Raw genomic sequence first — 230686 nt, 5'->3', positions numbered from 1 at the left:
CGTACGTGGACGAGATGTTCAATCCATGGTTCAGGAAATTCAGGAAAAACTGGATGCGGAGTTGGATCTCCCACCTGGTTACTACATCCGATACGGTGGAGCTTTCGAAAACCTGGAACGGGCCTCTCAGCGAATGCAAGTGTTGGTTCCATTAGCGCTTGGGCTCATTTTTCTGTTGCTATTCATCGCCTTAAAATCCATTAAACAAACACTTATGATTTTCATGGCCATCCCTTTAGCAGCTCTGGGAGGAGTATTTTCACTTTGGCTGAGAGATATGCCCTTTAGCATATCCGCTGGTGTGGGTTTTATAGTGCTCTTCGGTGTTGCCGTGCTTAATGGCTTGGTATTAATCACTAGCTGGAATGAGCTGAAAAAGGATGCCTCGCTAAGCCTTAACGATCGAATTCTCATAGGAGCAAAACGCAGAATTCGTCCAATTTTACTCACAGCCCTGACGGATATTTTGGGATTTCTACCCATGGCCATTTCCACCTCAGCAGGAGCGGAGGTTCAGCAACCCTTGGCTACCGTGGTCATTGGGGGTATGATCAGCGCTACCTTGTTGACCTTGTTTGTTTTACCCATTCTTTATCGATGGATTGAGAAGGGGAGTAGTCCGAAATTATCACCCGTTGTGGCTGGCGTAGCTTTGATATTAGGTGCCTTCCTATTCGTTCCCAATACTATGAACGCTCAGGAAAATGAGCCCATCACCCGTTTGGATCAAGCTTTGAAAATTGCGTTGCAGAACAATGGTTTTGTTCGCGTAGCCCGTTCTCAAGTAGAATGGCAGGAGCAACAGAAAAAGGCGGCTGTAGATCCAGGAAAAACCTGGGTTGAGGTTCAATATGGTCAATACAATAGTTTTGAAAATGACTTGGGGGTTACCATCAGTCAACAGTTGGAATTTCCCACCGTGTATACTGCACAAAACAAGTTAGCCAAAGAACAGGTGAGAGGTAGCCAATGGGAACAGGCTATCACTGAAAATCAGCTTCGACAAAGGGTTCGCCGCTCTTGGTATCAACTGAGCTACCTGCAAGAAAGACGAGAGCTCTTGAATTACCAGGACTCGCTCTACCAGCGATTTCTATGGGCAGCTCGTTTGCGGTACGAAACCGAGGCAAGTACCTATTTGGAATTGGCCGCTGCCGAAACCCAGGTCATGGAGGTGCAAAACGCTTTGCGACTTACCGAAGCTGATCTTTCCATCCAGGAACAAGAGTTGCGTGTCTTGCTCAACGATAGCGTACCTCGATCTTTTAATCCGGATCAAATACCGAATCGAACCCTGGCCGTTTTTAAGGATAGCAACAACTTGAACAAAAACCCTCAATTGGCTCTGGTTCAGCAGCAAATAGAAATTGCTCGTGCTGAAAAAGCGGTATACAATGCTCAAATGCTGCCCGATTTGAAAGTGGGCTATTTCAACGTTTCCATGACCGGAAATCCCACAGCGGATGGGGGTATTGCCAGCTCTTCGGATCGTTTTTCCGGGGTTCAGGCAGGAATTGCTGTTCCGCTGTTTTTTGGCTCCTACAAAGCCGATATTAAATCGGCCAAGATAAAGGGCGAAATGGCTGAAATTCAGGCCGATTATTACCAAACGGCGCTACAAGGATTATACAATCAGCAAGTACAGGAAGTTCTCAAGTTTCAGAGCAGTATGGAGTACTATGAAAACAAGGCAGTACCTCAAGCAGAACTGATTATCGACAACGCTCAAAAGAGCTTTGAAAACGGCGCCATTGGCTACGTAGAATATTTCCAGAACCTGGATAGGGCTTTGGAATTGAAAATGGATTACCTAAAAACACAAAATGGTTACAACCAGTCAATTATAGATTTAGAATACTTGGTTGGACAATAACATATTTCCCATGAAAACATTGAAATCACTATATATTCTCGTTCTGAGCATTTCCGTTCTTTCCTGCCAATATCAGGGGCATGATCATGGCCATGATCATGAAGAGGAACACGGCCATGAACACGGTACGCATTCAGATGTAATTTTCCTCACTGAGCAGCAATTTGAAACCATGGAAATGAAAGTGGATACGCTGCCCATTCGAAATTTACAATCTTATGTACAGGCTAACGGGCGTTTGGAAGTGCCTCCTCAAAATGAAGCTGCTGTTACGGCTATTATTGGCGCCAATATCTTTAGTATTCAGGTTATTGAAGGTGATCCCGTTAAAAAAGGACAGGTGTTGGCCTACCTAAGTCATCCTGATCTTATTCGTATGCAAACGGATTATGTTGGACACTGGAATCAATTGAATTACCTCGAAAAGGAATACAACAGGCAAAAGCGCCTCTACGATGAAAAGGTAGGGTCAGGAAAAGATTTCCAGAAGACTCAGGCCGATTATCAATCCAAGAAAGGGCTGGTTAAAGGTTTTGAAGCTCAGTTGCGGCAAATGGGTCTAGACATTGAAAGATTGCGCCAAAGCGATATTTACGAGCAAGTTCCAGTCATTAGCCCTATCGATGGGCATATTCGCTTGGTAGAGGTGAAAACTGGACAGTACGTTCAGGCCCATGAAGAGATGTTTGAAATTGTAAACATCGAGCACATCCATGCCGACCTTATGGTTTTTGAAAAAGACATGCATCTGGTGAAAGAAGGGCAAAAGGTGAAAATCAAGTTGGAGTCCTATGAAGGTCTTGAACTTGATGCAACGATTTATTCCGTTGGAAAGGCCTTTGAAGAAGATCCCAAGGCCATTCACTTGCATGCCGACATTGAAAACAAACAAGGTCATTTAATTCCTGGAACCTACGTAAGTGGCCGAATTCTCGTTGACGATAATCCCAGCTTAGCTCTACCCGAAGAAGCCTTGGTAAGAGAAGGGGACAAGTACTACCTGTTTATGGCCAAATACCAAAAAGAACGCTGGGCTTTCAAAGCAATTGAAGTGAAAACCGGAATTACAGATGCCGGCTGGACTGAGGTAAAACTCTATAAACCCTTAAAGCCAGGCACTCAAATAGCTTTGAACAACGCCTACTATCTATTGGCAGACTGGAAGAAAGAAGAAGCGGAGCATTCGCATTGATATGATTGCTGAGTATATAAGGCAACTGCCTTATTGATAGTTGATTATCGATATCCAAACTTTGTGATAAAATCATAAGATCATGAAGAATTGGATACAACGCATTCAGTTGGCAGCACTGGTAATGGTGTTTGCTTGGATAGCTTCAGGCTGTAGCAAAGAGAAAATTGGTCCTGGAAAACTGAAGGGTAAAACCTACACCGTACAAGATGTGGCGGTTTATGAAGGAACCAATTACGCGACCTGGAAAAATACCCATGAGGGCGGAACCATGGACGGCGGATTAAACGTGACTTCAAGCGAAGGTTTTATGGCCTTTTCGGACGATGGAATTGCGGATTTCAATATAACCGTAACGATTACTGGATCTGATGGGCAAGCATCAAACTATCAGCATGTTAATGCTGGAGGTAGCCTGGTTATGGATGGAAGACAAGATTGGTTTGATATTGACGGCGGTACTTTGGGCTATGAGCAATATTTTATTCAGGAGAGAAAAGGGAAGGAGCTCATCGTCGTTTGGGAAAACCTACATGGACAATATGGCGAGGTGTTCTTCTTTAAGGTAAAACGATAAAAAAGTTTTTTGATCGATGTAAGTTTCACTTAATGAGCTTTTTGTAACTTAAGTGCAACGAACGGGTGACGAGCAGAAAGAAAATTTTAACTAAGCAGTGTCCAAGTTTTAGTAATCTGTTCGTCACAGGTACAGAAACGCTTAAAACCCAATAGCTATGAACAAGTACATCGTCATTTATCACGCACCTGCCGAAGCCATGGAAATGATGGCCGACGCCACACCTGAACAAAAAGCCGAAGGCATGAAGCCTTGGATGGCCTGGGCCGAAAAATGTGGTGATCAACTCATCGATTTGGGGTCTCCCTTGGTAGGTGGATTGAAATTGTCGCCAGATGGATCTGCGGCCCCAAGCCAAAAAGAGGTTACCGGTTACTCCATTCTACAGGCTGAAAGCATGGACGGTGCCAAAGCCTTACTCGAGGGGCATCCTCACTTGGCGTGGACCGGAGGATGTGATATCGAAGTTCACGAATGTGTCCCTTTGATGTAAAATCTGAAGATTCTAAAAAGCAAAAGCTCGGATCGAAGGATCTGGGCTTTTTTTATGCGCTAATTATTCATCAACGTCTTTTCATTTTTTTTCCATACTACGTATGGAAGCTGGTTCATTGAAAAAAAGCATTTGGTTTTTCCAAAAAAATGTTTCTCATTTGCACTCATATTGTTGAATCTCCTCATATCGCAAAGGAGGACGCTTATGTTCGATTTGAATACCATAGCATTCCGTTGATCAGGTTTTAAAGAACCAGGTTCTTACCTTATACACCTGATCCTCCGATCGGGTTTTTTTGTGCCCAATCGGAACCCCTAATCATTTATTTTATTATTTAAATTACTGATTATCAGTAATTAATATTCTTGGTCCATTGATTTGGTTCCAGGAGAAATTTAAGGCTATGGGCCATTCTAAAATTAGAGGAAAGGATCTGGAGCGGATTCGATATCACTCGGATAGATCCAAAAGTTTAGCCATTGAAATTTTAGGCAAACACTTTAAGCGTTCCACCAAAAAAGAGAAGCTATTTCTACTTCAAGACGTTCTTTCAAATCCAACAAAATACCTGGACGATCCCATCTGGTCTCGTTTAGCAGAAGAATTTGCTGAACCGGAATTGGAAACTCCTCAAGCTCAATCGTATGAGCTGAGGGATGAACCAAAATCCTATCGGGTTTATGGCAAAAAGTTTATCGATCAAATGACCCTTCGGCAAATGGATCAGGCGATGAGTCTACCCGTGGCTGAAAAGGGTGCCCTAATGCCCGATGCGCATGTAGGCTATGGACTTCCAGTGGGCGGAGTATTGGCTACTCGTAATGCGGTTATACCTTACGGTGTAGGCTTGGATATAGGCTGTCGAATGTGTATGACAGTATACGATGTTCCGGCTAATATGCTTACCGGTCAGCGCCATGCTTTCAAAAACGCACTTACCAAGCACACCCATTTTGGAATTGGTAAAACCCAGTTTTCAAGAAGGGATCACGAGGTATTTGATCGCACTGAATTTCAGGACTTAGAACCTCTTCGCCATCTCAAGGACAAGGCCTACCGTCAGATTGGAACTTCCGGATCGGGAAACCATTTCGTGGAGTTTGGTCGGGTAGAAATTAGCCAAGAGGGAACCTTGGGAATACCTCCGGGTGAATACTTGGGAATTCTTTCTCATTCCGGTTCAAGGGGTTTTGGGGCGAGCATTGCTCAGTACTATACTCAGTTGGCACGTGATCTCTGTCATTTGCCGAAAACGGTTCAGCACCTGGCGTGGCTGGACCTGGATACGGAGCCGGGACAGGAATACTGGTTGGCGATGAATCTGGCCGGTGATTATGCCAGAGCTTGTCACGACGTGATTCACCTGAACCTCTCTCGAGAATTGGGACTAAGGCCAATGACCAAGGTAGAGAATCACCACAACTTCGCCTGGAAGGAGGAGCAACAAAATGGAGAATCATTCGTGGTTCACCGAAAAGGGGCGACACCAGCTCAAAACGGAACCTTGGGAATTATCCCCGGTTCTATGACGGCACCAGGATACATCGTTTCAGGAAAAGGAGTTTCGGAGGCTTTACAGTCAGCCTCTCATGGGGCAGGAAGAGCGATGAGCAGATCCAAGGCCCGATCGAGTTTTACCCGAAGTGACATGAAGAAAATGCTGAACGGATTGGGTATTCAATTGATCGGAGGTGGAGTGGACGAAGCTCCAAAAGCATACAAGGACTTGGAAGTAGTAATGAAACAACAAGAAGAATTGGTTCGCGTGGAGGGGAAGTTTTACCCCAAAATCGTACGAATGGATAAAGGATGAAATCATGGAAAAGTACCTACAAATAACCTCGGGTAGAGGGCCTGCCGAATGCTGTTGGGTGGTTGCCCAAGTGCTCAAGTTTCTGCTTCAGGATTGGAGAGGGAAGGGGCTTGACTGCCAGGTGGTTCACTCGGAGAAGGGACCCGAAAATGGGACTTTGTTCTCGGCCTTGATCGCCGTGAAGGTGAAACCCGAACAATTGGTTTGGATTCGAGAGTGGGAAGGTTCTGTTCTCTGGATAGGTCAAAGTCGATATCGACGCCACCACAAACGCAAAAATTGGTTTATCGGAATCAAGATGCTTGAACCGCCTTCGGAAGAAGCCTTACGAGATCGAGATATTGAGTATCAGGCCATAAGAAGTGGAGGTCCTGGAGGACAACATGTCAACAAGGTGAGCACGGCTATTCGAGCCAAACACTTGCCTTCCGGCATTTCGGTAGTGGTATCCGAACACCGATCACAATGGCAGAATAAAAAGCTGGCAAGACAAAGACTGGAGGCAGAATGGCTTCGAGTGCGTCAAGAAGAATTAAGAATTAAAACAAGTGCCGATTGGCAAAATCATAACGAATTACAACGTGGAAATCCTGTTAAAATATTTACTGGAATGGACTTTCGGGAAAAGCGTAAGCCAGTACCCGGAAGCAAAGGCAATCGGGCGAGGAAAGACCCGCACAAAGATCGTCGGAAGAACAAAGGGTTAGGAAAAAGAGAGGCTGACTGGACATGAAACCTATGCATGAAAAAGGACGTCGGAAAAAACAAGTCATGAAATGGCGAAAAGAACAAGTTCGCCTGAACTGGGAATACCGCAAATTGGGCTACGAGCCCTTGGAAAACCCGGTTCGCCATGGCTGGTTCAAGTTTTTGGTTCTTCGTGATGATATTGCCCGGCGAGCGGATGCCACCATTTTTCAGGAAATTTTGGACAAATGTGGATACCGCATTTGGGCCGCCAATAAACCTTTGCTGCACCAGTATTGGGAGGAGTATCCGATGAAAAATCGGAACTTTTTGTACCCCGGAATTAGAAAGATCAGTCCAAAGACCTATCGGTTGCTCTCGGAAGAAGCCCAAAAGTGGTTTCGAAAAACGGTTCAGAGTTGGAGCCCATGGATAGGGTATCGCTATCAGTATCATTTACTGGTACCGCTCTATTTCTTTCGGCCTAAAATGGAGCGAGCTTACATCACACACCGAAAGGTGATTGATTCTGACTTAGACCGTCGATCGGATGAAATTGAACGACTGATGCTTCGGCCTGAGTATTATGACCTAAGCAATTACAACTACAAATCCTGGTGGTGCCACGAAGCCCATCAAGGACGGAAGGAGCGTAAACACTCCAAAAGAATACTAAAGAATTACAACGAATGGGATTACGACCGGCACTGCCGCTCCTGATTCTAACACAAACTCAATGACACAAGCAGATCAATATTATTTACAGGCCAAAGAGGATTACCCCTACAATTTGGAAGAATCGCTGGAAAACCTTGAACGAGCCTTAAGGATGGAAGAGGGGCATCCTGGAGCTTTGTACCTTATGGGACGCTTGAGGTATGAACAACTTCAGGATTCTCAGGGAGCGGAAGATTATTACCGCAGAGCCTTGCAGGAAAACCCCGATTATTGGTTGGTAGGTTATCACCTTGCCCGGTTATTGATTAGGCAAGGTCGTTTTCATCAGGGGGAGCAATGGGTGAGTAAAACATTGAGCCACCCCGAGTCACGCAAAGATTGGCTGTATCAACTCCGTGCTTTAATAAATGAAAAGAAACGAGCCTACGATCAAGCCTTGCACTGGCTGAGGGAGGCACAACTTGAAACCACAGATTCCGATTATTTAGAATCACTGCAAAGCGATGCAGAGCGGATTCAAGAGAAAATGCTTCTGGTAAAAAAGGTGAAATATGTATGCGTATGAACAGCCGGTAAAATCAATTTCGGCTAATTTCGAAAGCCATGAATCAGGGTTATCAAATACGTTTGGCAGAAGAGGGTGATGCCGATGGTATTTTGGACATTTACCGTCCATTTGTTCTCAACAATGCCGTAACCTTTGAAAACGAGGTTCCTACTTCGGCCGAAATAGCCCAAAGGGTTAAAGTTGTCCTGCAAAAGCACCTTTGGTTGGTTTGTCTGTGGAAAGGTAAGGTGATTGCCTATGTTTACACGGCAACTTTTCGGCAGCGTATAGCTTATCAATGGGTGGCTGAAAGTTCCATCTACTTACACGAAGATTTTCGTGGTAGAGGCATTGGTCGGATATTGTACCATGCTCTGATTGCCTTATCTACGATGCAGGGATACAAGCGTTTATACGGCGTTATGACCGCGCCCAATGCTGGAAGTAAAGCTCTTCACGAAAGTCTTGGTTTTGAATCTTTTGCCACCTTCAAAGATGCTGGTTTTAAGCTGGGTTCCTGGCATAGCACCGAATGGTTTGAGCTGGTACTGGATGAGAGCCGAAGTGAACCCGAAGAGATTCGAGCGATTCAAGGCATTCTTAAAACAGAGGTTGGCCAAGAGATTCTCGAAATGGCTGAGGAAACCCTAAACCTATATGATCGATGAAAACACAAAAAGATAAATTCTCCTTAGATGCCGGTGTCACTTACCTGAACAATGCCTATTTCGCCCCTTCGCTAATTCGCTGCCAAGAGGTGGGGAAGCATTCCATTGAGCGCATCGGTAATCCCTGGCAAATAGGGAAGGACGATTTCTTTGAACCTGTTCGGATGCTTCGGGAGAAGTTTTCGGAGTTTATTGGTAATTCCGATCCGGATCGAATTGCTCTTATTCCTTCCGCTTCCTATGGCTTGTCTAATGCAGCGGCTCAAATCAAATTGAAGCCATCGGAGAACGTAGTAGTGGCTGATGGTCAGTTTCCCAGCAACATCTATCCCTGGATGCGTATTACCCAGGAGGCCGGTGCGGAACTCCGCAAGGTAGCAGCGCCTGAAGGAATTAACAAGGGAGAGAATTGGAACCAGGCATTGCTCGATGCCATTGATGAACATACCCGTGTGGTTTCGGTGGCACCTTTAATGTGGTCCGACGGTACATTGTTTGACTTAAAAGCACTTCGAGACAAATCGCGTAAAAACGATGCGTTATTGATTGTGGATGGATCTCAATGGATTGGGGCTCAACCTTTTTCCATAGCCGAAATTCAACCCGATGCTCTGATAACGGCGGGTTACAAGTGGTTGCTTGGTCCTTACGGATTAGGATTGGCCTACTACGGTGAGTATTTTGATAAAGGAATCCCGATTGAGGACAATTGGATTACCAGAAAGGGGTCTGATGACTTTAGAAATTTGATCAATTACAGCGGGGAACTTCGTCCCAAAGGACAGCGTTATTCGGTTGGTGAGCATGCTTCGTTGATTCATCTTCCCATGTTGGCCGAATCTTTAAGCCAGGTGATGGAGTGGGGTGTTGATCAGCTTTCCGCTTATACCTCAGAAATGGCTGAACAGGCGGTTGAACTCTTGTCCGATCTGGGGAATTTTGAAGATCAGAAATACTGGGCCAGCCATCTCTTTGGCTTTACCTTACCCGATCATATCGATCCGGATCAACTCAAGGCTCGTCTGGATGACCAACGTGTTTATATCTCCATGCGAGGCCGTGCACTGAGGTTGTCTATTAATGTATTTAACGACCGAGATGATTTGCTTAAACTCAGAGATGCCCTTGCGGCTGAATTCTGAAACGTGATTACTTAGTCTCGCTATTCAAAGTTCAACATGGGAAATTCAGAATTCAAAATTCCTAAATTCGAGTCATGGCATTAGTTGGCAATCTGGAGCCGCCTTACTACGCGGTCATTTTTACCTCCATTCGTACCAATCAGGCGGAGGAGGAGTATCAGGAATTGAATGATTACATCAGCAATCTGGCCGTTCAGCAGCCTGGGTTTCTGGGAATGGAAAGTGCTCGCAACAACATTGGTGTTACGGCTGTCTATTGGCGCGATTTGGAATCCATTCAAGCCTGGCGGGCCAATGCTGAACATGCAGCTGCCAAGAAAATAGGACGAGAGAAGTTTTATGAGGCCTTTCATACACGAATCTGCAAGGTGGAGCGGGAGTATGGATGGACAAAACCAAAAGAATAGATGATGACTGTAGCTAAACCTAAAGAAGGGACCTATAATCCATACTTTACCAGATATATTGATTTGGTAGACGAGAACGATTTGATGACAGCTTTGGAAAATAACCGAGTTGAAACCTTGAACTTCTTTTCCCAAATCTCTGATGAGCAAGGACTACATCGTTATGCTGAAGGAAAATGGTCGATCAAAGAACTCTTTCAGCATTTGATTGATACCGAGCGGATTTTTGCCAATCGGGCATTGCGATTTGCTCGTAAGGACAGTATTTCCCTGCCGGGATACGATCACGATGCCTTTGTTCCAGAATCCCGTGCTGACCGGCGAAGTATGGCTGAAATGTGTACCGAATTTGACTTAGTACGTCAAGGCACATTGGCCATGTACCGCAGTTTTGATGACGATATGATGGCCGGAACGGGCAATGCCAACGGGGCAGACTTAACCGTGGTAGCCATTGGATATTTGACCGCAGGCCATGGTAAGCATCACCAAAGAATTATTCGGGAAAGGTACTTGACCGCTTAAGGAGCGGGCTGCTGAGCCCATGCAGGGATTTCTCCACTTAGGGCACCCAAAAAAGCTACAATATCTTCCACTTCATTTGGCTTTAGCTGTCGATTCAATTGAGCCTCAGCCATAATGGTTACTGCCATTCGCAAATCAGCCACGCTACCATCGTGGAAGTAGGGGCCAGTTTCAGTTATGTTGCGTAGAGATGGAACCTTAAACCGGTATAAATCCAAAGAATCCTGTGTTTCTTCAAAAAGGCCTGGATCCTGGTTTTCGCTTCCAGTCCATTTCCAGTAATCTCCATAAACTCCAAACTTTTCAAACTTGTGCCCCCCTAACAACACACCAGTATGGCATTGGGTACAGTTACTGGAAATAAAGGTTTGAAGTCCTCTTTTTTCCTGAACTGTAAGCGCTGATTTGTCTCCTTTGAGGTAATCGTCAAACCTGGAAGGAGTGAGTAGCTGTCGTTCAAAATCGGCTATAGCCAAACGAAGATTGGTATAGGTGATCGGATCATCATCATTGGGAAACGCAGCCGAAAACATGACTTGGTAATCCGGAATCTCCTTTAGACGATTAACCAGAAATTCTTCATTGGGTATTGCCATTTCCACTGGATTAAGTATTGGCATTCCCGCTTGTTCTTCTACATCCTTCGCTCGGCCGTCCCAAAACTGAGCAAAGTGTAGGGCTGCATTTAATACAGTCGGGGAGTTACGATCTCCATTCTCTCCTGCGTCCCCTGGAGAGGTAGGTAAATTGTCCACTCCTCCGGTAGCCAGATTGTGGCAGGAGTTACAGCTGATGTTACCGTCTTTAGATAAACGCTTATCAAAATAGAGGGCTTGACCAAGAAGGCTTTTGTTAACCTCCGTTGGATTATCCGGATTATCGGCTTGGTCAGGTAGTGGTGCAAATACGGCCAATTCTTCACTCAAAGAAAGATCGTATTGCTGATGGATAGCCTCCTGAACTGAATTTTCTGATGGTGTTTCCGAATCAGATGAGCAGGAAGCAAGGAGCAGACTGCCAAACAGTGCTGCCAGGTATAAACGTGTATGCATAGTCCTGAAAATTTCTATTTGCACCACTAAGTTAAGGCCTGTTTACCTGGAAATCAAGGCCCTTGTTTTGGAAATGCGTCATTTGACGTATTGATACACATGTATGTCCTAAATAGTTTTACTTCAAATATTTATGTCTAATTAATACCTGGCAACATGTCTATTTTTAGGATCATTAAACAAATGTTACTCTGCTGTTTTCTGGGTGGTATTCTTCTAACGGTACCTACACAACAGATTCAGGCGCAAATGCTGACTAAAGAGAATAAAATTGAGGTCACCAAAGACGCTAAAGGCTATCTGGGCAATGTCTCTTATGACGACGCTTCCAAAACGTTTAAAATGTATTTCGTAACCAAGGAAAAGAAGAAATCGCTACGGTTTTACATCTACACCTTTGATTATGATCTCAATCTGGTTTCTGAAGAGGAAGAGGTTCAGGAATTGGAAAAGGTAAAAACGAAATACAAATGGGTTCGCTACAAAGGGGAGGACGAAACGGTATACGAAGGGGTAACCGTGAGCGCTACTTTGACCGGTACGGCCCAGTTTCAGAAAAAAGAGATTATCAAAAAATACAACTGGGGAACGGGAGGATATACCTATAAAACCAAGTTGGGAGAAAAGCTAAAACCCAAATCGGACGAGGGCAAGAAAATGTTCTTCTATGGGGGACGCGATCTCAACGAAACCGGCGAAGCCATGGGCTTGGTAGGACTTAAGCCCGAAAAGAGAATTGCCGAAATGGGCAAAGAAATGATGCATTACCGGGTAATTAAGGTGGATAAGAACCTGGATGTGGTCAGTCAAGATGATTTGGTGCTGGAAAGCATTCATTATCCCACTTGGATTGGAAATCTTGTGGATGGTGAAACCGGAGAAATCAGCGATATGATTGCTGTGCTGGTACCTTTTAAAGCCAGTGGGTACAAAAAGATAGCTAAGGTGCCTAATCAATATGTGTATGTGCGCATAGGTACCGATGGTAAGATTAAGGAACACATTTCCTTTACCACCAAGTTGCATACCTGGAAAGTGGTTGGTGCTTATGAAAAGGCTGGCCAGGTGGTGTTATACGGGCCGGGAAAAAACGACAAAGTAGAAAAGACCTTTTACAAGGGACAAAGCCCTCAAGCCATGGAAAAGGGTTTTGATGCATTTCAAATGGCCTCATTTCGTGATGGTAAACTCAGCTTCATTACTGCTCCAACCTTCGATGAGTTTAAAGCCAAGGCCCGCAAGCCCGAAGGGCAGAAAAAGGACAAGGTGTATGACGGTAGAACCGTTGCTATCAACGGGCTGGATATTTTGAACAACGGCGAAATCTTCGTGCATGCTCAGGATTGGAAAATCGATCCTTTAAGCAAAACAACCGGTGTGGTTTATGATGAAGTGTACGTTTTTCATTTTGGCAAAGACGGCATTCTGAAACATGCCTATGGGATTGAAAACCCACAACGCGGATGGGGGAGTAATGCTACCGTAAGAGGTTATCCCTTAGAGGCCATTACCTATGAAGGAGTGGATGGCAACTATTGGTGGTTATCCGTATTTGTAAAAACGATTTACAGCTATACATCGGATTATTACTCCACGGCAACGGCTACCTACAAGGTGACGACCTACGAACCCAGGTACCAGGCACTTTTTGGAAAGATTAATGACAATGGTACCGCCAAGTTTAATGTCCTGGGAGGTGAGAATGTATACCTCTACAACAAGTATCCCACACTATCCGTCAATGGCGGAAACGAGGTCATCTTTCTGGGATTTGAAGGCAACAAAAAAGGAGCCAACAAAGGCAAAGTCTTTTGGCTGGGAAAATTTGATCCTAAGCAAGCGAATTAGACCTGTTCGCCAGATTATACCCATACCATTATTTGAAGGGGTCTGATTCGATTGTTTCGCAATCCATCCATCGGTTATTGGTTTTCCGATGGATGGATTTTTTTGTGCATTGAGAAATCAACTCACCGTCTGCGCTTCTAGGTAGCTACTATAATTCCTGGTACTCAAACCGTGGGTAACCGCGTTCTCCGCTTTCGTTGTAGAAATCGACGAAATGGAGTTTCCAAACAATGCCGTTTTCTTTGCGAATCAGATAGCTTACATCGGTTCTGATATGGTAGACACCACCTTGGTAGTCATAGACCTTCCAGTCGTACCCAATTCTATTTTGAGCCCCATGGAAAACATAGGAATCCAGGTTTTCGCGGGAAATATCTTCAAACTTGAGAGTGGTATCCAAGGCAACCTCTGTAGTGTTCATGTTAATCAATACTCCGGTAACCAGATAGGGGGTAGGGCCATCAAACAAATGGGTGTATTGGGTAAACAACAACTCCCAGGAATCTACCTCAGGCTCGAGGTCCATGGTTCCGCCCATTCCAGATAGGGAAGCATGTACGCGGCTGGATATAACTGATTTATTTACGGTTAGACCGTGAATTTCCGTCGCATCCAAATGTCGGAAGCTAAATTGGTAGCCATCTTTAGTTACTTCTTCAGGTTTTACTAAAGTCATTCCACGAGCGTCTCCTTGTTCATCGTATCCCCGATCGATTAGGTAAATGGCGGAAGATTGGTTCCAATCCCCAAAAGCGGTACTGTCTGTATTGCCCGAAGTAACGTCCCAGGTCCACTCGGCTGTTGCAGGATCAATAGTTTCACTCAAAGAACTTAGAGAAGTCTTGTAAAGAGCCATTCCATTGGCCGTGTTTAGAAATATATGATAGCCGTCATCACCGCATTCAAAGGCCAGATCCCAATCCGTTTTGGCGTTGGATTTAGGAATTTCATCTCCTTCCAGGGAGAAATAGATCTGATTGAGGTAATCACTACCGATTCCAATGGATTGATCCTTGACATCACCTGGGTCATGAGCAGGTACAGGCAATTCGTCTTTTTCACAGGATACGAGAAAGAGAACGAGGAATGGGGCAAGGATTAATGCAATGTTTTTCATTTTCTATCTACGGTTAGGTGAAACTTAAGTGTGGTGAATAGAGTGGTACCATAACCAACAGCTTGCGAACCCGAGCTGGAGCTATGTACCGAACTTCCTCCCCGGGTTGAATTCACCTGAGTTACGTTAAACAGGTTTTTGGCGCCAATGGACCAGTGCAATCTTTTCTCCAAGAAGTACCGACTTAGCGTTAAATCAGCCAGATGGTAGCCGTCAAATTGGGTTTCCACCACCTCACCGTCGCGTTCTACAAATCCAGGCACAGGCCCGTTGTATTTGTAGAATAGGGCAAGGCGAACCTTACTTTTAGGATGTTCATAGGTAAACTGTGTCCGGATTTCCGGGGAATAAAGCCAACTTGTTTTTTCGGGTACGGATGAAGTAAAACCGGTAAACATGCCGACAACTTCAACCTTAAGGTCTTTGAATACGGCACTTGCTGTTAATCGGCTTCCCCAGGTTTGGTAACGATCTTGGTTAAAGTAGGTGTATTCTTGGGTGCCTTCTCGCTGAGCCAGTACAATCCGATTTTTGATGTTGTTGTAAAACCCATTAAGCTCCAGCGAAAAGCGGTGTTTGGAGTTGAACTGCTTCCGCTTGATTTGCAGTTGCACATTATCCGAGTGTTCAGCCTGTAGATCTGGATTACCGATAATATTGTGGTTGACATCTACAAATTCAAAGTACAGTTCTTTGGCCGTAGGGGCACGAAATCCTCTGGCATAAGATGCGCGAAGGGTGTATTGGCCGGTATGGTACTTTGCATGGAAGGAAGGAACTACAGGTGCTTCGTAGGCAGTGTTATAAGCTACCCTCAATCCAGGACGAATAGTTAGTCCATCAATAGCTTGATACTCAAATGATCCGTACAAGGCATAATCGCCTAAATCCTGTGCACCGTTTTCCAATCTTCTTCCTTCCACTGTTTCGTAGCGGATGTCGTAGCCCAATTCGTAGTTAATTACCGCAGAATCTTTGTTTCGGGTCCAGTTACCACGGCTCATCCAATGATCAATTCCCGAAGTGTCTTGAGAGCCTGGTGTTTCAGTAAGTTGCGTTTGAAGGTTGGTTAAATCTTTAATTCTTGAGTTCTTTATCCGGTCGTAACCTTGATGGGCTGCAATGATTTGTAAATGGTGATGGGCGCCAAAATCTCGATCGAGGGTAAACCCTTGGTTAAATCGTTTGGTGTAGTATTCATCATCAATAGCTGTTTCTCCGTAAGGAGCACGGGGGTAGCCTTTATTCGTGATGGTTTCTTCAAACCAGTCGAGGTAGGGTTTAACCGATGTCTTTTTGCCCTTCCAGAGATATTCGGCCCGGGCAAAATATTGCTCACGTGGCTTCCAACTTTGAAACCGGCTCGAGTCGGCTGGACGCGATTCTGGAAATTGAATAAAATCATCTCCTTCATTCCATCCATCGAAGTAATTGCGACCTCCGCTCAAATTCAAACTCTGAGACTTCCATCGAAGGCCTACATTTCCGTCAATGTTGTATTTGCCAACGGTTTCGTAGTAAGTATTTACACCCACATCGACCCATTCCTTTTGGCCGGATTTAGTGATTAGGTTGATGGTTCCGGCCAAGGCATTTGAACCGTATTGAACCGATAGGGGCCCTTCAACAATTTCCACCCGTTCGATTTGGTTTAGGTTAATCTGGCTCAGATCTATGTTTCCATTTAAGCGACCAATCATGGGGACACCGTCAATAAGGATTTTGACATTCTCTCCGGATATTCCTTGAAGAGAGGTACTCGAACCCAAAACCTGGTCCTGACTAATTCGAATGTTGCTTTCCTGACTCAATAGGTCGGCCAGGTTTACCGCTCCCTGAGATTCAATTTTTTCCCTGTTAATCACCCGGATTTGCTGTACCGCCTTATCCGGACTTGAAGCATTGTACTGCCCTGTTACCACTACCTGATTAAGCACCAAGGGATCAGGCTTTAGAGAAAAGGTTTTGGACTTATTGATTTTTGAATGCTGCGATTCGTAGCCCAGGTATCTTACTTCTATCTCATTGGATGGTGTAGATAGGTGCTCTTTTTGAATGGTAAATTGTCCCAAAGAATCCGTTAAGCCCGTTTGTAAAAAAGTACCCGATGAATCCTTGACAATGACCTGCGCTCCTGGCAAAGAATGACCATGGTGTTTAACGGAAATGACCTTTTGACCATGAACTACCCCCACAAATAAGAGGGCAAGCGTAGATAGCAATAACTGGATTCTCATCGATGAATGGGTTTAAGTTCAACTGCATCTGAAATCAAGTCGAGCACAGATCCGGTAGGGCAGAGCATGCGGCACCATAGCATGGGATATCTTACAGAAACCAATAGAATTAAGGCTGTTACCAACATCCAAATCGAAAGGAACTCTAATCCAAAGAAATCCGGGAACAATTCGTAATTACCCCAACCACGCATGCCCAGGAAAATACCGACAATGAGTCCGATGGTTATTATTCCCCGTATGCGTTTAATAGTAGTGTTGGACAAAAAGAACTTTTTGCTGGTTTTTTTAGGGGCAAACTTGACCATCAATCTCTGCGCATTACCAAATGGGCAGACGTATTTACAGTAGGTGTTTTTACCCCAAACAACACTCAACAATACGAGGAGTGAGTACAGTCCAACAAAAGAGGATAGGGAAGTGCCTAAAAAAGGATGGATGAAGGATACGTAAGTAAATGATTGATTAAGGAAAAAGCCGATGTATGCTACCGAGAGCAGACTTAAGATGGTCATGTGTCGCTTTCTTTTCTTCCACTTTTTTTGATAGCCGTAGATAAAGAACAAGGAAATGAATAGAAGATGTAAAATCCACCATCCGTTAAGATTGGCTTCCACCAAGAAGGGGTTCAAACCATCTATTCCAGTAAAGTTGGTTAATGGTTTTTCGGTAGAGTGGTGGACGAGCGCGGTAATGGTTTCGGCCATCGCTTCGGAGGTTAGGGTGGCCCCGGAGATCGCATCCACTTCATGTTCATCTTCCAGATCAATCTTTTGGTATTGGTCGTAGTAGCCGGCTCTTCTTATTTTCTCCAGATAGCTGCTCGTTTCTTTGGAGCTTACATGGTGAATCGATTTGATTCGTCCATCCTGGGTAACCCACATGCCCATATTTATAGGGCCAGCATAACCTGTAATACCGTGGATAATGTCACTGCTTTCGAGGTAGATTAGTTTTTCGCTTCCGTCTCCGGTAACGTAGAACAGGTCGGCGGTCATTTCAAGTTTGAGTCGAAAGTCACCGTCCAGCAATTTTTGCGCATTGCGAAGCAATTGTTCGCCCAATTCTGGTGGTAAATCGCTATTTCCACGAGAAGAGATTAGGATACCAAAAGATTCCTTTTCTTCTTCCTTATCCAGAATTAAACCGTGTCCTTCGCCCTCTGTCTCTGCAATTTCAATGATTCCATGATGATCCTGTTCCTCCTCTTCGTCAATCACCATTTTGGGAATGGAATAGGGGGTAAGCTCTTCCATCAAACTAAGCTCCGGAGCTTGGATCACCAGGGGACCTTCCAACCAAAAATAAAGGAAGAAGCTCGCCACCATAAGGGTAGCAAGCCACTTCCATTTTTGCTTTAGAAAAGCAGAGATTAGATTCATCTAAAGCTGTTGCAAGGTTTTTTGAGTAATATCAATGACCCATTGATTCAAATTGGCATCGGGCAGAATCGCATCTTGGGTATACAATACGTTACCCGAGTTTTCGGACTCATCCACCGCTTTTTGAATAATGTCATTTTGGAAATAAGGATCGTTAGCTACCAGGATAGGAATAACGATCACCTTGTCTTCCAATTCAAACAAATTGGAAATGCCCTTTTTGGTCGGCTCGGTGCTGTACCTAACCAAGTGGCCACACCAAGAATAGGCAATACTCTCATGACCGGTTTTCACTTTAAGGTATTGACCGATATCGTCCACCATTTCTTCCCATTGCTGGTTGTATTGAGCATCGCCGTAGGCTACGAGTAATACGCCTTCATTTCCAGCATTCTGACTCAAGGCTTTTACGCGACGCTCCACGTTCTTTTTCAGGAGGGTAGAGTAGTCCAACGGAGGAGTGATGGTCACCTTGGCTTTTGCCCGGTAAACCTCAATTTTCTCCTTGCCCAGTTGCTCCTTAATTTTTGGATCAGCACTCAATCCGGCGATTACGGGAATATCATGAGAGTAATGTGAGCTTACTGTAAGAAAAATAGGAACCAGAATTACCTCATCATAATTCTCTGCGTCAAATTCCTTTAACCGAGTAGCGATAGATGGCTCGGTGTATTCCATAAAAGCCGTCTTTACTTCAGAGATTTTCTTATCTGCAAGAATTTTATCCTTAACCTCTGCTTCAACATCCAAAAGCATGTTGCGCCATTTTTCGGATACTGAACCGTGATTCACTAACAGTACCCCAACCTTTTTATCAGTCGTAGCTTCTTCCTGGGGTGTACTATTTCCGCCACAAGAAATGGCCCCCAAGAAAGAAGAGCCATTAGTAAGATTTGAAATAATCTTGTATTCATTACTGTATTTTTTCGCTGTATTACTCAACGATTAATTGACGGGTAATACGCTGATTTTCACTTACCCAGTGAATGAGGTAGGCACCTCGAGACAACTCTGCAATATCAAGAGTGATCACTTGCCAGCCGTTGTCATCAGATAGATGCTGTTGCAAGGTTTTACCGCTCATGTCTGTAATCATCAATTGACCTTCACCTTCAAAGGTTACGTTAACTACGTCGTTAGCTGGGTTAGGATAGATGCTAAATCCAGCGTTGTTGTTTTGCTCAGCGATAGAGGTAGAAGTCTTAGTCAACTTTTCTTGTTTAAAAGAAATATCTCCAGTAGAGCTTCCATCGAATGCGGTGAAAACCAATCGGTAAACATCCAGGTTCTGATCCTTTACAAAGTAGCAGGTAGAGTCAGCCAAATCGTAAGAAAAAGTTTGCATGTTAAATCTCTTCCAGTTGTAACCAATGGTATTCATGGCCGTCAAGAAAGTTCCGCTTTGGTAGTCGCTGTAAGTTTCAGGATCTCCTACTGGAGAAGCCTTTTGGGCTGTTCGGTCGCTATTAAGCAATACTCCGGTCACTCCGTAATAAACACCAGGTGCAAGTTGAGTTACATACTTTGTGAAAACCAAATCCCAATCCGCTGGTTCGCGATCCAAACCTTGATCATTTTTAAGGGAGTAGTAAGCCAATCTTTTGCCAGCGTAGTCCGATTTCTTTACGGTATTCATTACTTCACCGGTTCCGTCCAAATTGGCGTGACGGAAAGAGTAAGTCCCTGATTTTAGCTTGGTGATTTCGAGTTTTTTTACGCTCTTGTCCGCCAAAACGATAACGTAAATGGAATCTCCCTCAACAGCATGGGTTACGGTATTGTAAATACCCCAGCCTAAGTCAGTAGAACTACCGTTGCTGTTCATGTTGAAGGCGCCAATTCCCCAAGAAGTATCGGAGTTGTTTAGGCTTTTCCAGGTGCTTAGTCCTAACGTATCAACACTTGCCCAATCTGCAATTTTACCGTTTGGCCAGCTATATAATTTGGTACCTGTTCCACCATTGATCCGGATACCTGAGCCAAATGGAGTAAGATCAAAAGCAATGTCCCAATTTGTGTTGTCAACATTGGCTTGCTCTCCCATAGATAAACTATAGAATGATTGTTTTTCGTAATCTGCACCTAATGAAAGGTCGACAGTTTGCATTTGTGAAACCCCCTGGGTAGTGCTTAATGCGAATACCAGAGTTGCAATAAATAGAGGTATAGAAATTTTCATGATTTACTTTTATCTTTATTTAGACTCATTCTAATTTGAGGCAAAAGTATGGGGTGGAATAAGGCTCGTCAATCGCCTTAGAATGGTAATTTTTTCTTCCCTGCGATTAGGTAGGAGTTACCCGGAATTAGGTATTAGTTTTCCAGAAAAGGGTAGTGGGGGTTTACCTAGGAGTTGGGCTCTTCTCGAACGAGGCCAGATTTATAAGCGTAATTGATCAAGGCTGACACCGAACTTATATCCAGTTTTTTAAGGATGTTTTTGCGATGGGTACTCACCGTGTGGGGACTCAAACAAAGTTTATCTGCGATTTGTGGGGTGGTGAATCCCTCTGCTATAAGTTGGGTGATCTCAATTTCCCGATTGGATAAACTGGTGGGGTCACAGTTGTCTTTTTCTTGGGGAGCGAAGGTCCGTTCCATCAATACGTCAACAATCTTGTTGCAGTAAAACTTTTCGCCCTTGGCTATGGCAAATATGGCGTTAATGATCTCATCACGATCACATTGCCGGGTTAAAAAACCATCTACACCTCGTTCTAATATACTGATTATGGAGGGGTTATTATTGTCTGACGAAATAATGAGGACCCGGGTGCCGGATTTTTCTTTTTTGATCCAGGCCAAATCTTGAGGTGAAAAAAATCCAGATTGATCGTAATCCAGAATAACCAGATCAGCTTCGTTGTTTTGAAGGTAGGTTTTGAGCTCGTCGCTGTTTTCGCAATGCTCGATCGATTGAATTCCTCCTCCTTCTCCAAGGAGTGCTTTTAATCCAAAATGAGCAAGGGGTTCGGCTTCGGCGTGTACGATCTTGAGGTCCTTCAAAACAACCTGTTATTTAGAATGATTTTAAATAGCAAATAAAGAATCATTCCAGATAACAAGCAATACCTATATGTAGGTATAATCTACCTAAGGTTGATTACCGCCTATACCCTTGGGTTTTCCTGAGGAATTCTTCTCCACTTTGGAAAGGAGGTTAGGAACGTAACTTTCACTAAATCCGGCAACAATGGCAATCAGGTATAGTGCGTATTCATTCTGATCCAACTGAAGGTTAGACAAGATCAACTCGGATTTAATCAAAATGTACATGATCAAACCAGAAAACATAGATATGAGCATTCGCAGGCCGCCGTAGAAAAATTGAAACCAACCAAAATCATGGGCATTAATCTCGATGGTGCGTAATCCTCTGGCAACAGAAAGAAAACCTCCAATTGAGGCGTAGGTAGTCATGTGCACATACTGTTCGAATGAAAGGCTAAAATCAAATAGCTTTAATACCGAAGTAAAGGCCATCATGATGAGAGTAATGGACAAACAACTCATGAGGTAGTAGAATCGCCCGGTATTCGATTTGTAGGACTCAATGCGTTCAATCAACCGATCGCATATTTCTATAGCTCCATCTGTATTTCCTTCGATAGCCTCGGAATAGGCCAATCCTATTTGATCGACGTATTTGCGCTTCTCGGTTCGATCTGTTAAGTAACCCGTAATTAGCGCAATTTTAGGACTAATAGGGGAGGTCCTTTCCCTCAATTCCTTTTTGCTTTCTTCGGCCACTTTTACCGTAACTACACCACTTTTATTTCCTTCAAAAATCAGATAGGTGCTCCTCGAGGCATAGAGTCGGGTGATATCCTCTCCTTCAAATACGTCTCCTTCTTCGTATTCGCTTAAAGACTTAGTTGTAGCTTCAGGCATGGTGTCAATTTTTATCTAAAGTAAGTAATTCAATGGTGGCTTAACCCGACTTGGTGTTCTAATGCTTTCTCGGTTCCTTCAATATTTATTTATTTTGAGCACCATCAATTTTGTCAATGACCATCTTAGGAAAATCCATCCTTCCCATCTTAGTGTTCCTTGGTGTTTCTTTTTTAGCTACCGCCCAGAAGCTCAATGCTATTCATTATACGACCAAAAATGGGTTTCCCTCTATGTGGTCAGGCTCAGCATTGTTGGACGACAGAGGCGCACTTTGGATAAGAACAGATAAGGGCATTGCAATTAATTATGGTTATGGCTTCGAATTACTTCCTACAGATCCTGAGGTTACAGGAACCTTCGTTACTCATATTGTAAAGGGGACTGATGGAAAGCTTTGGTTAAAGTCGATCGACAACCTTATTAGCTATTACCAGGACGGCGAATTCTACGCTTATCCACATCAACAGCGTTTTTTGGACTCTTTGAAAAACACGGATATATTTTCATTCGATGTGGATTCCAATGAAAACCTATGGTTTGGATTTTATGATCACCCGGATTCCATATTGTTTGCCAGCCTAACCCTTAGTGGAGAATGGAGAAAAGATCCAGTGTTCAATTCGGGAACCTATGGTTGCCAGCTCAAGCATATTGGCCAGGGGAGGTATATCTATGGGCAATTAATGAACTTAAAAAACAATAACCCTCATATTAAACCTACGCTTGGGTTGGCCATTCCAGATCAAGGTGTTTTTCTTCCGGAATTACATTTGGGTCGCGTGGTTGAGTCCAAAAATCAAGCAGTCTTACTTCTTGATAATCATTTCTTAGTGGCCATAGAAGATAAGATCCTTATCAAGAATTTGATAAGTAAGGAATTGACGGTTCATGATTTTCCAGGTATGTACATCGGAGGAATATACCGAGGAGGACCGTCCAATATTTTGGTCTCCTTTAAGAGTAATAGTGGGGTGAGATCTTTGGATTTAATGACCTCAGAATCTGGAAAAGATTCGCTGGTCCTTAAGGAGCAGTTTTTAGAAGATCAAGTGGTGACCTCTCTTTTCTTTGGTCCGGAATCGGGCATTTGGATTAGTACCCGAGATGATGGGGTCTATTATGCACCATCCTTGCAATCTGTGTTGTTTACCGATGAAAATGGCCTTCCTAATTCTAAGGTATCGAGCGTTTTTTACCACAATCATAAGTTGTATCTCGGCCATCCAGATGGATGGGTATCCAAGTTTAATCCGAGATCTAATCAATCGTTTGAATCAGAAAGAAATTCAAAACATTTTCAAGGAGAAATTGGGCGGTTTTCTAATTCAAAAGGAGACCACGTTATTGCCTCAGGGCAGTATGGAGTAGGGCTCTATGATGACATTGAAACTTTTAATTACCTCAGGGCATTTATTGAATTTGATTCCGTCATGTGGACCCAAGCTTATAGCATCAACAAAGAGACCTATAAGCTCAAGCTCATGCACTTTTTTCAAGGTCTTAATATTTCCTCATTTGCCCATGCTCAAAACAACGATGTATTGGTCGGAACCTTTTCGGGGCTCTACCTCTTAGAGATAGACCAAGGGGATACCGTTCTCAAATCTCTTGCTCATGTAGACCCGGTTTTTGGCAAGGGAATAAAGGAAGTGAGTCGTATAAATTCCAGTTTATGGGCTATTGTTCCCTCGGGATTTGGCGTGTATTTGTGGGATGGAGAAAAGGTATTCGATCTCTTCGACAAAGTTCAGGGTATCGGAAACAGTAGCTCCGGTGTTTTTGTTTCAAGCGATTCTACGCTTTGGGTAAGTTCAGAAAAAGGATTTTATCATCTCAACGTAACCCAGCCGGTGGAGCCTCAATTGATCGCTGATTGGACCGAAGAAGATGGGCTGCCAGGTCAGGGCTGGAACGACTTTTGGGTCGATGAAGATTACTTGTGGATAGCTTCAAGTTTCGGTCTTGGTAGAGTGGAGTACTCGGCCAAAGAAAAATTGGCTCAAAAACTTCCCTTTCATATCTATAGTGCTGAAGTAAATGCGGAAAAACTTCCAAATCGCTCCGAGTTAGGTTATCAATTTGGCGTATTACGGATAGCATTTGGTGCCATTAGCTTTAAGAATTACAAAAACGTATTATATAAATACCGAATCAAAGGAATCAATGACTCTTGGGAAACCACCGATATTAGGTTTTTACAGTTGGCAAACCTTCCACCGGGAGATTATGAGGTTCAGGTTTATGCCTTTATCCAGGATGGTGATTTAGAATCTGAAATCAAAAGCTTCCAATTTACCGTATTACCCCCATTCTGGATGACCTGGTGGTTCTATTTATTGGTCGTCATGGCTTTGGCCTTGCTGATCTATGGACTATTCAACTGGCGGCTAAGACGAATCAAAAAGCAACTGGCGGTCAAAGAATTGATTCGCGATCAACATTATCGAATCTTGAGAATGAAGATGAACCCGCATTTCATCTTTAATGTGTTAAACTCCATTCAGCACATGATGACCAAGAACGACGCTGCTTCCTCTTCCGAATACCTATCTGGATTTGCCAAATTGATGCGGTTCAATTTTAACAACACCTCCCGTCATCGAATAGCCTTTGAAGAAGAATGGGAATCTTTGAAACTATACGCCAATCTTGAGGAAATGCGCCTCATTAAAGGGGTAGAAGTAAGCTTTTACCTCGATCCTCAATTGGACCAAAAACGGGTTCAAATACCGCCGCTTCTCATTCAACCCATTTTAGAAAATGCCATTATTCACGGACGATCTCAGAATGGCTCAACCCTTCAGGTTTCTGTTCGGGCCGAGAACGATGATCAAGGAGTTAGAATTACCGTGGAGGACAACGGCATAGGGATCTATAAAAACCTTGGATTAGCCGAATCCAATTTTGAAGCCCTGCAGGAGCATCTCAGAAATAGCTCCAAATCGGATCACGGGTTTTCCATTACCCTGGATAGGATCAGGTTGCATAATGAGGAGCTTGGCTGTCATTCGGAGATAGAGGTAGTACCACAAAGCCCTAAAGACCATTCGGGCACAGTGGTGTCATTTATCCTGGGGGTCTGAATTTCACCTTCCTGAACTAAATCTTACACTTTATGTCATTTTTAGGGTCACTCTTGAAGTAGCCCGCTGAAATGTTCCACTACCTGCTCATCTTTGTGTCATGGAAATAGGGTTTCACCAACCACAACCACTGCAAACTTAAACGACCCATCCAATGGATGATTCAAGGCCATCCATGGTACAGGGAGCCGGAGACTGGTACCAGCCAGGTCTCCGGTTTTTTTGTTGGTGAGTAGTATTGTAATATCTTAGCATCTGAGAGAGAATTCCTCTATGACCAAAGAGGGGTTTTACAATTTATTGGATGCGTTTATTGTTGATTGAAGACGAAGCTCATAGCCTTGAATCTTTGGAGCTTCAGTGCAGGAGTATTTCTGAGAATTTTGAAATTGTAAAAACCCAGGACCTGGATTCTGGGGCTGACCTAATTCTGAAAGAAGAACCTGATGTTATTTTAATTGATGTTGAGTTTCCCGGTGGTCGACTGAGTTTTGATATGCTCAATCAATTACCCAAAATTGATGCTCAACTTATTTTTACAACTGGACATGATAAGTATGCTTTTCGTGCTTTTAGAAGTCGGGCCTTAGATTATTTGCTCAAGCCCATTGATTTGGAAGAGTTAAAGTCCGCTTTAGTAAGAGCACAAGAAAAAATAGATCAAAAGAGGAGACCAGACCCGCAATACCTTCAATTGCTAAGTACCGGTTTAAAATCAAAGATATCGTTACCCTTGGCGCACGGCAAGCAGTTCATTTCCATTGAAGACATTGTCAGGTTTGAGGCCGATGGGTCCTATTCCAAGGTATTTCTTAGTGATTCTCCACCCGTTTTGGTGACTCGAAGATTGGCTCTGATTGAAGATGCTCTAAAGCTGAAAGGTTTTCTTCGCATTCATCGAAAGCACCTGGTAAACCTTATGATGGTTACCAAATACCAAAAGATCGATGGGGGAATTGTTGAAATGTCGGATGGCAACAAGCTTCCGGTTTCCCGAAATCTAAAGGGACAATTTGTTAGCCTCTTGGAATCTCTCATTACCCAAGTCTGATTGTATCTTGATTGAGGGGGAATGAACAGAATCATTTTCTGAGGTCTTCCTAAAATATTCTATCTTCCTCATTCGTCTCCAATTTCAATGGAGGCAGTTAACGAGATATCGCTGTTGAATCAGGACGAAAAAATCCGGGATACGTTTAAGAAGGAGGAGGGAAGACTTCTCAACTTCATTCGAAAGCGTGTTCCCGATCAGGTCGAGGCAGAGGACATTCTGCAGGATGTTTTCTATCAATTGGTGGAGGCCTACCGATTGATGAAGCCTATCGAGCAAGTAACTGCCTGGTTGTTTACAGTAGCACGAAACCGCATTACCGATGGATTTCGAAAAAAGAAGGCTCTTTCCTTTAGTCAGGTTAACGCTAACGATGATCAAAGCGAAGAGTACTTTTTAAATGATGTTCTCGGTGCTTGGGATGATGATCCGGAGAGTCAGTTGTTGAGACAGATGATTATGGACGAGTTGGATCGGGCCATATCCGAATTACCACCGGAGCAGCAAGAAGTGTTTCGGCTTCACGAGTTGGAAGGAATAACCTTTCGGGAAATTTCAGAAAATACAGGGATCTCCATTAATACCCTGCTGAGCCGAAAGCGTTATGCCATCCAGTACTTGCGATCTCGCCTCCGTGATGTTTATGAAGAATTTATGAATACATAAAAGAAAGAAATGAAACGCTATTGGTTTTTAAATGGAGTCAAATTCCTGGTGCTCATTACCCTGGCCGTATTGGCCTTTACTTGGGTGGTGATGACCTTATGGAATTGGTTGATCCCATCCATCATTGGCTGGTCGGCGATAAGCTTCTGGCAGGCGATGGGATTGCTCGTGTTGAGCAAGATTTTATTCGGCGGATTTCATGGCAAAGGAGGTCATTGGAAACACAAACGTGGCCAATGGATGAAGAAAATGAAGCACCGCTATGAGCAAATGACACCGGAAGAGAAAGAAAAATTTCGGGAAAAGTTCAAAAATCGCTGTGGATATAACTGGTCGGGATTCGAGCCAAATCAGGACGAGAATAAGCCCACTACTTCGCCCAGCGAGTCTACTTAAAAAAGGAATCCTGCTTCCTTAACTGTCGGAACAGGAGAAACCGTGCCTTGTTGTTGGGGCATTTTTGGAAGGAGTCAGGAATTATTCTTGGCTCCTTTTTTTGTGCTCCTGTCGGCCATCAGACTAGGGAAGATTGAGGGCTGTGATAGTTTCGTGATACAATTATCATAACGTTGTTAGCGAAAGATATGGGACGGGTATTGATTATAGAAGATGATGTGGAATTGGCTCATTTAGTGGACATCCACCTAAAGGATCTTCAATTTGAAAGTGAAATCCATCACTTGGGGCAGGAGGGAATGCAGCGTGCTTTAATCCAACATCAAAATCAGGAACCCTTTGACCTGATCATTCTGGATCTTATGCTGCCAGATGCCGATGGCTTGGACATTTGCCGTCAACTTCGAATGGAAAAGGTAGAGACTCCTGTAATCATGCTCACTGCACGTTCTGAAGAGATTGATAAAGTTTTGGGTCTTGAAATAGGGGCCGATGATTACATCGTGAAACCCTTTAGCATTCGGGAATTTGTGGCTCGGGTAAAAGCGGTGATGAGGCGCTCCAGTCTTCAGGGAAAAAGTCACGAAGCCTCAACCGATGCTGTCATTCGTATCCATGATTTGGTAGTCGATCGGGAGAAACACCGGGTTAAGTTGCGCGAAAAGGAACTGGAACTCACTCCCAAGGAATTTGATTTATTGGTGATGTTAGCTACCAATCCAGGTAGAAGTTATTCACGCGAACAACTCCTAAATCTGGTTTGGGGTTACCAATTTTCAGGCTACGAGCACACCGTCAATTCGCATATCAATCGATTGAGAGCCAAGGTAGAAGAAGATCCATCGAATCCCAACTACATTTTAACTACCTGGGGTATTGGTTATCGCTTTAATGACAAATTATCCGAGGTTTCATGAGTTTTCTACAGCGTTTCTCTGGCAGCCTGTATTGGCGTTTATCTCTGCTTTTTATGTTGATTTTGTCCGTTATGGCGGGCATTTTCCTTTATGTGTCTATCACTACGGCAGACATGTATTACCAGGAAGCTACCTACAAGCTCAATACTACGCTGGCCGATCACATCGCTCGTTTTAATCAGCCTTTTGTCCAGGGTGAAGTCAACAAGGAGGAGTTGGACAAAACCTTTCACAACGTGATGGTCTACAACCCGAGTACAGAAGTTTACTTGGTTGATACAGAAGGAAAAATACTGAGTTATTATGCTCCGGCCAGTAAGGTTAAATTGGAGTCCATTAACCTAAAGCCTGTTAAAGCCTACATTGAATCTGCCGGTGCTGATTTTCTCCAGGGCGATGATCCTCGGAATCCTGGTGAGATTAAGGCTTTTTCAGCTGCACCGGTATGGGAAGGGGAAACTTTACAAGGGTATATTTATGTGGTGCTGGCCAGCGAAGAATATGCTTCCATCGCCGATCGAATTCAGGGGAGTTATTACCTGCGTTTGGGTTGGCAGTGGATTTTACTCACTTTTTTGGTTTCTGGTATTTTGGGGATTCTTTTAATTCGATTGTTGACTCAAAACCTTCAGAAAATTGTGAAAATGGTACGCCAGTTTCAGCAAGGCAATCACCAGGCGAGGGTAAAACTTCAATCTCGTGGAGAATTGACTCAATTGGCTGATGATATCAATGAAATGGCGGATAGTATTGTCCGGTACATTCGGGAAATTCAATCCGTGGAAGAATTGCGCAGAGAGCTTATTGCTAACGTTTCTCACGATTTACGAACCCCATTGGCAGCTATTCAGGGGTATGCCGAAACCCTGGTTCTAAAGTCCAAAGATCTACCCGAAGCCGATCGGGAGAAGTACATCGAAATCATTTTAAAAAGTACCAATCGGGTGAATAAGTTGGTGCAGGATTTGTTTGAACTTTCTAAGCTGGAAACCAATCAGATTGAGCCCCAATTCGAACGTTTTTCGCTGGCAGAATTGGTTGCCGATATTGTAGCTAAATATGGTTTGATGGCCAAGTCGCAAGGGGTAAGGCTGGATTCCAATATACCACACGATCTTCCCGACATTCATGCCGACCTGGCTTTAATCGACCGGGTGTTGCAAAATTTGGTGGACAATGCTTTGAAGTATACACCGGAAAATGGGGTTATCGCCATCGAAATTCAAAGCACGGAGAAAGGCCTTCAAGTCAACGTAGCCGATACAGGTTTGGGGATTCCAGAAGGAGAGTTGCCCTTTATTTTTAACCGCTATCGCCAGGGAACCAAACCCAAAAAGGGTGGAGCAGGACTGGGCTTGGCCATTGTTAAGCGGATTCTCGATTTGCACGAGGCCACCTTATCGGTGAGTAGTAAAGAAAATGAGGGGACCGTTTTTACCTTCGTTTTGCCAACTGCGTGACACTTTTCCTGCCCGGGTGATCATTTGCCTATTTTTTTGTGATATTCTCGTGATACTTTTCCAGGAGGTTTGCTTCATAAACACAAAAGTTAATCCTTATGAAAGCAAAATACTGGCTCATTCCTATGGTTGGGATGGCACTCGCCTTAACTTCATGTAAAAAAGAAGGTTGCACCGATTCCGCAGCAACGAATTACGACGCTGATGCTAAAAAAGATGATGGCAGCTGTATGTACTCTACGCCAGCAGCAGAAAAAGCTACCTTCAAGGTAACTCTTGAGAACGTTTCTCCTGCCCGTGATTTTATGGCCAGTGGGTCCTTCGCTACTCCTGATGGCGCCTCTGCACCAGGTCCTGCTATGCCAGGCAATTCTTATTCTTTTACATTTCCCGCTGCACCAGGAGCCAAATTGTCTTTTGCGACCATGTATGTACAATCCAATGACTTGTTTTTTGGAGCTTCTGGAGATGGCATTGAATTGTTCAACGGATCCACACCCGTTACAGGTGATGTAACGTCACAAGTGTTGCTGATTGATGCAGGTACCGAAGTAAACCAGATGCCGGGAACCGGGGCAGATCAGGCTCCACGTCAGTCAGGACCAAATACGGGTGCGGCTGAAAACGGAACCGTTCGCGAAATCTCTATGGTGAATGATGGCTTTACCTACGGAGCAGTAAATACCTACATCAACGTGATTTTGAGTGATGAAGGAAATGGTATGATGAAATGTACCATCGAAAACTTAACAGGTAGCAGCACCCCAATTGCTCCCGGAGTTTGGGTAGTGCACCAGTCCAGCAATCCTATTTATACCTTAGGCCAAGCAGATCCGGGTAAAGGATTAGAAGGCCTTGCTGAGGATGGGAGTCATTCTACCTTGGCTTCTGATTTAGAAGGTCGCAGTGGAATAGCAAGCCCGTTTGCCCCAGGCGTATTTGCCGTGCATAATGCAGGCGTAAAGCCGTTGTTTACTGACGGAGCTCATCATCCTGACAATGGTTTGGAAGCCTTGGCTGAAGACGGTAATCCAGCTACATTAGAACAAGCTTTGGCTGGTATCAGCGGCGTTACTTCTTATGGTGTATTCAATACCCCAGTAGGAGCTACCGATCCGGGAGGTATTGGAACAGGCGGAAAATATGAATTCACTTTCACCGCTACCAAAGGACAGTACCTGTCATTGGCGACCATGTTTGTTTTCTCTAACGATGCTTTTTCTGCTCCAGCAGATGGTGGTATCGCTCTTTGGGATGGTAATAGCCCGATTAGTGGAGATATCAGTAGCAGTCTGTTGCTTTGGGATGCAGGTTCAGAAGTGAATCAATACCCAGGTTCTGGTCCAGATCAGCCGGCTATTGGCGGTCCTGAAACTGGTACAGATGAGCATAATAACGTACAGTTAATCACATCTGTAGGCGATGGATTTAGTTATCCAGCTTCAGCTGATGTGTTGAAAGTAACCATTACTGTACAGTAAAAATATTTGGTTGAGGGAGTGGTGCCCCTTAAAGGTTCTTTCCAGCCGGATTCCGGTAAAACCCATGAAAAAATAATAATGATCCGTCTCACAGGGCTAATAGTAACACTGATGTTTATTTTCCCAACTCCATCTTCAAATCAGGAACAACTCGAAGTTTTGTTTCCCTATGACGAGCAATTCCTGGAGAATCGCAACAGGCAGGTGGAAAAACAAACAGCGGTACTGGAGCTTTTTACCTCACAAGGGTGCTCCAGTTGCCCTCCGGCGGATGAGCAATTGAATCGTGTAATTTCTCAGGCAAATGCAGGTTTGCTTGAGGTTGTAGCTTTATCCTTTCATGTGGATTACTGGGATCGTTTGGGCTGGAAAGACCCTTTTAGTAAGGTTGAGTTTTCGAACCGGCAACGAATGTATCGCCCGAAATTTGGTGGCCGTATTTATACTCCTCAGCTGGTGATCAACGGAGAATACCAATTGGTAGGTTCACAACCGGGACCTTGGTCAGAACTTAAACAGGCATTAAAAACACCGGTTACCAACAAAGTCTTTTTGGATGATCTACAAAAGGAAGATGGGAAACTCTCGGTAGCTTACAAGCTCGAAGGAGATTTTGCCGGATGGGAGCTTCATGTAGCCTTGGTTCTAAAACAACATACCCAGCAAGTAAAAGCTGGGGAGAATAGGGGGCGTACCTTGCTAGGAAACAATATCGTTCGCGAATTCACCACACTATTGCCTGATCGCAGTGGAGAAGGGCGAGTATCTTTTCCTTTTTCAAATTACCAGTCTATGGATGATTATGGTGTAATAGCCTATTTACAGCACCCAGTAAGCCTAGAAATTCGCGGGGCTGCGGAGGTTTGAGACTTTATTCTTGAATTTTTAACTTCAATCTTAAATCGTCAATCTTAAATCCGATAGTTATCAAATGCGTTTTGGAGATTCAAGATTGAGGATTGGAAATTGAAGATTCAAAACCGCTTACCATCGCCGAATAGATTTTAACTCCACCTGCAATTCGCGGAACATTCTTAAAATACTTTCAATCTTTAGCTCCTCTTCAGAGTACTCCTGGGTTTGTATGCTACAGGTAAATTCCCAGATTTCGAGTATTTCTTCTCCTTTTACATCATAGGGATCGTAGGCCTTGTTGTCAGAAACCAGGGTAAGGGTTCCTTTTTCTTCCAGGTTATTGTACACTCTTTTATAAACCATGCCATCGTACTTGGTGAGTAGGATGTAGGTTTTTCCGTTTTTGATTTCGTGTACGCCTTCCAGATACTTGCCCACTACATAAGAACCTTCTTTTAGAGGGAGCATAGAATCTCCTTTAATAGGGAAGGCCCTGTGCTTACCTGTAGGCACAAAGGGGAGTTTGATTTTTTCCAACTGTTCGATGTATTCCGGATCGGCATAACCATTAAGGTAACCGGCAGAGGCTTTGATGGGAATCACCTCAATAAGGTCCTCCTCATTCATATCTACTGATATAGGGAATAGCACCCGGTGATTGCCCAGCTCAATAAAGGATTTGTTGTTGGACAACGTCAGGTCATTTTTGACGATCACGTCAATCGGTAGGTTGAAATAGCGTGACAGAATAATGAGCATATCTATAGAAGGCGCTGATCGACCTTCTTCGTAAGATCCTACCCGAGAACGGGTTATGTCAAGCTCTAAGGCAAACTGTTCTTGAGTGAGCCCCTTTTGAATTCTTAGAAAGCGGATGTTCTTGGCAACTTTATTCATAATACTACAAATGTAAGCAAAGAAAACTACATATTGTAGTTATGTTTGTCGAGAAGAAAAAAGTTGAATCATGTACCTCAATTCACATAGCTATTATAGCCTACGTTACGGGACGATAAAAACCGAGGAATTGCTACAGATGGCAAAGCTTTGCGGGGTACGATCCATGGCCTTAACCGACATAAACAACACATCAGCCAGCATGGATTTTATGCGACTTTCTTCTAAATACGAGGTCAATCCGGTGTTGGGAGTAGATTTTAGGAATGGGGCACAGCAGCAATTTATTTTGCTGGCCCGCAACAACGATGGCTTTTTCCAAATCAACCGTTATTTATCCAACCATTTACACGAAGCCCAACCAACCTCCCGTACTCATGATGCCAATCGGACAGACGTGTCCGAAACCGCATCGGAGGGATCGGGAAACCAGTCAATCGACTTTCCTGAAACTGCCCCAGCACTGGATGACACCTTTGTTATTTACCCGATGCATGCCGTCCAAAAACGCTCTATCCAGGCGGAGGATCTGAACGATCATGAATACGTAGGCGTTAGCCGGGAAGATTTAAAACGATTGCGTTTTACTTCCTGGGACAAGCACCGCGATAAACTGGTCGTATTGCAAACGGTTTCTTTCCGAAACAAAAAAGACTACAATGCTCACCGCATTTTGCGGGCTATCGACAACAATCAGCTCTTAAGCAAACTGCCTGCTGAAGAGCAGGGGAGTCCCGACCACCAAATGATACCTGAGGAGGAGTTGAGGCAATGCTTTGCCGAGCATCCCGAGTTGATCGCTAACACCGAAAGACTGCTCGACTCCTGCCAGGTTAATCTCGACTTTGATAGCGATCAACCACGTAATCAGAGAACCTACACCAACAACGAAGACCTGGATTTCAGGTTGATGAAGAAGCTGTGTGAAGATGGCTTGAACTACCGCTATGTAAAAACCAATGCCAAAATCGAAAAGCGAATTGAGAAGGAACTGGAAATCATTCGGGAAAAAGGTTTTGTTTCCTACTTTCTGATCAATTGGAAGATTTTGAAATATGCCCGGAGTAAAGGCTATTTCTACGTAGGGCGGGGTAGTGGGGCCAACAGTATTGTAGCCTACCTACTACGCATTACTGATGTAGATCCGGTTGAACTGGATTTGTATTTCGAACGCTTTATTAACCTCTATCGAAAAAATCCACCCGATTTTGACATTGATTTCTCCTGGGCCGATCGCGACGATATCATTGAATTTATCTTCAAAACCTTTCCCCATACGGCTTTAATCACCGTTTACAACACCTTTCAATACCGGGCTGCTGTACGGGAGATTGGTAAGGTATTCGGTTTGCCTAAGCAGGAAATGGATGCGTTGACCCGGAACAAATTTTTACCTCAAAACCTGGATCAACTTTCCCGGTTGGTATTGGTGTATGCCAAGTACATCAACAACTTTCCCAATTACCTGGGCATTCATGCCGGGGGGATTGTTATTTCAGAAGAACCCATCCATGCGTACACCGCCACTTTTATGCCACCCAAAGGATTTCCAACCACCCAGTTTGATATGATTGTGGCAGAAGATATCGGCTTGTACAAGTTTGATATCCTGAGTCAGCGGGGGCTTGGTAAGATTAAAGATGCAGTAGAAGTGGTTGCGGGTAACTATCCTGAAAGAGAGTTGATTGACATTCATGATATAAAACGATTTAAAACCGATGAGCGGATTCGTGAACTGCTGCGGGAGGCCAAGGCCATAGGTTGCTTTTATGTGGAATCTCCGGCCATGAGAATGCTCATGAAAAAGCTTCAGGTAGACAACTATCTGGGCTTGGTAGCAGCCAGCTCTGTTATTCGTCCTGGAGTGGCTCGTTCGGGCATGATGCGTGAATACATTTTACGCTATCGGTATCCTGAAAGAAGAGCTGATGCCAATAAGGTGTTGACCAACATTATGCCTGAAACCTATGGCGTGATGGTCTATCAGGAAGATGTGATTAAGGTGGCTCACTATTACGGAGGGCTTACGCTCGGCGAGGCTGATATGCTGCGTCGGGGAATGTCGGGCAAGTTTCGGTCGAGGGAGGAGTTTCAATCCGTTAAGCAAAAGTTTTTTGACAATTGCAGGGATGGGGGAAAGCAGTATGAGGAAGTAAAAGAGATCTGGAGACAAATTGAAAGCTTTGCGGGATATGCTTTTGCTAAAGGGCATTCTGCCTCTTATGCCGTAGAAAGCTATCAGAGCTTGTTTTTAAAGGCTTACTACCCCTTGGAGTATATGGTGGCTACCATTAACAATTTTGGCGGTTTTTACCGAACCGAACTCTATGTACACGAGGCTCGAATGCATGGGGCAACCATTCATGCACCCTGTGTTAATCGGGGGCGTTATGAAAGCCACATCGAAGGAACGGATATCTACCTGGGTTTTATTCTGCTCAAATCCCTCGAAAGCCGCATGGGGCACTTGATTGTGCATGAAAGAACTAAAAATGGGGCTTACCAAAGCCTTGATGACTTTATCGACCGGATACCTATAGGGCTTGAGCAATTGGCTATCCTAATCAAAATCAATGCGTTTCGATTCACCGGGCGAAATAAACGGGAACTGCTTTGGGAGGCTCACATGAAGATCCGAAAGGTTGTTTTGGAAGAACAAGTTGTTGATCTTTTCCGGGTAGAGAAAATATCTTTTCAAACTCCTCCGTTATCTGGTTCAGAGCTAGAGGATGCCTTTGATGAGATGGAATACATTGGTTTTCCATTATGCAATCCTTTCCGGTTGCTCCAAGAAGACTTGCCTTCAACGCTACAAGCTCGTGAACTGGCCCAACACATCGGAAAAACGGTAACGGTAACAGGTTACCTGATTACGAGTAAAAACACCACGACCTCCAAAGGCGAACAGATGCACTTTGGAAACTTCCTCGATGTTCGGGGAGATTTTATTGACACGGTTCATTTTCCGGCTATTGCAGCCCAATATCCTTTTCATGGAAGAGGAGTGTATGCCATTACCGGTAAGGTGACCGAGGAATTTGACTGCCTGTCCATCGATGTAACGCGCTTGGAAAAACTGGCCATCATTGAAGATCCACGCTACGCTGAACAGGAAAATGGAATGAAACAAACAGGATAAAAAGACCACCATGAAAAACTGATGTATTTGCGGTAAAGCTGAGAATGCTTCGTATTAACCTTGTGCGGAACTGGTACACGTACAAGGAGTTTCCCCACGATTCTCGCTTTTTGGGGCGTATCATTGCGTCAACCTACCTTTTACCTGGTATAGATCCAAATCTATATCACCCTTAAGATGCCCCCAGGTTTGCCTCTTTTCTCTCTTAGTCGGTTTTGGCAAACCCCGCAAATACTCTTTTTGAGGCAAAATGGACCCAGTGCGCCTATTTGAATGCCTTGGCCAGGTAGAAGTACTTGCCTTGCTGGAAGTGTGAGTCTCGATTTTAGGGAGCTTGGGATGAGATGGGCTAAGAACTTTCATTCTCAATGCTGATGAATTAAGGTAAAAGGAATAAAAACAATGGAAGATCAGAACCGGGCAATTGTACATATGGACCTGGATACATTTTTTGTCTCCTGCGAACGGTTACAGGACAGTGAGCTTATAGGCAAGCCTGTATTGATCGGAGGAACTTCTGATCGGGGAGTAGTAGCTTCTTGTAGCTATGAAGCCCGGAAATTTGGTATTCATTCGGCTATGCCCATGAAACTGGCCCGACAGCTTTGTCCGGAAGCTATTATTCTTCGGGGCAATTCGGGGGTGTATTCCAAGTACTCGGAAGCGGTTACCGATATTATCAAAGAATCGGTGCCGCTGTATGAGAAATCATCGGTGGATGAATTCTACATTGATCTATCGGGAATGGATAAGTTTTTTGGGTGCCACCAATTGGCTAAAGAGCTTAGGCATAAGATTATTCGTGAAACTGGTTTGCCCATTTCTTTTGGGCTTTCGGCAAATAAAACGGTATCTAAAATTGCTACTGGTCAGGCTAAGCCCAACAATCAAATACGAATCATAAAAGGGGAGGAGAAGCCTTTTTTGGCTCCCTTATCCGTTCGAAAAATTCCCATGGTTGGAGAAAAAACCTACAAGTCGCTTTGTGATTTGGGAGTTAAGCGTATTCGAACCATTCAGGGAATGCAGCCTCGCTTGATGGAACGGGTGTTTGGAAAAAACGGAATTGTGCTCTGGAAAAAAGCCAATGGTATTGACAACTCTCCGGTAATGGCCTACCAGGAACGAAAGTCCATCTCCACAGAAAGAACCTTTGACAAAGACACTACCGATGTGGTGAAGCTCAAGGGTATAATTACTGCCATGGCGGAAAACCTCATTTACCAACTGCGAAGGGGCAATAAACTAACGGCCTGTGTTACCATTAAGCTCCGCTATTCAGACTTCCAAACTTACACCTTGCAAAAGCGCATTCCCTATAGCGCCTCCGACCATGTTTTGCTACCCATTGTGATGGAACTCTATAACAAGCTGTACAACCGCCGACTGCTGGTCAGGTTAGTAGGAGTGAGGTTTAGCCACTTGGTGGAAGGCGGGCACCAGATCAATTTGTTTGAAGATTCTGAAAAATCGATTAACCTGTACCAGGCTATGGATCGGATGCGGGAGCGATTTGGTGATCGAGCTGTGATACGGGCTTCGGGAATGGACGCAAAAAGCATTAGCCGTTGGAATCCCTTTACTGGAGAGCCTCCACCTTTATTGGCTAATCGTAGAAGGTAGAAACCTTTATAGATCAGTCCTTTGTTCTATATTTAAACCATGGAATTTGGATTGGCACAAATTCATGCCTTGGCTGGTTACCTCGTTTTTGGAGCAGGAATAGCCCAGTTTGCGGCTCAAAAAGGGGGAAAGGTTCATCACTTGGTTGGAAGGGCCTACTTGTTAGGATGGTTGATTCTCATTGTCACCGGCGGTATTTTGGGGAGTATTCTCATCACCTTTTTGGGGTGTTTTGGTTTTTACTTTGTGATCAGCGCAGTTCGCTACGCCATGGTCAAAGGCATTCCACGAGCTTGGTTCGATAAAATTCAGTCTTTGCTCGGTTTACTTTGCGGGCTGGCCATATTAGTTTCAGCCTGGCTTGTTTACAGCAAGGGAAATGGCGGATTTGCCATCATATTTCTCGTCTTTGGATTGTTGTTTAGCCTTTCATCCACTGTCGATATCCGCAGAAGTCTACTTGAACAGTACACCTCCAAACAATCCAAGCATCCCATGTTTTGGTACCTGGAGCACTACGGAAGAATGATTATTTCCTTTATTGCGGCCACTACCGCTTTTAGTGCCATCCAAGATTTAACCGGTATTGTAGTCATCAACTGGCTGCTGCCAACCGTTATTGGAACCGTGGCCATTATTCTCATGAATCGCCACTATCGACGCAGGTTCGAAATGAATTGAGAATACGCTCATCAGCGCCCATTACATCTTTTAAGCCTTCGAAAGGTCCACTCAGGAAATAAACGGTAACCGACCGTTTAATCACCCTTGATAGCCGGATAAGCGGTGGAGCAGCACCTTACACATTGTGCCTTTTCCTGGCTTGAATTTTCTTGAACTTTTGGGAAGTCACCAAAACAGAAACCATGAAAGTACTCACTACACTGGGCTTAATGCTAATACAGCTCGCTCTAATCGCTCAGCCTGAATGGAAACAGGTATCTAATCAAAATCTTCAAGAAATCGTTTGCCTGCCAGATGGAACTATTTGGGGATATGCGGGTTCAAAACTCGTCAAGGTAAAGGGAAGTCAAGTGTTCAACTTTTTAATTAAAGGGAATGAACCCACATCCGATCTGATTTACGATGGTCATAACCACTTGTGGTTTGCAGCCGACGACTCCATTCGGAAATTTAACCTGAATTCAGAAAGATTTGAAGCTATTAATTACCAGGGCGTAATTCCCAGTACCATCTATCAAGTGATAACCGATCCATTGGGAAAACCTTGGTTTAGAGATAAAAACCATCTCTATTACGTGGATAACAATCAGTTGACCCCATTTCAACAAAACGGAAATATCCTAAATCCTGTTCGAATAGGAAAGAGCCCACATGGAATTTTGGCCTTGGTAGGGACGAAGGTGGATACCTTACTTACTCTCGATCAAACAGGGGTAAAAAAACAACTGGTACTATCACCGGATCTCACAGCTTATCACGGTAGCCAACAGGTATTCGTTCCACAAATGCTACAAATAATGGAGGAAACCACATCAGGTAAAATCCTATTTGGCCCAACAAGAAAAGGTTTTGAATATGAAATCAGCATCTATGAAAAGGGGAGTTGGAGTCATCACCTTATCGATCTCAATATGAATGATAAGAGACCTGATAAGATGCTCAATACACAACGTGGAGGACTTTACATAAGCGGAACGGTAAATATTAACTCCAAAATGGGAGGGTACCTGAATCAACTCAAAGATGGAAAGCTTACAAGCTCCAATTCATTCAGTGGTTTTGGGGAGCGATACATCCATGACATTGCAGAAGGGAAATACGATATCTACTTGTGCAATAAATCAGGTGTATTTATAACTTCTTACAACCAATTACCAGAAATTGCCAACCAACACCTATCCACATCGGATATGGAATTTGTGGTAGGGCCTAAAGGAGTGTTATTTCTGGACAATGATAACGGCGAAATCGATTTTGATGGGTGGAGTGCCTCGCCACCGCAAATCAAAAAGTACGAAAGCGATTTGTTTTACAGCGGAAACATCAGCATTGGGGCATTTGATACCGGAGGGCAATTTTTTGGAAGCGGAGACCTATTTAACCCCAATAGTTCTGACGCCAGCTTTCATGCAGGGCCTGTATCCAGTGATTATTCCCATAAAAGAGCCTGGGTATACCACATGACCAAGGGGATGATTGATACCCACAAAATTTTGTATTCTCTTCCTGGCTACCAAGTACCCGATAAACTTGACCAATGGCCTGCTCATGGCGATCCTGCAAGAGGGCAAGCCGAGTGTCTGGCTCCCTTTGTGGATGTGGACGGTGATGGTCTATATCGACCTGAAAAAGGCGATTACCCAGACATTCGAGGCACCCAGGCTGTTTACTGCATATTCAATGATGACGAGTTTCCCCAATCAGATAGCATTGCACACATGGGAGTTGAAATACACGTGATGTACTATTTCATGGAAGATCATGCCAACCCTAAGGTTCGAAGTACCTTATTTGCCCATTACGAAGTGATAAATCGGTCTCTTCGGGACTATAACCAAGTGCGTATCGGCAATTTTATTGACTTCGGAATAGGCTGCTTCCAGGATGACTTTATTGGTAGTCTGCCTTCTGAAGCTACATTCTACGGATACAATGCGGATAATTTTGATGAGAGTTGTCATGGCAGGAAAGGATTTGGCTCTAATTCACCTCTGGCGGCTGTAAGTTGCCTGAGTGATACCCTATATAGTTTTCTGAGTCATGGAGTTGGATATAGAAATGTAGCTGGCGCACCTCAGAATGCATTGGAGATGTACAACTATGCCCGGGCCATTTGGAGAGACGGTGCTCAGGTGGTACATGGTGGAAATGGCCATCCACATTCAGGTGGTACTATTGCCACTCGGTTTATGCTGCCTGGAATATATAACGGGTTGCCCAATTGGACCGAGTATACTTCCTCCCACGTTAAGGGGGATCGACAAGGAGTAGGAGGAATTGGGCCTTATACCCTAAATGCCGGTGATAGAATTGCCTTTGATTGGATGTATTACTCCTATGTAGATAACCTGACGTCAACCCAGGATAAAATAGCGAACCTAAGTACTCACATCCGGGATATCAGATCGGCTCATCAAGCTCAGTCTTTTGGATGGTTCAATTCAAATTGTTCGGGTTATACTTCAGTAGAACCTTTGCATGTTGAAGAGAGCGAATTACTTGTATTTCCTAATCCAGCCGACCAGCAATTAAACATCCAAATTAAGAAGGAAGGAAAGTACAACCTTCGACTGATGGACATGAGTGGACGGCTGGTGATTGAAAATGACTCAATCAATGGTGCAGATCAGCTCATGCACATGGATATCTCGTCTCTATCTCCAGGCGTATATGTTTTGGCCATTCAAGGCCAGGGATTGAATGAGTCTAAACGCGTTGTGGTGGAATAGTGGATGAAAAATGGGGGAGAGTTGAATGGAGATCAATTGAACCTAAACGCCTTGCTAACCTGGGTGGGTTGGGTAGATAACCGTTTAATCAGAAAAGGCTTCCCATTATTTTTCTGAGCTACCGTTAATCAAAAGCCAGCCAACGAAAATGGAAAACCGGCGTGAGGGTTAGTAAATGCAGCAAATCGCATGAAACCAAACAAAACCATACAGTACTTGCAATCCGCCTTAAACCAAAGTAACCAACTGGCTCACAGTAATGTTCCTCAACTGGAGATTGGTCTTATCGTTATGTTTTATACGCTTAAAAATCACATCAATCTCCGGCTGAGGAATGCTACTCAGTCTTTAACCATCCAGACGTCTCAAGTATGTATCAACCAACCTCTTTGACATTGCCTATGAATGTTCCAGTCTTACTGGAACGGACCAGATGGGTCGTTCTCCGGATCTTAATGTTACCACTTATCCCGACCCGATTTAACATCGGGCCTACCTCGCCTTCCGGAGAATGGGCAGGAAGGGTTATTCGCTCATAGCCTAACGAATGGTCAAAAAGGAATCTTTCCTAAAGACCAAATTGATGTGAATAATCCACCGTGCTGCCCGCTTTGGCCAAAGCAAACAGCCGCCACGGATCTTACGGCCGTGGGGTATAGGAATATGAATGACCAGGCCAAAAGTGACCTTAGCCTCACTGAAGCTCCCCCCAGCTCTCAGTGAGGTTTTTTTTAGTTAATAGGGAATAAGCAGTCAATTAACTTCCGGACGACAATTTCTTAATTGTGGGCAGTTAATTTTGAAAGAGTTAACCCAAACACCCACTCAAAATGACTTACAGAGAAAGAGTTATCGCTTTGCAAACCATGATTGGCCAGGGCCAGGCATTGGAGGCTTTCGAGAAATATTACCACGACGATGTAGTAATGATCGAGTGCACTGGAGATGTGCGAGAAGGAAAAGAGTTTAACCGTGAGTTTGAGAAAAACTTCTTTAGTAGCATTAAGGAAATGCACGGTGGTGGTGCCAAATACATAACCGCCGATGAGGAAAATGGGGTAACCATGGTGGAAAGCTGGATGGATGTCACTTTTCAAGATGGAAACCGCATTAAAATGGAGGAGATTGCCCGCCAAAAATGGGAAGGAGATCTCATTATAGAAGAGCGTTTTTACTACGATACCAGAGGAATGTCGCCTGAATAGGAAACCAAAAGTTACCTTTAGATTCCAATAAAAGCTCTGCCTTGTTAACCCAAACTTATTGTGCGTTAATAGGGTAGGGCTTTTTATTTTGTATTAAATTCGGGAATACGAATACCTAGACTATCTGTACCTTTTCTCTCCAAGGAAATCTACATCTTGTTTAGGACATTAACGGGAATTAGTGGAAAACCCCTATTTATTATTGCGCTGCAATGGCGCTTTTTTGTAACTAAAACGAGCACTCATGAAAAAAATGATTCTTGTGGTTTTGGTATGCTGCTTTTCAGTACCCTTGTTAGCGCAGCAACGCTTGCACCAACACCACATAGGAACCCAGGCGGAGGTTGGTACCGATGGTAACCATACCTTGATCTGGACGGTCGGAGAAGTGGTTAATGCAACTCCTCCTGATACGGCAAGCCACCACATCACAGCAGGATTTTTGCAACACAGAATGACTATTGTCTCGGCCGAAGAACATACAGCGGAGCCCGTAAACATTTTCTTTTATCCAAACCCTGTTAAAGATGAACTTCACATTCAATGGTCGGGCATCACTGAAAGCCTGAATATGGATGTGTACGATTTGAGTGGTCAGCTGATCACCTCTCGTGTTCTTGAGAACATGGAAGCCACAACAGATGTTTCTGAATTAGAAGTAGGAATGTATCTGATTACCCTAAAAGATTCAAATAACAAATCCCTGAAGACTTTTAAAGTCCATAAAACCCTATAACGATGAAAAGAGTATTACTTGCCTTATGTTTAATGCTATTATCCTCAATTGGGGTTAATGCACAGGCCCCAGATATGTTTGCCTACAAAGCTGTAGTGCGAAACGGTAGTGGAGCTGTATTACCAAATACCTTTGTTTCTTTCCAGTTTACCATTATTCAAGGATCAGCCACCGGTACGAACGTGTATCAAGAGCGTCATCAAACTACTTCCGATGCCTACGGAATGGTTAAGTTGAGTATTGGTCAAGGATTGGTAGTAAGTGGAAACTTCTCTACTATTTACTGGAAGAACGGTCTTTATTGGATCAAAGTGGAATTTGACGAAAACGGTGGTTCCAGTTTCTCTGATATGGGGACCAGTCGTTTGGAGAGCGTACCCTATGCTTTGTATGCCAATCGTGTATTCCATGACTCCGTGAATGATGCGGATCACGATCCTACGAACGAGCTTCAAGGACTTTCCATTGTAGGAGCCAATGTGTTCCTAAGTGGTGGTGGTGGAATGATCACCCTTCCTGACGCATCGTCTTCCAATGAAATTCAAGACTTGACCCTGTCCGCTGGCGGTGGTACAGTTGGTTTGAGTCAATCTACAACTACGATTAAATTGAATGACTCCTCAGCAACCAACGAGATCCAAACTGTTTCGTTGAGTGGGGCAGATGTAAGTCTGAGTAATGGTGGTGGTACCATCACACTTCCAGATGCGTCTTCTACCAATGAGATTCAGAACGTAACCTTGTCAACGGGAGGTGGAACTATTGGGTTGAGTCAGTCAACTACAACGATTAAGTTGAATGACTCTTCGGCAACGAATGAGATTCAAACCATCTCTTTAAGTGGTGCAGATGTAAGTCTGAGCAACAGCGGTGGAACCATTACACTCCCAGATGCATCCTCTACCAATGAGATTCAAACGCTATCTCTTTCCGGTGCAGATGTTACCTTGAGCAATAGCGGTGGAACAGTTACGCTTCCAGACGCATCATCTACGAACGAGATTCAAACGCTATCTCTTTCCGGTGCCGATGTTTCTTTGAGCAATAGCGGTGGTACCGTTACACTTCCAGATGCATCCTCCACGAATGAGATTCAAAACGTAACCTTGTCAACGGGTGGCGGTACGATTGGATTGAGCCAGTCAACTACAACGATTAAGTTGAATGACTCCTCTGCTACCAACGAGATTCAGACACTATCTCTTTCAGGAGCTGACATTTCTTTGAGCAACAGTGGAGGTACAGTTACTCTCCCAGATGCATCCTCTACCAATGAGATTCAGACTCTTTCTCTTTCCGGTGCGGACGTTTCTTTGAGCAACAGCGGTGGAACCGTTACACTTCCAGATGCATCTTCCACGAATGAGATTCAAAATGTAACCTTGTCATCAGGTGGTGGTACGATTGGATTAAGCCAGTCAACTACCACTATTAAGTTGAATGACTCCTCAGCAACGAACGAGATTCAAACGTTATCTCTATCCGGAGCTGACATTTCTTTGAGTAGCAGTGGTGGAACGGTAACTCTTCCGGATGCATCCTCTACCAATGAGATTCAGGTATTGTCTATTAGTGCTGGAACGATCACCTTGTCTAACAGTGGAGGTTCAGTTACCGTACCTGATGCATCGGCTACGAATGAGATTCAGACGATTTCCTTGAGTGGTTCAGATTTGACCTTAAGTAATGGTGGTGGTACAGTTACTCTTCCTTCTGGTGGAGGAGGTATTACCCCTGCTAATACTCCGGTTAACGGAAACCTTTTGAGCTTTGATGGAACTAACTGGGTTGCTAAGAACATTATTACAGGAAATACGGGTAGTGCAACGGCCTTTAGCAACATGCAGCCATTCCTTACCTTGAACTACTGCTTTGCATTGAACGGTATTTACCCAAGCCGTAATAGCCAGAATCCATTTATCGCTGAGTTAATGATCTTCGCTGGAAACTTTGCTCCAAAAGACTGGACTTTCTGTGACGGTCAATTGTTGTCCATCAATTCTTACCCAGCAGCTTATTCTTTGGTTGGAACGATTTACGGTGGTAATGGTATTACTACTTTCGGTATTCCTGATTTGAGAGGTCGTACTCCGATTCACGAAGGTCAAGGTTCTGGATTAACTAACCGTACCTTGGGTTCTAGAAGTGGTAATGAATCTACGGTTCTTTCCATTTCCAATCTACCTGCTCACAACCACTCAATTATTGTTCAATAAGCGGATAATCATTGAGGGCATTGCCTAACGAAATACTACTTTCGTGCTCCATGAGCACAAAGTGGATCGAACATATTGCACTTCTTGTAGTCCTGAGTCTGACTTTTCAGACTCAGGCTCAGGAAGAGCGAAAAGAAAACTTCTCCTTTTGGGCTTATGACGCCCTCCAACTACCTTCCATCGATTCTTCTCAACAGCCCTACCGAAAGATTAGGGTAGCCGTTGTAGATGATGGTTTTCTCCTCACACACGATTTACTAAAAGGCTTTATTGTCACCAATTCAAAGGATATTCCTGGCAACGAATTGGATGATGACCTAAATGGTTATAAGGACGATTTTTGCGGGTGGGATGTATCTGATAACGATAACGATGTAGGTTTTCCCATAGGCCGTGAACGCGACTTTTACCATGGAACGATGGTAGCGTCAATAATCACAACCGTAGCTCAAAGAGTATACGGAGATCAGGCGACTAAGCATCTTGAAATTCTTCCCGTAAAGGCGGTTTCAGATTATGAAAGCAAGACCTATGTGAAGGAAGGCTACAAAGGCATTCGTTATGCGCTGAATCAAAAAGTCGATATCATTTGCTGCGCCTGGAGTGGAGGAGACCTCAATCAGGAGCAAAAACAATTGCTGGAAGAGGCGGCCAAGGCTGGGGTTATCATTATCGGTTCAACCGGGCGCTTTTTTCACGATGTTTTGTATCCTGCCGCTCATTCTGATGTATTGGCGGTTTCGGCTATTGATACCCAATGGATCCGAATTCCTTTTGCTAATGTAGGTGAGGGAGTGGATTGGAGTACACCTGGAATCAAAGTTAGAGCGGGACATCCTTTGGAAAAAAACGCTTATTTCTACGGTGATGGCACTTCGGCTTCCACAGCTTTGATGGCCGGATGTCTGGCTGTTTTGAAAAGCTCATATCCGGATAAAACAAAAGAGGAATTAGTGGATGCCCTTAAAGCTACGTCCATTCCCTTAAATGCAAATAACTCCCGCTACGCGGGTAAATTAGGAGCTGGGTTGCCTCAACTTCAACGATGCGTCGAATACCTGAACAATCCGGAAAATCCTGCTCAGTTTTTTAATCCTCGTCAAACCGAAGGGAAGATGTATTTCGGTCCCAAGTTCGAAAACTTCGACAATGAATTGGTTCCCGCTGGTCATTACAAAGGTTTCGTCTTTAAGGTAGAAGAAGGCTTGGCCAAAGGCAAAACTGAGCTGGTTATCCATGGGGGAGACACGGTTGTAACCATAACCCAAGAGACAGCTAATAGGGAGCATTTCCTACCTGGAGATCAAGCCACCTTGTACACCACCACTCAAAAATTCAAGCAACCCATTGTTCTTTCCTACCGGCCCATCACCATTGATTCTGCAACACTTTATTGTGACGGGGTAGTTTATCTCAACAAACCTTCAGGAACCATAACCGATGGCAGTGGACCGGATTCCTACGCCAATGGTTGTGATTGCAAATGGATTATCCGTGCGCCAGAAGGCAAGCGTATTCGATTTCGATTTGAAGAAATGGATACCGAAGGAAACCAGGACTTTGTCTGGATTTTTGAAGGAGAAAAAACATTGGAAGAAATGCTCATGGCCAAATTTAGCGGCACCAATCGTCCTCCTGAATTAACTTCTGTGACCAGCACTGTAATGCTCTGGTTTCTTACCGACAACCAACACACCCAAGGCGGTTGGAAGATGCATTGGGAAGTCTTGGACTAATTTGAATTTTGAATTATGAATGTTGAATTCTGAAATTTGAAGCCAAAATAATTTCGGTATTTGAAATTACCTTGGATCAAACCTGAGATGTTTTACTGATTTTCGATTTTCAATGATTTCTTTTAAAGAGTCAATCCCAATTCGGATGTGCTTTTCTACGAAATTTTTGGTGACCAGTTGATCACTTTTTTCTGTTTTTACACCATCTGGAATCATCGGTTGATCTGAAACCAATAACAATGCACCTGTAGGTATTTCATTAGCAAAACCCGCTGTGAAGATGGTGGCAGTTTCCATATCAATAGCCATACATCTGATTTTTCGCAAGTATTCTTTGAATTCCTGATCGTGTTCCCATACCCGCCGGTTGGTGGTATACACGGTCCCAGTCCAGTAGTCCAACTCGTATTCCCGTGCGGTATGAGATACGGCTCGCTGCAAGTTAAAAGAGGGGAGTGCCGGCACTTCTGGTGGCAAGTAATCATTAGAAGTTCCTTCACCTCTAACGGCCGCTATAGGAAGAACAACATCGCCTATTTTATTCTTCTTTTTTAGCCCGCCGCATTTTCCTAAAAACAAAACAGCCTTAGGTTTAATCGAACTCAACAAATCCATAATCGTAGCAGCATTGGCACTTCCCATTCCAAAATTGATGATGGATATTCCTTGGGCCGTAGCATTCGGCATGGCCTTGTCCTTACCTTGAACTTCTACTTGGTGGATTTGAGCAAAAAGGTCCACATAATTGTTGAAATTGGTAAGAAGTATGTATTTTCCAAATTGGTCGAGAGGAGTACCTGTATAGCGAGGTAGCCAATTCTGTACAATGCTTTGTTTATCGTTCATAGGCTTTTTATCTTTTAATGAATTTAACGATCACGATTGATCTTGTAGTGCGTTTCTAAAATAGAAATCAATTAGAATCGTCTACTTCTAAGAAATGTTAAGTCTCCGTTAGACGTAAATTTAATTGAATATTTCTGTCCTCCGGACGTCAACGACTGATATAGCTTTGACGCAACTTAGTTTAGAATTTGAAAAAAATGCAAGAAACGGCAACCCAGAATGAGGCTTTAATCCGCCAATTTGAAAAGATTCGAAGTTTTACCGAAGAGCTTTGTGCTCCGCTAATGGTAGAGGATTATGTACCACAGCCTGTCTATTTCGCTAGTCCTCCTAAGTGGCACCTGGCGCATACAACTTGGTTTTTTGAAGAAATGATCTTGAGGCGAAATGATGCGAGCTATGTATTGTTCGATGCTGATTTTGGTTATTTGTTCAACAGCTATTACAACCACGTAGGGGAGCGAACTTTGCGTGCGGATCGCGGAAACATGACTCGTCCTTCGGTGGACCGGGTGTATGAATACCGTCAATACGTCAATGAGCACGTGGCCTTTTACTTGCAAAACGATCCTGTGCCAGAAGAAGTTCTTGCCTTGGTACAATTGGGCCTGCAGCATGAGCAACAGCATCAGGAACTGCTTATAACAGACCTCAAATATACGTTGGGACATAATCCTCTATTTCCGGTTTATCATCCGGATGCCGTAAGATCCGAAGGAAAGAACGAGTCTTCGGGATGGATTAAAATGGACGAAGGAATCTACACCATAGGACATGATCAGGATGGTTTTTCTTTTGACAACGAAGGTCGCAGGCATCAGGTCTTTTTGCACGAATATGAAATATCAAACAATCTGGTTACCAATGGAGAATACCTTGAGTTTATAAACTCGGGTGGATATTCTGACTTTCGAAATTGGCTGGATGAGGGCTGGGCCTGGGTAAATGAAAATCAGGTAAAGTCTCCCTTGTATTGGCACTTTATAGAAGGTGAGTGGCATCATTATACTTTGGGGGACTCAAATCCATCGACTGGGAGGCTCCGCTTTGTCACGTGAGTTATTACGAGGCTCAGGCTTATGCCACCTGGAAGGGAATGCGTCTCCCTACTGAATTTGAATGGGAGGCCGCTTCAGATCAATTCGCTTGGGGACAGCGCTGGGAGTGGACCAACAGTGCTTACCTGCCTTATCCAGGTTTTAAAATTGCCGAAGGCGCCGTGGGTGAGTACAATGGAAAATTTATGGTCAATCAAATGGTTTTGCGAGGGGCATCAACAGCTACTTCCGAAAACCACAGCAGAAAGACCTACCGCAATTTCTTTCATCCCCATTTTCAGTGGCAATTCTCTGGTATCCGCTTAGCTAAACCCAATTCACTATGAACGCATTTCCATTAAAAGCAAATACCGAAGAGTCGGTCGATTTAGCTGAAATTGAAGCTCGAGAACTTCATGAGGCCTTTCTCAAGGATGTTTTGCATGGTTTGAGTGCTCATCCAAAGAAGCTCTCTTCGCGCTATTTTTACGATAAGAAAGGGTCAGAACTGTTTGTTCAAATAATGCACATGCCTGAGTATTACCTGATGAACTGTGAACTTGAGATTTTTCAAAAACAAACCCAAGCTCTGGCAGAAGCAGTGTCTCATGATGAATCCTTTGATTTGGTCGAATTAGGAGCTGGGGATGGAAGTAAGACGCAACATTTGTTAGAAGAACTGGTAGGGAACACTTCCTTCCGCTATATTCCGATCGATATCTCAGAAGATGCGCTGGATGGCTTGGTGTCTCGCTTGTCTGATGAAGTGCCAGGTTTGAAATGTGGTCCTATAGCCGGTGATTATTTTCGGGTATTGGATCAGGTCAATCGGAATAGTCGCCCGAAGACTTTACTCTTTTTGGGGTCCAATATTGGGAACTTTCCGGATACCGAAGCACGACGTTTTTTAGGACGATTGGCAGAGCTTATGAATCCAGGTGATCGTTTACTGTTGGGTGCTGATCGCATAAAATCTCGTGACATTGTACTTCCTGCATACCATGATGCCGCGGGAATTACCCGTGATTTCAATCTCAATTTATTAACCCGAATAAACCGGGAATTGGGAGGAGATTTTCAGGTGAACCAATTTGAACATGCCCCAGAATACGACGAACAGGAGGGGATTGCCAAAAGCTCTTTGCGCAGTACCTGCAATCAAACGGTATATATCAAAGAACTCGACCAACACTTCAGCTTTACGAATGGAGAACGAATTCATACCGAGATTTCCAGGAAGTACGATGAGGAAATACTCAACAGGCTAACAAAGGGATTGGGGCTTGAGCTGCAACAAACCTTTTCGGACAGCAAGAATTACTTCTCCGATTTTTTACTCATTAAACACTAATTCAAGATGAAAGCCATTTGGAAAGACACCGTAATTGCCGAAAGCAATGACACCATAAATGTAGAGGGAAACCCTTATTTCCCGCCTGAGTCCGTTAAACAGGAATATTTGGTTCCTTCAGAAACACACACCGTATGCCACTGGAAGGGAACAGCTTCGTATTACAGCATTAAGGTGGGAGAGGACGTTAATCAGGATGCCGCATGGTACTATCCGGAAACGTCTGAAATGGCCAAAGGCATTAAGGGCCGTATCGCTTTTTGGAAAGGGGTTCAGTTAGTGCAGTAAGGCGCTTTTAGGAGCCTTGGCCAGTATCTGGTCAAACCTATCCAAATCCTCTAAAGAATTGGTGTGGTGCACACTGAGCCGGATGTGTCCATTTCGGAAAGTGCATCGTACCTGATTCTGATGCAGGTATTGGTACATTTCCTCACTTATAGAACAACAGGCAATACCTAATCGGTTATCCACACCGGAGGGGCCAATTAGGGGTAATTCGTATTTATTTACCACGGAGATAAGCTTCTCGAGCATAACGCGGTTGTTTGTCCGAATCGATTCCATTCCTTTAGAAATCTTGTATTCCATGGCATGGTGGAGGAGAAGTAGTGAACCTATGGCGGGATGACCGGGTTCATAACTCCGAATGTTTCGATTGAACTCCCATCCGTTTTTGCCCATTTGATAGCTTCCAAAACCTCCAATTTGAGGTAGGTATTCCTTGGTTATGTGCGGTTTGCAACACATAACACCCGTACCAAATCCACCATTCATCCATTTGTAGTTACTGGCGATCAATACGTCTACATTCAATTCTCGAAAGGAAAGGGCATCTGCTCCTAAACTTTGGGTAGCATCAACCACGAGCAGTATTCCAAGTCGTTGACAAAGGTTTCCCAACAATTCCAAATCCACCCGTGCACCGTTGAGGTATTGCACATGACTTACCGCCACTAATTCAATCTTCTGCTGGATCAGCATTTTTTCCAAGGCTCCATAATCCACCTCGAAGAAATCCTGTGGAACAAAAGAGGTGATCTCAAATCCGTTAAGCTCGAAGGGGAGTGTAAGGGAAGGGTAGTCGTTTTGAAACAATAGCACCCTTTTATGCTTTCCTTTTATGGCCTGAATAAAGCTGAAGAGGCCATAGCTGAAGTTAGGAATGAAAGCCAGCTCTTCTTCCGTGCAATCCAAAAATCGACGGGCTGTATTTCGCAGTTCAAAATAGGTCTTGTCTCTCCATGCATTGGCAACTCCACTGGCATCGGTCACAGCGTTTTGCATAAAGGCCTGTTGTGCTTGTAATCCATCTAGGTGGATGAGTCCGCATGCTGCGGTGTCGAGATAAATCAAATCGGTGTTTTGCATGGGCTAAAAATACAGTGTTGAGAATAACCAGAAAAAGAAAAGATCCCGGGTTCAGGCTTTGTGGAAATTGTCGGATATTTGAATCGTAGTGTCAGATTATCTGAAGAATCTTAAAATTTAGTACCATGAAACGCACAATAATAACATGGAGTATTGCCTTGGTGTACGGATTTGGAATCCTAATGATGGCAAGCTGCTCTGGAGAATCTAGCCACAATCATTCACACGATGGGCACGAACACCACGATCAGGATGGACATGATCATGGGAGGAGGGAGAAATGACAGCTTCCGTTTATGCCTGCCCAATGGATTGTGAAGATGGAAAAACATACGCAGAACCTACAACCTGCCCAACTTGTGGTATGGATTTGGAGCAAATGGAATCTACCAATGAGCCCACTCCTGAAGAACAGGTGACCGAACCTGTTCCGGAAGAAGAGCCTACCGAAGAAATTCCTGCTGAGGAAGTACCTGAAGGTACCGAGGAAGGATAGTAAATCCTTTGCATACAGATTTTTAGCCCTTATTCATGGTGATTGAATAGGGGCTTTTTATTTGAATGTACTGGAAACGAAGGCCTTTTAAAAAAGTACTAAAATTGCTACATATCTAATCCAGGTTTTCGCCAAAGTCCCTGTAGTTTTACACCCTCCAAAATAAACCCCGTGAAAAGAAAAAGCGCCTCCATATTATTCATTTTCATCACCGTTATGGTGGATGGAATGGGATTAGGAATCATCATTCCCATCATGCCTGATCTAATCGAGCAACTGACTGGTGAGGACCTAAGCCAAGCTTCCTATTACGCTGGGTGGCTCACATTTGCCTATGCGATTATGCAGTTTCTTTTTGCTCCTGTATTGGGTGAGCTAAGCGACAAATATGGACGTAAGCCTTTGCTGTTGATGGGTCTGTTTGGCTTGGGAATGGATTATGTATTCCACGCCTTTGCGCCCACTCTATTTTGGTTGTTTATCGGCCGCCTTTTGGCCGGTGTTTGTGGAGCGAGTTTCACCGTGGCCAATGCCTATGTTGCCGATATAAGTAAACCAGAAGAAAAGGCCAAAAACTTCGGAATGGTTGGCGCCGCCTTTGGCCTGGGTTTTATTATTGGTCCCCTAATCGGTGGATTTTTTGCAGAATGGGGTGTTCGAGTTCCGTTTTTTATCGCGGCTGGTTTAAGTTTAGCTAACCTAATTTATGGAATCGCGATTCTACCGGAATCTCTTTCCATGGACAAGCGACGCTCCTTCGATTTTAAGAAAGTAGTTCCTGGTGTTTCGATTATTGGTTTGAGACGTTACCCGCTATTGGTCGGAATGATGATTTCCTTTTTTCTAATTCACTTGGCAGGTCACGCTTTGCAGTCTACCTGGACTTTCTTTACCAAATTAAAGTTTGATTGGTCACCGGCCGAAATTGGTTTTTCCTTGACGGTAGTAGGGATATTGGTGGTGATTGTTCAAGCCGTTCTGGTTGGTTTTTTTACCCGGAAGTTTGGGAACCTAAAAACGATCTATGTAGGTTATGCTCTTTGGAGCTTAGGAATGTTGCTTTTCGCTTTTGCTGATACCGGGTGGATGCTCTATCTATTTCTCGTTCCCTATTGCGTTGGTGGAATTGCAGGTCCTACGCTCCAGGGTATTGTGTCCAATCAGGTTCCAGAAAATGAACAGGGAGAATTGCAGGGGGCATGACTGGGATTATCAGTCTTACCGCTATAATTGGTCCACTGTTGATGACCAATATCTTTACCTGGTTTACGGCTGAAGGGGCAGATCCCTATTTCCCTGGAGCGCCCTTTATTGCTGGAACGGTCCTTATGTTGTTGGGATTTCTTTTTGCCTTTAGAGCCCTTAATCGCTTTGGGGATAAGTCTCCTGATATTCAGGGAGCTCCGGTTGAGAATGATGGATAGACCTTTCTACCGGTTTACTTTCAACGCTTCGTTGAGTTCCTTAAAGTCCAATCTTCCACCCGTAGATTTAAGGTAATTGAGGATTACAATGGCCTTATGAAGTCGTAAATCAGCTGATTTGGGTTTGCCGATAATGTAAAGCAGGTTTCTTTGTTTTCCCGGAGTTAGTGCATGAAACAGTGAACTACCGTCCTCATCTTGTAGGAGTAATTCCTCAAATTCAGGCGGAACCGGAAGGCCATATTTGCTATCATCCTTTTCCATTTCGATACTCACGCTATCACCCAGTTTAATGCCCAGTTTTTTGCACTGCTGTTGGTTCAGGGTAATCATATATCCACCTTCACCATCCGGTAGTAGGGGAGTTTGGAACTTTTCATTTCCATTGATGGAGCACAATACCCGACGATTATTTCCTTCAATCAATCCTTCGGTCCAATCACTGGAAACCGGTAGGTAAAGCCCCCAAATGGAGCCAGGGTGCATTTCAATTGTGGTTTGATAAGGCATATTCGAAATTAGCTTTTTAGCCGAATTTCACCCAATCTAAAACCTCATTTTGTGCAAGCTTGGTAATAGGGTAATGGGATTGGTTAAATTCGCAACATGCCCGAAGGATATGGAATATACCTGATTATTACAGCGATAGGTCGTTGGTTCAATCGAACGGTTCCTGAAATTTGGGAGAGAGCCGCTCTTTTTACAGGGAGTTTTATAGGTTGGTTTTACGCACTCATCTATTTCTACCACCGCATCATTAATGCACCAGAATCCTGGATGGATAGGGCTTTTGGAGAATACGGACTTTATTTTTGGTGGACGCCCATTTCCTTGTTGTTGGCCTCCCACATGCCCTGGTTAAAATGGGTAAGAAATCGTCCCATTCTACGCTTGTTAAATGGCTTTTGGCTACTCTTTTCCATGGAGGCCTGGGTAATTCTCAATACCAGTATGCACAGGGATTATCAGACCTTTGATTTTTGGAGTTTTTTCCTTCCCCGAGCTCTCAACTCGATTATTGGCTTATTCGGTTTTGTGGTATTTACCGTGATGATGAGTTTCGTTCTTAAAATCATTCAACCCAAGGAAAAGGCCTAAGATCGGAACTGATTATTTCTGCGTGGATGTATAAAAATCGTGCAACTCTTGATTCCATTTCTCCACTGCATTCTGAGCCTTTTTTTCTACTGGTAGATTTTCATAAGTTCTTATATAGTAAGGAAATGGGGCGCTTAATTGAACAAAGTCTGAATTGCTAATAACCAAACCTGGTAAACCCTGATCGCTAACCGGAATTCCATCATTTACTTTGGGTTCTACAATACCAAATTCGGCCATCATAAACACCTCGGGATTGAAATCAGTAAGGGAAGTATCGGCTTGTAACTCCGCATTTAGAAATACCACTTTGTCCCAGTTGCGGGCTTTTACTTCAGCCGTCTGGTCTGAAAGGAAAAAATAAACCGGGCAGAAATCAAAGTAGTTTTGAAAGGCAGCGATAATTTGTTGGTTTTTCTGTTGTTGTTCAGCCTTAATCTTATCTGCTTGTTTGGTATTGCCCGCTTTTTCCAGGGCATTAATGCTTTTGCTACGGGTCATTAGTCGAACCAGTAGAACCCCATTCTTTAATTCATAAATCTGATCAGAGGCCTTCCGGCTATTTTGAGCCCAAACACCGCTGGTATGCATCAGAAAAAGGCTCAGGAGAAGAAGTAGGAAGCGTTTCATTCTATCGTTATATTTAAGTGATTCAGAAGACCCTGAACGCCATCCTGACTGAATTTGGCGCCATTCAGGTAGTTGTGCTCTGGATGAATCGTATAGTGATAAGCCGTCCTAAAATCGGCCTTATCCAGAAGGGTGTTGTCAAATAGGGTTCGAGCCAAATTACACTGGTCGAAGTGGGCTCCAGTTAAGTCTGCTTGGGAGAAATCCGCCTCTTCCATCTGGCAATTGGTAAACCGTGTTCCCTTAAGTTTTAAGCCATGAAAAGAGGAATAAGTCAATTGACATCCCATAAACTCCATCTGAAGCAGAAAAGGATGGCAGTCCTCAAAGCGTAATCCGAGAAGTTTACATTGTTCAAAACGAACATCTTTCAAAGCAGTTCCCTGCAATTGAGCCATGCTCAGGTCACAGTTTTCAAACGTACATTCTGCAAATACGGATTGAGATAGATCTACTTCATGAAAACTACAATTGGAAAAATGGCAATCGTCGTACTCGCCTGTCTTCCAGGTGTTTTCTTGAAAATCCTTGTTCTCAACAAGTTCTCCTTCGAGGTAATGGTCACTCATAGCATTGGATCGAGGAGCTAATTTAGCTGAAAATGCCAGGACCCAAGGTCAAATCACAACATGATTTCCTAATCGGCGGTTAAGCCCATTTACTGACGAACAAAAGTTATTCTTCCCGGGTAGTCTCCACCGCTTAACTCCAATACATATTGACCAACTGGTAATTCTCCTACTTGCAAAGCTTTGTTTACGGCAGATAGATTTCCAGATTTCACCACATTGCCTTGGGTTGAATAGATGGAATAAGAGGTGTAATCCTGGTCAAAGTCCAGGTGGATCCAATTTTCCGTAGGATTGGGCCAGGCCTTTATAGGTTGGTTCTTACCATCCATTTCGGTGATGTAGGTAGCAATAACCGGGGTATAAGTGGCCAACATAGCTCCCATAGTTCCATTCAATTTGTCCTGGAAATGAGAGGAGGAAGATCCGGGTTTCTTTAAGGGGATGGACTTGTCCGGAGAATCGGTTACCCCACCCAAATACAACTCCTGATTTTCTGCATGGAATTTCAGCGTGGTCACTCCTTCGTTTTCCGATCCGCCAAACCAGGTGCTCCAGAATAATTCGTTGCGAGGATTAAAGGCCATGATAAACGCATCTGTTTTTCCGCGGTTTAAGGCATTGCCATCTGCATCGCGCTGAATGAAAAGGGGAGTGCCATTACTGTGGTTGTCGCAGATTGGAAACTCAGAACCTTCAGGAACCTGGCACCATTTGTATTGGGCTTGTGGAACCTTACAGGCTGTATTACCGGAGAGGTAGACATTGCCAAAGTCATCCAATTCTAATATTCCTTGGGAACTGGTGCGATCATGGCAACCGGCAAACGTGTGCCAGGTGGGATTAAAATGTTCAAATCGAATCAAAAGCATTTGTTGACTACGGTCGTTGTTGGGTTCCCAGTGGTAGCCCGTTTTTGCTGGATCAGGTAGGTCGAATAGAGTAGGGTTTTGAGTAGACAACGCCACGTAGAAATCGCCAACAGTATTGGGATCTACCACAAGGTCAGCACCTTTTTCAAACTCTTCGCTCGATGATCCTCCAAGCCAGGTACTCCAAAGCAATTCAAATTGCGGAGTCATTACGAATAGGTAATAGTCATCTCCACCATGAGGTGCATAGTTGGTGGTATTGTTTAACTGAGAGCATAGGGGTAATTCACCGGGTAATGTAGGGTGATTACAATCCGAATAATAGTCTTGAGTTTGGGTAGTCATGAGGAAGTACAAGTTTCCATCCTTGTCCTTTTTTACCCGGTAAATTTTGTCTGACCCGGAGCCGCCAAAAAAGCTGCTGTAATTAAGCTTTAAATCACTCTTAAACTCGGCTATAAAACCATCATCCGATCCCGCCATATCAGACTGAAACCAGCTGGTGGGTTGCCCAAATTTTAGCGGATACACACTATCTGCGGTAATGGTAAACCCCGTAGCCACTACGCCCTTGGAGTGAGCCACCAAATCGGTAAGGGTAGTGCTGTTATCTCCACCATAGTATACCGATTCTACAAATCGCAGATCGTGGTCAAAATGAGCCACAAAACTGGATAGAACGCCAGCCTTGGAGTTGGTGGCTTTAAACAAATCGTAGCCGTAAGTAACGCCACCTATGTATAGGCCGAGCTTAGAATGGTAGGTTGCAGCCTCCAATTGATCAAAAGAGGTGGATCCGTAGAACGTACTGGTTTGTAATTTCATGTCTTTGTCAAACTGCATGGCAAAACAATCGTAGGCACCTGAGTAGGCAATTCTTTTCCCAGAACTATTTGGAAAAACATGGCTCGAGGTGAAACCGGCAGCATAAATGGAGTGATTGCTTTCCGTCATCAGCTCAATTAGGTGGTCTTCACCGTTGCCGGCCAAATAGGTGCTGTAAGTCAAGTTGCCACCATTGGTTTGAGATCTTGTGGCCGAACGGGTAGCAGTTAAAGGAATGACGAGGGTGTTGTTGGAATTATAGGCTCCGGTCAAAAGGCCGAGTGTTCCATCACTGTGCTTAACCCAGTTGGCTTCCCATTCCAGTGGAACAACCCGTCCCCATTTATCCACTTCATAGGCGGTTAGGGTGGTAAGTCCAAAGTTGAGGCTTTTGAATCCAGCATTTAGCGATTTACTGGAAAAGCTCAATCGGTCATAACCTTCCCATAGCAGGCGAATGTTGTTCGCATCAGCTCCGGGGCTTATAACGTAGTGAATAGACACGTTGGCATCTACCAGATTGACTTGCTGGTGAATGCCTGGGTAAATATCTGGCCAAAGAATTTTTTTGTAGGCAGGTACGTGCTCAATGCCCTCTTTGCCGCAATGAGGAAGGTAGAAGTGAGCTTGATCGGGTGTGACATCAAAAGCAAATGGCTTACTGGTAACCGGGTTGAGATTTCCGTCCACAGCTTGTAAGTCTATGCGCAGCAGTGTGTCGTTTATTTGAGAATCAGAAGGATCTGGAATTTGTCCGTTGGCATAGATGTCAATCGACTTTTTCTCCACCTCACTCGACCAGCTTATCCTTCCTTTTTGGCCAAGCCACATCCGAGGATAGATGGATTCACTGTAGTAAGCAATGGTAGAATCCTTTTTGTAATCAGAATTGAGCAGTTGGCCCAAGTTTTCCCGAAAACCGGTTTTCAAAGGTCCGGTAGCCGAAGCTTTTACGGCTTGTACCAAATCGGGTCGATGGTCGAGGTTGGGTTCCTGAGCTTGTCCAAAGCCCACGAGAGGACAGGTAAGTAGAAGTGTGAGGTAAAGAAGCGGTTTTTTCATGGTTATCAAGTTGTGTGTTAGCGTATAGTGTTTCCGATCATTGACTATTCAGTCAGTTCGGATGCGCAAACAGCAACAACATGATATGGGCGAGGATAGGAGTGTAATTTGGCAGAGTTGAGCTGGAAGAAGTCATAGCAATTGAAGGTGTGTTCTTTATTATAAACACCGATAAATCAGAAGGGTTGGATGAGCGAGTGGTAGAAATTTGTGAAGAAGCGGTTTCCGTTTGGAAACTTTCACGCCAATCGGGCAATTGGAGTAGGCATTATTTTTTTCTTTGTGCTATGCGAAAGCTGTTTTACTTGGGTTGTTTCCTTTTTTCGGCGCTTCATTTGAGTGCTCAGGATTTTTCAGATAAACCGAATCCGGCTGAGTCCAAATACAGCTTGTCTTACGGCATGGGTGTTTCGATCCCTATGGCCCGATTTGCGAGCAACGATGTAACTCTGTCTGATGCCGGTTTTGCCCAGCCTGCCGTTTTGTACCGGCTAAGAATTCAGGCCAAACCTAAACCCTTTTGGCTCCTGGGATTTCAAATGAATTACGCCTCCCATGCTTTTAACAATGAACCCTTCCAGCGTTTAATTTCCAATGGAGGTAGTATTGAATCCTGGGAAGCTGATCGCTGGAGTTGTTTAAGGTTTTTAGGAGAAGCTGGTGGCGTTCTAAGCAGCGGTCCCATTGACCTGAATGCCCGTTTCATGCTGGGTATGAGCATTACGCAATATCCTCAAACAAGAAGCGTACAGATCATAGGAACCACCGCCTATAATGTGTTGGAAGATGCTGACCCGGCCATTAACTTGACAGTGGGTACCGGTTTTTCCTGTTTCTATCGATTTTCCAAATGGCACATCGGTGGATACCTCGACTACCTTTACCACGAAGCAGATTACACCGTACGAACCTCCGTAGTTGGTACGGGAACAGTAAATACGTATACCTACGATCAGCAGGTGAGTGTTCTCAATCTCGGATTGCAGGTCGGAATACATTTTTAAGCAGATGAAATTAATCGAATGTCCACGTGACGCCATGCAGGGAATTGAAACCTGGATTCCCACAGAAACCAAAATAAATTACCTGAACCAACTGCTCCAAGTTGGATTTGATACCCTCGACTTTGGTAGCTTCGTTTCGCCCAAGGCCATTCCCCAGCTCAAAGACACAGCTGATGTACTTTCAGGATTGAACCTGGATACTACAACTACTAAGCTTCTGGCCATTATTGCCAATGCCCGGGGAGCATCCGATGCTTGTCAGTTTGATGAAATCCAATATTTAGGATATCCATTTTCTATTTCCGAAGAATTCCAAAAACGGAATACCAATGCCACCATCGAAGAGTCATTGGGTAGGGTAGAGCAAATCGTTGAGTTGGCCAATCAGCATAAAAAGGAAGTGGTACTTTACTTAAGTATGGGCTTTGGTAATCCTTATGGCGAGCCTTACAGTCCTGAAATTGCAGCCCAATGGTGTCGACGTCTCTACGATCTTTTTGAGGTGAAAATCATGGCCTTATCGGATACCATTGGTGTTTCTAACCCCGAAAACATTTCCGGTTTATTCTCAACGCTTATTCCTGAATTGGATCAGGTAGAATTTGGAGCTCACCTACACAGCACCGCAGAAACCCGAATGGAAAAATTACAAGCCGCCTATTCGAGCGGATGCCGCCGAATGGATTCCGCCATCAAAGGGTGGGGTGGATGTCCCATGGCCGAGGATGAGCTGGTTGGAAATATGGCTACCGAAACCGTGCTGGAGTTTTTGGATGGTATTTCAGTGAATCCAGGAGTAGATCGCGATGCCTTTAATCAGGCCATGATTCAGTCTGCTTCCGTGTTTCCGTGAAAAGACGTTAATTTCCCCTTCCAATAGATAGGCATGCTCATGGGATGTCGCACAACGAACATTTTCTGCGGTTCAATTGCCTATACTTTTGTATCTATGTATCGCTATATTGTCATTACCGGATTGATGTTGGGAATCACCTTAGGGTGTACCGGAAATCAGACGGGAGAAAAGGAAATGGAACCTGTAAAAGAAGAAATGAGTAATTCCTCAAATTTGGACACGGCCACATTTGGTGCCGGTTGTTTTTGGTGTGTTGAAGCCATCTTTCAACAACTTAATGGTGTAGATAAAGTACTTTCCGGCTATTCCGGAGGATTTGTTAAAAATCCGGGTTACAAAGAAGTTTGTTCAGGAAGTACAGGACATGCCGAAGTATGCCAGATTTACTACGATCCATCGGTTATTTCCTTTGATGAATTATTGGAAGTTTTTTGGCAAACCCATGATCCTACTACGCTAAACCGTCAGGGAGCAGATGTAGGAACTCAGTACCGTTCAGCCGTTTTCTACCACAATGAAGAGCAGAGAAGCAAGGCTGAACTGTACAAAGCCAAACTGAATGAAAGCGGCGCCTTTCCAGATCCTATTGTTACGGAGATTTCGGCTTTTGATACTTTCTATGAAGCCGAAGGATATCACCAGGATTACTACAGCCAAAATGGGGAACAGTCCTATTGCCGATTGGTGATTCGTCCCAAGATCGAAAAATTCGAAAAAGTTTTTGGAGATAAGATAAAGTAAAGCATGACCACAACTGATTTGAACCTGCGAACCATTCAACCTGCCGATGATCCGCAGGTGAAACAATTAGTTATCAATACCCTAAAAGAATTTGGAGCCGTAGGGCCTGGATATGCGTCCTCAGATACGGAGCTCGATAGCATGTATGAGGCCTACACTGGCGATGATCGGGTTTACTTTATTCTCGAACGAGAAGGGCAGGTAGTTGGAGGAGCTGGAATTGGCCCCTTAAAAAAGAGTACAGGTTCTACCTGTGAACTTCAGAAAATGTATTTCGATCCTTCTATCCGTGGAGAAGGGTGGGGCAAAAAACTGATTCAAAAGTGCCTCGATTTTGCCAAAGAATCAGGATATAGCCAATGTTACCTTGAAACTTTACCCGGGATGAAACCCGCCCAACATCTATATTCCTCCTTTGGGTTCTCTTATATTTCTGAAAGAAAAGGAGATACCGGCCACTCGGGTTGCCATGTTTTTATGATGAAAACTTTGTAGATTCATTCGTATCAACTAATTTCCGGCCACGAACTAAACGAATGAGAGAAAAGAGCTGTTCTATTTTTATAGAATAGACACCCGATTTTAAGTTTTAACTTCAATTATCGAGCGATACACATTGGAGAGTGACATTTTATATGGAGATAGTTCTGCGGCAAGTACGCAGGACCCACGTGCATTTGTGGATCACTTTTGGAGGGATTTTCATGGGATCGTTTTTCGACTCAATTTGAAAAAAGGAGGGCAGATTGCCTTTTTGAGTCCAGGCATAGAGTCCTTAACCGGGTATGCGATCGACGATTTTTTATCCGGAAAAAGAAAACTTAGAGACTTCATTCACCCGGATGATTATCATTACATTTCGGAACAATTTCGTCATCTTAATCCGACCAACAACTTTTTCAATTTCGATCATCGTATCATTACCCAAGATCGGGTTACCGTTATGGTTAATTCCGTTGGCCAGCTGTTTTACGATGAAAATGGAATTCCTGATTACATCGATGGAGTAATTTCTGAAACCTCTGGGGCTGCGGCTACCAACAATACCGATAAAATCATTTCCTCCATCAACCACAACGTTAAGGAGGGGATTTACCGCAGTAAACTAAGCGGTGAGATCATTTATGCCAATACGGCCATGTCTATGCTCTTTGGTTATGAAGACGAAGAGTTTAAGTCCATCAAAGCTTCTGACCTCTACGTGAGTTTAAACGATCGGGAAGAAACCGTTAATCGTTTGATTCGAGAGGGCGAGTTTCACAACCTGGAAGTGGAGTTTCGCCGCAAGGATGGATCCACCTTTTGGGGATTGCTCAATAGCTCCATTGTAGATCTTAAAGGAGACGATGGCATAATCGATGGTGTGGTTATCGATATTTCAGACAAGAAGAAAATGGAAGAGGAGCTTCAACGAAGTAACCTCGATCTCAAAAAAGTCAACTTTGAGTTGAACATGTTAGTGTATAAAACATCCCATGATCTTCGTGCACCTATCGCTTCGTTAATGGGCTTAACCGATTTGATTCGGATGGAAACCCAGTCAGAAGAAATTGAGCAATATACCCGTATGCTGGACAATCAGCTAAGAAGATTGGACAAGGCCGTTTTGGATATTATCAATGCCCGAATGGTATCTCGGTATGGCATAACCACCGAGCAGGTAAAAATTGCACCCCTCATCGACGATATTCTGGAGAGTATGCGGTTCATGGACCAGTACGAGGAAATCGAAAAGCAGATTCAAATTCAGGAAAAAGGGAAATTCTTCACGAGTGAGAACGACCTGAAAATCGTTTTGAATAACTTGATTTCCAACGCTATTAAGTACGTCGATACGCAAAAGGCTCAATCCTTCTTACGCATTATCGTTAAGGTCGATTCTGAGAAGGCCTTTTTGGAAATTACGGATAATGGAATCGGTATTCAGGAGAGTCAATTGAAAAACATCTTTGATATTTTCTTCCGGGCTACCTCTAACAACAAGGGGACAGGGCTTGGTTTGTACATTGTTAAACAGGCGATAGAAAAGATGAAAGGAACCATAGAAGTAGACTCTACGGCAACCGCTGGTTCTCGCTTTACAATCGTTTTACCCAATCTGGGTGAACAGGAAATGGACGAACAGAAAGAAGATTAATTCTTCTCGTTTTCCCGAAGTTCTTCAAACGAAACATTTAACAAGGGAAATTCCTTCCACCCTCTAAAATCGTAATGCCACCATTCACTGGGATAAACGTCAAATCCACCAAGATCCATCGCATCCATTAATACTTGACGGTTCTTGAGTACCTCTTCAGGCAGATCGAGGTAGTCGGGATGGGCTTTTTCGGTGAAGTCATCATAGGGCGTTCCCATGTCAATCGCCTTACCAGTGCTAAGGTCAAACAAGGTGAGATCAACAGCAGCACCTCGGTTGTGTCTGGATCCGAAATAGGGTGAAGCTACGTAGGTAGTGTCTGGATAAGTTTCGTAAAACGCCACGGTTACCGAATAAGGGCGATAGGCATCATAGATCAATAGGCCGTATCCAAGATCCTTCAAATGACTACTTACCTTCTTTAGAGCATCTGAAACTGGTTTACGTGCAAAGGCTCCGGGAAAGGGATAATAAGTTTTGCCAGCGAAGTTGGAATCGGTGGCGTAGCGTATATCAAACTTTAAGTCACCATGAGCTTGGTACAAATCAACCAACTGATGGTTTGGTTTGTCAGAGACCTGTTGCTGGTATTCCTCCCAATTGGCCGTATGAAGACCATAAGATTTCTTCTGCTTTTCAACGGTTTCCTGCGGTACTGTTTCCGTTTTGTTCTCCGCTGGAGGCGTGGAACAGGAGGCCAGAATCAAAACTGTGAATAGGATGGGGGATAAGTTTCTCATAGTAATTGAATAGAGTAGTGTAAAAGAAGGCTATTTTCGGAACATATTCGCAAGGATATACGGGAATGATTTATCAACGATTCGGGAAAATAATAGTAGCGGTTATCGGTCTTATGGCCGTGTTCATGCTTTATCAGGTAGTTCAGCTCGAATACGATTATGATTTTGAAAAGTTCTTTCCCGTAAATGATGAGAACACAGACTTTTTTCTGGAGCACCGCGATCAATTCGGTACTGACAACGATTATGTCCTTATCGGTTTAGAAAATGAGTCGGGTGTTTTTCAATACGATTTCCTCAAGAAGGTAGACTCTCTCACTCGGGGTATAGAGCAACTGAATGAAGTTAAACAGGTATTGTCACCCACCAATTTGTTGGAATACCGGCGGTATCAAATGCATCCGGCACTTATTGAGTTGCCTTATTTGCATTGGGAAGATACCTCACGTTATGCCCGAGATAGCGCTCGGATATTTTCCACACCTGAATTAAGTAATACCTTCTTTTCAACCGAGCATCCCGCCGTTGTTCTTTTTATTGAGCACACCAGTGGATTGCAGGAGGATAAGTGCCAAATATTGGCTAAGGAATTGGATTCCCTCGGAAGGTCTTATGAATTCGATCACATTCATTTTGCAGGTCGCAGTTATGGACAATCCATTTATATCGATCTGATTCGGAACGAAACGGCCTTGTTTGTTACTTCATCGGTCTTGTTGGTCATTCTCTTCCTGATCATTGCTTACCGCAGTTTCTGGGGATTTGGATGCCTCTTTCTGTAGTTGGACTAACCGTTTTATTCGCGGTTGGAGTAATGGTACTTACGGGCAAGGATATGGATTTAATATCCAACGTGTTGCCTACCATCTTAATGGTGATTGGAATTGCGGATGTCATACACCTGCTTACGAATTACCTGAATAGAAGAAGGGAAGAAAAAAGCCGGACCAAGGCCTTGATGAGTTCGATTCGTGAGGTCGGCTTTGCTACTTTATTGACGACCGTTACAACCATGATCGGTTTTTTAACCTTGTTAAACTCCAATGTTCAGCCCGTTATCGATTTAGGTATTTATGCCTGTATTGGTTTGGTTATAGCCTTCGGTCTTACCTATACCTGGTTTCCGGCCATTTTGATGTGGCACAAAAAGATCGTTCCTCCTTCCGAAAAAAGAAACCGTGATTTCTGGAAACTTCAACTTATTGGTATTTACCGACTGGTAACGAAACGTAAAGTCGAAATCTTGGTGGGTTCAGCCATCCTATTGGGAATTGGAATTTGGGGGACGAGCAAGATTGTGAAGAACAATTACATTCTCGAAGACTTAAAATCGGACCACTCCCAGGTTCGTGATTACCGTTTTTTTGAAGAAAACTTTGCTGGAGCCCGACCTTTTGAAATGGCCTTGTGGATTAAGGATACCCAGCGCTCGGTATTTGATGCTGAAGTGCTCGCAGAGATTGGTAAAATTGATCAATACCTAAAGGATGAATATGGAGTAGGGGCCTTAGTGTCTCCAGTAGTGCTGGTCAAAAACACCAACAAGGTTTTGCATGGCGGTAAGGATAAGTACTACAGTGTTCCTAAGAACCCGAAAAAACTGGCCCGACTCGAAAAAGACATTGTCCGCTACCAAAAACAAATGGATTTGGGACGCTACATCAACTTGGAGACTGGACAAATGCGTCTATCCGGAAATATTCCAGATTGGGGAAGTTTATTGATTAAAGGAAAAAACGACTCCTTGGATCAATTTATGGCCCAGGAGGTAAATCTCGATCTATTGGGATACCGTGTAACTGGATCGGCCACCTTAGTGGATATCAATACCCAATTTGTTTCATCCAATGTAGTGGAGGGCTTGTTTCTGGCTTTTGTGCTCATTGGCATTTTGGTTGGCTTTCTGTTCCGTTCCGTTAAAATGGCTCTAATTTCATTGGTGCCAAATGTATTGCCGCTCCTGCTAACTGGAGCTATTATGGGTTTCGCCGGAATTGACCTAAAACTCTCCACGTCTATCATCTTTATCATTTCCTTCGGTATTGCCGTGGATGATAGCATTCACTTTTTGAGTCGATTGAGATTTGAACTTTCCCGACCCAATGCAACCTTGCGCTGGGCCTTAAAAAAGACCTACCTGGAGACCGGTAAGGCAATAACCATTACCACGCTCATTTTATCCGGAGGATTTCTAACCTTGTGTTTTAGTGATTTCCTGGGCACATTCTACATCGGCATTCTCATCAGCCTGACTTTGTTTAGCGCTTGGATACTCGACCTGCTGTTACTTCCAGCCCTAATCCTCGTATTTTACCCTGAAAAGAAAAAGGCATAAAAAAATCCCGGATTCTCCTCTTGTAAGGGTTACCCGGGATGTGTTAAAACAGCCTATGAGAAAGACCAGAGATGGGTCTTTGAAGTATAGACGAGCACTTTTGAAAATTGGTTGGATGCAGACGTCACTTTTTTTTCGCCCTTTTTGCCAACCTAAATTTTCATTGCGCCAAAATGCTTTAAGAATGTACGAATAAGATTTCCTTATAAGGTGGAAATCATTTCGTTAAGTGTAGAGCTTGGACGCATGGCCGAAGAAGTCAAATCGCGGTTTGGACGGTAGTAGCCTTCCGTGTTAATCGCTTGACCCTGAACACTATTCAATTCTTCGATGACTTGGTTTTCGTTTTCAGTCATTTTCGCAGCCAAATTAGCAAAGGCGCCTTTCAGGCTTGCATCCTTATCTTGGTTTGCCAACTCTTCAGCCCAATACATGGCCAGGTAGTAATGGCTTCCGCGGTTATCCAGTTCACCAACCTTACGAGATGGGGACTTATCGTTTTCCAGGAATCGGCTTGTGGCGTTATCCAAAGTCTCACCCAATACCAAGGCTTGTGGATTGTTGTAGTTGTTACCCAAATGTTCCAGCGAAACGGCCAAGGCCAAGAACTCACCCAAAGAATCCCAACGGAGGTGGTTTTCTTCGTTAAACTGCTGAACGTGTTTTGGAGCAGATCCACCGGCACCGGTTTCAAATAGTCCACCGCCATTCATCAATGGAACGATTGAGAGCATCTTGGCACTGGTACCTACTTCCAAAATAGGGAAGAGGTCGGTCAAGTAATCACGCAATACATTTCCAGTAACGGAAATGGTGTCTTTCCCTTCCCGAATTCTTTCACAAGAGAATTTGGTCGCATCTACAGGTGCCATAATGTGGATGTCCAATCCATCGGTATCGTGATCTTTTAGGTAAGCGTCAACCTTAGTAATCAATTCAGCATCGTGAGCACGGTTCTTATCCAACCAGAATACCGCTGGAGTTTGTGTAGCACGAGCACGGTTCACGGCCAATTTTACCCAGTCTCTAATCGGAGCATCTTTTACTTGACACATGCGGAAGATGTCGCCAGCATTTACATCCTGATGAAGTAATACTTGGCCATTTTGATCGACAACGTTTACCACACCGGCAGCTTTCATTTGGAAAGTCTTGTCGTGAGAACCGTATTCTTCCGCTTTTTGAGCCATTAGCCCAACGTTGGATACCGATCCCATAGTAGTAGGATCGAAGGCTCCGTTTTCTTTACAAAAATCGATGGTGGCTTGGTATACACCGGCGTATGAGCGATCTGGGATAATGGCTTTGGTGTCTTTGGTGTTTCCATCCTTGTCCCACATTCTACCTGAGTTTCTAATCATCGCAGGCATAGAAGCATCGATAATCACATCACTTGGTACATGTAAGTTGGTAATTCCTTTGTCGGAGTTAACCATGGCCAAATCCGGTCCTTGATCATAGCAAGCCTGGATATCAGCTACAATCGCTGCTTTTTGATCGGCGGGTAAAGTTTCCAATTTCTTGTAGAAATCACCCAATCCGTTGTTCGGGTCAATACCAATTTGATCCAAAAGTGCTGCGTGCTTTTCAAACACAGGAGCGAAGAATACAGATACAGCGTTTCCAAACAAAATGGGGTCAGAGACCTTCATCATGGTGGCTTTCAGGTGAACCGAGAAAAGAACGTCTTGGTCTTTGGCCTCTTGTACTTGATCAGCCAGGAAAGAACGCAATTTTTGTTGGCTCATCACAGCGGTGTCAATGACTTCTCCAGCCTGCAATGGAGCAAAATCTCTTAATAGAGTAGTGTTGCCTGAGCCATCTACAAATTCGATTTTGAATTCAGTGGCTTCTGTTAGGGTCATGGATTTTTCACTTCCGTAAAAATCACCTTCGCTCATGCTGGCTACGTGAGAACGTGAATCAGCTGACCAGGCACCCATGGAGTGGGGATTTTTGCGAGCGTAGTTTTTTACCGCCTTTGGAGCACGTCTATCCGAGTTTCCTTCACGAAGAACTGGGTTTACAGCGCTACCTTTAATCTTATCGTATCGAGCTTTAATCGCTTTTTCTTCATCATTGGCAGGCTCTTCTGGGTAGTTGGGGAGTCCAAATCCTTTGGCCTGCAATTCGCTAATCGCCGCTTTAAGCTGAGGAATAGAAGCACTAATGTTAGGCAACTTAATGATGTTTGCCTCCGGTTTTTTAGCCAATTCTCCAAGTTCGGCCAAGGCGTCAGATACACGCTGACTTTCTTCCAGAAAATCAGGAAAGTTGGCCAAAATTCTACCGGACAAGGAAATATCCTTGATCTCAAGGTCCACATTGGCCTGCTTTACAAAGGCTTGAACAATAGGGAGAAAAGAGTAGGTAGCTAATGCTGGTGCTTCGTCCGTTTCGGTGTAAATGATTTTTGCTTTTGTATCTGCGCTCATAGGTCTCGTTTTCTTGAAAAAATTGCGGGCAGCAAATGTAGCACACCGGGGTCGATTTGTAAAGTTTTCGTCTCGAAATTGGAAGGGCAGTTGAGCGAATAGTCGAAAGGCTAAGCCCAATGCCAAGAATTACTTTAGAATCAAAGGGGAGGCCTGGAATTGGGATGACGATTGTAAGGTTACCCAATAGCTACCTGGATTTAGTCGGGTAAGGTCCAAAATAAGCAGTGATTCGGATTGAGGATCCCATTTCTGCTTTATCAAGGATTGACCACTTAGGGAGAAGATCGAAACAGTCCAGATCTGGAGGCTTGGAACCCATTCTTTTAATTGCAATTTACCCGTGCTTGGGTTAGGATACATAATGACCTGGGACGACACTTCAGACTCCACAATTCCCATGGGATAGGCCAAATTGATGGAATCCTTCATTTGACAACCATTGCCATCGGTTACCGTAACCACCGCCCACTCGTAAGGTAATTGGAGGGCCGTACTGTCCTGCTCGCCATTGTTCCATACCCAGGATTGGAAAGGCCGGGTTCCACCTTTTGAAGATACGCTCAGTTCATTGGCCGTTCCCTTGTCTATAGGGTTGGAGAATAGGAGTTCAATAGAGTCTGGAGCTGCGAGTTGAAAGATAGTATCGTACTCGCACTTCATAGAATCTTTAATCAGCAGAGAATAACTGCCTTCACCAGCACCATTCATTTGTGGCGTGGTGGGAGCGGAAGGTCCATTCCAGAAATAGGTGAAGGGCGGACTTCCCTGCGATACTTGTGCCCGAATTTGCCCGGTATCATTGAAACAGAGGAGAGCAGGTAAGTGTAAGCTAAAATTGGGTGTGGGATGACGATCCACATAAATGCTATCAGAAAAAGGGCAGTGATTGGAATCCAATAACGTGACGGAATGCCAGCCAGGTTGAGTAGTCCAGGCTTGTGGGGTAGTATGCCCGGTGCTCCATTTCCAGTGGGTGTAATGATTTGAGTTTACCTGTAAATGAGCCGTGTCCCCCCAGCAAAAGCCACTGGAATCCTGGTCAATAACGGACTTCTGGCGAAAACGAGATGTTCCCAGATAGGCTGTCATGGCCAAGGCCATTCGTTGGTGTTGAATCTCGTTTGAATACTGAGGTGTCTGGTTCAATGAATCCCAATTTACGATTATGGTTCGATCTGGAATTAGGCGAGATCCAGCCAAAATCTCCGGTCTCGGCCCATTAACGAGTTTGAGCACGACAAAAAACTTTCCGGTATCAAGAGCCAATCCGCCGCATCGCATAGAAAAATGTGACTCTGTAGGATGCATCAATGTGCCGAATTGTTGGGTTCTGGATGTATCTACTCGGGTTCCTGGATGCCCCATAGCATTGGCCTCCCAGATTTCTACTTGAGCTGCGAACGGAAAGTAGGACCGCAGGTAGATTCCAATTCCAGTAAGCGTGTCTTTATCAGTTAAATAAAACTCTTGGCCCAATCGGTTGATGAGGGAAAAATAGAGTGGGTTTAGGGTATCCATTGGTCGAGAAAGGGCAGAATCAGACCAATTTACCCTAGTGGTTAAGGTATCGTTGTAAAGTCGACAATCGGCTGAAGAAGTATTAACCCAAGCTGTCCATTGGCCCATAGTTGCTGACGAAGGTCCGGAAATCAGTGTATCCACTTTTCGTTGCTGACGCGACGATAAGCTGCCTAAGTTGCGTTGATGGATACTTCCCGTTTGATTCAAAAACCAGTGAACCTGATGAACCGAGTCTTTTCCAGAAGATTGAATCTGGGCTTGTAAATGAGCCCGCTGTGAAAGTGGAACGAAATTGTACTCCGAATAGAAGGATTGCAGCTGAATATCATGACTGCAAGGCGTAAAAGAGTAGGCTCCTATATCCAAAAATCCAGGGGTATAGGGCTGTCCAAGTATATCCCATTGGATTCCATGAATGGAAGCACCCGAACTATCTAAAGCCGGGTTTCCGGGCAGTAGGTTTCCTTTCGCAGGATCTTCAAACCAGGGATTGTCAAAAATAGCTGAAGCGTCGTATACACCAGGATCAACACCTTTCCAGGTAGAAGATTTGGCCCAGTAGGCATTGTTTCGGTTGTCAATAAAATACTTGTTTCCAACTTCGCTACGTACATATTGCTGATCCTCTACTTCCCATACGTTGTTGGCAATTTGAAAATGACCAACAGAATTGGTTCTAAAGGCATCGGAAAAGCAGTAGACCGAATTATGGACGAATCTTCCAAATTCAGTGTGTTCTATCCGAACCCCATTTCCAAGTCCTTCGCCAAGGGCATTGCTTCCGCAAAAAGAGTTGTGAGCAATGAAAATACTGTCGGTTTGATTTCTGCCTGTGGAGTTACAATTGCTTAGGCTGAGTAGGAGAGAGGGTTGACTCAAGTGAACTTTATTTCCACTGATTTGCACCTTCGTACCATAAGTCAGGTAGATTCCTCCTGAAAAGCTCTGTGCCGTACTTAGTTTGTTGCCATTTACCTGAAGCGTGTGTACGTTTCTCAGCTGTAGACCTTGACCTCTGAATTGATTGATTTCATTGGAATCTATGGCCCAATGGCTCGCAAGGTAAAAGGCGGGACTGTGAAATCCGCGCATGGCCACCGGGTTTTCCACCTGATTAAAAACATTGTGATGAATCGAAAGATGATCCACTTGAATATACAGGGTGTTGGCTATGCCCTTGGCCCAGCTCTGATTGGTGTCTAAGGATTCGAATTGATTGTGGTCGATCTCCACCTGTTGAGTGGGGTGCAGAAAATGAATGAGCGAATCGGAAGCTGTTATCTTTAGATGGTCAATTCTTACGGCATCTAATCCTCGGAAAAATAGGGTGCCCATAAGTGTTGACGGCCTAGCGTTGGCTGGATGTGAGGTTATACGCAAAGTATCCGTTGGGGAGGCCTTAGGAAAATCTTCAAAGCTGATTTGGTGTTGAAAAACAGAATCCATTAGGAGCAGGGTCACAGGACCACAACTTCCGCGAATTTGAAGCTCTTTTAAGGCACTGTCTGGGTGAGGGAAATCGCCTCCCGCACCTACCGTATAACTTCCCGATAGGGATGATGTGGCTTGAAACCATCGGCTGGTGTCGTTGGAATGTTGTAAATCCATTCCTTGATTTACTGAATCTATATGGGCTTCTATAGTATAGGGGCTGCTACCGCTGAAGTTAAAGTTGCCAAGCGTAATTACGGTGTCTTCCTCTTTGAGTAAGTGCAATCCACTAAGTCTTAATTCAGGTTGGGGTGAGCCATTCACTGCCCATGCAACGGTAGCTGAAGTGAGGGTGTCGCTTCCCTTGTTTTTGAGAATTACCTTAACGGGTGAAGATCCCTGGCAAAACGGCAAAACCTGATGAATGGAAGCATCGTTGCGGGTTACTTTTTGAATGCCAATATTGTCCCAACTAATTCCACCTCCGGTTAATACGGTGTTTTGAGTACTTCCACCATTCTGTCCCATTCTCAATTCAAAGGTGCTATCAACGGAAGTTCCCACAGTTCTTAGAGCTGAATCCAAATCCAGGTAGCCGCTAAATCGCCAATAGCCATCAGGAAAAGAGTAGAGCCGAGAGCTCAAGTCATAAAGCAGGGTCCAGGTATGGTTGGCATTTCCTCTTACCCATACACCGTCACCAGGACTCGGTTGTTCTCCAAAGTCGGTCCAGTCAAAGAATATTTCTAATTCATCGTTGGAGTAATTCCTGAGATCAAGGCGAAGTACGAGGTCATTTTGAACCAAGTTTACCCCTGGTTGATCGAGGGTGATGGCTCGTTTGCCGGAAGGCATGTATTCTGGCAGAACATCGGTTTGCATCCGTCCTTGTGCAACCGTAAAAATCTGGATATGGGGAGCCCAGTTTAGGTTGAGTTGGTTGCCATAAAGTTGAACAGCCGGAGCTTGTTCAAAATCTTCAAAATAGGGGAGGGTATATTGAGAATAACCCTTCAATCCTCCCGCCAGAAGCAGGAGGATAAAAAGGTATATTTTCACAAGTGAAGCCATTTGGCCAAAGGTAGCAACTCTTTTACCTATGGATCATCACTTTCATAGATCGACGTTGGCCTTTGGAGTTAACCACGGTTACATGGTACAATCCGGCCACATCTTCAATAACTAAAGAATAGGGACTTAAAAGATTAATTCCACTTTCACTTTTAATTACCTGTCCCAGTGGGTTGGTCACCAGTACTTTATATTCTTCATCTAAGCCGCCGTCCTGAACTACAAAGAAGGACCCTTTGTTAGGATTCGGGAAGATTCGGAAAACCTGGTCATGGGCCATATCAAACCCTTCCACCTGATTTATAATGTCATTGATGTTGAGTCCAAAGGAATAGGTACAACCATTGGTATCGGTCACCGTTAGGTAGTGTCGCCCATTGGTCAGCTCATCGGCCGTATATCCGGTTTCTCCGTTGCTCCAACTCAATGTGGTATATCCCGGAGTACCACCGGTTACGGTTGCGGTTACACTTCGGTATTGACTTCCATTGGGCACTGGATTGCTGAAGGTGGCTTGGATCGGTGGTGGCGATTGGATATGAACAAAGGTGTCCATATTACATCCCATGGTATCGTAAAGAAACAGGTGGTAGCGACCTGGAACCAGGCCATGTTGACTGTGTTTGGCACTGTTGTTATGCTTCCAACGATACGTGTAGGGAGGAGAACCTCCAGCAACACTCACCGCGGCAGTGGCGGTATCGTAAGCACAATCCAACACCAAATCGTGAGGGGTCACTTGAGGAGAGTTTGGATCTTGAATCCGTACTCTTCCAAAGGTAATACAGCCCACACTATCAGTAATGGTTACGTCGTATGCGCCCTTACCAAGACCAATGGCTTTACCGGTGCTTTGTTTGTTAGGATCACCCCAGAAGTATTTGTAAGGTGGTTTACCTCCGCTCACCTTAGCGTAAGCATAACCGTCCTGATACAAACATCCGGTAGTATGACCAGGAGACATGCGCAATTTTAGCTCGGGTGGATCCGCAATGAAAACCGTATCTTCTTTGGGGCAATTGCTCAAATCGGTAACAGTTACCAAATACATTCCTGCTTTTAGTCCAAAGTTGGTGGAGTCGTTTGGCGTCCAACCAGCATTCCACTGATAGGAATAAGGCTTGAGCCCTTTCACTACATGTACCGTTGCTCTGGCATTGGAATCTCCTCTACATATAGGTTCTGTAATTTCCATTTGAGATTCCGGATATCCTCCTTTGAGAGCGTATTGCTGAGATTCGGTACAACCCGTTCTGTCGGTAACCGTTACCGTGTATTTATCACCGGGAAGGAATTTTAACCAAGAGCCGGCCTGTCCGGTACTCCAGGAATAATTGAAAGGGGGTTCTAAACCAGAGGCCTGTACGCGAATCTCTCCGTCATTTTGACCACAATTAGCGTGCACCAGTTGAGCCGACAAAGTAATTCCCTGTGCAGGTGCCGTTTGAGTAGTATCTCGGAATTCACATCCAATATCATCCCAAACGCGTACAGAAAACTGCCCGATTTGCTTGGTTTTAAAGCTTTTGTGAGGGTATCCATTCGACCACAAATAAGTCTTATAACTACCCGTAGTTTTCATGACCACATCCTGACCTTTACAGATAAAGGTGGTGTCGCTAATTAAGTCTGGGGTTTCCCATTTACGGCCCAAATTGGCCTCAATCATAGGAGTGATGTGCTTCGCATATTTCTCTACATCCGGATGGCTGGATAGCTTCCAACCTTTTCCATCGTTAAAATTGATGAGTACAATTTCATCCTGTGTAAAACGCTGTTTCTGATACCCGATGTGTAGGGTAGGAGGTTGTACTTGCTCGATAGCGATCAAATACTTTCCGGGCTGTAGAAACTGGCCATGACAACCTACACGAAGAGCAAACCAACCGGATTGAGCTTCCTTGGCAGTTGCCAGGGTCCGCATGGGACTTGAATCAATCAGGGTGGTGGGCAGCAAGGTGTTTGGATCTATGTTGTAGACCAATCCTCTGAATGTGGCCCCTGTATCAGGATGATTGAGGTAAACACTGATCGAACTGAGCGTGTCGGCTTGGAAGATTTCGAAAGTCTGCCCCAAAATCCATTTGGGAGTAGTGGGTGCGGTCATGGCCAAATCAATGCTATCCAACGACGTTCTCGAATACGAACTATCAGTAACCTCAATATTCATCACTGCAGTGTCATTCACCGCAATACAGTCATTTTCATTGATAGATACGGTCAATCGAGCAGGCCACGATCCCACTGTTTGGGTGATAGGCACTCTTACCTTTAAGATCGTATCCTGACCGGGTTGCAAGGTTCCAATAGCTCGAGAAGTATTGGCTCCGAATAAATTGAGCGTGGCCTGTGTTCCTGTCACTGGACTGAACCCCGTATTGGCTACATATATTTTTACTTCTGCGTCTTGACTGTTAGGTACTTCGGTGTAATCGGAAGATATGAATTGTGCATTTCCATCATACTGACATGGAGTAAATTCATGGGCTCCAATATCAGGAGTGGTTCCTCGAACGGTTTCAAAGAAATCGGCTTTTTGGCCTACGGGCATTCCAGCGGCATTGAGTCTGGGATTGTTCACTCGTAGGTCGCCTGTGTAAGGGCTGTAAAAATACGGGTCTATCGAACCGGAGTTACTGCCAAGCGGAATGTTATAGGTTCCATTAATCAAGGTGTCACCTGTCCAATAAACGTTGTGATCGTGGGTTACACCCGTTCCTAATCCAGCAACTCCTGCATTCCAGGTTAATCCGGAATAAGGGTTTCCAAAAATGTTGTTTAGTACGGCTGAATTGGTAAATCCAAATGTGATTATGGCACAGGAAAGCGAGGCTAAACTTCTGGAGTTAATGGAATTGCCAACAATGTACAATTGCTTCGCACCAGAAATACGGATTCCATAAGACGGTACACTATCGTTATCATCTAAAATGGAAATGAAGTTGTTCATGACCTTAACGCTATCCGATGGAGTAGCTTGATGACCGATGGAGGATAAGTTTAAAGCCGTACCGGTAGAAATCAAAAAGTTATTGCGGTTAATCTCTACGTTCCTTGCGGTAACACAATTGAGCGCCACTCCAGGTTGAAAGTGAACGGTTTCAAACGTATTGCCTTCGATGCGTGCATTTAGCACTCGGTTCACGGCGGCAGAATATCCTGTGGCATCATGGAAACGGTTTCCTGCGACCACCACACTGTCCAACCAGGCAGAGGTGTCTCCTTGTAATAGTAGGTTGACACGACCTCCGTTAAAAACGTTATTCGTCACATTAATGTGGTGACATTCTCCAATACCGGCCACTTTCACTTGCTCAGATGCATAGATACTCGATTCACGTGGGGAGTAGAAATCACAACTGTCAATATCCAAATGATGAATTGGCTTAACGAAGATCAGATTTGCATTTCGAGTAGAAAATCGAAGGTTATCGACCTTAATGTAAGGGGTATTCTTAAATGCCAGGGCTTGTTGCAGTAAGGGCTTGTTCTGGTACCCGGTAGCAGCGGTAATCCTTAGTGGAGTTGCAGCTGACATCCCAGGAATGGTATCCAAGGTGCCACCAGGGTGAAGGGTGTCTTCTAGATACAAAGTCGTCGGGCCACAAATACCGTTATCCATCAATGCGTCAAAAGCATCTTGAATCGTGGAGAAATTGCTGTTTGGTCCCACGGAGTAGGATCCGGATAACCGTGGAAATTTGTTTTCTATCAATAAGTTATCCGAAGGTTTTTCATCGACCTTTCCATTTACCGGGTTCAATTCCAATTCAAACAGTTGAGATTGAGCAGCTGGAATATTCCAGGTTCCTATAGTTACCCACATGCTGCTATCCTTGGCCAAGGACAAATTGTTTAGATTGATTTTTGGATAAGATGTTCCGTTGTATTTAACCGAAATTTCGGCCGTTTTTAAGGTGTCGCGTCCCCGGTTTCTGAGCAGAACTTTTACCGTTGCAGGGCCGGGACAATAAGTCGAGATTTCCTCTAAACGGGCGTCGTTGTCGTAAAACCGCTCCATGAGCAGATCATCGTAACTGATACCGTCACAACAGACAGGATTAATGGCCACACTGTCTCCTTGTTCCGAGATGCGTACTTCCACGGTAGAAGTAATGGCTTGCCCACCCTTAATTAGGGTATCGCTAATGCTCACATTTCCAGAGTAAATCCATTTTCCAGTATGCTTACCGAAGTGGGGCCTGAAATCATAAAGAAGAAGCCAGGGCGATCCTGGACCTTCTCTAACCTCTACAATGTCTAAGGAATCCGGGTCTTCACCATGTTCTTGCCACCAAAAAGATAGCTGTATATAGGATTGGGTGTACCGGGAGAGGTCAAACTTGAATACGGTGTGGTTGTAACTCTTGTACCGGGTTAAAATGGAATCCCGATCGAGGTGCGCTGCACGTACACCGTTATGGGCCAATAATCCAAAGGGAGCAAATCCAAGTCTACCTCCAACCAGAGGGTCGGGATCAAAGCTCATGTTAGAAATCCCAGGAACCGGGGATCGATAATTAGTTAATTCAAAGGTTCTCACTTTTTCAAAGTCTTCCGACCAGGGGAGAATGAGTTGAGAATAAGAGAATGAGGGGTACGCTACAAGGCATACGATGGCAAGTAGAATTCTATTCATAGGTGTTTTAAGCTGAGTGTCCTCTAAAAAAAGGGCTGTTTTACGGAAGTACCGGATGCAGAGGGGCAGGGTTTGGCTTAACCCTAAGTTTTCATGCAGTCAAAGGGTTACAGCCCATATTTTTAAGCTATCTTCCCCTTTTAAAATCGGGAATGAAACAAGCCGTAATTACAGGTGCTACATCGGGAATTGGTAAGGAAACTGCAGCCAATTTGTTACGTCAAGGGATTCAAGTTTTACTTCTGGCTCGCAACGCATCCAAAGCAGATCAGGTTTGCCAGGAATTGCATCACGCCACTGCCAATCCTTCGGTAGATTATTTACAGGTTGATCTGGCCGAGATGAAGCAAGTACAAGAAATAATCGGTGCGATTCAAAAGAAGGTGACAGGTATCGACATTCTAATCAACAATGCCGGTTTAATGACCCTTAACCGAGAAGAGTCGCCAGATGGTATTGAATTGGTGATGGCCGTGAATCATTTGGCTGTTATGATTCTTACCGAAGGACTATTGGGCACTATGCGCGAACGCAGTCGGATTGTCATGCTTAACAGCGTGGCCCACAGGGCTGGTAAATGGACTGGGGATCTTAACTTGAAGGAAGGCTGGAGCGTGGCCCGATCTTACGGGAACTCCAAGTTGGCTAATTTGATGTATGCTTATCATTTGGCACGTGAATTACGATCAAAAATGATTACCGTTAATGCCGTTCACCCAGGAGTGGTAGGTTCCGGATTTGGGCAGCAATGGGGCGGTTTTATGAAATACGGTTGGAAGGTGGCCAAACCTTTTATGCTTACCTCGGCTCAAGGTGCTAAATATCCCAGTCATCTGGCCTTATCGGAGGAGGTAGAAGGAATAAGTGCCAAGTATTTTAAGAAGGGTAAAATGGTTCAATCCTCATCCGATTCCTACAATCAAGAGATATCGAAAGAGGTATTGTTGGAGTCCCGAAAATTGATTGACGAAATACTGGCTTGAATTATAGAGAATTGGAAGCTTTGGGAATACCCCAGGAGAACGTGCCGATTTCTTCTAAAAACTGAATCGGTAATTGATAGGGTAAACGAAATCTCCGTTTTACTTTTACCCGCTGATGGCTTGTCCATTTGAAACAATATAAATCCTATGACAAATACAGAGGCAGCAAACCGAATTGAGGAACTTTCAGAAGAACTTCGCAAAGCCAATCATGCCTATTATGTAGAAAACAACTCTCCCATGTCGGATTACGACTTCGACATGAAACTGAAAGAGTTGCAAAAATTAGAAGCCGAATTTCCTGAATTGGCTGACCCAAACTCCCCAACCCAAAGAGTGGGGGGAGATATCACCAAGAAGTTTAATACGATTAAGCACCGTTACCCCATGCTGTCGTTAGACAATACCTATTCTCCTGAAGAATTGATGGATTGGGAACAACGCAACAAAAAGCTCATGGACCAGGACTGGGAATACGTGTGTGAGCTAAAATATGATGGAGTAGCCATTGGTATTCGCTATGAAAACGGAAAGCTTAGCCAAGCTGTGACCCGTGGTGATGGCGAAAAAGGAGAGGAAGTAACGACCAATGTTAGAACCATTAGAACCGTTCCACTTTCCCTTCAAGGTGACTATCCCGCCGATTTTGAAATTCGCGGAGAGATTTTCTTTCCATTGGCCCATTTTCAGCAACTGAATAAGGATCGGGAAGAATTAGGTGAACCCACTTTTGCGAATCCAAGAAACACAGCCTCAGGCACCTTGAAAATGCAGGATTCTGCTGTGGTTGCATCCCGAGGATTGGATTGTATGCTCTACGGAGTTTACGGAGAAAATTTGCCTTTTGATAGTCATTACGACAGTGTGGAAGGGGCAGGGAAATGGGGCATTAAAACCCCGGATAAGTATCCTCGTTACCTGGAAAAAGTAAAGGATCTCAACGGTGTATTAGAGTTTATCGAGCACTGGGATACGGAAAGACACCATTTGCCTTTTGAAATTGATGGCATCGTAATTAAGATAAACGACTATCGAATTCAGGAGGAACTCGGATTTACCTCCAAATCGCCACGATGGGCCATTGCCTTTAAGTTTAAAGCAGAAGCTGCCTTGACTCAATTGGAGGAGGTTACCTATCAGGTGGGACGCACGGGAGCAGTAACTCCGGTGGCCAACTTGAACCCTGTTCTCTTAGCAGGCACTACCGTAAAACGAGCCAGTTTGCACAACGCGGATCAGATGGCCAAACTCGACCTTCATAAAGGGGATTGGGTTTACGTGGAGAAAGGAGGGGAGATTATTCCAAAAATAACCGCCGTTGCGCTGGAGAAAAGAGAAGCCAATGCCGAGGTAGAAGAATTTATTGAGTTGTGCCCGGAATGCAATACTCCGTTGGAAAGAAAAGAAGGAGAAGCTCAGCATTACTGTCCAAATGATAGTGGGTGCCCTCCTCAAATAAAAGGAAGAATAGAGCACTTCATTTCCCGTAAGGCCATGGATATTGATGGTTTGGGAGTGGAAACCATTGATGCTCTCCACGCTCAGGGATTGGTCAATAATTACACGGATCTCTATCGATTAACCTATGACCAGCTCATTCAATTGGAGCGGTTTGCTGAGAAATCGGTAAATAATCTTTTGGCAGGGATAGAAGCCTCAAAACAAATTCCATTTGAACGCGTTCTGTTCGCTTTAGGAATTCGATATGTAGGGGAAACGGTAGCCAAGAAATTAGCCCGCCACTATGGCGACATGGAAAAACTGTTAGCCGCCTCCTATGAGGATTTGATTGAAGTGGAAGAAATCGGAGAAAAAATCGCAGCCAGTATTACCGAATTCTTTTCCGATCCCAAAAAAATGGAATTTGTTACCGCCTTGAAAGAGATAGGGTTGCAAATGAAATTGAGCGCTGAACAGCTCGATGGAAAAACGGAGAAATTAAAAGGCATGAGTTTTGTAATAAGCGGTGTTTTTGAGCTGCATTCAAGAAACGAACTCAAGGAGATGATCGAAAAGAACGGTGGGAAAAACGTGGGTTCCTTATCGGCAAAAACGAGTTATTTGATCCGTGGAGAAAACATGGGACCATCGAAGCTCGCAAAAGCCGAAAAACTGGAAATACCCATGATTAGCGAAACCGAATTTCTCGCCTTAATCGCCAATGAATAGCAGCTTAGAAAGCACGGAAAGCTTGAGATAAACTATTTTGGATCATTCGAGTCAATTATTGATTAGGCAAATAGCCGAAGGGAACAAGCGGGTATTTGAGTCGGTGTTTCGGGATTATTATTCCCGACTCTGTGGCTTTGCCTATTCCTTAATTCAGGATTACGATCAATCCGAAGAAGTGGTTCAGGATTTTTTTACCGATTTGTGGAACAAACGGGAAAGTCTGGAAATTCGAAATCTGGAGTCCTATCTGTTTCAATCCGTGAAAAACCGCTGTTTCAATTACCTCAAGCACCTTAAGGTGAGGGAAGTTCATGCCAAGGAGGCTCCCCATTTGTCACCTTCCTATTCTGACGAAACCGAAGAAATTGTTCAAGCCAATGAATTACAATACCGTTATGAACAGGCGGTGCAAAAATTACCCGAAAAAAGAAAGCAGGTTTTCGTACTCAGTCGCTCCGAAGGGTTGAGCTACAAAGAAATAGCCGAACAGACCGGAACCTCTGTAAAAACGGTGGAAAACCAAATGGGCCAGGCCCTCAAATTCCTTCGGGAAGAGCTCAAAGAATACCTCCCGGTTATCGCTCTTCTAATTTTTTTAGGATTGGGATGGGGGTTATCTTGTTTTGAGTTGTCATGCTTAATGAATTATGGTGGATAGAAGGGACGAACATAGAGATTTCGAGTTGCTGAGCCGGTTCTTTGATGGGACTTGTTCTTCTGCTGAAGTTCAGGAGATAGAAGCCCGTCGTGAAAGCGAACCGGAGTTCACTGCGCTCTTCGATAGCCTGGAAAAGTTGTGGGGCATGAAGCCCGATACTGCAACTGAAGTTCCCGAATTTAACGTGGACAAGGCTTGGGCTAATGTAGATGAGCGGATCAGCACACCAACGATTCAAAAGAAGACCAAATCTAAACGGCCTTGGATAGGAGTAGCTGCTGGTGTAGCTCTGCTTATCGGCTTTTTCCTATTTAAACCTAATCAACCCGTCTATCAAAATCAAATTTTAGCTCAAGCTGAAGTTATAACGGATACTTTGCCCGATGCTTCTATCATTACCCTGAATAAAGAATCAAAAATTCAGGTTAGTTATAAAAAAGGGCAGCGAAATATTGATTTGAACGGAGAGGCCTTCTTCGACGTGGCCCGCGATGAAAAACGTCCATTTGTCATTTCCAGCGGTGAGATTCAAGTAGCCGTTTTAGGTACTTCTTTCAATGTAAAAGCACTGCAGGGTGATTCTTTGGTAGAAGTATGGGTGAAATCTGGTAAGGTTAAATTTTACGGGACTTACCAGGGAAGTGACTCACTTGTGCTTACCGCCGGTCAAAAAGGTATCTTTAATAAGAATAAACGCACCTTCCGAAAATTGGAAGATTCCAACTTGAATGCCGTTGCCTGGAAAACCAAACGATTGATCTTTAGCAACACCCGGCTTGGCGAGGTAATTCCATTACTTGAGCAGGTTTACGGTGCCAAAATCAAGTTGGCGAAAGCCGATCATCAGGATTGCCAAATCAACGCGGATTTTGAAGATGAAACCCTTGAAACTGTTCTTGCAGTCATTGGTGAAACACTTCATCTAAGGGTTGAAGAGCGTGGCGACACCTTTGTTTTTGTAGGAGATGGCTGCCAATAAAATTTTCCTTCGATTTCTTCTTATTGGCCTTTGGCTAATTTGCTTGAGCACGGCTATTGCTCAGGAAAGTCCGCTTTTGCGCAAAGTGTCCGTTGATTTTACCTACGTGAGGTTGGAGGACGCTCTGATGGAAATTGCCGAAAAAGGCCGATTCAAGTTCTCTTACCAATCCAATATTCTCGATGGCGACTTGTTGGTTAGTCATCAAGCTCAAAATCAAGAAGTAAAAACGGTTCTTGACGCCCTATTGCGCGGTAACGTTCGTTATAAAACCACAGGCAATTTTGTTATTCTTCACGGAGAACAGAAGAAAGCCGCAGAACCTGTAAAATCTTACCGCATCACCGGAATTATCCGCGATGCGACCACGGGGAAAACCATTTCTAACGTTACCGTGTATGACGTTAACAACCTTTCCAATACACTTAGTGAAGCTGACGGAAGCTACTCCTTGACCACGCAGGGGAAGCGTGCCGAAACCGGAATTGCTTTTCGTAAAAAAGACTACCTGGATACCGTAATTGTTGTAACCCCAGCTACGAGTGAGGAACTTCACCTGCGGTTAAGACCCATCATCCCTTTAATGCCAACGAAAGACACCATACAAATTCCGCAAAAGGAAGTGGAAGATTTGGGATTGGTTCGCATGATGGTCAACGACAAACAGTCGACCAATACGGAGAATATGCAAAAAATGGAAACCCAACCCATGCAGGTGACCTTTGTACCCGGGTTGAGTACCAACGTAAACATGTCGGGTGCGGTTTCCAACAATGTATCCGTCAATGTATTGGTGGGTTATGCCGGTGGGGTGAGTGGTGTGGAAATTGGTGGACTGCTCAACATTATTAGGCAAGATGTAAATGGCTGGCAAGTAGCCGGAATCGGAAACATCGTGGGGCATCACGTAAATGGTGTACAGTTTGCCGGATTCTTTAATACCAATCTCGGTTGTGTAAATGGCCTTCAGATTAGCGGTTTTAGCAATGTGTTGGTCGACACCCTAAAAGGAGTGCAGATCACGGGATTTAGCAATGTGTTGGGCGGTAAAATGGCTGGAAGTCAGATTAGTGGATTCAACAATTTGACCCTGCACGATGCCACCGGCCTTCAGGTTGCGGGTTTTTCTAATGTAGCCATCAAGAAGGTAGACTTTTTCCAGATTGCAGGATTTTCCAACTATGGTCGGGAGATCAACGGTACCCAAATCGCCGGTTTTGCCAATATTTCGGCCCATACGGTTAACGGCCTTCAATTAGCCGGAGGAATCAACTTTGGTGAAAATGTATTGGGCGCTCAAGGAGCTGGTATCATGAACCTTTCAGTAGGGGATACAGCCAGCTTTCAGGTAGCCGGTGTAACCAACTTTTGCAGTCACAGTGATGCCGGGCAGGTGAGTGCTATTGCCAATGTGGCCATTTCTTCGGTTAACGGAGTACAGATTAGCGCCGTTACCAATTACACACCGGTGATCAAAGGCTTTCAATATGGATTGGTGAACGTAGCTTGGGATACCGTGATTGGTGTTCAGGCCGGGCTTACGAATTGTGGAGGAATTGTAAAAGGAACCCAACTGGGCTTCATCAACATCAACGATTCCATCCATGGAGTGCCCCTCGGATTTTTCACTTTTTCCAGACGCGGATATCACAAATTAAGCCTTGAGCTAAATGAATTGTATCCCTTCAATGTTCAATTCAGAACCGGTGTGAGTGCCTTGCACAATGTTTTCCAGTTGGGCTATACCTATAGAGATGGTGTATCTCAGGTAGGTGCCGGGTACGGATTAGGCACTGAAGGTAGGTTGGGTCGCTTATTTTTTCTGGGTGGAACAGCCATGGCGATCAATAATTTTACGGAAAACATTGACGATCTTGATGGAACCTTCCGCTTTCAGATCTATGGTGGCTTGAAGGCGAGTAAAAACCTGGATTTCTTTGTAGGTCCGGCCATCAATTTTCATTTTACCAACCAACGAGATTCGGAGGGTAATTTTTATTCCAGTTTACCACCCTACGAACACTTTTCGCACCTCGATCCGGAGTTTCTCCTCACGGGTTGGGTAGGCCTCTCTGCAGGGATGCGATTTTTCTAAGACTTTCTTTTCTTTTTCTTGCTTCAGTATTTGAGGTAGCTATTTGACTCATAAATAGTTAACCGGCCGTCTTGTGTAATCAGTTAATTCACATACTCCATTCATTTTTTTCCATTTTTTTCTTTCCTCGAATAGGGGGAATCGGTAGGAGAGGTGTCATCCTTTTAGAAACAACAAACACACCCAAAGATTAAATAAAATGATGGCTTCAATTTCTCTCAAAAACGCGTTGCTTACGGCGGTAATTCTACTGCTATCACTTCCAGCGTGGTCGGCCAATCTTACGCAAACCATTCGAGGAACGGTTATCGACGAGGATACCCAGCAGCCCATCATTGGTGCAACCGTTATTCTTAAAGACAGCGATCCAATAGTAGGAGTCACCACCGATATAAATGGTCAATTCTCCATTCCCAACGTGCCCGTTGGGCGAGCTACCCTCATTTTTCGATTTCTGGGTTACGAAGAAAAAATGCTGAGCAACCTTGAAGTTACGAGTTCGAGGCAAGTTGTAGTCAACGTTAGTTTGATCGAATCGGTAGTGACTTTGAAAGCTGCTGAAATATCCGCTTCGGGCAACGAAAAAGGGGAGTCCATGAACGAAATGGCCACGGTAAGTGCCAGGGCATTTTCGGTGGAAGAAACCAAGCGTTATGCTGGAAACTTCAATGATCCGGCACGAATGGTATCTGGATATGCCGGTGTTACCGGAGACCCTCAGGGAAACAATGATATTGTAGTTCGTGGTAACTCACCCAAAGGTATCCTGTGGCGGGTGGAAGGAATAGAAGTTCCTAACCCCAATCACTTTGGTGGAGAAGGTGCCACGGGTGGACCCATTAGTTTGCTCAACAGCGACTTATTAGACAATTCCGACTTCTATAGTGGAGCTTTTCCAGCCGAATATGGAAATGCGCTATCAGGAGTATTCGATATTCGATTTAGAAAGGGAAATAACCAGGATCGACAGTATTCTTTGGAAATAGGAGCATTGGGAATAGATGCGACTGCCGAAGGGCCTTTTAGTAAGAATGGACGAGCATCCTACCTGGTTAACTATCGCTATTCATCTCTGGCCTTATTGGATAATGTAGGCGTGGTTGATTTTCAAGGGATTCCTAAGTATCAGGATGGGGCATTTAATGTATTCCTTCCTACGGAAAAGGCTGGAAATTTTACGGTATTCGGGTTTGGCGGATTAAGTACCATTCAGCAGAGCTACACCGATGAAGAAAATGAGGAATTGGTTCATAGCAAGGGTGATTTTGGCTCCTTTATGGGAGCAGGTGGAATTAACCACTTTATATCCACAGGAAAACGATCCTACCTACGCAGCTCACTAACCATTTCAACCAACGGCAGTACCTACGATTACTGGGAAAACAATGAAGCCGACGAATTCGAATTACGAGATGACAATACTAACCAAATGATCAACTTGAAGGCGGCGACGACTTACAACATCAAGTTGAACAAACGCCATAAGCTTAGAGCAGGAGCCATCTATACACGCCAGTATTTTGACAACTATTGGTTGAGCTATGATCAGGAAACGCAGAAAATGGAAACCCTGTTCAACAGTGATGGAAATACCGGTTATTTACAGAGTTTTTTACACTGGAAAACCAGAATTGGTGCCAATCTGGATATCCATTCAGGAGCCCATGTACTGTACTTTGAGCAAAACCAGCAAGTATCTGTTGAACCAAGAGTAGGGGCCGAATGGAAATTTGCCGAAAGACAGTCCCTGAAGCTGGGTGCTGGAATCCACAGCCGAATGGAGCCTCTTAGCACCTACCATGGATGGACCAATCCTACCGTAGGAGTACCGTATCAGCCCAATTTGAACCTGGGCCTTAGTCGTGCCGCTCATGGAGTAATCGGTTATAACTGGCAATTTGGCAAAAACATGCGATTGATGACAGAAGCTTATTACCAGCATCTGTTTGACGTGCCGGTTGAAAATGATCCAAGCAGTTCCTATTCGCTGATCAACGAAACTGTGGGTTACGATACCGATCCCTTGGTGAACGATGGTTATGGGCGTAACTACGGTTTAGAGCTCACGCTGGAGCGTTTCTTTGCCAAGCAGTTCTATTTCTTACTTACCGGATCCCTATACCAATCGGAATACAAGGCCATGGACGGTGTATGGCGTGAAACCCGATTCAATGGAAATTATGCTGCCAACTTCTTGAGTGGCAAGGAATTTAATATCGGAAAATCGGATAAGAAAAAGCGCATTCTTGGGGTGAACACTAAATTATCAGTTCTTGGAGGAGGAAAGTATACCGCCGTCGACCTGGATGAATCCATTGCCAAAGGATACCAGGTGATGAGTGATAACTACCTGGGAGAAAACTCCGATGATGTATTACAATTGAACCTTGCCGTGTATTACAAGGTTAATCGCAAAAAAGTGACCCACGAATTCAAAGTTGATATTCAAAACCTAACCAATAGCCAAGCTATGGTACAGGAGTTTTACAACCCCTACACTGAGAAAATTGAAAAAAGTACGCAGCTGCCTTTATTACCCGTGATTAGCTACCGTTTAGAGTTTTAGTTAAGTAAATCCGCGCGGCCGTCGTTGGGGGTTCGGGTACCTGGCGGCGGCTTTTTTTTGCCCTAAATTCATGACTTCCAGTGACTCTGATTTTGACTTCTGAGAAATAAATGCTACTTTAGAGGAAACTACTTATAGAACAGTAGGTTTTGACCAGAGAAAGGGAAGGAGGTTGATTTACCTCCTTTTTTTATGCCTTAGAGTTTGCATTTTCCGATCTTTCCATTTCATTTACATTCAACAAAAAAGAGAAGATATGCCTACAATTAACCTTACCCATGAGCAATGGGAACAAATCAAAAAAGATGCTGAAGGAACCCAAATGCTCAAGCCCAATGAAGTGGAGGCCATAGCAGCAAGAATTAATGAACGAAGAAATTTACCCTTCTTGTCGGAGGAAAAGGAATTCATTGTTTACGTGAAAATCGTTCGGCGCTTGGATCAACTGTTGTACGAAAACCTACCCAACGAGATTTACAGCTCTATTCGCTATTCAGAAAATGGCCTCGACCCTCAGGAAAGGAAAAGGATGATTAAATCCTTAACCCGCTACATCAATAAGCAAATTGACATTCCTTACCTGAATGAGATGATGGAGAAATTCATCATTCGAGCTTTTCTAAGCATCATTGTGAATGCTTTGCTCAAAAACAAAAACCTGGACATATCCTTGCAGGAAGATATTCCGGACGAAGAGTAGCCTTCAATCCGCTATTCATCTATTTTTGACAACCTGACTAAACAAATTATAGTGAAAGCGAAGTTTCTATTCATGATTGGCCTGTCGCTGATGTTGGCCTTACCCGGAAAAGCTCAGTTTGGTTTGGGCGGCGGTGGCGGCGCGGCGAAACGAGATACCAGTATTCAGAAATTAAGGGTTACCGGATTTCCGCTTATCCAATACGACCGCACCCAAGACTTGATTTTTGGGGCCATAGGCATGCTTATGTTTCCGATGCAAAAATCAGATACCCTATCGCCAACTTCCATGGCGGGTGTTGGAATCATCGGAACGCAAAGAGAGAGTTGGGGAGCATTGGGCTTTTCCAAACTTTATATGAAGGAAGACCGATGGCGGGCTACCCTGGCTGCGGGTTATTTTTCATTTAATTACCAGTTCTATTGGGATCCTGTACCTAATTATGGTCAATTTATTCAATACAATTCAGGCTTTGTGTTTGCGTATGGACAGGTTTTACGACGTATAAATTCATACTTGCTGTTTGGTACTCACCTCACGTACATGAAAGCCAATACCACGCTTTACGTACTCGAACAAAATGTTCCTCGTCCTGTTACCTACATGAACAATACGGGCCTTGATCTGGATTTGGATACCCGAAACGATGTGTATTATCCCGATGAAGGCATCTTTTTAGAATCCTCCTGGGAATGGGCGCCCGAATGGTTAGAAAATACCCAGAGTTACCACAAATTCAACTTATCCGTTAACCATTACCACAGGTTAAAAAAATGGTGGGTTCAAGCATCTCGGTTTACTTCGGCTTTTGGAATTGGAGAAATTCCATTTGAAGCTCAGGAAATATTGGGAGGCACCGATATTCGAGGATATTCTCAAGGTGCCCAAAGAGGAGATCAACTGTTTTCCATTCAAACCGAAAGTCGCTTTCAGGTATTGCCGCGTTGGTTCCTCATCGCTTTTGCTGGCGTAGGTACCACAGCCAATGAAGCCAAGGATTACAATTGGGACAATCTATGGCCTGGAGCAGGCGGAGGATTTCGGTTTACCGTTATCCCATCAGAAATGATGAACATTGGTATCGATGCTGCAGCGGGTAGGGGAGACTGGAGCCTTCAGTTTACCATTGGGGAGAGTTTTTAAGCCTTCTTAAATTGCGTTAATTTTAGGATCGCTTCACCAATTTGTTTTTTCTTCGCAACTATGGATTTGATTTTTCGTGCTTTAATTATTGTAGGGGTTATGTTACTGGCCGGTTTATCGGTTAAAGGACAGAAGGATTCCACACTTACCGTAGAGCAATTGCCCGAATCGGTGCAAAATGAGCTGGCGGATAAGTACAAGAAATACGAAGTCAAAAACCTGGAAAAGACCGAGAAGTTCGGTCAAGAGGTTTATGAAGTGAAGGTGCAGAAGAAAAGCACGGTGTACAAAATCCGTTACGATCTTGAGGGTCAGTTCGTTTCCAGAACCAAAAGCAAGTCCTTCCGGTTTGATACCAATGAGCGACCCAAACCCCGCCAGGAAGGAAATGTAGGTCCACCGCCTATGCCTAACTTGTAAGGTAGCCAACTCCTGTTATTAAAAGCCCGACAAATCCTTTCTATTGCTTTCAGCTTAAATAGTAATACTATTATATTTGTTAGCCGCCGTAAGAAGTATGCTTGAATTCCTCTCAAAAGTTAGCATTCGGGTAAATGAGCACATTTACTTGAAGGATCCTGAATCCAGTGAACTGGGTCGGAAGATCATTGCGGGTAGCATTGATTTGATCGACGAGATTGGAATCGAGAATTTCACCTTTCGAAAACTCGCTCAGGTTATTGACTCTACGGAGGCTTCCATTTACCGCTACTTTGAGAGTAAACACAAGTTGTTACTTTATCTAACTACCTGGTACTGGGGATGGCTGGAATACCGATTGGTATTTGGCTTGGCCAATATCGCCTCTGCTGAAGAACGGTTGAGAAAGGCTATTAGACTGCTTACCGAAAAGGTGGAGCAGGACGGTAGCTTTGCCCATATTGATGAAATTAAGCTGAATCGCATTGTTATTTGCGACTCCTCCAAAGCCTTTTTAACCAAGGGGGTGGACCAGGAAAACAAAGACGGTGTTTTTTCCGGATACAAGCAACTGGTGGCTCGAGTAAGCCAAATTGTTCTTGAGATAGCCCCTCAATACAAGTATCCTCACATGCTTATTTCTACGGTTATTGAGGGAGGACACTTGCAACGCTTTTTTGCTGATCACCTTCCCGGGTTAACGGACGTGATTCAAGGCGAAGATGCGATTACCGAGTTTTATGAAGAAATGGTTATTAACTCACTTCAAAAACTCCGAACCTCTTGAAGCCACAAAGCAGTTATATCAATCCTTTGCGAAAGAAATGGGTGAGACTCTTCTTTTTGATGTTGGCCATTGTGCTATTAACTGATCACGTGATTAGCGAAATTATCGTTAAACAAGTCAATACCGAGTGGACCGAGAAAGGGGAGCAGGAAGGAGAAAAAGAAGCGGAAGAAAAGAAAAACGAAACCGAAATTGATGACTACCTTCATTTGGTCGCCATTGGCGACTGCTTTGTACAGGACCAATGGTCACGTTTTCATTATCTGACCACCCATTGGCACGACCTGTGTCCAGATATTTTGACCCCACCTCCGGAACTTTATTCCGCCTAATCTCGTAGCCTGTAACTAAGGTTATTTTTCTGTCTCTCCAATCCAATAATTTCTTCTTCTGACACGTCAATTACGACGGATCGGGTATTAATTAAAATTTTAAGATTCCGCCACGAGCGGTAGAAAAAAAGCGTATGACACCTCACCAAAAACCCGGGTTCTTTGAGAACCTTAAATATGATTTACCTGCGAGTGTAGTAGTATTCCTCGTTGCCTTGCCTTTGTGTTTAGGTATTGCTCTGGCATCCGGAGTACCCTTGTTTGCAGGACTAATTGCCGGTATCGTTGGCGGTATCGTGGTCTCCATGATCAGTGGATCTGCACTGGGAGTAAGTGGCCCAGCAGCCGGCCTTATTGTAATCGTTCTGGGCGCCCTAAAAGATTTGGGAACCTTTGAAGCCTTTCTCTTCGCCGTTGTTTTGGCCGGATTAATTCAATTGATTCTCGGTGTCATTAAGGCGGGAGTTATTGGTTACTATTTTCCTTCATCAGTAATTAAAGGAATGCTTTCGGGGATTGGTATTACCATTATCCTGAAACAAATTCCTCACTCCTTGGGATATGATGAAGATTTTGAAGGAGAAATGTCCTTCTTCCAAGCCGATGGCGAAAACACCTTCACCGAAATTATTCGTGCTATCGAAAACCTGATAAATGGTGCTCCTGGAGCAAGTGGCGCCATCACTGTAGCCCTTGTTTCCTTGGCACTGCTTATTATTTGGGATCGTCCATTTATGAAGAAGCTTTCCTTTACTCGCTACATTTCAGGACCATTGATGGCGGTGTTAGCAGGTATCGGACTCAATCAATTTTTTAGCTCAGGAGGCTCCATGTCGTTGCAATCGAAGCAAATGGTTAATATTCCTGTAGCCGATTCCATTTCCAGTTTTGCTGGTCAATTCACCTTTCCTGATTTTTCTGTTTGGGATAACCCAGACCTCTACCTGGTGGCTTTAACCATTGCGGTGGTAGCCAGTTTGGAAACCCTATTATGTGTCGAGGCAACGGATAAATTGGACCCTGAGAAACGAATTACACCAACCAATCGCGAATTGGTAGCGCAAGGGGTAGGTAACATGATCTCCGGATTTATTGGAGGTTTGCCTATTACTCAGGTAATTGTACGAAGCTCCGCCAACATGATGTCTGGGGGTAAATCCTGGGCTTCTGCCTTTTTCCACGGTATTTTGCTATTGGTTTGTGTTTTCAGCATTCCCAATTTCTTGAATTTGATTCCTCTTTCCAGTTTGGCCGCCGTGTTGTTTGTAGTAGGTTACAAATTAGCTAAGCCATCGTTGATCCGTCAAATGTACCACTCCGGTAAAGAGCAGTTCATCCCATTTGCCGTAACCATTTTCGGTATTCTATTTACTGACCTTTTGATCGGTATTGGAATGGGATTGGTAGTTGCCTTTTTCCACATCCTATGGAAAAACTACCGCACGCCTTACCACTTTGACTTGAATAACTACGATTCACATCGTTCAATCACCATTCACTTGGGTGAGCACATGACCTTCTTGCACAAAGCTGGTTTGCTTAGAACCTTAGATCAAATTCCAGATGATACGCACGTGGTAATTGATGCAGTAAAAACGACCTCCATCGATGCCGATGTGTTGGAGATTATTCAGGATTTTGAACAGGGAGCCGCTTCCCGAAAAATAGAAGTAGAGTTTCTTGGATTAGAAGATCAACTCCATCCACACACGGAAGAGCATTTTAACAAGGCTATTAAAGAAGAGCCCAAAGTTAAGAAGCGAATAGCCGATGGTGGTGAAGAAAAGTAAAGGTGAAAATCAGAATGATTAACACCAAGGCCCCGGATAATATTCGGGGCTTTTTTTTGCTTTAATAACTCAGTCTGCTAAAAGTTAAACCATCAATACTTCGAGGTTCCCTTATATTCGCGGCTTCAAAATAAGGTTTCAGTAACTGATCGATTTAAGGAGTTGAAAATCGAGGGGATACATGGATGGTTAAAGTAAGTTGTCCTACTTCGCACTCAGTTTTCAACCCAGACGATTTGTATTGATTTCAAAGTTCATGAAAAAACGAACGATCCTTGGATCCCTGTTGATCCTGCTTACCGCAACTGCCTGGGGGCAATCTCCAGGAAATGTTTCTGGTAGCTTTTGGTTGAAAGCGGATGCCGGAGTAGAAGAATCAGCCTCCAATCCAGCAGAGAATGGAGATCGAGTAAGTGGTTGGCTCGATCAGATCAACTCCAATTCATGTACTCAAAGTACATCATCCAATCGCCCGATTTACCGCAACAATACAAGTGATAACATCAACTACAATCCAGTACTTGAGTTTATAGATAACTCCGGTACCTCCAACGACAGTTATTTCGATTTGGACAATGCCGAGGTTGGTGATTTCGATTTTTACATGGTCGTTCAAACCTCTCAAACTACCAGTAATACGGCATTTTGGGGGCAACCTCTTTTTTATGGCGGTGATGAAAATATTGCCATGGATATAGCGATCACCTTAGACAACAATGGCAAATTTCATGTAGGTGGTGGCCGAAATGGTGATTTTGATGTAGCTGCTACAACGACCATTAACGATGGCCAAACGCATATTCTTCAAATGTCAAGAACGGTCAACGGTACCTCCAATTCCGATTTCAATTGGCGGGTAGATGGGGCTGAAAATGGTTCAAGCAACCGAACGGAGACCAACAATGGGACCGACATGGCTAGCGACATCAAAATGGGCTTACATGGAAACGGGGAAGCGCAGTCTTACGATGGATTTATTGCTGAAATGGGAATCTTCGGTTCAGCCCTCAGTAGTACCAATCGATCGAGAGTAGAAAGCTACCTGGCCATTAAATATGGAATGACTCTGCCCAACAATTACGAAAATACGGCTGGGGAGACGATATACAACGTTTCTACCTACAGCAATGATATTATCGGGATTGGACGAGATGATAACGAAGAACTGTTGCAAAAACAGTCTCATGATGCCAGTGACACCATGCGAATTTATGCCAGTTCCTTAGCCACAAGCAATGCATCCAATACGGCCACAACAGGAAATTTTGGAGCAGATCGGGCGTATGTGATTATGGGGCATAATAACGGCTTTATGTGTGCCCAACCCAGCACCATTTCAGAAATTCCTGCTGGAGTAAACAGTCGCCTGAATCGAGAGTGGAAGGTGACCAACAGTCGCTTTACCGGGACTTTTGGAGTGGATTTTAAAATTGCGGGTTGTGGAAATGGATCGGTTACTGCAAGTCATCTTAGGCTTTTGGTCGATAGTGATGGAGACTTTAGCAACGCCACTATTATTGATGCAGGTGATGGAGTAAGTATTTCCTATGCTGGCGGAGTAGTGAGTGTAACCGGTATCTCAACTACCCATATTCCCAGTAATACCACGCGTTTCATTACCATTGCCTCCACGAATACGGCAACTCCTTTACCGGTTGAGCTGGGCGAATTTCAAATTCAAAATAGAGAAGATCAAGTAGATCTGTACTGGAATACCTGGTCTGAAATCAATTCAGATTACTTCTCGGTGGAGCGTTCAGCTGATAAAGATCAATGGAAAGAAATAGGGCAGGTTGGCGCCGCAGGTTTCTCATCCGATTTTAAGGAATATGAGTTTTCGGATTATGATCCGTTGACTGGTCATTCTTACTACCGCCTAAAGCAGATTGATTTTGACGGACAGTACGAATATTCATCCATTCGACTTAATTACCGAAACAACCTGGAAAGTGCATCAAAACCCAAAGTTTTCTACTTGACCAATCAGTCCCTGATTCAAGTAACCGGAATGAATAGTACAACAGGTGTTCCTAAACTGACCAACCTATTTGGTCAATTGCTAAATGGTGAAGGTGTTTTGGAAAAAGGGGAGTCCGGAGAATGGTATATTCATTCAGAAACCCTTGCTGCAGGTACTTATGTGCTCTATTCTGAAGAAGATGATCTTAGGGTACTGATTACCCTTCCATAGGTGAATCCTGATTCAGAGTTACCAACCCTTCGTAGATTTTAGTGTGAATAGAGTAAGTCGAACCTCTTAGTACCTTCGATTTTGCGCGACAAACTGAATGCAATTCCAGAATTTCAGTTAGCGACCAATCCGTTGGAGGGAATGCCCTTCAAACTGGAACGATTGGCTGCTAATACGGGCTATAATCCCATAGCTCCGCATCGGCATGGCTATTATGAACTCTTTTTGTTTCTCACCGGATCGGGCTTACACATGATCGATTTTCAGGAATGGCAAATCGTTCCTGGGCACTTTCATTTTCTTTCTCCCGGTCAAATTCACTACATCCGAAGAACCCCCGAAACTACGGGATGGGTACTCAAATTTGCGCCTGAATTTATTCAAAACCAGGAGGAGGGTGGTCAGCTTTTGACTCGGATTCCCTTCATGCAAAGCGGCCGTCAACCCATCATTAAACCCAATAAGGACGACTTTGACGATCTTTTGGTATGGGTAGACCAAATCAAACAGGAGGTTGAAAAAAGGGGAGTAGGCTTCAACCAATTGATATACCACTACCTCAAAATCCTTTTACTCAAATGCCATCGCTTATACGACTATTCCCAGTCGATGGATTTGAGCAGTACCAGTAGAAACTTCCAGGTTCTTTTGGAAAAGCATTATCTGTCGCGTCAACCGGTTTCGTTTTACTGCGAGCAGTTGCATGTGTCAGACGATAAACTCAACCAAGAACTAAAAAGGGATTTTGGACAACCCGCCGTTACTTTGATGGCTCGGAGACTTCTGCTCGAAGCTAAACGATTGCTGTTGCATTCGGATCAGTCCATCAAGGAAATTGCCTATGGGTTACAATTTAAGGATAACGCCTACTTTACCCGTTGGTTTAAAAAATGGGCATCTTGCTCCCCCGGTGAGTTTAGAGAACAAAATCGGAAAAAGTACCATTCGAAACAGAAATAGTACCATCATGGTTTTCAGATGATTGAGACCTTTGAGTCTAAACCTGAATACCATGAAAAATCAAGAATCCAACTTAGTGAATACCAGGAACACCGGTTTACTACCTGCGTATTTGGTTCTATTGATTACAACCATTGTTCTTTCCGGTCCTGTTCAGGCTCAAAGCTGGACGAATGTTAGCTCCATTCAAAACATTTACCACAACAAAATAAGCTTTACGGATGATCAATTGGGTTTCAGCTTGGTGGGAACCACGTTTACCCAAAGCACTGACATTTACCGTACCCTCAATGGCGGGCAGAGTTGGCAGAAGATTACTCCTCAGTTGCCCTTACAGAACTACACTTTTTTGGCCATTCAGTTTTTGGATACAAACAATGGTTTTTTGGTCGTACGGGGAAGAGGTGTGCAAACGCAACAATTTTCTGGTTACCTGTACCAAACCGTGAACGGAGGAAAAAACTGGACATCAATAGGCCCCAAGGGAATGAGGTTGAGCTTGGGAGAGGGTTCCTTACACTTTTTTGATACTCAGCGTGGTGTAGTAGCCAGTGGAGGTGGGCATTATTACACCGATAACGGAGGAGCTCAATGGAGTTCGATTGATGACCAATCCTACTGGTCGGTAAATGAAATTGACTTTTCGGACCATTTAAATGGCATAGCAGGAGCCTGGGATGGAACGTTTGCCTACCGAGGCATTCTTTTTACAACAACCAATGGAGGCGTAAGTTGGGACACCCTCGAATTGGGTATGAACTCGGCTATAGAGCGGGTAAATTACACCTCCCAGGGTACTGCTTATGCGTTAGGTCCTTCATCGTGGCAGAGGCCACAAATACTGTACAAAACCGAAAACTGGGGTAGTTCGTGGGACTCCCTTTCTCTGGATTTTTTGGTAGACAGCAATGACGCTGCTACGGATATCCATTTTACTTCCCACGAACGGGGTTACCTCTCCACCCGGGATGGGCATATTTTTCGTTCAGAAGATGGCGGAAAAAGCTGGTCCCGGGAATTTTTCGGTAATCAAACAACCCAAGGGCTGGACAGATTGGAGAGTAACGGGCAAACCTTGTTTGCCTTTGGCCCCATGAATGTTTTATTGAAAAGGGATTTTGAATTGGGCTCCTGGGAGTTGATGGATAGAGATGAGGAGTCACCGAAAGTATTCCCCAATCCATGCTCTCATAATAACCTGGTAAACCTGAGTTCATCGGTAATCGGAACGTACTATTGGATGGATGCTTCAGGAGGTGTTCAGGCCATTGGAAATAGGGAAGAGGAAATGCCGATTTCCGTGCCTACGGGGCTTTCGTCAGGACAATATTGGATCGTATTCCCAAAATCCTCGCAAAGGCCAATGAAAGTAACTCTTCGATAGTATATCGGAAAAGTGTTGTTTTTACGGTGAAATGTGTTTTCCTGCTTGGAATAATCCAGTCAACTTTGTACAATCAGATAATTGTAATTTTAAGAATCTAATTGTGCGATTATGGCTTCCCATGAAATCATTCGGGTAACTTCCATCTCTCAAATGCTCGAAGGGCTCAATTGTCCTCCTCCAGAACATCCTTTGGTAAGCGTGGTCAATGTTTCTGACATTAAGATTCCTAAGGAAATGGAAGGGCAGCGTGTAGCGGTAGATTTGTATTGTGTGGCTCTGAAAGATTCTGATTGTGGAATGGTTTATGGCCGCAAGAGTTTCGACTTTAGCGAGGGAGTGCTGATCTTTTATGAACCAGGCCAGGTTATGGCAGCAAGCCAAGAGATGAATGAAGGGCTGAACTCTGGTTGGATGTTGTTTTTTCACCCTGATCTTATTCGGAAAACACACTTAGGAAGCAAAATTCATACGTATTCCTTCTTTTCATACGATACCTACGAGGCACTTCATCTTTCCGATCGGGAGCAACAACTTCTTGGTGACTGTGTGGAGAAAATAAAATACGAATACAGCCAAAATATTGATGCCCATAGTCGGGATTTGATTGTGTCTAACATTGAAATGATACTCAACTACAGCAATCGATTCTACGAACGCCAGTTTCACACCCGCACTGCCAGCAATCAAGGGGTGGTGTCTCAGTTTAACCAGTTGCTTCAGGCTTATTTTGAATCTGGTGAAATTGAAGAAAAGGGAATTCCCACCGTAAGCTATTTTTCAGAGCGTATCCATTTGTCGGCCAATTACCTGAGTGATTTACTGAAGAAAGAAACCGGAAAAAACTTCAAGGATCATGTCAACACAGCTTTAGTTGATCGGGCGAAAAGCCTGCTCTTGGGAAGTGAGTACACGGTAAGCGAAATATCGTACAAATTGGGCTTCAACTATCCCCATTATTTCAGCCGGATGTTTAAGCTCCAAACGGGTATGACACCCAACAAATACCGCCTTCTAAACTGAGCTGACCACCGATTGCTCAGAATCTCAACCGCTCATCATGTTGGCTGAATTTGAATCCGTAAAAATCCGGTAATTCGAACAAACGCCTACTTATGAGATTGCTAATCCTTTTGCCACTATTGCTGCCTGCAACGCTGATTAGAGCCCAGTCCAGCATTTACATCCCCACCTACGATACGCCCTTTATTGAAGGGCAAACCACCTCACAGGAATGGAGTGATCATGACTCAGCTATGATCTTTTCCACCGGAAATCAAAAGTTGATTCAAATTCGATTTCAACGTAATGATTCATCGCTCTTTTTCATATTTATGGGAAACCTGACACATCAAAGCAACCCAAACTTTCCTGAGATATTTATCGACCTGAATTACTCCCGAACCCAAAACTGGCAAATCGACGACCATTGGTTTCACATATCAGCCACCGATTGTCATTTTCAGGGCGCCCATTCCGATTACAGCAATTGCAAAAGAGAGCAGTCCGATTGGTGGGGTAGACGCAATTGGGCCATGAGCGCACCAGATCCAGATACGGTAGAGATTGAAATCCCCTTTACCAAGATTGGATTGGACCTTTCCCAAAACGATACCATCGGTATAGCCTTTGCCGTTACAAATACCATCAACCGCCATGATTTTTGGCCACCAACCGCCACCATCGATGATCCTTCTACCTGGGGAAAGGCCTATTTTCAAGAGAATATTCAAACGGGTATGGCTGTTCATGAATCATCTTATTCCATTAAACTGCGCCCAAACCCGGCAGAAGATTTCATTTCCTGGAATGACCCTGATCAATTGGGGCAATCTTTCCAAATTCTGGATATTCGCGGCTCATTATGGCAATCTGGTGTATTAGAAGGTGCCCAGCATCGCTTATCGGTTGCTGAACTTCATGCTGGTAGCTATGTATTGGCGGTTACTCAAAAGGATGGAGCAGTGCATAGGCAGCGCTTTATCCGTCGATAGCTGAGCGGAAATGGTTTACTTTGTGGAGACGGACCATGAAAAAGATTCTCTACACAAGTTTAGCCGGATTACTGCTGGGTATTTTAATGGCTTCATGCGGTCCTGAACGGACGGTTGAATGGGCGATGTATCATTGGAAATCTGAGGCTGATTTTTCGAAAGAAGAGCAGGCTTTTTTGGCCGATCAATCGGTTAATAAGGTATACATCCGGTACTTTGATGTAGTTAAAAAAGGAGGGAGGTTGATTCCCGTTTCCGTTCTACAATCCGCTGACACATTACCCGCTCAAAATTGGATTCCCAGCATCTACATTACTCAACAATCCTTAATAAAAATAAGCTCTGTAGAAATTGATGAATTAGCTGATAACATGACTGGTAAGATTCATCAGTTAAACAATCGATTCGGTATTCAATCGCCGGAAATACTATTGGATTGCGATTGGACGGATGGCACCCGGGATGCCTATTTTAACTTGCTGCGGAAGATCAAAGAAAAGAGTGGCAGTCAATTAATTTCTACCGTTAGGTTGCATCAATTGAAGCATTTTGAAGATCGAGGAGTGCCTCCGGTAGATCGATGTCAATTGATGCTTTACAACATGGGGTATTTGAGCGACTATAAAGAGCGTAATTCAATTCTTAATGTGGAGGAAGCCGGCAAGTATCGAAGAAAGCTGGACGAGTATCCCAAACCTATGGATCTGTCACTCCCGATGTTTTCCTGGTTGGTGCGATTTCGCTCGGGTAAAAGTCAGGAGTTGATTAGTGATTTTGACCGGGAAGTTTTACAGGACACAAGCTTATTTTCTAACGAAGGAGGAAATAAATACATGCTCAAACGGGACACCTTTCTGTTTGATCGTTTTCAATACAAATACGACGTTTATCGCCTCGAAGAGTGCTCCCATAGCGACTTGATAAAATTGGCACGACAATGGGAACCTATGCTGCCCAGTGGGCCAATAGAAATAGCCTGGTTCGATTTAAGAAGCAGAAATCTGAATAACCGTAAAGAAACCTGGAATGAAATTGAGCAAATACTTAATTAGCGTCTTATTCATTGGGGCAATCTTAATTCCCTATCAAGTTAGCCATGGTTGTGGCTACTATGAGGAAGAAAACCTGCATTTTGACTTCTTTCGTACAGAATGGTTATTGCCGGATAATGCCTATTCGGATTTCAATTTCTCAACGGAACTTATTCGGGACTACTACAGCGATACTCGGGATGCCATTAATCTCGAAGACTGGCAAAACTATATGGGTGCAGACTGGAACTTGGACGAACTTCGGGAGATCATCTACCAGTCGTCTACACCTATGGTTGAGCAGGCTCTATCCATGATGCAGTCGGGAAGCATGATGCCTCCATTGAACCTCACTTGGACCAAACTACTTGAGACCAGGGATGAAGCCTTTTTGCACTATCTACTTTATGCCAAACAATGCGAACCGCATGCCGAAGAATATGATCCCTGGATGGGAAATAATCGAGACCTCGATATTATGGATCGTCTTGGTGAAAAGGGGAGAGAGGCCTACCAAAAAACCGACAATACCTTTCTAAAGAAACGTTACGCTTATCAGGTAATCCGCCTCAATCACTACAGATTGGATTATGAAAACTGTATTAAGGCTTTTGATGAGTTGATTGGTGACGATGCCGAACAGGACTTGATGTATTTCTGGAGCCTATCCTTAAAAGCAGGGGCCTATAGAAGATTGGAAAACGACGTGAAGGCGTCCTACTATTTTTCAAGGGTCTTTACCAGTCAAACCGGGCGGCAAGTGCAGGCCCAAAGAGATTATCACATAGAAACTCAAGAGTCTTGGGAGCAATGCCTCGCTCTTTGCCAAAACAACAAGGAGAGAGCTGATCTCTGGTTTATGCGTGGTTTAGGGTTTTATGACAAAGGATTGCCTTCTGCTCAAGCCATTTGGAAATACAACCGGAATGAGGATCAGATGCTGCATCTGCTCGGACGTGATTTGAACCGGGTAGAAGAACAGGTTTTGGCGACAGAAACGGTGGAAGAGTATGATTACTTCTCTTGGGCCAATAAAGAATACCTCAAAGAAGCGTTACAGTTTATCGAAAGCGATGTTTTGCCCTGGAATCCTGTCCACGAGGCTGAATGGCTCTACGCCGCTGGTTACATCCATTTTTTATTGGGTCAGGAAGAAGGTGCTCAAAAACACCTTTCCATGGCCAAGGATAAATACGAATCCATGGAAGGTTCAGGTCAGGTATTGGCTCAAATAAAAGTGTTGAATACATTGCTCAAGTACCGGGTACTCGAAAAGGGCGAAAAAGTACCTGAAGAAGTACTGGTTTCAGACCTTCACACCCTAAGCTCCAGATCGGGTGATTATTACATTGAACAGGGCTACGAATATCTGTTGGTCTACCTAAACCGGATCTATCATACCAAAGATGGTGATCCGGTGAAACAAGCCTTAGTTAGAGCGGTGTACCCCTACAGCCATTTTTCCATGAACCACAATCCTGGCCCTTGGCCATTAGATGGTTTAATCGATTTTCTGCAATTGGAAAAATATGGTCCTCTGGATGAATTTCTGGTCGACCATTTCTCCTACACACTTTCGGATTTATACCTGCTCAAAGCTCGGGTCCATGTGGTAGACGGTAATCTGGATTCGGCACAGTACTACCTTCATCAAATGGAAAAAGGAGGGACCGAATCTGTTGACGATAGGGGATTAATGGCCAACCCATTTGGGTTTGTGGTCAACGATTGCCATGATTGTGAGTATGAACGATACAGAGGATTAGCCTCAAACTTAGAAACCGTTGTAGACTCTATGGTCTATTTGCAAAAACAGGTCAACGATTCAACCCTGTCAGTCGATGTGAGAGCCGAAAGCGCCATGACCCTGGCCAACACTTTTTACAACCTGACCTTTTATGGAAATGCCTGGTACATGGTGTATGAAGACTTCTATTCAGGCTATTACTATTGGAACGACTATGGCGATCAAGAACCTTGGAGCGACGATGGAGGAGGGGAATTGTATTTTGCCCAAGAGTATTATGAAAAAGCCCTTGACCTGGCCTCGCAGATGAAAAAGGGTAAAAAGAAGGACGAACTTCAAGCCACTTTGTATTACTTGTATGCCAAATGTGAGCAAGGAGATTATTTTTTCGGAGAAACTCCATCAACAGACGGGGAGGACGAATTTTACGAAAACTACAAGAACAATCGCCAGGGCTTCGAATCTTTGCTTGGTAAATACCAGCATACTGAGTTCTATGCAAGGGTTATTGAGGAATGCGGTTATTTACAGACTTATCGTGATTTGTACTACGAGAAGTAGTAGGAAATTTGGTCTCCTGCCTGCAATGTTAGGATTGATTAACATAAACCAACTCGTCATTCGTCAATATATTTGGCGCAGATTTGAGCGTATTAAATAGTTACTCTTTTGAAAGAGGAATACCAAAGAATTATTAGAGATTACATGCTGGGCTGGTTCTTTGCCGGTCTGCTTTGGGAACTGCTGCGTTATGGAAGTTATGGACGAGATGAGTTTGGGCTGCTCTATTCCATTGACGGTATGGGGATTTTCTTTCTCCTTTGGTTCTGTCAATCCATGATTTATGGAGGCTTCCACATTCTATTTGAACAGAATTTAGCCGGAAGAATACGATTTCACAAAATGATTTTGGTTTTCCTCACGGTGCAAATGATCGTGGGTGTATTTTCCATGACTTCCGTCTACTATGTTGCTCAACTCTTCAATATACCAGGCGTACCCACTTCTATACATGAGTTTTACTCGATGCGGATAGTGCCAGTGGCTTTGGTTTATGCTTCGATAGTCAATGCTTTCGTGGGTATTTCTATTGTGACCAATCGCATGTTGGGGCGAGGTAATTTGCTTAAGCTCCTTCAAGGTAAATTTTATAAACCTCAGGTAGATGAACGGATTATCATGTTCATTGATATGAAATCTTCTACTAAGTTGGCCGAGCAACTGGGACATGAGAAATACAGTTTATTAATCCAGGAGTGTTTTCACGACCTGGCCGTGGTATATGATCACCATTCAGAAGTATATCAGTACATCGGCGATGGAGTGATTTTGTTCTGGGATACCAAGCTTAAAAACAGCTCAGCAGAATCTTGTAGGGCTTTGTTTAAGTTTTTGGACACCATCGATGCCAGGAGCGGGTTCTACCGTCGTGAATTTGGTGTAGTACCACAATTTAAAGCAGGAATCCATGTAGGAGATGTCACCATTGCTGAAGTAGGTACTCTTAAACGAGAGTTGGCGTATCATGGCGATACGATTAATACAGCATCACGTATTCAGGATCAAACTGGTGAATTGGGGCGCCATGTGCTAATCTCCGAAGCCTTTTACCAGCGAATAGAAACGTATCAGGAATTTGCGGTAAAACCAGTTGGAAAAATTCACCTCAAGGGTAAGGAGAATGATGTTAACCTGTATGAAATTGACCGATTAGGGTCTAACGGGCATTAGTGGGTAGGAGTAATCTCGGATAACTTCTGACGGATCTGTTTTTCATTAATCCTTTTTTGTTCCTCAAAGTTTTCCCGGGCGTAAGGAGTGAAGTATTCATGATGCTCCAGTAGATCAATCGTCATTTGCAACCATTGACCATCTTCTAACTCATGCAGGCAAAGGTTACGCATTTCTTTGAGTAGAATCATCGTTTTGTCGTACATACCCGCCATGCCGAAGTGGGACAGATCTGCATCACAAATCACTTGACCAGCCAAGTCTTTGGGCTGTTGAGGCATACGAGTAGCTTCAATACAACGGACTACAAATTCAATCTGGTCTTCGTTCAATCCCTGATTCTGCAAATAGGGGACAGCAATCTTAATGCTGTAATCTTCGTGTCCCTTTGCTTGCTTTAGGTAACCGACATCGTGAAACCACGCAGCCAGCTCCACCAGCTGAAGTTCACTTTCAGTAAGCCCAGAATGCTGTCCAATTTCCCGAGACTTGTCTACTACAAATTGAGTGTGTTCCAAGGAATGATAAACCGCTTCTTCAGGAAGTTGTTCCCTGAATAATTCGGTGACATGCTTCTCAGCCGATTCGATTATGTGTGGTAAATCCTGTACTTCCATCTCTACTGCCCTCTCAGATGGGATAGCTCTTAACAAACCATTTTCCCCGTAAAAAGTTCAAAGTAACGCTAATTGTTGAATTATCGTATGTCCTTGAAAATTATTCGAGATAACGCTCTTTTAAGCGGTTTATCTCTTCCGTTGTCAAACCGACCGCTTTTCGAAGGTATTGATCCAGAGAACCGTATTCTTTTTGAATTTGAGCGTAGGACGCTTGCAGGTATTCTGGCCTTACTTCAAGAACGGATCGTATCGACTCATTCTCTATTCCCAAAAACCGTGCCCCAAGTCGGGTAAAGCGTTCAATCTTGTCGTAGCGGTAATAATTGGAAAGCAGGTAGTCTTGCATGATCACCGAATCGGACACCCCGAGCGATGATAGGATAAGCGTTGTCATCAGCCCGGTTCGGTCTTTTCCAGCGGTGCAATGGTAGAGTAGGGCATCGGTGCTATCGCTGAGTAACAGGTCAAATACCTTTCTAAAATCTTCCCCACCAGAAACGGTTATGGTATCCATCATTTGAATCATACGGCCATGGCCATCAAACTCTTCCGCCGACTGCTTGCGAATATCCGTTCGGGCTTGCTCAATATCGGCAAAGAGGATGCCTGAAACGGAAACCGGAACCCAGGCAATGCTGCTATCGGCTGGTAATTGATCTGGATGATGGGCCATTTCTCCTGTGGTTCTGAGATCTACCACATGGGTTATATGTAAGTCCTCCAATTGACCAAAATCTTTGGACTTTAAGTCTCCAAGATGTCCTGATCGATAAATCTTTCCCCATTTTACCCGTTTGCCATCAACGGTTCTTATTCCGCCCAAATCACGAAAGTTGAGAACATTATCCACCGGCTGCAAGCGATTGGAAACCACCAACGTGTCCTTTTGCATGGGATCCACCAAAACGTAGTAGGGCCGAGCGTTTGTGGAATATTCGGCGACCCGGATTGGAACCATCATTTCCTTTTCCCATTTGACGGTTTTTAAATCGGGAGAATCGGCTGGATAGATTTTCCAGTTGCCCGGAGGAATATCCGCCATACTATCCGCCAGAATAGCGGGTTGTTGCAGCGTATAGGGGTAAGGAGTTATGCGATTGTACGGAGCACAAGCGGCAGTAATAAGGATTAGTGAGGCAAGTATTCCGGTTAATCCAGCTTTATGAGATGTCATCAGAAATGAAAACGGGTTTTAATAATGACCTGATCCTCATCCTCGGTATGGGCATAGGTGAGGGTAAAGGTGATAACATTGAGTGGCGATAGCCAAACACCACCACCGTATGAGTTGTGCCAACGGTAGGAAGTTTCGGGCTCATACCACACTCGTCCTACATCATGAAAGCCAAGCACACCAAATGAACCAGGAACGATGATAGAAGTGAAGGATAGAATTTTTAAACGAACATCCAGGTTGTGGAAGAACAATTGGTCACCGTAGTAACGTCCTCTACGAAGGCCTCGCATGTATTGTCTTCCCAGAACAGCACCGTTGAAGAATTCATAATCGCCATAAGAAGCCGAATAACCGACCCGGTTAGCAATGGATAGAATAGCCGGAAGTTTTACGCTGAAGATGTATTCCAACTCGGCGTGCATTCGGGCAAAGGGTTTCGAATTATCATTCAGGCCACCAAAACCATCGAAAGAAACCTCGCCTGAAATACCCCGGGTAGGAAGAACTGCATTATCCCGGGTATCCAATTCTATTCGGGAACCAAGGCCCAGGTAGTGATAATAACCAAAGGTGCGGGTAGAATCCAGTCCATTGCCCGGTTGAGCAATAAAGCGATCATCTTGATGGATGATGTGATAACTTCCAGAACGAGGACCAATGAAGAAATCAAATCGTTTGCCGATATTCCTCTTCAAGTTTACCTCAGATTCGAATAGCTCGTATCGCATTCGGTAGAAATCAATGGGGCGGCTAAAACCTTCAGGAACGTCGTCTTTATTGGTGTTAAACACGGATTCATTCCCCATTCCAAAGAAGTTGGCCACTCCATAGGGTCGGTTGATTAAGAGGTCAGCATTTACATCCCATTTGCCAAATACGTCGGTCCAATCGCCTTTGTATTGCAGCTTAAATGCTCCGGTGGCAAAGGCAAGGTTACCTGCAATTCGGTGTTTTTCCTTGTAAGGGTATTTTCTAAATCCTTGCTTAATGATCATGGCACCGCCACCGATAAATACTCCGTCGTCCCGGTTCCAGTTTACCGAGATTAGGGGAATAGTACGATCTACCTTATAGGCCTTGCGATCATAGCGATTTACACCCGGATCGTTGGATAGGCGATTAGCCGTTTCTCTGCCCGAAGTCAGTTTGGTGTCTTCTTTCTCATCATACACCACGGTCTTTTTAATCAAACCATATACGATAGATTCATCTACGATTGAATCTTTTCCCGCTCCACCAATCACTCTAATCTTTATTCCTCTGCGGGCTTCTCCTTCAATGTGAAAAACATCGTCTCCACCAAGTCCATACAATCTGATTTCTTTGGTCTCCTTAGTTAGGAAGGTACGCTTGTAGATTACGTTTTTGTGCTTACCCTTTTTGGACAGCTTGTATACCTTAACCCGGGTCTTTTTGCTATCAATACGGTTGACTTCAAAAAACTCAGCTTCATCCGAACCAATAACATCTACCTCTTTGGCCAAAAACTCATAGTACTCCCGGCCATATTCTTCCATGTTGGCTCTTCTGGACTGCAGCTTAGACTTGATCTCAGGACCGGACATGTTATAGATGGTATCCGGCCAAATGGCGAAGGCTGAATCGATCACTTCATCCGTTAAGTGCTTCTGAAGGTAATGGATTTGCTTTTCCCAATCTTTCCATTCCAGTTGATTCAAAAAAGAACGGTCAAACCAACGGGCTTGCCAGTTCAATGCATCCGCCCATTTTACCTCGTGGTGAAAACCTTGAAAGATGGGGTATACACTTTTGCGGGCCACCAACCAGGGCAGAAGACCTTGAGTGGTAAAGAACACTTGATCACGATCACGTGGAATAGGGCGGTAGAGGTTTCCTCCACCTTTTTTGTTCTTCGTTTCCACCCATCTCCATTGATCTTCGTGACGATCCCAATCGCCCATCCACATATCAAACATGCGGTTTCGGATCAAGAACTTATCATCGATACGGTGGTTGTTGTTTTTGCGCAATTTGTCGAGCACATCGAAGGTACTCTTGATTTCCTCTCCCGATCCGAAATGGGGCTCTCCAGCCGCTTCATCATTGGGCCGTTCTTCATATAGAGCCAAAAGTCCCTTGAAATCGTTGCGGTATTTTCCCAATAGAGGGTCATCTGGAAGTGCCACAATGGTAGGATTGGTATGTAGAATTTTAACGGCATCCGCCAGTCTGGGCACCACCAAAGCGCCATAAGGATGCGCGTCCGACATTTGGTCAGTAGCCAACTGCGCGGCAAAAGTGGGTTTGAAAATATCGGGCACAGCTTTTACCGGCCATTTCTTCAAAGATCTCAGTACATATTGACGGCCATTAGCAGCTTCCAATCGTAAAGTTCGGGTTTGACCACCGCCACCTACTTTCTTGACTTCCAGTCCGCCATGCTCGGTTTTTAAATCGAAGGTTGGAAACTCCATAAAGGTGCTCCATTCCGACCGGTAGACATTACCTAAAAAGAGACGTTCGCCCGTTGTTCCTGTACTGGCCAGGGAAGTATCGGCCGCCAGCAGCATGGTGGTGCCGTTATATACCGGTCTTGATGCCAATTCCTCTGGATCATACAGCACCGTAGGCTCGTACAGCTGGGTTTGATAAACGGACTTGTTTTCAAGGCCATCCCATAAAGTTAGATTGGTAGGACGTTTGCCTTTAAATTCTATTTCTGCAAATCCTGGAACCGCAGCGTGAAACACACTCAAGTCGCCTGAATCCAATTTGCCAAAATCAGAACCGGCGCCTACCACAATTTGATGGTTTAATCCATTGGTGAGGTATTGTAGACCATCATCATGTGCTGATACATACACCAGTTGATCGGAGGATTCAAAAATGTCATTAAGCTCTTTTCGGAAATAGGCATAGCGAGGATTCGAAAGGTTTTGAACTCCAATGCCTTTGCGATGTCGTCCGTAACTCAATATCGGATGATAGCCGGCAACAATGATTCTTTTGGATGAATTCTTGCGCACGAGCTCAGCCAGGTTGTCAAGAGCCATTTCTACATTGTCGCTTGTACAGCCGTATTTTTCACCGGGCTTATTCCAGGAATGCAGAAAAAACTGCGTGTTGATCACAATTAAAACCAATTCCTGATTCAACAGAATCTCTACTGGATCACCGCAGCCAGAAGGAGGGAGGAATATGGCAGGCGTGTCCACCATTTGGTTGAAGTAGCTTTCCTGATCCAGAATGCGTTCCCAACCTTTCTTTTTACCCTTGCCCCAATCATTGTAGCCAGAAAGAACTACCGATCTTCCAGGAAAATCGCGAATGAGTTGTAATTGAGGATTGGTGTTGGGGGAGTACAACTCGTCATTGGAGAAGTAGTTGTTTCCCAGAAAAACAAGAATGTCTTGTTCACCCGCTCGTTGAATTTGCTGTTGAAGATGATTTAAGGTGGATGTCGTATTGCTATCACCTACTGCCAAGTTGCCCACAAAAAAAAGGCGGGTTTCCTGCCCAAAAAGCAATGTTGGCAGGAGAAGCAGAAGGAGGAATGTTAATCTCCTCATTTTTCTTTGACCTTGAATTTTAAAATGTATCCTCGTTCACCTTGACCTTCACTGGCAATGTAGAGGTCACCGTTTGGAGCAAAGCATATTCCTTCAGGTTGGATTAATAGATTGGGAGAAATAGGGTAGGTGGCAACAACTTCGCCTTTGCGATCCATTTCCACCATGATTTTACCCGTAGAGGCCAACACGTAGAAATGACCGCTTAACGGATGAATAGCAATACCAGAAGGTTTGATTTTTACCCTTCCCGGATCATAAACCAAATCCCGGTGTGTCGTAAAAAACTCGAGTAACTTATCCTGATTAATCGTTAGTACGGGTTTTTGCTTGAATTTTTCCTTCTTCAGGTTGAAGGCAAACACAGCTTTTCCTTTTACCTTTTGTTTTTTCAAATCACCCGTCTGCTTGGTGATAATGAGCAATCTGTTTTTATCTCCATCGTAGCAGATCCCTTCAATGTTGTTGCGAGAAGATAGGGGAGTTTCTGTTTTCTTGGGCTTAACGCGACTTTCCTCGGTTTTGGGAAGCCGGTATAAGTCCCCATTACTCTTCACAGCGTAGTAGTGCTCTCCGGTCCAGGCAATTCCTTCAAAGTCTCCGGGTGCACTAAAAGCAACACTATGGGTGATCTTCTTTTTCTGGAGATCATATTCATAAACCTTGCCTCCTTCATCTTCCACCATAGCTACATGATTGTCTCCAATCCAGGTAAGCCCGCTTACCGTTTCGAGTACGTATGGAAGGCGAATTTTGACATCGTAGGTATATAGATCGTAGATGTATTTCGCACTATCCGTGATCAGATAATATTTTTCGGCTCGGGTAGTTTCTCTGGGAGGAGGAGGTGGTGGTGTCGTGGGTTCCTTAACCACCTTATTGGTATCGAGGTAAACGGTATCGTGTTTAACCTTTTCCTCTTCATTTTCGGCCGGAGCAGGGGTAGAACAAGCTCCCATCAAAATAGCCGGAAACCAAACCAGAAAAAGGGCCCAATTAGCAATAGAATAGGAATTGTTATTTTTCAATTTCAAAGTCTGCAGGAGTATTTAAAGAAGAAAGTGCATTAATTTGTAGCGCAAAAGTATTCTTGAAAGACGAGTACCTGCACCAAATTAGTTTAAAAACTATCAAAAAAACAGCATTGCTGCCCGATAAATAGAAAATGACGGAAAACGAAGAAATAGAACAGCTGAAGCTACAAGTTGAAAAACTTAAAGCTAAAGCCAAAAAGAACAAGGAGTTAAGACCCGACCGGGGGATTGAAACCATGTTTCGTACTACCTCGAGAAATCACTTGCAGCTCAGTGCTATTGCCGATAACAAGGCCAACATTCTGATCTCGATTAATTCCATTATTCTCTCCATTTTGTTCACGGTTATGTTCCGAAAATTGGAGGAGTATCCTTACTTGGTTATTGCTACGGTTCTGCTTACGGTATTCTGCTTAATTACCATTGTAATTGCCATTTTGGCCACTCGGCCTCATGTAAACCAAGGGATTTTCTCCAAGGAAGACGTTATTCAGAAAAAGAACAACTTGCTCTTCTTTGGCAACTTTCACCAAATGCCGGTAGAGGATTACGAATGGGCCATGAGGGAAGTGATGGCTGATGCCAATTATCTTTATGATAGCCTTATTCGAGACATCTATTACTTAGGAGTAGTTCTGGGAAAAAAATACCGTTACCTAAGAATCGCCTACACGGTTTTTATGATCGGCATTGTGCTTTCAGGATTTGCTTTTATTCTTTCTGAATTATATCTCAAGCCGCTCTATCCGTATTAATTGTCCACTTCAGGATAGTTGAGTCGAATAAACATAGGAATGCCTTCAAATTGCCCTCGAAGAGAGAGAATGGCAGATTTGCGTCTTTCCTGTCTTAGGTAAAACAAGGCGATCCCCCAAATTCCAACTGTAAACACGGCAATTATTATCCAAACCGTATCCCAAGAAAATTGGTCCGGATCATATTCCAAGTGAATGGAAGCAATCCGTTCTTTCAATTCGGCAGGAAGGTCAGATAGTGAACAATCGGTTTGAAATCGTTCGGTCTCCATAGCTAAGCGGCTGATTTGGTCATCATCTATATCGCTTTCTCTCAAACAGCGATCGCATTCGTGAGTTAGGTATTGAGCGAATTTTAGGCAGGTCATCAGATCCATGATGGGTTAGGTGTTGGGCTACTAAGATAGTCTATGACTTAGTATCCTTTTTTCATGGCTTTCCCTAAATTTGAGAAACACCTTAAACTTCAACAGATTTTCTATGAGACTGCATGGGGCCTTTTTCCTATCCATATTCATCTTGCTGCAATCCTGCAAAACCCTGAATTATGACAAGATCGCGGTAAACCGATATCAATATGCTCAAACCGTTAAACCCTTCGACGTACTGGTAGTTCCCGGAACGCCCTATTACCAAGAGGGAATGACTGAAATAATGCTCTATAGACTTCTATGGGCCAAGCATCTGTATGATCGTGGTTTTGCGGACTACATCATTTTTTCAGGAAATGCGGTATATACTCCCTACGTAGAGGGATGCATTATGAAGGAATATGCCTTGCTTCTGGGCATTCCTGCGGACAAGATCATTGTGGAGCCACAAGCCGAAAACTCGGTAGACAACTTGTATTATTCCAATCTTTTGGCCCGTAAAAACGAACTCAAAGACCTGCTTGTAGCCACAGATGCTTTTCAGTCTTTACGCTATTCCCGATTTGAACGGCAAACCAATATTCAATACAACATGGTGCCCATGCAAAAGGATTCCATCAATTTGGATTTTCGCTTTCAAGTAGCCATTAACGACAGTGTATGTTTTCAACCTGGCTGGGTAGATTACAAAAAACGCAAACCCTGGTATGAACGTTTTGCTCGATCTGGGGGTAAATTTCTACCCGACGAAGTGGTTAAGTGATTACGGAGTGCCGCAGTATTGGCTAAGTTTAGAGGCCGCTTCAGCATGATTCATTTGCAGCGCTTTTTGAAGATCGGCACACCCTTGATCTATTTGACCTAAGTAACATTTAATGGTCCCCCTGGAATAGTAGGCGTCTCTCATGTAACTCGTTTTTTGTTCAATGAGCCAGTCATAATCGGGAATGGCCTCTTGGTGCCTGCCCATGGAAACTAAGGTATAAGCTCTGCTGTAGTGAGCTATGTTCAAATTGGGGTTTAACCGAATGGCCTTGTTGTAGTTTTCGAGGGCCAATCCATGATCACCAATTCGATTACTCATCAAACCGGCGTTGAAATAGGCATCGGCATATTCAGGGTCGAGCTGATAACTGTGGTAAAAGCTTTTGTAGGCCTTTTGCAGTTGATTCATGTGAAAATAACACATACCGATGTTGTAGTGCACGAATACTATATCAGGATCGATAGCTAGGGCTCTTTCATAATCTTGAATGGCCAATTCATATTTGTTATACTCCTCCTGAAGCACACGAGCTCTGTTGATGTAAGGGCTTTTGAAATTAGGGTTAATGGACAAAAAGCGATTGTAGATATCTATTTTTTGGTAAGGAGTAGCATTGGGTAACTTCTGAAAGGCCGAAATCCTGAATTGGGTAGTGGGGAGGTCTTCCAATAAAATGACCACGTAATCCGGATTGTCCTCAAAATGGCTAACCGGTACATCGCCCATAAGTCGGTTGCTGTAATGATTTTCCCAAATGATGTAGGATGAATCGGGCGCCTCGTCGATGTTTTGTTGAGTCAACCTTGGAAAACGATCCTGATAGGGATAGATGTCATTGGCCCAAAAGAAGTAGAAGTGATTGGTATAAATGTTCTCGTCTCCAAAAAAGCCATCAGTATACAAGTCGGAAAAGGCTCGAACCATTTCCCGCTCATCGGAATTGTGGCTGTTGGGTGGTTCGGTAAACAGGGTATAGGAAATAGCCACTGCACCCATAAATAAGGCCATTCCATTTCTCCAATTAGACGAAATACTTCGCTTTCTGGAATAGAACATCAGAAATAGGAATACCAGAAGAATAACACCCAAATAAATGGCCCGCAAGTAATCTTTGTCATCCGTAAGGTTGTGGTGAATGAGCATTTCCTGGGAATGGAAGGCCAAGGTTACCAATAGAATAAGGCAAGTGATAAGAAGTATAAAAGCTTGATCTGAAAGAACAAAACGAGTTTTTGAGGTGGCATTGGCAGGCTGGGTTAGCTTCAGCTTCCTTTTTTCAAATTCTTTTTCCACCTTTCGAATCTCGTAGCGAATGGCCTTGCTTTTTCTTTTCCGTCTTGTTCCCTCCAATTGAATTTCTTCAATCCTATTCGCCAGATTTTGACGTTCGTTTTCTTCATCCCATTGGAATTCAGATTCGTCCTCAACAGAACCTCTTTTCTCCGTTGCGGCCGTATACCAAAAATCAAAGCCATAGAGGGCCAGAAGTGTTGCCATAGGGGAGAGTACGACAAGATGCCGGACAAAGCCCGCAGCCTGACCAAGATTTAGTTTCCACGAAAAGAGGACGTAAACACAAAAGCCAAGAATAAACAGGCCTTCCAGTGCAAAAGAGGCCGTTTTCTTACGAATTCGTTGAAACATTCCGATGAATAGGAAATAGAAAACGACTGGTCCAATAACATAGATATAGCGCTGAAAATAGTGACCCAATGTGGTATGTCCATATCGGTTGGAAGAATTCTCCTTTCCCAAAGTTTCATCATACAACCAAAATGCACCGCCTTCAATAAGACTTCCAGCCAAACTCCAACAAGCAATGGGTATTCCCATCATAAACAAGAATTTCCATTGGCGCTCACGAATGAGTACATAGGCCCAGAATACCCAAAGAATCGACATCTCCAACCGGGCCAGGGGAATTAAAGAGCCCACAAGAGCAAACCAAAAGAACCTCTTTTCATAATAGAACCAAAGACTAAAACATAAAATAGCCGTGGCCAGGGGTTCCGCCAACGCACTTCTGGAAATGGTAAAGAAAAAGGCTTCAAAAAGTAAAAAAGGCACCACCAACCAGGCCTGTCTGAGTTCCAGTTTTCGAGCAGCTTTATAGAGTGCAAACGCCCCTCCGGCTGAAATAATGGCCATGAGTAATACTCCATGCCTGGAAATCATCATAGGAATAAAAAAGAGCAACACAAATAGCGGCCGATTCCAAACTTCTACAAAATGAACCGGGTCTTCAGCTGCCTGAACGACGTTGTAGTAGCGAGACACACAGTCATCATCCCATGGAGCATGAGTGGTAAAATGCCAAATCAGCGATAACAGCAGATAGAGAGTCAAGAAGCCATAAACAAGGGCATTTTCAGATGGAATAGACGGTGAGGATATGGCTTTTTTCTGATCCATTCGTTTAGGTAATGGGTTGATCTTTATAAATATAAACAAATCCTTTACTCTGACCTGGTTGCCATTCTCAAGCACTCATCCATTAGACGACCTCCCTCTTTAGGGGATGGCATTTACCCCTAAAAGAGGACCGATATACGTTCTAAGAGTGAGTCTTAAAGAGCTGTCTATTAGGAATTTTGGGCAAACATTTAAACTTATTTCTATGCATTACCCTTTTGAATTAAACGCCGTTGCCATCAAGGCGGGATATGAAACTTATTGTAAACCCTATAAAAAATAGAACATGGAAACTGAATTCAATCTTTCTGGCTGGACGCCAGAAGCACCGGACATTAGAGATTTCATTTTAGGAGATCCTGATGAGCAACAAATTAAAGATGACCGTTATACTGAAATGGTCAAACACTACCAAGATGCCGATGTTTTGGATAACGATGGCTTCTTTTCTCAGTTAACCCTGCCGAGCGCGTCTCACATGAAAGCGTTTTGTTCACCCGTTATGAATCAAGGTTCACTGGGATCTTGTACGGCACAGGCAGCTGTGAGTCTTTATGAGTTCATGGAAAACAAAAAACATGGAGAGTTTGTCGACGGCTCCCGTCTGTTTGTCTACAAAACCACTCGGAACCTTATGGGACTTACCGGAGATACGGGTGCTACCAATCGCAGTACTATTGGAGCCCTGGCCATTTTTGGCATGCCTCCCGAGACTTATTGGCCCTATCGAATTGGTCAGTTTGATGTGGAACCCTCTGCGTTTTGTTATTCTTTCGGACAGAGTTTTCAAGCGTTGCGCTATGCTCGTATCGATCACTCCAACCGCCAGGGAGCTCGACTACTCAGTGCCGTTAAAACCATGGTTAACTTTAAGATTCCAATGGTATTTGGCTTTTCTGTTTATCGTTCTATTAGTCGCTCGAGAACAACTGGGAAGGTTCCATTTCCACACGCTCGAGATCGTCGTCGAGGTGGACATGCGGTTCTTGCCGTAGGTTACGATGACAACATCGAGATCGACAACGGGCATGGCATGATTTCCAAAGGAGCCATTTTGTTTCAAAACTCCTGGGGAACCGGTTGGGGAGATGACGGTTTTGGCTGGTTGCCATACGACTATGTTCTCAAGGGGCTTACCCGAGATTGGTGGACCATGTACCAAATGGAATATATGGACCTCAGAACCATTGGGGCTCGTGTTTAAACCATAAATGAAAGAGGAAATCAGCAAGAAGTCTAAGGCTTGTTGATTTCCTTGATCTTTATTCAAAAGAACTGTAACATGGGAAATTCTGATTTAATGTCATTTCACCAAAGTTTTCAAGACAAGGTGGAAAACTTAAGTAAAGCTGTGTCCTCTGATCGGCCGCGAGGTAAAAATGCGGCAGAGGATATGTTAAGGTTATTTCAAACGACCAATCCAGCGATTCTGCACCAATACACTGCCTTATTGGGAAGTATAGCCAGTCGACAGCTGGTTCAAAGCCTGAACAAAAAAGACAATCGCGTAGATATTCATTCTATAGAAGATCTTGCCTTCTGGGACAATAAATACCAAATGGGCAACTATACTTTCAGGCGCAAACCCAGAGAGGTCATCCAAAAGATTATGAAACAATCCTTACAGGTTTGTGCCGTTATGCGTGCACCCAAACATGACAGAAACGGCCAGTCTCATTTGATGCTTCCCTCCACTAATCTCGAACAACGTTATGATCGACAGGGTGGTGGCAAACGAGTTATTTGCCGTCAGGAACGCTTTGCCGATCAACCCAGTTTTAAATGCGCTACTGGGGTGCTAATTGGAAAAAGAACCATTCTAACGGCTGGCCATCTATTTTATAATAATGGAAAACGGCTGAAGGATAAGGATATTCTGAATGATTATCGGTTTGTATTCAACTACCGGCATACAAACGAAAATAGAAGTTTGCACACAGAGGCTAAAACTCGCTACCATAAGGCAGAGGAAGTTTTTTGGGCCAAGGAAGTTCGACTTATCCGTTACAACTTTACCCAGGACTTTGCCCTGATTGAATTATACAAAGATGTACCTTGGTATGATCTCAAAACCATCAATCGACACGCTCCAGCCGCCCAAAAAGGACAACCCTTGTACATGCTTGGTCATGGATTGGGCCTGCCCATGAAATACTCCGACGAAGCCAAGGTTCAGCGCATGCTTACTAAAGACTTATACGAATCGAACCTCGATGCATTTCAAGGAGATTCCGGTGCGCCCGTATTTTCAGCCAGAAACTTTCATTTAACTGGAATTCTGGTTGGTGGGCAGCGCGACTTTACGCAATATACCGAAGTGGGGTGCGTGATTTCCAGAGACCCTAACAACCCTGCTAATAGCTTTAGAAAAAAGGCCATTGAAAAGGTTCAGCGCATGGATGCGATAAATGAAGAAATCAAAAAATTGAAGATCGAAATTAATTAGTTATGGCAAGTTTTGAAAAATATCTTCGACCACATGGGTACATTACCCAGGAATCTTCTTCAGCTTTGATGAATTTGCAGGTCATAGTACCATTAGATCCGGCTAAGAAGTACAATTATGACGCTAAAATTGTTTTTCCGACCTCTCCGGAAATCCGAAGAATCATTTACTTGGAATTGGTAGAGGATCCCCAGGGACTCACTGAAAACAGAGTGGTTTTCTCAGACGATTACTCCAAAAACTCTTCCCATGAATTGGAAGTTCAAATCATCGTCCGTACAAAAGAAGCGGGCAATTCTGAATGGGAGGATCAGCATTATGTGATCTTAAACTACGATGACATGGATGACCAGCCGATCAGTTCTTTGTCTCCTCATTGCTACCTGACCAAAATTCAATCCGAAACTCACCATCACATCAGTGTGATGATTTGGGATGACACCAAGCAGGAATCGGTTCAATTGACCTTGGCTAATACCTCTGAAGATCTCTATGAATACGACGCAGACATTACCTTAAGCACCCCAGGAAGTTCAGGAGACTATGCCCATGATCAATTGGAGGAGACCATTGGAACCAATGATTCAGAAGAAGATGATAAAGTGGTTATTACCAGTATTCATGATGGCAATCCCAAGGGTAAGGGAAAACTAAGAGAAGCAAACTCCGACGTTAAACCCACTTCCTGGTTTTTTATGGAAGAATCCGATTGGAAATCATCCTTACCCTTTAAGGGCTGCGCTACTCACTGATTGATCCGATTTTTATAATTTGGGTGGATGAAGCGAAAGCTGTCAGCCACCCTTATTATACTCTTGGTTTTTCTTCAGGCTTATGCCTTGCAGAAGGATATTCGAGATAGTGTCCTTTCGCTCCAGCACTTCCCCTCACAAATTGATCAACGTGTAGATACCTTAAACGAATGGGCGTGGAAGAGCCGCAATGATGAACCACAAAAAGGGCTCGACTATGCGAATTGGGCCTTGGTCTTATCCGAAAAACACAAATACACCAAAGGATTGGCTGATGCTGAATCCCGGTTGGGGACACTTTCCTTACGGTTTGACCGAGTGGAGGAGGCCTTGAATCACTTTCGCCATTGTGCGAACCTACGCTACCAACAAGGTGATAGTTTGGGAGCAACCAATGTGCGACAGCAAATAGCCCTGTGCTACCGGATGTTGCGAGAGTTTTCAGAAGGCATGAAGGAGTGGGTAGCCGTGCTTACTTATTTGGAAAATCACGGAGATAGTTTGCACCTGGCCCGGGCCTATAATGGATATGGATTGTTTCAGCTTGAAGCTAAAGAATGGGAAATGGCGAAAAACTATTTCCAAAAGGGCCTTGAGATAGCCGAACGTGGAAAATTTCAACCGCATTTAGCTGAACTGCAAACCAACATGTCTAATTACTACTATTACCGCAATCAATTAGACAGTGCCATTTACTTTCTGGAATTGGCAAGTGCATACTGGCATGAGGAAGGCAGCCTTCAAAAGGAAGCTATGCATGCGATCAATAAGGGGAATGTATATCAGGAACTTGGCGATTTGGGAAACGCAGAACGTCAATTTCGGATCGCATTGAGCAATTACCAAAAGCTTGAATTACCCGGAGCTCAAATGGAAACCTGGTTCAATCTTGGCCGCAATTATGAACTAAAGAAGCAAATGGATTCCGCAAAATCTTGTTTTGAGCAAGCGATAGAACTGGCCGAAGCCAATAACCTGGCCTGGCTCATTCGGGAATTGTTGCCTCAAATTGCCGAATTCTATCACCAACAAAATGAATCTGAATATGCCTTTGAGCTTATGAGGCGCTATACCGAGGTACGCGATTCTCTATTTACGTTAGAAAAAAATCAACAAAAGGCCGAATTAGAATCGGAGTTTGAATTGCAAAAGAGCAGGAAGGACCTCGAATTGGCTGCTCAAAGAAATGCCCAACAGAGGAAGGAAAACCACCTCATGGCGCTTATTGGTGCATCCTTGGGGCTTTTGCTCCTAATTTCAGGAATAGCATTTTGGCTGTTTTATCAAAGGCAACAAACCCGTATCCGATTGGATGAAGAACGACTCCTCAAAAAAGATCAGGAGATTTCACTCAATGGGGCCCGGGCCATGCTCAATGGGCAAGAAAAGGAACGTAAACGAATGGCTTCTGAACTCCACGATAGTTTGGGAAACTTGCTGGCGACACTGCGCCTCCAATACGACCGATTGCATGACCGATTGGAAAAACATCCTCAAATGCCGGATGAAGTATTGACCAAAATGGATTACCTCCTCGATGAAACTACCTCCGAGGTGAGGCGCATCTCTCACAATATGCAATCGGGAGTGCTCAATCAATTTGGATTTGTTAAAGCGGTTGAAAACCTCTGTGATGCTTTAGAATCATCGGGGAAAATTAAGGTTCAATTGATCACTGCGGGTTGGGAAAAACCGCTGGAAAAAAACTTGGAGACTTCGCTGTTTCGAATTATTCAAGAATTGACTACCAATGTGATCAAACATGCCCAGGCCAGTTTCATCAAGCTTACCTTGATTCAAAAAGAGAAGGAAGTGATTCTGGAGATCAAGGACAATGGAAAAGGATTTGACCAAGACGATCCGGAAAGTGGAATCGGATTAACCAATATTCGCTCAAGAACACAAGTGTTAAATGGAACACTAACCCTTAAAAGTGAACCTGGAAATGGGGTAGAGGTACGCCTTAGAATTCCCCTAAAACAAGTGAAAAACGATGAATGATAGGATTCAAATAGTCCTGGTGGACGATCACCAGGTTTTTAGGGAAGGCCTTAAGGCACTGCTGGAGGAAGAGAAGGATCTAAACTGCATCGGTGAGGCCTCAGATTCCAAATCCCTTTTTAGGTTACTCAATCGGGTGAGTCCGAATTTGATACTTCTTGATATTCAGTTACCCGGTGAAAATGGGCTGGAAATCGCTCGCAAATTGAAAGAAAAGCATCCTCATATCCGAATTCTCATCTTGTCTACTCATCCCGAAAGTGAGTTTATTCAAACCGCCTTAAACTCTGGGCACATGGCTATGTCCTCAAAACTGCTGGCAGCAAAATCCTAAAATTGGCCGTAAGAGAAGTGGCAGAAGGAAAAGTATTCATGTCGCCAGAGGCTGCCGAATCACTGCTTCATAGGCTTAACACTCCTTCCGAAACGGAACAATCTTCCCGCTACTCACTAACCGAAAGGGAACTGGATGTTCTTCAAGAAATATGCAAGGGCAAAACAACCGCTGAAATTGCAGAATCACTTTTCATATCCGAACATACCGTTAAAACACATCGAAAAAAACTAATCGCCAAGCTCCCCGTAAACAACGCCACCGGCCTAGTCCGGTTTGCAATAGACAACGGTCTGTGTTAAAGCCGAAAGAAGGCAAAACCACAGAAGTAAAAGGCTTTTCATTTTACAAGTCAGCCAAACAACTTTGTTATTGCAGTGTTAAAATGCGGTAGCGCGTTAAAACATTCGGTACTTTTATAGGTTTGAAAAAAGATTGTAGAGCATGAAACCGTTTATCCTTATTCTTACCACCCTCACGTTAACCTTTGGAAGTTTGACTGCCTCATCGCAGGCCGCTCCTAATAATGAAGAATCCTTGCATTGGTATGTGAAGCTTGAAGAGGCCCAGGCTGAATCTAAAAAGACGGATAAGCCCATTTTTGCTTTCTTCACTGGAAGTGACTGGTGCGGATGGTGCATGAAGCTGCAGGCAAATGTGTTTAGAAAACCTGCCTTTGTTGCATGGGCCAACGAAAATGTGATTCTACTCGAATTGGATTACCCAAGAAGAAAGCAGCTTCCGCCAGAATTGGCCGCTCAAAACAGAGAGCTCAAAAACTTTTTTCAGCCACGTGGTTTTCCTACCATCTGGATTTTTGATATGAGCTACAACGAAGAAGCGAAGTCTTACCAAATTACTCCTTTTGGCAACTTGGGTTATCCAAGCGGCAGTCAACCCGGTCAAGAAGAGGTGAAGTTCATTCAAACGGCTAATCAAATTTTGGCCAACAAAGACAAGATGCAGCAGCAACAACAGCCTGCTGCGAATTAAGCCTAACAAACGATATTTCTTTTTTACCCTCCATATCGGAGGATTATTTTTGATTCTCAAGTAGTTAAAATTTGGAGTTAAACGACTCTTCCTTTTCTACTCCGTTGTGGAGGTTTACTGTGAATCCATTCATTCCATACCAGCCGTTATTTCCTAATTTTGCCGAAGCATTCAAACATTTTTCCTATGAGCATGAAAGAAATACTCCAACAGCGTTTTAGTTACCTTTTCGAGCAAGAGCTGCTCAATGATATGGATGCCTGTGGCACCTATAAAGAGGTAAAACGCGATGAAGTATTAATCGACATAGGAGATTACCTCAAAAATATGCCCATCATGCTAGAAGGAGCCATCAAAATCCTCAAGGCAGATGATGATGGTAATGAGGTGTTGTTGTATTATTTAGAACCGGGAGACACTTGTGCGATGACCCTCACTTGCTGCGTAAATCACAAGAAGAGCAACATCAAGGCCGTGGCTGAAACGGAGGTTAAATTGCTCGTGGTACCTACCAGCAAAATGGAGGAGTGGTTGACGTATAAATCTTGGCGCGATTTTGTATTTGAAAGCTACAACAACCGTTTAAACGAAATGCTCGAAGCCATCGACGACCTGGCCTTTCTAAACCTTCAAGAGCGCCTGACCAAATACCTGAAGAATAGTGTAATGATCAACTCTACAGCCGAGTTATCATTAACCCATCAGAAAATTGCTTACGAGCTAAACACCAGTCGGGTTGTCGTATCCAGATTACTTAAAAAACTGGAAAAAGAAGGTGAAATCAAACTTCACCGCAACAAGGTAGAGGTATTGCATTTCTAAGTAATACTGGGCCCTCCGGCCACTTGTGTAACCTAAGTAGCTGATAAAGCCAGCTGAGTTTTGTCCATTTGCATCTGAATTCGGGAACATTCTCCATTTATTTCAGATCAGATGAAAGTACTTATGCTTACTAAGTTCTCTGAGACCGATTCGTACGTGAATCAGTTTGCAGAGCGTATCCATGAAAAAGAACCCCTGGAAGTAGAATTACTCCACGTGGTTAGTTCCTATTCCGAAGTGCCTTTAAAGGACGACGGCTCCATTACCGATTATTGTTCTGATATCGATTTATCCCAGCTATACGCCCAACAGGCGAAGGCTCGAGAAAAGTCTCAAGCCTATTCTAAGAGCCCGGTGATAAAGAAGGTTTCTGTGCTGATCGGTCAGTTGGATAAGATTGTGGCTTACAAGCTCCGAAACGAAAACTTTGACGCTCTATTTATGGGTGCTCATCCAACTAAGTTCTATGAGGACTTCTTCATCAATACCACTTTGGAAAGGATGATTAAATCGGTTGACATTCCAGTATTGAGCCTGAAATGTGATCGTTCGGGTGATCATACCATTGAGCGAATAGGCCTATTTGATGATTTCGAAGAAGACCATTCCAAGAATGTGCGCCAGGTTCGAATAATGGCCGATGCCTTCGGAGCGGAGGTTCATCTTTACAAGATTATGCATGGTTCTGGTGGAGCGGATGCTGAAACCTATCGGAAGCGGATGGAAAAGTTTGCCCAGGATAATGAACTCAAACGAGTAGTGCTTCATGTGCTCAACGAGAGTGGAAGTGACGAAAGCAAATTGACCCAGCATCTTTTGGAGGATAACCTTCAGATGATTGTGGTTTCTGAGCTGCACCGTGATTCCCTTTCCTGGATTTACCCCAAAGATTTAAAAACCGCAGTGGCTAATCACGTTTTTGCGCCACTCTTTATTTACTAATTATTCGCATCACATGGATTTTATTTTGAATCCCTGGCCCTGGTATGTCTCGGGCCCATTGATCACGCTGGTCATGTTTCTTTTGATCTACGAGGGAAAAAACTTTGGTATGTCATCCAATCTTCGAACGGTATGTTCGATGGGTGGAGCAGGGGCCGTCGCCGATTTTTTCAAGTTTGACTGGAAGTCTCAGCGCTGGAACCTTATGGTTGTTTTGGGAGCCATGGTTGGAGGCTTTCTGGCCCACACTTTCTTAACTCCTGATCAAACCATCGATCTAAATCCTACCACCATTGAATCCCTGCGGGAACTCGGATTCAATACACCAGGCAGTCAATATGTGCCAGCTGAGCTTTACGGATGGGACGCCGTATTGAGCTTAAAAGGCTTTTTGATTTTGGCCATCGGTGGACTATTGGTTGGTTTTGGTGCTCGCTACGCTGGTGGATGTACTTCAGGACACGCCATTAGCGGACTGAGTAACCTCCAGTGGCCTTCGTTGGTAGCTGTTATTGGCTTCTTCGTAGGCGGCCTTATAATGACCCATTTATTGTTACCTGTAATCCTTTAATCAAAGAACTCTTATCGCATCACAATGAGATATTTAAGATATACACTAATAGGCGTTCTTTTCGGAGTGATCATGTTTAAATCTCAGGCCGTGTCCTGGTTTCGAATCTATGAGATGTTCCGTTTCGAATCGTTTCACATGTACGGTATTATCGGCACGGCAGTCAGCTTGGGAATGCTGATTGTGTTTCTGATCAAAAAATCGAACCTCAAGAGCGTATCGGGCATTCCGATCTCTTTTGCTCCTAAAAACAAAAGCATCCCACGTTACCTTTTTGGAGGAATCATCTTTGGACTGGGTTGGGCTCTGGCAGGAGCTTGTCCAGGGCCGATGTATGTTTTGGTTGGGGCTGGAGCATTAAGCATTTTGATTGTTATCGCCTTTGCCTTATTGGGGACCCTTCTTTATGGCATAATCAAAAACCGATTACCCCATTAAGATGAATCGATTTCTTCCCATACTATCCTGGATCAAGGGTTACGGAAAGGCCCAGTTTCAGGGCGATTTACCGGCGGGGTTAACCGTAGGTATCATGCTCATCCCACAAGGGATGGCCTATGCTATGATTGCCGGATTACCGCCCGTTTACGGACTGTATGCCGCATTGATTCCTCAAATTATCTACGCCATACTGGGTACTTCTCGCCAGCTGGCCGTGGGACCTGTGGCTATGGATTCTCTTTTGGTGGCGAGCGGATTGACCGTTATTGCCGCAGCAGGTTCTGAAAACTACATTCTCTTGGCCATTACTCTGGCTTTTATGATGGGAGTCCTTCAATTGGCCATGGGATTGTTTAAGCTCGGCTTCCTGGTTAATTTTCTATCCAAGCCTGTGATTAGCGGATTTACTTCTGCGGCTGCCCTCATAATTGGTTTAAATCAATTGAAGCACCTGTTGGGAGCCGATATTGAACGAAACAACCAGATTCATCTCTTACTATATGACGCGATTCTGAAATTGGACCAGATCCATTGGCTAACCCTGGTTATCGGATTGGGGGCATCGCTGTGATTAAGCTCACCAAAAAATATGCACCAAAAGTCCCAGCAGCTTTATTGGTCGTTATTCTGGGAACCGTGTCCGTTAGTTTCTTGAATCTTACCGAAGTAGGAGTGGGGATTGTAGGGGAGATTCCTACAGGCTTTCCCGTTTTTAGCATGCCTTTGCTCGACACCGAGCATTTATCCGAGCTCATTCCCATTGCCATGACTTTAGCGCTTATCGCCTTTATGGAGGCCATTTCAGTGGCTAAAGCGGTGGAACAAAAACATACCGAATACAAAGTGGATGCAAACCAAGAGCTCATTGCCTTAGGCACATCCAATATTGTAGGATCCTTTTTTCAATCCTATCCTACCACTGGTGGTTTTTCGCGAACTGCGGTCAATGACCAAGCTGGTGCTAAAACAGGAGTTGCGGCTGTTATTAGTGCGGTGGTGGTAGGATTGACTTTGTTATTCTTTACCCCCTTATTTTACTACTTGCCTAAGGCGATTCTCGCTTCCATTATTATGGTGGCTGTTTTTGGATTGATTGATTTTAAGTATCCAGTATCTCTCTGGAAAACCCGAAAGGATGAATTCGGTCTTTTGATTTTTACCTTTCTGATCACCCTTACCGTGGGCATTAAAGAAGGGATCTTATTAGGTGTGCTGGTGTCTCTGGTTTTATTGGTCTATCGCACCGTAAAGCCTCACTTTGCGGTATTGGGGAAAATGCCTGGAAGTCCACTTTACAAAAACATTGATCGTTTTGAAGAAGTAGAGCAGGACCCTCGTTTCCTTATCATGCGATTCGATTCGCAACTCTATTTCGCCAATGCCAACTACTTCAAAGAAAATCTGCTCGAAAAAGCCCGACATAAAGGAGATGATCTTCAAGCGGTATTAATTGATGCTGGTACCATTAACTACATTGATTCTACCTCTTTAGAAATGCTGAAGCAGTTGGTCAAAGACCTTAGAGCACAAAACCAAAGGTTGATCATGACCGGAGCCATTGGCCCGGTGAGAGATATATTCGCCCATTCCGGAATGTATGACTTAGACGGATTCCAAACCTTTAGGAATCTTCCAGAGGCCCTGGAAAATCTAAAGCATTCTGATCTTCCACCCATTTCATTAGAAACCGCATAAACCCCATGAAATGGAAAATAACACACAAACAACAGAGGAGAAGCTCGTTCTGAAAATGACCGGCAAGGTGATTGCCTTGGTCAAGATTATCGTTATTCTGGCGGCCGGAAACCTGGCTTTGCTCGCCTATTTCAGTCAGCAAGTTACACTGGAATCAGAACCGGAACCAGGGTCTGATAAGAAAATGACGAGCCAAACTCCTAATAAAAAAGAAAGTCCGTTTCCTGCTTTTGATGCCAATTTTTCGATTGATGGCTTGGGGCATAACGGAGCAGATGCATTAATCCGATATGGACACGATATCGTAATGAATACGAGTTCATTCATTGGTCCAGCAAATCCCGATCCAACGAAGGTTTATGCAGGCAACAATCTGTCTTGCAAAAACTGCCATTTGGATGGAGGAACAAAACCACATGCCGCTCCTTTTGTGGGAATAGCCAATCGCTATCCCAAATACATGAGTCGAGAAGACCAGGTGGCTGACTTGCATCAGCGAGTTAATGGCTGTATGGAGCGGAGTATGAATGGACGGAAATTTCCGCCTGAAAGTAAAGAGTTAAAAGCCATAGTAGCCTATATGGAGTGGCTGAGCAAGGATGTTCCTTCCACTGTTTCGGTCCAGGGCCGTGGATTTGCCGAAGTAAAAATTCCCAACCGTAAAGTGGACCTTCATAAGGGTAAGGATCTATTTGCCCAGAAGTGTGCTTCTTGCCATGGTTCAGAGGGCCAGGGAGTTTCCTCCGGTGAGAACCAATACAGTTTTCCACCTCTTGCCGGTGATGACACCTACAACAATGGGGCAGGAATGCATCGGGTGCTAACGGCAGCTCGGTTCCTAAAGGCTAACATGCCACTCGGGGCTACTTCAGAGAATCCCATCTTATCGGATGAAGAAGCTTATGACTTAGCGGGTTATATCAACAGCTTAAAGCACCCCAAAAAGAGTGGACTTGAAAAAGACTTTCCTGATTTGAAGCAAAAGCCGGTATCCACGCCCTATGGCCCATTTCCGGATCATTTTAGCCAGGAGCAGCACCAATATGGTCCTTTTCCAGAAATCATGGCCTACCATGAAAAGAACTTTAACCTGAAGAAATCCAAATGACACGATTCCGCCATCTCATTCTGTTTGTTTTCCTAATCAATGGTTTTACTGCTTGGTCGCAAAAGGACTCTTTATACCATTCGGTGATCGGGGGTAAAGCCTCAGGCTATTGGAGAACCTTCTTTATGGCTACCGACAATGAGGGAGACTTAAAGGATTGGAATGCCTTGGCCACAGGTGGTAAGCTCAAATATGAAACGTCTTCATTTTATGGATTCAAAATTGGTGCTGCCGTGCATCACAGTTCCAACCTTAAAATTAGCGACATCACAGCCACGGATCCAACAACAGGGCGCTACAGCAGGTATGAATCGGGCTTGTTTGATGTGAACGATTTAAGCCGGACGGAAATCACCTTACTGGGAGAGGCCTATTTATCCTATCGCCTCAAAGGACATTTTGTTCAGGTGGGGCGATTTCAATTAAAAACGCCTTTTCTAAATCCAGAAGATGGTCGAATGATTCCTACGCTTGAACAGGGGATTTGGTATGATTACCAATCCAAAAAGAAAACACTTTTCGCTCGGCTGGCCTGGATTACCCATATCGGAGCCCGAAGCACTTCAGATTTTATGCCTGTAGGGCAAAGCATAGGAAGTTACCCGCAAGGAAGAAACCCGGATGGCAGTTTGGCTCAGTACCGAAATTCCCTGTCGTCCATGGGTCTGGGTATCGCTTCTATCGAATACAAAGGCAAAAAAGTGGGCGCCAAATTCTGGAATTACTACGTCGATAATATTTACAACACCGCATTTATCCAGGCTTATGTGTCCAAGGAAGTGGCTAAAGTGAAACACACCGTTTCGGCACAGTACCTGAATCAATCCAAAATGAATCAGGGCGGTAATTCTGATCCGGCTAAGGCCTATGTTCACGATGCCCAAGCCAACGTGATTGGAGCCCAATATGAATTGAAATGGAACAAAAAATGGAGAGTCTCGGGTAATTACAATTACGTAACCAATGATGGCCGGTTCCTTTTTCCTAGAGAATGGGGTAGAGAGTTCTTGTTTGTGTTTCAAAAAAGAGAACGCTTAGAAGGCGTATCCAATACCCATGCCTGGATGGTGGATGTACAACGAACATTAACCTTCAAAAAAGCAGGGGCCCTGGTGGCTAAAATCGGATATGGGCAGTATTACCGTCCTGATGCGTTGAACTTCGATAACAACAAGTACGCCTTTCCCGCCAACGACCAACTCAACCTGGATCTATTTTACTTTACCCGATCGGATAAAAAAGGATTGGTCATCGAATGGCTTACTACCTGGAAACGGGCTCTGGGCGATACCTATGACAATCCAAAGCTTGTATTAAACAAGGTGAATATGTTCAATCACAACTTGGTGGTGAACTACCGTTTTTAAGAGGCATTACCTTTCTTTGCTTCGCTGTAATTCTATGACAAAATCGGAAATTGTACTTGGTCTAAAGGAGAACTGGAAGCAGTTTACTTTACTTGTTATCGTCAATGCCTTTGTAGGTGGAATGGTAGGGCTTGAACGATCGATCTTTCCGGAATTTGCCGAATCAGAGTTTGGAATTAAGTCCCATACAGCAATTCTTACCTTCATTATAGCTTTCGGGGTAACCAAGGCATTAGCCAACTATTTTACCGGAAAACTGGCTAATAAATGGGGGAGAAGAAACCTCCTAATTATAGGTATGGCCTTGGCTATTCCTGTACCGCTCATTCTCATGAGCGCTCCTTATTGGTACCTGATCATTATGGCCAACATTCTATTAGGAGCCAGTCAAGGATTGGCCTGGAGCAGCACGGTGGTGATGAAAATTGACCTGGTAGGAGAGAAGGATCGCGGCTTGGCCATGGGACTCAATGAATTTGCTGGTTACCTCGCAGTAGGACTCGTTGCTTTTCTTTCTGCCTATATCGCCCATGAATATGGAGTAACTCCCTATCCTTTTTACCTGGGATTGGCCATCGCAGTAATAGGTTTCTTACTGGCTATTCTTTGGGTTAAAGACACCCATCACCACGTAAAGCTCGAAACCACCCAAGACGACAAGGAAGAACTGGATCATGTCTTTATCAATACCACCTTTTCTGACAAAGCCTTGAGTTCCATTACCCAGGCTGGAATGGTTAATAACCTAAACGATGGTATGATTTGGGGTCTCCTTCCAATTTGGTTGCTTTCTATGAGCTATTCCACCGATGATGTAGGCTTGATTACGGCCATATATCCAGCCGTGTGGGGAATAGGGCAGCTGTTTACCGGAAAAATGGCCGACCTCTTTAATAAAAAGAGCTTACTCTTTTGGGGCATGCTGGTGCAAGGTTTGGCCATACTACTGATTCCATCCTTGCAATCTATGGCCACCTTGATCACTGTTTCCGTTTTATTGGGTTTGGGTACCGCATTGGTTTATCCCACTTTTTTGGCGGCAATAGCTCAATACACTTCAGCGCAGCAACGAGCGGAGAGCATTGGTGTATTCAGACTTTGGCGTGATTTGGGCTATGCCATCGGTGCTTTGCTTTCCGGAATTATAGCAGATGCCTTTGGCCTTAGCTTTGCTATCATGAGCATTGGTGTGCTCACCCTCATTTCCTCCCTGATCATTCGTTTTCGAATGCCCGCAAGCCGAAAATAGGCGGGTTTTAACATCTGCTAAGTGCTTGTGTAACATTTGTCGCTGTGCAGGAAACAGAGCCACGATACATTTGCCTTGTAATTTGAAAATAACACATGAAAGTAGAACAGATATATACCGGATGTTTAGCACAAGGTGCTTATTACATCGAAAGCAATGGAGAAGCAGCTATCGTTGATCCCTTGCGAGAGGTACAACCTTATATGGACTTGGCCGAATCAAGGGGAGCTAAGATCAAATACATTTTTGAAACTCACTTCCACGCTGACTTTGTAAGTGGACACGTAACCTTGGCCGAGAAAACCGGAGCACCCGTAGTATATGGACCTTTGGCTGCTCCTAAATTTGAAAGCCTGGTAGCTGAAGATGGTCAGGTATTTGAACTTGGGAATGTATCCATTAAGGTTATTCACACGCCCGGGCATACCATGGAAAGTACCACTTTCTTGCTGCAGGATGAAAATGGTAATCCTCACTCCATGTTTAGTGGCGACACCTTGTTTCTTGGAGATGTAGGAAGACCAGATTTGGCTCAAAAGGCCGCGAGCATGACTCAGGAAGAACTGGCAGGAATTTTATTCGACAGTTTGAGAAACAAAATTATGACCCTTCCGGATGAAGTAATCGTTTATCCAGGTCATGGTGCAGGATCTGCCTGTGGAAAAAACATGAGTAAAGAAACGGTGGGATTGTTAGGCGAACAAAAAGAGACGAATTACGCTCTACGTGCCGACATGACCCGAGATGAATTTATAAAAGAAGTGACCGATGGTTTGTTACCACCTCCCGCTTACTTCCCCTTTAACGTTAAGCTGAATAAAGAGGGTTATGCCGATGTGGATGAAGTAATCGAGACTGGAAATCAAGCCTTGTCACCAGAAGCCTTTGAGTTGGCTGCAAATGAAACAGGAGCTGTAGTTCTGGATGTTAGACACCAGAATGATTTTGCTCAGGTTCATGTGCCAAACTCCATTTTCATTGGAATTGACGGGAATTTTGCTCCATGGGTGGGAGCTATGATTCGGGATGTGGAACAGCCTATTCTACTTATCACGCCAGAAAACCGTCTCAATGAAACTATCATCCGGTTATCCAGAGTTGGTTTCGACAACGTGATTGGATACCTGGATGGAGGATTGGACGCCTGGCAAGATGCAGGAAAAGAAGTGGATTCAGTGGAAGGAATTAGTGCGGAGGAATTTGCAGCCCTACTCAAAGACGAAAAACCCGTGATTTATGATGTTCGCAAAACAGGGGAGTACCAGTCTGAACACGTCATCGATGCGAATAACACACCCTTGGATTACTTGAACGATTACCTCTCCGAATACCAAGGAGTAGAAGGAAAGCGCTACCTGTACTGCGCCGGAGGATATCGTTCGATGATTGCCAACTCCTTACTTAAGTCACGAGGAATTCACGGAATCATTGATGTATTGGGCGGTTTTTCGGCCATCAAAAACACCGATGCACCGGTAAGCGAATACGTTTGTCCAAGCACACTTTAAACTCACTACCATGGGATTATTTGGAACACTGAAAGATCTGTTATTGGGTGGAAGAGTTGACTATAAGGGCCTAGTAGAGAATGGGGCCCTTATAGTCGACGTTAGAACGCCACAAGAATATAAATCCGGACATGTAAAAGGGAGTATCAACATTCCCTTGCAAACCCTACTGTCCAATTTGAAAAAGGTTAAAAACAAGGAAGTCATCCTCGTATGTCGATCGGGAGCCAGAGCTGCACAAGCGAAATCGATGTTGACTTCGAAAGGAATTACGGCTTACAATGCCGGACCTTGGCAAACCTTGAGAAACCTCTAAAACTGTTTGAAATGGAAAACATTACACCTGTTGAATGGAAGGAGAAATTGAGCAACGATTCCCAAGCGGTAATCGTAGATGTTAGAACTCCTGGAGAGTGCTCTGAGGGAATTCAGCCTGGAGCCATTCAACTCGATATCATGAACGGTCAACGCTTTATGGAAGAAACCGAAAAGTGGGACCGAAACAAGAACTACTACGTTTACTGCCGAAGTGGGAATCGCAGTGGACAAGCCTGCCAGTATCTGTCGGGCAAAGGATTTACCACCTTTAACCTGTTAGGTGGTATGATGACTTGGGACGGCGAAGTAGTAGCCCCCTAAGTTCATCGGGTTATCACGTTTAAGAGCAAGAGCGCCTTTCTCACCGGAGGGCGCTCTTTTCATTTATTTCTGTTGGAAAATTAGAAGTTGAGCGAACTGTCGATCCTGGTTGCCTGCCCTTTACTTCTTACGCCTTCTGGGAAAAAGGAAGTTGTATTCGAAGGCCAAACCTGCCCGAAAGGCACGATCAAACTCGTAGGAACCGAATATAAGCATCCTTACTTCATGCATTTCTTCGAAGGTATGGGCAGCTCCGAATCCAAAGTAAAGAGTCCAGTCAAAATCCTCCGGACCAAATCCATTATCCGAGGCAAACTTTTCGGATATCAAGCTATCCGTTGTCAAGCTGTTTAATATCCATTTTTCATTGGTGTGCACGGTCCAGCCAAGACCCGTTTGAAAATAAGGGCGAAAGGAAACCTCGGGATCTACAATGTAATAGGTGAGTAGAAGAGGTACCTCCAAATCCGTTTGTTGCAGTACCCGTTTCCCGCTGGTGTTTTGCTTGAGGAATTCCGTGTATTTATAACGACCACCAAACTGAATAAACAATCGGTCACTTAAGTATACACCACCCAAAAGGCTGGAGTGGTAGGTTGTTCCATTCTCCGTATCCTCAGTTTCACTGCTTAATCCATTGGCAAAAGTGCTGGACAGATCCAATCCCAAAGACCACTGACCCTTTTGGGCAAAGGCCTGCATTCCAGAAAGGAGAATAACAACAAATAAGAACTGAGAGATTCGCATAGTTTGGAATTAACGGGGTTAAAAATAGATTATTTGACACCCTCGGTGCAAGAGGCAATTTGTGGTCTGGAAAAACACTACCTTGCCAGGATGAACCCAATATCGCGACTCCTGGTTGGTTTACTTCTCTTTATTGGTGTTTCCGGCATGGCTCAAAATTCACCTAAAATTCAGATTGGCGGCGGATTAAACTATGCTTTAAAGCTAAACACTTCGGGCATTAATGGACGAGCCTACCTTCGCTTGGGTGATCACCTGAGAGCCGGACCTGAGTTTACCAAGTTTTTAAAAAGAACCCATTCTGGCAGTTTCCAAAACGAGGATCATGATGCCTTCGAAATCAATTTTGTGGTGCATGGAATGTTGTACACTTCAGATTTTGCCGGAGTATATGGATCGGGAGGATACAGCTTTTTTTCTGAGAGAATTACCAAACAACAAACCGGCGAGTCTTCCAATCAAACCTGGCATGGAGCCAAACTTGGAGCAGGCGGGTTTCTGGAAACAGGACCAAGTACCTTTTTTTTGGAATACCATTACATCCTTGGAGGGGCTGACGATCATGTAGTTACGATTGGATATTTGTTCGGCTTCTAATTTTTCTTTTCCCTTTTTTTCATTTTTATCCCAACCTCTTCCAATTTCTTAGGTACAGCCCAATAGAGAAACAGAATTATTAATCCGAATCGCACGTGATAAAGCGGAAGTTCCTTGTGAATTTCCGCTTTTCATTTTTATAGCCCTTCCTGAGCATCCGTGCGCCTCTCTCACTTGATTCAAATTAGTTGTAACATTGCCCCCTCGTATGAAAGACACTTCAGGGGAGCTCGGTCAACTCGATATCGGACGTTTACTTCTTAAGCAGGCTGTACCAGCATCCGTCGGATTTCTGGTCATGTCGATTTACTCCATCGTAGACACCATTTACGTGGGGCATTGGGTGGGTTCTTTGGGTATTGCTGCCATTACGGTAGTTATGCCGCTAACCTTTCTAATTTCATCCATAGGTATGGCCGTTGGAGTAGGAGGGGCCTCCATTATTTCAAGGGCCCTGGGTTCGGGCAATCGGGAGAAAGCCTACCACACCTTTGGCAATCAAATTGGATTCACCCTTTCCCTGTCCTTGGTGGTGGTGTTTATTAGCTCCTGGTACGATGCCCCCATTCTCCAACTGTTTGGAGGCCATGGAGAAATTTTGCCCTATGCCCAAGACTATTTCGAAATATTAGTTCCTGGCATACCCTTTCTGGCTTGGGCCATGATGGCCAACAACGTTATTCGGGCGGAAGGAAAAGCTCGCTGGGCCATGTATACACTGATCATTCCAGCGATTATCAATATCATTTTAGATCCCATTTTTATCATCTGGTTAGACATGGGCTTAAAAGGAGCCGCCTGGGCTACCTTGATATCTTATCTATTTTCTGCCGGCTACACCTGTTTGTTCTTTTTCAGTAAATGGACCGAAATGAAGTTCTATTGGAAATCCCTTATTCCGGATTTATCCATCTTAAAAGAGCTTTTTTCTATTGGTTCCATCACCCTGGCCAGGCAGGGGTCGGTTAGTTTACTCACCGTGGTTTTAAATCATTCGCTGTTTTCCTATGGCGGTGAAATGGGCATAGCCATCTATGGAGTAATCAATCGGATTTCTTTGTTTGCTCTCTTTCCAGTTATTGGTGTAGTACAGGGATTTCTTCCCATTGCGGGGTATAATTATGGGGCCAAAAACTGGGATAGAGTAAAGGAGGCCATTTCTGTGGCATACCGCTATGGAACGGGAGTATGTTTTCTAATCTTCTTGCTCATTCTGGCATTTGCTCCCTGGATAACAGCCGCGTTTACACAAGACGAAGAACTTTTAAATTCGGCCCCCTTTGCCATGAGAATGGTTTTCCTGGCCGTGCCTTTGGTAGCTGTTCAATTAATAGGGTCGGCCTATTTTCAGGCCATTGGCAAAGCGGTGCCAGCCTTGCTGCTTACGCTAACTAAACAAGGCTTCTTTCTCATTCCATTGGTCAGTATCTTTCCCTTGATTTGGGGAATTGATGGAATCTGGTATTCCTTTCCAGTAGCCGATGTGCTGTCGGCTTCAGTTACTTGGTGGTATGTTCGCCAAGCAGTCAAAAAGCAACTTCCGCAAACGGAATCCACCTCAAATTAGGGCAAAAAAAATCCGGCCCCTTTGGAGGAAGCCGGATTACTATGAATGAGGACTTAGTCCTATTTTTTCGTACCTGTTACGGAAACTGAAATAGCTCCCAAAAAGCTTGTTGTAGCCAGGTTAGCGGTCATGGAAGTAGAGTTAATAGTTCCAGAACCAGTCCAGTCAAATGCTGGATCGTTATCACCCGTTACGGTATAACGAGAAGTAGCATCATCCAAACGGATGTAGATGTAAGTGTTAGCAGATGTGTCAATTTCAATTTTAAGATTTTGAACACTGCTTCCGTTTTTCTCTACTGCAAAGTCTCTGCTCTCTGTGTTCGAGCTACCAGCAATGGCAAGAGTAATGGAGCCTGCATAGGTTCCGATATAAGTAGATCTTAGTTCGTCAGCGCAGCGATCTCCAGTATAGAAATCAGTACACTCGCAGTTTCCGTCGGCTGAGTTACAGGTTCCCCGTTTTGACAATCAACATCTTTACATTTTCCACATGAAACCAAGGTAAAGATGGCTCCGATCGCTAAAGCAAATAGTAATTTCTTCATACATTAAGTTTTTGTTGTTAATCTAATCTCCGTAATCCCAGTCATGTAAATGCGGGGGAATAGTTGTGTTTTAAAGGGCTAAAATAGAATAAAAGGAGGCAAATTCGCAAAAAAAAACCTCCAAAGCCCAATACAAATGGGATGGAGGTTTGTTCAATGTTATCTTAAAGTAAACTTAAAACTGCTCTCTTTTAGAGAAGAAGAAGCCACCTTCGATTTGCGCGTTTTCGTCAGAGTCAGAGCCGTGAACAGCGTTTTGAGCCTTGCTTTCAGCAAACTCTTTACGGATGGTTCCTTCAGCAGCCTCAGCTGGATCAGTAGCACCAATTAGTTCGCGGAAAGAAAGTACAGCGTTGTCTTTCTCAAGGATAGCTGCAACGATTGGAGAAGAAGACATGTAGTCTACCAACTCGCCGTAGAATGGACGCTCGCTGTGTACAGCATAAAATTCTCCAGCCTCTGCTTTAGAAAGTTGAGTCTTTTTCATCGCTACGATGCGAAAACCAGCTGCGTTGATTCTTTCTAAAATGGCTCCAGTATTTCCTTTGGCTACAGCCTCAGGCTTAATCATGGTGAAGGTTCTGTTTCCTGACATGATAGATATCGTTTAATTCGTTTTCAAAATTTGGCTGCAAAATTAGCTTAATCCGTCAATCTTACGCTAACAAACTTTAATCTTAAGTTTATTTTCACACCCGACTCAACTAAAAACCAAGTACTTTATCAATTGGATGATCCTTATCCACTAAAACCAAAGCTGTTAAACGGGCACTATATCTGGAATAACGGCGTTTATTGGCCTATCTTTGACGGCTAATAACGATTACCAGTAAGTGAGCACTTTTCAATACGCAGAAATCAAGGAGGCTATTCAAGAAGCCCAGCAGATTGTCATTATATCACACAAATCTCCTGACGGAGACGCCATTGGTTCATCCTTAGGGCTTGCCCATGTGCTAAGGGCATTAGATAAAGAGGTTACCGTAACCGTTCCTGATGCCTTCCCACAGTTTCTTCAGTGGATGCCAGGGCAAAAGGATATACTTCGCTTTGATTTACATGGAAATGATGTTCGAGAAGCGCTGACCAAGGCGGACTTGATTTTCACCCTGGACTTTAACGCTTTACACCGTATTGGAGAAGAGTTTGGTTCAGAAGTGGCACATGCCAAGGCACCCAAGATTTTGGTGGATCATCACCGGGAACCTTCCGATTTCTACACCTATGCCGTTCATGATATCGAATCCTGTTCTACTGCCCAATTGGTTTACGAGCTCATTGAAGCGGCTGAATACGACCATCTCTTAAACGTAGAGGCCGCCGAATGTTTATACTCAGGTATCTTGACCGATTCGGGATCGTTTCGTTTTCCTTCTACATCGGCCAGAACGCACGAAATTGTTGCGCGTCTCATTGACACCGGACTCAACATTAGTAAGGTATACAACAAGATCTACGATAACAATTCACTCTCCAGAATTCGATTACTGGGTTATGTTTTGGGCAAAAAGTTGAAGGTAAACCGGGATTTTTCTCTGGCCTACATTACTCTTTCTCTGGAAGAAATGAACACCTATCACTACAAACCTGGAGACACCGAAGGATTTGTGAACTATGCTTTGTCCGTTTCAGGCATTCGTTTTGCCTGCATCATGAAAGAAATGGAGGAGGGAGTCAAAATGTCTTTTCGTAGCAAGGGCAACCTGGATGTCAATCAATTCTCCAGACGCTATTTCAGCGGTGGAGGTCACCTGAATGCCGCAGGAGGCGTTAGCCCGATGGGATTACAAGAAACCGAACAACATTTCGTAGAAGTAGCCAAAGGATATGTGGACGAGTGGAGAGGGAAGAAGTGATCGCTTTTTGAATCTTCATTCTTGAACCTTCTTCAATTTCCAATTTTGAATTCTGAATACTAAGAACTTGAGATTACTTACGGTGATCGCTTTGCTCTAAATTGAAGATTCACGATTGGAGATTAATTATTCAGACTCTGTTATTTATACTTGATCATACAGGTATTTATACGGGTTTGTATACCCTTCTTAGATTTCAGATTGTTGATTTTTAAGACCTTAGAACTCAGCCATTAAGTTGCCTGTATAACAGCCCTTGAATCCACCGGAGGCGGGTTGTACCTTTAGAAGCTTTTCTAACATTATCAATTAAAATCTTAACAACATTATGAGTGGCATTATCAATGGAGAAGTACCGCTATCGTTAGCTGTGAGCCAAACTAAAAAATGGCAGTGCAACCGCCCCAATGAACCCAAAGCTTTTCGATTCGACAAGTCCGATTTTGAGCATTTACTCTCAGAACCCAATGTGGCTTACATCCGAATCTACTTTGGTGAAGATGATCAGGGGAAACAATCGGTGTTTGCCGTTGGAGTGGATCAGGCCGATTATGATCTAACCGGTACAGAAACCAATAGCAGGGTTTACGATTTTGCACAACCTTGCCCTCCGACCTGCGCACCAAATCATGTTTTAAACCATGAAGATCCTTGCCAGTCTTTATGATTTTCTAATGCTCAATTAAAAATTCAACCACCTTATGCAATTGAGTCAATGGCTTAGTGGAGTCATATCGATTGCTCCGCTCTTTGTACTACTGCCTTTAGGGTTGTCCTGGGTCCTATACGGACGCCTGGATAAACCCTTGAGGTGGCTTTCTTGGTTAATGGTAGTATCAGCGGTTACTGCACTGATAGCCCATTTGTTATGGAAGGAAAAAATCAACAACCTGCCTATACTTCACGTCTATACCAACCTCGAATTTTTGATGCTCAGTCTCTATTTCTACTGGCGACTTAAGCCCATGCTTTCACCCCGGGTTTTAATCCTTATTATCCTGTTCTTTTTTGGCTATTCCCTGGTAAATAGTTTCTTCTTTCAGCACATTTATGAGAACAACAGCAATGCCCGTGCACTCGAAAGTATCCTTCTGATATTCTTTTCCCTGCTATTATTTTATAAATTTATCCGTGAAGCGCGGATAGTAAGGCTTGAACAAACGCCCGAGTTCTGGATCAATTCTGCAGTGTTGCTCTATTTTTCGGGAAGCTTCTTTCTATTTGTCTTCAGTAACTATGTGGTGAACATGAAGCGTGAATGGGCCACCGTATTTTGGGGAGTCCATGCCATTTTTTATGTGATCTATTTGTTGCTTATATCAATTGGCCTATGGAAAGTGCGGAGGAATACCGAATATATTTCATGATTTTCACCGGCATGTTCGGAATGTTCATGCTGGCAGTCTCTCTCATTGTTTTTCTGGTTATCTATCAAAAGAAGGTCATGCGGCAGCAATTGGATCTTCACAAGCAGGACATCAACCACAAAGAAACCCTCATCCATAGTAACATTCAGGTTCAGGAAGAGGAGCGGAAACGTATCGCCAGAGATTTACATGACAATTTCGGAGTGTCCTTGTCAGTGGTCAAATTCAGGTTGTATGAACTGCTCAACCACTCCCAAGATCAGGGATTCATTCGGGACTCGGTTTATTCCACCAACAACATGATTGATGAGATCATCTCCGACATCCGGAAAACCGCTCGTAATCTACTGCCTACAGAGTTTAAAGAAATTGGTCTAAGTGAAGCTGTCAGCCATTTGATTGAGGAACTCAACCGCTCCGAAGACTTAGACATTTACTTCCATACCGTCGGACTCATTCCAAGAATGGAGTACCGAGTGGAGCTTTCTCTTTACCGAATTGTACAAGAGAGCTTAAACAACGCCGTAAAACATGCTGAAGCCAACCAGATCCTGGTGGAAATGGGGGTAGGGCAGGACGGCAAGTTTTCCCTCAAAGTGAAAGACGACGGTAGGGGATTCAGCCTAGAACAACGCAACGGACATAGTCTTGGACTCCAAAATATTGAGAACCGAGCCAGAATGATAGGGGCTAATGTGCAGTTTCTATCCGGATTGGGAAATGGTACAGAGGTAGTCACCACCATGTTAAAAACTTAAACTAAACGTCATGAAACAGATCAATTTGGTTATTGCCGATGATCACCTGCTATTTAGAAAGGGACTGGTTTCACTACTATCGGCAAAATCGCAGTGGTTGGAATCGATAGAGAGTGTTTCTAATGGGAGGGAACTGTTAGAATTGTTAGAGCGAACTGAGCGTCCGCCGGATGTAGTGCTTCTGGATCTTGAGATGCCTGAAATAAATGGACAGGATGCAGCCCAGGAAATCATGAAATGTTACCCATCAGTCAAGATTATCATGCTTTCTATGTACAGCAATGAAAGGCTGATTTTGAAAATGATTGAATCCGGAATCAGTGGATACCTGCTTAAAAATGCATCGCCCCAGGAAGTGGAAAAGGCCATTATATCAGTCATTGAAACCGGTTTTTACTACAACAACTACATCAGTGAAATCATGCGTAACGGTATTATGCACAGGGAGCGCAAAAAGTCCTACACCCGATTCAACGTATCCTTTACGGATAGAGAGTTAGATGTACTTAAACTGATATGCAAGGAACATACAGCTACCGAAATCGCAGAAAAGCTCTACATCAGTCCACGAACCGTAGAAGGACATAAGAAGAACCTTCTAAGTAAAGCCGGAACGAAGAATACCGCTGGCTTGGTCATTTTTGCGATTAAAAATAGCTTGGTTCAAGTGGAAGATTGAATCTATATCCGAATAGATTTAAGCTGATATGAATCTGAGAATTTCCCGTTTACCACTTTGGTATGAATGGCCATCATTTCGTATGATGAATGGAAATGGACTTATTGGGATCGCAGAATTTCTCGTAAAAGTAATGGGTGGTATCCCCGCTATTGGCATCTATTTGAAACACATCAACAAAAACCGTTTCATAAGGAATGACATGAACTATCTCTTTGATTAAAGGTTCTCCCAATTTCGCCGGACTTACATATTCTTGATAAGCAAGCAAAGTGTCACCTTGTAATCGTATGACTGGTCTTACGGCATCCTTTGGATCCGATGGTTCCATTTTGAGTTCCATATAAATGCGATCACAGCTAACAGATACCTCTTTGTAATTCTCCTCTTGAAAATCGAGATCAACATGAACCCGATTAAAACCACACCTGGAGTGAGGGCCAACACCTATATAGTAATTGTACTTGTCATGGCGCTTCTTAAACTCCAGTTTAAACCGACCATTTTCGTCAGTTCTGGATACATCTTCTTCAATCCAGTTGCCAAATAGCCATTCGTGATATTCAATCGTAACCTGAGTATTGGGAATAGGTTGCTCGTACTGTGAATCTATCAAAACACCCTCAATACGTGTGGTTTTATTTCGCTTACCCATACAGCCCCCGAGAATTATCAGGCAAAGAGATAAAAAAACAAAACGGTATGGTCTTAAGCTTTTAGCCATCAGTCATCCAGCTGTTAACTCTGGAAATAAACATATAGATCATCTTCTGGATCGCAGAGTATATCGTAGGTTTTTGTTGTTATTTCTCCAGTGTAATCACGGTATTGAATTTCGATCCAAACGGAATCATAGGGAGCCACCAATAATCTTTTTCTGATGAAGGATTCATGCGAATGATGGGGATAAATAAAATGAGCTGCACGAGCGATGGTATCACCACCTTGAATGGCGATGTATTTAAACGCATCACTCTTTAAGGTGGCTTCCATATGCATTGTTAAATAGGTAGGGGAGCAGATCATTTCAAAATCCAAATGATTCTCCTCTTGGAAATTCAGGTCCAACAATTCGCTTTCAGTATCCTTACACCACTCACCATTGTAGAAAAACTGAATGTAGTATTGCGATCGGTTCAACCGTTTATTGAACTGCAATTCATATTCGCCATTTTCATTCGTTTGGGCTCGATCTACCTCCTTATAATTGGATCCGAGTACGGTAAGGTAGCCAATGGACACCGTCGCATTTTTCAACGGAAGATCATAGATATCACTTCTTACTACCCCCTTAACCACGGTCACATCCTTCCTTTCCGGATTGCAACCCAACAAGATTAATACGATCAATAAGATGCAGTAGGTGAGGTTTTTCATGATTGGATTTGCCTCCAAAGTTAGCAAACAATAGGGATTGTAGGAAGTAAGCCTACTCGTTCAGGTAATCATCAGGCTAGCGTTTTAAACTTAGAGTTGATCCTAAACACGATTAAATAGGCTCCTATTGAGCCAAAAAAAATCCCCGACGAATTCAATCATCGGGGATCCTTTTTAATTTTTATTGATCAGGTTAAATTACCAATAACCGCTTTGATCTTTATGATTTATCATCTGCTTTTTCTTCGCCATTGGATTCATCCTTTTTCTTGGTATTTCCCTTGGCTTCGGCAGGCTTACGACCTTTTTTAACCTTCACTACCAACTCGTTTTTATCCTTATTTAAAGTAACCTCAAGTGTGTCACCTTCATTTAGGTTAGAGTTAATAATTTCTTCAGCCATAGGATCTTCCAGGTATTTCTGGATGGCACGCTTCAATGGGCGAGCACCAAATTGCTGATCATAACCACGTTCAGCAATATATTCCTTCGCCGGATCGGTCAACTTGATTTTGTAGCCCATGTTCTCCACACGAGAGTACAAGTTCTTCAATTCAATGTCAATAATCTTGAAGATGTCTTCTTTGCTCAATGTATTGAACAAGACTACATCGTCGATACGGTTTAGGAATTCTGGAGCAAAAGCCTTTTTCAATGCGTTTTGCAATACACTTCTGCTGTGTTCCTCAGCACCTTCTTGCTTAGCCGTGGTGGAGAATCCAACACCTTGGCCGAAGTCTTTCAACTGACGAGTACCAATATTGGATGTCATGATCACAATGGTGTTGCGGAAATCCACCCGTCTTCCCAAAGAATCAGTAACAATACCGTCATCCAATACTTGAAGCAGCAAGTTGAACACATCGGGGTGGGCTTTTTCAATTTCATCGAGCAATACAACAGAGTAGGGGCGACGTCTTACCTTTTCGGTCAATTGTCCACCTTCCTCGTATCCAACGTATCCAGGAGGCGCTCCTACTAAGCGAGAAACGGCAAATTTCTCCATGTACTCACTCATATCGATACGAATGAGGTTGTCTTCTTTATCAAATAGGAATTTAGCCAACTCTTTAGCCAATTGAGTTTTACCAACCCCGGTAGGCCCAAGGAAAATAAAAGAACCAATCGGCTTGGATGGATCCTTCAATCCGGCGCGGTTACGCTGAATCGCACGAGTCACCTTGCGAATGGCCTCATCTTGGCCAATCACCGAACCTTCTAACTGTTCAGACATCTGAGACAAGCGAGCACTTTCTTTCTGAGCAATTCGCTGAACCGGAACTCCAGTCATCATAGCGACCACTTCAGCCACGTTTTCATCGCTTACCGTTTCGCGGTGGTTACGGGAATTTTCTTCCCACTTCTGCTTAGCCGCTTCCAATTCTTCTTGCAGGCGACGCTCCACATCACGTAGTTCAGCAGCCTCTTCGTATTTCTGAGAACGCACCACTTGGTTTTTCTCTTCTTTGGCTACTTCTACCTTTTTCTCCAAATCAATGATTTCCTTAGGAACCTTGATGTTGGTGATGTGAACTCTTGAGCCAGCTTCATCCAGGGCATCAATGGCCTTGTCTGGTAGGAAGCGGTCAGAAATGTATCTTTCAGTAAGTGTTACACAGGCCTTAATGGCATCATCTGTAAAATGTACATTATGGTGATCCTCGTAACGCTCTTTAATGTTGTTTAGAATCTGAATCGTTTCATCAATAGTAGTAGGCTCAACCAATACTTTCTGGAAACGTCTTTCAAGTGCTCCGTCCTTTTCAATATTGGTTCGGTACTCATCCAGAGTAGTGGCACCGATACATTGAATCTCGCCTCGGGCCAATGCAGGCTTAAACATGTTGGAGGCATCCAAAGAACCACTGGCACCGCCAGCTCCAACGATAGTATGGATCTCATCGATGAACAGGATTACATCTCTCGATTTCTCCAATTCATTCATTACCGCTTTCATACGTTCTTCAAACTGACCACGGTATTTCGTTCCAGCTACCAAAGAAGCCAAGTCAAGAGTAACCACCCGTTTATTGAACAATACACGCGATACTTTACGCTGAACAATACGCAGCGCCAAACCTTCCGCAATGGCTGACTTACCAACACCTGGCTCACCAATGAGCATCGGGTTGTTCTTTTTACGACGACTCAGAATTTGAGAAACACGCTCAATTTCTTTTTCACGTCCAACGATGGGGTCAAGTTTTCCATCTTCGGCCATTTTGGTCAAGTCGCGACCAAAGTTGTCCAATACCGGGGTTTTTGATTTGACAGAACCCGAAGATGCTCCACGGGAAGAGCCTCCGCTGCTGCCTCGGTATCTTTGTTCGTCATCATCCTCTTCAGCGCTACCCGGAAATTCTCCGGCAGCCTTTATGTCTTTGTTCTTTTCTGAGAGCATCAGCTCCAGTTCTTCACGTACTACTTCGTAATCCACATTAAATTGACTTAATGCCTGGCAGGCAATGTTGTTTTCATCTTTAAGAATAGAGAGGAGCAAATGCTCTGTACCGATGATAGAGCTCTTAAAAAGCTTTGCCTGGAGGTAAGTTACCTTTAAAGTCTTTTCAGCCTGTTTTACCAGCGGTATATTGCCGTTGTTCGGCAGTTTCGATTTATTCCCCAACGGTGTAATGCTGTTTTCCACCGATTTTCGCAACTCCATCAGATCCACATTAAGATTTTGAAGTATGCGTATAGCGACCCCTTCGCCTTCACGTATCAGACCCAGGAGAAAATGCTCAGTGCCGATGTAGTCGTGACCCAATCGGAGCGCTTCTTCTCGGGAGAAGGTAATTACGTCTTTGACGCGGGGTGAAAAATTCGTATCCATATAAGTGTTCTTTCTAGTGTTGGAAGAACCATTATCAAGAATGGTTCCAATAGTCGCAAAATAGCCAATATTTCAGCATATCCAAAATTACTTGCTGACACTTTGGCAACGGTTGTTAATAAAACCCTTTTTATACACCGTTTTTTGTTAATAAAAGCGACTGAAAACCTACTATTTATAAGGGGTAAACGGTCTATTTTCGATTACCGATTTAATGCGGGCTTAACGCCCGTTTTACAATTTACTAAAACGCTGAAAATCATATGGCTGACGGAGAAAAAATAATTCGGGTCAATATTGAGGAGGAAATGAAAGCAGCCTACATCGACTATTCGATGTCGGTTATTGTTTCCCGGGCACTGCCAGATGTGCGTGACGGATTTAAGCCGGTACACCGCAGGGTATTGTTTGGAATGCAGGAACTGGGTGTTCTCTCCAATAGACCTTATAAGAAATCTGCCCGTATCGTCGGGGAAGTACTGGGTAAGTATCACCCACACGGTGACACCTCAGTTTACGACACCATGGTGCGGATGGCTCAGGACTGGTCGCTGCGTTATCCTTTAGTCGACGGACAGGGTAACTTTGGTTCGGTAGATGGTGATAGCCCTGCTGCCATGCGATACACCGAGGCCCGTCTTCGCAAAATTGCGGAGGAGATGCTCGCTGATATCGATAAAGAAACGGTAGATTTCTCCCTCAACTTCGATGACTCCCTGGAAGAGCCTACAGTGCTACCTACCCGTATTCCCAACTTGTTGGTAAACGGAGCCAGTGGTATTGCCGTAGGTATGGCCACTAACATGGCCCCACATAACCTGGGTGAGTGTATTGACGGAATCACGTCTTACATCGACAACAACGATATTCCTATTGAAGAATTGATTACCCACGTAAAAGCTCCTGACTTTCCTACAGGCGGGATCATTTACGGATACGAAGGGGTAAGAAGTGCTTTCGAAACCGGGAAAGGTCGTATTGTTATTCGCGGTAGAGCGGAGTTTGAAGAAACAAAATCAGGTCGGGAGCGCATCGTAGTAAGTGAGATCCCTTACATGGTGAACAAGGCGGAAATGATTTCCAAAACCGCTGACCTGATTAATGATAAGAAGATTGAAGGCATCTCGGATGTTCGCGATGAGTCTGACCGTAAAGGGATGCGTATCGTATACGAACTAAAACGTGATGCAATTCCAAATGTGGTATTGAATAACCTGTTCAAGCACACCGCGCTACAATCTTCATTCTCAGTAAATAACATTGCCCTTGTTAAAGGTCGACCTCAGTTGTTGAACCTGAAGGAAATGATCGAGTTGTTTGTTGAGCACCGCCATGAAGTAGTCGTACGCCGCACGGAATACGAACTACGTAAAGCGGAAGAAAGAGCTCACATTCTGCAAGGTTTGATGATTGCTTTGGATAACCTGGATGAGGTAATTGCCCTTATTCGTGGATCCAAAACTCCAGAAGATGCCCGTACCGGCTTAATGGAGAAGTTTGAGTTGAGCGAAATTCAGGCTCGTGCCATTCTGGACATGAGGTTGCAAAAGCTTACCGGACTTGAAAGAGACAAACTGAGAGAAGAATACGAAGAGTTAATGAAGCACATCCAATGGTTGAAAGACATTTTGGGTGACGAGGCTATTCGTATGAAGATCATTAAGGATGAATTGATCGAAGTAAAAGAGAAGTATGCGGATGACCGTCGCTCAGAAATTGAGTACTCTTCTGCTGACTTGAGCATCGAAGACATGATTCCTAATGAGCGTGTGGTGGTAACCATTTCTCATGCCGGTTACATCAAACGCACCAAGTTAAGTGAATACCAAACTCAAGCTCGTGGTGGAGTAGGATCGAGAGGTAGTACCACTCGTGACCGTGACTTCCTGGAGCATATTTTCATTTCCAATACCCATAACTATTTGCTCATCTTTACCGATAGCGGTAAGTGTTTCTGGATGCGGGTATTCGAAATTCCGGAAGGAAACAAAACCTCGAAAGGTAGAGCCATTCAAAACCTGATCAACATTGAGTCTCAGGATAAGATTTTGGCTTACAACGATGTGGAGAACCTGAAGGACGAAGACTTCGTGAAGGATCACTACATTGTGATGTGTACGGAGAAAGGTATCATTAAGAAAACTTCTTTGGAAGCTTATTCTCGTCCACGAAGCAACGGTATTATCGCCATCAATGTTCGTGAAGATGATAAGTTGATCGAAGCACGTTTGACCAATGGAAAGAGCCATATTATGATGGCACTGGAAAGTGGTCGCGCTATTCACTTCCCAGAAGATAAGGTAAGATCAGTAGGTCGAAATTCAATGGGAGTAAGAGGGGTTACCCTGGCACACGACGACGACCGGGTGATTGGTATGATCATTATCAACAACAATCCGGAAGAGACCGTTCTTGTAGTGTCTGAGAAAGGATATGGTAAGCGCTCTGCTGTAGATGACTACCGAATCACAAACCGGGGTGGTAAAGGGGTGAAGACCCTGAACATTACCGACAAAACCGGTAAGCTGATTGCCTTGAAGCTGGTAAGCGACGAAAATGACCTAATGATCATTAACAAGTCTGGAATCACCATTCGGATGGCTTGTGAAGATCTACGGGTAATGGGACGTGCCACTCAAGGTGTTCGCCTGATTAACCTGAAAGGAAAGGATGAAATTGCTTCTGTAGCCAAAGTGGACCATGAGGAAGACGATACGGTTTACGTATTGGATGAAGAAGGGAATCCTGTACTGGATGAAGAGGGCAACAAAATTGTAGCTGAAATCCCCGAATCATCGGAAGAAGGGGAGGATGGCACGACTGTTGATCCTGAAGAAGGCAGTGAGACCTCAGAATAAATACCTTTATTAATACATAAATTTTCAAGCGGAGTTACCTTCTATCTGGTAACTTCGCTTTTTATTTGCAAAAAATTGAAGCACAGTATGAGAAAGTTAGTAATTGCCGTAATGCTTTTGTCATCAACTGCCATTTACGCGCAAAAGAGCAAAGTAACTAGTACAAACAACTACTTGAATTACAATGAGCTCGACGATGCTAAAGAAGCAATTGATGCGGCGACTTCCCATCCTACCACTACAGATTGGTGGAAGACCTATTTCTACCGCGGACGAGTATACTTCGCGATAGCCACATCTCAAGATCCTAAATATGCATCCATGAAGGGTGATGCCGTTGTAGAGTCGGCTTCGGCTTACGAAAAGGCATTGACCTATGAAGACAAGAAAATGGACAAGGATGAGATTAAGCGTGAATATGCCCGTTTGGCCAATACTGCATTTGATGCAGGTATTCAGAGCTACAATGCTCAGGATTGGGCTAACTCATTGAAGTATTTCCAAATTTCTGAAAAAGTAGGAACTGCCAGCGGTGTTGTTGATAGCGGAGTGCTTTTCAACATTGTATTGGTAGCCATGAAAGCCGGTCAAAATGATGTGGCTTTGGAATACCTCGACAAAAACATTGAGAAAGGATACAAAGGAGCTGTACCTTACCAAAACAAGGCTACCATCTTGTTGGGTAACGCTGACACTACCGGAGCATTGGAAGTATTGAAAATGGGTCGTGAGAAATTTCCAAGTGATCAAGGCTTGATTACTCAGGAATTGAACATTTACCTGGTTAGCGGTCGTTTGGAAGAAGCCTTGGGCAACCTGGACGCTGCTATTGCCAATGATCCTACTAACTACCTGTTCTTCTTTGCAAGAGGAACCATTTATGACAAAAACGGAGATTCAGAAAAAGCAGTAGCCGACTACACGAAAGCTACTGAGTTGAATCCTCAGCACTTCGATTCTTACTACAACATTGGAGCCCTTTACTACAACCAAGGTGCAAACCTGATTACTGAGGCAAACAACGTTCCTCCGAGTGATCAGAAGAAATACGAAGAGTTGAAAAACGCTGGATTGGACAAATTGAAATTGGCTATGCCTGCGTTAGAAATGGCTCACCAATTGGATCCAAAAAACACAGATACCATGGTTTCTTTGAAAACTACCTACACTTACTTAGGTAACACGGAGAAGGCCATCGAGATTCAAAAGAAGATTGACAGCATGTAGGATTTATCCTCATCAACGATAACTAAAAGGGGCTTGATCCGATACCCATCGGAAGCTCCCTTTTTTTATGTCCATACTACCCAACAAAACGGACCGTTTACCAACAAACCGATAGCATCCAAGTATGAAAACACAGCTACTTATTTTAGCTTTATTGACCTGCTTATCCATTCAGGCCCAGGAAAAGGCGGTATCTAAGGCTAAGGATCACCTTAATCAATACCTGCTCAGCGCCAAAACTAAGCTTCTCCATAAAGCCCAAAAGAAACTCGATCAAGCTATTGAACATGAGGACACCAAGAATCAATTAGCTACCTGGTATTACCGTGCCCTGGTTTACCAAAAGATGATGGAAGACCAGGACTCCAACAAATTGGTCTGGGGAAAAGAAGCCATTCGTTCTGCCATTCAAGCCCGAGAACTGACAGATTCCTCAACTCAACTTTCAGCTGAACAGCTACTAAAGGATTTGGATAGCGTCACTTTTGAGATAGGTGTTCAACTATATTCATCTCAAGACTTTGCTAAAGCCCTAAGCTTTCATTTACTCGCAGAACAAGCACAACGAGCTATTGACGGCCTTGATAGTGCAGTTCTCTACAACATAGCTACCATGGCTCAAATGGCTAATGATAGCCTTACCGCTAGCCGTTACTTCCAGCTATGTATGGAAGGCCATTACCGCGGAGCAGATCCTTATGTTGGTTGGTCGAGTTGGCTGGTGGAACAAGGACATACCAAAGAAGCCAAAAGAATAGTGGACTTAGGCCGGGAATCCTTTCCTGAAAATCTTTCCTTAATCACCCAATTGGTCAATATTTACCTCAAAGAACAAAAGTGGGAAGAAGCCATTGAAGCCATCAACGTGACTATGGAACGGGATCCGGACAACGCTTTATTGTACTTCGCCCGTGGATCTTTATATGATGCATTAGGCAAGGCGGATCTGGCGGAGCAGGACTACTTAATTGCTGTGGAAATAGATTCCAATTACTTCGATGCCTACTTCAATCTAGCAGCCTTACACTTTAATCGGGGTGCCGAAATTATCTCAGGTTCAATTGAGGTTCCGGTTGATGATAACAAAACCTATCAGGAAATGACCAAACGGGGAAGAGATGAAATGGAACTTAGTTTACCCTACCTGGAAAAGGCTCATGCTCTTAGGCCAAAGGATAGAGCAACTTTGGTTTCGATGAGGCATGCCTACCAAAGGACTCAAAACTGGGAAAAGGTAGCTGAGGTAAAACGATTGCTCAAAGAACTGGACAAAGAAAACCCCACTGACTGAAAAGCGCAAACAGCCAGCAGGGTTTCTTAGTGTAGGTTTTAGTCCTTCACCACAAACTTGTGACGCTTCACAGCCTGTTTGGTTTGAACTTCAAAGAAATAAACTCCTGGATTCAATTCCGCTGGAAAGTCGATGGTCCCGTTGGTGTAGGAGTCGATATCCTGAAGCTGAATCAATTCCTTACCAGAAAGATCAAGTACTCGGGCACTTAGCAACTCATCGGTAAACTCAACTTGTAGCGTTTCTCCCTGTCTAACCGGATTAGGAAAGAGTTGAACATCCTCGGAGGCAACCCATTCTTCCGTTGACAAGGTGCCTCTTTTTCGTCCTTCAAAGTCGGGTAGAGGTTCCTGACATTTGGCTATAGATGCCTGGGGAGCAAAGGCCTGATCACCAGGAGTGGACTCAGGATTGTTGAAAGGAGGATTGATATCCACATTCTTGTAACGAGGAGTCACGCTGAAGTGATTGAGTGTAACCGAAGTCTGGTCACAGCCTGGAGATGGTCCGATCAACTTACCCGAACCATCAATTTCAAACAGATCGATGGCAATGGGAGATCCCAGACCATCTACACGATTGGCCACAAAGAAGTATCCATCGTCGGTGTTGGTAATCATGTCCGGATATTCAATAAAGGGCTCGTAACCGCCGTAAAAGGGCACTAATCGTGGATCGGTTTGACCGAAATTTTGAAGGTATGCCGGGTTGCTGTTGACCTGATAGTCATACATCCAGTTTACATTGCCTGATCCCTTGTCGATATTGGCCACAAAGGGATAATTCGTTCCGCTTCCATTGTGCTGAACACCAGCAACAATCAAGTTATCGGGATTGAATTGGTCTTCCAAAACGGTATGTGCCCAATGATGGGTTGTAGGTGAGTAGTATTCGCTGGTCCCAATAAGTCCTGTACTTGTGCTGTAATCGGCGAGGTGGAAGTTGTGCGTATTGGTGAAGTTTGACAGCAGGTAAACCCGACCATTGTCATGCACGGCATCCACACCCACATGGAAGTCATCGTTGCCACCTCCACAATTCTGGAAGATGCTAAATGGATTCTTCCAATTTAAGTTTCCATTGTAATCCAACATGGCACCCAATACAGCCTGTACTTGATAAGGCGTAGTCCAAAGGAACTGCTCGTCATCCACACTCCCGGTAATGAAATAGCCATCTCCAGGAACTTCGATCACCCGGTTACCCATAGGGTAGGTGTGGTAAGTGTTGTTTCCAGCAGAAGGACAATTGTCAACCGAATTGAATTGAACCGTCCAATTTTGATTCAACCCAGCATCGAGTTGCACCAAGTATCCATTTACCCGATTACTGGTCAGACTGAGCGGTCCTTCATCGGCAAAACCAGTGACTACTACATTGTCGTTCATATCCACCATTATGTCGAGACCATAACCGTGGCAGGTACCACTGGGGTAGAAGTTGTTGCAAACATCCAGCTGGCGAAAATTGACCATTCCGCCACTGCCATCAATTTCCAATACGTAAGGATATCGAAAGCCGCCATCGGTGAAATAACCGGTGAGCATAAAAGTTCCATTAGACCGGTGTTCCACCAATCCGTAGCAGCGCATATCCGGGCCACCACCCAGTAAATAACTTTGGGTCCATACCGGCGTTCCCGAAGGATCAATCTTGGTTACCCAAGCCTTAGAATTGGATGGATTAACCACCGCCGACGCTGAGATCAAATAGCCCGTACCATCACTGCAACGGACCACATTAGGGTTCAATAAGTTGGCCTGCGCATCATACAGGGTCAACCGGGGAATTTGTGCGAGTGCTCCAACCGATAAGGCAACGGCTGCGAACACGCTCATCATTCTTAATAAAATCATGCTTTTGAGAATTAAGGTTAATAATTGAATTGATGAGTAAAGTAAAGCGTATGTTCTGCGGTATATCCGCAGGAAAATTCCTTAACCCAGGATTAACCCTTGTCCTGTTCCCCCAAGAAAAAGCCCAGCCGGCTATAAGCCAGACTGGGCCATCAAATGCATGATGTGTTGTTTCTATTGATTCACAATAAATTGGGTTTTGAATACCTCGGTCTCGGTTTTCCCCTCCAAGAAATAGGTTCCCCTTTTGAGGTCGATGGGAAGTTTTAGGTAGCCTCCTTGTTCTGAGTTCAGATCGGACAAGACCTGCACCTCTTTTCCCGCAACATCAAGAATGCGAGCTGAAAGTAGGGGAGTGCTGATTCGAATAGTTAATTCAGAACCTGTATTAACCGGATTCGGATACAATTCAAGTTGGTCAGTGCCATTTTGTTCGTTCAATCCCAATAGCCCACCAGATCGCTTTGGAGAATAAGTAGGCAGCGGATCAATACAATCAATATAGGCCGGTGACTCAGGGTTATTGGCAATCATAACGGGATTGGGTGAGTTAGGAGTCGGTGTAAAGAAGGTAACCGGACGAGCGAAAAGCGGATCATTAATAGTGTCAACCTGCCGTTCATAAAAGCTGCAATTGCTCACCAATTCTTCCCCTCCGTTCCCCAATTCCAAAACTTCTATGGCAATGGGTAAACTGGGGTCATCCACCCGATTGGTAACCAGTATGTATCCGGCATTGTTGGAGTAGGTGATCATATCCGGATATTCGATAAAGGGCTGGTAAACCTTTTCGTAGGCAATGAGTCGGTCATCACCCTGTCCGTAATTCTGCAGGTAAGTAGGGAAACTGTTCACCAGATACTCGTTACTCCAATGCACTTCACCAGTAACTTTACTGATGCGAATGGTAAAGGGAATGTCAGGAGCTACATTGTCATGTCTTACTCCAGCAACTATTAAATAATTGGTATCGGCTCGATCTTGTAATACCGTATGAGCCCAATAGTTATCGGCTGGGATGATGGTTTTACTGAATTTCATAGTTCCCGTGGTGGCGTCCATAACCGACATATTAAAGGAGTGTGCATTACTAAAGTTTGAAAACAGGTACACATTATTATTATCGGCCCAGGCATCTACACCTACATGAAAATCATCACTACCACCAGAACAGGTTGGAAACAGGCTGTATGGGTTGGTCCAATGAATGTTACCGCCATTGTCCATATTGGCCGCTAATACCACTTGAGTTTGAAAGGGCCGGCCTTGTTCGAATTGTTCGTCTCCAACGCTACCCGTAATCAGGTAACGATCACCTGGTATTTGTACGGCCCGATTGGCCATAGGATATTGATTGGTGACATTGGCACTTGGTGAGCAGGTAATAAACGATTCGAACTTGCTAACCCAAGTTCCCTGCAATTGCCAATCCAGCTGTGCCACAATGCCGTATACAGCTAAACTTGACTGAGAAGGTGTTTGCGTTTGATCGGCAAAGCCAGAAACCACAACATGATTGCCAGCATCGATCATTAGATCCAAACCATAACCATGACATGGGCCTCCTGAATACACATTGCTGCAAAAATCCAGTTGAGCCATGTTTTTAATTACCCCATTAGGATCTGTTACCTCCAATACGTATGGAACTCGCATCCCAAATTGATCGGTAAAGTAACCGGTAAGCATAAAAGATTGATTCGCCTGATGCTCCACCAGACCATAGCAACGGGTATCTGTTCCGCTGCCCAATTGATAGGACTGAGACCAGACTACGCCTCCAAGGTTGTCAATTTTTGTGAGCCAGGCACGAGAAGTTAAGCTGTCCTTTACAGCAGATGCAGAAATAAGATAACCGGTGCTATCACTGCACCTAATCACATTCGGATTCATAAGGTTGTAACCGGATTCGACCAGAGTAGTTCGTGACATTTGGCCGAAGGATGTATAGGACATTAATAGCCCTAACAGGAATAAGGTAGTTTCCCTTTTCATAAGATCAAAAGATTTAGTTATTAATTGGTTCTTAAGCGATTAATGAGTTGGGTAAACGCCGAAGAATTCTTTATCAAACTTGAATTTAGGGCTATACTGAAAGAATAATTTCGAGGTTTTTATCGCCTGTGGAGAATTGTTTGTGAGTTGTAGGATTTTTGTTGCCGGCAAAAAAGCAAAGTTGCCTTAAGTCCAATAAGGCTTAATAGATCAATGGAAAGGGTTGGGGATGGTAGTAACTGAAAAGATTCTAACTCGCCATGCTATGGGAGTAGCTATCGAGAACGAAATTGCGAACAATGTTTTGTAGTTCGCCATTCTCAAACAAGCTTTTCATGATGGTAGGCCCACCAAATGGGTAACCATGCAGGTAGAAGTTGCTAAAGTTCATACGGGAGGCATGAACGCTATCCAGGTGATTGGTGCAATCCCAATACATGTGAAAGTTGGTATTGGTGCTGCGGTTTTCGCGGAAGTACTTTTTCAAATCCAGAAAGTCGGAAGCATTAGGATTTAACCGACGAATGTAATTTTTCCAGCGACCATCCAAATGGGTCAAACGATTCCATCCATTCAAAAAAGACTGGCTAGAGAAAGCATGAACTTCATCTACCTTGAGCATGTTGCCATATAGCATAGCCGCATATCCGCCGAAAGTACTTCCAATGAATATCGTCTTAGATGGATTGAATCGGCTAATCAGTTTTTTTAGGTAAAAAAGAGTCTCAGAAGGACCATTGCTAACTCCGGGAATACCATTGAGATACCAGCTATGCTCGAAGTCACGGATGAAAACCTTGGTTACCGGAAAAGTATCCAAAGAGCGCATATAATCAGTGATCGGGAATGACAGGTTTGTTTCCTTACCCCCAAAGGTGACAACCAAAATGCGGGCATCAATTTGTTCATCGATCAAAACGGAGTAGCGTTTGTTCTCCAAGTTCTTTTGATTGAATCTTCCTTCCATGATTACTCTAAGAAACGTCTGTTTTTTCGGTTCATTGCCCGCGGATTTCAGTCCATTTTCGGGCGGTTCTCATTAAAAAGAACGGATGATCTTGGAAAGAGTTGGGGAAAAGAAGTTAAAAAAAGGAAAGGATGGATAAGCGGTCAATCTGCTCGATAAATCGGTCGGGTCTAGCGAATTCGAATATGGATGGGCGTAACCAACTTAACCGCTACTTTTTTGCCTTCATGTTTGCCCGGATTCCATGGAGGCATATCCTCGAAAGTTTGGGTCATTAGCGAATCCATGCAAGGGGATGCACCTCGTATCACATCTACATTTACCACCTGGCCTAAGGTGTCTACAATAAAGGAAACGTAGATTTTGTTCAAGTAGTCATTTGTGTCGCATTCGGCGTTGACCGTTAAGCTATTGATTAGGTAGCGGCTGAGGGAGTCTGCTCCATGCGCAAATTCGGGCATCTGATCTACGGTTTGATAAACCTCAGAATCTTCAGGAGAGTTGGACTGAGCCCAGGTTTGAGACGGAACAAAACCCAATAGCACGATGCACAGCGAAAAGAGGATTGTTATTTGATTTAAACGATTCATAAGAGCTCCAAATCCAGGCAAAAATTAGATCAGGTAGACCAACCAATAAAAACCACCAACACCACCCAGAATGACGTATCGGATCATCAATTTACCCATGTCCGGCATAACATGGTTTCGAATACGAGGAACTCCAAGTAGGCTAACCTGAACGATAAGAGCTATCATGCCAATATTCAGGATCATTGAATAACCAGGGTAGAGCATCGTTCTAAAGAGTAGACCCATCATGAGCAAGGAAGTCGAAATACCTCCAATGATGTCAAATATTTTGAGAAGCTTGGGAGCATCCTCAGAGCGTAAATTGTACTGAGAGGTGAGCATGAAATAAGAAGATAGGCTACAGGACCAAAGAATAAGCACCACTGCTGGTATCCATTCACCCACCGTAGAATACCAAACAAGCAACCAAATAAAGAGGTAAGCCGATTCGTATCGACCTATCTTTTGCAATATTTTAATGATAAAATTTGGCATTTTGGTTCGAACGAAAATACACAATATCCGGTTCGAAAAACGATGGAAATTCTCCTTTTGATAAAAAGAAATCGTCCCCTAATTGATTCAGAAGACCCAGTCATAAATCCCGTGACAATCAGCTGATCCGTAGGTAGTAAAGGCCCGGAATAATCCGTACATTGTGGCTGCAAAATCAGAACCCAATTATTGTTTTCCTCACTGACAACCCTTGAAAAGACTATGAAATTTGTTTTCCTATTCGCCTTGGACTTGCACTCATTTTTCATCACCAATCACACCCATTCTCTTAGTAATCGGCTATTTGCTGTAGCTCGGCAAATGTTACCAGCTCCACCCGGGTGTGGCGGGCTAACCAGCTGATTATTACACCCGAATTTCTCGGGGCTTGGGAGCACCCTATACTTTCAAGTCATTTTTCCTGAACGACTTTATCCAAACCCTATCGTGCCTGGGTTAATAGGCGCTTAAACTAAATTTTCACCTATGTATTATCTATTATCATGGAGGAGATGGCTCTCCTTTTTGGTCCTGCTCATTTTGGGCGGACTTCCTCTAATTTCACAAGCTCAAACCAGCTGTGGAACGTCAGAAGCACATCGTTTTCGAATGTTGCATGATGCCGAATTCCGGCAACAAATTCACCAACTTGAAGAGCAAATGGCTCGACTGCAACAAACCGGTAGTCGAAGTGCAGTTAATGGCATTTACCGAATTCCTGTGGTGTTTCACATTATCACCAATCCAATAAACCTTACAGGCAATTATTCCTCTCCGGAATACGAAATGTATACTAAGTATAACAACGGCTGGAGCCGAATTCAAGACCAATTGGATCGATTGAACGATGAATTTGCCAGCAGCAACATTCAGTTTTGCCTGGCTCAAAAAGCTCCAGAATCTTACCAAGGAGTAGCCGGTGTTCCGGGCAGCTGGCAAGAGCTTTCCGATGGAATTAACCCTTCTTTTACCTCGGTAGGGGTAACCTATACCGTTCACAACTCCCTGGGTAATTTCCAAGCAAGCGATGCAGTTCAGGTTGCTGCTATGGAGGCAATACTGCCTTTTAACCAACCTCAAGAAAACCATTACCTGGACATCTATGTGGTGGATCAGGTTATCAATGTTTCTTATCAAAGTGTTGGAGGAGAGTCTTCCTATGGCGTAGGTTATCCTTTTGATGACGTGACCGTTATTTCCGGTAGCGTTGGAAATGAAGATGTCAATCCGGGTGCCTATTCCTTAACACCTGGTGCTACTCAAGGAAAACTCTTGGTACATGAAGTGGGGCACTGGCTCTTGCTTAAGCACGTTTTCGAAGTAGATGAAGAGTGTAATGCGACGGCCGTGGGCATGACCGGTGACCACCTTCCGGGAACCCCATCTCAACAGGAATCTCACATGAATTACCCGGGAACTCCACCAGCTGGAATAGGCTCCGGTATAACGAGTTGCAACGGTTCCAGTCCCTTGTACTTTAACAACCACATGGATTACACCAGCGACATCAACAAGATTACCATCAATGGAGTAAAGTCCTTTGTGACCGATCAAAACAACCGGATGAACAATTTTGCGGGTGTGGCTCGAACTCAATGGTTTTCCGTACTCAATCGGATTCAAACAGGTATTGAGACCACCGGATGTATTCCGAATTACACGCCTCAGAATTTTACCGCTGAGTTTACTGCTGATCGGTTAACCCTTTGTGCCGGAGAAGAGGTATCCTTCTCTGGAATGGGAATTGACCATTTACCAGCAAATAGCCAAATCACAGGTTGGACCTTTACCTTCACTGAAACCAGCGGAGCTACTAGTGCCCAAACGGTTAACTATGGTGGAAACTATCCTGTAACATTTACCTTGTCTACAGGGGAAGCTACATCCCTGGTACCTACACGGTATCTCTTACTGTAAATTACCTGGAAAATGGAGTCGCCGGAAGTACCAACTACACCCTTCCTCAAACCCTGACAATTGAAGATTGTTCGGCTTCCAATGTCCGATTTGTTAAAGCAATGGAATATGCGGGATCCCACATTTCAGATTTATCCATTGTGAGCACCGGGCAAGGAGATGGATACATTATTGCCGGTACAGAGAACTTATCTCAAGCTCAAAAGCACATCGTGGTGTTTAAGGTAGACCTAATGGGGAATATGGTATGGCAATGGCGATTTGATGATCCCAATGGGACCAAAAATGCTCGTGCCTTTGATATCATTCGTCGTCAAGGACAGGGAGATACCTACATCATTACCGGGTATTGTAACAGTACAGCAGGATACAAGCAAGTACTGGCGCTGGAAATCATAGATCAGGGAAACAGTTGTATGCAGGGGCCCAACACCGTTCAAATACCAGTACAATCCTCGGATGCTTTTACCGGGTTTCCTTTAAGAAATGCAGTAGGAGTTGAAATCATTAATACCCAGGACGGTGGATTTGCTATTGCGGGAGCCGTAGCCATAGACTTTGACGATGCTTCCTCCAAGAAGCAGCTCCTTATCAAACTGAAGGGGAACCTGCAAATGGACTGGATAGAGGAGTTTGACTTTTCCCAATTTGGCGATCAAAACGATTTCGACTTCGCCAATTCTGTAGTGGAAATGACCAATTACACTTCGCCAAGCAATCCATCCAATTTTGTATCCGCCTACTACCTGGCTGGATCGAAGTCCAAGCGAACGGTTTCACAACTCCAAGGAGCTTCCGGATTGATTGTAGAAGACAATATGAACTACAGAACGACCTTATCCATAGCCAACGCTTGGGGCGCACCTTCGCCTACGAATGATTATAGCACCGATCTGTTTTATGATCCTGTTGAAAACCGGGTTTACCAAAAGATCTTTACCAAGTTTTCGCACGGCACCATGATCGCTAAAATCGATCCTACAAGTGGCGATTTGACGCATTACTATGAATCCAACTTGCTCAACCATGGAAACGAGTACTACGGTTCCAAGCTTATTGAAAGTACCGACGGGCAAGACTTTGTACTCACTGGACACGCCAACCTTTATCCCACGGCAATGAAAGTAGGGCGGAGCAATTGGCCGCAGTTAGGTACCGTTGGCACCGGCATACTTCAGGATATTGATATGCGTCAATACACCTCGGTTACTTTGGACAATCCATCGGTAATCGGTCCGGATTTCCCTTCGCATCCACCATTTTTCTCGGGTAATCAGAATCACTTCTTTTATGTACCTAAACACATTTGTGTGAGTCCGAACGGAGGGTACATGTACGTTATTCCGGGAGAAGAGAGTCAGGGTACAAGTATCAATCTTCTAAAGCTGGATGAAAAACTGATTACCGGTTGTGAGAACTTCAGCTCTATGAGCCCGAATAACCAGTTTTCTCCTGTGACCAAAAACGATCCTTACACCAATGACCCTATTGCGGTGAACGCCTCCAAGTTTGCCATGAAGAGCAAAACGGCCAGCGACGCCCCATGTAGCGATTTTTGTTTTGGCGACTTTACCCTGGAGGCCTGCGAAGATGCCACCGGTAATGGTGTATTTAACCTCACTAGTTCCATGGCCGATTTGCTCGGTTCGGGATATACCATCCAATGGTTTCAAGATGCGGCTATGACACAGGCCATTACTAATCCAGCTGCCTATACTGCCGCCAACGGCACCCAAGTTTTTGCTCATATGGTCACACCTGATGGATGTACCCACTTGGTTACGGTAACACTCGAATTGATTCCAGTACCCACTTTTGGTCCACTTACCATTCAGGCCGATGGATCAGGGATATACAACCTGAATTCCATCATCCTACAGTATACCAGTGCGGGCCAACAAGTACAATGGTTTTACGATGCTGCCATGAATCAGCCCATTGACGAGCCTTGGCAATTTGCTTCATCCGGAAGTATTACCATCTACCTTTCGGTGGTGTCTCCAGCGGGCTGTGAGTATCAAACATCTGCCACCTTGGTCTGTGATGATGTAACCGGAAGCGGCTACTGGCCTAAACAATCGATAGGAGGGGAGGCAGAAGCCATCACCGATATCGAAATGGACGCTAATGGAAACGCCTACATTACGGGATACTACTACAGCGACTTTGACCTGATGGGCACCACGGTAGAGTACAACGGTCAAACCGGGGGTAAGCAATTCTTTCTGGCCAAGCTCAATGGTTGTGCTATAGAGTGGGTTAAAGTGAACCTCGATCCAGGTCCTTCCAGCGGTTTGGGACTGGCAATAGCTCCTAATGGCTCCGTCTATGTAACCGGAACCTATGGAGACAAAATAGACTTTGACAACGGAGTTTCATTAACCAGCCAGGGAAACAATTTTCCAGGTTACGGATTCATTGCGCATTACAGCGCATCTGGGGTTTGCCAGTGGGCCAAGCCTATGATTCTGATGGATTATGAAGTGTTTCCGGAAGAAGTGGTGGTTGACTACGGGGGCAACAACGTGTACGTGGCAGGATATCGCTATTCGATGGGTTTTAACCACAATCAATACTTTGTACAAGCCTACGATCAAAATGGAGCCCAACAGTGGACTGTAGATGACCCGAACGGCCCCGGCGCACCATCCAGCCGTGCCATTGACATTGATATGGACAACAACGGCAACCTGGTGATAGCAGGAGGGATGTATACTCCAGGAACGCTGAACATTGGTGGAGTAAACATTACATCTGGAACTTCCAACGAAGGGTTTGTATTCATTCTTGATCCAGGAGGAATGTTCCAAACTTTGGCTAAGAACAACTTCTGGCCTGAAGGATTGGCTTGTGATGCCAGCGGACATACCTACGTAACCGGATCGCACAATGGAAGTGGATTTATGTTTAATGGTACCGCACAATTTGGCCCTGTATTCCTAGCCAAGTTCGGTTCAGGTCTAAACGAAATATGGGCCACAACAGCCACTACCACAGCCGTTCCAGGAAACAGCCTAATTCATGCCGGTCATGATGTCAAACTAAATGCTTCAGGTGAACCTATGATTACGGGTAAATACAGCTGGAACCTGACCTTCAGCGGTGTACCTACATTGACTGCAACCAGCACGCAAAGTGCCAACATTAACTACTTTGTCGCTAAGTATGCTACGAACGGTAGCTTGAGCTGGGTCATGAATACACCTACACCAGATTTCGATTCTCCTGGACGCTTAAGCCCCAAGGTGAGTATGGCCTTTGATGGTAGTACTGGATTGTCGTTCATTGCTGGTCGTTTCTCCCAGAGCATCACGTTTGGTAGCAACAGTACGATGTTTGCCAGTGGACCAGATCTATTTATCACCCGGGTTTACGATCAAAACACATCAGGCAGTTACCAAAAGACTTCAGAGAATGCTTTGGAGCTTGAGGAACAAGAGAATCAAGCCCAAGGTCAGCTGCTGATCTATCCGAATCCGGGTACCGGACAGTTTCAGCTGTTGTGGCCAGAAGAAGCAGGTGAATTTGAATACGCCATTCTATACGATATCCGAGGAAAAAGGGTAGAGGTGCCCTTTTCTTCTAAAACGTCGAAAAATGAGGCTCAAATCGATGTATCGAATCTTCCTAACGGGGTTTATTACCTTCAGTTAACGGGAAGTGAGCAACTGTATCAGGAGAAGTTGATTCTTCAACGATAAGTTATTCTTACGAGATACAAGAAAAGCGGGTTTCCAGCAAGGGACCCGCTTTTTTTATGGGGTAAATCGACCGTTTCATGAAACTTCATTAAACGACTGAAAATGAGAAATAAACAGGCTCTAAAATTTGCTTTTCTGCTCAAAAATGATAAATTTAGTAAGTCTAAAACTCAGCGTTATGGAATGTCCAGTTTGCCAACACCAGCATGTGGCGGAGGACGCCACCCATTGCCCTGAATGCAATTCCGAGCTATCAGGGTTTGAATTTATTAAACAATCAAAAAGCGAAAGAAGGATTCGAAAGAGGTATCTATTTTCCCTTTCCGGTATCGCCATTTTGTTATTCTCTGGTTGGGTCGTTAGTTCAACGATTCCAGAAGGAACAGAAAGGCAGGAATTGGAAACTCAGGTAACCGGCCCGACCTCCGAAGAAATCCTTGAGGCTAAAATCGAGGAACTACGAACGACCATCTCCGAGCAGCAAAAGGAAATTGAGCGCTTGGAAACAGTGGTTCACGACTATCAGGCCTTGGATCTGGAAATGCAGGAGGGAGATAACAACTACTCCGTTCATGTGGTTAAGGAAGGGGAATCTCTTTGGAGTATCTCCGAAATGTACCACGGGCATGGCCATGAACATGACAACATTGCGGACCACAATGAGGTAAACAATCCCCACCACATTAAACCCGGGGACACAGTGGTTATCAAACATTAGCATTATGAATCTTTCATTTTCAAGTTCAGCCTTCGATCTAGCCCTTCGTTGGAGGTTGAATTTGAAAATGATAAATTGACCATTAGAACATGGATCCTATCGAACAAATCAAAGAATCGCACATACACTCCCTACAGGAAATAGTGGAGCTAAAAGCGAAAATTGCCAAGTTGGATGAACGCAATCACAACATGAAAAATCTGCTGGCCCATTGCAGCGAAGAAAAGCACGAATACATGGCTCGTTTGGTGGAGAAAAAGCAGGAAATAGGTGACCTGAACTCGGAATTACACGGAGTAGAAGATTTGGTTATCGAACTAAGAAAAGAAAACAAAAAGCTTAAAAAAGAACTTGAGGACTTAAAATCAAGCTCGGAGGAAGCCTCTTAATACCCCATATATCTGCATATGAAGTTTGGTCCTGCGCGATCCCCCGATTGCCACAGGAACCCATCCAATCCCGGTTAACCCCGGGATTTTTTTTTGATTCACGGGTCCATGGCCTTTTTGATAAAGGTCTCCTTATTAAGCAATCGAGTACGTGAGCAGTCACAATCGATAGCCATATCGCTATCCGGAAAAACCTCATGGTAGAGTTGAGCTCTAAGCATTAGAGTAAGCGACTGACCATTCAGGGTATCCGGCAACTCCTGCCACCTCGAATTGCTGAGAAATAGATAGGTATTTAACCAGGGATCGTGCAATGGGGGCCTCCAACCGTCGTACAAACACAGCTGAGTGTGGTAGATGAAATGAGCGCCCAGGAGCCGTTCCATAGCATATTTTTTGGGAGGCGGATAAAACCGATGAAGCTCCTGAAAATCCTTAGTAGTACGAGCGTACTGCAAATCCGATTGAACGCTACCCAACAAGAGAACAAAGAATAGAGCCAAGGCTGGAGGGATTCCCATCCCTAACCAAAAGAAGAAACGCTCCGACCTGAGGTGTTTGTATTTCTTATACCGCAATTGGCAAACGTGAATAAAGAGCATCCACATGTAGGGAATAAGGCCAATTCCCCAAACCAAAATTCCTAAGGTAATGAGAACAAATGGAGCGATACCGTCAAAGCTGGCTGCAAAGCCCAAGGAGTAGATTAAAATCCAGATAAAACAACCATGCAGGAGCAACCCGATTCTTCGAAACCAGGGAATGTGTTCCATAAAGGGAAAGAGCAAAAAAGCAATCGTCACCACAAGGAGTACCCAACTTGCCCAAGAAACCGGAATGCAAAAGTGTTGATCCCAGAAATTGGCCCAGATCATAAACAAGATGAGCACCAAATAAATGAGCGAGGTAACCTTTGTCGGAATTCGATTTAAACGCCCAATTAGGGCTCTATAAGCGCTTAGAATCATAGGGTGGTAGCCTTTTTTGGAGAGACTAACCAAGAGCCCGTTAAAATATTGCCTGGCCGACTCAACAATGATCAACCGGCTGAAATTAAGGTATTTGATTTTTGGCAGGAGAGAAGCCGCATACCCACTCCGAGATGCATTTTGATTAAATTAGTAAGGATCATTCCCCAAAACAAGCATCACCTTTATGAAAATTGCGAAGAGTTTTTTCTCCATAATCAATTACAAAACCCTACTAATGGTCGTGGTTTCACTGTTGTCCTCATACGCCTGCGTTCACTATGAAATCAAAGCCGAATTTCCGTTTTACCTGATTAGTATCGCCATCGTATTTCCCATAGTATTTAGCATCGATAGTGCTTATAAACGTCGGGAACATGCTCTTCAGTTTTACGCAGATTTAAAAGGACACGCCATATCCTATTATTTGGGAATAAGAGATTGGTTAGGAGACAAATCGCCAGATGATGTGGAAAAAGTAAGGGGAGAGCTCAACCAACTTTTTGTGGAGATAAGCCGAAACTTTATGAAAAAGCCCGAAGAGGCCAAATCATCCGAGTTTGCCATCTATGAAGCCATGTCGCAACTATCCACTCATATCGAGGGCTATCGAGCCTTAGGCCTGGGTGGAAGCGAATTATCCAGACTGCATCAATACGTGAGCAAGATGCTTATCAGTTATGGAATAGTTCGCAACATTTTCTTTTACCGTACACCGGTAACGTTGCGAGCTTACAGTAAAATTTTCATCTATTTTTTCCCCATTCTATACGGACCATACTCGGCCAGCACGTATTCCGATTTTTCCCATCCGTTCATGACCTACATCATCGCCGTGTTGTACAGTACCATTTTGGTAAGCCTCGACAATCTTCAAGAGCATTTGGAGAATCCCTTTGACCAGATAGGTGAGGATGACATTCAATTTGAGGTGGATGAATTGAAGGTGATTCTTTCTAAATAATTCTCAAACAGCTCTGATCGATTCCCAAGTCAAATGATCGTTGGCGAATTGGTTTCTGAAATTCTTTTCGCTGGTTTTAATTCTAAGCTGGCCATGTGGTTTTGTTTTTTTCATCCATGAATTACGGGCGTTAAATTCTGATTTTATCCCTGTTATAATTGAAGAGGATTGTAGATCGTTTTGTTTTGATAGAAATTCACAAAACCCACAAACAGCTGTACACCAGGGCATAAGATTAAATATTCTATTTAACATAATATTAATTATAGGACAAAGGGGCTGAATTATTGACTCTGCCAGTATATAGGATTTGTGGCCGCCACGCGGTTAACATAAAATCAGTTCTCGGACTTTAGTTCGATAACGGCAATGATTTTATGTTAAAACAAATCCGGTTTTAAATCGGAGCCTTTTGTCAACTATAATGGATACTATGCTAAATAGCGTTTCGCTATAAATAGAATTTTCCCAGCCGCACATCTGAATTTTAAAATCTCGTCAACCAATATGGTTGTCCTATAATTAGTCGCTATGTTAAATTGCCGTACACCAACGCTATTGGTTTATAAAATCATTTGGCTGCGATAACCAAATATTTTAAGGCACCAATCCAGCCTCCTCGGCCTGCGCTAAATTATATCTGCACGAGAATTCGATATTTCGTTTTGATTCAGGGATTCGTACAGAATACTCAAAATTTGAGATCGTAGGTTTTGGCTGTTATGGCCGGTAGATCGGTTTAAATGATTCTGAGCGATTCTCAGAAAGATTTATTTAATGTTGGTTGGTTTTTGGTTCGTTTAAGTTGGCTGCTCTTGTGATTCTGCCTAGCGGCACGCCTGATTATTCTAAAGCTTGTGGAAGTGCATTTCTTTTGTCTTGATACAAAAGAAACGAACCAAAGAAAAAATCAAGGACGAAAAAATGCTCGGCCCGCAGCCCGCTTGCAGCGACCTTATCCAGCGCACGCCCGCCATTTTCGCCCGGGCCAACGCGCTCCTTTTAGATTTCTACTTAACATAATATTTTCGTCTCTGGAAATTCAGATTAGGTGCTTAATCTGATGTTCTAAGGCGTATTGACATAGTTCCTGGATTCCGTTGGTAAATACCCGAATCTCCCAGTTGCTGGCGAATGTGTGTGGTTCGATGTCGTGGTTTTTGAAGATCTGGGTTTCGGTTTCAAATACCGTTATTGGAATCAGATAAATGACGGGTTTCATATCGTCCATTGTTAATATCAGCGCAATCCAGAGGTTTTGGGCTTGTTCATGGGGGAAGTTGGTTTTGTGGATTTTGAGGAAGCGTTGTTGGGTTAAATCAAGCGGTTCGACAGTCAGGTATTTCACTGCATTATCACTACCCTTTATTTGGAGGTTTACTCCCCCACTCTCTTTGTCGATTACCTCAAATGGAATGGAATGAGCTTCTAATCTTTCAATGACTAAATCGGTGAAATGGGTGTTTAGTTCTGGCATTTTTTGTGTTGTTGGTTGTCACTCTAAAATAAGCATTTGAATTTAAAAAAGTTAACACATTACCTTATTAGTCAGTGTGCAAGAATTTGCGAAACAGATTAGTTTTATATAACTCTTTCAATCTTAAATTCTTTTTAAATGCACTACATTGAGATTCCTGAAGAAATTCGCGAAAATTATAGACATGCTATAAACGAAGCCCGTAAAGACAGACCCCGATATTTAGAGTGGATTCAGGCAGAAATTGGAACTCTAATCTCCCTCATAAATCAATACGACAAACATTATGTTCTTGGGGCGTTAGGGTCTAAACTAATCAAATCGACTCCTACCCTATACAGTACTTTTCTTCAAGCAAATACAGACAGCTCCCCGCAGAGGATTGATGAAGATAGTATTGAAGAAGACGATGAGATTGAAACACTTCTCGAATATGCCATGAGCATTTCCCTTGCTTCTGGCAACAACAATGCAAATTTGATTCCTACCGAGGCTGATCTCGAGTCAATATTTAACCAACTATCAAAGATCAAAACTAACGTCAATTTCTGGGAAATTTCCGCAGAGATACCTAAAGATGGTGATCAATTTGACCATTGGCTCAGAACAAGTATCATGACCGATACAATGAACGTTAGAGGAAACGGTTATCAAATCCATATAATGGAGGTTTTTAAAGAAGTTTTCACACCACATGACGGATTCCTAATTCAATATTATGGATTTGGTAGCAACGATATATTGCAAACCATATTGAAACTCGACAATCTCGTTTATTCAAAAGTTGGAAACCCTTTTGGTGCTACTCAATCCCATGAAAGACTTAAAAGATGGATGGAAAATGTAGGTGAAGCCGAAGTGCAAAGAAAAATGATCGAAACGGGTATGCATTTCATTCAACAGTTCACTCAAGCTAATCCAGATCTTTATGATCCTGAATCACCAAATCAAGTCACTAGCCACAGTCTGGATAGAATTGCCAGTTTTAAGACAATATTTTGGGTAATCCCTGAAACCGACACCGAGTTGAAAATTTTTGATAGAATTTCTTGTGAATTTGATGAGAACCAGAACTTTCTTACCCCCCCTAAATTCAAAGCATTCCCTCTAAATGACTCAATAATAAAGCTCAAACCACTAATAAAGGATGAGGGCAGATATTATCATTACTCTATGTCTTTACCTTTTAGAAACCTGTTTGGAATTGTGGAAGGAATGATCAAAGATGCCGATTCAGTTTATTATGAACATAGTTATAAGGGAAACTCAAACCAAAACTCAAGAGATAATTACTTAGAGAGAAAAGTAAAATCACTATTCGAAAAGATTGCTCCAACGGCTAATTTCTATCATTCATTGAAGTATGATTTTATTGATAATGGCCAGCTAAAATCAACAGAATTGGATATTCTCGGCGTATCAAATGACACCGTTTATATCGTAGAAGTAAAAGCTGGAGAACTTAACACCAAGCAGCGTAGAGGCGCATTAAAAGGTCTAAAGGATCGAATTTCGGAAACAATTGGTGAAGGGTCTTATCAATGCCATAGAGCTTTAGGATATATTCAAGAAAATCAATCAGCTAACTTCAGCTATACTGAAGACGGTGTTGGAAAACAGCTTACAATAGACAAAAGCAAGATCAAGAATTATCATAAAATCTCGGTAACACTTGAGCACTTTTCAGCAATATCAGCTAACCTAAAATACCTGGTTAATGCGGGATTAATTGACCCTGCTTATAAATGGAGTTGGATTGTTTCACTTTATGATCTAATGGTCTTTGCCGAACTCATTGAAAGTGAAGAGGATTTCAAGGATTACCTTTCCCATAGGTTAGCATTATATGAAAGGAATGACATCACATTTTCCGATGAAATTGATATGCTCGGATTTTTCTTAGAAGGAAAATTCCCTCTTGGTGATGAAAAAGAGAACCAACATATAAGCATTGTGAATTATAAACGAAACATAGATAACTACTACGATAATAGGACCGTTGGATTGCCAAATGCGGTTAAGCCTAAGAAAAAACGAATCTCTTAATTAGCATAAAAAAAGCCTTTTGTAATGGTCTGCTCTTTAACAGAAATGTGATCTGAAAGTTCTTTGCCAATCATTGTAGCAATCCTTTGATATACTTGGGTTTCGTGCCGAATTTCCGTATTTTAGTTACTATATTTTCAACCGAAACTAATTTCATTCAATCAACCTATATTTGCTATGAATGTACGCTTAACCTTAACTCAAAAAACTAAGATTCTGAACTCAGACGACATCTACAAAATCATGCAGCAAGTCCTGTTGCGTGAAAACAAAATCCGGCGTAACCAGGAACACTTTTGGGTGGTTGGTTTGGATAACAAGAACAAGGTCTTGTTTATCGAGCTAATTGGTTTGGGTGCGGTGAATCGTGTCAATGCAGATCCACCTGATATTTTTAGGATGGCGATCTACAAATTGGCGGTTAAGTTGATTCTGGTTCATAATCATCCTTCGGGCGAGGTCTCCCCTTCCCGATCGGATTTGGATTTTACGGATAAGATCATCAAGGTTGGTCGGTTGTTGAATGTGGAGGTGATTGATCATTTGATTATTTCGGAGAAGGCATTCTTGAGTTTGGCTGATGAAGGTGAAATTGATCGGTTGCAGAAATCCGGGAAGTTTGAGATTGTGGATGCTGCGAAAGCAGAACTCAAAGAATGGAAACTTCAAATTGAGCGTGAGCGCGGTGAGAAAAATAAGGCTATCGAAGTCGGTAAGAAAATGAAGGCCGAAGGATTTGATGAGCAGATGATTAAGAAAATGACGGGTTGTATTTGAGTGAGATTCGGAAGTTGTAATTAGATAATGATATCAATAAGTACCTTTTTTGGCTTTACGGCTTTTTTGTTCGCATTGTTTGGAGCCATATTAAAAATTGTCGAAAATAGCTCGTCTCAGAATTTTGAAGGTTTAAGATTATTTTTCAAAAAGTCATGGATACTAATTGATGAAAGTCCCTTTAGATCTTTACCTACCAATATAATTCGCCAATTAATTTATCCGAAGTTTCTTTTCAACAATCGCCTTACAAGATTTATTGAAAGCAATGACTTTATTCCACTGTTTTACCTATTCATACACCCTACCACGTTGATTCTACATTTTGTTGTCTGGGGATTTTCATTTTATTCTGTTTTAGCTGGATTAATATTCGTTTTGGTTTTTGCTGTGTATCATTGGTTTCATTTAAACCATAAGCCGATAGAAGAATATCTACTTAAGATACCTCCGGGTCTGATATTTATAATGTTATTTATGATAACAGGCTTGTATTCAACGTTTTTGATAATTAAACTTACTATTAGCCTATCGTTCATTTGGTCAACAGTATTAATCATTCTAATTGCTCCTCCTATTTGGATTTGGCATTTTAGATTCTTTGTAAGTGAAATATATCCAACTTTTCATGATGGCCCTAGCATGATAAATTATTATTCATTTATGGGCCTTATTAAACCGATGATAGGGCTTTTTGTTGCCGGTAGTTTTAGTTTGACTTTTTTGTCATTTCTAATAGGTCACATTTTATACCCATTAGATCACATACCCCGTACTTGGCAAATGCTAATATCAAATTTTTTTTCAGACGGTTTAACTTTAATCTTTACCTATGCCCTACTTAAAAAGTCCCTGAATTTTCGCAAGGTTTTACTTCCGTTATTCATATTATTAGATCTTTTCATTGCTACTATCCTAGCCATATTCTCTTTGTTTTTTGGACTATTGTATACTGAAGAAAGTCTAACTATTCTCGAAGTTTTTAACGTACTAATCGCTAAATCTCCTGAAGGTAAACTCCTACACTTTGGAGTATATTTTTGGGTCATGCATACTGCTTTTATCCCAACTCTGTTTTTTTTGTCAGTGATCATGACCGGTTGGATATGTAAGATTGTTTTAGAATGCCTAAAATGGTTTTTTCACAAAGGATATCTTCCTAAAAACAATCCATTTCAGCTAACAATTGCGGTTTGCGGTCTTTTTGCGGTTATCTTCTCCTATTTGGCAGTTGTTTTTTAGGTTCAATTCTTGACCGTCAAGCCATGGTCGCTGAGAAGGCGTTTTTGAGTTTGGCTGATGAAGGTGAGATTGAGCGTTTGCAGAGGTCTGGGAAGTTTGAGATTGTGGGTGCGGCTCAGGCTGAGTTGAAGGAATGGAAGATTCAGATTGAGCGCGAACGGGCTGAGAAGAAGAAAGCTCGTGATATTGCAGTCAAAATGAAAACGAAAGGTTATGATGAGAAGGAAATCAAGGAAATGACCGGGTTGTATTTGAGCGAGATTCGGAAGTTGTTACGTTGAGCTTATAGTTCGGATCCATGTTGACTGGCCTTCCACAGAAAGTAGAAGTTATTCTCACGTATTTGAGGTGGGTCTTGATTTAATTTCACCACATTTTTTGTTACTTTGTTAAGGAAATCCACCCCACCAATCCCTGCTATTATTGGACCTATGTTTGCGGGGACAATACCACTGAACAATCCAACACCAACAAAGCAAGAACCAATTAGAACATCAATACTAAGATCTTGTTTTAATAAGGATTTTGAGTTTTTAATTGATCTGTTAATCTTCAATATTTCGGGTTCGATAACATCTTTCAATGCTTGTTGAACCTTTTCATCCGTCTCCTTCCTCAAATCTTTTGACAAAGTGGCCATGCTATTTCTATATACCTGGAAAGATTCCCCTTCTTTTTCTCTTAATTCCACCAAACTCGATAACTCCGAATTAAGAACATACGGAACACTATGTGAAAGAGACGAAAGTACTTTTTCATTGAGATTGTTAGTCTTATTCGAATTTATCTTCGAAAGAGCCTTAAAATCTATTTCTCTAGTAGTAAGGTAATTCGAATTGACTACTTTCCCATAATAGTCTTGATATTGAAGATCCTCTATTATTTGATTAACAAAAAAGTTTATTATTCCTGAAGCCAAAGATTCTTTCTTTTTTAATTCAACTTTACTCCCAGATTCAAGTAGTTCTATAATGCCCTTTGGAATTTGATCTGTGTAGTGCACATACGCTGGATGTTCAAATAAATTAGATGGTCCATCTGCAACTATGAAGACGTGGCCATTTTTTTCTTCCAATGTATAGACTCCCTTTTTTAAATATTTATTGACTAAATATTTTTCAAGGCGGTCAATTTTTTTCTCAAAATCCTCTAAGCCAGAATCGAGCAATTCTTGATAACATGAGGGACAAAAGTGATGTTCGGATGAACAAATCTCAAAGTAACCCTTTTCCAATAGTGGCCTTACGTAATGCAAAAGCCCGATGCTGTTCGCAACACTTATTTTTTGTTCATCATTAATACTTTCTATTTCATGCGACCTCTCAAACCAATTCTGGAGATAAACTTTATCCGCATATAATAGCGTATTTCGAGCAAGTAAGTCCAAATTTTTATGCCTACAATCGATCATTGCGCATGGATCTGGTCCTCCGCTCATTTGGGTGTTGGCGATAAACGAGTATTGATTAACCGTGTTTCGATTTTTAGAATACGCTATGGCTTCATTAATTCGAATATGAAAATCATTGAATTCTTCAATATTCCAAGCCATCACTTTATCAGGAAATGAAGTCTCACTTAATCCCATTTCATCCAGAAGTTCAAATATCAGATTAGTCTTCATCCATTCCTATTTTATTGATTAATCCGGTGAAATAGGTGCTCTATTTCTTCTCTCAAATTCCTAATATGAGTATTAGATTTCTTTACTGAATCCTTTTCCTTTAAAGAACTGATCTTTGTATTAATTTCATCAAGTTCGAATTCTTCAAATTCATACATAGCATTCCAATTACCCTGATGTTCCATTTCAAAGTAATCAAGTCTATTAGCCTCATAGATAAGTATACTTTTAATCTCGTCGAAATCGCCTATAGTATCTGAAAATGCCTTTTTTATTTCTGGAGTTAGAAGTAATTTTTCCCTTGAAAACTCACTTGCCGTTTCCACATAGAGTTTGATCCATTGGTTAATTCTTTCTTTAAACTTGGTATGTCCAATACTATGTGGCTCAGAATTGAATATCAGGTTATTTGCGAGCTGAAATTTCGCCAAAAGGTGGTAAATTTTTCTCAATGCCGTGATTTGGAGCTCGCTATACTTTGAGTATTTTATCTCTGACTTTTTAAGGGCGTTTTTAAAACGTTCAATTTTTTTGGATACATACATTGATTGTATAATTTGAATCAAGGCAATTATCACGGTAAAACCAATTAAAATAATCAGGTGATATTCTTTAAAATCCGAAAAGTATTGATCCAGTGACTGGGAAATCAGTTTTTCCATTTAGCTCAAGGGTATTAATTGATGTCGAAAATTACAAAAAGGAAAAATACCATACTTTACATTTTCCATCCCCTTCCCCACCAAAGGATGGGCAAGAAGATTCGCCGTCTCCGAAATAGAGCTAACGTCTTTTGGCTAAGTGCCGCTAATCAAGAGCCAACCGCACACAAGCGTATCACCAAATTACTCACCCGTTCTCTGTTCATTTTCAAAGGTGTTCGTGAGAAAGTTCGCTCTGCGCTCAGTTTGGCATACCCATGTCGCCCACGCACGTACAAAAGGAACCGAGATGACACCTCCGAATACAGAAACCCTTAATTGTCCTATAATAGGACGTTATAGTTAAATTACCTGCAGTGAGCTCCCTTAGTTTCTTCCTTTCAGTCAGAGATCGCTTCACTCGGAGTGCAGTCGGTTGACCCGGCACCGTTTGGGGAGAACTCCCCTCCTATTCCAGGAATACCGAATGAAACGGTTAAAAACCTAAGCAAAATTACAACTTGTCCGAACTCAAGGGCGGATAACGCAAGGCCATTATGGGACAGGTGGTTGATTTGGACGTCAAAGCGAGTCTTTGAGCGTAATTGTGCGTCGGCAACCAGACCGACTGTGCGGATGCTTATTTCCGTATATCTGCCGATAAGCAAGAATGGCCACATTGCACCAGACCCCTTCAATTTCACTATGTTTGGAACAACTGTTTAGAAATGGCCAGATTCGCCAAATTGGCTCTTAAATTCCTCCTTGGGTCCGGTATTTTGATCGGGATTCTCATTGCCTTGCTTTGGAATGGCTATTTTCTTCAGGTTCCCTCAGATGAGAGCATAAAAAGTTTTCGCCTTCCTCAGGCATCGGAAATATACAGTGCAGATCATGTTTTATTGGGTAAAATCTATTCGGAAAACCGCCAATGCATTTCCATTGAAGATGTGCCAAATAGCCTTATTCATTGCCTGATCGCTACGGAGGACATCCGATTCTATGAGCACAAGGGTGTCGATTGGATAGGCTTGATGCGCGTTGGGGTCAAAACCCTATTGATGGGCAAACATGCGGGTGGAGGAAGTACCATCACCCAACAACTGGTTAAGAACCGTACTCCCAGAAAATCCTTCGATTACGATGTGTTGATTTTGCATAAGATTCGGGAATGGTTCACAGCCATAAAGATGGAAAGAATCTATTCCAAAGAAGAGATTCTCGAGCACTACCTTAATACCGTACCTTTTGGCCACAATACCTTTGGAATTTACACAGCGGCCGAGTATTATTTCAACAAAAAACCATCCGAACTGGAAATACAGGAAATGGCGATGCTTGTAGGGATGCTTAAAGGGACTTCTCAATACGATCCTCTGCGTAATCCGATGGAGTGCCAATTGAGGCGAAACCTCGTCCTCAGAAACATGGTTCAATCGGAGTTTTTATCCCATGAACAGTATACGCTTGCCGCTGAAACGGATCTTTCCCTTGCCCGTGATCAACGTCCATCCAAATTTGCCCCTTACTTTCTTCAGCATATAATTGAAACGGTAAAAGAAATGTTTGGCCGTGGAGGCAGTCAATATTATTTAAACCTTAACCCATACACTGATGGATTGAAGATTTTTACAACCATCGATTCACGGATACAGCACTATGCCGAAAGGGCAATGAATGATCACTTGGATACCTTACAAGTACTATTCAACAAGGAATGGTCGCAAGAGCGATGGGAGGACGAAAAAAGCACCCTCATTAAGTTGCTTCAATTGAAACGATATCCAGGATATGAAGCTATAGGAAGGGCACTGAAAAATAATCGCCCACTTACCTTGGTAGAAGAATCAATGCTTCAAAAGGCGAAATCGGATTTAACTCGACTACGGTCAGGGTTTATCTGTATAAAAAACACAGGTGAAGTACTGGCCTGGGTAGGCGGCAGGGATTTTGGATATTCGCAATACGACCATGTAAAAAGTAGACGACAGGTAGGTTCTGTATTTAAGCCCTTTGTTTATGTCACCGCCGTAGATCAGGGAGTAAACATTTGCAATTACTTCAAAAACGAAAAGATGACCTACAGGCAGTTTCATGACTGGCAGCCGCGAAATGCATCGGATCGATACCATGGAGCCTATACCATGAAAGGAGCTCTGACCTGGTCACTCAATGTAATATCGGTGCAGGTGATGTTGCGGGCTGGACTCCGGGACGTACTAAACGTTGCCAAACAAATGGGCATCCGGGCCGACCTTCCGGAAGTTGGGAGCATTTCGTTGGGCACTCCTGATATTAGTTTGTATGATGTGGTAAATGCTTACACCTGTTTTCCAAACAACGGTAAACGGGTACACACCAAATACCTTTCACACATTCAATTAGCAACTGGCGAGGTGATCTACAAGGATCAGGCTCAAAATGCAACGGAACTTTTTACCCCCAATGTAGCCGCCATAATGACCAACATGATGGAATCTGTTGTCAATGTGGGAACGGCTCGTGCTTTGCGTTCAGAGTATAGTCTTAATGGTCCAATTGCTGGAAAAACAGGAACAAGTCAAAACCATTCCGATGGCTGGTTTGTTGGCTATACTCCTCAAATTACGGCAGGAGCCTGGGTAGGAGCTGATAGCCCCGAGATTCATTTCAAGTCCCTTAATGAAGGCGCTGGAAGTAAAACGGCCTTACCCATTTGGGCCGGATTTGCCAGAAAACTCAAGAACGATAAGGAATTGTCCTACCTGATGGAAGGAACATTCACCCAACCTTCCCGAAAGGCCATGAACTGCTTAAACCAACCCTTGTATCGACCAGAATTTTGATAGGGTGTTGTTGGGTTAATTCGTCGTATCCATCTTCTTTGATGAATTAATCCACCATTTTCATAGAGACCTATGCTTTCCACACGAGCCAGCCATATCTTAGAATTCGATTAATTTCCAGGGTATTACAAGAAGGGATAAACTATTCCCACGAAAACTCCTGGGCAATCACTTTTCTGTCATTCAAGGGTTGAATTCCACGGTAGTTATCCTTGGGCATGAGATCTTTAAGCATATTAATCTGTTCTAATGAAGCATTAACCGGGGTTCCGGAAACAAACCAATTCACCTTTTCTGAACAGGGAGGTGTGGTAAGCGACCCTTTGTAGTGATAAAAGGTTTCTTTTTCATCTCCCTCAACTCCCGAGTATGCTTGACTAAAATCGAAAGCATCATTATCAATGGCTTTGGTCTCCCCTACCTGAATAGGCAAGTACTTTCCTAAAAATGCAAAGGCAGGATCAGGTTTCCCTTGAACGGCAAAAAAGCCCATGACCAAAAAGTCATTCTTTTCCTCATTATGATGTACCATATGTACTTCTAAGGGGTACCTTACTCCGTTAAGTGTGTGTTCTGAAGGAGCATGAAAATGGAATTGTTTCAGCACATATTTATCCCCTTGGTAGACCATATAATTCTTGTCAGAAACGAAATTATATTGAATGGTATGTCCATTATTGGTAATGGATTCAATGTCTGTTTCCTCGTTGTAAAAAGAGGCGTCAAAATCCAGGCCTGATTCTCCGATACTTACCTCTTCCGTGTAGATATTAATTGGCGATTGCCTGCTTCCGCCACATTCCGAGTGGTCCAGAATTTCATTCCAATGTTCAGGGCTGGTTTCTCCTTCATAACTCCAAGATGAGGAATGAGCTGCTTTTTGGGGTGTTTCAACTTTCTGTTCCATTCCTTTAGGCTCCTGTTTAGGTGACGGAGAGTCGCATGCGTTAAGAAAAATCAAGGCCCCGAGTAAAACTGAGCCTGAACCCTTTAGAGAGATTGTCATGTTTTTCATATTTTAAATCGTTTTTTATGTGCTTGTTTATCGTTTCCCTTCAATTTGCATCTCTTTTAAGTGTCTAATGTCACGCTAATGTGACATGTTTAGGCAAAAAAAATTCTAATGCTTTTTTATACTATTCCAATAAGATTTCCAGGCCATCTTATATAAATCACGTTCAGCAACTGCTCCGTACTTTAATGCCATAACCGCACCTTCTGACATCCCGTGAAACGCGTATTCAGCCCAACCAATGGTTACGTGGGGAGACAACAATCCCCTTTCTTTTAGATCGCTAAATAACTCAGAAAAAATAGTAAACAAATCTCCAAAGTCATCAAAAATGCTATCATCGTCCTCTATCTCATTTTGCTCTATTAAGGCCCGTAAAAAATTCAATTGATTTCCGCAGTCAATTGATCCATAAAACATTAATTCAAGTCGAACCAGGGAATCTTCTGATTGAGCATGTGCTGCTTTTACCTTGCTGTAGTAGTTAGACATGATAGAATGTGCTACCTCTAAAACAAGTAGCTTCTTATTCTTAAAATAACGCAATAGAGTTCGTCTGCTTACATCTGCCTTATTAGCCACTTTTTCGGTAGTAGCAGAATAATCAGCAGAAAATACTTCAATAGCAGCTTGAATAATTCTATCTTTCGTATTCATGGTGCAAATGTCGCATAAATGTGACAAAAAGAAAATACTTTAACACTTTTTGAAACTAAAAAGGCCAAGAAAACACAACCCAAAAGTCGAATTCACTGCCGCACTACAGTAACAATCAAAGTTCGATCCCGAACCTCCCAGGCATCGTCCCCGGTATTACGCATTTGTAGTGAAAAGTTAATGGTCCCACTACACCCGGCCACATAATAATCGAGGTAATTATACACCCTGAAATTGCTGTGGTCATTATCGTTGTCTTCGGAAGGGGTGAATTCGATCAGGTTTTCATCGGATGAGCCACAGGAACCTGTCCTAACCGCTTTAAGGCCCCATTCGTCATCGTTGCTACCGGTGGTGAGCCGGGCGGTGACCTGGCCTTCTATTTTGACAAAATCTCCGGATTCGACGACTACGCTTACTTGATTGGTAACCTGCTGAAAATTGTCGGCATTGGTATAGCCGGTGGTACCTGTGGTTTGGGTGTATCCTACATCGGGTAAGGGATTGCTCCAGGTCGCATTTCCGTTGGCATCGCTGGCTACCAAAACGGCTCCGGCTGTGGGTGAGCCTCCTCGAATGCGAACTGTCCCATTCACATCCAGTTCGGTGGTTGGGGAGGTGGTTCCTACCCCGAATTTTCCGGTGGCGTGAAGGTTGCCGTTAATGGTAAGTATATCGTTGTCGAATTCACCGTAAATCAAAGGTGGGTTCGAGGCGGAAGTGGAACTTTCAATGAAGAGCATATTGCTCCCTCCTACTGATCGTCCGGCCAATGATCCAATAAAGATATTACGACTGCCATTGGCGTTTTGCTGGCCGGCCTGATAGCCGATAAAGATGTTTTGCCCTCCACTGGTATTGAGTTGTCCGGACCGGAATCCCATAAAGATGTTGTTGCCCCCATTATTGGTCTCGCCGGCCTCTCTTCCCAAAGCGATGTTTAGGGATCCTGAAATATTGGACCGAAGTGCTTCAAAGCCGATCGCGACATTAGTGCCTCCAGAAGTATTGATCGCACCAGCGGTGTGCCCAATAAATACATTTCGGTTATTGCCCAGGTCATCCAGAGCTCCGGCTCCTTCTCCCAAAAAAACAGATCCCCCGGTATTACTGGTCTGTAATCGGCCATTGGAGAGATTGAGGTATTCGGTACCACCTGCCTGAAACCGGATCACATCTTCGTCGGTCGATTTTTCAGTATAGATACGGGTATCACCATCGGTATCGCGAATTTGACTGATGTTTTGCAAGGAAGATAGATTGACCGATTTGGTACTCTCCCCATCGTCTTCGAGCGATAGTTGGAGGTTAGTTCCACTCAGGGAAAGCACATCAATCTTCTGGTTATCTGAATTCAAACTGGATAGATCCACGGATTTGGTGGCTTCCGCATCATCCTCAAGCGACAGTTGGAGGTTGCTTCCACTCAGAGCAAAGGCATCGATTTTCTGATTGTCGGTATTCAAGCTGGAGAGGTCTACACTTTTGGGTGCTTCGTTGTCATTTTCGAGCGAGACAGTCAGGTTACTACCGGTGAGCTGAAACTGATCGACCTTCTGTTGGTCATTGGCATTTCCGCTGATTCCCATCCATTTAGAGCCGTTATAGAAATAAAAGGTTTCATCTGAAATTTGATAGATCAACAGACCTTTTGCAACTGCTGTATGAGCTGCATTGACCACGGTGGTATCGGTTCTCGGTATCAATATTCCTTTGTCAGTTGCGGTGATGTCCAGCATGGCGGATGGATCTGGGGATTGGCCATTGGCATTGATGCTCATGTTTTGGCTGAATAAAATAATGGGGGCAAAAAAGCTTAGGATAAGGATGAATAAGGTGAGTAAAAAGGATCTTTTAGACATAGGTAATTTTATGGGTTCCGTAGAATATCTATTGGTAAATGAGAATTTATATTCCGATCAGCCCATGGTGAAGGTGTACATGGGAATCGAAAAAAGACAGACCACATAAAATCAGAAAGAGGACTTTCGTTTTCATAATTGACATTTGAAGAAATGGTTGAGTAAATCTCCGTCAATTCTTAAAAAAAGGCCTTATGAAGGGGGTTTCAAAAGGTTACAGAGCGGTAATAATTGGGTTTGAAAGAGCGTTACAACAATGCAAGTCAACTACTTACATTAAGTCACTTCCCGAATGTATAAATCGAGACTTTTATCGCCCAAGGGGAGTTTGTTTTTGATCCGGTGGCGAATCGACTTGACGGCTCCAACGGAAGAATTCCGGTGATTGGCAATTTCTTTGATACTCATGCCTACCCGAATCAAGTGAAAAACTTCTCGTTCAGATTTGGTCAACGATGGAAAAAGCTGCTGGAGGTTTTCATCAAATTGGGCATGCAATTGATCGAGGTTGTCACTGGCATGTTCAAGGCGATCTTCCAGCCGCAATTGATTCTTTACGTCCAGCTGAAACGAACTTAGAGCTTTGTGCAACTCCTCCCCTTTCAAATGGCCAAACTCATCCAATTTATGAAGCAGCTGTTCGTTAAACTCCTTGCGCATCTTGTTGTCGGAAATCACCAGGGAGAGGTCCAGCTTTTTCTGCTTTTCGTTGAGTTCGTTCTCCATACGGGTAACCCGAAGCCGCTGATAAACCACACCGGTCAACAAAACGATGAGAATTAATCCACCGATCAAAAAAGCCATTTGATAATTACCCCGATTGATCTCCGCTTCCTGCAGGGCTAGTTGTGTATCCTTCATTTCCATGGCCTTCACGGTTTCCAGGCTATCAGCGTAGGCTTTTTTCTCATAGAGATACTGGTACTTGTATTGCAAGATGTTGCGTTCGTTTTCCCGGCTTTTGATCGAATCTCGGATCGTGACGTATTGTTCGTAATAAGGAAGCGCCTTTTGGGCATCCCCCAGCTCCTGATAAGACCGGTACAAGGTGTGGTAAGCATCCGTAACCGCAATATTGTCCTGAACTTCTTCGCAGTAGTCCACCGCCTGCCGTGCGTGCCAGATCGCATCCTTGTATTTCTTCTGGTGGAAGTAGATGATGCCAATATTCTTGTGAGCAATAGCCATGGAGTGTACCGACGAAATCTCCTTTGCCCCTTCCAGTGCCCGCCGGTAATAAAACATGGCTTTATCCTTTTCTGCCGCTCCTGAAAAGTAGGAATAGTGAACCCCGATGTTGGAAACCGCAATAAGGGACTTATCCGTAATGGTGTCCAGGAGCTGATACAAGCTATCGCTTTTTTGGAAGTAGCTAAGGGATTCCTCTTTCTTCTCTTGGCGTCGCTTAACGCTTCCCAGGTTGTTGTAGCATTCCGCCATACCCAAGGTATCCTTGAGGCTGTCTCGAATCGCCAAGGCCTGTTGAATAAACTCCGCAGCCAGGTCGTATTCTCCTTGTAGCAGGTAGAGATTCCCAATGTTGTTCGTCGAATTGGAAACACCAGCCAGATTTCCCAGCTCCTTTTTAATTTCCAATGAAACCAGGTAGCATTCCAAAGCCCCGGATATGTCCCCCTTTTTCTTGAGTACAATGCCCTTGTTATTCAGTGCATGACTCCTCGCCTTCAGAAAAAATTGACGGGTTTCGGCGCTCAGCTCCTGGCTAAGTTGAATCCGGCTAATGCTATCGATTCGGCTATTGAGTATGGCATCCAGATCCGCATCGCTTCGATAAATCAGGTTATCCCAATGCGAAAGCGCCTTAACCTTTAGAGAATCCGAATGAGTCGTAGATTGAACCACCTGCCGAAGCGAATCAATAACCCTCGTCTGACCAGTTCCCGATAGATGGAAAACCACCAGAAAAAGCGTAACTATCAGGTATTGAATGGGGTTATTTTTTCTCTCCTTATTCTTATCAAACATGGATTCCGTGTATCCAAACAATGATAAAGAAACATTCTTTATGTCTTGTTGGGGTTAGAAATGTGGGTTGTCTGGAGGATTGGACTTTTGAGGAAATGGTTTGGGGTGGTCTTACCACTACATTATAAGACTATATAACAGCTTCTTATGGTTATAACGACGACGATTAATCCATCCTTATTGCTCGACTGTTATAAACCAGCCTTCACTAGTAGCCATTCGTATCAGTCTAAATAAATCTTCTGCACTTGGAATCCGTGCTTGACCTCGAGCGGGCTGGAGCGAACCATCAGGCCTCCTCCAAATGAACCTATAACCTGTTTGTGTCCTACCATCGTCGTAGTTAAAAACACACCATTGAAAACAAAGCCTCCAGTCATTTTGATCACCGGAAATTACCTCATTGAGTATTGAAACCTGAGCCATATTGTTTGATTTTAGTTTAAGTCTATAACATTTTCTTCTCCAAACCATTCTTTAGCCTTGTTCACTACTGATTCACTTGGAGAATGATAATATACAGCTAATCTCTCTTTTGCACGAGTGCAACAGACGTAAAAGATTTTCTGACTCCTTTCAAGGATTTTTGGAAAAGAATTCAGTTTAGATTTTGTCGTTGATCCACCATTGACAAGTAGTTGGCGCTGATTTTCAGAATCGAGCAGATATTCAAAGTTGTAGTCGTTCCAATTTCCATTATTTAAAACAACCAAAACATTATCGAATTCGGTTCCTTTTGTTTTGTGTTGCGTTGAAAATGGCGTACGACCTTCTAAATATTCAAACAGAGCCTGAAATTCGGAATACGATACTGACATAACCTGGTCATAGATGTATTTCTTTTCCGTTGCAAATCTTATTAACCTATCTCCTTTAACACAAATACCCTTTTCATCTGCTTCATTTAGGACTTGCCCAATTGTTTTGCCTTCGACATTACTTAGACTTTCAATTCTATCCTTCAACTCTCTTTTATCCGGCGGGGTCCGTAATCTACTCCTATAATCAGTGATCCTCAGAAACTCATTGTAGTTGCCACTTTTATACAGCCAAAGAATACTTTGAAGTCGATATAAATGCTGTATGAGATCATCCCTTTTACTTCCTTTTTTATTAATATCCTCTTCATCCTTTTTCTTGTCATCCAAGAGCTGATCCTTATCAACATAAATATTGGAAAAAACCTTATAATCGATTTGAAGTGCAGAATCATAAAGTTCCGGATTTTCATTAATAAATACTTGCATACTTGTTGTTGGTGAAACTCGTTCTAACGCCCTCCCAGATTTACCATCTTGAAGTGATGATACAACATCCCCAAAACTCATTTCTGAATAATCAATGCCAGTTGGATTGGCCTTGATGAACGCTTTAATTCTTCTCCCAAACTCTATAATTCTGTCCTTGTCATAAATGTTGATTAGGTTCTGAAAATTTGCTTTTTCCGCTATTAAATTATGAGTAAGGTTTAATTCTTTTGTTGCTTTTGAATCTTCAAAGTCCCAGCCTAAATTAGCCTTGACATTATCGAGATGACTATCCGATGAATATAAAAACTTGATTACCCCTTCTTTGACATTTTCACCAACCATGTTAGGTGCGTTCCTATCTCCCGAAGGGACTTGAGTCAATTCATCGGTTCTTAGCCTGTTTGCGAGCTCAATAATTAGCCTTGGGTTTCTTCGGTTCTGCTCCTTTTTTACTTCCCGAACTTTATCCTCTTCTTCTCCAACATATACATTCAAATCACCAACGGTTCTGTTATAAATTGACTGCATAGAGTCTCCAAAAAATCCAATAACATTTCTTTTGGGCGACAGCTTGAAGTGATCGAGAAATATTTTGACCACCTCTTTTTGAGTATCCTGATATTCATCAATAAAAATGAACTTAAACTTATCCTTGACAATATCACCAAGTTTCGGGAATCGCTCAAACATCCGATCACTCAAAGCAATTACTTGATCGTGAGAAATAATTCCTTTTGAAATTCTCAAATATTCCTTGTATTGGATTTTGTTGTTGGGATTGCCTGGGTCGTTGAAGTTGTCAAAATAGTCTTCTGGCACAGTTTCAACTTCGTTAACCTTTATCGCTTTGACCTCGGAATTATTGGCTAATTCTACAAGACAAATTTTTAACTCCTTTTGGAAATTCTTGATGCAGTCCCAAAGAAAATCATGAATGGTAGTTACGTTCAGATTTTTATGATCTACCCTCTCTTCAATTTCCTTAACTGCCGCATTGGTATAAGTCATACAAGCAACTTTACAGCTTGGATGTTGTTCAATCACCCGTTTAATCACTTCAACCAAGGTGTAGGTTTTTCCGCTACCGGCACCACCGCTTAACAAGAAGTTTCTACCATGGTTTATATGCTCGAGTATTTGTTCAATTTCGGTCATAGCTTAATTGTCTTTTAACCACAACAACCCCTCTTTAATGTAAACTGGTATTTGCCAATTAGAGAATTGAATCCCTTCTGTATCTTCCGAACTATTTAAAAGAATTTCAATCGCAAAGGACGGCTTACTACCAATGGCATCATTTGAAAAGTCGTAAACATCAATTTCACCCGCTCTAAATTTCCTCAGATGCTTTTCCGTCAACGACCGGAAGGAATTGTCTGAATTCTTAACAAACCCTGCATTGATATGAACGAACGAATCTTCAAAAGATCGGGCATGATAAGATTGGCTTTCAGAGTTCATTTCATTCGATTGAAATACTAATTGAATGCGGCCATTTTCATCTGGAACCCATTTTTTTGTGCCATCAGTTTGAGTTTGTTTTGATAATCTCTTATGATGCAGTGTTTTCCCTATAAGTTCGGTTAAAGAGTTTGTACCCAGGAAGAAATTCAAAGAGGCGTTCGTCGAAATTGAAGCATCAGGATCGGTTACCCGGCAAGCCTTTCTCTTTGTTTGTTCACTCTCTGTAACGATTTTGGCTGAATCTATATCTGTTATTATCAGAGTTTTAATGCCTACAAATTCTATAAACTTCTCAAAAACTTGTGAGTGAGCTCCAACTTCTACCAATGAAATGTTCTGTGAAAGTAATGGGTTCTCGTCCCGTTCCTGATCAATTTTTTTCATCATTGCAGGAAGAATAATTCTTTCAGTATCTCCCTCGACTAAAATGGCTTTATCGGCGAAAAACAATTCAGCTTTGCTTAATGTCAAGTATTGTTTTAAGAACCTATAATTTTTTTCCTCTCCGTCTACCTCATACTCGTTCTGAAGGGACTTTAAACTTTTGGCAATGACTTTTGATTCCCCTATCCTTTTTAAATAGTGTATATCATCGAAATCGCTTTCAGAAACGATGTGCGAAGAATGTGTACTAATGATGTATTGAAGTCTCCAACTTTCATCATCCCGAACTATGCCCTCCCCAAGTAACTCTTTGATATTTTTAATGAAGATATACTGCATTTGAGGATGAGTATGTGCTTCAGGCTCTTCAATAAAAAGTAAATTAATATCGGCAGGTGCTTCATTTTTAGTGCGCTTGAACTCTCTTAGAAGAATTTCAATTTCAAATATGATACTGATAAGGTTCATATATCCTAAACCATTGTTGTATTCAGGAAAGCTATGCTCTCCATGCGTATACATAACCGTGGTGTTTCCCTTTAACAAATCGCGGTGTTGTAAAGTGGACTCAACACTAATTTCTGATTCACCTCTTATCACACCTCCAAACTTCCTTACCTTTTCAATTGTATCATGGAATAGACCTTGATAAATCTCACTTAAATCAACATCAGTATCGATTAACTTGTTTTTAAAGTCTTCGATTCGAGCATTGTGTTCATCGGTTGCCTCTGTCTTTTCATAGATCCTTGAAGTTTGAATCGAAAGCGTCTTGTCAACTTCTCTATTGGTTACATCTCTCTTCGCACTAATAAATTGAAAGTTTATAATATCTCTCAACGATACCTGTTCCTTTTCTAAATCAATTTGAGACAGATTATCACTTTCCCCATCGTCTTTTGAACATGAAAGGGACAATTTTGAATGTTTGAAGTAGTCGAGATTGTTTTTTAGAAAATGAAATGAATCTTTGACTTTATACTCTGCATCCGAACGTTTTCTTTCTTCCTCTTTGGTCTTAAATACCGAATAATCTTCTCTAAGATTTTTGAGCGATTCGGCGCTCATTGTATAGCCGAAACTGAGTAATATGAAATGATGATCTGGGTCTAAATCCATCATAACCCGACTAAGGTTTGCAAGACTGTCAGAGTCGTGATATTCAATTAGGAGTTGCATTTCTATGCCTAATGGGGAATAATCACCCCAATCGATATCATCATTTTCGATCAATTCTTTCAATTGATTCTTTAATTCAATATTGAAATCGTTAAACGTAAAGCGGTTTCTTTCTGATCGATTTAAGAATTTGTCGATAACCGTTAACAATGATGTTTTTCCTGTATTATTCTTACCAACTACCAGTGAGAGTTCATCCTCTAATTCAATACGAAAGTCTTTTAATAGCCTGTAGTTCTTGACCCCAATACGTTTTACCTTCATCTATCTATCCGATCTAATGATTACAAAATATCATGCTAAACATCAAACGCTTTATGTGAAAGGAGACCCTCAAATACTTTGAAAGCCTAGAGAAACCAGGGTAATAATACACAATGAACAGTTTAGTTTAAGCCTCCCTAAATTAGAAAGAAATTGGTATTTAGACTTGGTCCTAAGGCAGATTTACCAAATGCACTAATAAAGTATCCTTAGTTGCGTATTTGGATTCCCAATGAGTAATAGACTCCTTCTTCTACCCACTAAAAGATGGGAAAAAAGTTTCATCGTTTTCGAACGGAACTAACCTCTCATTTACAGCCGCCGCTATTCGTGGACTAACCCAGCACAACCCCTCCTGCCATCGGCTCAGCCGATTCCAGCTGATTTCTTGAAGAAAGACTATTGTTAACCAATAAAGAAATCAAGAATTCCGGCCAACGCACCACAAGAGTATTGCCGAATTACTCACCCGTTCTCTGTTCATTTTCATCGGTGTTCGTGAGAAAGTTCCCTCTGGTCATTTCGCCATACCCTTGCTACCCACTGCACAAGAATGAGAGTAAAAAACTAAACTGTAATTCCCTTTTTTCGAAGTTTGGTTTCAAGCACTTCATCCAAATTATCAATGTCAGCACTATTGATTTCAATTAGCTCAAAATTGTACTTGCTATAGAGGTCAAGCTTCTTTTGCTTTCTCTGTCTATAACTTGGATCGTCTTCCATTCCCCAGAATTCAACATAGATTTTGTTTTGAGGCAAGTAGAAATCACAGTACATAGGCTCATCAATATTCACTTTCTTCTCATAAGCATGGACTATTCCATTCTGATAAAAGAAGTTGTCGATTAACAGCTCCCCTCGACTTCTAACTAAATGTCCATCTGAAGTACGTTTTTTCGCAGGATATTTTTCTCTAAAGTCCTTTTCTTCTCCGAGATTAGTATCAATCTCTTCAGTCTCTACTATACCTTCCCCTATTTCTATAGATCGCTTGAGATGGGGATTAATGAGAATTGACTCATTCCAAATACAATATGGAGTTCCGTTTTGAGCTTCAAATTGGTGTCCCCCATTCTTCTTTCCCAATTTTGTTATGGTCCAACCTCCGGCATTTTTTTCTATCCATCCTAATTCGGATAAATACAAATTGATTTTGCGGCTTGAAAGACTATAAAACTCTCCTATCGTGGTTGCATTATGGGTATTACTTGAATCAATATCAGCATCAATATCAAGATTAGAGGGCCAAACCACATATTCGCCATATTTCGGATTATACTCGACGTTTCCTCCGGCTAAACGACCTTCTTTGGTCAATTGCCATTGTCCTTCTTTTCGATAAATCCATCCATTCTCTTTTAGGATTGCAAATAGTTCAGCGGATTCAAAACCAAGTTTTCGGGCGAGTGCGGAAGTTGAAAGGTATTTCATTTAAGAAGTTGATGGTAAACACCGAAATTAAAGAATCGGAATACAAATTTCAACCCCTAATCTTTGACCTATAACCTGACATGACACCTGTCTGCCAAAGGAGGATTAAATATCCCGGCCACCTGACGTCTTCGTCGAAATACTCCTCTACTCTGGAAGAACTCTCACAGGTAAAGTGAATGGACTTAAGCTAAGTAACACAACGCGTTATTATCGGACAAAAAAACTAATGCATAAACCAAACCCATACACAGGATTCACCCACAACTCACACACCAACATTCAACAACTAACCCCAAAAAAAACAAGCCTCCTAAACCCAAATGAACCGGAGAATTCAAGGTAAAACCTAATTTAGCTTGCCAACGCAACACGTTTCTAATGGATAAAAAATCAAGATCACGGGCCTACTGGAGGGAAAATCTAAAGTACCTGGCCATCCTCCTTTCCATCTGGTTCCTTTCCTCTTACGGTGCGGGTATACTTTTCGCAGATGAACTCAATCGATTCGCCTTGGGTGGGTTTAAGCTTGGATTCTGGTTTGCCCAACAAGGGTCTATATTCATTTTTGTGGTGCTCATCTTCGTCTATATGAGAGTCATGAATCGCTTGGACAAAAAATATGGGTACGATGAATAACGGCTCACCAATAAAAAGAACAGCATGAGTGTAGAATTATGGACTTGGATATTGGTAGGTTTAACCTTTGCCTTGTATTTCGGTATTGCGATTTGGGCTAAAGCTGGCTCTACCAAAGAGTTTTATGTAGCTAGCGGTGGAGTATCGCCTTTGGCCAACGGAATGGCTACAGCAGCCGACTGGATGAGTGCTGCTTCTTTCATATCCATGGCAGGATTGATTTCCTTTATGGGCTATGACGGTTCGGTCTTCCTGATGGGTTGGACGGGTGGTTATGTGCTATTGGCCCTATTGCTCGCCCCCTACTTACGAAAATTTGGAAAGTTTACCGTTCCCGATTTTATTGGAGACCGCTACTATTCGAATACCGCTCGAACGGTGGCAGTGCTTTGTGCTTTGATTGTTTCCTTTACCTATGTGGCCGGACAAATGCGCGGCGTTGGTATCGTATTTTCTCAGTTTCTTCAGGTAGATATCACCCTGGGTGTTATCATTGGAATGACGGTGGTTCTGGTTTTCGCTTTTTTGGGTGGTATGAAGGGCATCACTTACACGCAGGTCGCACAATATTGTGTGTTGATCTTTGCCTTTATGGTACCGGCCATCTTTATTTCCTTGCAAATGACCGGGTCGGTCATTCCCCAAATGGGTATGGGAGGCACCGTTGGGGACGGGACCTATTTACTGGACAAACTGGATACCTTACACACCGAACTCGGATTTAGTGCCTATACGTCCGGTTCCAAATCGACCTGGGATGTGTTTGCCATCACCATGGCGTTGATGGTGGGTACAGCCGGACTTCCTCATGTGATTGTCCGCTTTTTTACAGTACCTAAGGTGAGAGATGCCCGTAAATCTGCGGGTTTGGCACTCTTGTTTATCGCTATTCTCTATACCACCGCTCCTGCTGTGGCTGTATTTGCCCGAACCAATCTGATCGAAACGGTGAGTAACGAAGAGTATACCGCCCTTCCCCAGTGGTTTAAAAATTGGGAAAACACCGGATTGATTGCTTGGACGGATAAAAATCAGGATGGAAGAATTCAATACGTTAATGGAAACGCTTTGGAAGGAAAGAAACCAGTCTTTTCTGATGACCGGGGTGCACATGGGCAGCGGTTGATCACTAATCCCGGAAATTCAGCCAACGAACTGTATGTGGATCGCGACATCATGGTTTTGGCCAATCCTGAGATTGCCAATCTGCCCAACTGGGTAATTGCTTTGGTAGCAGCTGGTGGATTAGCAGCTGCACTTTCCACAGCTGCCGGATTGCTGCTGGTAATATCTACCTCCATATCCCACGATTTAATCAAAAAACAAATCAAACCAGACATCTCAGATAAAGGTGAACTACTGGCTGCTCGTATCTCCATTTTAGTGGCCATAATCATCGCCGGAATCTTTGGTATATATCCCCCAGGATTTGTGGCCGCGGTTGTTGCTCTAGCGTTTGGATTGGCCGCTGCTTCCTTTTTTCCCGCCATTATTTTGGGAATCTTTGATAAACGAATGAACAAAGAAGGCGCCATCAGTGGAATGGTGGTTGGTATTTTGCTCATGCTGTTCTACATGATAAAATTCAAAACGGGATTGATTGGAGTGATGGATACGGCACCTCAATCCGACTGGTGGCTGGGAACTTCGCCCGAAGGTTTTGGAACGATTGCGATGCTGATCAATGTGTTGGTGGCCGTGGTTGTATCGCGAATGACGGCAGCTCCTCCCCAAACGGTTCAAAACTTAGTTGAGGACATCAGAATCCCCAGCGGATCAGGTAAAGCACAGGCTCATTAGTTCTGCCAAAAAAACATTCCCACAGTAGTCAAGTGATTTTTTGTCATAACTCAGTGAATAAGGCTTATCAATTACACTTAAAACACTAACTAAAAGTTAGTTAAGGCCTGCAAAACGTAAAATAGATGCCAGAATATGTGGAAATCTACCTTGAATCCTTTTCGGTAAATTACCCTCTTGCTACCGCTTTATCAAAGGAGCAGCTATCCTCTATCTTTCAACTTCCAGTTGAAGAACATACGGACCAATCGGGTAATCGATCAAATCATTATAGGAGATGATAATCTCAATACTAACGGTTTATCATACCCATTTCCTTCAAAGCCGACATTCGAATCCCAAAATAGGCGGCCTTGGTTCGGGATCGACCTGCATTTTCTACCCTTAAGAACTGGAACTCGATTTTATAGGATTGATCATTCCAGTCACAGCGCTGTCCTTTATGGACTTCACGGGATGAATTGGGAATAATGACCAACAGACCATTTTCGTTTCTTTTCCAAAGGCTGATTTGAATTGTTTCCGCCTTTTTGTCAAATTCGTCGAGCCATACGGCGTACTCGTCATTTCCATAATCAAAGGTGACATAATATCCCTTTTTAAACCAATGCACCTCTTCCTTCAACAAAGTGATGGATTCGGAAGACAAAGGTTTATCGTAGAGTTGCTTTTTGATTTTTATCGATTCGATCACGTTATGATCAAACTGTTTCATGCTTTCCTTTAAGGAGTCATTCTTTTCATTTTCAAAATCTTGTTCTACGGATTGATGGCCCTGTATTTCCCGGAAAAGACTATCTATCCGTTCATCATTGGTGTTGGCGGCCTTTATTTCTTTTTTGATTTCATTCTGTAAGCTATCAATGGCCGAAGTGGAACTTTCCACCTTTGTATCTTGTGTTCTGTTGGTAGAATCCGTTGCGCTTTTCTCTTCGATGGAATGATCTAATTGAACCAAAAACGTTTGACGATCTTTAAAACGTTGATAGGCCCCGGAATAAAGAGTATCGATATGAGCCTTCATGGCTCCGGTATCTGTGAAGGATAGCTGCCTCATGCTATAGGCCAGAATGTACTCCTCCTCCAAATAGGTTCCTTTTCCGTGCTTTTGAATCAGTTCGTAATACTGCTTTCGAATATTGTGAAACATGGCAAATTGGTCCTGATTGTACTCCACAGTATCCTTTACATAACTCCGCCATAATCCGAAGCCAGAAAGGAGAAAGGTCATAATAATAGACCAAAGCGCATACTGTGCATCTTTTTTTAAAGCTTTGATTTCCTGGACTAACTTTTCAGATTCCAAATTGGAATTTTGATCTTTGTTTTTAGTCATGACAACACCTTGATTTTATATAGGTTCTAACTTAGTGATAGTGTGGCTTAGGCATAAGCGTATAAATACCTGTTTTGAAACAGGATTGAGAGATTTCCTCGATTCCTGATGAGCATCAGAAATCGGTTTAAGGTTCCAACTACCGCTTAACCAAAGGAAGCACCACCCTTCCCTTGTAATTTGTGGCTCAGAATCATAATGGATAAGTCACATGTGAGAATTTGCATTAGGGATCCTCCCACCTATTATTCCACCAATGTCAATTGCTGCAACGGAGGGCCATATACCTTTTGAGCCCCTCGGACATCTACATCGGTAAAGGACAGATCCTTGGAACCTACTTGACCGCAGAAGTAGTGCATCACGGAGCGGGGATCGTATTGCGTAAGGTTTATGGTACCACTGGTGTTTTCATTGGGGCATTTGGCGGGAGCTCCACTCCGAATATGTTCGTGTCGAAAACCGAGAACATGTCCTAATTCATGCCTCAAAACTCCAACTGGATCGAAGGATGTTTGGTAGTAGCTTGGGTCGATATAAATTCTTCTCCTTGAAGCTGGCGAGGTAGGAAAAAATGCGGAGGCAATAAAAGCCCCCCCGAATCCAGCTCTCTCACGATAAAGGTGACTTCATGAGTCAGATTTAGGGAAGCGGATGAGTCCAGGTGTTCAACATGCTCAAAATTTACCCCACAAATAGCTTCCCACTGTTCGGTGGCCATTCGCATGTTTTGTTTAACCCATTCATATTGTTCCTGTGTCCTGAAGGTGTTTCGAAGAACAGCATATTTAAGCACTTTGCCGGGTTTCCACCGAACAATTTTCCCTCGGCTAACAATGCCGACTAATTTGGCCGAAGTAAGCTCAAAATTACTAGTTCCCATTTCGGCATTCGCCAATTGGTTTTGAACCTGTTGAACCTCCATTTCCAAGGCGTATACAAACAATTCATCTTCATCTTTGAGAAGGTCGCCTTCGCAGACATAAAAGGTGTTCCCCTCAATTTCCAATTGAGGTAGTTTTGATTTCAGGTTTAAGAAAGTTGAGTTATTTTCTCTGGATGCAGAGAGCGCATTCTCCCCTGACAAAAATTGACTGGACAACGTATTTTCCATTTCGGTATCGTTTTAAGTTTGACTAATGATTTGCTTCTGGGTGAACCAGAATAAAGAAATAAAGGTACCTGCTTGGAAATCCTTGTATCTCATGGAAAACCGTGATTTTTTTAGGGACGAAATGGCTATTCCAAACCATTGGTGACAGCAAATTTGACTAAGCCAGCCACATTTTTGCTTAGTGTTTTGCTTAACAGGTTGCGTCTATGAGTTTCTACCGTATTGGCGCTTATGAACAATTGATTGGCAATTTCCTGAGTGGAATATTCGCGGCATATCAAACTCAATATCTCCTTTTCTCTTGGAGTCAATTTGATTACTCCGACGGCATCATCGGATTCGAAATCACTCCCTAGAATTTCCCGAACCTCTTGGGCAAAATAAGGCTTCCCTGACAAAACACTTTTAATTGCAGTTAGGACCTCTTCTTTTTCTGAAGTCTTATTAAGATATCCCACCACTCCACGACTTACCGCTTCCTGTATGTTACTATAGTTAACACTCATAGAAAGCATGATCACTTTCAACTCCGGGAACTTTTCTCGAATTTGAATGAGGGCTTTTAGGCCATCCATTTCAGGCATGTTGATATCCAAAAAAAGAATTTGCGCCTTTCTGGACCAAGGATCATTCAGAAAATCGAGGGGGTTCGGATAATCTTTTAAGGCACCCACAATCGATTCATTTTCCAGCATGGATGTCAATCCTTGCCGAAATAGCCGATGATCATCTATAAAAGCAATATGTACCATCTCATCAGACATGAACATCAAGAATTACAATCGTTCCACGACCCGGTTGAGAATCTACTTGATAAGTACATTTGAGTAAATCGATTCGGGATCGGATGTTTCGAGAACCCATCCCCTCCTTTATTTGACCCGGATCGAAGCCCTTGCCGTTGTCTTCGTAAATCAGGTTCAAACTGTTTTCAATTCGAAGAGTTTGTAAACTGATTTGAGTGGCTTCAGCGTGTTTGAGTGTATTGGCCGTGAGCTCTTGTAAAATCCGATATATCTCGAGGCTCGAAGCTTTGTTACAATCATCGGTTCGTTCATCCAAATACAAATGCATCTCCAATCCCGTGGAACGTTCCACTTTCTGCTTTAGCTCTTTAAGGGCCAGAATAAGACCATAATTTTCGATCAAATCACCGGATAAATCCTGGGCAATGTTATGCACTTCCTTAACCGTTTGATTTACCAGATCTACGTGAGGTGTATTTTCCTCTTCTTTGTTTTTCGTCAGAGATAGTTTGAGGGTTGCTAGAAGATTACCCACCCGGTCATGCAAATCTCGTGCGATACGATTCCGTTCCTTTTCCTGTCCCTGAAGCATTGCTTTTAGAGATTCCAGGTCTGCCTTGGCCTCCATTTCTACCAGCTGCTGCTCCTTTACATTAAGCTCCATTTGGTTGATGTAGCGTTTTTGCTGGTGAAACCGGAAGCCCAATACCAACATGGTACATACCGCCAATAGCGCCCCGATGAGGATAATGATCAGAAACCTTCTATTTTCAGATTCGGCCCTGGCTCGACCCACCCGTTCTTTTTCAAGAACTACGGCACTTTTTAATCTTTCGAGATCATATTTCTCAAGAGAAGTTTGGAGGTTTTCAGCCATCTGATTGGCGTAAAGTTCATCCTTGCGTTCATTATGTCTGGCTAAATACCATTCCGTACTATCTGCTATTCCACTTTTGGAAAACCAATAGGTTAAACTCTCCAATACCTCTACTTCGGTTACCAAATGTTGACTATTTACTGCCAATTGATGCGCACGGTCCAGGTAATATTTGGCTGAATCGAGTTGTTTTAACCCCATAAAGCTCATGCCCAAATGATGATAGGTCCAAGCCAATCCGGAGAGCCTATTTTCCTGTTCTTCAATAGTTCGGGCCATGTGGTAATATCGGAGGGCCTCTTCCCAATCAGCCTGACTTTCATAAACTGCTCCTAAATTGCTCAATACGTCAACGCTGTCTAACGCTGTCCCCCTCCTTCGTTGATTTGCTTTAAGCATTGACCGTAATAGTACTTGGCACTGTCCAATTCGTCGATCTCGTAATAAATGACTCCCAAACTGTTTAAGGCATCCTTGCTAATCAATGGACTTGTTTCTGTCATTTGATAGTAGCGTAAAGCGTCATGACAAGAATGAATGGCCCGTTCGGTCTGGTTTAAGTAATAATAGGCATTGCCCAAATTCAAATGGACATTGCCCATACCCGTCCAATCCTTATGAATTTTTCGAATTTCCAAGGCTTGTGTAAAAAGCGGAATGGCTAACTCATAAGCCCCCGGTGGTAATAAATGTTGCCGGTACTAACCAAAAGTTCAGCATAAATCAAGGATTGGGAATCTTCTACCTTTTCTAAAAGAAGCTGACTAAGTTTATAGGCACTATCGGGATCAGAAGCGATGAGTTCATCTATATGGTCGATCATTGGAAGAAGACTATCTTGCTTCAAGTCACCTGAAATACCCTGTGCCTTAAGCAAATGACAGAAAAACAAACAGTTTAAGGCGATCAAGGCAAAAAAAACGCAGGAACGAGTTTTCTGACCCATTCCTGCAAGGTATTAAAATTCGGTGTAAGGTCAGACTCCTCCTCCACCTCCCTGGTTGGAGACCTTACCTTTCGTTTTTCGTCCTTCATAAATGGTTGTACCATCCACATTACAGACTATGTAGCAGCCATTTATTTCTGAGCCCGCAGGATAAGGATTAAGGCTATAAAAGTCATTCATCGTAACCACCTTTGACCGACTATGCGGTGCATTATCCTCATCTTTGTCCAGGTAAAAAACCGCAACATATTCCCAGTCCTGACTCACGTCGTCATACAGGTCATCACACTTATTGGTGATGGTTGTGGTTAAACCCTCGTGCCCCTCTGGAAAGGTGTTGTACTGGATATATTTATAGTCAGTATGGTTCCACCGAAGATCCATTTCAATAACCTGGCTTCCTCCTGCTTCATCAGATTCTAAGGTTAATATTTCTAAGTCCATTGTTCACTATTTAAATTTCAAAAAAAATGATTGCTTCACCCCTTAAGTTTTCCGAACCTTAAACGGGATTTCCTTGTATGCCAGAACTCTGTGGTAATCGCTGTCATAAAGAATGATATGCGCATTCGGCTTCCCAGTTGGCTGACAATTAGCTGAGTCCAATTTTAGCTCTGGCAAACGAATAGGTTCTTTCGGAACGCATTTGTCATAATCTACCGTGGAACTTGAACATTGCAGGTATGAGCATTCTTTACGTGAATAGCAAAAATCATGAGAACCATCAGCGAACCTCATTCCTATAACAAGAACATATCCTTTATGCACCCCTCTTCGGTGCAAAAACCGTTGAATCATGGGGTTGTCTTCTTTTTTTACCTTAGACAACCGGCGCATACCACTTTCCTGATATTTAAGCCACTTGGGTTGGTATTCAAGATTGACATTACAGTTCTTATCGCTTTTTACCTCCATCTTCCAACGAATTCTATTGGTTAGGGGAGTGTTTACGGCACGGCCATATAAAACAAATGGCCGGAATCGACGAAAACGATCCTTTTTCTTATCGTGCGAGGCCCAAAAATATGGCTTGTATTTCCGGTCCATTTTTTGGGTAAGAATGTCGTTCAATTCAAAGTAGTTCCCTTTAAAAGTTCCCGAATTGAGCATGGCCAAAAGGAGGGCTGAATAGTGAAGTAAGCAGTCATCCTTGCCCATCTTAGAAGCGCCAAATTCTCTTCCAGATCCCATAAAACAAACGCTCGCCTCAAAGTCAAAATCAGGATCCTTTTGATAGGAATCAAGCATTTTGTCGTAAAAGCCTTTATTCTTAAAATAGGTGCTTCGTTTTTGAGCCTCCAAATAGGACTTCAATTGATCAATTTCAGCCTTGTACTCTTTACACTTTTTGAGTTCATCCTCGTTTTCCGTTTCTCGACGTTGTGCTTGTTCCAACTTTGCTTTGAGGTAAGCCAATTGTTCTTTACAATTTTCAGGGTTCCAACTCTTTCTAGGATCTGTAAAAGCAGCAACCTCGGTACCAATACTGCCCTGTTGGCTTCTTTCCTGTTGTTGGAGCTTTTCACGCTCAAGAACAATGGATTTTTGCGTTAATAATCCTCCGGAGAAACAGGCGTCGCTCACAAATACCACCGTAAAATTCTTATGAAAAACAGACAAAATCCTTCGAATTTCTTCTTCAGATGCCATTTGATCATAATAACAAAGCAACTGCCAGTTATCTTTAAAACATCCCTGATCATCGTAGCGATTGAGGTTCTCGCCATGTCCGGTGAATGAAATGAACAGAAACCCCTCCTGCTCGTAGGATAATTCGGCATACTTCAGGAGTAAGGCTTTTACATTGGCCCAGGTAGCCTGAGATCCGCAGAAGTAGTCGAGTTGTTCAAACCGATCGCTTTGTTTCGCAAAATCGAGGTAGGCTTTAGAATTGCATATTGCTTTGTCCAGGTTATAGGGATCAGCGTAGTGATGTTCATCCACCTCGTTGACTCCAACAATAACACCATAGCCACGATAGCTATCTTCTCTTGATTTTTGGTTCATATGTTAAGATTTAGAAGTTATAACTCAAGCCAAAAAAGAAACCATTGTCCCACTTATCCATGGTAGTAGGCGTGTTGCCATCACCCGCATAAATGCCGCCCAGCTCAAGCCCTGTTTCCAAGCGTTTCACCCGACCAAAGGACCAGCCTCCATTGAGCACTACCCGCTGCTTTCTACCAATCAATAATCCGCCACCTAAAAGGTATTGTGGATTAGCTTCATTAGTAAGAATAGCCCCGACACTCAACCCGGCATTGAAATAGGAATTGGTGCGTGCATAAAAGTGTACGAGTGCCCCTGCGCTAATGGCAAAATCACCGGTTTCTTTTTGATAAATTCTCTTTTGAAGAGTAGAATCAGCTGTGTACTCATCACGGGTCAGAAATTCATCATCCCTGAGGGTTGTAAAAAACAAACCTGCGCTACCGTCTATTTTCAAACCACCATTTATGCGAACTTTAATGGGTTGATCCCCGTTTCGCACCACTTTGTCTCCCTCTTTGATTTCCAACTTGTAGTGCACTTCATCGTAATTCCCTGGAGCGGTGGCATCAAATACCTGAAAGGTTTTGGTATTGGCCAATTGGTCCAACATTTTAGCGGCTTTGTCCACCTTTTTATAAAATTGGTCGTATTCGTCGCCACTTAACGAAACAGATGCCATGTGCTCTTTAACCGCCTCCTTGAGGTTCATTCCTGTATAGGCCGCACCAACGGTTTGATAAATCACCTCATTCAAATGGTCCCAATTGGCCTGATAGTCCTTTTCCGTCCAATGCATGTTCTTCTGCATTCGATCCTGGTAAGCCGCCATTTGGCCATTTAACTGATCAAAGAATTCGTTCCAAAAGTCCAGTTTGGCTTGATCATCGTCCCCATCATCACCGATGTCCTTGAACCCCATCGAATCTCCTGTTCCACCATCTGCGGCTTCACCGTCGTCTTCAGCATTCTTGTCAGAACTGATTCCCAGAGCGGTGCTAAGCCCTTCAGAAATTTTGAATTTATCATTGGTGTAATACTCCCTCTGCACTTCAATGGAATGAATCGAAGGGTTCATATTCATAACGATAATTCCAGTGGGCTTTCGAACTCCTGTGTTCAGTTTACTTTGAATGCGATACCCCATACTGTCTTTGCTATAGCGAATCATATAGGGATCTTTCAATCGCAAATCATAAACGATGAAGCGCCCCCGCCTTCCTTGATCGTAACTCTTTGTAATCCAATCGTAAAGCTTAGTACTATCGTCAGTGTAGTTTTTCTCCTGTTCTACCAATTCATGATCGGTTAGAAAGAAATTCCAGTGCAAACCGTCTTGTGCGAATGCTTGCAGGGCCATTAGAGAAAGACCCAAACAAATTACAACCTTGACCCTCATGATACCGCGTTGTTTTGCCCCGGTTGAGGGGCTAATAAACCAACCAGTGCACCAACCACTGTAGTACTTATGGCGACGAATTCCCTTGGAAAAGAATCTGCTGCGTCTGCGTCTCCAACCATGGCTACGCCCATATAGGCCACAATGGGAATGACAATGGCCGCGATGATGGCCCAGATGACATAATGATAGACCTTGGTGTCCGGAATTTGACCTATTCCTTCGTATTTCTCGTTGATCTCCTGATCAATTTCCTGTTTGACTTCCGGTGGAAGATTAGACAGGTTGGAAACCATTTGTTGCCAGGATTCCAACTCTTTTTGTGGAACTTTTTTTTTCATCTGAAATGGATTTAAATGTTTGATTTCCAAAGTTGAAAAGAGAAAAAAACAATCTTCTCATGGTTTTCAGGGATATTTGCGACAATCCTAAAACCGTCCTACAAAACCCATTTCAATAAGTAAAACATCAAGCTACAGAGCTCACCTTTTGAGAAGCCCTCTTGACGGTTTCTCTTCATGGGATCACTATATCAAATATTAAATGTAGACCCGGATGGATTGAATTCGGCTCTCTTCTAACCACCTTATTAACAGGGAGGTAAAATGGAAATCTACCTTGACTCCTTTTGAGCACTTTGCCCATCGTTTTATCAAAGGAACAGCTTCTGTAACACCACCCCCTGAACCAAGAGTTATTCCCCAAACCAATACAAACTATATTTGTCCTATTAGCTCCGACAACAATGGGGAGCAGCTACTCCTGCGGGAATGATATTGGGAACTATCAAGGGGTTTATTTGTTTGACGTTTGTCTTGTTATCTGGGATGGGGCTATTCGCCCAGACGGATGAGGGCGATGCCTTTACCAATCACCTGGAACAGGCGCAGCGCTACCGTAATCTTCAGCTTTACCTGGAATGTGTACAACAGGCACAGATGGCCGTGGATTTAGCTCAGGAAAAGGGTTGGACCGAACGCTACATGAGTGCCAGTATTACGCTGGCGGAATACCTACGTGCCTCTGAAAATTACCAAAAGGGTATTGATGTACTCTATGCTTTGAAGAATACGGAGGCCTATCCCCGACTGCACGTTCGTAAGCTGGGTCGTCTTGCAGCCTTGTATCATGAAGCTACCTTACCCAAGGAGATGAATCAATTGGACAGCGTTCGGGCATATCTGGATCAGGCGGTAGTAATGGCGGAGGAAAATGAATTTCTGGAAGAGGAAGCTTCGCTTAAAAACGAGCTGGGCTACTTTGTATCCAAGAATGAGGATTTGCGCAAAGGACTGACCATTTTAATGGAGGCTGCGGCCATCTACAAGCAGTTGGATGACACCCGGGGATATGTAAGATCCATGACGCACGTGCTGGACGATTACATTGAATTGGGCAACGACGCGAAGGCTAATGAACTGGGCGTAGAATTGGTTGAACTCATTGAGGATAAAAAATGGTATACCAATGAGTTGGATTTATACAATTTACTCTCCAAGCAGTGCAAGTACAAGGGGCAACGGCTCTGTGAGTTGGAGTGGAAAATCAAAGCCCGAAAGAGTAATATCAGGTACATTAAGGCCATCAATACTTCCCAAATGGCAGACTTTCGGGTGATTCAGGAAACCCAGAAGTTTAAGGAAGATGCCGAGGAAGCCGAAAGACTGGCCCAGCAAAAGGAACTGGCCTTGAAGGAAGAAGAGTCGCATACCCGGGAACTTAGGCTCTACCTGGCTTTAATCCTGATTGTAGTTCTGGCCGTAAGTGCCTTTTGGTTTCGGGAAAGAAAACTCAAGCGGGTATTGAATCAGACGAACGAACAACTGGCCGATGCCAACCAGAAGTACCAAACGCTTTTGGTAGAAAGTAACCACCGGATCAAAAACAACCTCCAGATGGTTATCTCCATGTTGAAATACGCCAGCAAGGATCTAAACGACAAGGATAGCCTGGCCTTTAAACGGATGTCAGGAAAGATCTATACTGTGAGCGCTTTGCACAAGCATTTGTATATGAACGATCACAATGAAAGGGTAAGTATTAAGACCTACTTTGAAGAGATCATAGACATGTACCGCAACATTTCTACGCATACCTTTCAAATAGACGGTTCCCTCGCCCCTGCTGAGATTCAAAGCGAGCGTATGGTCTACTTTGGCTTGATCTTTAACGAAGTACTGACGAATACCTTTGAACATAATTCGGAAATGCACCCTACAATTACCATCGAAGTTACTCCCGAGGACTCTGAAAACAAGAAGTTTAAGTTTAGCTATTCCGATGGATCGAATTACGGTTCCGATTATCAGGAAGGCAACGGAATCGGGCTAATTCGCAAGCTGATTAAACGTGTTGGAGGCAATGAATTTTCACTGGATCCTAATACAGGAACTTACCAATTTGAATTTTATGCCTAAGCCGAGGTTGGTCATACTGGAAGATGAGTTCTTTGCGGCAGATCATCTGCGCGAAGAGGTCGAAGCGCTTGGGTTTTATGTCCAGGCCGTATTTGACAATGGAGAAGCTTTTTTAAAAGAAACCGATTGGGACTTTGATGCAGCGCTGGTCGATATCTTTTTATCCAGGGATCTCACTGGGTTGGATGTGGCTAAGCACCTCAAGGAGCGTAAAAAGCCCTTCCTATTCATTACCGCTAATCAAGACAGCGCCACCTTGAAGACAGCCGCACATTTAGCGCCATCAGCTTACATCAGTAAACCGTTTAAAACCAACGACATTGCCGCCGCTCTGGAAATGATTCGTCACCAACTCGTGCCTAAAATCAGGATAAGAGGAAAATCCGGAGTGGATGAAATCAACCCGAATGATATTTGGTTTATCAAATCCGATCGGGCCTACATCGAGATCTATTCCTACCAGGGAAAAATTGTACAGCGAAGGTTACTCAACGAGATTCAGGAAGAGCTTCCGGACACCTTTGTTCGGGTACACCGATCGTACATTATCAACCAGGAATACATGGAGGAACGAAGCGCCACGCAGATCCAAATAAAAGGCCATTCCATCCCCATTTCAAGAAGTTATCGCGACAACCTGGGTTAGTGGCCCTACCCTGTCATTCGTAACAAAAGACCTTCCTACGTAGCAAAAAAAGGCCCCTTACCTAGTTAATCCCATATCCTTGATTCCATTATTAAATGATGAAGTCATGCGATATTTCTGCACTCTCTTAACGTTTCTACTCTCCGCTTTCGGAACACTTCAGGCCCAACAGGCTACCGTGTCTGCCGGTGGTGATGCCTCTGGAAATGGTGGTTCTGTAAGTTATTCAGTTGGACAGGTCATGTACACCCATTCCGAAGGGACTCGGTCCACCGTATCTCACGGCGTTCAACAGCCTTTTGAGATTCATGTGTACTATGGCGAACGGGAACAGTTTATCTCCCTTGAGTTGAGCGTTTATCCCAATCCCACCGTCGGAATGTTGTTTTTGAACACCGGTACGGATCAGCGTGATTTTCAATACAAACTCTTTAACCTTCAGGGAAAACTCATTCAGGAGTCATCCTTTACTGCCCAAGCCGAAATTGATCTTAAACCCCAGCCTCGAGCCACCTACCTCTTGCATATCCTCCACCAACAAGAAGTGATTAAATCTTATCGGATCGTTAAAAATTAATGGCTATGAAATCTTTGTTCTCTACCCTGGTATTGGCTTGTTTAACCGCATTTGTATTTGCTCAGGCTCCTGGTAAAATCAGTTATCAATCCGTCATTCGATTGTCGGATCATACCTTGCTCACCAATCAGAAAGTAACTATCGATATCTCCTTACTTAGCGATACCGTGGGCGGTGTGGTGGTTTATGAAGAGACCCATAATACCCGAACCAACGACAATGGATTGGTATCGCTCGAAATTGGATCCGGAATCGTTATTTCAGGAGACTTCTCTACCATCGATTGGTCGGCCGGCCCCTATTTTATCAAAACCGTTACCAATGCTACGGGAATTCCTGGTGATACGGTTGTTGGAGTGAGTCAATTGCTAAGTGTACCTTATGCCCTACATGCCCAAACTGCAACCCTTGCAGGTTCATTGGCCAATGGGGAGCAAGATCCACAATTCAATCAGTCTCTTGCTGCTGGCATTACCTCAGCCGATACCAGTTTCTGGAATCAAAAGACTGTAGATACTCAGATCGATTCTGCCGGAATTGCTCAACTTGGATTTGTAGCCGGTGCCCATACGGTAAACACGGATAATCAAACCCTTTCTCTGGTCGGGGATTCCCTTCGGATTGCGGGTGGAAATACCATTGACCTCTCCTCCATCGATACTCAATTGGATTCAACTGATATTGCCAATCTTGGGTTTACAGCCGGTCCTAAAACCATTGACACCAAGCTGGATTCAGCCGGAATAGCTGCCTTCGGTTATGTAGCAGGTCCCAAAACCGTGGACACCGATGACCAAACGCTATCCTTGTCGGGTACCACCCTTTCTATTGCCGATGGTAACTCCGTAAACCTCGCTTCTATCGATACCGATACGAAAATCGACTCAGCAGGTATTGCTGCCTTTGGATTTGTAGCCGGTCCGAAAACCACAGATACCGATGATCAAACCCTGTCTCTTAGTGGCACCACCCTCTCCATTGCAGATGGCAACTCAGTCAACCTGGCTTCCATCGATACCGATACGAAACTGGATTCTACCGACATTGCCGCTTTCGGATTTGTAGCGGGTGCGCATACCATAGATACAGACACCGACGATCAAACCCTTTCCTTGTCGGGTAACACCCTGAGCATTGCGGATGGAAATTCAGTAGATCTATCCTCTTTCGCCAATACCGATGCCCAAACCCTTACGTTTAGTGCGGGAACCTTGGCGGTATCGGGTGGAAACTCGGTATACATTCCAGCCACTACTGATACCGATGATCAAACTCTTTCCTTGTCGGGTAACACCTTAAGCATTGCGGATGGAAATTCAGTAGATCTGTCCCCTTTCGCCAATACCGATGCCCAAACCCTAACGTTCAGTGCTGGAACCTTGGCCGTATCGGGTGGAAATTCCGTCTTTATCCCAGCTACTACCGATACCGACGATCAAACCTTAAGTCTATCCGGAACAACCTTATCCATTGCCGACGGAAACTCAGTTAACCTCTCCTCCATCAACACCGATACGCAGCTCGATTCAGCCGGAGTTGCTGCCTTAGGATTTGTAGCAGGGGCCCACACCGTGGATACGGATACAGATGATCAGACACTCAGTTTGAGTGGTAATTCCCTCAGCATAGCCGATGGAAACTCCGTAGACCTTTCCTCCTTTGCGAACACCGACAACCAAACCCTGACCTTCTCTGCCGGAACCCTGGCTGTATCGGGTGGGAATTCCGTCTTCATCCCATCCACCACCGACACCGATGATCAAACCCTAAGTTTGAGCGGCAACTCCCTAAGCATTGCTGATGGAAACTCCGTAGACCTTTCCTCTTTTGCCAATACCGATGCCCAAACCCTGACTTTTTCAGCAGGAACGCTGGCCGTTTCAGGTGGAAACTCGGTTTATATTCCAACCGGAGTGGATACTGATGATCAAACCCTGTCCTTGTCCGGTAGCAACTTAAGCATCGCCGACGGAAACAGCGTAGATCTATCCAGCATTGATACCAAACTGGATTCAGCCGGAATAGCTGCCTTAGGCTATGTAGCCGGATCACACACCGCCGGATCGGACAAACAAATGACCTTTAACGACGGTGGCAAAGTGGGTGCCGATGCCGAGCTGGTTTACGACAAGAGTAAAAACCACATGGCCATTGGTACCTCTACGATTAACAACAGCGCCGCCCTGGAAATCAAATCGACCAGTGGAGCCTTACTTATGCCTCGAATGACCACCGTTCAACGAGATTCTTTGACTGCGGAAATTGGAATGATGATTTTCAACATCGATAGCGGTAAATTCCAAGGTTATTCAGGTTTTACTGGTGGAACCGAAGTCTCCTTTGACCACCACACCTTTAAAGGAAACCTTACCTTTTCCGGACAATCCTTCACGGCGGTGAACAATGGACAATGGACCAAAATAGAATTGGATTTTCAAACCGGAGGATCAGATACCCTCAAAATTTACAACGGTCATCAAACCAGTAACAATCCCATTCATGTACAACCCATAACGGTTGGATCAGGACAGCAAACGATTGTATTATCCAAACCCATCCCAATTACTGCGGGTCAGCAGTACGCCTTCTCTACCAATATGTCCTGCGGGTACTACCCCTTTGGAACTTATGGAGGCGGCTCAGCCTTTACGGTAGGCCTATCCTTTCCAGGAGATTTATGGTTTAAGATCTTAACCGGTAAATCACAGTGGGAGAATTTGCATTAGTCCTGGAAAATCAGGTTTAATGCTCCACCACATCTTCCGCTCCTTCATGTGAAAGCTCAATGGGCATCGCCAACTTAGCCATATTGCGGGCAATAGCGACCCAAGTCCAGTCTTCGGAATAACTGTCTACTATAAAATAATTGACCGAAGCCAGGCTGTTGTAATCCGGATCTGGTGGAAGGGTGGTTTGGCCATTGACCAAGGTATTGATCACCCGATCATGGGATTGATCGGCCAAACGTGTTGGAGACCCCACCACATTAGTCGTTAAATAAGTCATCCCTGCTGAAATGGCTGTTGGCATAAAGGAAGTAGCTTTAAAGGTTACTAATGCTGTATTCTTCACTTTAGACTCCTGAGCAGTGAGTTGGCATTGGAGCATCCAAAGTTTGGATAAAGGGGCTTCATTGGCGGTTTTGGCCATAAAGTCGAGTAACTGAGTAACCGAATCTGTATCGCCGTATTTGTCTATTTCGCTGATGTAGGTACGAGCGCCATCGTCGGGAGTATTGGTTACCGCGTTGAATCCAAAATATTGATAGTTTGCATTCGGGTTGAAATCTATATCGGTGAGCATTATGACATTTCTACCTTGGGTAAAATCATTGATCGAAAAGTCAGCCAAATCCGTGTTTTTTCCAAAAATGAAGCTGTTGTTGAACAAAGGCTTAAAGATCTCGATAAGAGCCGAAAGAGGTTGTCCATTCAAAGCGATATGGCTTATGGAAACGGTGATCACTTCCTCGGGATGGGTACTGGCAAATTTCGCAATATCCTGAACCACATTATTCAGGGTTAATCGGGATGGAACCACATCGTGGTAAATCATGAAGTTGTTGACCAAAGTATTGTATCCAGGTCGAATATCTAAAAACCTACAGCCGGCCTTCAACTGCTGGTAAATACTCTTGTTTTGGGTTTTGGCATACTCCTCAACTCCGGCAATAAAGGAAGAACAGCCACTATCGTGGCTTCCTGGAATACAAACCTCAAACAAGTCGAAGCCCCCAAAAGTGGAACTAACCTCATTCAGGTCGCGCATCCAGTTTTCGTAATCGATGTTAATCGAAAGAAAATAAAGCCCTCCATTGGAATCGATCAGAAAACAAAATACACCTGCCGAATAGACGGTACTGATCTGGGCATTACCGTTGAGCTGAATGGGAATCGGTTGCCAATTGTTGTTATTCAAAAGAGCGACCCACAGTTGGGATTGATCGGCATCATTCCATCCAATCAGCGAATCTCGGGTTAGCACAGCAGTTGTCAGGTTGGGAAGTGGCATCAAGTCCGGTGCTGTGGAACTGGAATCGGAAATACTCTTGATCGAGTCCACGGCATAGCTCCCACCTTTGAGCATAAAAACCGCGTTTTTGTTGACCGAGAGCTGGTCATATCCAACTTGATCATAGGTGGTATTGTCATGAAAGATGAGACCATCAAAAAACTTCCAAACCGTTGGCGGCATTTCCTGATTCAGGTAATAAGCTATCACGAGGTATTTTTTGGAGGATTGCAGGGTAAAGTAGAAGTCGGACAAGTTGTGATCCCCAAGGTTGGTATCTGGCAGGTCAATAGTTTGGGGATTTGACCCATCGGTATGAATTAGGTACAAACAGGCCGCGTCTGAATTCAAGGCATAAGCATTTCCTCTTAAGATGCCAATGCCCGTATGACCACCTGGGCAGGAATAGTCGTACTCCATCCAACTGCTGTAAGAGTCAATCTTGGTTGCAACTACTTTAAAGTTCAGATCATTGTCACTTTGCCTAAGTAGAGCCACGATTAGCGATCCATCTGTTTTCAATTCAACGGCTACATAACCGCCTTCCACGGTATAAACGGAATTTGACTGATTACGGAATAGATCGTATTGATAAATAATGCCATTATAGACATAGAAAACATTTTGGCCTTTTGCCGCAAATACGGCAGTTGCGTCCAAATCGGCGATGTAGGAAATGTTGTTGGGTGTACTCATCTTTAGTTGTGTTAAAATTTGGGATGAATTTAGCGCCCAATGAGACTCAATACATACGTATTTATACGTGTTTTTGACGCTTCAAAAAGATTTAACTACCTCTTTATCAATCGATAATCTGACATACTACTCCAGTTTCAACGGTCCAATGAGATCCCAATCGATTGATACACTCGGGGCTCTTCTACCCTTCCCAATACACCCTCCAGCACCTTCTTGGAAAGACTGATAAATACCCTGCTTTCTATTTAGAATCATTATAAATAGGTATTGCGAGTATGTAAGCACCGCTATACGTTTGCGAAAAATTTGATCGATGAAAAATTTAGGGATACTATTCGTGCTTGTTTTTGCGGTAATAAGTCAAGGAAACGCCCAGGACAACAAGCAACAAAAGGATGCAGAAGCCATTAAAGCGATGTGTGGATGCTTTGAGGTTGGATTCAATTTTAATGAGACTTTTTCTTACTCAAAAGACTCTACCTACATGCCTTCTAAAAAGAAACATGCCGGTGCATTGGAATGGGCTCAATTGGTGGAAGACAAGGACGGAAAAATTGTGATTCAGCACCTGTTGGTGGTAGGAAGTCCTGAAAAACAAATGGTAATCAAACATTGGAGACAAGATTGGTTGTATGAAAACCAAGACTTCTACATGTTTGATGGAGACAACCAATGGAATTTCGTTCAAAAATCTGGCGAAGAAGTAAAAGGTCAATGGACTCAAAAAGTATATCAGGTAGACGACAGTCCTCGATACGAAGGATCTTCAACCTGGGCCTTTATCGACGGAAAGCGCTATTGGGAAAACACTACAGATGCTCCACTACCCCGAAGAGAATACACCCAAAGAAGCGACTACAACGTAACTGTTCGTGGCAACCGCCATGAAATTACAGCTGACGGATGGGTACATGATCAAGATAACGACAAAGTGGTTCGTGAAAGCGGAGCTGAAGATGTGTTGCTGGCCCAGGAAAAGGGCTACAACACTTACGTAAAAGTAGAAGATTCCAAATGTGCTGCGGCCCAGGAATGGTGGACCAAGAACGAAGCATTTTGGGCCAACGTACGTCTTGCCTGGGATGACGTATTCGCTGAAAATCAAAACCTGGAATTAGAAGAGAAAGTAGACGGTAAAAGACTTTACGAAGTATTGTTTGCCATGGATACTGAGAAGGCCAAGCCTAAGCAGATTAAGAAAGTGATTAAGACATTTATCAAAAAATAAGTCATGCCCGCAAAATTCACCGGGACACTTGCAACCGTTTTCCTGAGTCTTTTCCTACTTACTCATTCAGGTAAGGCCCAGGATAACAATGTTTTTGTGGAACGTGCCTACTGGACAAGTAATCCCTCTATCAAACAGGTAAAGGCGGATATCAAAAAAGGAAACGATCCCGCAGCCTTTAACAGACACAAGTTTGACGCCGTTACCTGGGCCATCATCGAGCAGGCTTCCAACAAAACCGTTTGGTACCTGCTTAAGCAGGACGGAAATGGGGTAAACAAACGTTCCCATGATGGACGTACTCCCATTTTTTGGGCAGCTTACAAGGGAAACCTGGAGTTAATGAAAGAACTCATTGCACAAGGAGCTGCAACTGATTTGATCGATGATCACGGATACAGTCTGCTCACCTTCGCGGCCACAACAGGCCAAACGAATACGGAGCTCTACGATTTATGCATTCAGCACGGATCGGATATGGGAAAGGAGAATAGTAAATCCGGTGCCTCTTCCCTGCTGCTGATGATGCCTTACATCAATACCAACGAATTGCTGGAATATTTCACCCAAAAAGGCCTGTCGATCAAAGACCTGGATAAGAAGGGTAACAATGCATTCGTGTATGCGTCTACTACCGGGAATACGTTTATGATGGAATACCTGCTCAAGCGAGGAATGGATCCAAAGGCCAATAACAGCGCTGCCATGTTGTTTGCAGCTCGGGGAACTCGCTCCAAGAAGAACGATCTGGCCACTTTCTCCTACCTGATGGATCTGGGCGTTTCCCCTGGAGCCGTTGATGAGGAGAACCGTTCAGCATTGCATTATCTTGCTGGCTATGGTAATAACCAGGAGGTTTTTGACTTTTTCCTGGATTACGGAATCAGCAGTAATCAGGCGGATGAGAAGGGAAATACGGCCTTTCACTCGGTGGTGAGTAGAAATAAGGCGGAAATCGTTCAGTTTTTTATCGACAGCAAGGCCGATGTTTTGGTGGCGAATGAAAAAGGAGAGAATGCCATTCACCTGGCCGCCAAGAGAGGTAATATCGAAATATTGAAAATGTTGCTCGCCGAAGGTCGAGGTATAAATAGCCGTACCAAAGATGGCCTTACTCCCTTGCACCTGGCTGCTATGACGTCGAAGGACGACGCCGTGTTAAAATGCCTGCTGGATCACGGTGCGGATAAATCCTTAAAAACAGAATTTGAAGAATCTGCTTTGGACCTGGCTCTGGAAAACGAGCTTTTGAAGCAAAACAACGTATCTACTGATTTTTTGAAGTAATTGCTATGAAAAAGACACTTAAAATTGTCCTATTCTTCGCCATGATAACAACTGTGTTTGCCTTCTCCACCCTTGATGGGAAGAAGGTTAAATGCATGATTCAAATGGAAAATTATGAAGGAGAAGGAGCTTATGTCATCATTTCTCTGATTAACCCGGAAGGCAAGTATGATGAGACCCTTTACGTTCAGGGAGATGACGATGAATGGTATTATGAGATCTCATCCTGGTGGAAGTTTTACGGTAGAAATCGAATTCCTTTGGATGGAATTACCGGAAGTACCATTTCGGGTGGAGAAAGAGCCATTACCGTTTTTGAAGTAGACGAATCCAAAATTGATAAAGGCTATCGTATTCGGTTTGAGTCCGCAGTTGAAGCGAAAAATTACCACGAAAAAGACGTCGAGTTTGAACTTACCACATCCAATTTGCAGAAGAAGTTTAATGGCAAAGGATTTATCCGGTATATCCGCTTACTTCCTCAATAATGATTTAGTTCGGGTATGATCCGATCGTTTTGGCGGACAGCCCACCTGTTTCTGGCTGTGGTTTGTTCCATTTTTTTGCTAATCACCTCCATTACCGGGGTGATTTTGTCGTTTGAACCGGTTCAGAATAAACTGGATCCCCACCACATTAGTCATGGTGATGGTACTTCCTTAGCAGTCTTATTGGATACACTGAAGAGCCAGCATGGCGACCTGATTGAAATGAAAGTGGATAATCGGGAGTTTTTACAAATTTCCGTCATTGACCAAAGTGGCGACTTTTTAACCTTTCATATCGACCCTAACTCCGGATTGCGGCTGGATGAAGTGGAAGAAATACCGGCCATTTATACCTTTTCCAGAAAGCTGCATCGATCCTTGTTTCTAAAAGAAACAGGCCGCCTGCTGGTCGGAATCTGCTCCTTCCTCCTCCTGTTTATTGCCCTCTCGGGTATTTTCCTGGTCATCCGTCAGCAATTGGGCATCCGACATTTCTTCTCCCGGGTAAAAAAGCACGGATTTTACTCCTATTGGCATTTGATTTTTGGACGAGTATCACTACCCGTAATTGTGATCATTGCCTTATCAGGCACCTACCTTTCCATGTATCGGTTTGAGCTGGTTTCACACACAGAGATACGATCCTTAGATCAACCCGCAACGGATCAAACGCTAAAACCTATTAGGGAATTTGAAGTGTTTAAAGCCACCAAGCTAACCCAGCTTATAGATCTACAATTTCCCTTTTCAGACGATCCCGAAGAATATTTCCTGCTGCAACTCAAGGATCGCGAAATAACCATTGACCAGTTCTCGGGAGCCATCATCGATGAACGCAAATTTGGCACTCCTCTCCTACTCAAGAACCTCAGTTACACCCTCCACACGGGCCAGGGTTCCATTCTTTGGTCTCTGGTGTTGGGCTTGGCTTCATTGGGTATATTGTTCTTTCTCTTTTCCGGAACGATGATTGCCTGGAAACGCTTGAGAAATCTAAAAACCAGAAACCTGCCGAAGCAAGATTGCAGCATCGTCATTTTGGTTGGTTCAGAAAACGGAAGTTCTGCCCGAAAAGCAAAACGGTTTAAAAAGCTACTGCTTCATAAAGGGTTTAAGGCCTACCTGGAAACCATGAACAACTACCAGGTTTATGAACAAATGGAGCAGCTGATTATCTTTACTTCTACCTATGGTAAGGGCGAGCCGCCAAGCAATGCCAAGCGGTTTAAAGAACGATTTCGTTCCATATCTCAAAACCGTCCCTTTCACTACTCTGTCCTGGGTTTCGGTTCTACTGAATACGCTGAATTTTGCAAATATGCGGAGGAGGTTAACGACCTTTTAGGCCAAACTACCCATGCCTTTAAGCCCCTGGTTAAAATTGACAAACAACACGAATCAGACTTCGAGAACTGGTTGAGAGTTTGGTGCGACCGAATGGGCATTTCTCTGGAAAAGGAAGACTTGAAGTACATCCGGAATTCTGATGAGGAGCTCACTGAATTCAAGGTGAAAAAACGAACTGATCCCACAGAGGACAATCATCAGTATTACCAATTAACGCTAAGCAACAAGAAAGCAAAATTGAAAGCCGGCGACCTCCTTGCAATAAGGCCCACTAAGGATGAGGTTGAGCGATACTATTCCGTGGGTAAAAATCGCGATGGAGACGTACTCTTGAGCATTCGAAAGCACAAGCATGGATTGTGTTCCGGATATTTAAGTCAACTATCGGTGGGTTCAACGGTTCAAACCCGAATTCAATCCAATGCTAAGTTTCATTTTCCCAGCCAAAATCATCGGGTTATTGCCATCTGCAACGGTACAGGCATCGCTCCATTTATTGGCATGGGGTATGAAAATTCCAACAAATCCGATTTTCATGTGTTTTGGGGCGGTCGATCAAGAACGGTTTTGAATGTGTTCCAGCCCCTTATAAACGAAGTTCAAGCGGATGGTCGGCTGCGGTCGTTCACTGCTGTATTTTCCAGAGAAAAGGGGGAAGAATCAATTTATATTCAGGATTTTCTGCTCGCTGAAGAACAAAAGACCTTTCTGGTGGAATCTCTACATGACGGTGCCGTTTTGATGGTGTGCGGTTCCTTGGTCATGAGATATGGGCTGATGCATAACTTGGATAAAATGCTTTCCGAAAAACAGGGCCAGCCATTGACCTATTTTGAAGAGAATGGCCAAATCCTTTCGGATTGTTATTAAAGCAGTTGCGCTAAGCTGTACAAAGTGTACGTAATCACGAGACCATGTAAAGTGAGCCGAAGTGACCGAACAGCAGAGATTGCAGGAGTCTTTGTCCACAATGCTTCCCATGATTTAAGGAATGTACAAGCTGACTTGGTTTCTTCTCACCAAAGAGGCGTCGTAAAAAAGCCCCAAAACTTACCAGAATTCCTTACGGCAAGCCTTGGGGCTACTCTATTTTAGGTTTTTAAGATCAGCCAAGGAATCACCGAATTATTCGGTAGGTCAACTCTCCTTGAAGTTCGCTTTGGATCTTTAAGAGGTAAACTCCTGACTCCGCCGGGATTTCAACCCGCATGGACTTTTCCGCATGGCCGGTCCAGCAAACCTTGCCAAGGGGATCCAACAGTTGAACCTCATCCTGGGCCCCCACTTGTGAAAGCTCTACGGTGACATAATCACCAACAACAGGATTAGGATAGACCTGGATGGTCTCTTCAAGCTCCACGTCCAATTCTGCGGTGGTACTTAACGACTTCTTGCATACAGGAGCTGGTGGCGCAATGGGATCTGGGGCGCCAATGGAAAACCAATCCATGGAGAAATCATCTGTATACGGCCGAATTTGAACCACGTTGTATCCAGGCTGAAGGGTTACCGCTGGCAACAAAACGGTAGTAAACGTGGTGTTACTACCGGTAGATGATAAGATCTGCGGCGCGGTCCAACTAGGCTTACCGTTAACGTATACTTCTATTTCGCCTCCATTTCGCCAGGCGTAATGAAGCATGAGGTCATGACTAAAGCCTTTAGGGCTATAGAAGGTATAGTTAACATAGTCTCCATCATCGAGATCTTTTACGGCCAAATCTCCACCAGGACTTTTGTAAAGCCTTAGCATTTCCCCCAAGCGACCATGTTGCAATTCACGGCGATTGAGCTTCTTATCAACCGGATCGGGAACCTGATTGATGTAGTGATTAAGCCCTTGAGGAATGGCCTTGTAATAGGCCACATTTTGCCCGCCGTAGTCATACCATTCCGCCTCTACCTTGGTATTCTCAGAGCGCGGCGTTCCACCAAAAGGCCTCGACGGACGAGCCAGAAGCGCTGACTTGGTTCCTCCGGTAACCTGCACATTAGACGTAGCTGTTAACGTGGTTTCAGTTCCTATGCCACCTCCAGTAGGTTTCATACGAATGGACAAAACATGGGTGGCCGGATTCCAGTAGTAAGCATTGGTTGCCGAAGACCATACTTGGCTTTCGCTACTTTTGGCCACATAACCCGAAGTGGATACACTTAACGCATCAGGTGAGTCAAGAATTTGGAGATCAAAAACATCTCCGTTTCTGGCATACTTCAAATGAAGGTCCAGAGGACTTGGAACGCCGTCGATCATACGTAGCTTATAGATCCTACCAATATTGGGTACCACGGCCATTTGAGACTTCTGTTGGAGACGTTCATCCAAGTGGATACAGTGTCCGTCACCCCACTCCATATACTGGGTTCCTGCATCGGGATTGGTGCTTGGTGGCGGATAATACAAACTGTAGTTGTGGTAAATTCTTAAAGCAGCGAAGTGTTCATTGGTCTTATAGCTCTTAGCGTTTCCTTGTTGAGAAAAATGCACGTCGTCCACAAAGAAGGGGTGATACACACAAACCGCACCCCAGGGTTGAGTAAAAACCCCATCTTTATCATGAGCCACGGACATCAAACGTACGGATCGCACTGGAATTTGACTGGGATCATACAACTTGGAATTGGGTGAAAAGGTGCAACCAGTAAACACATTGTTTGTTCGGTTGCCCCGTCCTCCAATCATGGCAAAAACCGACTGCTCCGTCCAATCAAAATCGGCAAAGTGGCATTCGTAGGCGGCAATGTAGCCATCGTACAAAGAGATGGCCTGATTCGGAAAGTGGGTAGAGCCAAAGGGCGCATTGGCACTGTGGCCTACAAACAAAGAATTGGTGGTTCTCCCCTCAAAGGAAGTAACTGACATTCCTTGTCCCGGGCAATCGGCCATAACGGTTTCCCGAAAATCAATACCTAATCCAATGGTACGTGTCCACCAGCCCCGAAAACAGTGATAGGCTGTAAAGTTAGTTACCGATTGCCAACCCATTGCTGAAGAAACAAAGTAGTTACCTCCGCCTACTCCGGAGCTGCTGTTATCGTTGTTGGCGTGATCCTGATGAAAGCCCGTCATGGCTCCATGAGCGCAGTTGTTGTCAAATTTCTTGATCGCTATGCGGTCTGGTTGTAGTCCATTGTATGATGGATCATTGGCCGAAGGTCCGGTAGGTCCAGTAGGCATTCCGTACCAAAATCCTGTTCCCTGAACTCCAGCTACATGGTTATTGGTAATGGTGTTATCGGGGTTAGTAATCCAGAAAGCTCCCGGTCCACGTAAACGAATGTTCACATTTCCACGATCAGAGCCAATGAATGAATTGGGACCTACTCCGTTTGGAGGCCTACGAACGTTCATGACCAGGTTGTGATCCATGGTCACCCCGCTTTCAACCGCATCTTCAAAGAACATGGCATGACCCTGGGTTTCAAAAACCACATTATCGTTGACCACGGCATTTTGAGAGCCGTGAACGGTAACTGCTCTGAAGTACAGGTGGTGTAAGGAACAGTTCTTTATGTATTGCCCAGTCACATCCTTGGCCAAATGCCAATGGAAGGGATAGCGGGCCTTAAGGCTTTCTTGTCCCATACGGGTGAGCTCCACACCAGATACGTAGCCATAGGAATTGAGCATAATCATGATATGTCCACCGTGATGGGTAGTTTCTGAACTTAAGTCTCCCTGAATTTTGATATTTCGGGTAAGCACGCCTACTTCGGTTCGCTGATCCAATTCCCAACTGCGATTTCCATTGCTGTAGGATTGAATCTCACCAAAGTGATTATATTCCAACTGATCAACCAGTTCAATAATAACATCATTTCCAATCGGGGTAACACCAGCAATCTCGTGTACTTCGGCCTCTTGAAGGTGTCCATCATCGCTATTAAAGGGCATTTGTTCAAAATCGTAGGTCGCAGATGAGGCAATGGCAATTGAATCCCCAACATGCCACCCATCTATGGTTTGCGCAACTTGAATCTCGTAACTCCCTTCGAAGGCCGTTTGGTTCAACTGTGTCCAGGAGTCCTTATAAAGTCCATGAATGTGAAGAGTACCTCCCATCATGGCCATAATTCCCTTAGAGTTTTGCGCTGGTATAGAGGTAACACCGGGAATAGTACTCGGGTTTTGTCCCACCAAAGTAAGGGTACCAGTACCGTTGAACGGAGCTGTTTCGGTTCCCCATTCAAACAAGGCATTACTTCCAGAAATGAGAATATATTCAGTTTTGATATCCACTTGGGTCAAATTCGGATCAACCACAAGTTGTCCATGAACCCGTATCCCTTGCACCTCAATATTCTGGTCTATGAGAATGGCGGATCCGGAAGGAATGGTCACCTCTGCTCCCGCTCCGGGTACTACGCCACCCACCCAACTGGCGGGATCAGACCATTCCATTAAACTACCAGCCGAAGGCGAAACTGGATAGCTGTAATTGGTCCCTGTGGTCACCGAATTTATCTGAGTCGGTGGTGGGGTGTTAGAAAAAGAAAGATTAGGAAACAAGACACAAAGGACTGCTCCCAAGATGAGTTGAATTGTAAGTTTCATGATAGTTTGTTTATAGTTGTTAAGCCAGTGAATTTACGAAGCTGGATAACGTGATTGACAAGGATGGATAATTAAATTAAATCGACACACAAAAAGGCATTTGGAATGCCAGACATGCTTCAACTCCAAGAACAAACACCCTCATTACAAGACACTTAAATCAAACCACCTAAACTAAAATCACAATTAACTACACTAACTGTATAACCTGTAAGATTATTGCCCTAAATACCTTTTCAAAACCCGCTCAAAAAGGCTGTGCAACGGAAAAATCATACCCGCCAAAAGGACGTTAACCCCCAACTTGATCAAAGGTTCGCCATTGGAGATTTGATCCACCCAGGGGTCTGTGACAACGAGCAGAAACTCGAAAAGGATCAAGATGGGCAAAAACACCGCCAGCTCAAGACTCCAGGCTGGTAGATGAACCCGACCAAGCAAAAATGTAAGGCCAAACAAACTCAACAGCCCCACTCCTATTCCCGAATACTGCAAGGTATCCCTTCTCGATTTTGCCTCCGCATTCAGGCGGGCTGCTTCCTGCTGTTCCTGCTCTTTGATGAGTTGCTCCTTTTCAAATTGAGCTCTACTTTCCGTTTGGGCAATTTGTTTTTTTACATCATCCGACTTTAAGCTGTCGAGATAGGATATATGACTTTTGTAGAAGGTCAAGGCATCAGCGTTCCGTCCTTCCTTTTCGGCAATTTGAGAGAGTAACAAGTACAACTCACTGCTTTCTTTAAGTACTTCAATTTCCAGGCATAGTTTCTCTGCGTCCGCAGCATGTTGCTTGGCTTGCGTTAAGTTGTTTTTACCGAGCTCCAATCGACCGAGCGAAATCAATATGGAAGCATTGTTTTTTTTGCTGTTCATTTCTTGGCTAATGAGCAGCGCCTGTTCATAATATTCGTAAACCTTGGCAGAGTCACCCTTCAGGTCATAGGCAGCTGCCATATATTCATGGGCAGACATTTCCATCAGTCGATTTCCGATTTCCTTATTCATTTCCAACCCTTGATCAAAAAGTACGAGGGCTGAATCAACCTGACCCTGTTCCAAAAGAATGAGCCCTATATTAAGTTTCGATAAGGCTACCCCATTGATGTTGTTGATCTGTTGAAAGTGATCATGACTGCGTCGATAACTATTCAAGGCCTTCTCCATATCACCCAAGTGATAATAAATCCCAGACAAGCTGTTTAAGGAGTTGGCCATGCCTAAAGTGTCATTCTTTTCTTGGTGGGTATTCAGGCTCTTTTGGTGGATTTCCAAAGCATGAAAAAAATCGCCTTGATTGTAATAAATACCCCCAAGATTACCCCGCATACTGCTAACCATTCTGGGTTCATCAATCGAATCGGCCAGCTTAATTCCCTGCTCATATTTGGCAATGGCTTCATCATATTGCCCTTGAATGGCATGAGCAATACCCTGTAAATTAAGCCCTTTAACAACGCCTTTTAAATAGCGGGAATCTCTGGAAAAATCGGTTAATTCCCGAGCCAATATGGCGGCACTATCCGGCTGAGAGAATAGCAAGCCTTTAAACAAATGGGTTTGAAGCGCCTCCACCCGAATCGAATCCGAGAGACTGCTATCGTTCCAAACAGTGAGTAAACTATCGGCATTGGATTGGGCCTGAATGAAAGAACTAAAAAGCAAAAGACCAACGAGCAGTTTTTTCATGGGGAGCAAATTTTGTTTCTAAGGTATATATTCAATGAACAAACTACTCCAACAAGCCCAAAGTTCTTCTAACTTAGACCTCTGACTACAAGCTTGTTCCATGAAACATCTACTTTTCACTCTTCTGATCCTAACCATCCATTTGATTCCCAATAAAGCGATTGCAAATACGGATAGTCTAAACGCGGTGTGGAGCGATCCTTCCCTACCCGACTCTGTGAGGATAGCGGCCGGGGCCAAACTGGCCTGGGATGGTTATCTATTTTCTCAACCAGACACGGCTTTTGTGATTGCCAATGACCTTTATGAAATGGCAAAAAGAATAGATCACCTCAAATGGCAGTCATCAGCTCTAAACATTCAAGGAATCAGCTGCCACATACGTGGAATGGACGACAAGGCCTTAATCTACTTTAACCGTTGCCTGGAAATAAACAAGGAATTAGGAGGAAAGAAAGGAATCGCCAACATGCAGAACAACATTGGCCTAATCTACCTGGATCAAGAGAAATTGGAGAAAGCCAAGGAGACCTTTTTGGCCGTGCTTAAAATCCGCGAAGAACTCAACCAAACCAAGGCCATGTCCAAAACCCTGAACAACCTGGGGCTTGTGTATATAGAACTGACCGAATATGACAAAGCGTTGAAGGTGTTTGAGCAAAGTCTGGAAATCAAAAAAGAATTCAATGATCCTAAGGAAATCGCCGCCGCCTACAACAATATAGGCCTGGTCTATCATCGGCAGGATAGTTTTGATCTGGCATTGAAATTCTACGAATTGACCCTGAAAATTCGCCTGGAGGTAAATGACTTAAGGGATCTATCTACCTCCTACTACAACCTGGGTGAAGTGTATTTTCAAAAAGGATATCTTGACAAGGCACAACCCTTACTTGATAAATCTTTAGCCATTGCTGAAGAAATTGGATGGCCAGATCGAATTTCTACCTGTACCGGTACCCTGTATAAGATCCAGGAAGAAAAAGGCAACGACAAGGAAGCTCTTAAGCTGTATAAAGTGCACGTGACCATGAGGGACAGTGTAAAGTCAGCCGAAGTGACCGAACAGCTTGCCCAAGCTGAATCGCGCATTCAGTTTGAAAAGGAACTACTCATTCGAGAACAAGATAAAAAGGAGGCCGAGCGACAAGCCGCAGTAGCTAAAGAAAGACGGAATACACTCCAATATTCGGGAATTGGAGCCGGTGTATTCTTGCTCTTTGGTCTGCTGTTTTTGCTGGTTAGAATCCCTTTACCAGCTTGGGCAGTAGAGTTGGCCACCTTTCTCCCATTTTTGATCCTGTTTGAATTCCTTCTCGTAATTACCGATCCCTGGGTGGAAAGTCTAACCGGTGGTGAACCGCTTTACAAGCTCCTGGTTAATGCCCTGCTGGCCGGATTCATTTTCCCCTTGCACAGCTTCTTTGAAAGATTACTGAAGAAACGGTTGTTCAATTTAGAATGATTGCTTTGCTGGGTAATATGGGTGAATTTATTCGAATAGCTAACCGGCTATCTTCCGCCCCATTCCTTCAAACAAAAAGGCATGAAAAGGACTCACCGAATACCAATAAAGCCTTCCCGTTAACCCCCTTGGCCTAAAAGTGGCTTGTTGAACCAGAATGTCCTGCCCATTTTCCTGGCTTCGAATATTGAATTCTAACCAAGCCTCCCCAGGCAACTTCATTTCTGCATAGAGGAGCAATCGGCCCTTACCCGGATCGGCCACAAGTACACGCCAAAAATCCAAAGCATCACCCGGATGAATCTGCAGGGCATTGGTGCGGCCTCTCCTAAGACCAACTCCACCCACAAGGCGATCGAGAAAACCACGGATTTTCCACAACCAGCTGGCATAATACCATCCTTTTTTGCCGCCAATTTGCCAGAGTCGTTTCAAAACGGTCTCTTGGGTATCACCCAGCCTAAAAGTTCGATTATCAATGAAACATCCTTGCGAAGGGACCCGAATATGTTGGTTCCAATTTTGCTCCTTGCCACTTGATGATAGGGCGTCATTCCAACTGGAAACCACCATGTTCTGCTCGATTTTCCCAAAGGCATTTTGAACCGCGTCCTTGTAACTGATCAATTCGATCTGCAGAATATCCTGCAAGCGGTTATCCCGGCATACCACTTCCACCTTCATACTCTTCACCAGGTTAACGGCAAGCTTGTAGTTGGTAGATGTGATAAAATAGAGCCAATAGGAAGATAATCTGGGTGTCATTACGGGTAAGGTGTATATCAGCCGCTTAAGGCCTCTGACTGAGCCAAAATCGAGCATCATTTGTTTGTAGCTCAACACTTCTGGCCCACCAATGTCAAAAGTTTCATTGTAAGTCTTCTCATTTTGAATCACACCGAGTAAGTAGTCAATGACATTGCGGATGGAAATGGGCTGGCAAAGTGTATTTACCCACCTGGGAGTTACCATGACTGGGATTTTTTCAACCAGATCCCGAATAATCTCAAAAGAAGCACTCCCCGACCCAACAATAATGGCAGCCCGAAGAATAGTGGTTTTGAATGCTCCTTTTTTCAACTCCTCTTCCACACCTTTGCGCGAAGCCAGGTGTTCGGATAAGTGATTTTCATGAGCGATTCCCCCAAGGTATATAACCTGCTCGCATTGCAGGCTTTCCGCCAAAAGTCTAAAATGCCTGGCTGTATTTAGTTCACTTTGGGCAATGCCTTCGGTAGATTCGGATAAGGAGTGAATTAAGTAATAGGCTACTGACACGGGTTTCAGGTTGGAAGGCGGCACCAAGGGTTCGTTGAAATCTGTTTCAAGCACTTCTAGCTGATCATCAAATCCTACCGGCGGAGTGAAACGCTGCCGGTTTCTCACACAGCAAGTCACCGAATAACCGCGCTGTAGCAGAGATTGCAGCAGTCTTTTTCCAATATATCCCGTGGCTCCAGTGGGTAATACGTGCAAGTTTGTTCGATTTAAAGGGTTATCAGATGTAGCCGATCCGAAACTTGAATTTCGGTAGCTCCCATAAGTTAGACGTTAAAACCGGCCATAAAGTTCGTTTTTAGGCAAAACCGAGAAGTTGAGGGAAATCGAGATTCTGTGGCTGGACGTAGGCAAGTACAGAACAAATAACAAGCTAACCATCTAGCACCAACAACCATGCAGTTCAATAGAAAATGAAGAGTTTTCGGAAGTCAATTTTTTCAATGCTCGCTCCATCTGGGTTCTTTATCTCCCTTTTTGACCTGGATAGAAAACCAAATCTCATCCAATTTCCACTCCTCTGATCTGACCACTTGATGCATTTTTCGAATCAGGCTTATATTTGTCTGAAGCAGACACAGAACATTAACCTAAAACCTACGATTCTGAAATCAGAAGATATTTACAACATCATGCAGCAAGTGATGCTGTGTGAGAACAACCACCACCAGCAACCAGACTCTCTTTGGGTCATTGGGTTGAACAAGAAAATCAAAATCCTATACATCGAGCAACTCAGCCGAAATGCTGACCCATCGGTTATTTTCGGATTAGCCGTGGACAAATTGGCCGATCGACTTATTCTCGTTCACCGAGCTGCTTCCGGCGATTTATCACCCAGCCAACAGGATCTGGACTTTACCGACAAGATCATCAAAGTAGGTCGTTTTTTAAACGTGGTGGTGATCGATCACTTGATCCTATCTGATAGCGGTTTTAAAAGCCTTTCGGATGAAGGGATTATTGAGGATCTGGAGAAATCAGGAAACTTTGAAGTTTTGGATTCCGCCAAGCCCGAACTGACGAAATGGAAGACCTCCATGGAGCAGGAAAAATCCCGACAATCTATCTCTTCAGGCAATGCCTTCCGAAAATTGAAAGAAGGTGTCATCAATGTTTTTGACTACATGCTTGAGGGCAAGAAAAGATTCGCGGAATTGGAACGTATCAAAATTGAAAATGAGCGGCTAAAAACGGCTGCTGAAATGGATAGCGTTCTTAAGGAGGAAGCCAAGCTAAAAAACCAATTGCTGCAACATGAAATAAACGTCAAACGAGCGGAGCACCTTAAGGAATTGGGCTATTCGGAAGAACGAATTCAAAACATGCTGGAGCGTGAGAATTTTGCGGCTTTCAACTCGTTGAACGTTGTGACGAACCGAAAAAGTAAACTTTCCTCCAACGAATAGTTCTCCTCCATGGCATCCATGCCCGATTTGATGAAAAGGTTGAGTCCTGCCCTGCTTCCAATCGGTGTGTTGGTTGTTGTACTCGCTTTTTCCAATCAATTCTTAGATCCTACTCAACCCCTTAGATTTGAGGTTCTCGCCCTACTTTGCCTGGGCTTGAATGGCTGGATGTTTTTCCAAACCAAACTAAAACTGGACACCAAACTTTCGATGGGGTTCTTTGGCTCTCAGGTTCTCTTCCTAATCCTTGGCTTTATTGGGGTATTTGGCGTAGCTGATCCGTATTCTGGCGTTTTTGAGATGCTTAAGCTATTGCTCCTTTTCAACTTTATTCTAACCGCATACTTCTACCTAAAACAGTACGGTGACTTAAACTTCGAAAAATTGGGCTACGCCTTTGCCGGTATCCAATTAGCTACTTTACTCGGCCTGGGATATGCCTGCCTAAATACGGAGGTCATTTCTCAAAAATTGATGGGTGGCTTGTTCGTCAATCCAAACCTGACCAGTCAGGTGCTGTTTTTAACCCTGCCCCTGATCCTGCATACCTTGATCCAGTCCAGGAACCTGGTCCTTCGAATCGCTTTGGTTACGTTAACCGTGACCAATCTTTTGGCTCTTTATTTACTCGGATCCTGGACCGTGTTTTTGGCCCTGGCTGTTTTTATGATGGCATCGTTAGGCCTTTACTTTTTTAGTTCAAGTCAATTTTCCAAAGGTTTGAAGTATGCCCTGGCTGGATTTGGGTTAGTTGGACTTGCCGCACTCCTGTTTACCCTGCAATCCTACCTGGTTGAAAGGCCGTCCTTCAGCCACCGTAAAGTACTCTGGGAAAGGACGCTGGGCATGATCCAGGAAAAACCTCTTCTCGGAGAAGGCATCAGCAGTTGGCGAGTGCATAACCAATACCATGTACGGCCTAATGAGCTGGAATTACATCAAGCAGTAGGCAACGATTTCTACTTGGGGGGCACCACCTTTTACCTTAGACCTCACAATGATTTTCTCTGGATTTGGTCAGAAATGGGTTTCCTCGGATTGTTGCTCTACCTGGCTGGATTTGGACTGGCCCTTTACGCCGGAATCTATCTAATCTTCAACGGGGATTCAAAATCGAGGACCTTGATTCTAATCTCCACATCCGCACTGCTCTCCTATTTAGTTATAGCGGCATTAAGCTTTCCCAAAGAGCGAATCGGGTTATCGGTGATTTTGTCCATCTACTCTGTTATTCTGTTGGTTCATTACGATCGGCTAAAGCTTCAACAATCAGGTAGCATTTCTCTCCACCGTGGAATTGCCGGCATTTTGGCCCTTATGGCAGGTTACGGAATCTTCATTGGCTCTGAACGGTTAAAGGCCGATTACCACATGCGAAATGCCTTAGAGGCTAAGGAAAGTAAACAGTGGCAAAAAGGGTTATCCGAACTGCGTCAAGGGGAAAGTGATTTATACAGAATAGCCAGCAATGGCATTCCAGTTAGCTGGTACCAGGGTACTTTTCAAATGGAATTGGGACAGGTTCAAAAAGCCCATGAGTACTTTTTAAAAGCCTATCAATTTCACCCGACTCAAATCCATGTTTTAAACAATTTAGGCACCTCCTATGGCGTTCAGGGAGAGATTGATTCAGCCATCGTTTTTTATCGAAAAGCCACGCAGTTTGACCCCGTATTTGAAGAACCCAGAATCAACCTGAGTGGGATCTATTTCAACCAGGGAGACCTCGATCGAGCCTGGTTTGAAATCGCTCAGGTATCACCCTATTCCAGCCACCCTCAATACCGGCTTTTTGTTCTTACTATACTTCGGGCCAAATGGGAGGAAACGTTGGTAAAACAGGCCATCGAAAAAGGAATTGAAGAGAAAGCTCAGAAGAAATTGACCTTGGACTATGAACTTCTCCTACTCTTTAAAAAACATCTTGACACCGGAAGAGATTTTGATGTTTTGTTTTTTGAAGAGCTTCAATAAATCACCCATTTCAACTTCCCTAACCCTTTGTTCCTCTAAGGAAAAGCACCCAATAAGTTGTATATTCGTGAATTATACAGTTTTAGCCACAAAAGCAAACCTTATGTTCTGTCATCTAACCAAACGAGCCCGGTCTTTGTCGATCCTATCCTTTTTATTGGTTTTCGCCTGGACCCAGCAGTTGAATGCACAATCGATTACAACCGTTACACCCAACACTGGAAAAATTGGTCAACAGTTGAACTTGTTACTCAGTGGAACAAGTTTGAATTTTACTAGTGGAACCGCTTCGATTCAAACCACTTTCAAAAAAGGAACGACCAATATTTCCGCTCCTTGCACTAGTATTGGTTCAGGTGGTGCAGTCCCTGAAGTTTATTTGGATTTGACCAATACCAGCTACCCCGCTGGTTTTTATGACCTAGAGGTGAATAGCACTGATCATGGTCTATTGACCTTGAGCAACGCTTTTTACATCGACACAACCCGACTTTTATCGACTACTCCACAAAAAATCTATCACCCAAACACCAATGTCAAAGTGGACATAGTTGGGTATCAAGTCAACTTTAATCAGGTTACTGCTAATCCCTACTACTTTAGAAATCAAGATACTATTCGCACGACATTGGGTACAGTTAGAGGAACAGACACCTTAGGAATAACGGTTAATATAAATGCTCCAACTATTCGTGAAGGGAATTACGACCTACATGTTATGACTTCTGGCGGCCCGCTAATTCTTCGAAATGCATTACAAGTTCTTGGGACGAATATTAGTGGAACCGTGTACTTTGATGCAAATCAGAATAACATAATGGATCCTGGAGAGCTTCCAATTTCTGGGGTTAGCATAAAACTTGCGGGACATAGATCGGCCTATACTGGCACGAATGGAAAATATCGATTCAGTAACGTAGGAGGTGGAACCTTTGAGGTGATACGCCTGCCTAAATCTTGGGCCAATTCATTGGCTCCCCGAGATACCCAAACTGTGGTTGTAACCTCGGGTAACGAATTTACCGCAAATTTTGGTCTCACCATAAGCAATCCTTATGTTCAGTTATACGCTTCGGTTGGAAGAACCAGATGTTTTAGTCTGAATAACACCTACACCATCCAATTAAAGAATTATAGAAACCAAAACAGTGATGGCGTCTATTATTTCATCAAGGATCCCCTTATAAATTATTCAACGAATACAATTAGCAAGGCAGATTCTATACGTGGAGATACTGCTTTCTTTAGTTATTCAGGCCTTGCTCCTTTAGCTACAGTCAATAAAACAGTTGATTGTGATTTTCCTGGTGTTAACACCTTAGGTGTGGGGGCTATAGTTAAAAATAAGGTTCATACCTACAGAGTGAATGGCAGCGGCGTAAAAGTGGCAGGAACAGATTACAGTACCTATGTTACATCAATAAATCGTTGCTCCTACGACCCCAATGATAAAGCCGCCACACCTCCTGGATTTGACAGTTTGGGATATGTACCCTATGACACCTACAAACTCGAGTATAAAATCCGTTTCCAGAATACAGGTAATGATACAGCATACCGCGTCCAAATTCTGGATACCCTTTCCGCAGATTTAAACTGGTCCACCTTCCAATACCTGGATGCCAGTCATAATGTTATCACCGAATTAGACACCAATGGTATTGTCACCTTCACCTTCGACAACATATTCTTGGTAGACAGTGCTACGAACGAACCAGCGAGTAACGGATTTGTAACTTTCAGCATTGAAAGAGATAGCAGCCTGGCTGACTCCACTACGGTATCGAACCGGGCCGGAATTTACTTTGATTTCAACCCACCGATTATTACCAATTATGCGGTCAATACCTTTGCTACTTTCCAGCCTATCTGGTCGTATAAAAATGACACGATCTGCGATGGCCAAACCTATACTTTCCCGAATGGAAATACTTCTACGGTAGCCGCAATAGATACCAGTCATTACGTACTACGAACGGGCCATGATAGTAGTTCGGTGATCAATCTTTTGGTGGATCCGAGTCATAATTTCATGAATCAGGTGAACATGTGCCCTGGTGGAGTTTATACTTTCCCGGATGGCGATACTTCTTCCATTTCCCATACCGATACCAGTTTCTTCATTAATCAGTATGGCTGCGATAGCTTGATTGAAACCCATTTGATCGTTTACCCGATATATGAAAGGACGGATTCGATATCCCTCTGCCCTGGTCAATCCTATCAGATTCCTGGAGGTCCAACGGTATCCACGGCAGGAGTTCATACCTGGAAGTATTCTACTCAAAACAATTGCGATAGTACGGTCCACTTTGTGTTGAGCTATACCCCGGCTTTCAATCAATTGAAACAAGCCAGTATATGCAACGGTGAAACCTACGTTTTCCCGAAAGGAAATACGGGCACTCAAAGCATGGTGGATTCAGCCATGTTCAAAGCTCAAGGGGGCTGTGATAGTTTGGTTGTGACCTTCTTAAATGTGATTCCTACCTACAACCGGGTTAATCAAGTCACGATTTGTTCTGGAACCGTATATACCTTCCCTGATGGGGACACATCTACCGTAACTCGAACCGATACGAGTGTATTTAAAAACGTTTTGGGTTGTGATAGTTTGATCGAGACTCAATTGGTGGTGAATCCTTCTTATGAACTTACCCAGCCTGTCGCCCTTTGCCAAGGTGAAAGCTTTACCATTCCTGGTGGACCTACCCTGACCAGTCCGGGAACACATACCTGGAAATACTCCACTCAAAATTCATGCGACAGTACCGTTCACTTCGTATTGACTTACCACGCTGAATTTAAGCAGACCAAACAGGCCAGTATTTGTAAGGGCGAAACCTACGTTTTCCCAAAAGGAAATACAGCTACTCAAAATGCCATTGACTCGGCTCTATTCCAAGCCAAAGGTGGTTGTGATAGTCTGGTTATTACTCAACTGTCTGTAATTCCGGTTGACACGAGCGTTCTTCATTCTAATGGACAATTAAAGGCTCAGGATTTAAGTGCCAATCAATACCAATGGATAGACTGTCAAACTGGACAAGCTGTAGCGGGGGCCAATAGCTCATCTTTCATGCCTGATGTTAATGGAAGTTACGCCTTGGTCGTTACCCGAAATGGATGTACCGATACCTCTGCCTGCCACAAAATTGGTTATGTAGGAATTGAAGGTAGTATTCAGTCCGATGGAATAAGCCTCTACCCTAACCCAACTTCGGGCAAGGCTATCCTTAAAATTCAGTCTAAAGAACAAGAACTCATTGGACTTACTGTTCGCAATCCTTTGGGTCAGGTAATTATTGAAATGGAGGAAGAACTTATCCCTGGTGAAAATCAATTGGAAATTCCCGATGAGTTTTCCGTATCAGGCATTTACCAAATCACGGTGACCCGTGATGGTCAGCAGGTTTCATTGATGCTTGCCGTGGAGAAATAACCCCGGGAAGAAGCCTTAACAAAATAGAGATGCCCGTCCGGTTCTAAATCAGGCGGGCATTTTTTATACCAGAATTTTGTAGTTCTGCTTAATGGCTTGTAGGTAGCGACGACTTAAGGGGAGTAATTTTCCACCCTTCATTTCAACCGTAGAATCTTGCGGAGATAAAGACCTAATGCTATCCACTTGAACCACATAGGTTCGATGAATTCGAACGAAAGAGGATGCAGGCAGCAATTCCTGTAACTCTTTTAAGGAATATTGAATCAGGTAATTTTCCTTGGCCGTATGCAATTGGCAATACCGTCCCTCAACCTGAATGTATTCCACATCTTCAAATTGCAGCTTAACCATTCGATCCCGCTTTTTGACAAACAAGCATTTGACCTCCTCCCGTTTTGTGTCAGCCTGATCGGGGCTGTAAAACTGTTCCAAAGCCAGTTCAATGGCATAGACCAATTCCATAGGATTATAGGGTTTGAGCAGGTAACCACAAGGCACCGTTCGACGGGCTTGCTCAAAAGTTTCGCGGTCTTGCATATTGGTTAAAAACAGAACTGGAACCCGTTTACTCTGATCCTGATATATATGCTGAGCCAATTTGATCCCGCCTTTTTCTCCATTCAAAACAATATCGATGAGTACTATATCGGGTTGGCTCAAATGAAATTGACCGATGGCTTCGGTTAAGTTATTTGCCGCAGTTACCCGGTATTGGAGCTCCAACAATTCATTCTTAAGTTCCTCCGCCATTTCCGGATCATCTTCAACAATAAGAACATGAATTTTTTCCATAATTAATTTCTCTTTTTTAGGCAGACTATAAACCTGGTTCCAAATTCCTCTTTTGATTCTACGTAGATAGAGCCACCGCATTTCCGCAACAACTCCCGGCACAAATGCAATCCTAAGCCCGTACTTTGGAAACCGGCCGTATCCTTACCGGCCCTTTTTTGTGGTGTCAATTCAAACAGATAGCCTTGTTTTTCTTCTGGAATTGTGGAACCGGTATTTTCCACCACGATGCCTACAAAGGGCTCTGATTCCGGACGAATGTACGCCTGAATTGTACCCCGCTCAGGGGTGAATTTTACTGCATTTTCAATCAGGTTACGAAAGATGATTCGCAGCAAATTGTAATCCGCTTCCACCTGTACATCCAGAGGAATGCTATTCGTCCAGGTCAACTGCTTATCGCCCAATATCGACTGAAAGTCATAGAGCACCTGCTCAAGAACTCGTTGTGGTTTATGAGCTTCTGGGTGAATGTGTAAGCCGTCGGTCTCCTGCAAGGACCAATGCAGGAGATTGTCCAACAGGTTGTGGGTTTCTTTAATGCTCTGGTGGTTTTTCTTAAGGCTGGCTGACCAGCGGGTTTGTTCCTCTTTAGGAACTTCTTTAATCATGTTTTTATGGCTCCGCTCCAATCGTTGAACAGGTCCTCTAAGGTCGTGAGCTACAATGGAGAATAACCGATTTTTTATTGAATTCAGGTGTTGCAAGTTTTCCTTTTGCTGTTGAATAATCCGATTGTTCCTTCGGGTTGCCCGGTACATCCACCACAAAAACAGGGCAATACACAGGGATAACAAAGCCAGGGCTATCATTAAGTTACGCTCGCTGCGTTGACGGGCCGCCTCCTTTTCCTGAATGGCCTGCTCCTGCTTAAGGATTTTGATTTCATCTTCCCGAATCTTAAGCTCCAACCTTCGTTGCTCCTTAGCCATTTCCCATACGGGAGATTCGCTCTGAGCACTATCCTGGGCATCCACATAACTTCGCAGGTGATCGAGCGCATTTTGAGGCCGATTAAGCGCTTCTTCAACCAGGGATAAATTGAAATTCAACTCAGCCTGGTATTCTCTTTGTCCGGTAGCAGTAATAAGTTGTTTGCACCGCTTCCAATACTTCAGCGCCAAAGGGTCCTCTTCCTTCAGGTAATGGACTAAACCCAGGTTTAAGTAGGAAACAATTAAGTCGTTGCTATCAGCGAGTTCCTGTTGGAGTTGAATGTTCTTATGCAAATAGTACTGAGCCGAATCCAAGTCCTCGCTTTCCGGTTCCAGGTAGCAAATGGCCAATCCATTGTAAACAGCCTCTTGCAAGGCCGGTTCTTGATCCAAATCTTCGAGATTAAGTAGCTTTTTGAATTGTTCTAATGCCTCAGCAGGTTTCCCTTGTTGATAGGTATTGGCCGCCCAATCGGATCGAATGAAAGACTGCTCCGAAAACTGGAGCTTCTCACCCATTTCTAAGGCTTCTTGGTAGGCCTGACCCGCATCTTCGAAAAGCGATAAGCTATTCAGCGTTCGGCCGAGAACCAGTTGAACGAAATAGTGCAAGGTATCTTGATGCTGTAACTCCTCATCCTCCTGCAACAGGATCAGCTGTGAATAGAGCGCCTCGTAGTCCTTGTTTTCCCAATACTTGTGCATCCGGTGGTAGGATTGGGCGATTGAGCTCTCCGCAGCTATAGATGGTCGCGGATGGCAGACAGGACAGTGCCGAGCGGCATCTTCGGATATGGATCGATCTTCCTGAGCAATACCCAACAAGGATAAACCCAGAAAAAACCAGGTAACTAACCCATGGAGAATGGATTTGACAGCCAAAGGATAATCACCTTTTGTCTTTGTCCTTATACGCCTTAATAACGGCCGACTTTCCTCGCCTTCGAGTATTAAACTCAGGTGTAAAGGGCTCCTGCGGGTCCCAACCAAATTTCTGTACAAAGGCTTCGATAGAAGAAACTACATCGGGGTTATCATAAGTAATTCGAATCGACCAAAGGTGTGCGTTCTGCTCTGGCGGAGCATCACTTAAAATGTGAAAAGTCTGCGTATCATCACTGGTAGACTCCGTCATAAAAACCCTTACCGATTCCGGATCTTGTGTGGGCAAAACGGCCATCAACTTTATGATACAGGTATCATTGTTCTCATCGAATAGAAAGGCATTAACACTCAATTGGTTTAAGTTTTCCAACATGAATGATTTGTGTCCATCTGGGTTTTGTAATTCGAACCGGGTCTTGGTCATTTCATGATCTTCCAATTCGATCAATACTCCTCTTTTTCGGGCAAAGCAAGGGCGCATAAGGGTGTTTAGTTTAAGTGAGTAATGGGAGCTTTTACGGATTGCAAATAGCTCTGGGAAACAATGTTAAGGAATATCCCGACAAATTCAAATCTTCCTTTTCCGCTTATGTTTCTGATGGGGTCACTTATAGCAGAGTTCTTGCCACTCGATACACCTTGCCACCTCTCCCGCCAAGGCCCGCCATAGATTCGTCTCTGGAATATCGATAATCCCATGGTAATGAATCACTAACAACTTAAATCCGGACTAAAGCTCCTTGTGCTTAACAAGATTATTAACGAAGTCCCAAACGTTGTTCAACGATTCAACACCATGCAAGGCGAAAGATCGAAAAGCCTAAAAAGAGTAGATCAATGAATCATTTAAACCTAAAACACTATGTCTTACGACGAATACAACGAAGTTGGGTTAAAAGAGTACGCTGAAATCTCCTATGCCGGAACCTTTAGCCACGGATCCTATTGCATCGACAAATATTGGAAGCAATACGGGGTTAAAGGATGCATCAAAGTGTATCTAAACCCAGACGACACCCTGGATTTTCAATTGGAAGTAAAGACCAAATACTTATCCGCAATTTTCACCTCTCCTCTTTTCCGAAAGGTGGCCAAGAAAAAGAAGGTTGCCTGGTATCCACAATTCCCAAGCACCCCTAAGGACAAGGAGCAAAAGGAATTACGCATTGTCATTTCCTATGACAACGTGCGCAAGGAAGGCGATAAGCTCAAAGTCGACGTTTCAGTGAGTATCGAAAAGATCATTATGGGTGTATGGGTACCTTATAAATTCACGGAGACCTTGGAAATGCCGTGGGTGGAAGAACTGGCCGAACTCCCTCAAGGTTTGTCTGACGCTTACCGACGGTATGTCGAGGATAAATCCTGCCACTGTTCATGAGAAACGTAGGCAGATAGGATCCTCCTTTATTACCCAAACAATTACCCTTTTTAAATACTTGATTAATCTTTAAACACAATTAAAATGAATACAGAAGAAACCTTGGCATTACAAACTACTAATGCCTTTCAATCCGCTCGAAGAGCAGCCCAGAAAGATGTTCATGTTTCGATGTCTACAGAAACATTAATCGCCTTAAAACGAGAGCAACTTAAGCTATGCTTTGCCAAAAAAGTGGGCGACTCGTTCAACGTGGTTTGGAAATCGGAAAAGAACTACCTGGTAAACAACAAGTTCAGCTGGCAGCCGGCCTATCAGTTGTTTGCCACAAACAAATTCCGCAGTGGTGTGGAAGTGCAAGTACATACCAACAAAGTTACTTGCGGATTGGGCGAAACCTCCACCATGAACAAGGAAGGTGTAATGCTTCCTGCTGTGACCGGCGGTCCACAAACAGCGCTAACCTTTGACAATGACTTTGCTTTGATTCACGCTGGAGTTTGCCAATTGTCTGAGGACGATGAAGGGAACATAGAATCTGAAGTAATCTTTGTGGATGCCTTCAAAACTCCGCTTGGCCACAACACCCTTACTCCTAAGGAAGAGGTGATGATTTGGTTTGAACGCAATGTAGAAACCGGAACCATGTTTAGTGAGGCAAAGAGTAACCCCATTGTGGTAAACCTGACTCACACCAATCAGCAATCCGTTTTTTACGATCACGAAAAAGGATGGAGAACGATCTAATCTTTTTCAGTCAGGAAAGAAAGGGAGGTCATCGCAACAGCGTTGACCTCTTTTTTTATCGCTTCACTACTTTGTGACTCACCCGATAACCCCCGGAGTTCAATACCAGGAAGTACACCCCTTGCGGAACATCGGAAACATCTAATTCGCTTTCTGAAGGATCAAAGGATTTAACCACGGAACCCGTCATTTGCACCAGTTGGAGAGCATGAATTTCGAGGTCTGGATTCAGGTTTTCCAGGTAGAAAGTGGACTCCACAGGATTCGGATATACACTAAGTTGATTCAAGTGCAACTCACGGATGCCTAAAGTATCGGCTGGAGGAAAAGCCCCGGTTCGCATCATCAGTCCATTTTCTCCGGCTACATACCCTACTCCATTGTCAAACAGTTTTGCTTTATTCAAGGGCTGCTCAGCAGTAAGGAAAAACCAACCGCTGGAGTCGCGAATCATGATCACACCATTTCTCCCATTGCTGATTCCGGCAGCGATACCCAACTCAGGCTCAACAAAGCTCATATCATTGATTTGAGGGTAATGAAAAGTTTGAGGAAAGGACGGATCCTGGTAAAACGTGGATCCCGAATCATCTGAACGATACATGTTGTTTAGCCCACTATTCGTTGCAGCATACCAGGTTCCATTGCCTGCAGCGTGAACAGCCGTGATGCCTGTACTATCCAGATACAACGAATCTAAAGGAGCGGTTACCCAACGTTCTTTTCGCAGATAACCATCACTATGGCCAAAAATGGTAATGAAGCTATCGCGATCTACCGAGGTGATAACATTCGGCTGAGCTGTTGGTGTAGAATCGGCATAAGGGAAACCAAAAGGGCCATTGTAGTAATTGTAATAAACCCCGTTTCCACCGCAGGATTCTCCATAGGTAATGAGATTTACATATCCATTTCCGCCGTGCTCATCTAACGCCCGAAAACCTCGAATAGAGCAAAACATATTGGAATCGTCGTAGGCAAAATGAATATAACTCGCCCCTTCATCTTCGGTGATCATACCCCCATATCCTTCACGCCAGGCCAGGAACAATCCAGAATCCAAATGACTCCAGCGGTAGCCGCCATGGTAGTCAATACCCATGATGTCTCCCCCATTTCCAGGTTTTTCGTTTATCGTTGGAGTGGGTAAATCCTTCCAGGTTTGACCTCCGTCGGTGGTCTTTTTAAAGAGGTAGTCCTCCCCTACGATATAACCCGTATCAGGAGATAAAAAATGGATGTCGTAAATATCCTTCGTTGTTCCGGTGTTGAGTTTAACCCACTGAGCGGATTGAGCAGAAGCCGAAAAAACAAAAACAAGTGAAGCTAATGTGGAAACTAAATATTTCATGGCGCACGGTTTTAAGCTCCAAAAGTCGAAAGTACAAAACAGTTTGCCTTGCACATTTTCAGCCATTGATGGTACTTTTTCCTAAGACCACCTCAAAATGCCCCTTTAGGAACCCGATTGGCCTGAAGAAACGTGTTTCCCTTGTTTTCAAAAACCAGGGTTTGAAAGCCCTCT

General features: G+C 43.7%; 183 protein-coding genes and 3 pseudogenes (2 of these 186 running past the window's edge). 119 read left to right on the top strand and 67 right to left on the bottom strand.

Annotation, left to right across the window (positions count from 1 at the left end; translation table 11 throughout):
• The 12 genes from KFE98_18435 to KFE98_18380 form a co-directional block, all read left to right on the top strand.
• Positions 1-1873: the 3' portion of a CusA/CzcA family heavy metal efflux RND transporter gene (locus KFE98_18435; GenBank protein ID UTW61966.1), read on the top strand. Its footprint begins 2486 nt before the window's first position; only the last 1873 of its 4359 coding nucleotides appear in the window; its start codon lies off the left edge, out of view; it ends in the stop codon at positions 1871-1873.
• Positions 1874-1883: 10 nt separating this feature from the next.
• The gene (locus KFE98_18430; GenBank protein ID UTW61965.1) at positions 1884-3065 is read left to right on the top strand and encodes an efflux RND transporter periplasmic adaptor subunit; all 1182 of its coding nucleotides are present in this window, start codon (positions 1884-1886) and stop codon (positions 3063-3065) included.
• An 82-nt stretch (positions 3066-3147) separates the two neighbouring features.
• Positions 3148-3642 (top strand): hypothetical protein, encoded by a 495-nt coding sequence (locus KFE98_18425; GenBank protein UTW61964.1) that lies wholly within the window; start codon positions 3148-3150, stop codon positions 3640-3642.
• A gap of 157 nt (positions 3643-3799) precedes the next feature.
• Entirely contained in the window at positions 3800-4135 is a 336-nt protein-coding gene (locus tag KFE98_18420; GenBank protein UTW61963.1) for a hypothetical protein, read from the top strand.
• A 406-nt stretch (positions 4136-4541) separates the two neighbouring features.
• Entirely contained in the window at positions 4542-5951 is a 1410-nt protein-coding gene (locus KFE98_18415; GenBank protein ID UTW61962.1) for an RtcB family protein, read from the top strand.
• 4 nt (positions 5952-5955) lie between these two features.
• Entirely contained in the window at positions 5956-6684 is a 729-nt protein-coding gene (locus tag KFE98_18410; GenBank protein UTW61961.1) for a peptide chain release factor H, read from the top strand.
• Positions 6685-6722: 38 nt separating this feature from the next.
• Complete coding sequence (locus tag KFE98_18405) at positions 6723-7358, top strand: hypothetical protein (GenBank protein ID UTW61960.1); 636 nt, start codon at positions 6723-6725, stop codon at positions 7356-7358.
• Between the two features lie 16 nt (positions 7359-7374).
• On the top strand, positions 7375-7881 hold the full coding sequence (locus KFE98_18400; protein ID UTW61959.1) for a tetratricopeptide repeat protein: 507 nt from the start codon (positions 7375-7377) through the stop codon (positions 7879-7881).
• A gap of 38 nt (positions 7882-7919) precedes the next feature.
• Positions 7920-8531, top strand: a complete 612-nt coding sequence (locus KFE98_18395; GenBank protein UTW61958.1) for an N-acetyltransferase — start codon at positions 7920-7922, stop codon at positions 8529-8531.
• On the top strand, positions 8528-9673 hold the full coding sequence (locus tag KFE98_18390; GenBank protein ID UTW61957.1) for an aminotransferase class V-fold PLP-dependent enzyme: 1146 nt from the start codon (positions 8528-8530) through the stop codon (positions 9671-9673). Before KFE98_18395 ends, KFE98_18390 begins: the two co-directional genes overlap by 4 nt.
• 74 nt (positions 9674-9747) lie before the next feature.
• Positions 9748-10080 (top strand): antibiotic biosynthesis monooxygenase, encoded by a 333-nt coding sequence (locus KFE98_18385; GenBank protein ID UTW61956.1) that lies wholly within the window; start codon positions 9748-9750, stop codon positions 10078-10080.
• Positions 10081-10605: a DinB family protein gene (locus tag KFE98_18380; GenBank protein ID UTW61955.1), complete on the top strand. Its 525-nt coding sequence runs from the start codon at positions 10081-10083 to the stop codon at positions 10603-10605.
• On the opposite strand, the gene KFE98_18375 is transcribed toward KFE98_18380, so the two are convergent.
• Positions 10602-11657 (bottom strand): cytochrome-c peroxidase, encoded by a 1056-nt coding sequence (locus KFE98_18375; protein ID UTW61954.1) that lies wholly within the window; start codon positions 11655-11657, stop codon positions 10602-10604. The genes KFE98_18380 and KFE98_18375 overlap by 4 nt on opposite strands.
• Positions 11658-11813: 156 nt before the next feature.
• Between KFE98_18375 and KFE98_18370 the strand changes: the two genes are divergently transcribed.
• Entirely contained in the window at positions 11814-13505 is a 1692-nt protein-coding gene (locus KFE98_18370; protein UTW61953.1) for a hypothetical protein, read from the top strand.
• A gap of 148 nt (positions 13506-13653) precedes the next feature.
• Here KFE98_18370 and KFE98_18365 read toward each other — a convergent pair whose 3' ends face one another.
• The 7 genes from KFE98_18365 to KFE98_18335 all read right to left on the bottom strand — a co-directional run bounded on the left by KFE98_18365 (position 13654) and on the right by KFE98_18335 (position 22132).
• A complete protein-coding gene (locus tag KFE98_18365; protein UTW61952.1) occupies positions 13654-14622 on the bottom strand; it encodes an HmuY family protein in 969 nt (322 codons plus the stop codon).
• A complete protein-coding gene (locus tag KFE98_18360; GenBank protein UTW61951.1) occupies positions 14619-16859 on the bottom strand; it encodes a TonB-dependent receptor in 2241 nt (746 codons plus the stop codon). Before KFE98_18360 ends, KFE98_18365 begins: the two co-directional genes overlap by 4 nt.
• Positions 16856-18241: an FMN-binding protein gene (locus KFE98_18355; GenBank protein ID UTW61950.1), complete on the bottom strand. Its 1386-nt coding sequence runs from the start codon at positions 18239-18241 to the stop codon at positions 16856-16858. The genes KFE98_18360 and KFE98_18355 overlap by 4 nt, the downstream gene beginning before the upstream one ends.
• Positions 18242-19144, bottom strand: a complete 903-nt coding sequence (locus KFE98_18350) for a CbiX/SirB N-terminal domain-containing protein (protein ID UTW64743.1) — start codon at positions 19142-19144, stop codon at positions 18242-18244.
• 31 nt (positions 19145-19175) lie between these two features.
• Positions 19176-20420: a T9SS type A sorting domain-containing protein gene (locus KFE98_18345; protein UTW61949.1), complete on the bottom strand. Its 1245-nt coding sequence runs from the start codon at positions 20418-20420 to the stop codon at positions 19176-19178.
• A 167-nt stretch (positions 20421-20587) separates the two neighbouring features.
• Positions 20588-21247 carry a response regulator transcription factor gene (locus KFE98_18340; GenBank protein UTW61948.1) on the bottom strand — a complete coding sequence of 220 codons (660 nt, stop codon included), beginning with the start codon at positions 21245-21247 and terminating at the stop codon, positions 20588-20590.
• A gap of 87 nt (positions 21248-21334) precedes the next feature.
• Positions 21335-22132, bottom strand: a complete 798-nt coding sequence (locus KFE98_18335) for a hypothetical protein (protein ID UTW61947.1) — start codon at positions 22130-22132, stop codon at positions 21335-21337.
• 116 nt (positions 22133-22248) lie between these two features.
• On the opposite strand from KFE98_18335, the gene KFE98_18330 reads away from it, so the two are divergent.
• From KFE98_18330 to KFE98_18295, 8 genes are all read left to right on the top strand, one after another.
• Positions 22249-25218 carry a histidine kinase gene (locus tag KFE98_18330; GenBank protein UTW61946.1) on the top strand — a complete coding sequence of 990 codons (2970 nt, stop codon included), beginning with the start codon at positions 22249-22251 and terminating at the stop codon, positions 25216-25218.
• A gap of 304 nt (positions 25219-25522) precedes the next feature.
• Positions 25523-26269: a response regulator transcription factor gene (locus KFE98_18325; protein UTW61945.1), complete on the top strand. Its 747-nt coding sequence runs from the start codon at positions 25523-25525 to the stop codon at positions 26267-26269.
• 87 nt (positions 26270-26356) lie between these two features.
• Positions 26357-26935, top strand: coding sequence for a sigma-70 family RNA polymerase sigma factor (locus tag KFE98_18320; protein UTW61944.1), 579 nt, complete (start codon positions 26357-26359; stop codon positions 26933-26935).
• Between the two features lie 9 nt (positions 26936-26944).
• Complete coding sequence (locus KFE98_18315) at positions 26945-27331, top strand: hypothetical protein (protein ID UTW61943.1); 387 nt, start codon at positions 26945-26947, stop codon at positions 27329-27331.
• A gap of 188 nt (positions 27332-27519) precedes the next feature.
• The gene (locus tag KFE98_18310) at positions 27520-28248 is read left to right on the top strand and encodes a response regulator transcription factor (protein UTW64742.1); all 729 of its coding nucleotides are present in this window, start codon (positions 27520-27522) and stop codon (positions 28246-28248) included.
• The gene (locus KFE98_18305; protein ID UTW61942.1) at positions 28245-29708 is read left to right on the top strand and encodes a HAMP domain-containing protein; all 1464 of its coding nucleotides are present in this window, start codon (positions 28245-28247) and stop codon (positions 29706-29708) included. The genes KFE98_18310 and KFE98_18305 overlap by 4 nt, the downstream gene beginning before the upstream one ends.
• A gap of 98 nt (positions 29709-29806) precedes the next feature.
• A complete protein-coding gene (locus tag KFE98_18300) occupies positions 29807-31189 on the top strand; it encodes a spondin domain-containing protein (protein UTW61941.1) in 1383 nt (460 codons plus the stop codon).
• A 111-nt stretch (positions 31190-31300) separates the two neighbouring features.
• Positions 31301-32056, top strand: a complete 756-nt coding sequence (locus KFE98_18295; GenBank protein ID UTW61940.1) for a DUF1223 domain-containing protein — start codon at positions 31301-31303, stop codon at positions 32054-32056.
• A gap of 117 nt (positions 32057-32173) precedes the next feature.
• On the opposite strand, the gene KFE98_18290 is transcribed toward KFE98_18295, so the two are convergent.
• A complete protein-coding gene (locus KFE98_18290) occupies positions 32174-32941 on the bottom strand; it encodes a LexA family transcriptional regulator (GenBank protein ID UTW61939.1) in 768 nt (255 codons plus the stop codon).
• Between the two features lie 70 nt (positions 32942-33011).
• Between KFE98_18290 and KFE98_18285 the strand changes: the two genes are divergently transcribed.
• The 8 genes from KFE98_18285 to KFE98_18250 all read left to right on the top strand — a co-directional run bounded on the left by KFE98_18285 (position 33012) and on the right by KFE98_18250 (position 47009).
• Positions 33012-36080, top strand: a complete 3069-nt coding sequence (locus tag KFE98_18285; protein UTW61938.1) for a DNA polymerase III subunit alpha — start codon at positions 33012-33014, stop codon at positions 36078-36080.
• 402 nt (positions 36081-36482) lie between these two features.
• Positions 36483-37703 (top strand): DNA polymerase IV, encoded by a 1221-nt coding sequence (gene dinB, locus KFE98_18280; protein UTW61937.1) that lies wholly within the window; start codon positions 36483-36485, stop codon positions 37701-37703.
• A gap of 39 nt (positions 37704-37742) precedes the next feature.
• Positions 37743-38384: a hypothetical protein gene (locus KFE98_18275; protein ID UTW61936.1), complete on the top strand. Its 642-nt coding sequence runs from the start codon at positions 37743-37745 to the stop codon at positions 38382-38384.
• Positions 38385-38569: 185 nt separating this feature from the next.
• The gene (locus KFE98_18270; GenBank protein UTW61935.1) at positions 38570-41116 is read left to right on the top strand and encodes a T9SS type A sorting domain-containing protein; all 2547 of its coding nucleotides are present in this window, start codon (positions 38570-38572) and stop codon (positions 41114-41116) included.
• An 830-nt stretch (positions 41117-41946) separates the two neighbouring features.
• Positions 41947-42321, top strand: coding sequence for a nuclear transport factor 2 family protein (locus tag KFE98_18265; protein ID UTW61934.1), 375 nt, complete (start codon positions 41947-41949; stop codon positions 42319-42321).
• A gap of 244 nt (positions 42322-42565) precedes the next feature.
• Positions 42566-43057, top strand: a complete 492-nt coding sequence (locus tag KFE98_18260) for a T9SS type A sorting domain-containing protein (protein UTW61933.1) — start codon at positions 42566-42568, stop codon at positions 43055-43057.
• A 1841-nt stretch (positions 43058-44898) separates the two neighbouring features.
• Positions 44899-45273, top strand: a complete 375-nt coding sequence (locus KFE98_18255; protein UTW64741.1) for a tail fiber protein — start codon at positions 44899-44901, stop codon at positions 45271-45273.
• A 50-nt stretch (positions 45274-45323) separates the two neighbouring features.
• Positions 45324-47009 carry a S8 family serine peptidase gene (locus KFE98_18250; GenBank protein UTW61932.1) on the top strand — a complete coding sequence of 562 codons (1686 nt, stop codon included), beginning with the start codon at positions 45324-45326 and terminating at the stop codon, positions 47007-47009.
• 66 nt (positions 47010-47075) lie between these two features.
• Here the strand turns inward: KFE98_18250 and KFE98_18245 are convergent, their stop codons facing one another.
• Positions 47076-47855 carry an AMP nucleosidase gene (locus KFE98_18245; protein ID UTW61931.1) on the bottom strand — a complete coding sequence of 260 codons (780 nt, stop codon included), beginning with the start codon at positions 47853-47855 and terminating at the stop codon, positions 47076-47078.
• A gap of 197 nt (positions 47856-48052) precedes the next feature.
• On the opposite strand from KFE98_18245, the pseudogene egtB reads away from it, so the two are divergent.
• The 3 genes and pseudogenes from egtB (at position 48053) to KFE98_18230 (ending at position 50531) form a co-directional block, all read left to right on the top strand.
• Positions 48053-49239, top strand: a pseudogene (egtB, locus tag KFE98_18240) (ergothioneine biosynthesis protein EgtB).
• Positions 49236-50243, top strand: a complete 1008-nt coding sequence (egtD, locus tag KFE98_18235; GenBank protein UTW61930.1) for an L-histidine N(alpha)-methyltransferase — start codon at positions 49236-49238, stop codon at positions 50241-50243. The pseudogene egtB and the gene egtD overlap by 4 nt, the downstream one beginning before the upstream one ends.
• A gap of 6 nt (positions 50244-50249) precedes the next feature.
• The gene (locus KFE98_18230) at positions 50250-50531 is read left to right on the top strand and encodes a DUF427 domain-containing protein (protein ID UTW61929.1); all 282 of its coding nucleotides are present in this window, start codon (positions 50250-50252) and stop codon (positions 50529-50531) included.
• Here KFE98_18230 and KFE98_18225 read toward each other — a convergent pair.
• Entirely contained in the window at positions 50520-51611 is a 1092-nt protein-coding gene (locus KFE98_18225; protein UTW61928.1) for an aminotransferase class V-fold PLP-dependent enzyme, read from the bottom strand. The genes KFE98_18230 and KFE98_18225 overlap by 12 nt on opposite strands.
• Positions 51612-51736: 125 nt before the next feature.
• Between KFE98_18225 and KFE98_18220 the strand changes: the two genes are divergently transcribed.
• The 3 genes and pseudogenes from KFE98_18220 (at position 51737) to KFE98_18210 (ending at position 53531) form a co-directional block, all read left to right on the top strand.
• Positions 51737-51895: a hypothetical protein gene (locus KFE98_18220; protein UTW61927.1), complete on the top strand. Its 159-nt coding sequence runs from the start codon at positions 51737-51739 to the stop codon at positions 51893-51895.
• Positions 51892-52107, top strand: a complete 216-nt coding sequence (locus tag KFE98_18215; protein ID UTW61926.1) for a hypothetical protein — start codon at positions 51892-51894, stop codon at positions 52105-52107. The genes KFE98_18220 and KFE98_18215 overlap by 4 nt, the downstream gene beginning before the upstream one ends.
• Positions 52108-52323: 216 nt before the next feature.
• Positions 52324-53531 (top strand): annotated as a pseudogene (locus tag KFE98_18210) (TCR/Tet family MFS transporter).
• A 6-nt stretch (positions 53532-53537) separates the two neighbouring features.
• On the opposite strand, the gene KFE98_18205 reads toward KFE98_18210, so the two are convergent.
• Complete coding sequence (locus KFE98_18205) at positions 53538-54041, bottom strand: DUF1905 domain-containing protein (protein UTW61925.1); 504 nt, start codon at positions 54039-54041, stop codon at positions 53538-53540.
• 96 nt (positions 54042-54137) lie between these two features.
• Between KFE98_18205 and KFE98_18200 the strand changes: the two genes are divergently transcribed.
• Complete coding sequence (locus tag KFE98_18200) at positions 54138-54629, top strand: hypothetical protein (GenBank protein ID UTW61924.1); 492 nt, start codon at positions 54138-54140, stop codon at positions 54627-54629.
• A gap of 12 nt (positions 54630-54641) precedes the next feature.
• On the opposite strand, the gene KFE98_18195 is transcribed toward KFE98_18200, so the two are convergent.
• The 3 genes from KFE98_18195 to KFE98_18185 form a co-directional block, all read right to left on the bottom strand.
• Positions 54642-55259 (bottom strand): hypothetical protein, encoded by a 618-nt coding sequence (locus tag KFE98_18195; protein ID UTW61923.1) that lies wholly within the window; start codon positions 55257-55259, stop codon positions 54642-54644.
• Positions 55256-55828: a pentapeptide repeat-containing protein gene (locus tag KFE98_18190; protein ID UTW61922.1), complete on the bottom strand. Its 573-nt coding sequence runs from the start codon at positions 55826-55828 to the stop codon at positions 55256-55258. The genes KFE98_18195 and KFE98_18190 overlap by 4 nt, the downstream gene beginning before the upstream one ends.
• 89 nt (positions 55829-55917) lie before the next feature.
• On the bottom strand, positions 55918-58587 hold the full coding sequence (locus KFE98_18185; protein UTW61921.1) for a T9SS type A sorting domain-containing protein: 2670 nt from the start codon (positions 58585-58587) through the stop codon (positions 55918-55920).
• 149 nt (positions 58588-58736) lie between these two features.
• Between KFE98_18185 and KFE98_18180 the strand changes: the two genes are divergently transcribed.
• From KFE98_18180 to KFE98_18160, 5 genes are all read left to right on the top strand, one after another.
• Positions 58737-59591 carry a hypothetical protein gene (locus KFE98_18180; GenBank protein ID UTW61920.1) on the top strand — a complete coding sequence of 285 codons (855 nt, stop codon included), beginning with the start codon at positions 58737-58739 and terminating at the stop codon, positions 59589-59591.
• A gap of 4 nt (positions 59592-59595) precedes the next feature.
• Positions 59596-60444, top strand: a complete 849-nt coding sequence (locus tag KFE98_18175; GenBank protein ID UTW61919.1) for a hydroxymethylglutaryl-CoA lyase — start codon at positions 59596-59598, stop codon at positions 60442-60444.
• A gap of 96 nt (positions 60445-60540) precedes the next feature.
• Positions 60541-61188, top strand: coding sequence for a peptide-methionine (S)-S-oxide reductase MsrA (msrA, locus tag KFE98_18170; protein ID UTW61918.1), 648 nt, complete (start codon positions 60541-60543; stop codon positions 61186-61188).
• Between the two features lie 3 nt (positions 61189-61191).
• Positions 61192-61683 carry a GNAT family N-acetyltransferase gene (locus KFE98_18165; protein ID UTW61917.1) on the top strand — a complete coding sequence of 164 codons (492 nt, stop codon included), beginning with the start codon at positions 61192-61194 and terminating at the stop codon, positions 61681-61683.
• A 121-nt stretch (positions 61684-61804) separates the two neighbouring features.
• On the top strand, positions 61805-63325 hold the full coding sequence (locus KFE98_18160; protein ID UTW61916.1) for a PAS domain-containing protein: 1521 nt from the start codon (positions 61805-61807) through the stop codon (positions 63323-63325).
• Here KFE98_18160 and KFE98_18155 read toward each other — a convergent pair.
• On the bottom strand, positions 63322-64065 hold the full coding sequence (locus tag KFE98_18155) for a M15 family metallopeptidase (GenBank protein UTW61915.1): 744 nt from the start codon (positions 64063-64065) through the stop codon (positions 63322-63324). The two genes, KFE98_18160 and KFE98_18155, sit on opposite strands and share 4 nt — an antisense overlap.
• A gap of 65 nt (positions 64066-64130) precedes the next feature.
• Between KFE98_18155 and KFE98_18150 the strand changes: the two genes are divergently transcribed.
• Both KFE98_18150 and KFE98_18145 read left to right on the top strand, forming a co-directional pair.
• Positions 64131-64847, top strand: coding sequence for a hypothetical protein (locus KFE98_18150; GenBank protein ID UTW61914.1), 717 nt, complete (start codon positions 64131-64133; stop codon positions 64845-64847).
• On the top strand, positions 64832-66400 hold the full coding sequence (locus tag KFE98_18145) for an MMPL family transporter (protein UTW61913.1): 1569 nt from the start codon (positions 64832-64834) through the stop codon (positions 66398-66400). Before KFE98_18150 ends, KFE98_18145 begins: the two co-directional genes overlap by 16 nt.
• A 203-nt stretch (positions 66401-66603) precedes the next feature.
• On the opposite strand, the gene KFE98_18140 is transcribed toward KFE98_18145, so the two are convergent.
• The 3 genes from KFE98_18140 to KFE98_18130 all read right to left on the bottom strand — a co-directional run bounded on the left by KFE98_18140 (position 66604) and on the right by KFE98_18130 (position 77500).
• Positions 66604-68835, bottom strand: coding sequence for an NADP-dependent isocitrate dehydrogenase (locus KFE98_18140; protein UTW61912.1), 2232 nt, complete (start codon positions 68833-68835; stop codon positions 66604-66606).
• Positions 68836-68964: 129 nt separating this feature from the next.
• Positions 68965-72849, bottom strand: a complete 3885-nt coding sequence (locus tag KFE98_18135; GenBank protein UTW61911.1) for a T9SS type A sorting domain-containing protein — start codon at positions 72847-72849, stop codon at positions 68965-68967.
• A gap of 34 nt (positions 72850-72883) precedes the next feature.
• On the bottom strand, positions 72884-77500 hold the full coding sequence (locus KFE98_18130; GenBank protein ID UTW61910.1) for a T9SS type A sorting domain-containing protein: 4617 nt from the start codon (positions 77498-77500) through the stop codon (positions 72884-72886).
• Positions 77501-77652: 152 nt separating this feature from the next.
• Between KFE98_18130 and KFE98_18125 the strand changes: the two genes are divergently transcribed.
• The 20 genes from KFE98_18125 to KFE98_18030 all read left to right on the top strand — a co-directional run bounded on the left by KFE98_18125 (position 77653) and on the right by KFE98_18030 (position 103163).
• Positions 77653-78483 (top strand): SDR family NAD(P)-dependent oxidoreductase, encoded by an 831-nt coding sequence (locus tag KFE98_18125; GenBank protein UTW61909.1) that lies wholly within the window; start codon positions 77653-77655, stop codon positions 78481-78483.
• 147 nt (positions 78484-78630) lie between these two features.
• Positions 78631-80652, top strand: coding sequence for an NAD-dependent DNA ligase LigA (gene ligA / locus KFE98_18120; GenBank protein ID UTW61908.1), 2022 nt, complete (start codon positions 78631-78633; stop codon positions 80650-80652).
• Between the two features lie 58 nt (positions 80653-80710).
• Positions 80711-81313, top strand: coding sequence for an RNA polymerase sigma-70 factor (locus KFE98_18115; protein ID UTW61907.1), 603 nt, complete (start codon positions 80711-80713; stop codon positions 81311-81313).
• Positions 81303-82292: a FecR domain-containing protein gene (locus KFE98_18110; protein UTW61906.1), complete on the top strand. Its 990-nt coding sequence runs from the start codon at positions 81303-81305 to the stop codon at positions 82290-82292. The genes KFE98_18115 and KFE98_18110 overlap by 11 nt, the downstream gene beginning before the upstream one ends.
• A complete protein-coding gene (locus KFE98_18105) occupies positions 82279-84387 on the top strand; it encodes a hypothetical protein (GenBank protein ID UTW61905.1) in 2109 nt (702 codons plus the stop codon). The genes KFE98_18110 and KFE98_18105 overlap by 14 nt, the downstream gene beginning before the upstream one ends.
• A 199-nt stretch (positions 84388-84586) precedes the next feature.
• Positions 84587-86953, top strand: a complete 2367-nt coding sequence (locus tag KFE98_18100; GenBank protein UTW61904.1) for a TonB-dependent receptor — start codon at positions 84587-84589, stop codon at positions 86951-86953.
• Positions 86954-87209: 256 nt separating this feature from the next.
• Positions 87210-87653, top strand: coding sequence for a hypothetical protein (locus KFE98_18095; protein ID UTW61903.1), 444 nt, complete (start codon positions 87210-87212; stop codon positions 87651-87653).
• A 51-nt stretch (positions 87654-87704) separates the two neighbouring features.
• Positions 87705-88796, top strand: a complete 1092-nt coding sequence (locus KFE98_18090; protein ID UTW61902.1) for a BamA/TamA family outer membrane protein — start codon at positions 87705-87707, stop codon at positions 88794-88796.
• Positions 88797-88856: 60 nt separating this feature from the next.
• Positions 88857-89216 carry a hypothetical protein gene (locus tag KFE98_18085; GenBank protein UTW61901.1) on the top strand — a complete coding sequence of 120 codons (360 nt, stop codon included), beginning with the start codon at positions 88857-88859 and terminating at the stop codon, positions 89214-89216.
• Positions 89217-89313: 97 nt separating this feature from the next.
• Entirely contained in the window at positions 89314-90003 is a 690-nt protein-coding gene (locus KFE98_18080; GenBank protein UTW61900.1) for a TetR/AcrR family transcriptional regulator, read from the top strand.
• Positions 90000-90335 carry a hypothetical protein gene (locus tag KFE98_18075; GenBank protein ID UTW61899.1) on the top strand — a complete coding sequence of 112 codons (336 nt, stop codon included), beginning with the start codon at positions 90000-90002 and terminating at the stop codon, positions 90333-90335. Before KFE98_18080 ends, KFE98_18075 begins: the two co-directional genes overlap by 4 nt.
• A 134-nt stretch (positions 90336-90469) precedes the next feature.
• On the top strand, positions 90470-92125 hold the full coding sequence (locus KFE98_18070; GenBank protein UTW61898.1) for a SulP family inorganic anion transporter: 1656 nt from the start codon (positions 90470-90472) through the stop codon (positions 92123-92125).
• A 256-nt stretch (positions 92126-92381) separates the two neighbouring features.
• Positions 92382-94316, top strand: coding sequence for a hypothetical protein (locus KFE98_18065; protein UTW61897.1), 1935 nt, complete (start codon positions 92382-92384; stop codon positions 94314-94316).
• Between the two features lie 141 nt (positions 94317-94457).
• Positions 94458-95276, top strand: coding sequence for a helix-turn-helix domain-containing protein (locus KFE98_18060; protein UTW61896.1), 819 nt, complete (start codon positions 94458-94460; stop codon positions 95274-95276).
• Positions 95277-95328: 52 nt separating this feature from the next.
• Entirely contained in the window at positions 95329-96660 is a 1332-nt protein-coding gene (locus KFE98_18055) for a hypothetical protein (GenBank protein ID UTW61895.1), read from the top strand.
• Positions 96661-96771: 111 nt separating this feature from the next.
• The gene (locus KFE98_18050; protein ID UTW61894.1) at positions 96772-97683 is read left to right on the top strand and encodes an AraC family transcriptional regulator; all 912 of its coding nucleotides are present in this window, start codon (positions 96772-96774) and stop codon (positions 97681-97683) included.
• Positions 97684-97775: 92 nt separating this feature from the next.
• Complete coding sequence (locus KFE98_18045; GenBank protein UTW61893.1) at positions 97776-98654, top strand: hypothetical protein; 879 nt, start codon at positions 97776-97778, stop codon at positions 98652-98654.
• Positions 98655-98689: 35 nt separating this feature from the next.
• Positions 98690-99706: a hypothetical protein gene (locus tag KFE98_18040; protein ID UTW61892.1), complete on the top strand. Its 1017-nt coding sequence runs from the start codon at positions 98690-98692 to the stop codon at positions 99704-99706.
• Positions 99681-101993: a hypothetical protein gene (locus tag KFE98_18035; GenBank protein ID UTW61891.1), complete on the top strand. Its 2313-nt coding sequence runs from the start codon at positions 99681-99683 to the stop codon at positions 101991-101993. The genes KFE98_18040 and KFE98_18035 overlap by 26 nt, the downstream gene beginning before the upstream one ends.
• A 108-nt stretch (positions 101994-102101) precedes the next feature.
• Positions 102102-103163: an adenylate/guanylate cyclase domain-containing protein gene (locus KFE98_18030; GenBank protein UTW61890.1), complete on the top strand. Its 1062-nt coding sequence runs from the start codon at positions 102102-102104 to the stop codon at positions 103161-103163.
• Here the strand turns inward: KFE98_18030 and KFE98_18025 are convergent.
• From KFE98_18025 to KFE98_18010, 4 genes are all read right to left on the bottom strand, one after another.
• On the bottom strand, positions 103160-103816 hold the full coding sequence (locus tag KFE98_18025) for an HD domain-containing protein (protein UTW61889.1): 657 nt from the start codon (positions 103814-103816) through the stop codon (positions 103160-103162). The two genes, KFE98_18030 and KFE98_18025, sit on opposite strands and share 4 nt — an antisense overlap.
• Positions 103817-103880: 64 nt before the next feature.
• Positions 103881-104957, bottom strand: a complete 1077-nt coding sequence (locus tag KFE98_18020) for a tyrosine-protein phosphatase (GenBank protein UTW61888.1) — start codon at positions 104955-104957, stop codon at positions 103881-103883.
• On the bottom strand, positions 104957-108490 hold the full coding sequence (locus KFE98_18015; GenBank protein UTW61887.1) for a BamA/TamA family outer membrane protein: 3534 nt from the start codon (positions 108488-108490) through the stop codon (positions 104957-104959). Before KFE98_18015 ends, KFE98_18020 begins: the two co-directional genes overlap by 1 nt.
• On the bottom strand, positions 108487-109518 hold the full coding sequence (locus KFE98_18010; GenBank protein UTW61886.1) for an SdiA-regulated domain-containing protein: 1032 nt from the start codon (positions 109516-109518) through the stop codon (positions 108487-108489). The genes KFE98_18015 and KFE98_18010 overlap by 4 nt, the downstream gene beginning before the upstream one ends.
• A gap of 137 nt (positions 109519-109655) precedes the next feature.
• Here KFE98_18010 and KFE98_18005 point away from each other — a divergent pair, with 137 nt between their 5' ends.
• Positions 109656-110279, top strand: coding sequence for a hypothetical protein (locus KFE98_18005; GenBank protein ID UTW61885.1), 624 nt, complete (start codon positions 109656-109658; stop codon positions 110277-110279).
• Here the strand turns inward: KFE98_18005 and KFE98_18000 are convergent.
• Positions 110276-110656, bottom strand: a complete 381-nt coding sequence (locus KFE98_18000) for a hypothetical protein (GenBank protein ID UTW61884.1) — start codon at positions 110654-110656, stop codon at positions 110276-110278. The two genes, KFE98_18005 and KFE98_18000, sit on opposite strands and share 4 nt — an antisense overlap.
• Before the next feature lie 103 nt (positions 110657-110759).
• Between KFE98_18000 and KFE98_17995 the strand changes: the two genes are divergently transcribed.
• Positions 110760-111413 (top strand): YdcF family protein, encoded by a 654-nt coding sequence (locus KFE98_17995; GenBank protein ID UTW61883.1) that lies wholly within the window; start codon positions 110760-110762, stop codon positions 111411-111413.
• Here the strand turns inward: KFE98_17995 and KFE98_17990 are convergent, their stop codons facing one another.
• Positions 111414-113828 (bottom strand): tetratricopeptide repeat protein, encoded by a 2415-nt coding sequence (locus tag KFE98_17990; protein UTW61882.1) that lies wholly within the window; start codon positions 113826-113828, stop codon positions 111414-111416.
• A 286-nt stretch (positions 113829-114114) separates the two neighbouring features.
• On the opposite strand from KFE98_17990, the gene KFE98_17985 reads away from it, so the two are divergent.
• From KFE98_17985 to KFE98_17900, 18 genes and pseudogenes are all read left to right on the top strand, one after another.
• On the top strand, positions 114115-115032 hold the full coding sequence (locus KFE98_17985; GenBank protein ID UTW61881.1) for a C1 family peptidase: 918 nt from the start codon (positions 114115-114117) through the stop codon (positions 115030-115032).
• Positions 115033-115221: 189 nt separating this feature from the next.
• Positions 115222-116274: a trypsin-like serine protease gene (locus KFE98_17980; protein ID UTW61880.1), complete on the top strand. Its 1053-nt coding sequence runs from the start codon at positions 115222-115224 to the stop codon at positions 116272-116274.
• Positions 116275-116276: 2 nt separating this feature from the next.
• Positions 116277-117026 carry a hypothetical protein gene (locus KFE98_17975; GenBank protein UTW61879.1) on the top strand — a complete coding sequence of 250 codons (750 nt, stop codon included), beginning with the start codon at positions 116277-116279 and terminating at the stop codon, positions 117024-117026.
• Positions 117027-117053: 27 nt separating this feature from the next.
• Positions 117054-119027, top strand: a complete 1974-nt coding sequence (locus KFE98_17970; protein UTW61878.1) for a tetratricopeptide repeat protein — start codon at positions 117054-117056, stop codon at positions 119025-119027.
• Positions 119020-119361, top strand: a complete 342-nt coding sequence (locus KFE98_17965; GenBank protein UTW61877.1) for a response regulator transcription factor — start codon at positions 119020-119022, stop codon at positions 119359-119361. The genes KFE98_17970 and KFE98_17965 overlap by 8 nt, the downstream gene beginning before the upstream one ends.
• A gap of 2 nt (positions 119362-119363) precedes the next feature.
• A complete protein-coding gene (locus tag KFE98_17960; GenBank protein ID UTW61876.1) occupies positions 119364-119663 on the top strand; it encodes a response regulator transcription factor in 300 nt (99 codons plus the stop codon).
• Positions 119664-119805: 142 nt separating this feature from the next.
• Positions 119806-120354 carry a thioredoxin family protein gene (locus tag KFE98_17955; GenBank protein UTW61875.1) on the top strand — a complete coding sequence of 183 codons (549 nt, stop codon included), beginning with the start codon at positions 119806-119808 and terminating at the stop codon, positions 120352-120354.
• A gap of 192 nt (positions 120355-120546) precedes the next feature.
• Complete coding sequence (locus tag KFE98_17950) at positions 120547-121176, top strand: Crp/Fnr family transcriptional regulator (protein UTW61874.1); 630 nt, start codon at positions 120547-120549, stop codon at positions 121174-121176.
• Between the two features lie 111 nt (positions 121177-121287).
• Entirely contained in the window at positions 121288-122118 is an 831-nt protein-coding gene (locus KFE98_17945; protein ID UTW61873.1) for a universal stress protein, read from the top strand.
• A gap of 13 nt (positions 122119-122131) precedes the next feature.
• Positions 122132-122689, top strand: a complete 558-nt coding sequence (locus tag KFE98_17940) for a YeeE/YedE family protein (GenBank protein ID UTW61872.1) — start codon at positions 122132-122134, stop codon at positions 122687-122689.
• A gap of 24 nt (positions 122690-122713) precedes the next feature.
• Positions 122714-123127, top strand: a complete 414-nt coding sequence (locus KFE98_17935; protein ID UTW61871.1) for a YeeE/YedE family protein — start codon at positions 122714-122716, stop codon at positions 123125-123127.
• A gap of 1 nt (position 123128) precedes the next feature.
• Positions 123129-124825: pseudogene (locus KFE98_17930) on the top strand (solute carrier family 26 protein).
• 10 nt (positions 124826-124835) lie between these two features.
• Entirely contained in the window at positions 124836-125933 is a 1098-nt protein-coding gene (locus KFE98_17925; protein UTW61870.1) for a c-type cytochrome, read from the top strand.
• Positions 125930-127300: a hypothetical protein gene (locus KFE98_17920; protein ID UTW61869.1), complete on the top strand. Its 1371-nt coding sequence runs from the start codon at positions 125930-125932 to the stop codon at positions 127298-127300. Before KFE98_17925 ends, KFE98_17920 begins: the two co-directional genes overlap by 4 nt.
• A 34-nt stretch (positions 127301-127334) precedes the next feature.
• Complete coding sequence (locus KFE98_17915) at positions 127335-128549, top strand: MFS transporter (GenBank protein ID UTW61868.1); 1215 nt, start codon at positions 127335-127337, stop codon at positions 128547-128549.
• 95 nt (positions 128550-128644) lie between these two features.
• Positions 128645-130057 (top strand): MBL fold metallo-hydrolase, encoded by a 1413-nt coding sequence (locus KFE98_17910; GenBank protein UTW61867.1) that lies wholly within the window; start codon positions 128645-128647, stop codon positions 130055-130057.
• Between the two features lie 10 nt (positions 130058-130067).
• Positions 130068-130373, top strand: a complete 306-nt coding sequence (locus KFE98_17905) for a rhodanese-like domain-containing protein (GenBank protein UTW61866.1) — start codon at positions 130068-130070, stop codon at positions 130371-130373.
• Between the two features lie 11 nt (positions 130374-130384).
• The gene (locus KFE98_17900; protein UTW61865.1) at positions 130385-130696 is read left to right on the top strand and encodes a rhodanese-like domain-containing protein; all 312 of its coding nucleotides are present in this window, start codon (positions 130385-130387) and stop codon (positions 130694-130696) included.
• A gap of 120 nt (positions 130697-130816) precedes the next feature.
• On the opposite strand, the gene KFE98_17895 is transcribed toward KFE98_17900, so the two are convergent.
• A complete protein-coding gene (locus KFE98_17895) occupies positions 130817-131443 on the bottom strand; it encodes an outer membrane beta-barrel protein (GenBank protein UTW61864.1) in 627 nt (208 codons plus the stop codon).
• A 90-nt stretch (positions 131444-131533) separates the two neighbouring features.
• Between KFE98_17895 and KFE98_17890 the strand changes: the two genes are divergently transcribed.
• A complete protein-coding gene (locus tag KFE98_17890; protein UTW61863.1) occupies positions 131534-132040 on the top strand; it encodes a hypothetical protein in 507 nt (168 codons plus the stop codon).
• A 208-nt stretch (positions 132041-132248) separates the two neighbouring features.
• Positions 132249-133607, top strand: a complete 1359-nt coding sequence (locus tag KFE98_17885) for an MATE family efflux transporter (protein UTW61862.1) — start codon at positions 132249-132251, stop codon at positions 133605-133607.
• A 59-nt stretch (positions 133608-133666) separates the two neighbouring features.
• Here KFE98_17885 and KFE98_17880 read toward each other — a convergent pair whose 3' ends face one another.
• Entirely contained in the window at positions 133667-134077 is a 411-nt protein-coding gene (locus KFE98_17880) for a hypothetical protein (protein ID UTW61861.1), read from the bottom strand.
• Positions 134078-134329: 252 nt separating this feature from the next.
• Positions 134330-134749 (bottom strand): nucleoside-diphosphate kinase, encoded by a 420-nt coding sequence (locus KFE98_17875; GenBank protein ID UTW61860.1) that lies wholly within the window; start codon positions 134747-134749, stop codon positions 134330-134332.
• A 238-nt stretch (positions 134750-134987) separates the two neighbouring features.
• On the opposite strand from KFE98_17875, the gene KFE98_17870 reads away from it, so the two are divergent.
• From KFE98_17870 to KFE98_17850, 5 genes are all read left to right on the top strand, one after another.
• On the top strand, positions 134988-136010 hold the full coding sequence (locus tag KFE98_17870; GenBank protein ID UTW61859.1) for a bifunctional oligoribonuclease/PAP phosphatase NrnA: 1023 nt from the start codon (positions 134988-134990) through the stop codon (positions 136008-136010).
• 328 nt (positions 136011-136338) lie between these two features.
• Positions 136339-136677, top strand: a complete 339-nt coding sequence (locus KFE98_17865) for a hypothetical protein (protein UTW61858.1) — start codon at positions 136339-136341, stop codon at positions 136675-136677.
• 34 nt (positions 136678-136711) lie between these two features.
• Entirely contained in the window at positions 136712-137377 is a 666-nt protein-coding gene (locus tag KFE98_17860) for a hypothetical protein (protein ID UTW61857.1), read from the top strand.
• On the top strand, positions 137341-138135 hold the full coding sequence (locus tag KFE98_17855; GenBank protein UTW61856.1) for a sensor histidine kinase: 795 nt from the start codon (positions 137341-137343) through the stop codon (positions 138133-138135). Before KFE98_17860 ends, KFE98_17855 begins: the two co-directional genes overlap by 37 nt.
• Before the next feature lie 10 nt (positions 138136-138145).
• Positions 138146-138814 carry a response regulator transcription factor gene (locus KFE98_17850; protein UTW61855.1) on the top strand — a complete coding sequence of 223 codons (669 nt, stop codon included), beginning with the start codon at positions 138146-138148 and terminating at the stop codon, positions 138812-138814.
• Positions 138815-138887: 73 nt separating this feature from the next.
• Here KFE98_17850 and KFE98_17845 read toward each other — a convergent pair whose 3' ends face one another.
• The 3 genes from KFE98_17845 to KFE98_17835 form a co-directional block, all read right to left on the bottom strand.
• Positions 138888-139469, bottom strand: a complete 582-nt coding sequence (locus tag KFE98_17845) for a hypothetical protein (protein ID UTW61854.1) — start codon at positions 139467-139469, stop codon at positions 138888-138890.
• Positions 139470-139552: 83 nt separating this feature from the next.
• Positions 139553-140191, bottom strand: coding sequence for a hypothetical protein (locus KFE98_17840; protein UTW61853.1), 639 nt, complete (start codon positions 140189-140191; stop codon positions 139553-139555).
• 220 nt (positions 140192-140411) lie between these two features.
• Positions 140412-143024: an ATP-dependent Clp protease ATP-binding subunit gene (locus KFE98_17835; GenBank protein ID UTW61852.1), complete on the bottom strand. Its 2613-nt coding sequence runs from the start codon at positions 143022-143024 to the stop codon at positions 140412-140414.
• Positions 143025-143287: 263 nt separating this feature from the next.
• Here KFE98_17835 and gyrA point away from each other — a divergent pair, with 263 nt between their 5' ends.
• The 3 genes from gyrA to KFE98_17820 all read left to right on the top strand — a co-directional run bounded on the left by gyrA (position 143288) and on the right by KFE98_17820 (position 148400).
• Positions 143288-145882 (top strand): DNA gyrase subunit A, encoded by a 2595-nt coding sequence (gyrA, locus tag KFE98_17830; GenBank protein ID UTW61851.1) that lies wholly within the window; start codon positions 143288-143290, stop codon positions 145880-145882.
• A gap of 87 nt (positions 145883-145969) precedes the next feature.
• A complete protein-coding gene (locus tag KFE98_17825; protein ID UTW61850.1) occupies positions 145970-147109 on the top strand; it encodes a tetratricopeptide repeat protein in 1140 nt (379 codons plus the stop codon).
• A 124-nt stretch (positions 147110-147233) separates the two neighbouring features.
• Positions 147234-148400 carry a hypothetical protein gene (locus tag KFE98_17820; GenBank protein ID UTW61849.1) on the top strand — a complete coding sequence of 389 codons (1167 nt, stop codon included), beginning with the start codon at positions 147234-147236 and terminating at the stop codon, positions 148398-148400.
• A 38-nt stretch (positions 148401-148438) separates the two neighbouring features.
• Here the strand turns inward: KFE98_17820 and KFE98_17815 are convergent, their stop codons facing one another.
• From KFE98_17815 to KFE98_17795, 5 genes are all read right to left on the bottom strand, one after another.
• A complete protein-coding gene (locus KFE98_17815; protein ID UTW61848.1) occupies positions 148439-150256 on the bottom strand; it encodes a T9SS type A sorting domain-containing protein in 1818 nt (605 codons plus the stop codon).
• Positions 150257-150430: 174 nt separating this feature from the next.
• Positions 150431-152251, bottom strand: a complete 1821-nt coding sequence (locus KFE98_17810; protein ID UTW61847.1) for a T9SS type A sorting domain-containing protein — start codon at positions 152249-152251, stop codon at positions 150431-150433.
• Between the two features lie 250 nt (positions 152252-152501).
• Positions 152502-153218, bottom strand: coding sequence for a hypothetical protein (locus tag KFE98_17805; protein ID UTW61846.1), 717 nt, complete (start codon positions 153216-153218; stop codon positions 152502-152504).
• A gap of 170 nt (positions 153219-153388) precedes the next feature.
• Positions 153389-153808 (bottom strand): hypothetical protein, encoded by a 420-nt coding sequence (locus KFE98_17800; GenBank protein ID UTW61845.1) that lies wholly within the window; start codon positions 153806-153808, stop codon positions 153389-153391.
• A gap of 24 nt (positions 153809-153832) precedes the next feature.
• Positions 153833-154261, bottom strand: coding sequence for a hypothetical protein (locus KFE98_17795; protein ID UTW61844.1), 429 nt, complete (start codon positions 154259-154261; stop codon positions 153833-153835).
• Positions 154262-154771: 510 nt separating this feature from the next.
• Here KFE98_17795 and KFE98_17790 point away from each other — a divergent pair.
• The 4 genes from KFE98_17790 (at position 154772) to KFE98_17775 (ending at position 161010) form a co-directional block, all read left to right on the top strand.
• Complete coding sequence (locus tag KFE98_17790) at positions 154772-156202, top strand: hypothetical protein (GenBank protein ID UTW61843.1); 1431 nt, start codon at positions 154772-154774, stop codon at positions 156200-156202.
• Positions 156203-156303: 101 nt separating this feature from the next.
• A complete protein-coding gene (locus KFE98_17785) occupies positions 156304-159903 on the top strand; it encodes a T9SS type A sorting domain-containing protein (protein UTW61842.1) in 3600 nt (1199 codons plus the stop codon).
• A 178-nt stretch (positions 159904-160081) separates the two neighbouring features.
• Positions 160082-160621, top strand: a complete 540-nt coding sequence (locus KFE98_17780; GenBank protein ID UTW61841.1) for a LysM peptidoglycan-binding domain-containing protein — start codon at positions 160082-160084, stop codon at positions 160619-160621.
• Between the two features lie 89 nt (positions 160622-160710).
• Positions 160711-161010, top strand: coding sequence for a hypothetical protein (locus KFE98_17775; GenBank protein ID UTW61840.1), 300 nt, complete (start codon positions 160711-160713; stop codon positions 161008-161010).
• 98 nt (positions 161011-161108) lie between these two features.
• On the opposite strand, the gene KFE98_17770 is transcribed toward KFE98_17775, so the two are convergent.
• Positions 161109-162053, bottom strand: a complete 945-nt coding sequence (locus KFE98_17770; GenBank protein ID UTW61839.1) for a hypothetical protein — start codon at positions 162051-162053, stop codon at positions 161109-161111.
• A 112-nt stretch (positions 162054-162165) separates the two neighbouring features.
• Between KFE98_17770 and KFE98_17765 the strand changes: the two genes are divergently transcribed.
• Positions 162166-162942 carry a hypothetical protein gene (locus KFE98_17765; GenBank protein ID UTW61838.1) on the top strand — a complete coding sequence of 259 codons (777 nt, stop codon included), beginning with the start codon at positions 162166-162168 and terminating at the stop codon, positions 162940-162942.
• Positions 162943-163984: 1042 nt separating this feature from the next.
• On the opposite strand, the gene KFE98_17760 is transcribed toward KFE98_17765, so the two are convergent.
• Positions 163985-164419: a hypothetical protein gene (locus KFE98_17760; protein ID UTW61837.1), complete on the bottom strand. Its 435-nt coding sequence runs from the start codon at positions 164417-164419 to the stop codon at positions 163985-163987.
• Positions 164420-164557: 138 nt separating this feature from the next.
• Here KFE98_17760 and KFE98_17755 point away from each other — a divergent pair, with 138 nt between their 5' ends.
• The 4 genes from KFE98_17755 (at position 164558) to KFE98_17740 (ending at position 168765) form a co-directional block, all read left to right on the top strand.
• Positions 164558-166465 carry a hypothetical protein gene (locus KFE98_17755; GenBank protein ID UTW61836.1) on the top strand — a complete coding sequence of 636 codons (1908 nt, stop codon included), beginning with the start codon at positions 164558-164560 and terminating at the stop codon, positions 166463-166465.
• Positions 166466-166642: 177 nt separating this feature from the next.
• Positions 166643-167242, top strand: coding sequence for a JAB domain-containing protein (locus KFE98_17750; protein ID UTW61835.1), 600 nt, complete (start codon positions 166643-166645; stop codon positions 167240-167242).
• 27 nt (positions 167243-167269) lie between these two features.
• Positions 167270-168484, top strand: a complete 1215-nt coding sequence (locus KFE98_17745) for a hypothetical protein (protein ID UTW61834.1) — start codon at positions 167270-167272, stop codon at positions 168482-168484.
• 23 nt (positions 168485-168507) lie between these two features.
• Entirely contained in the window at positions 168508-168765 is a 258-nt protein-coding gene (locus KFE98_17740) for a hypothetical protein (protein ID UTW61833.1), read from the top strand.
• A 2-nt stretch (positions 168766-168767) separates the two neighbouring features.
• On the opposite strand, the gene KFE98_17735 is transcribed toward KFE98_17740, so the two are convergent.
• Positions 168768-170108 (bottom strand): hypothetical protein, encoded by a 1341-nt coding sequence (locus KFE98_17735; GenBank protein UTW61832.1) that lies wholly within the window; start codon positions 170106-170108, stop codon positions 168768-168770.
• 11 nt (positions 170109-170119) lie between these two features.
• Complete coding sequence (locus KFE98_17730) at positions 170120-170770, bottom strand: hypothetical protein (protein UTW61831.1); 651 nt, start codon at positions 170768-170770, stop codon at positions 170120-170122.
• A gap of 707 nt (positions 170771-171477) precedes the next feature.
• On the opposite strand from KFE98_17730, the gene KFE98_17725 reads away from it, so the two are divergent.
• Positions 171478-173574, top strand: coding sequence for a transglycosylase domain-containing protein (locus tag KFE98_17725; protein UTW61830.1), 2097 nt, complete (start codon positions 171478-171480; stop codon positions 173572-173574).
• 142 nt (positions 173575-173716) lie between these two features.
• Here KFE98_17725 and KFE98_17720 read toward each other — a convergent pair whose 3' ends face one another.
• The 7 genes from KFE98_17720 to KFE98_17690 form a co-directional block, all read right to left on the bottom strand.
• Positions 173717-174481: a carbonic anhydrase family protein gene (locus KFE98_17720; protein UTW61829.1), complete on the bottom strand. Its 765-nt coding sequence runs from the start codon at positions 174479-174481 to the stop codon at positions 173717-173719.
• 213 nt (positions 174482-174694) lie between these two features.
• Positions 174695-175243: a TetR/AcrR family transcriptional regulator gene (locus KFE98_17715; protein ID UTW61828.1), complete on the bottom strand. Its 549-nt coding sequence runs from the start codon at positions 175241-175243 to the stop codon at positions 174695-174697.
• Positions 175244-175335: 92 nt separating this feature from the next.
• The gene (locus KFE98_17710; protein UTW61827.1) at positions 175336-177105 is read right to left on the bottom strand and encodes a hypothetical protein; all 1770 of its coding nucleotides are present in this window, start codon (positions 177103-177105) and stop codon (positions 175336-175338) included.
• Positions 177106-177381: 276 nt separating this feature from the next.
• Positions 177382-179091 carry a tetratricopeptide repeat protein gene (locus tag KFE98_17705; protein ID UTW61826.1) on the bottom strand — a complete coding sequence of 570 codons (1710 nt, stop codon included), beginning with the start codon at positions 179089-179091 and terminating at the stop codon, positions 177382-177384.
• 437 nt (positions 179092-179528) lie between these two features.
• Complete coding sequence (locus KFE98_17700) at positions 179529-181496, bottom strand: UvrD-helicase domain-containing protein (protein UTW61825.1); 1968 nt, start codon at positions 181494-181496, stop codon at positions 179529-179531.
• A gap of 3 nt (positions 181497-181499) precedes the next feature.
• Positions 181500-183632: an AAA family ATPase gene (locus KFE98_17695; protein ID UTW61824.1), complete on the bottom strand. Its 2133-nt coding sequence runs from the start codon at positions 183630-183632 to the stop codon at positions 181500-181502.
• Between the two features lie 567 nt (positions 183633-184199).
• Entirely contained in the window at positions 184200-185063 is an 864-nt protein-coding gene (locus KFE98_17690) for a glycerol kinase (protein ID UTW61823.1), read from the bottom strand.
• A 381-nt stretch (positions 185064-185444) separates the two neighbouring features.
• Between KFE98_17690 and KFE98_17685 the strand changes: the two genes are divergently transcribed.
• Both KFE98_17685 and KFE98_17680 read left to right on the top strand, forming a co-directional pair.
• Positions 185445-185702: a DUF4212 domain-containing protein gene (locus KFE98_17685; protein ID UTW61822.1), complete on the top strand. Its 258-nt coding sequence runs from the start codon at positions 185445-185447 to the stop codon at positions 185700-185702.
• 24 nt (positions 185703-185726) lie between these two features.
• A complete protein-coding gene (locus KFE98_17680) occupies positions 185727-187502 on the top strand; it encodes a cation acetate symporter (GenBank protein ID UTW61821.1) in 1776 nt (591 codons plus the stop codon).
• Between the two features lie 292 nt (positions 187503-187794).
• Here KFE98_17680 and KFE98_17675 read toward each other — a convergent pair whose 3' ends face one another.
• From KFE98_17675 to KFE98_17625, 11 genes are all read right to left on the bottom strand, one after another.
• Positions 187795-188838 carry a hypothetical protein gene (locus KFE98_17675; protein UTW61820.1) on the bottom strand — a complete coding sequence of 348 codons (1044 nt, stop codon included), beginning with the start codon at positions 188836-188838 and terminating at the stop codon, positions 187795-187797.
• A gap of 245 nt (positions 188839-189083) precedes the next feature.
• A complete protein-coding gene (locus tag KFE98_17670) occupies positions 189084-189329 on the bottom strand; it encodes a hypothetical protein (GenBank protein ID UTW61819.1) in 246 nt (81 codons plus the stop codon).
• Positions 189326-189952: a hypothetical protein gene (locus KFE98_17665; GenBank protein UTW61818.1), complete on the bottom strand. Its 627-nt coding sequence runs from the start codon at positions 189950-189952 to the stop codon at positions 189326-189328. The genes KFE98_17670 and KFE98_17665 overlap by 4 nt, the downstream gene beginning before the upstream one ends.
• 125 nt (positions 189953-190077) lie before the next feature.
• A complete protein-coding gene (locus KFE98_17660; GenBank protein UTW61817.1) occupies positions 190078-190716 on the bottom strand; it encodes a response regulator transcription factor in 639 nt (212 codons plus the stop codon).
• Positions 190709-191974, bottom strand: coding sequence for a tetratricopeptide repeat protein (locus KFE98_17655; protein ID UTW61816.1), 1266 nt, complete (start codon positions 191972-191974; stop codon positions 190709-190711). Before KFE98_17655 ends, KFE98_17660 begins: the two co-directional genes overlap by 8 nt.
• A complete protein-coding gene (locus tag KFE98_17650; GenBank protein UTW61815.1) occupies positions 191935-192213 on the bottom strand; it encodes a hypothetical protein in 279 nt (92 codons plus the stop codon). The genes KFE98_17655 and KFE98_17650 overlap by 40 nt, the downstream gene beginning before the upstream one ends.
• A 23-nt stretch (positions 192214-192236) precedes the next feature.
• The gene (locus tag KFE98_17645) at positions 192237-192521 is read right to left on the bottom strand and encodes a hypothetical protein (GenBank protein ID UTW61814.1); all 285 of its coding nucleotides are present in this window, start codon (positions 192519-192521) and stop codon (positions 192237-192239) included.
• A 30-nt stretch (positions 192522-192551) separates the two neighbouring features.
• Positions 192552-192965 (bottom strand): hypothetical protein, encoded by a 414-nt coding sequence (locus KFE98_17640; GenBank protein ID UTW61813.1) that lies wholly within the window; start codon positions 192963-192965, stop codon positions 192552-192554.
• A 42-nt stretch (positions 192966-193007) separates the two neighbouring features.
• Entirely contained in the window at positions 193008-194528 is a 1521-nt protein-coding gene (locus KFE98_17635) for a hypothetical protein (protein UTW61812.1), read from the bottom strand.
• A 10-nt stretch (positions 194529-194538) separates the two neighbouring features.
• A complete protein-coding gene (locus tag KFE98_17630; GenBank protein UTW61811.1) occupies positions 194539-195909 on the bottom strand; it encodes a hypothetical protein in 1371 nt (456 codons plus the stop codon).
• Positions 195906-196250 carry a hypothetical protein gene (locus tag KFE98_17625; GenBank protein ID UTW61810.1) on the bottom strand — a complete coding sequence of 115 codons (345 nt, stop codon included), beginning with the start codon at positions 196248-196250 and terminating at the stop codon, positions 195906-195908. The genes KFE98_17630 and KFE98_17625 overlap by 4 nt, the downstream gene beginning before the upstream one ends.
• A 474-nt stretch (positions 196251-196724) precedes the next feature.
• On the opposite strand from KFE98_17625, the gene KFE98_17620 reads away from it, so the two are divergent.
• The 4 genes from KFE98_17620 to KFE98_17605 all read left to right on the top strand — a co-directional run bounded on the left by KFE98_17620 (position 196725) and on the right by KFE98_17605 (position 202275).
• Positions 196725-198326: a sensor histidine kinase gene (locus KFE98_17620; GenBank protein ID UTW61809.1), complete on the top strand. Its 1602-nt coding sequence runs from the start codon at positions 196725-196727 to the stop codon at positions 198324-198326.
• Complete coding sequence (locus KFE98_17615; protein ID UTW61808.1) at positions 198319-198972, top strand: response regulator transcription factor; 654 nt, start codon at positions 198319-198321, stop codon at positions 198970-198972. The genes KFE98_17620 and KFE98_17615 overlap by 8 nt, the downstream gene beginning before the upstream one ends.
• A 79-nt stretch (positions 198973-199051) precedes the next feature.
• Entirely contained in the window at positions 199052-199549 is a 498-nt protein-coding gene (locus tag KFE98_17610) for a T9SS type A sorting domain-containing protein (protein UTW61807.1), read from the top strand.
• Between the two features lie 5 nt (positions 199550-199554).
• Positions 199555-202275, top strand: coding sequence for a hypothetical protein (locus tag KFE98_17605; GenBank protein ID UTW61806.1), 2721 nt, complete (start codon positions 199555-199557; stop codon positions 202273-202275).
• 16 nt (positions 202276-202291) lie between these two features.
• Here the strand turns inward: KFE98_17605 and KFE98_17600 are convergent, their stop codons facing one another.
• Entirely contained in the window at positions 202292-204256 is a 1965-nt protein-coding gene (locus KFE98_17600) for a phosphatidylinositol-specific phospholipase C domain-containing protein (protein UTW61805.1), read from the bottom strand.
• A gap of 316 nt (positions 204257-204572) precedes the next feature.
• On the opposite strand from KFE98_17600, the gene KFE98_17595 reads away from it, so the two are divergent.
• The 4 genes from KFE98_17595 to KFE98_17580 are packed head-to-tail and all read left to right on the top strand — an operon-like array spanning position 204573 to position 209479.
• Entirely contained in the window at positions 204573-205487 is a 915-nt protein-coding gene (locus KFE98_17595; GenBank protein ID UTW61804.1) for a hypothetical protein, read from the top strand.
• A gap of 3 nt (positions 205488-205490) precedes the next feature.
• Positions 205491-206774: an ankyrin repeat domain-containing protein gene (locus KFE98_17590; protein ID UTW61803.1), complete on the top strand. Its 1284-nt coding sequence runs from the start codon at positions 205491-205493 to the stop codon at positions 206772-206774.
• A gap of 5 nt (positions 206775-206779) precedes the next feature.
• On the top strand, positions 206780-207262 hold the full coding sequence (locus KFE98_17585; protein UTW61802.1) for a DUF2271 domain-containing protein: 483 nt from the start codon (positions 206780-206782) through the stop codon (positions 207260-207262).
• Between the two features lie 15 nt (positions 207263-207277).
• A complete protein-coding gene (locus KFE98_17580; GenBank protein ID UTW61801.1) occupies positions 207278-209479 on the top strand; it encodes a PepSY domain-containing protein in 2202 nt (733 codons plus the stop codon).
• Between the two features lie 247 nt (positions 209480-209726).
• Here the strand turns inward: KFE98_17580 and KFE98_17575 are convergent, their stop codons facing one another.
• Together KFE98_17575 and KFE98_17570 are read right to left on the bottom strand one after the other, a co-directional pair.
• Complete coding sequence (locus KFE98_17575) at positions 209727-213164, bottom strand: T9SS type A sorting domain-containing protein (GenBank protein UTW61800.1); 3438 nt, start codon at positions 213162-213164, stop codon at positions 209727-209729.
• Between the two features lie 216 nt (positions 213165-213380).
• Positions 213381-214850 carry a tetratricopeptide repeat protein gene (locus KFE98_17570; GenBank protein ID UTW61799.1) on the bottom strand — a complete coding sequence of 490 codons (1470 nt, stop codon included), beginning with the start codon at positions 214848-214850 and terminating at the stop codon, positions 213381-213383.
• Between the two features lie 100 nt (positions 214851-214950).
• Between KFE98_17570 and KFE98_17565 the strand changes: the two genes are divergently transcribed.
• On the top strand, positions 214951-216315 hold the full coding sequence (locus tag KFE98_17565; protein UTW61798.1) for a tetratricopeptide repeat protein: 1365 nt from the start codon (positions 214951-214953) through the stop codon (positions 216313-216315).
• Between the two features lie 39 nt (positions 216316-216354).
• Here the strand turns inward: KFE98_17565 and KFE98_17560 are convergent, their stop codons facing one another.
• Positions 216355-217791, bottom strand: a complete 1437-nt coding sequence (locus tag KFE98_17560) for an SDR family oxidoreductase (protein ID UTW61797.1) — start codon at positions 217789-217791, stop codon at positions 216355-216357.
• Between the two features lie 335 nt (positions 217792-218126).
• Between KFE98_17560 and KFE98_17555 the strand changes: the two genes are divergently transcribed.
• The 3 genes from KFE98_17555 (at position 218127) to KFE98_17545 (ending at position 224418) form a co-directional block, all read left to right on the top strand.
• Positions 218127-219002 (top strand): hypothetical protein, encoded by an 876-nt coding sequence (locus KFE98_17555; protein ID UTW61796.1) that lies wholly within the window; start codon positions 218127-218129, stop codon positions 219000-219002.
• A gap of 9 nt (positions 219003-219011) precedes the next feature.
• Positions 219012-220976: an O-antigen ligase family protein gene (locus KFE98_17550; protein UTW61795.1), complete on the top strand. Its 1965-nt coding sequence runs from the start codon at positions 219012-219014 to the stop codon at positions 220974-220976.
• Between the two features lie 103 nt (positions 220977-221079).
• Complete coding sequence (locus tag KFE98_17545; protein UTW61794.1) at positions 221080-224418, top strand: hypothetical protein; 3339 nt, start codon at positions 221080-221082, stop codon at positions 224416-224418.
• 63 nt (positions 224419-224481) lie between these two features.
• Here the strand turns inward: KFE98_17545 and KFE98_17540 are convergent, their stop codons facing one another.
• The 3 genes from KFE98_17540 to KFE98_17530 are packed head-to-tail and all read right to left on the bottom strand — an operon-like array spanning position 224482 to position 227514.
• A complete protein-coding gene (locus tag KFE98_17540) occupies positions 224482-225213 on the bottom strand; it encodes a response regulator transcription factor (protein UTW61793.1) in 732 nt (243 codons plus the stop codon).
• A 2-nt stretch (positions 225214-225215) separates the two neighbouring features.
• Positions 225216-227030, bottom strand: a complete 1815-nt coding sequence (locus tag KFE98_17535; GenBank protein UTW61792.1) for a hypothetical protein — start codon at positions 227028-227030, stop codon at positions 225216-225218.
• A gap of 7 nt (positions 227031-227037) precedes the next feature.
• Positions 227038-227514: a hypothetical protein gene (locus KFE98_17530; GenBank protein UTW61791.1), complete on the bottom strand. Its 477-nt coding sequence runs from the start codon at positions 227512-227514 to the stop codon at positions 227038-227040.
• A 381-nt stretch (positions 227515-227895) separates the two neighbouring features.
• Here KFE98_17530 and KFE98_17525 point away from each other — a divergent pair, with 381 nt between their 5' ends.
• Complete coding sequence (locus KFE98_17525; GenBank protein ID UTW61790.1) at positions 227896-228414, top strand: hypothetical protein; 519 nt, start codon at positions 227896-227898, stop codon at positions 228412-228414.
• An 84-nt stretch (positions 228415-228498) separates the two neighbouring features.
• Positions 228499-229161, top strand: a complete 663-nt coding sequence (locus KFE98_17520; protein ID UTW61789.1) for a hypothetical protein — start codon at positions 228499-228501, stop codon at positions 229159-229161.
• 55 nt (positions 229162-229216) lie between these two features.
• Here KFE98_17520 and KFE98_17515 read toward each other — a convergent pair whose 3' ends face one another.
• Positions 229217-230512 carry a T9SS type A sorting domain-containing protein gene (locus tag KFE98_17515; GenBank protein ID UTW61788.1) on the bottom strand — a complete coding sequence of 432 codons (1296 nt, stop codon included), beginning with the start codon at positions 230510-230512 and terminating at the stop codon, positions 229217-229219.
• A 92-nt stretch (positions 230513-230604) separates the two neighbouring features.
• Positions 230605-230686: the 3' end of a beta-lactamase family protein gene (locus tag KFE98_17510; GenBank protein ID UTW61787.1), read on the bottom strand. It continues 1283 nt past the right edge of the window; 82 of the gene's 1365 nt are visible here — the last part of the coding sequence; the start codon falls outside the window, past its right edge; it ends in the stop codon at positions 230605-230607.

The sequence above is a fragment of the bacterium SCSIO 12741 genome, from assembly GCA_024398055.1.
In the GTDB taxonomy this organism is placed as follows: Bacteria; Bacteroidota; Bacteroidia; order Flavobacteriales_G; family Salibacteraceae; genus SCSIO-12741.
This window is presented reverse-complemented; position numbering and strand designations above follow the sequence as displayed.

Bases quoted from the DNA above. Each gene is read 5' to 3' on its own strand.
- KFE98_18425 (UTW61964.1), top strand. From the start codon at position 3,148: ATGAAGAATTGGATACAACGCATTCAGTTGGCAGCACTGGTAATGGTG.
- KFE98_17600 (UTW61805.1), bottom strand. From the start codon at position 204,256: ATGAGTACACCCAACAACATTTCCTACATCGCCGATTTGGACGCAACT.
- KFE98_18080 (UTW61900.1), top strand. From the start codon at position 89,314: ATGCTTGAATTCCTCTCAAAAGTTAGCATTCGGGTAAATGAGCACATT.
- KFE98_17895 (UTW61864.1), bottom strand. From the start codon at position 131,443: ATGCGAATCTCTCAGTTCTTATTTGTTGTTATTCTCCTTTCTGGAATG.
- KFE98_17545 (UTW61794.1), top strand. From the start codon at position 221,080: ATGTTCTGTCATCTAACCAAACGAGCCCGGTCTTTGTCGATCCTATCC.
- KFE98_18410 (UTW61961.1), top strand. From the start codon at position 5,956: ATGGAAAAGTACCTACAAATAACCTCGGGTAGAGGGCCTGCCGAATGC.
- KFE98_18325 (UTW61945.1), top strand. From the start codon at position 25,523: ATGCGTTTATTGTTGATTGAAGACGAAGCTCATAGCCTTGAATCTTTG.
- KFE98_17635 (UTW61812.1), bottom strand. From the start codon at position 194,528: ATGAACCAAAAATCAAGAGAAGATAGCTATCGTGGCTATGGTGTTATT.
- KFE98_18045 (UTW61893.1), top strand. From the start codon at position 97,776: ATGAGATTGCTAATCCTTTTGCCACTATTGCTGCCTGCAACGCTGATT.
- KFE98_17645 (UTW61814.1), bottom strand. From the start codon at position 192,521: ATGGGTCAGAAAACTCGTTCCTGCGTTTTTTTTGCCTTGATCGCCTTA.
- KFE98_17615 (UTW61808.1), top strand. From the start codon at position 198,319: ATGCCTAAGCCGAGGTTGGTCATACTGGAAGATGAGTTCTTTGCGGCA.
- KFE98_18150 (UTW61914.1), top strand. From the start codon at position 64,131: ATGATTTATCAACGATTCGGGAAAATAATAGTAGCGGTTATCGGTCTT.
- KFE98_17725 (UTW61830.1), top strand. From the start codon at position 171,478: ATGGCCAGATTCGCCAAATTGGCTCTTAAATTCCTCCTTGGGTCCGGT.
- KFE98_17605 (UTW61806.1), top strand. From the start codon at position 199,555: ATGAAATCTTTGTTCTCTACCCTGGTATTGGCTTGTTTAACCGCATTT.
- KFE98_17990 (UTW61882.1), bottom strand. From the start codon at position 113,828: ATGGATCAGAAAAAAGCCATATCCTCACCGTCTATTCCATCTGAAAAT.
- ligA (UTW61908.1), top strand. From the start codon at position 78,631: ATGACAAATACAGAGGCAGCAAACCGAATTGAGGAACTTTCAGAAGAA.
- gyrA (UTW61851.1), top strand. From the start codon at position 143,288: ATGGCTGACGGAGAAAAAATAATTCGGGTCAATATTGAGGAGGAAATG.
- KFE98_18065 (UTW61897.1), top strand. From the start codon at position 92,382: ATGAAAAAACGAACGATCCTTGGATCCCTGTTGATCCTGCTTACCGCA.
- KFE98_18320 (UTW61944.1), top strand. From the start codon at position 26,357: ATGGAGGCAGTTAACGAGATATCGCTGTTGAATCAGGACGAAAAAATC.
- KFE98_17900 (UTW61865.1), top strand. From the start codon at position 130,385: ATGGAAAACATTACACCTGTTGAATGGAAGGAGAAATTGAGCAACGAT.
- KFE98_17580 (UTW61801.1), top strand. From the start codon at position 207,278: ATGATCCGATCGTTTTGGCGGACAGCCCACCTGTTTCTGGCTGTGGTT.
- KFE98_18230 (UTW61929.1), top strand. From the start codon at position 50,250: ATGAAAGCCATTTGGAAAGACACCGTAATTGCCGAAAGCAATGACACC.
- KFE98_17685 (UTW61822.1), top strand. From the start codon at position 185,445: ATGGATAAAAAATCAAGATCACGGGCCTACTGGAGGGAAAATCTAAAG.
- KFE98_18145 (UTW61913.1), top strand. From the start codon at position 64,832: ATGCCTCTTTCTGTAGTTGGACTAACCGTTTTATTCGCGGTTGGAGTA.
- KFE98_18035 (UTW61891.1), top strand. From the start codon at position 99,681: ATGAAATTGAGCAAATACTTAATTAGCGTCTTATTCATTGGGGCAATC.
- KFE98_18415 (UTW61962.1), top strand. From the start codon at position 4,542: ATGGGCCATTCTAAAATTAGAGGAAAGGATCTGGAGCGGATTCGATAT.
- KFE98_17740 (UTW61833.1), top strand. From the start codon at position 168,508: ATGGTCGCTGAGAAGGCGTTTTTGAGTTTGGCTGATGAAGGTGAGATT.
- KFE98_18110 (UTW61906.1), top strand. From the start codon at position 81,303: ATGGTGGATAGAAGGGACGAACATAGAGATTTCGAGTTGCTGAGCCGG.
- KFE98_18285 (UTW61938.1), top strand. From the start codon at position 33,012: ATGTACCTCAATTCACATAGCTATTATAGCCTACGTTACGGGACGATA.
- KFE98_18195 (UTW61923.1), bottom strand. From the start codon at position 55,259: ATGAAACGCTTCCTACTTCTTCTCCTGAGCCTTTTTCTGATGCATACC.
- KFE98_17515 (UTW61788.1), bottom strand. From the start codon at position 230,512: ATGAAATATTTAGTTTCCACATTAGCTTCACTTGTTTTTGTTTTTTCG.
- KFE98_18225 (UTW61928.1), bottom strand. From the start codon at position 51,611: ATGCAAAACACCGATTTGATTTATCTCGACACCGCAGCATGCGGACTC.
- KFE98_17730 (UTW61831.1), bottom strand. From the start codon at position 170,770: ATGGAAAAACTGATTTCCCAGTCACTGGATCAATACTTTTCGGATTTT.
- KFE98_17920 (UTW61869.1), top strand. From the start codon at position 125,930: ATGACACGATTCCGCCATCTCATTCTGTTTGTTTTCCTAATCAATGGT.
- KFE98_18020 (UTW61888.1), bottom strand. From the start codon at position 104,957: ATGACATCTCATAAAGCTGGATTAACCGGAATACTTGCCTCACTAATC.
- KFE98_17540 (UTW61793.1), bottom strand. From the start codon at position 225,213: ATGGAAAAAATTCATGTTCTTATTGTTGAAGATGATCCGGAAATGGCG.
- KFE98_17590 (UTW61803.1), top strand. From the start codon at position 205,491: ATGCCCGCAAAATTCACCGGGACACTTGCAACCGTTTTCCTGAGTCTT.
- KFE98_17520 (UTW61789.1), top strand. From the start codon at position 228,499: ATGAATACAGAAGAAACCTTGGCATTACAAACTACTAATGCCTTTCAA.
- KFE98_18060 (UTW61896.1), top strand. From the start codon at position 94,458: ATGCCCTTCAAACTGGAACGATTGGCTGCTAATACGGGCTATAATCCC.
- KFE98_18165 (UTW61917.1), top strand. From the start codon at position 61,192: ATGACCACAACTGATTTGAACCTGCGAACCATTCAACCTGCCGATGAT.
- KFE98_17800 (UTW61845.1), bottom strand. From the start codon at position 153,808: ATGAATCGTTTAAATCAAATAACAATCCTCTTTTCGCTGTGCATCGTG.
- KFE98_17995 (UTW61883.1), top strand. From the start codon at position 110,760: ATGAGACTGCATGGGGCCTTTTTCCTATCCATATTCATCTTGCTGCAA.
- KFE98_18155 (UTW61915.1), bottom strand. From the start codon at position 64,065: ATGAGAAACTTATCCCCCATCCTATTCACAGTTTTGATTCTGGCCTCC.
- KFE98_18095 (UTW61903.1), top strand. From the start codon at position 87,210: ATGCCTACAATTAACCTTACCCATGAGCAATGGGAACAAATCAAAAAA.
- KFE98_18005 (UTW61885.1), top strand. From the start codon at position 109,656: ATGACGGAAAACGAAGAAATAGAACAGCTGAAGCTACAAGTTGAAAAA.
- KFE98_17665 (UTW61818.1), bottom strand. From the start codon at position 189,952: ATGGAAAATACGTTGTCCAGTCAATTTTTGTCAGGGGAGAATGCGCTC.
- KFE98_17825 (UTW61850.1), top strand. From the start codon at position 145,970: ATGAGAAAGTTAGTAATTGCCGTAATGCTTTTGTCATCAACTGCCATT.
- KFE98_17720 (UTW61829.1), bottom strand. From the start codon at position 174,481: ATGGAACAGAAAGTTGAAACACCCCAAAAAGCAGCTCATTCCTCATCT.
- KFE98_17680 (UTW61821.1), top strand. From the start codon at position 185,727: ATGAGTGTAGAATTATGGACTTGGATATTGGTAGGTTTAACCTTTGCC.
- KFE98_17915 (UTW61868.1), top strand. From the start codon at position 127,335: ATGACAAAATCGGAAATTGTACTTGGTCTAAAGGAGAACTGGAAGCAG.
- KFE98_18365 (UTW61952.1), bottom strand. From the start codon at position 14,622: ATGAAAAACATTGCATTAATCCTTGCCCCATTCCTCGTTCTCTTTCTC.
- KFE98_17890 (UTW61863.1), top strand. From the start codon at position 131,534: ATGAACCCAATATCGCGACTCCTGGTTGGTTTACTTCTCTTTATTGGT.
- KFE98_17985 (UTW61881.1), top strand. From the start codon at position 114,115: ATGGAAACTGAATTCAATCTTTCTGGCTGGACGCCAGAAGCACCGGAC.
- KFE98_18190 (UTW61922.1), bottom strand. From the start codon at position 55,828: ATGAGTGACCATTACCTCGAAGGAGAACTTGTTGAGAACAAGGATTTT.
- KFE98_17850 (UTW61855.1), top strand. From the start codon at position 138,146: ATGAAACAGATCAATTTGGTTATTGCCGATGATCACCTGCTATTTAGA.
- KFE98_18385 (UTW61956.1), top strand. From the start codon at position 9,748: ATGGCATTAGTTGGCAATCTGGAGCCGCCTTACTACGCGGTCATTTTT.
- KFE98_18380 (UTW61955.1), top strand. From the start codon at position 10,081: ATGATGACTGTAGCTAAACCTAAAGAAGGGACCTATAATCCATACTTT.
- KFE98_17565 (UTW61798.1), top strand. From the start codon at position 214,951: ATGAAACATCTACTTTTCACTCTTCTGATCCTAACCATCCATTTGATT.
- KFE98_17845 (UTW61854.1), bottom strand. From the start codon at position 139,469: ATGGGTAAGCGAAATAAAACCACACGTATTGAGGGTGTTTTGATAGAT.
- KFE98_17905 (UTW61866.1), top strand. From the start codon at position 130,068: ATGGGATTATTTGGAACACTGAAAGATCTGTTATTGGGTGGAAGAGTT.
- KFE98_18125 (UTW61909.1), top strand. From the start codon at position 77,653: ATGAAACAAGCCGTAATTACAGGTGCTACATCGGGAATTGGTAAGGAA.
- KFE98_17910 (UTW61867.1), top strand. From the start codon at position 128,645: ATGAAAGTAGAACAGATATATACCGGATGTTTAGCACAAGGTGCTTAT.
- KFE98_17940 (UTW61872.1), top strand. From the start codon at position 122,132: ATGGATTTTATTTTGAATCCCTGGCCCTGGTATGTCTCGGGCCCATTG.
- KFE98_17640 (UTW61813.1), bottom strand. From the start codon at position 192,965: ATGGACTTAGAAATATTAACCTTAGAATCTGATGAAGCAGGAGGAAGC.
- KFE98_18400 (UTW61959.1), top strand. From the start codon at position 7,375: ATGACACAAGCAGATCAATATTATTTACAGGCCAAAGAGGATTACCCC.
- KFE98_18255 (UTW64741.1), top strand. From the start codon at position 44,899: ATGCAGCCATTCCTTACCTTGAACTACTGCTTTGCATTGAACGGTATT.
- KFE98_17820 (UTW61849.1), top strand. From the start codon at position 147,234: ATGAAAACACAGCTACTTATTTTAGCTTTATTGACCTGCTTATCCATT.
- KFE98_18300 (UTW61941.1), top strand. From the start codon at position 29,807: ATGAAAGCAAAATACTGGCTCATTCCTATGGTTGGGATGGCACTCGCC.
- KFE98_17970 (UTW61878.1), top strand. From the start codon at position 117,054: ATGAAGCGAAAGCTGTCAGCCACCCTTATTATACTCTTGGTTTTTCTT.
- KFE98_17525 (UTW61790.1), top strand. From the start codon at position 227,896: ATGTCTTACGACGAATACAACGAAGTTGGGTTAAAAGAGTACGCTGAA.
- KFE98_18245 (UTW61931.1), bottom strand. From the start codon at position 47,855: ATGAACGATAAACAAAGCATTGTACAGAATTGGCTACCTCGCTATACA.
- KFE98_17780 (UTW61841.1), top strand. From the start codon at position 160,082: ATGGAATGTCCAGTTTGCCAACACCAGCATGTGGCGGAGGACGCCACC.
- KFE98_17705 (UTW61826.1), bottom strand. From the start codon at position 179,091: ATGTTTGATAAGAATAAGGAGAGAAAAAATAACCCCATTCAATACCTG.
- KFE98_17790 (UTW61843.1), top strand. From the start codon at position 154,772: ATGTATTATCTATTATCATGGAGGAGATGGCTCTCCTTTTTGGTCCTG.
- KFE98_17835 (UTW61852.1), bottom strand. From the start codon at position 143,024: ATGGATACGAATTTTTCACCCCGCGTCAAAGACGTAATTACCTTCTCC.
- KFE98_18390 (UTW61957.1), top strand. From the start codon at position 8,528: ATGAAAACACAAAAAGATAAATTCTCCTTAGATGCCGGTGTCACTTAC.
- KFE98_17810 (UTW61847.1), bottom strand. From the start codon at position 152,251: ATGAAAAGGGAAACTACCTTATTCCTGTTAGGGCTATTAATGTCCTAT.
- KFE98_18050 (UTW61894.1), top strand. From the start codon at position 96,772: ATGGCTTCCCATGAAATCATTCGGGTAACTTCCATCTCTCAAATGCTC.
- KFE98_17595 (UTW61804.1), top strand. From the start codon at position 204,573: ATGAAAAATTTAGGGATACTATTCGTGCTTGTTTTTGCGGTAATAAGT.
- KFE98_18175 (UTW61919.1), top strand. From the start codon at position 59,596: ATGAAATTAATCGAATGTCCACGTGACGCCATGCAGGGAATTGAAACC.
- KFE98_17585 (UTW61802.1), top strand. From the start codon at position 206,780: ATGAAAAAGACACTTAAAATTGTCCTATTCTTCGCCATGATAACAACT.
- KFE98_17815 (UTW61848.1), bottom strand. From the start codon at position 150,256: ATGATTTTATTAAGAATGATGAGCGTGTTCGCAGCCGTTGCCTTATCG.
- KFE98_18200 (UTW61924.1), top strand. From the start codon at position 54,138: ATGCCCGAAGGATATGGAATATACCTGATTATTACAGCGATAGGTCGT.
- KFE98_18375 (UTW61954.1), bottom strand. From the start codon at position 11,657: ATGCATACACGTTTATACCTGGCAGCACTGTTTGGCAGTCTGCTCCTT.
- KFE98_18250 (UTW61932.1), top strand. From the start codon at position 45,324: ATGAGCACAAAGTGGATCGAACATATTGCACTTCTTGTAGTCCTGAGT.
- KFE98_17775 (UTW61840.1), top strand. From the start codon at position 160,711: ATGGATCCTATCGAACAAATCAAAGAATCGCACATACACTCCCTACAG.
- dinB (UTW61937.1), top strand. From the start codon at position 36,483: ATGGAAGATCAGAACCGGGCAATTGTACATATGGACCTGGATACATTT.
- KFE98_18395 (UTW61958.1), top strand. From the start codon at position 7,920: ATGAATCAGGGTTATCAAATACGTTTGGCAGAAGAGGGTGATGCCGAT.
- KFE98_18345 (UTW61949.1), bottom strand. From the start codon at position 20,420: ATGAAAATTTCTATACCTCTATTTATTGCAACTCTGGTATTCGCATTA.
- KFE98_17765 (UTW61838.1), top strand. From the start codon at position 162,166: ATGAAAATTGCGAAGAGTTTTTTCTCCATAATCAATTACAAAACCCTA.
- KFE98_17980 (UTW61880.1), top strand. From the start codon at position 115,222: ATGTTAAGGTTATTTCAAACGACCAATCCAGCGATTCTGCACCAATAC.
- KFE98_18015 (UTW61887.1), bottom strand. From the start codon at position 108,490: ATGAGGAGATTAACATTCCTCCTTCTGCTTCTCCTGCCAACATTGCTT.
- KFE98_18130 (UTW61910.1), bottom strand. From the start codon at position 77,500: ATGAATAGAATTCTACTTGCCATCGTATGCCTTGTAGCGTACCCCTCA.
- KFE98_17570 (UTW61799.1), bottom strand. From the start codon at position 214,850: ATGAAAAAACTGCTCGTTGGTCTTTTGCTTTTTAGTTCTTTCATTCAG.
- KFE98_17840 (UTW61853.1), bottom strand. From the start codon at position 140,191: ATGAAAAACCTCACCTACTGCATCTTATTGATCGTATTAATCTTGTTG.
- KFE98_17860 (UTW61857.1), top strand. From the start codon at position 136,712: ATGCAATTGAGTCAATGGCTTAGTGGAGTCATATCGATTGCTCCGCTC.
- KFE98_18420 (UTW61963.1), top strand. From the start codon at position 3,800: ATGAACAAGTACATCGTCATTTATCACGCACCTGCCGAAGCCATGGAA.
- KFE98_18315 (UTW61943.1), top strand. From the start codon at position 26,945: ATGAAACGCTATTGGTTTTTAAATGGAGTCAAATTCCTGGTGCTCATT.
- egtD (UTW61930.1), top strand. From the start codon at position 49,236: ATGAACGCATTTCCATTAAAAGCAAATACCGAAGAGTCGGTCGATTTA.
- KFE98_18430 (UTW61965.1), top strand. From the start codon at position 1,884: ATGAAAACATTGAAATCACTATATATTCTCGTTCTGAGCATTTCCGTT.
- KFE98_18270 (UTW61935.1), top strand. From the start codon at position 38,570: ATGAAAGTACTCACTACACTGGGCTTAATGCTAATACAGCTCGCTCTA.
- KFE98_17550 (UTW61795.1), top strand. From the start codon at position 219,012: ATGGCATCCATGCCCGATTTGATGAAAAGGTTGAGTCCTGCCCTGCTT.
- KFE98_18290 (UTW61939.1), bottom strand. From the start codon at position 32,941: ATGAATAAAGTTGCCAAGAACATCCGCTTTCTAAGAATTCAAAAGGGG.
- KFE98_17955 (UTW61875.1), top strand. From the start codon at position 119,806: ATGAAACCGTTTATCCTTATTCTTACCACCCTCACGTTAACCTTTGGA.
- KFE98_18355 (UTW61950.1), bottom strand. From the start codon at position 18,241: ATGAATCTAATCTCTGCTTTTCTAAAGCAAAAATGGAAGTGGCTTGCT.
- KFE98_18000 (UTW61884.1), bottom strand. From the start codon at position 110,656: ATGGATCTGATGACCTGCCTAAAATTCGCTCAATACCTAACTCACGAA.
- KFE98_18040 (UTW61892.1), top strand. From the start codon at position 98,690: ATGAAAAAGATTCTCTACACAAGTTTAGCCGGATTACTGCTGGGTATT.
- KFE98_17735 (UTW61832.1), bottom strand. From the start codon at position 170,108: ATGAAGACTAATCTGATATTTGAACTTCTGGATGAAATGGGATTAAGT.
- KFE98_17695 (UTW61824.1), bottom strand. From the start codon at position 183,632: ATGAAGGTAAAACGTATTGGGGTCAAGAACTACAGGCTATTAAAAGAC.
- KFE98_17925 (UTW61870.1), top strand. From the start codon at position 124,836: ATGGAAAATAACACACAAACAACAGAGGAGAAGCTCGTTCTGAAAATG.
- KFE98_18070 (UTW61898.1), top strand. From the start codon at position 90,470: ATGACACCTCACCAAAAACCCGGGTTCTTTGAGAACCTTAAATATGAT.
- KFE98_18305 (UTW61942.1), top strand. From the start codon at position 28,245: ATGAGTTTTCTACAGCGTTTCTCTGGCAGCCTGTATTGGCGTTTATCT.
- KFE98_17855 (UTW61856.1), top strand. From the start codon at position 137,341: ATGGAAAGTGCGGAGGAATACCGAATATATTTCATGATTTTCACCGGC.
- KFE98_17885 (UTW61862.1), top strand. From the start codon at position 132,249: ATGAAAGACACTTCAGGGGAGCTCGGTCAACTCGATATCGGACGTTTA.
- KFE98_17865 (UTW61858.1), top strand. From the start codon at position 136,339: ATGAGTGGCATTATCAATGGAGAAGTACCGCTATCGTTAGCTGTGAGC.
- KFE98_18330 (UTW61946.1), top strand. From the start codon at position 22,249: ATGACCATCTTAGGAAAATCCATCCTTCCCATCTTAGTGTTCCTTGGT.
- KFE98_17715 (UTW61828.1), bottom strand. From the start codon at position 175,243: ATGAATACGAAAGATAGAATTATTCAAGCTGCTATTGAAGTATTTTCT.
- KFE98_18265 (UTW61934.1), top strand. From the start codon at position 41,947: ATGACTTACAGAGAAAGAGTTATCGCTTTGCAAACCATGATTGGCCAG.
- KFE98_17625 (UTW61810.1), bottom strand. From the start codon at position 196,250: ATGAAAAAAAAAGTTCCACAAAAAGAGTTGGAATCCTGGCAACAAATG.
- KFE98_18215 (UTW61926.1), top strand. From the start codon at position 51,892: ATGACAGCTTCCGTTTATGCCTGCCCAATGGATTGTGAAGATGGAAAA.
- KFE98_18105 (UTW61905.1), top strand. From the start codon at position 82,279: ATGGCTGCCAATAAAATTTTCCTTCGATTTCTTCTTATTGGCCTTTGG.
- KFE98_17575 (UTW61800.1), bottom strand. From the start codon at position 213,164: ATGAAACTTACAATTCAACTCATCTTGGGAGCAGTCCTTTGTGTCTTG.
- KFE98_17745 (UTW61834.1), top strand. From the start codon at position 167,270: ATGATATCAATAAGTACCTTTTTTGGCTTTACGGCTTTTTTGTTCGCA.
- KFE98_18295 (UTW61940.1), top strand. From the start codon at position 31,301: ATGTTTATTTTCCCAACTCCATCTTCAAATCAGGAACAACTCGAAGTT.
- msrA (UTW61918.1), top strand. From the start codon at position 60,541: ATGTATCGCTATATTGTCATTACCGGATTGATGTTGGGAATCACCTTA.
- KFE98_18205 (UTW61925.1), bottom strand. From the start codon at position 54,041: ATGCCTTATCAAACCACAATTGAAATGCACCCTGGCTCCATTTGGGGG.
- KFE98_18185 (UTW61921.1), bottom strand. From the start codon at position 58,587: ATGAAAAAACCGCTTCTTTACCTCACACTTCTACTTACCTGTCCTCTC.
- KFE98_18310 (UTW64742.1), top strand. From the start codon at position 27,520: ATGGGACGGGTATTGATTATAGAAGATGATGTGGAATTGGCTCATTTA.
- KFE98_17755 (UTW61836.1), top strand. From the start codon at position 164,558: ATGCACTACATTGAGATTCCTGAAGAAATTCGCGAAAATTATAGACAT.
- KFE98_17785 (UTW61842.1), top strand. From the start codon at position 156,304: ATGGAATATGCGGGATCCCACATTTCAGATTTATCCATTGTGAGCACC.
- KFE98_18100 (UTW61904.1), top strand. From the start codon at position 84,587: ATGATGGCTTCAATTTCTCTCAAAAACGCGTTGCTTACGGCGGTAATT.
- KFE98_18370 (UTW61953.1), top strand. From the start codon at position 11,814: ATGTCTATTTTTAGGATCATTAAACAAATGTTACTCTGCTGTTTTCTG.
- KFE98_17965 (UTW61877.1), top strand. From the start codon at position 119,020: ATGAATGATAGGATTCAAATAGTCCTGGTGGACGATCACCAGGTTTTT.
- KFE98_17655 (UTW61816.1), bottom strand. From the start codon at position 191,974: ATGCTTAAAGCAAATCAACGAAGGAGGGGGACAGCGTTAGACAGCGTT.
- KFE98_18360 (UTW61951.1), bottom strand. From the start codon at position 16,859: ATGAGAATCCAGTTATTGCTATCTACGCTTGCCCTCTTATTTGTGGGG.
- KFE98_17875 (UTW61860.1), bottom strand. From the start codon at position 134,749: ATGTCAGGAAACAGAACCTTCACCATGATTAAGCCTGAGGCTGTAGCC.
- KFE98_17935 (UTW61871.1), top strand. From the start codon at position 122,714: ATGAGATATTTAAGATATACACTAATAGGCGTTCTTTTCGGAGTGATC.
- KFE98_17675 (UTW61820.1), bottom strand. From the start codon at position 188,838: ATGACTAAAAACAAAGATCAAAATTCCAATTTGGAATCTGAAAAGTTA.
- KFE98_17945 (UTW61873.1), top strand. From the start codon at position 121,288: ATGAAAGTACTTATGCTTACTAAGTTCTCTGAGACCGATTCGTACGTG.
- KFE98_18220 (UTW61927.1), top strand. From the start codon at position 51,737: ATGAAACGCACAATAATAACATGGAGTATTGCCTTGGTGTACGGATTT.
- KFE98_17660 (UTW61817.1), bottom strand. From the start codon at position 190,716: ATGTCTGATGAGATGGTACATATTGCTTTTATAGATGATCATCGGCTA.
- KFE98_18055 (UTW61895.1), top strand. From the start codon at position 95,329: ATGAAAAATCAAGAATCCAACTTAGTGAATACCAGGAACACCGGTTTA.
- KFE98_18405 (UTW61960.1), top strand. From the start codon at position 6,723: ATGAAATGGCGAAAAGAACAAGTTCGCCTGAACTGGGAATACCGCAAA.
- KFE98_18140 (UTW61912.1), bottom strand. From the start codon at position 68,835: ATGAGCGCAGATACAAAAGCAAAAATCATTTACACCGAAACGGACGAA.
- KFE98_17760 (UTW61837.1), bottom strand. From the start codon at position 164,419: ATGCCAGAACTAAACACCCATTTCACCGATTTAGTCATTGAAAGATTA.
- KFE98_17700 (UTW61825.1), bottom strand. From the start codon at position 181,496: ATGACCGAAATTGAACAAATACTCGAGCATATAAACCATGGTAGAAAC.
- KFE98_17805 (UTW61846.1), bottom strand. From the start codon at position 153,218: ATGGAAGGAAGATTCAATCAAAAGAACTTGGAGAACAAACGCTACTCC.
- KFE98_18335 (UTW61947.1), bottom strand. From the start codon at position 22,132: ATGCCTGAAGCTACAACTAAGTCTTTAAGCGAATACGAAGAAGGAGAC.
- KFE98_17630 (UTW61811.1), bottom strand. From the start codon at position 195,909: ATGAGGGTCAAGGTTGTAATTTGTTTGGGTCTTTCTCTAATGGCCCTG.
- KFE98_17975 (UTW61879.1), top strand. From the start codon at position 116,277: ATGGCAAGTTTTGAAAAATATCTTCGACCACATGGGTACATTACCCAG.
- KFE98_17950 (UTW61874.1), top strand. From the start codon at position 120,547: ATGAAAGAAATACTCCAACAGCGTTTTAGTTACCTTTTCGAGCAAGAG.
- KFE98_17710 (UTW61827.1), bottom strand. From the start codon at position 177,105: ATGTCTAAAAGATCCTTTTTACTCACCTTATTCATCCTTATCCTAAGC.
- KFE98_18260 (UTW61933.1), top strand. From the start codon at position 42,566: ATGAAAAAAATGATTCTTGTGGTTTTGGTATGCTGCTTTTCAGTACCC.
- KFE98_17690 (UTW61823.1), bottom strand. From the start codon at position 185,063: ATGAAATACCTTTCAACTTCCGCACTCGCCCGAAAACTTGGTTTTGAA.
- KFE98_17530 (UTW61791.1), bottom strand. From the start codon at position 227,514: ATGCGCCCTTGCTTTGCCCGAAAAAGAGGAGTATTGATCGAATTGGAA.
- KFE98_18275 (UTW61936.1), top strand. From the start codon at position 37,743: ATGGAATTTGGATTGGCACAAATTCATGCCTTGGCTGGTTACCTCGTT.
- KFE98_17750 (UTW61835.1), top strand. From the start codon at position 166,643: ATGAATGTACGCTTAACCTTAACTCAAAAAACTAAGATTCTGAACTCA.
- KFE98_18085 (UTW61901.1), top strand. From the start codon at position 88,857: ATGGATTTGATTTTTCGTGCTTTAATTATTGTAGGGGTTATGTTACTG.